Genomic DNA, 228,011 nt, shown 5'->3' on the forward strand with positions numbered 1-228,011 from the left:
GTCCCCGCCGAGTTCCACGAGCACCTGCTCGACATCAGCCACGGCCACCCACTCACCCTGTCCATGCTCGTCGACGCGGTGCGGCGAGGCGGTGGTGTACTGCCGCGCACACTCGGGGACCTGCCCGACGTGGTGCGCGGATTGCTGACCCGCACCCTGGACGAAGTGCCGGGTCCGCAGCCACACGACCAGGACGGCGAAGGCCACCCACCAAAGGATCTTGACGGCGAAGCCAGCGCCGGTGCCGCCTCCGCGGCGGCCAGAAGCTGCCCCAGTTCCAGATCCCCGCCGCACATGGCAACCTCCTGTCCGTTGCCGCTCCTTCTTCCCCGGGTTCGCCCGCCTTCACCCAGTACATCCATCGCCCACTCGCGGTTTCCTCTTTCGCCGGGATCTGATTGACGCGTTGACCCCGCCTAGGCTGTGGACCGGCGGTGAGGTTTCTCGGCCGCCTCCCCGCCAGCGGGACATCGGTTGCCGCGGGTTCAGGTGTGCTGATCAGGCTGATCTCGCCGGCTGAGGCTAGCTGCCTTCGGCGCGCAGTCGTTCGTTGATGCGCTGGGCCTCTGCGAGCTGGTCTTCGAGGATGACGATGCGGCAGGCGGCCTCTATGGCGGTGCCCTGGTCGACGAGTTCGCGGGCGCGGGCGGCGATGCGCAGCTGGTAACGGGAGTAGCGACGATGTCCGCCCTCGGAGCGCAGCGGGGTGATCAGGCGGTGTTCGCCGAGGGCTCGGAGGAAGGCGGGTGTGGTGCCGAGCATCTCGGCGGCCCGGCCCATGGTGTAGGCGGGGTAGTCGTCATCGTCGAGAGGGGCGACGGGACGGGAACCGGCAGGCGGCATAAACCTCTTCTTTCGGGGACGCGTCGGGGGGCCCGGGTGCCAGTACCGGCACCCGGGCCCCGAGCTTTCAACACCATCTACCGGCGTACTGCGCCGGCCTTCTTGTTCCGCAGGGGCCGCCTGGGAGGGCGGGACTGCGGGGATCGCGAATGCGTGACCGGGGACCACCTTCCAATCCGGGGTCTTGCGGTACCCGGGCGGACTGCTTTCCTCGCCCGGGCGATCCCGATGGCGTTCTGCTCCTTACCTCTCGATTGCGCGGATAACGCGAGTGCTGCTCACAGCCCCGCCGGGGCCGTGTCCTTCTTCTACCTGCACAGCAGTTCATCCCTGCTGTGCCCACTTCGACTTCTGGGTACGTAGTAACTCTAACCATGCGACGTCGAAATGTCTACTTCCACCATGACAGTTTTTCTCTGCGGAGTACACGTGATCTTCTACCGCAGGCACTCCAGGGGGCGGGCCACTCGAATGGCGGTCCCTTTCTTACGGCACAGCAGTCCTCGGTGAGACCGGCCCAGTGCTCGCCCACGCAGACATCAAAGAGGCAGGTGCCTTGTGCGGCTCGGCGGGCGGTGACGAGGGCCCTGAGATGCCATTGGAGTCCATGGCTGCAGTCTCACAGTGGATCGTGGGCTGCCCCAGCCTGGTCGGCGCCTCCACGACGTCACCGCCTGTCGCCCGGCCGTTCCGGACGCTCGCCGCCCTGCCCTCGAGGTCGTGGCGTCTGATGCGGCTGATGCCCGCCACGACTGTGGCGGGCATCAGCGGAGCGCGGACTGACGGCGTACGCGGAGGCGGGAGTGGCAGGGCGGGGACCCGGAACGCGAGTGTTGCCAGGGAGACTCTTCCTGCATCGTCGAGGTCCGCCACTGAACTGCCGTCTTTCTCACCCGGGTCACAGCCGTCGGCTGTGTTTCGACGGTGTCGGAGCGCATCCTGAGCCTGGCTCAGCTCGTGGTGACCGGCTGAGCCTTGGCGGAAGCGGCGGTGGAGGTGGCGGTGTGGGACAGCCATCCGGAAATTCCGGTGACCGAGCAGGCGGACCCGTACCGGGCGGGCCGGAACGGCGTGGAGATCGTGAAGGCTGTTGCGGCCGACCTCACTGTTCTGCCTGAGGCGGCTGGCAAACGGGTCACCGCCTGGATCGATCGCCGCCCATCGGCCTGACGCTTGCCTGGCGGGTGCGTCAGGCTGCACTCAGTGCGCAAGCTGTCGCGTCATCCCCGGCGCCGCTGGCCGCGATCTGCGCCTGGATCATCGGCGGCAGGAGACTGGGCCGCGACCGACGGGTCCCGGAGCCGACGCTGGCGCGGTCCGGCGACGCCACCGGCTGACGGCGCCGGCCCGTCCGTGGACGCTCCTTCCCACCGGGTCGGTGCGCCGCTGGATCACGGTATGCGCTCGTGACAGCGCGGGCGGCCCGGTCGGCGGCTCACCGGTGCCGTACGAACACCGGCAACCCTGCCGATCGGCCGCTACGGCCGGGCCGGGCGCCTTCGGCTCGTCGCGCGCACCGCGCCGCTGTCCTCGGCCGCGCGCCACGACGTCGGCGCCCTGCTGAATCGGGGGCCGCTGCTGCGGCGACCGGGACCGCAAGCCACCCGCTGGGCCGGTACCCCTGGTCGGCATGCGGCCGGGCCAGCCCCGGCCCGGGGGGCGTCGACGGCAGGAACAGTGCCGCCACCGCATGGCGGCCTTCAGCCGTCTCTGACTCCCGGCCGCTCCTCCCTGCTGCTGGACCTCAACACACCACGAACGTCGACGGCTTGACGGTGACTGCCCGATGTGCCGTCGCTGCCGGTGACTGGCTTGGGTGGAGTGCCGTATGCCATCGGGGTTCCCACCGCTGCGGTGACAGCGCCGACGGATGCCGATCGTCTTGGTCGTCCTTGTCGGCGTCCTGAACTTGGAGCCTGCAGAGGCCCCTCGCGCAGGAGCCGGCGGGGTGGTGATCGGCTGGCCGGATCTGCAGGGCGGGTGCGCTCGACGGTCAGGAAGCCGGGGGTGATGACCTCGTACGACCTCTCGGGTGGTCAGATCGCGGTAGCCGTCGCGTGCCTGGTGCGCCAGGCGTGCTTCTTGGCCTGGTTGCCGCAGGTCTCCATGGAGCACCAGCGGCGGTTTCCCGGGCGGGAGGTGTCGAGGAACCAGGCGGCGCAGTGCGGTCCGGAGCAGGCCCGTACCCGGTCCAGGGCGGGCGAGGTCGCCAGCGAGAGCGCGTCGCGTGCGATGTCGGCGAGGACCGCGCCCACCGGGTCTCCGGCGGTCCAGGTCACCGAGCCGGCCGCGTCGAGTACCGGAACCGGGGGAGCTGCGGCGGCGGCCCGGTTCAGCAGTCCCCGCTCCTTCGGCGGGCAGCCGGCGGGACCAGCCGGCGAGCGGGCCGCCGTGAGCAGCGCGTACACCGCCTCCCGCACCGCGCGTGCCTCACCGAGCACGCCCTCGGCCGGGGCCGGGATCTTCGTGCCGCCGGGATACGGGCCCAGCTGGGCCACCCAGGCGGCCAGGGCCTCGGGGGTGTCCAGTTCCTCGGTGGCGCCGTCCATGCCGCGCAGCCGGAGCGTGCGCATGAAGTCCAGGCAGATCCGGCCGGCCCCGCTGCGGAAGCGGGGGGCCGCTGGTGTGTCGGGCATGCGAACCACCCTACTGCGGAACCGGTTTTACTGGTACCGTCCAGGAACCGGTTAAACCAGTTCCCGCTTTCTCGTTCTCCCGGTGGAGCCCGTGCCTCCACCGGCCTTCCTGTCTCCGTCCCCTTCCCCTTCAAAGGTGTGCCGTGTCCGCTGGACCTCCCTCCGCTCCGTCGCCGACGCTGAGCCGGCACCTGATCCTGCTGCTCTCCATCGCCTGTGGCGTCGCGGTAGCAACCATCTACTTCCCGCAGGCGATCAGCCCGCTCATAGCCGACGGCCTGCACGTCTCCCCGGAGTCCGCGGCCGTCGTGGTCACCTGCGCCCAGCTCGGCTACGCGGCCGGCATCTTCCTGCTGGTCCCTCTCGGCGACCGGCTGCGCCACCGCGGCCTGGTCACCACCCTGCTGCTGGTGACCTGCGCAGGGCTCGTGCTCGCGGGCACCGCCACCGCCCTGCCCCTCCTGGCCGTCGCCAGCGCTCTGGTCGGCCTGACCACCGTGGTCCCGCAAATCCTCATCCCCATGGCGGCGGGCCTGGCCGAACCGGAGCGCCGCGGCGCGGTCACCGGCACCCTGCTGTCAGGCCTGATCGGCGGCATCCTGCTGGCCCGCACCTTCTCCGGTATCCTGGGCGACTGGTTCGGCTGGCGCGCCCCCTACCTGGTGGCCGCCGCTCTGGTGCTCGTCCTCACCCTGGCGCTGGCCGCCGTGCTCCCGGCCACCACACCGAGCACCGACCAGGCCTACCCCGCCCTGCTGACGGCCTCCCTGCGGCTCCTGCGCACCGAGCCGCTGCTGCGCCGCTCCGCTCAGTACCAGGTGCTGGTGTTCGCCGCCTTCAGCGCCGCGTGGACCGCACTCGCGCTGTACATCACCGGTCCCGCCTACAACCTGGGCACCCCGGCCATCGGAGTGCTCGCCCTGGTGGGCGCGGCCAGCATGTTCGCCACCCCGATCGCCGGGCGCCGCACCGACCGGCAGGGCCCCGACGCCGTGAACTCCGCGTGCATGGTGGGCGCCATCGCCGCCGGCGCCCTGCTGCTCACCGGTCGCCTCGGCGGGTCCGTCGGGCTGGCCGGCCTGGGGGCCGGCATGCTCCTGCTCGACGTGGCCATGCAGTCCGGCCAGGTCGCCAACCAGGCCCGCGTCTTCGCGCTCCGCCCGGAGGCCCGCGCCCGTCTCAACACCGCGTACATGACCTGCGCGTTCCTGGGCGGCAGTGCCGGCTCGTGGCTCGGGGTACGCGCGTACTCCGCCTTCGGCTGGAACGGAGTGTGCAGCCTGGTGATGCTCCTGGCCGGCCTCGCCCTCCTCCGGCACGCCCTGCGCACCCGCCCGGTCGCGACTCCGGAACCCCAGCAGGTCACGGCCCCCACCCCCGGAACGGACAGCGCACCGGCCGCCCCCTGAGGCCACCGCCCAGACCGGGGATTGCTCCTCCCACCGCGAAAACGCCCCCGCCGTCCGCCGTGAACACAACCCGGCACCCGTAGTGACCAGAAGCACGACAACCTGCTGAAACCACGCAGCGAACCCGCCGTCTGAGGCCCGAAGTGAGCTCTGGTTGCGCGATCACAGCGCGGCGGCACGCCTGCGGCAGAACTACCACTTCGGGCCCGTGAAGATCGCCATGTACCTCAAGCGGTACCACGACGTCACCATCAGCAATTCCGGCGTCTGGCGCATCCTCAACCGCCTCGACATGGGCCGCCTGCCGGCCTCCCAGCGCCACAAGCGCCACGACCGCAGATGGAAGCGGTACGAGAAGCAACTGCCCGGCCACCGCGTGCAGATCGACGTGAACTTCATCGAGCCGCTCGCCTCGATGCCACAAGGTCGCCGGGGCGGCCGCAACAAGTACTTCCAGTTCACCGCGATCGACGACTGCACCCGCCCGCGCGTCCTGCGGATCTACCCGACACTGAACCAGGCCACCGCCATCCACTTCCTCGACTACGTCATCCAACGCAGGCCGTTCCAGGTCGAGGTCATCCAGACCGACGACGGCGCCGAGTTCCAGTCCGCGTTCCGCTTGCACGTCCTCGACAAGGGCATCGCCCACGCCTACATCCAGCCCCGCACACCGCGCCTGAACGGCAAGGTCGAACGCTCCCACCGCATCGACGCCGAAGATGGAACAGCGCACGCACACCGTTTCGTCCTGCACCCACGCCCCCGCCCGCACGAACGCGTGTTGCCGTTCGCGGCGGATACATGAAGTTAACTCCCGGGACTCAGGGGTGAGACCAGTCCGGCCCACCATCGCCATACCTGTCGATCGACAGGTATCCCTCGACCGACCGGAGATCCGGTGATGAGAAGGCCTGAAATCCCCTCTGGACAGGACCCTTACGGCGGTGTCACGACCCTTGCCGTCCCCGTCGGCTACCAGCAGGAACTGCGCCGCGGAGTCGGCGGCTTCGCGTCGTTCGCCGCGGGCTTCTCCTTCGTGTCGATCCTCACCACTGTCTTCCAGCTCTTCGGCCTCGGCTACGGTCTCGGCGGCGCGGCCTTCTTCTGGACGTGGCCGCTGGTCTTCGCGGGCCAGTTGTTGGTCGCGCTCTGCTTCGCCGAACTGGCGGCACGCTGGCCCATATCAGGGGCGGTCTACCAGTGGTCGAGCCGGCTGGCCGGCACCACGGTGGGCTGGTTCGTCGGCTGGATCATGATCATCGGGCAGGTCCTCACCGTCGCGGCGGCCGCGATCGCGGCGCAGGCCGTGCTGCCGGGCATCTGGTCGGGGTTCCAGATTGTCGGCGGACCAGGCGCAGATCCCTCGGTCGGGTCCCCGACCGGCGCGCGGAACGCAGTACTCCTGGGCTGCGTCCTGCTGGTGATCACCACGGTGGTGAACATCCTGGGCATCCGCCAGATGGCCGCCGCCACCAGCTTCGGCGTGACGGTCGAGATCATCGGTGTGGTCGCGCTGGTGCTGGTGCTGTTCTTCCTTCCCGAGCGGGGGCCGCAGGCGGTGGTCCAGCACACCGGCTGGGCCGGCCACGGTGGCTATGCCGGGGCCTTTCTCGCGTCCTCGCTGATGGCGGCGTACGTCATGGTCGGCTTCGACTCGGCGGGCGAGCTGGCGGAGGAGACCCACAGCCCGCGGCGGACCACGCCCCGGACCATCCTGCGGGCGCTGGTCACGTCGGGCGTCGGCGGCGCGCTGCTGATCCTCGCCGGACTGATGGCGGCACGCAGCCTGACCGACGGCAAGCTGGCGGCGGGCGGTCTGTCCTGGGTGCTCACCGACCGGCTCGGCGGGGTGCTGGGCCGGCTGCTGCTGTGCTGCGTGGCGGTCGCCGTGTTCGCGTGCACCCTGGCCGTGCAGACCTCGGGGGCACGGATGATGTACTCCATGGCGCGCGAGGGCGCCCTGCCGTTCCATCGGCGTCTGGCAAAGGTCTCGGCCCGCACGGGTACGCCGGTCACCGCCTCGATCGTGGTGGGCGCCGGTGCCGCGATCGCGCTCCTGGTCGACGTCCGGCAGTCGGCGATCTTCACCGCCCTCTCCAGCCTCTGCATCGCCATGCTGTACCTGGCCTACCTGGGTGTGACGCTTCCGCTGCTCATCGCTCGGATCCGGCACCGGAGCGCGGGCGGGCTTCCGCGCGGCGTCGACGAGAGCGGGCGGCCCCTGTTCTCGCTGGGTCGCTGGGGAGGCGCGGTCAACGCGGCCGCGGTGCTCTACCAGGCCGGTATGACGATCAACCTGATCTGGCCCCGCGCCGAGATCTACGACCTCACCGGCGGCACGTGGTGGCTGCGGTGGAGCGCCCTGCTCTTCATCGGGCTGAGCCTCGCCGCCGGTGCCGCCTACTTCGTCGCCCGCCGGCTGCACCGCCGTATCGAACTCAGGCACGTACCCCACACGCACACCGAGCCGCCCGCCGGGACCCGCACCGTCACCGAGCCGGCCTGACGGATCCGGTGGCGGCCCGGACGACGCGCGGCACACCGGTCGAGCACCGGTGGAGCGCTGATCGCCCACCGCCGACATTCACACGACCCATCGACGAGAGGATGACGGGACATCCATGACCACGCGCGATCTGCACCTGACCGACAGCGTCCGCAGCGCCCGCGACGACGCCCGTGCCCAGAGCGGCCAGGGCAGTGCGTGGATGCCGTACCTTCCGGCATCCGGCAGCCCGTACCGCCCGCCAGGGGTGGAACCGGCCGCACTGGTGTGGGCGGAGACGGTGGCGCCCGGCGGCTACACGCACAAGGTCCTCGCCCGCGGCAGCCGGCTGCGGTTCGACGACCCGACCGGTGACGCCTGTGCCCACCTGCTGCTCTTCAACGCGCTGGAACCGGTCGAGCGGCTCAACGTCGCCGACACCCTGAAGATCCCGTGGCAGGCCTACCTGGGCGAGAACCACCCGCTGCTGTCCGGTGACGGCCGGGTCCTGGCCGTCGTCAGCGGTGACTCCTCCGGCCGGCACGACGCCTTCTGCGGCACCACCACCGACGCCTGGAACGAGCACAAGTACGGCGACGCCCGGCCCGAAGGGCCGTCACCGTCCGGCCGATCCCTCTTCCTGAAGGCCGCCGCCAAGCACGGTCTGGGCCGGCGCGACCTGCCGCCCAGCCTGTCCTTCTTCCAGGGCGTACGCGTCGAGCCGGACGGCGCCCTCGCCTGGCTGGGCGGCGCCGGACCCGGCACGCACGTCGAACTCGTCGCGGAGATGCCACTGCTGGTACTGGTCGCCAATGTGGCCCACCCGCTGGATCCCCACCCGGACTACGTCGTCGGGCCGCTGCGGGTGCACGCCTGGCGCGGCGCCCCGACCGGCCCGGACGACCCGCGGGCCACCGCCACACCGGAACTGCGCCGGGCCTACCTGAACACCGTCGACTACTGCGAAGCCCGGGGACTGTGACATGGCGACCACGCGGACCGAGAACACCCCGACCGTCCACCCGACCGTCTCGGGCGGCACCCTCGCCTCCACCGTCCCGGTCGGCGCGGTGTACGCGGAGGGCTCCCGGCTGGAGCGGGGAGCGAGCCTGGTCGAGGGCGCCGTCGTCCTCGACGAGACGGTGGCGCCCAACGCGCCCTGGTCGGCAGTGGTGAGGAAGGGGCACGTCCTGACGATCGTCGACGTCGGCGGCAACCAGTCGGCCGACTGCCTGCTCTACGACGCCGACGACCCCGAGGAGCGCTACAGCGTCCCCGACACCCTGGCCTGGCAGGGCAACGCCTATGTGCGCACCGGCACCGTGCTGCGCAGCAACGAGGGCCGCCCCCTGATGACCGTCGTCGCCAACGAGATCGACCGCCAGGACACCATCGGCGGCGCCTGCGGCAAGGAGTCCAACACCCTGCGCTACGGCCACCATGTGATGTTCCAGCACGGCTGCCGCGAGAACTTCCTCGCCGAGGCCGGCCGTCGGGGCCTCGGCGTGCGGGACCTCGTCTCCAACCTCAACTGGTTCATGAACGTGCCTGTCGAGGCGGACGGCGCGCTGGGCATCGTGGACGGCATGTCGGCGCCGGGCCGGCGGGTCGCGGTGCGCGCCGAGCGGGACGTCCTGGTGCTGGTGTCCAACTGCCCGCAGATGAACAACCCCTGCAACGACTTCAACCCGACCCCGCTGCGGATGCTCGTCGTGGACCCGGTACCGGCCGTCGGCGGTCCACGGTCCGCGGCGGCCGCCCGCACTCCGGAGGGAGCCGCGTGACCCGCCCAGCCACCGTTCTCGTCGCCAACCGCGGTGAGATAGCCCGCCGTGTCATCCGAACCGCGAGGAAGATGGGTCTCGGTACGGTGGCCGTCTTCTCCGACGCCGACCGGGCCGCTCCGCACGTCCGCGAGGCCGACCACGCGGTGCGCCTCGGCCCGGCGCCCGCCCGCGAGTCGTACCTGCGCGGTGACGCGATCATCGAGGCCGCGCTCGCCCAGGGCGCCGGGATCATCCACCCGGGCTACGGCTTCCTCTCCGAGAACACCGCCTTCGCCCGTGCCGTGGAGGAGGCGGGCCTGAAGTTCGCCGGGCCGACCGCCGACCAGATCACCGCGTTCGGCGAGAAGCACACCGCGCGCGCCCTGGCCAAGGCGGCCGGAGTACCGCTGCTGGCCGGGACGGAGCTGCTCGCGAACGCCGAGGAGGCCGTCACCGCGGCCGGAGCGATCGGGTTGCCCGTGATGGTCAAGGCGACGGGCGGTGGCGGCGGCATCGGTATGCAGGCCTGCGCCACCACCGAGGAGGTGCGCGAAGCCTTCGCCCGCGTCGCGGCGCTCGCGGAGTCCCACTTCGGGTCGGCCGGGGTGTTCCTGGAGCGCCTGGTGCGTCCCGCCCGCCATGTCGAGGTGCAGGTCTTCGGCGACGGCACCGGCCGGATCGCCGTCTTCGGCGACCGCGACTGCTCGCTGCAGCGCCGCAATCAGAAGGTGATCGAGGAGGCCCCGGCCCCCGCCCTGCCCGGCCATGTGCGCGCCCTGCTGCACGACTCCTCACGGCGGCTGCTCGCCTCGGTCGGCTACCGGGGCGCGGGGACCGTGGAGTTCGTCTACGACCCGGTGCGCGAGGAGGCCGCCTTCCTGGAGGTCAACACCCGCCTCCAGGTCGAACACCCGGTGACGGAGGAGGCGTACGGAGTCGACCTCGTCGAACTCATGCTCCTGCTGGCCCGCGACGGCGGGGTGGACGACACGGTTTTCGAACGGGAGTGGACGCCCTCCGGGCACGCCGTGGAGGCCCGCGTCTACGCCGAGGACCCCGGCAGGGACGCGTTGCCCAGCTCAGGTCTGATCACCCGGGCGGTCTTCCCCGGCCAGGGTGCGGACAGTATGCCCGGTGTCCGCGTCGACGGCTTCGCCGAGACCGGTCTGGAGATCTCGCCGTACTACGACCCCATGCTCGCCAAGGTGATCGCCAAGGCACCGAGCCGGGATGCCGCGTTCGACGTGCTCGGCCGGGCGCTGGCCGGGAGCCGGGTGGACGGCATCGTCACCAACCTGGGCCTCCTGCGGGCGCTGACCGTCCGAAGTGAGGTGCGCGAGGTGGTGCACAGCACCAGCACGCTCGACACCGCCCGCGACCCCGAGCCGCGCATCGACGTCCTGGTGCCGGGAGCGATGACCACGGTCCAGGACCTGCCGGGCCGGCTCGGCTACTGGCACGTGGGCGTGCCGCCGAGCGGCCCCTTCGACACCGTCTCCTTCGCCGAGGCCAACCTGGCCGTCGGCAACCCGGCCGAGGCGCCCGGCCTGGAGGTCACCGCGGGCGGGCTGACCCTGCGTTTCTCGCACGCCACCGTGGTCGCCGTCACCGGCGCTCCGGTCCCGGTCACCGTGGACGGCACCGCCGTGGCCCTGTGGGAGCCGGTGCCGGTCCCGGCCGGCTCCACCCTCGTGCTCGGCGTCTGCCAGGGGCCCGGCCTGCGCAGCTACGTGGCCTTCCGAGGCGGCATCGACGTACCCGACTACCTGGGCAGCGCCTCGACCTTCACCCTCGGCGGCTTCGGCGGGCACGGCGGGCGGGCGCTGGTCACCGGGGACGTGCTACGTCCTGGGGCCTTCCGGACCGCCCACGGCGGCCCGGTCCCGGCCGAACGCCGGCCCGCGATCACCTCGCACTGGCGGATCGCCGTCACCGAAGGCCCGCACGCGGCGCCCGAGTTCTTCACCCGCGAGGACATCGACACGCTCTACGCCACCGACTACCAGGTGCACCACAACTCGGCCCGCACCGGCATCCGACTGATCGGGCCCAGGCCCCGGTGGGCCCGCCAGGACGGCGGCGAGGCCGGACTGCACCCCTCCAACATCCACGACACGCCGTACGCGGTGGGCGCCCTGGACTTCACCGGCGACACCCCGATCGTGCTGGGCCCCGACGGGCCGTCCCTCGGCGGGTTCGTCTGCCCCGCGGTGGTCGCCGGCGTCGACCTGTGGAAGCTCGGCCAGCTCCGCCCCGGCGACACTGTCCGCTTCGTACCGGTCAGGGAAGCCGAGACGGCCGGCCCCGACGCCCGTCGGTCCTCGCCCCCGCCGATCAGCGCCGGCGGCGACGGCGACGACGGCGTGCTCGGCCGTCTGGAGCCCACCGACGACCGTCCCGGCGTCACCTACCGCCGCGACGGCGACGCCAATGTCCTGGTCGAGTACGGCCCCATGGCGCTCGACCTCGGCCTGCGGATGCGGGTGCACGCGCTGCAGGAGACCCTGGCCGCCCACGCGCCCGTCGGCATCCTCGACGTCACGCCGGGCATCCGGTCGCTCCAGATCCACACCGACGGACGGCGCCTGCGACCTCGTCAGCTCGCGGACCTGCTGCGGGAGCTGGAGGAGGAGGTGCCGCCGACCCACGAGCTGGTGGTCCCCTCGCGGACGGTGCGGCTGCCGCTCAGCTGGGATGATCCGGCGACCCGGCTGGCCATCGAGCGGTACATGGCCGGGGTGCGCGACGACGCCCCGTGGTGCCCGTGGAACATCGAGTTCATCCGCCGGGTCAATGGCCTGGACACCGCCGACGACGTGTATCGCACCGTGTTCGACGCCTCCTACCTGGTGCTCGGCCTCGGCGACGTCTATCTCGGCGCCCCCGTCGCCACCCCGCTCGACCCCCGGCACCGTCTGGTGACCACCAAGTACAACCCGGCCCGCACCTGGACCGCGGAGAACTCCGTCGGTATCGGCGGCGCCTACCTGTGCGTCTACGGCATGGAGGGCCCCGGCGGCTACCAGTTCGTCGGCCGTACCGTGCAGATCTGGAACCGGTTCCGCAAGGGCGGCCTGTTCCAGGACTCGCCGTGGGCGCTGCGCTTCTTCGACCGCATCGAGTGGTACCCGGTCAGCGCGGAGGAGCTGCTGGAACTGCGCGCGGAGACGGACGCGGGCCGCGGTCGCTTCGAGACCGAGGAGGGCACCTTCTCGATCGCCGAGTACAACGCCTTCCTGGCGGCCGAAGCCGACTCGATCGCGGCGTTCCGCAGCCGGCAGAGCGCCGCGTTCGAGGAGGAGAAGCAGCGCTGGCGGGCCGCGGGCGAATTCGACCGTTCCGACGCGCCTGAGCCCGTGACCGCCGGCGCGGACGCCGCCGCCGTCACCCTTCCCGACGGCGCGGTGCCCATCACCGCGCCGTTCACCGCCACCGTCTGGCAGACCGTCGCCGAGCCCGGAGCCGCAGTGGCCGAGGGCGACCCGATCCTCTCCCTGGAGGCGATGAAGATGGAGTCGAAGGTCAGCGCCCCGGCCACCGGGACCCTGCTGGAGATCTACGTCAAACCCGGTGAGCAGGTCGCCCCCGGCCAGATCCTCGCGGCGGTGCGGGCATGACCGCCGGGACACCCGCCGCGCGTGTCGAGGCCGCCTACGACCGCATCGCGAGCGCCGGGCGGCCCGAGATCTGGATCCACCTCAGGCCGCGCGAGGACGTGCTCGCCGAGGCAGCCGGGATCGACCCGGCGCTTCCGTTGGCCGGTCTGCTGGCCGCCGTCAAGGACAACATCGACGTGGCCGGCCTGCCCACGACCGCGGCCGCCCCGTCGTACGCCTACGTCCCGCGGGCCGACGCGCCCGCCGTGGCGCGGCTGCGCGCGGCCGGCGCGGTGGTCCTCGGGAAGACGAACATGGACCAGTTCGCCACCGGGCTGGTCGGCACCCGCAGCCCCTACGGCGCGGTGCGCAACGCCTGGGACCCGGCCCGCGTCTCCGGTGGGTCGTCCTCCGGCTCCGCCGTCGCGGTCGCGCTGGGCATTGCCGACCTCGCGCTCGGCACCGACACGGCCGGCTCCGGCCGGGTGCCCGCCGCCCTCAACGGCGTCGTCGGGGTCAAGCCCACCAAGGGCCTGATACCCGTGACCGGGGTGGTGCCCGCCTGCTACACCCTCGACTGCGTGACGGTCTTCGCCCGGGACCTGCGACTGGCCCGCCTGGCCGCCGAGTTGGCCGAGGGCACGGACCCCGCCGACCCGCTCTCCCGTACTGGCGCCCAGTTGCCGCCGCCCCCTGCCCGCCCGAGGATCGCGGTCCCGGCAGCGGAGCACCTTCAGGGCATGGCCGACAGCTGGCGCGAGGCCTTCGACGCGGCGGTCGCCCGGCTGGCGAACACCGGCGCGCAGATCGTCGAGTCCGACATCACCCCGCTGCTCCAGGCGGCGGAACTGCTGTACGGCGGCGCGTTCGTCGCCGAGCGGTACGCCGCCGTCGGCGCGCATCTGGAGAAGCACCGTGATCTGATCGGCACCGACCTCGACCCCACCGTCGCCGCCATCGTGCTGGCGGGCCGGAAGAAGACCGCCGCCGACTGGGCCGCCGACACCGCCCGGCTCGCCGCGCTCGGGGTGGCCGGACGCGCGGTGCTGGACGGCTGCGCGGCGCTGTTGACCCCTACGACGACCTGGCATCCCAGCCTTGAGCAGGTGGCGGCCGATCCGGTCGGCGCCAACGCCTTGTTGGGGCGCTTCACGAACTTCGCCAATCTGCTGGACTGCGCCTCGCTCGCCGTTCCGGCCGGGTTCGTGGACGGCCTGCCGTTCGGCGTGATGTTCACCGGACCGGCCTTCTCCGACCGCGCCCTGGCCGTCCTGGCCGAGCGGTTCGCCAACCCGGGGCTCGACCTGTTCGTGGTCGGCGCCCACCTCACCGGGCAGCCGCTCAACGCCCAGCTGGTGCAGGCGGGCGGCACCCTGGTGGGCCCGGCGCGCACCACCGGCGACTACCGGCTGTACGTCCTGGCCACCGAACCGCCCAAGCCGGGCCTGGTCCGGGTCGCCGAGGGCGGGGCATGCACCGGAGGTGGGCAGGTCGCCGGGAACGGGGCAGTCGGTGCTGAGCCGGGCATCGAGGGTGAGGTCTGGCGGCTCCCGGCGGCGGGGTTCGGGGCGTTCACCGCCGCCGTCCCCCCGCCGATGGCCATCGGTACGGTCGAACTGGCCGACGGGCGGCGGGTCAGCGGCTTCCTCGTCGAGCCGTACGCCGTAGAGGGCGCCCCCGACATCACCCACCACGGCGGCTGGCGGTCCTATACGGCCTCCACGTGACGGGGAACGTCCGCATGCCGGGGTGGTGGCAGGATGGGGCCATGACGACGACGCGTCCCCGTCAAGGCAGGCCCCGGCACACGCCGCCGTCCGCCCCCGGCACGTCCGCCCGCGAGCAGATCCTCGACGCGGCCGGGGCCCTCTTCGTCGAACGCGGGGTCGCCGGTACCAGCACCCGCACGATCGCCGAGCGGGTCGGCATCAGACAGGCCTCGCTGTACTACCACTTCTCCACCAAGGAGGACATCCTCGCCGAGCTGCTGGCCACTTCCGTACGGCCCAGTCTGCAGATGGTGGAGCGGATCCGGGCACTGGTGCCGGAGCGGACCGACGCGGCCACCGCGCTCTACGCGGTGGCCGCCGTGGACGTACGCACCCTCTCCCGCACCCCCTACAACATCGGCACGCTCTACCTGCTGCCGGAGGTGCGGGCCGAGCGCTTCGACGCCTTCTGGGCCGAGCGGGGCCGGCTCCAGGCGAACTACGGTGCCCTCGGTGCCCTCGCGGCAAGCGAGGACGTCGCCCGGAGCCTGCCGGCCGAGCGGCTCGGCGAGCTGCTGATCCAGCTGGTGGAGGTCGTCATCCAGGTACGGCGTTCCCGTGAGTTGGAAGCGGCCGACACGGATGCCGTCGCGTCGTCCTGCCTACGGCTGTGCGGGCTGGCCGAACCTGCCGTGGCCGCCGCCAGGGACGAGGCCCGGGTACTGCTGAGCTGACGAGCTCGCGCACGGTCGGGGGTGAGTCGAGACCCCGTACAGGCCGACCCATCAGTACCGGCGCAGGCCCTCAGCTCCGTCGATGCAGCCCCGGATCGATGTGTGGCTCAGAGCCGTCCCTGCCAGGAGCAGGCTGCCGTTCCCCTGATCGTCACCGGGAGGCTGAGCACCACGCCGGAGGTCGCGGCCGGGTTGTTCACCCCGTACCGGGTCGTGGTGACGAAGAGGCGGTTGTCGTCCGGGTGCAGGCACACCGAGGTGGGGTGTGGGGCGGGGACGGTCACGGTGTGGAGCAGGAGGCCGCCCTCGAACTGCTGCCGCAGCCGCTCGGCGATATGGACCGTACTTGCGAATCGGAGGGTACGGTCGACGAATTACCACGCCTCGTCGGTCAGTTGTTCCAGCGTCATTCACGACGATCACCGCATGTCCTGCGACGACGAACCCGAAGCGTCTGCCACCGATGGCCGGGCGATAGACCTACCGCCCGGAGCGCGGCATCCGTACGACCGCCGTCCCTGCGGCCAGGTCCACCGTCGTCCTGTTCGGCGGGGCCCCGTCATCCTCGTTGTCCGGCATGACCAGGGATGACTGCCGCTCCTTCAGCTCGTTCTGCTTGCCTGGGGAAAGACTCGCATGCAGTTGCTCGAATCCCGTCGCTGATATCTGCCCCTGACGTGCGCTGTTCCGCCACGGCAGCACGCCTGCCCGCCCCGCGCGCAACAGCAGCTGGTCAACGAAGGCCAGCAGCGTCAGCACGATCACCAGCCCGGGTAGGGTCATGAAGAAGACGAATGGCATGTCCCCAGTATCCGGGCCAGGTCTGCGGGCAGTCACCCTCGCTCAGTTGGTCTCGCACCTGACCGGCTTGGAACCGGCCCGAAGTACTCAGCCGTGGTTCGCCGATTTCCGAAGGTCCGCTACGAGATCCTTCTTCGACACCTTGCCGACCGGCGAGAGCGGGAAAGTGTCGTACACCTCCAAGGACTCGGGAGCTTGTGTCCACTCCCCCGCAGTCCTTCGGCGCGGGGCCCGACAGCGCGGCAGCCCCGCCAGGCCGTGATCCGAACGGGACACCGTTATTCTCACAGTCCCTGATCACCGCGATGGGTCCGCCGAGTCGGAGGTGGGCCCGCACGATCAGGTCTCGGTAATCCTGCCAGGTGAAGCCCCGGTGATCGCCTCGCAGGTGCCCCTGGATTCGCGGCCGGTAGATCAGCCTGCCGCGTTCGCAGATCTCGCCATTGGCGCCCTCCGCTTCACCGGCTGCGACAACACCCCGCCGCCCTGCGCAAACACGGCCGAGACGCCGCCCAGCCACAGGCCACCCTCGGCATCGCGTGATCAAACCGGACAGACTCTCTGACGACGCCGCCCTGGGGCGGATGCCACCGCCGGGAAGGTGCACACGATCGACGCGGGAACGGCCGCGCGGCCGGGGCGGTGGAGTCGACTCAGGAAGTCGCTGTGGGAACGAGGTGGTCGAGTCCCTGCGCACTGCCCGTCGCGGCCTCGATCGAGCGCGGCAGCATGATGCTCTCGTAGGCGCGGACGGCGTCGTCGACGCTGGATTCGGTGACGAGGGCGTGGGCGAGGTCGGAGCCGTCGAGCATAGCGAGATTGGCGCCCAGCCCGACCGGGGGCATCAGGTGCGCGGCGTCGCCCAGCAGCGTGACACCGGGAACGTGCTCCCAGGTGTGCGGGGCGGGCAGGACGAAGAGGGGCCGGTTGATGAACCCGCTGTCGCCGTTGCTCAGGATGTAGCGCAAGCTCTCGTCCCAGCCGTCGAACATCGTCAGCAGGTGCGTGCGTACAGTCCGCTCGTCGCCGAGGTCGATTCCGGCAGCCACATGCCAGTCCTCCGGCGCGCGGAGCGCGATGTAGGCGCGTACGTGGCCGTTGCTGTTGCGCTGGGCGACCAGGGACATGCCGACGCCCTTCGCCAGCATCGATCCGTTGCCGACCAGCCGCGCGAGGTCGGGATGGCGGGTGTCGCAGTGGTCGAATCCGGTCTCGACGAAGGTGACGCCGGTGTAGCGGGGTGCGGCGTGCGACAGGGCCCGGCGGACGCGTGACCAGGCGCCGTCGGCGCCGACCACCAGGTCGAAGTCCTCGGCGGTGCCGTCACCGAAGAGCAGCCGGCAGGTGCCGTCCGGCAGCGGGGTGACCCTGCTGACGGCGCGGTCCCACCGCACCGTGCCCTCGGTGATCGAGTCCAGGAACAGACCGCGCAGTTGGCCACGGTCGATCTCCGGTCGGCCGCCGACGGCGGACGGCCCCTGACGCGCCAGGAGGGCGGCGTCGGCGAAGTCGAGCACGCGCCACTCCTCTCCTTCGGGGCGGGAGAGGGCTTGGAATCGGTCGAGAAGCCCCGCCGCCCGCAGGGCGGCCTGACCGGTGTCGGCATGCAGGTCGAGGGTGCCGCCCTGCGGGCGGACGTCGGCGGAGGCCTCGCGTTCGAAGACAGTGACGGAGCGGCCGTGTCGCTGCAGGACTCGAGCGCAGGTCAGGCCACCGAGGCCAGCGCCGACAATCGCGATGCGGGGACCACGAGCAGGGGTCATGGGAGTGTCCCTCGGGAGGTGAGTGAGCCGCCGGGAGGTCCGGCCTCACCAAGAAAGCACACTCACTCCATAAGTGCAATCACTAAACTTTCATAGTCGATACACATTGAGGTATGGTGAGCGAGTGACCGAACCGACCGGGCGCCGCGAGCGCAAGAAGGCCCAAACCCGCCAGTCCCTGGCCGACGCCGCACTTGAGCTCTTCCTCGACCGCGGCTACGACCAGGTCGGCGTCAAGGACATCGCCGACGCCGCCGACGTCTCGGTGACCACCTTGTTCAAGCACTTTTCCGGCAAGGAAGCTCTGGTCTTCGACCAGGACGACGACCTGGAGGCGGCACTCGTTGCCGCCGTGCGCGACCGCACCCCCGGCACGTCGATCCCGCAGGCCCTGCGCGAACACATCCTGCTGAAGCAGACCCAGTTCGCCGTGCATGCCACGGACCCGCGGTTCGCGGATTTCACGCGCATGGTGCAGGAGACCCCCGCGCTGCGCGACTACGCCCACCGCATGTGGACGCGCCACGAAGCGGCCCTGGCGCGGGCCATCGCCGAGGCTGTCGGTGCCTCCGAGGACGACGTCAGTTGCGCCGCTCTGGCTCATTTCGCCCTGGAGGCCCGCGGCCTCATCCTGCGGCACGCCGAGCCGCACCGCGCCGCCGACGAGGCCTTCGCATTGCTCGAACACGGCTGGGCGGCCTCCCACCCGGGCAGCTGACCCGGTCTGCGCGGAGCCCTGGTGTGCGTGGACGCGTGGCGCGCCCTCACAGGTTCGACCTGAGTAGGGGCCCCAGCAGGCGAACCCGATGACCACGCCATCGGCCGGTCCCGCGGCGGGCTGACCACAAAGATTCACCTTGCTGCAGACGACCGCTGTCGGCCACTGGCCTTCCATCTCACCGCCGGGCTGGCGGGGGATGCGGGCCGCCTCCACGGAGGTCATGGCCCGCCTGCGCATTCCCCGGCCGCGAGGGCGACCCCGCGCCAGGCCGGACGTGATCCTTGCGGACAAGACACCCCATGCAGCTATGGGGTGTCTTGTCGGCGCGCACGCGATCCGGCCGGGTGCGTGGCCCGCCCGGCCGTGATCACGATGGACATGGGCTTCTAGCCCTGCTCGACGGCCAGTGCAGCTTGGTGGTCAGGCCGCCCCGCGAGCACGCGAGCCCGTGGTCGTCCGGCTCGACGGTGACGCCGCCGGGCGGCTCCTTCTGCAGCTCCCCTTTTTCCCCGCCCCGGCGGCGTGCTGGTGGGCCCGGCACACCGTGGAATCCACGTTGATCTCCCAAGTGATCAAACACCATCCCCGTAGCGCCACCCGCCGACGTGGAAGTCGCCCGCGACAGCGCTGGGCGGTGGCGGCACCCGGCTTGCCCACACCGCATCCGCGCGGACTTCGACGTCCATCGCCACCTCTGAGCCGAGGTGTTGCAACGACCGCTAGCCGACGGCCGCCCGCTGCTGCATGGTCGGCGCTTGGCCGTGATCAGCGATGTGCCGGCGCATCTGATCGGGTGATGTCGGGCTCGGCTGACTTGCGCCGGCCTGGTCGTCCTGCCTTGTCAGCGGCGAGTCGGTTGCAGGCGCTCGATGTTGTCGAGGTCGCCGGCGAGTAGGCTCCGGTGGCTGATGGTGAAGTCTCCGTTGAGCAGGTTCCGCCCTTCGCCGTAGTACCGGCCCACAACGGTGGTGGGCAGGAAGGAGCGCAGGCTGTGGCGCATGTTCCTGGGGTAGTCGACGGGTTGGCCCCAGTCGGCAGGGGCCTGGTCAGTGGAGAGCAGGACCCAGTGGTCCACGGGCACGGCGGCGTCGAGGTCTGGTGCCGCCCCGGTGTGGCTGTCCAGGGCCGGCACGGTCAACTGGTCGGGGTCGAAGGGCGGGTACCACAGCAGCAAGGGCCTGGCGCGTTGCGCGTCGGCGTTGTCGAAGCAGCACACGGCGATGGTGCGGTCAGGGAAGTGGGCGGCGTAGAAGCGCAGGAGGGCCGGGTCGAGGTCCGGGCGGCGGTGCAGCGGCACTTGCCGCAGCGCGGTGGGGTCGGTGGCCAGGAGCACCGTGTAGACGTCGTGCTCGAAGACCTGGACAGGCTGCGGTTCCGCGCTCATCCATGCGATGCCGTCAGCTCCGGCGGCGACGCGTTCCACGGCGGCGACCATACGGTGCAGGACGTCGCCGGTGCGCCCAGCGGAGAGGAAGTGCCTGGGGGTGAGCTGCCTGGTGGGCAGATGCACCAGCATGGCGTTCGGTCCGTCCGCCAGATTGACTACGGTGTTCTGGTAGCCGAGGACGTGGATCAGCCATGCACCGGGTGGTGCTGCCTTCCGCAGTACACGATCGTGCCGGAGAACGCGGCCTCACCTGTCGAGATGCACATGGCGGCAAGGTACCGCTCATCCGCCCGGGACGAATGCGGTGGCGGCCAGGAAGGCGTCGACCGGGTCGGGGCAGTACTGGATCTGCTTGAGCCTGCCCTTCACGGCCGGGTGACCTGCCCGGGTCGGCGGCGGCGAGGGCACGATCTGGTGAGCACCCTGCACCGGGCGAATCAGCCGACGCACGAGGTTTCTCCCACTCAAGGGCAGATTCCGCGAACTGAACCAGGAACTTGCCCGTGAGGACGGAATCAGCGTCCGGCGAGTGTGCGACCCCCTCAGCTTTCCCGGTCTCGAGAGGCACGCCGTACGGCCTCCAGCACGGTGCTCTCGTCGAAGCCCACGGCGGCAGCCCGTGCAACGAAGTCTAGAGTTCTCTCGGAGATGTCGGGTGGTACACCCCAGTGGGTGCCTGGTGGCGGCGGGCCACCCGTGTTCCAGCGCCGCGGCGGGTCCGGATCAGGGAGGCCGCCTCCCATGCCCGGTAGGCGCGGGTCACGGTACCCGCGGCGAGGCCGGGGTAGGCGGCCAGTTGTCGTACCGTCGGCAGTCGCTAGCCCTCTGTCAGCCGGCCATCGCTGATCGGGTCGGCGAGTTGGGCACGGATCTGTTCGCAGGGTGGGACGGGGCTGGAGGTATCGACACGGACGGCGACGCTGCTCACCGATGTGCTCCCTCGCCCGTGCGGTGCCACCGTCCGGCCCGGGGTGAGCAGACGGTGCACACCGTCCAGGGCGCGGCGATCAGGGAGACAGACGCCCGACGTCAAGACTGTGCCGCACGTGTCCACTTGACCTGCTGTCATACCCCGGCGACGAGATAGCAGCGGAGGTGGCTCGGCTGCGGACCCTCGGCGCCACCGACCTCGACGTCGGGCAGGGCGACGTCCTGTGGACGTGTCTGATCGGCCCGAAGCAGCAATCGCCTACCGCGGCTCCCGCTTCACCGGCGCGTGAGCACGCGGAACTCGTTGCCGTCGGGGTCGGCCAGCAGCGCTGCGCCCTCCCCGCCGTGGGCGGAGTCGAGACGCTTCGCCCCGAGGGAGAGCAGGCGCTCGACCTCCGCTTGCTGATCGTCGTCCGGTGCGATGTCGAAGTGCAGGTCCTTGCCGGGGTCCGGCATGAGTGGCGGACCACCCCACGTGATCTTCGTACCGCCGTTCGGTGACTGGATGGCGGTCTCCTCGTCCTGGTCCCAGACCAGCGGCCAGCCCAGCGCCTCGCTCCAGAAGTAGCCCACCGTCCGCGAACCATCACAGGCGAGCGCTCCGATGAAGCCGCAGCCGGCGAGGAAATTGTTGCCCGGCGCGATGACACAGAACTCGTTGCCCTCGGGGTCGGCCAGTACCACATGGGACGCGTCCGGACCCTGGCCGACGTCAGCGTGCTGCGCACCGAAGTCGAGCGCCCTGGCCACGGTCTCCTGCTGGTCCTCCAGGGAGGAGCTGGTCAGGTCGAAGTGCAGCCGGTTCTGGGCGGCCTTCTGCGTTTGGGAGGGACGGAAGCCGAGGCGGTAACCGGCCTCATTCCCGGACAGCAGGGCGACACCATCGTAAGAATCGTCGGCTCTCTCCAAGCCCAGGACGCCGGACCAGAAATGCGCTAGGCGCTCGGGCTGGTGCGCGTCGAAGGAGATTGCGAAGAGTCGGCTGCTCATTGGCCCACGCATCCTCGGTCCGTTGAGTGCCAACGGTCGGCAGGGCGCCGTGTCAGCGCCTCGAACGAGGATCCTATGAGCGGGCCAGCCTCAGTTGCAGCCGAGTATTCAGCGCCCCGGAGCCGGAGCTGCACTTCGCGGCCCGGGCTGCGAGTTGCTGGCTGATGCGGGTGAGGACAGCCCCCAGCCCTGAATGACCGTCCGGCCCGCACCTCGTTAACGTCTACCGGTCTGACTCAGTCGGAAGGGGCACCAGATCGTGGCCGTCGCAGTGCGGGTGGGGTGCACTACCACAGGGTGCTTTCGACGTTCAGCGGGCGGCAGCAGTGGGCGCCCGGTTGAAGCTCGCGCGATAGGCCGTGGGAGTGAGTCCAACCCGTCCGACCATGTGCTTGCGGAGGGAGTCCGCGCTGCCCAGACCGCTTTTCCTTGCTACTTGATCCATGGGCAGCCCGGTGGTCTCCAGAAGCTCTCTGGCCCGGTCGATGCGCCGGTGCAGCAGCCATTGGAGCGGGCTCAGTCCAGTCTCTGCGTGGAAGCGTCGGGTGAGAGTGCGCACGCTCGTCTTGGCGTGATTGGCCAAGTCGGTCAGGGTGAGCGCGCGATCAAGGTGTTCGAGCGCCCAGACGCGGGTGGGTGCGAGTGAAGTGCCGCGCTCCGGCGGCAGCGGGGTCTCAATGAACTGGGACTGGCCGCCCGGCCGTACGGGAGGGACGACCGCGAGCCGCGCGGCCGCGTTGGCGGCCGACGCGCCGTAGTCGATCCTGACCAGATGCAGGCACAGGTCGATGGCGGCCGCTGCGCCCGCCGAGGTGAAGATGCCACCGTCCTCGACGAAGAGGAGGTCGGGCTGTACATCGATGGACGGAAATCGGCTGGCGAGGTCGTCGGCCAGTCCCCAGTGGGTGGTGGCGCGGAGCCCGTCGAGCAGGCCGGCCTGGGCCAGTACGAACGCACCCGTACACAGGGAGGCGATTCGTGCGCCGGTGGCTGCGGCTTTCCGTAGAGCGTCCAGGACCTCCGTGGGAGCCTGCTCGCCGCCGCTGCCGACGGCGATCACCGTGTCGGCGCCCTCCATCGCATCCAGGCCGTCCGGCACCACGATGTCGGGGCCGCCGACGGTCGGCGTCGGGCCGGGCCGCGCCGTACAGACATGCACGTCGTAGTGCTCGACGTTGTTGAACACCATGAGCGGGATCGAGACGTCGAAGCTCAGCACGGGCGGCACGATGACTGCGGCGACGCGATGCATGGCCAGATCCTCCGGAGGGTTGGCATTGTGGCCACTATCCCATGAAGTCGTAGAGCGGCACCGTTGTCGGCATGAAATCTCATGTGATCGTGGGTCGTGGGGCCGCTGCGTCGACTACCGCTCTTCTTCTTGCCGAAGACGGCGAGCGGGTGCGAATGATCAGCCGGACGGGCGGCGGGCCTGACCACCCGCTCATCGACAAGGTCGCCGCGGACGCGACCGACACCGACCGGCTCACCGAGCTGACAGAGGGGGCGGACACGCTGTTCACCACCGCCGCGCCGCCGTACCACCTCTGGCCCGAACAGTTCCCGGTCTTGTCGGCGTCGCTCCTCAGCACGGCAAGGCGGACCGGGGTCGCGTACGTCATGCTCGGCAACCTTTACGCCTATGGGCCGGTGAGCGGGCCGATCACGCCTGACTTGCCCCTGACGGCGACCGGTCCCAAGGGGCGGACCAGAGCGCGGGCCTGGGAGGAGGCCGCCGCCTCAGGAGTGAAGGTCACCGAGGTGCGGGCCGCCCAGTTCTACGGCGCCGGCGCTGTCTCGGTGTTCAGCCTCATGGTGCAGCGGCAGGTCATGGAAGGCAGGCTCGTCCTGGTGCCGCAAGAACTCGACGTGCCACACAGTTACTCGGCGATCGGCGACACCGCACGCACGCTGGTTGCGGCGAGCCGCAACGAGCAGGCGTACGGCCGTGCCTGGCACGTACCCACCTCGACCCTGTCGGTGCGGGAACTGGCCGGGCGACTCGCCGACCTCGCGGATGCCCCGAAACCGCGGATGGAAGAGATGACCGAACGCGACCTGACCCTGCTGGCGTTCACCGAGCCCTTCTGGGCGGAAATGCACGAAGTACTCACCAAGCCCGGCCACCCGTTTGTCATCGACTACTCCGAGACCGAGAAGATCCTCGGCGTGAGCGTCACTCCGGTGAACGACGTACTCGGGGAAGTGATCTAGTGCTCTGACCGCGTAGGTTGGCCGGTTTGGTGATCGTGGCGGTTGGACGGGTGGTGACGTCCGATCCAACCGCTGGAGGTGCGGTGGCCGAGCCTGTCCGTGTGCGCAGACTGACCAACCAGGAGGGGCGGAAGCTGCAGCAGATCGTGCGTCGGGGCAACACCAGCTCGATGCGCCATCGGCGCGCCATGATGCTGTTGGCCTCGGCCGGCGGGAACCAGGCGCTGGTGATCGCCCAGTTGGTGCAGGCCGACGAGGACACCAGCCGGACCTTGTCCAGAAGACCTACAACCACCGGCCGACACGCCGATCTCACCTGAAGTGCTCACCGGCCCTCTTCCGGCGCTGACCGCCGGTCGGCGAGGCGATCCTGGTCGGCGGCGTTGCCGGCACGAGCCTCGGTGCGGTGACCCCGTGCCAGGTAGTCCCGGACGATCAACTCGACAGCATCCTGCGGACTCCTGGTGCCAGCCAGCAGCATGACCTCGATGGCCAAATCGCTGTCCAGGCTGATGGTGACCTTCGCCATGACACCTCCTGAAGGGTTCCGGCCGAGCCTATCCAAGCGGCTAACGGTCGGCGATGGGCAGGTTGCCGCACCCGGGAAAGAGGGACGGAGCCGGAATCCAGTCGTCTCAAGCGGACGATGCTGCAGGCGAGTTGGAGCAGGCCGAGATGGAGGTCGGCGCGTATCTCGTAGCGGATGCGGAGGCGTTTGAACTGGTGGAGCCACGCGAAGGTGCGCTCGACGACCCAGCGGGTCTTGCCGAGTCCGGACCCGTGAGGAGCGCCGATTCGGGCAATCTTGGGTGTGATGCCGCGGGTCCGGAGGATGCGGCGGTACTTGTCGAAGTCGTAGTCGCGGTCGGCGAAGACCCGTCGGGGGCGATTGCGGGGCCGGCCGACCAGCCCGCGGACTGCGGGGGTCGCGTCCAGGAGCGGCATGAGCTGGGTGAGGTCGTGTCGGTTTCCGCTGGTCAGGGTAAGGGCGAGTGGGGTCCCGTGCCGGTCGGTGGCGAGGTGGTGCTTGCTGCCCGGGCGGACGCGGTCGACCGGCGAAGGTCCGGTGTGAGCCCCCTTTGAGCGCCCTGATGTGCGAGGCGTCGACCGCAGCGTCATCCAAGCACCCAACAGGTCCTGCCGACGCAACACTCAACTGCCAATCCTCACAACGAACTTCATTCTGAAACGATCAGTTGGTAGAAAACAACTCGCTTGGAAGTCCGCGGAGCCGGGCGAAGGAAAGTCGACGCCGGGGCAGTCCGCCGTTCCTCACCCGGTCGCTGCGTTTTTGGAGCGGAGTGCGACCCGCAGTCGCCCTGCCGGGCCCCCGTGACCGCAGCGGACGGAGCGGGGAGCCGTGGCGGTCGTACCGCGAGCGCACCGCTCGCTGACGCCTGGACAAGGAGCTACTGCTGCCGTGGGACCGCCATCTCCCCGAGGAACGACCAGTCATCCTGCGGAACGCTCGCGTTCACGATGCGCGGCGTCTCGACGAGATGCGGCGGCAGCGTCTGCTGCGCAGCCTTGAAGTGCGCGGACTGCACATGCGTAGCCCCTGCCTGGTCGTCGCGGAAGGCCTCGACCAGGACGTACTCCGTCGGTTCGTCCACACTGCGCGACCAGTCGAACCACAGACAGCCGGGCTCGGCGCGCGTCTCCCGGGTGAAGTCAGCGGTGATCTCGGGCCAACGGTCGGCGTCTTCGGGACGGACTCGGAACTTCGCGGTGATGAAGATCATGGGATTCCTTCGCTGATGGCTGTGCAACTGCATCAAAACAAACGTTGTGCATACGGCACCGGCAGGACGGCGAGCCGATCCACGAGAGGCGGGCTTCGCTTGCGTTCCGGCCGCGCCATCAGGACTCATGGCGACGCGATCATACGAGCTGGGCTCGCCGGTGCCGGCCGGCGGACTCCACGACACCGAACGCGTCGCCGTAGTGGCGGACGGATCGTTACGACCGGAGTACCAGTTTTCCGTTCCCGTACGGAAGGACCTTGGCGCGCGGCAGGTGCACGAAAACCTCCTCGCTGACCGGAACTCCCTCCTCCCGCGGCGTCTTGACCCTGACGGGTTGCCCTGCGACCTCGACCTCGAGCACACGCTGCGCGCCGTGGTCGCTGACGCCCCTCAGCCGGCCGGGGAAGGTGTTGGGGCCGGGGTCCTTGACGATCTTGACGTATTCGGGCCGGACACCGACCTGAACCTCGGTCGTGCACCGGGGGATGTCCCAGGCGACGGACAGCGGGCGACCGCCCAGCGCGAAGGGCCCGTCGTTTCGGTTCACGGTCAGGACCTCTGCGGGTGACGATCGAGGACATGCTGCAGGATCACGCTCACCGGCAGGTCGTGCGGATCGGCGACACCGTCCGCCGACCCGTCCAGCCCTGGACCGAAACGGTGCACGCACTGCTGCGCCATCTCGAAGCAGTGGGCTTCCCCTTCGCTCCGCGGGCCCTGGGGATCGACGAGGAAGGCCGCGAGGTCCTCAGCTATGTCGAGGGAGAGTCGGGATCGCTGGGGTGGGCCAAGGTCGTGGAAGACGACGGCTTGACCGCCTTTGCCCGGCTGCTGCGCGAGTACCACGACGCCACGGCGGGTTTCACCCCGCCCGACAACGCCGCCTGGGCTGACGATGCGACGGAGTCCACCGGCGGTGAGGTGATCTGCCACGGTGACTTCGGCCCGTGGAACGTGGTCTGGCAGGGACGGCAGCCGGTGGGCCTCATCGACTTCGACTTCGCTCGCCCGGCAGCACGCCTGCACGACATCGCCTACGCACTGCAGTACGTGGCACCGTTCAGGGACGACACCGAGTGCACCCGTTGGCTCCGCTATCCGCAACCGCCCGACCGCCGTCGACGCCTGCAACGCTTCTGTACCGCCTACGGCCTCCGCTCCACCACCGACATCGTCGACGCCGTCATCCGCGAGCAGCGGGAAAACGCCGAACGAGTACGCCGGCTGGCCGATGCCGGGCACGAACCCCAGGCAACCTGGGCGGCCGACGGTTACCTGCAGGACCTCGAAGACAAGTCGGCATGGAGCCAAGCCCACCGACACCTGTTTGAGTAGCGCCTCCGGTCGGCTGCTGTCGTCCATCAGCTCGGGAACACGGGCTCGCGCGACCGGCGACCTCGACGTCGAGGTTACGGTCGGGTGGTCACCGGAGCCGTGGGCGCGGCACGTGCCTGTCGTCTTCACACGCGGCGCAGGACCTTCGACCCGTGCCACCGGCAGATGGTGAGAGCGAAGTGGAGGTCGAAGGCGTTGGCGTCGAGGTCGAGATCGTAGTGGTCGACGGCGCGCTGGATCCGGTAGTGGACGGTGTTGCGGTGCACCATCAGCTGGTCCGCGGTGGCGGCGTAGCTGCGATTGGTTGCGAGGTAGACACGGAGCGTCTCGCGGAGGAGTTCGCGGCGGCGGTCGTCCACGGCGAGCTCGCCGAGGGTGTCGAAGACGAAGTCGGCCAGTTCGCGGGGTTCCTGGACCAGGAGGGCGACGGGGGCGACCCGGGTGAAGGCCACCACTGCGGGAGTGCCGGCCCCCGCGGAGAGAGCGAGGGCCTTGGCGCGGGCGGCGGCGCGGGTGCTGCGGCGGAATCCGTCCAGGTCCGGCCGGACGGTGCCGAGGGCGACACGCACCGGCAGCGCGGCGTCGGCCAGTTCGGCGGCAATGGTGTCGGGGTCCACCGGGCGGTCGCGCCTGACGGCCAGCCAGATGCGGACGCCCGCCTCGTCGGTGTGGACCAGCAGGGGGCGGCCATGGGCATGCAGGACGGTGGACAGCAGCGAGGCCAGCCGGTCGAAGACGGCGGTGGGGTCGGTGGTCGCCGTAGTGCCGTGGAGCCAGCCCTCGACGGCGAGGTGGTTGCCGGACAACCGGTAGTCGAGGGCTGCCTGGGCCTGTCGCAGATCGACACGGGGGTTGTCGAGGAGCTGGCTGACCCAGTACTGGCGCAGCATGCCGCGGGTGCCCACCCATCGTTCCCGCTCCTCCTCGTAGACACGGCCGATCTGGTCGCTGACCCGGTCCACATAGGCGGAGCTGAGGCTGACCAGGGTGATCACGGTGTTCGCCGGGTCCGGCAGCCCCAGTCGGACCGCCTCGCCGAGGATCAGGTCCAGGCTCTGCGCATGGCCGAGCCGGTAGGCACGCAGCAGGGCGGAGAGCGGAACGTCGCGCTGGGCGAGCCTGCGGGCGTAAGAGACGGCCGAGGCCGGCGCGTCCACGGTCTGCGGGTCGATGCGGTTGATGATGACGTGCAGGGCCGTGACGATGTTTTCGGTGATGCTGGCTTCCAGGAGCCCGTGCAGCGGTTCGTCGTGTTCCAGTTGGGCGATCTCCGCCTCGGTGGTGGCGACCAGCTTGGCGATGACCTCGTCCCGGCGCTCCTGCATCACCTGAGCCACGAGGACGACCGGGTCGGGTGCGCCGTCCGCCGACCGTCCCACGGCGCCGCTCACCGGTCCAGGTACCGCAGTGCGGAGCGAGCGGCGTTCGCACCGCACATGCCGTGCACCCCCGCACCGGGTGGGGTGGCTGCCGAGCACAGGTACACGCCGGGGATGCCGGTGCTGTAGGGGTCGAGGGACATCCGGGGGCGCAGCGCGACCTGCCGGGCGGTGTTGGCACCGGCGACGATGTCGCCACCGACGAAGTTCGGGTTGTACCGGGCCAGTTCGGTGGTCGAGCGTGTCGAGAGTCCCACGACGCGCTCCCGGGCCCCGGGCGCGAACCGCTCGATCTGGCGCAGCACCGCCTCGGTGGCGTCACCGGGGTGGCCGTGCGGGACGTGGGCGTAAGCCCACACGGGGTGGATGTCGCCGCGGGAGCGGCCGGGATCGGCGAGGTACTGCTGGCCGACCAGGACGAACGGGCGCTCGGGCATCCGGCCGGCGGCGGTCTGCGCCTCCGTTCGGACGACCTCCTCCAGGGTGCCGCCCAGGTGCACGGTGCCCGCGCGGCGGCATGCCTCATGGGTCCACGGGATGCCGTCCTGGACGGCGATGTCGACCTTGAACGCCGCCGGGCCGTGCCGCCAGCCGCGGTAGGCCCGGCGCACCCGGCCGGGCAGCCGGTCGCCGCAGATGCGTGCCGCGGCTCCGGGCGCGGTGTCGAGCATGACGATCCGGGCGGGGGCCAGTTCGGCCAGGGAGTCCACCCGCACCCCCGTCTCGATGGTCCCGCCGAGCCGGCCGAGCAGTACGGCCAGCGCATCGGTGATGGTCCGCGAGCCGCCGCGGGCGACGGGCCAGCCGAAGCGGTGGGCGGCGCCGACGAGCATCAGCCCGACCGCGGAACCGGCCGGCCCGGTCAGCGAATACATCAGATGGGCCGCCGCCCCCGCGAACAGCGCCCTGGCTTCGTCGGTGCGCCAGCGCCGGGCCATCGCCGTCGCGGGCTGGAGTGCCCTGAGCCCGAACCTGGCCAGTGCCACCGGGTGGGCGGGCAGATGAGGCACCGGGCGCAGCACGTCCTCGATGAGCGCTTCGAAGCGGTCGGCCAGCGGGGCGAACAACCGCTCCCAGGCCGGACCGTCCGCGCCGAGCCCGCGCGCGGTCCGCTCCATGGAGCGGACCAGCACCCCGGCCCGCCCGCCGTCCAGCGGGTGGGCCAGATCGACCTCGGGCCACGCCCAGTCGACGCCGTAGCGCTCCAGGCCGAGGGTGCGCAGGAACGGTGAGCCGACGCCCAGCGGGTGGACGGCGGAGCAGTGGTCGTGCAGGACGCCGGGAACGGTCAGTTCGCTGCTCCTGGTGCCGCCGCCGATCTCGTCGGCGGCCTCCAGGACGGTCACCTTCAGCCCCCGCTGGGCCAGGGCGACGGCGGCGGCCAGCCCGTTCGGGCCGGCCCCCACCACGATCGCGTCACTCATGTGCGGCCGCCGCCTCGGTCGCCGGACGCGGGCTCAGGACGGGCTCCACGGGAATCGCGGGCGCCTCGTCGTCCAGCCACGGCTGCCGGGTCACCATCTCCCCCACGTTCACATACCCCTCCTCGATCAGGCCGCTCGCCGCGTCCACGATGCGGTAGTGCTGGCGCTGCCGGTGGGTGGGCTGGGACTCCAGCACGACGACACGCAGGTCGCCCGGCGTGAAATCGCACCGCTGCTGTACGGCGGCCACCAGCTGCTCGTTGTGCAGATGGCCGTCGCCGAAGTTCCAGCCGAGGACCGCTCCCGCCACGGTCTCGCCGTCCCGGACATCGTATGACTCCACGTCGTCCACGGCTCGCGGCAGCAGCCCGGCCAGCGCGCGGCCGTGGCTGTGCATCGCCCGCCAGGCCAGCCCCTGGTGCAGCACCAGCTCGGCTGCCTCGGCTCCGTACAGGCGGGTGAGCTGGTCCACGGGCAGACCGGACGCCTTCACGACGTGCTCGCCCAGCCGGTGCTCGACGCCCTTGCGGAAGCACCACAGGCTGGTGGCCCAGTTGCCGGCGTAGTAGCGCATCGAGGGGAGGAAGGACACCAGGTCGGGGCGGACGTGCCCGAGCAGCGGGACCACGGCCAGGCTCAGCACCAGCACCGCGGCCAGCCACGGGGAGTGCACGGTGAAGGCGCCGACCGCCGCGTCGTGTCCGAAGAGGACGAGCGCCGAGTAGATGAAGAAGACGTTCCACTCCAGGGGCACACCCATCGGGAAGGTCGACATGATGTGCAGGTGGAAGACGACCATCACGGCCAGCGCCGCCGTGGTGACGGGACCGCCGTTCGAGAGCGCCAGGACCAGCGGCACCGCGTATTCGATGACCGTGCCGCCGTGCGCGGCCGCCGCGGCGAGAGCGGACGGCCTGAGATCGTCGGGGTGGCGGCGGTACAGCCGGCGTTTGAACCAGGCGGGGCGCAGCGGGCTGTTGCTGATCATCACCGCCACGACGAACGGGAAGTGGCGGTTGAGCTTGGAGGAGGCGGCGCCCCACCACAGGGCGAGCATGACCAGTTTCAGCGCGGCGGTCATGTCGCTCGCCGGGAAGAGGAAGACCACGAGCGTCAGACCGTAGTGCTCCGCGCGGGCGGCGAGGAAGACGGTCTTGTCCCGCAGCCCGAGCACCGCGAGCAGCGCGGCGAGGACGGCGACGCGCCAGGGAGCCAGCACGCCGGACGCGCCCGGTGCGCCTGCCTCGGCCGGTGAGCACAGCAGCCACACCGCCGCCCCCAGCAGCGCCGCGTACAGGCCCGCATCGGTGACGGTTCGCCGGCTTCCCGCGGTGAACGGGATCCGGCCGGGCCACGGGGGCAGCCGTACCGTGCCGGGGCGCAGCCAGTGCAGAAAGGCGCCCACCGGCGGCAGGAAGTGCGAGCTGAGCGGGCCCGAACCGCAGCCGAGGCCCAGCACCTCCCACAGCAGTGTCCACACGACGAGTTTCTGATAGACGATCGGCTGCGCCCACCAGGAACCGACGTGCGCGATGCCGCCGACGCCCGGGGTCGCGGAGACGACCGCGATACCGCCGAGTGCGTACAGGGTGATCTTCACCAGGTACAGCAGGTGCACGATGCCGGGGGTGCCGAAGCCGTACAGGGTCCAGTGCTCGGCCAGCGGCCTGATGCGTTGCGGGTAGGGGCGGTCGCGCCACTGAGGCAGGTCGACGTCCGCCGTGTTGGGTGCGAGGAATCCCATGGCTGCTCTCCCTCCCCTGTTCAGCCGGCCACGGTGACGGCGGCGGTCCTGGCCCGCAGCGCGGGCTTGTCCGTCTTGCCGACGGGATTCCTGGGCAGCCGGTCGACGAAGGTGATCGCGGTGGGTACCTTGAACCGGGCCAGCCGGGCCCGGCAGTGGTGGAGCAGTTCGCCCGTGTCGGTCGCCGCGCCGGGGCGCAACGCCACGAACGCCACCGGTACTTCGCCGAGCCGCGGCTCGGCGGCGCCCACCACGGCGGCTTCGAGCACATCGGGGTGGTCGCCGAGGACGGTCTCGACCTCCTTGGGATAGATGTTCTCGCCGCCTCGGATGATCAGGTCCTTGATGCGGTCGAGCAGCACCAGACAGCCGTCCTCGTCGAAGCGGCCGACATCGCCCGTGTGCAGCCAGCCGTCGACCACTGCGCGGGCGGTTTCCTCCGGGCGGCCCAGGTAGCCGCGCATCACGTTGGGACCGCGGACGACCACTTCGCCGGTCTCGCCCGCCGGGACGATCCGGCCGTGCGCGTCCATCACGGCGACCTGCTGGCCGGGCAGTGGCCGTCCGACCGTGCCGGGCTTGCGCGGGCCGTCCAGCGGGTTGGTGGTGGAGGCGCAGGTGCCCTCGGTGAGGCCGTAGCCCTCCAGGACAGGGATGCCGTAGCGGCGCTCGAACCGCTTGATGAGCGCGGGCGGCATCGGGGCCGCCCCGCAGGCGGCGAACCGCACCGACGAGGTGTCCGGCCGTACGTGGTCCGGCAGTTCGGCGAGCATCGAGTAGATCGCCGGGACCGCGGAGAAGCAGGTCGGGCGGGCGGTGGCGATCAGGTCGAAGAAGGTCTCGGCCCGAAACCTTCCGGCCACCGTGACCCGGCCGCCGGCCAGCAGCGGGGACAGCACGCCGACCACGATCCCATTGACGTGGAAGAGCGGCAGGACCAGAAGGCTGTGGTCGGCCTCGGAGAGCCGGGCAGCCTCGATCATCATGCCCGCCATGGCGGCGAGGTTGGCGTGGTCGAGCATGACCCCCTTGGGGCGCCCGGTGCTTCCGCTGGTGTAGATCAGCAGGGCGAGCGCGTCCGCGTCCGTCTGCGGTGCGGTCATGTCCTGCGCCGCGGCACGCAGTTCGGCCACCGTGAGCGTCCCGGCGTGTGGCGACGGCTCCGTGGTGAGGACCACCGCGGCCCCTGCGTCGCCGAGCTGGTACCGCACCTCGTGCTCGGTGAGCGCCGGGTTGACCGGGGTCACCGCCGCGCCGAGTCGCCAGGCGGCGAAGAGCGCGACGACGAAGTCCACCGTGTTGGGCAGCAGAAGGGCCACCACGTCCCCGCGCCCGATCCCCCGCGCCCGTAGGACCGCCGCAGCCCGGCGGACCCGGCGGGCGAACGCCGCGTTGTCCAGGGCCGACGTCCCGTCGGCTGCGAAAGGACCGTCCGGGTCCCGGCGGGCCCGCAGATCTGGCAGTTCCGCGATGTGCATGTCGGCTCCTCGTGGTACGTCGACGGACGTAGGGCGGACGGGAGGCCCGTCCCGACGCGGGACGGATGTCCGGTACATGAGGAGAGACGGTACGAATCGGCGGGCTTCGCGGCCCATGGGCGCGGACGACGACGCTCGCGGCCGGAGTTGTGCGCGGCGCACGAAGCCGGGCGGTACGCGGGAACTGGTCCGCGCCGGCCCCGAGGCACGCTTCACTCGGGGCCGGCGCGGGGCCGTGGGGCGTCCGGGTCAGACGAAGGCGCTCTCGCCGGTGACGGCCTTTCCGACGATGAGGGTGTTCATCTCGCGGGTGCCTTCGAACGAGTAGATCGCCTCGGCGTCGGCGAAGAACCGGGCGATGTCGTAGTCGAGCACGATGCCGTTGCCGCCGAAGATCTCGCGGCACCACGCGACCACCTCACGCATCCGCGAGGTGACGTACGCCTTCGCCAGCGAGGAGTGCTCGTCGCGGAAGACGCCGGCGTCCTGCAGCCGGGCGAGCCGGACCAGCATGCCCCAGCAGGCGGTGATGTTGCCGAGGCTCTTGACCAGCAGGTCCTGCACCATCTGGAAGCGTGCGATCGGGCGGCCGAACTGCTCGCGTTCCTTGGCGTAGTGGAGCGCCAGCTCATAGGCGCCGATCATCACGCCGAGTGCCTGCCAGGCGACCCCGCTGCGGGTGGCGCGGAGGATCTCCGCCACGTCACGGAAGGAGTTGATGCGCTGCAGCCGGTTGGCCTCGGGCACCTTGACGTCGGTCAGGGTGATCTCGGCGTTCTCCACGATCCTGAACGCGATCTTGTTCTCGATCTTCACCGGGGAGAAGCCCGGGGTGCCCTTCTCCACCACGAAGCCCTTGACCTTGTCGTCCGCCTCATCGCGGGCCCAGACGACCACCAGGTCGGCGAAGGTGGCGTTGCCGATCCACCGCTTGGCGCCGTTGAGCACCCAGTTCTCGCCGTCCCAGCGGGCCGTGGTGCGCATGCCCCCGCCCACGTCGGAGCCGCCGAGCGGCTCGGTCATCGCGAAGGCGCCGATGGTCTCCAGCGCGGCCATCGAGGGCAGCCAGCGGTCCCGCTGCTCCTGGTCGCCACCGCGGTAGATGCTGTACATCGCCAGGCCGCTGTGCACGCCGAAGAAGGTGGCGCTGGAGGCGTCGGTGCGGGTGTACTCCATCGAGAGCATGCCGACCAGCAGGTTGCTTCCGGCGGGCAGGGGGTCGCCGTACCCCTCGTAGGGGACACCGGCCAGTCCCAGCTCGCGGAATTTGACGATGAGCTCGCGAGGGAACTCCCCCTTCGCCCAGTACTCGTTGACCAGCGGCTTGACCTCGGTGCGCATGAACGACCGCGCGCGCAGCAGCAGTTCGCGCTCGTCCGGCGGCAGCAGCGACTCGAAGTCGTAGAAGTCCGCGGCCAACCGCTCGTCGGCGCAGGCCTTCTCGGAAGCCTTCTCGGATGCCTTCTCGGGCAGCAGGGCGGTCATGACCGGGGCTCCTTCTCCAGGCTGGTGGCGCTGTCCCGGGCGGACAGCACGGCGATCTGCTTGGCGTCGCGTTCCCGGGCCAGGTCGGCGTAGGAACGGCAGCCGTAGGCGTCCTCGACGGCCGCGACGAGCCGTTCGGTCTGTTCGGGGCTCTGCTCCGGGCGGCCGAGCGAGTCCCACATCCTCTGCATCGACACGCCGATGTGCTCGGCCATGTGCCGGTAGCCCCCGGGACCGCCGCCGAGGTGCGCGCCGAGGAACGGTCCGACCGTCGCCCAGCGCAGGCCGAGCGAGTTCACCATCACGGTGTCCAGCTCCGCGGGGCTGACGACGCCCTGTTCGACCAGGTAGATCGCCTCCCGACTGAGGGCGTTCTGCAGGCGGTTGCCGACGAAGCCGGGGATCTCCTTGCGTTCCACAACCGGGACCCGGCCGACGAAGCGGTAGAAGTCCACGGCCCGCACCACGCTCTCCTCGGAGGTACGCTCCCCCGGCACCACCTCCACCAGCGGCACCAGGTGGGGCGGGTTGAAGGGGTGGCCGATCAGGATGCGGTCGGCCTCCTCGATGGTGTCGGTGAACGCCGTGGCGGGGATCGCCGAGGAGGAACTGAGCAGCAGCGCGTGCGCGGGGGCCGCACCGACCAAAGTGGTGAACAACTCCCGCTTGAAGTCGGCGTTCTCCGGCCCGTTCTCCTGGACGATGTCGGCGTCGCGCACCGCGTCGGCGAGGTCGTCGGCGATGTGCACCCGCTCGGCGAGTCCGTGCGCGTCCATGCCCTGCGCGGCCAGCTGCCCGGACGTCCGGTCGAGCGCCTCGGCGACCGCCTCGGCCAGATCCGGCCGCGGGTCGGTGACGCGTACCCGCATGCCGTGGCCGGCGAAGAGCGCGGCCCAGGACAGGCCGATCGTCCCGGCGCCGACCACCGCGGCGGTCGTGAATGGCTCGGTCATCACGTGTCTTCCCTCTGCTCTTCCTTCTGCCGTGGCCGTGTTCACCGCGCGAGTTGGGCGGGGTGGGCCAGGTAGTCGTGGACGGGCTTGACCGGCGCCAGGGTCAGGTCGGTCAGGATGTGGCTGGCGGAGACAACCTCACGCACCGGCAGATCGGCCAGCGGGGCCAGCACGTGCTCGAAGAGCTGCAGCCGGGCGGGGCCGGTCCAGGCGCCCTTCACCGTGATGTCGGCGGTCTCGCTGCGCACCAACTGCGCCACCTGCGGCGCCCCGTCGAACCCGGGTACCAGCTTGAGCATGTAGGTCGGCACGCCGACCTGAGCCACGGCCTCCTCGACCGACAGCTCGTAGTGCTTGTAGCCCATCGTGGCGGTCGCCACCCGCAGCGTGCCGACGTCGAGGACACCGACCAGCGCTCCGTGGTCGACGTAGAGGGCGGGCGATCCGGCGGTCTTGGGATAGGCACTGGCCTCGCGGCCGGACGTGATGGCCGGAAGGTTGTCCAGGTACATCGCGTGCAGGTACTCGCCCCGCTCGCCTTCGTGACGGACCGGGATCGCCTGGCCGGACTCGGTGTACGGTCCGTATCCGCTGACGTCACCCATGCGCATGACCTCGAAGCGCACCAGCGGCTCGTCGATCTCCAGCGGTTCGGGCACGACGGCGCGCAGTGCCTCGTGGTCGGTGCGGTAGACGATGTTGAGATACTCGCGGTTGGTGAAGCGCGGCACGACCGGCGGATAGGCCGGGTTGGTCAGCGGCGTCGCGATGTGCCGGGGTATGTCGTACTGATGCATCGTGTGTTCTCCCTCTGGCCTACCGGCCCTGCCAGACCGGGGAGCGGCGCTCGGTGAAGGCGGTCATGCCCTCGGTCACGTCGGCGGAGGCGGCGAGCCGGGCCATCTGCCCCGCCTGCACGGCGAACGCCTCCTCCTCGGGCGCGCCGTCGGCGGCGCGGACGAGTTCCTTGACGGCGGCCAGTGCCAGCGGGGCGTTCCGCGCGATCCGCTCGGCCAACTGCAGGGCGGCGGCGACCGTTTCCCCGGACGGCACGACACGATTGGCGATGCCCAGCCGGCCGGCCCGTTCGCCGGTGACCGGTTCGCCGGTCACCAGCAGTTCCATGGCCAGGTGGTACGGGATGCGCTTGGGCAGCCGGATCACTCCGCCGCCCGCCGCGATCAGCCCGCGGCTGACCTCGGGCAGGCCGAACCGGGCATCGCCCGCGGCGACGATCAGATCGCAGGCCAGGGCCAGTTCGAACCCGCCTCCCATGGCCCAGCCCTCGACGGCGGCGATCAGCGGCTTGGTCGTGCGGGCCTGGGTCAGGCCGCCGAAGCCGCGCCCGGGAATCTCGGGCGATTCACCGGCCAGCGCGGCCTTGAGGTCCATTCCGGCGCTGAACGTGCCGTCGGCACCGGTGAGCACGCCGGCCCGCAGGCAGGGGTCCGCCTCCAACTGGTCGAGGGCCGCGGACAGTCCTCGGGCGACGGCCGCGTTGACCGCGTTGCGCGCCTTCGGCCGGTCGATGGTGATGAGCAGTGCGGAACCGGTGGTCTCGGTCCGCACCTCGGTGGTGCTGTGCATGGTGTACGTCCTTGCTCGACGGCCGGTCAGCGGCCTGCTGCCAGTTCCTGGAAGACCTCTTCGGTGTGCTGGCCGGGCAGCGGGGCGAGCCGGCGGACCGAACCCGGAGTGGCGGAGAACCGCACCGGGATGCCGAGCGAGCGGATGGCGCCCTCGCTGGGGTGGTCCACCACGTCGAGCAGCCGGCCGCCGCGCACGTACGGGTCCTCGGCGGCCCGGTCGAGTTCGAGCACGGGCGCCATCGGGATGCTGTGCTCGGCGCAGACCCGCTCCCACTCCCCGGTGGTCAGGCTCGGCGAGCACTCCCCTACCAGCTCCATCAGGGCATCGACGTCGTCGTCGGCGATGGACTCGCCGTTGACCCGCCGGTCCACGGCGAGATCGGCACGGTCGGCGGCGAGGAAGAAGTCCCGGAAGTTCTGCGGGTTGTACGGCATGACGCAGGCCAGGCCGTCCCTGGTGGGCACCGCGCGGTGCCCCCGCTTCATCGACAGCGGGAACCCGGTCGGCCCCTCTGGCGGTTCGAAGACATGGCCCGCCAGGTGCTCGACGAGGTTGAACGCGATGAGCGTGTCGGTCATCGGGATCTCGACGTACTGGCCGGTGCCGGTGCGGTCACGGTGGACCAGCGCGGCGAGCACCGAGTAGACGATGGTCAGCGCGCATACCTTGTCTCCGATGATCGTCGGCAGGTACGCCGGGGTGCCCAGCGCCCGGTTGGTCACGTCCACCAGACCGGAGGCGGCCTGCACGGTCTCGTCGTAGGCCGCGTTGCCGGCCCGGTCGGAGTCGTTGCGGAATCCCTGGGCATGGGCGTAGACCAGGCCGGGGTTGCGGGCGGCGATGTCGGCGTGGCCAAGGCCCAGGCGGGCGAGCGCGCCCGGGCGCATGTTGGTGACCAGCACGTCGGCGCTGTCGATCAGTTCGAGGGCCCGTGCGCGGTCGGCGTCGCCTTTGAGGTTCAGCATCACGCTGCGCTTGTTGCGGTTGACGTTGAGGTTCAGCGGGGTCATGCCCGGCGTGCTGCGGTACGGGCCCACCCGAACGGTGTCGGACGGGGACTCGATCTTGATGACGTCGGCACCGAGGTCGCCCAGGATCTGCGCCGCGTAGGGTCCCATCACCACCGTTGACAGATCGATCACCCGCACGCCGTCCAGCGGGCCTGTGGGGCCGGCGGACGTGATGTCCATCATCACTCCTGTTCACGCAGTATTTTCGTCGCAAATATTTCCACCGACGACGTTATGCATGAACGAACCGGAAGGGAACGATCAAGTGGCGAACAAGGGTATGACCGCAGTGGTCACACCCATTCCGCATTCCACGGAAACGGGCCTACGGAAATCGGTCAGACGGTGATGACCTCATCGAAGATCCGGCGGGCCAGGACAGCTACCTCACTCAGATCGCCGCCGGTGCCCGCCCGGTCAGCGCGGAACAACAGGCCGGTGACCAGAGTGGGTTGGAAGTCCTCGACCGGCAGCACGGCCACGTTGTCCAACCGGTACAGGTGCATGGGACTTCCCGGCGAGAGCATGGTCATCGAAAACGCGATGCCGGAAGAGATCAGTTCCGAGCTTCCGGCATAGTCCGCCATATTGATGCGGATTCTCTTCTTGACGCCGACCGAATTAAGACGGGCATCGATTTCCTCGAAATAGGCCGGGGTGGCGTCGTTCGGCGTCCCCACGTACGACAGGTCGGCCAGCTCCTCCAGGGTGACCGACGCCCGCCCCGCGAACCGATCGGCCGGCACCGCGGCCCCCAGCACCTCGTGCATCACCTCCATGATCTCCAACGCCGGGTCGGAGACCGGCAGCCGGGCCAGCGCCATGGGCAGCCTGCCGTCGCGCACCGCGTCCGCCAGGTCCGCCGACGTGCCGGGCCAGCGCTTGAGTTCGCACACCTCACGGCACGCGTCCTCCAGCAACTCGACCCGCTCGCGCAGCAGCGGGTGCACCCCGGCGGGCATCCCGATGAACAGCGTGTCCAGCCGCGGACGCACCGCCTCGCTCAGCCGCCACGGGATCGAATTGACGCGCTCCAGGACGTCGCGCGCCATCGGCAGCAGAGCGGCACCCGCCGGGGTCAGATCGACGCGGTGGGTGGTGCGCTCGAAGAGCTCGTGACCGAGTTCCCGTTCGAGGTCCTTGATCCGCTGACTGAGCGGAGAAGCCGCCATGTGCAGTCTGCGCGCCGCCTGCGAGAAGTTGAGTTCCTCGGCCACGGCGACGAAGTAGCGCAGGTGCAGCATGTCCACGCCCTTCACCCTACCCACGGCGGGAATCCTCGGTCGCAGGATCTCCGAAGGCGGAGGCCGCTGCGGCACGTACGGTGCTGGATCTGATCCCGCCAGTGGGCTGGGTGTCTTGCTTGCCTCGGGACGGAGAGCCCGCCGGTCGTCGGCCGCCTCGGCGGTTCGGGCCACCTGACGTCGAGGCAGACTGTGAACCCCCGGGTCATCGTGTTCCGGAAGACCGCCTGCCCGCCGATCGTGAACAGCGCCAGTTCTGGGTCGGACGGGTGGGGGAAGGCCTCGGTCGAGTGCACGTCCCGGCCGTCGCCGACGAACATCTCGACGGACGTGCGGTCGACGAGGACGCGCCGGGCGGACCGTGCGGGCAGAGATGACGAGGGGCGTCCGGCTCTCCTGTCGGCGGCCGGAGGTGTCGGGGCTGACGGTGTAACCGCGGTTGAGGGACTCCCCTGCTGTCCTCGGTCCGGGCAGGGACGGAATTCGCAAGGTCTGCGGGCAGGACCGGGGCGGCGGTGACGTGGCGGGCCAGGAGCGCGTTGGCATGGCCTGCGCCCTTCTCGGGTGGGGTCGTTCGCGGACCGGTCGGATGTAGGGGCCGGGCCCAGCCGCGCCGAACTGGTGACAGTGCGGCGCGGGCGGCTCCGGCAGACGGGCTGGGCGCTGTTCAGATCAGTTCCCGGACACCGAGTTGCCGCACGAACAGCAGGCTGTCGGCGTTGGCCCAGTACTCGGCGAGCATGCCGTCCTTGACCAGCAGGGTGTCGGTGCCGGTGAAACGGACGCGGTTGCCCACGGCATCGTCGGACGCTCCCGGGAAGCCTCCGGCGTAGGTGCCTTCGGCTGCCCAGCGGACCACCAGGTAGTCGTCAGTGGCGATCGGCCCGACCGTGATCTCGAAGCTGAGGTCGCGCAGGATGGTGTGGATGCTGGCCACCCAGCCGTTCAGGCCCTCGCGGCCGTGCACGGTGTCATCGCCGGAACCGGTGATGGGGGCGGCGTGCGCGACGAAGTCAGGGGCGACGATCTTGTCGGTCTGGGACAGGTCGTTGTTCCACAGGGCCTTCCACGGCTCGGCGAGCAGGGCGTTGGCGGAAGCGGACATGGCAGCTCTCCTTCGTGGTCATGGGTTTCTTGCAGTACATGCGGCGGCTGGGATCGGTCAGGCAGGCAGTTCGGGGTCGGGGATCCAGTGGCCGTGGATGCCGGCGGGCACCCTGCGGGGGAGTTCGACGGCTGCCACGGTGCTCAGGTCGCCGGCGTCCAGGACGAGCAGCTCCGAGGCGTCGGCCTTGAGATCGCTGACGATGGTGAGCAGGTAGCCGTCGTCCTCGGCGGTCCCGCCTTCGGCGGGTGCGAAGACGGCCTCGCCGGGCATGCGGCCCTCGCCGTGCGCGAGCAGCTTCTCCTGGCCTGACCGTGTGTCGAACTTGACGGTGTGGTAGCCCGACAGGCCCGCGCCGGGGAAGGCGATGGCGTAGCTGTAGCGGTAGGCCGAACCGGTGTGGGTGTCGTTGATCGACGGGAACTCGGTGGCCAGGTCGTTGAGGGACTCAGTGATGACCTTGCCCGTGGCCGGGTCCATGATCCACCGGTAGAAGGTGGAGCCGGCGTCGGGGCTGGTGCCGTAACCGGGAGCGCCGACCCACCACTTCCACGAGTTCTCCCAGGCGGAACGGTCGAAGCTCGGTGCTTCGAGCACGATCCGGCCCTGCGCGTCGGTGTAGGCGTTGGTGACGTGCAACAGTGCCGCTTGGTCGGCCACCTCGAACCAGGTGGTCCCGCCCCCGGCGCGGGGCATCACGCCGATGCGCAGCGGGACGTCATCGTGCCAGCGGTAGGGGATGCCGGAATGCTCGGCGTGGTCGAACACCACTGGCGAGTTGATGAAGACGACGTGCTCGCGGGTGATGGCGAAGTCGTGCATGAGCGAGGGGCCGGAGCCGTCGATGACCTCCGACTTGACGATGTCGCCGGAGGCGTCGGCCACGTAGTAGGTCAGGTACGGCGGGAACGGGCTGTAGCTGAAGAAGTGCAGCTCGCCGGTTGCCGGGTCCTCTTTGGGATGGGCGGTCATCGCGCTGGTGAGCTTGCCGCCGAAGTCGTGCACGCCGATCGTGTCGAGGTCGGCGCTGACCTCCCAGGGCAGGTTGGCTTCCTGCAGCGCCAGGTAGCGGCCCCCGTGAAAGATGATGTTGGTGGCGGCGGCGCTGACCTCGAGCTCGGTTCCGGTGAAGGGCACGCCGTCCAGGAAGGGGGTGCGCACCCAGCGATTGCGGTACCACTCGGCCCGGCCGCCCGTGAGGCGGACGCCGTGGATCATGCCCTCGCCGCGGAACCAGTGGGTGGGGGTGATGCCTGGCTTGGGGTTGTGGCCGTTGCGGAGGTAGCGACCGTTCAGCTCGGGCGGCAGCGTGCCGCGCACCGTCAGCTCGCGGCCGGTGATCTCGTCGGTGACGGGGGTGAAGTGGCCGTTGATGTACGGCTTGTCCAGGGTCATGGTTCAGGCCTTTCGCGTCGAGAGAGCCGAGATGAGCAGGGTCAGGGCGGCGCAGGCCAGGAAGGCCGCTCCGTAGGAGGGGAGCAGGGTCATGAACGACAGGCCGGTGGCTCCGCCGATCTGCCGGGTGGCGTTGACCAGCCCACCGGCCAGGCCGCTGTCGGCGGCCGGGACGCCCGCGGAGGACATCGCGGTGAGCCGGACGAACGCCACGCCAAGGCCGATGCCGATGAGGAGCGTCGGAACGAGCAGGTCTACAGGGAAGGTGCCGTCGGCCGGGGTCCGGGACAGCCAGGCCAGTCCGGCCGCGAGGACCAGCAGGCCCACGGGGAGCACGTAGCGGCCGGAGACTTTGCCGGTGCCCCAGGACGAGAGAGTGATCATGAGGGCGAGGGGAAGCTGGGTCAGCCCTGCCTCCAAGGGCGAGTAGCCCAGGGCTCGTTGCTGGTAGAGGGGGAGGAAGTAGAACAGGCCGAGCCACACCGCGCCCAGCAGGGCCATCAGCACGTTGGGCACCGCCACGATCTTCATGCGCGCCGGCAGCAACGGGTCGGCGGAGCGGCGCTGGAGCACCACGAACAGGCCGAGCAACGCCAGACCGATCACGGCTAGCGGCCAGGGGCCGGACAGGCCGTAGGTGAGTGCGACCAGTCCTGCCGTCACCGTCACCGCGCCCGGCGCGTCCAGGCTTCCGCCGCGTGGCCGGTCGGCTCCGACCAGCAGCCAGGTGGCCACCAGGGCGGCCAGGGCGAGGGGCACCATCACGACGAACACCGAACGCCAGCCGTACAGGCCGGTGAGCAGCCCGCTCAGCAGCACGCCTGCCGCGCCGCCGGCACCGGAGACCGCGCCCCACACCCCGAGCGCGATGCCACGCCGCTCCCTGTCGGTATAGGTCGTGAGGACGAGGGCCAGCGCCGTGGGCGCCAGCAGCGCGGCGCCGATTCCCTGCACCGCCCTGCCGGCGATCAGCACGATCGCTGTGGGGGCCAGTGCCGCGCCCAGGGAGGAGAGTGCGAACAGGCCGGTACCCAGCAGAAACACGCGACGAAGGCCGTATACGTCGCCGGCGCGCCCGCCCGGCAGCAACAGCGCGCCGAAGACCAGTACGTACGCGTTGATCGTCCACGCCTGGCCCGTGTCCGACAGATCGAGCCCGGCCCGGATCCGGGGGAGGGCGACGTTCACGATCGAAGTGCTCAGCACGACCAGGAACTGGGCAGTGGCAAGAACCGCCAGCGGTGTCCAGCCGGTGGTGGTCGGTTGCCTTGCGGTGCGGGTCATGGCTCGACACTCGCAGCGGGCTCCCGCGGCTCGCGTCGGTAGTCATTGCCTATAGGACTCCCTGCGGGAGGGCTTCCGGGCCAAGGGAGCCGGTTCTGGATTCCCCTGCGGCGCACAACACGACCGCATAGGTTTTCGGACATGCCCGCGACACACACGGATGAGCTGATCGGTCGTCATGACGAGATACGGCAGCTCGACGCCCTGCTCGAAGCGGCTCGGGAGAGCCGCGGCGGCGCCCTGGTCCTGCGCGGTGAACCGGGCATCGGCAAGAGCGCCCTGCTGCGGCACCTGGACGAGGCCGCCACCGGATTCCTCGTCATACGGGCGTCCGGCGCCGAGTTCGAGACGGAGCTGCCGTTCGCCGCGCTGCACCAGTTGCTCGCGTCCGTCTCGGACCGGCTGACGGCGCTGCCTGCGCGGCACCGCAAGGCCCTGGAGATCGCCTTCGGCCTCGGCACCGGCACACCCGATCCGTTCCTGGTCGGCGTCGCGTCGCTGGGTCTTCTGACGGAGACCGTGCGGGAACGCCCGCTCCTCTGCGTCGTCGACGATGCGCATTGGCTTGACCAGGCGTCGGCCAAGGCGCTGGCCTTCCTGGCCCGCCGGATCTCGGCCGAGTCGATCGCCCTCGTGTTCGCGGTGCGCGAGCCGAGCCGCCGGCCCGAGCTGGACGAGCTGCCCGGCCGTTCGCTTCAGGGCCTTGGCGCATCGGATGCCCGCGCGCTGCTGGCGGCGGCGATCCGCGCCCCGTTGGACGAGCACGTGCGCGACCGCATCCTGGCCGAGGCGCGCGGCAACCCCCTCGCGCTGGTCGAGCTTCCCAGGACCGCCGGACTCGGCGGGATGGCGGGCGGATTCGCCCAGCCCGACTCGGTACCCGGCGTGATCGAGCAGAGCTTCCGGTCCCGCCTGGAGCTACTGCCGTCGACGGCCCGGCTGCTGGTGACCGTCGCCGCCGCCGATCCGATCGGTGACCCTTGCCTGCTGTGGCGCGCGGCCGAACTCCTGGGCATCGACGCGGCTGCCGCCGCGGAGACCGTGCCGCTGGTCGAGTTCGGTACCCGGATCCGGTTCAGCCATCCCCTCGCCCGCTCGGCCGCCTACCACGCCGCGGCGCCGGAGGAGCGGCGAAGGGCGCACGAGGCGCTGGCCGCCGTGTCCGACCCGGTCGCCGACCCCGACCGGCGGGCCTGGCATCGCGCCCAGGCCAGTGCCGGACCGGACGAGCAGGTCGCCGCCGAGCTCGAAGCCTCCGCCACCCGCGCCCGCGAACGCGGCGGTGTCGCGGCGGCGGCGGCCTTCCTCGAACGCGCGGCCGCGCTCACCATCGGTCCGGCCCAACGCGCCGAGCGGGTCCTCGCCGCGGTCGACGCCAAGCTCTCGGTGGGCGACTTCGATACGGCGGCCGACCTGCTCACCACCGTCCGGACCGACGATCCGGGCCAGGCCGCCCGGGCCGACCTGCTCCGCGGCAGGCTGTCGTTCGCCCGCCGCCGAGGAGACGAAGGCCCCACGGAGTATCTCCTGCGTGCCGCCGCCCGGCTGGCGGCCACCGATCCCGCCTGGTCACGGGAGTGCTATCTGGACGCCATCGAGATGGGCGTCCTGCTCGGCGGCCTCGACCAAGTGGTGGACGCCGTACGGAAAGCCCCACCATCGGATGAGCCGGTGTCCGGCGCGACGACCGTCCTGACCGGCCTCACCAGCCTGGTCGCAGACGGGCATCGGGCGGCGGGGAAGATCCTCAGGCCGGTCGTGGGCGACGCCGGCCACGAGGTGTGGGCGAGGCGGCCGTCACTGGGATTCATGGTGGCCACCGAGCTGTGGAACCGCGACGCCCTGTACGGCATCGCCGCCCGTGCCGTCGCGGCCGGCCGAGAGTCGGGCTCTTTCCACGCGTTGCCCATAGGACTCGCCATGCAGGCCGCCGCGACCGTGCACACCGGCGACTTCGGTGCCGCCATGGAGCTGATCTCCGAGGAGGAGGCGATCGCCGACGCCACCGATGCGGCACCACTGGTCTACCCGCGTCTGCACCTGGCCGCGTTGCGGGGGCGGCGCAAGGACGCCGCCGAACTGTTCGCGTCGGTGGATCACCGGATGAGCCTCAGCGTGCGGTGGGCGACGGCCGTGCTCAGCAACGGCCTCGCCGACTACCCGGCCGCGCTGAGCGCCGCGAAGCAAGCGGTCGAGAACGGCGCCGTCGGCACGTCGAGCCTCGCCCTGCCCGAGTTGGTCGAGGCGGCCGTGCGATGTGGCGAGACCGAGGTCGCCGCCGCGGCCCTCGCCTCCCTCCAGGAGCGCACGCGAGCGGGCCGGCATGCGTGGGGCCTTGGCGTCGAGGCCTGTGCGCGGGCCCTGGTGACCGAGGACGAGTCCGCCTACCAGGAGGCGATCGGTCTGCTCGACGACGGCGCACTGGTCGTCTACCGCGCCCGGGCACAGCTGCTGTACGGGGAGTGGCTGCGCCGCCAGGGCCGAAGGCGTGACGCCCGGTCCGCGCTGCGCCCGGCCCACGAAGCGTTGTCCGACCTCGGTCTGGAGGCGTTCGCCGAGCGTGCCGCCGGCGAATTGCGCGCCACGGGCGAGCAGGCCCGCAGCCGCACGTCGAAGGCATCGGACCAGCTGACGATGCAGGAGGTGCACATCGCACGCCTGGTCGCCGACGGCGCCACCTCCAAGGAAGTGGCGGCGAAGCTGTTCCTCAGCCCGCGGACGGTCGACGCGCACCTGCGCAACATCTTCCGCAAGCTCGGACTCACCTCACGCAGGCAACTGCGAGACCTGCCTGACATTCGTTAGCCGCATGGTGGTGGCCGCGGCCTCCGACCCGTTCATCGACTCCATGGGGCCGGGCCAGCTCAACCCGTACTTGGCCCGGTAGGCACCGGAGACACGCTGGACGAGTTCGGGGTCGTCCACCGGCTGGAAGGTGACGCGCAACCGGTCCCTGCCCACCTCCACCTCCGTGTCCGCGTGCCGCAAGACCCGGCGGTACCAGGCACTGCGCCGCCCGAAAGCCGAGCGGACATACGCCTGCCCGTCGAGCACCACCGCCCAGACCGTCCTGGCCGACCACCGGCCATCCGCCTGCCGTACCCACAAAACGATCTCCGCACGATCCATATAGGCGCTCATGGACCAACCTTCACGGAGTCGGCACTACGTACGCGTCGGCGGTCTTCACCTAGATGGGCGGGCTTCGCCGACGCGAAAGCGGTGCTCTCGCGACGAAGCTGAGGGTCATGACGAACATCAACATGAAGCAACCCGAAACCGCAATCGACACCGACGCCCACACCCTTGCGGCCCCTGGCGCAAAGGCGCCTCACCACAAGGGCTCGAAGAAGAACACGGGCACCAAGAACAAGGCCAAACGCCGCGCCGCCAAGGCACTGGCGTACTTCGCCCTGATCTTCACCGGGCTGCTGGTCCTGGTCGAGCCGTGGCTGCTGATCCCGGTCGCCGCCCTGGTCCTGGCGATCTCCCTCTGGGACTGAACTGGACGCCGCAGGGAAGAGACCTGCACGCACCGGCCTGCGCTTCCCCGCGCCAAGCGCGGTTGGTGGACGGCCGCGGTGTCAGCCTGCAGCGGGCGAAATGGAGAGTGTTGGGCGCGGCTCGCGCCGCATCTGCCGAAGTCCGAGCGTCAGTCCGGGCGTTGGTGGGGTCACCGGACGGTGAGCAGCCGAGGTCCCCGCCCGAATCCGTACAGGGTATCCCCCGGTGTCACGATGCGGGCACCAGGATCCAGAACCGTTGAGCGGTCGTGGGCGGCCGACTCGCGCCCCGCACGGGTTGCCGGCTCAACGGTGGCCGGGGAACCGCAGGGCGTTCGCCCAGAGCCGGGTGACCGTGGACACGAGTTCCTCGAAGTCCACCGGCGTATCTTCTTCTTGCCTCTCGCCGAGCACGAAGGCGTTGTAGGCCATGACGCTGACCATGCCCGACAGCGCACGGGAGGCCATCATCGGATCCACCTCACGGTCCGCGACACCCCGCTCCTGCAGGTCCGCGATGCCGCGGGCATTGCGGCGGATGAACGCATCCGCCCGCCGACTTCGGAACTCCCGAAACTCCGACTCCACTTGTGCGACCTGCTCAAGCAGCCCCATCAGCTTCGCGTTCCGTTTGTACGCCTCGAGATACGCGCGGTTGCTCGCCTCAAGGACCGCATACGGATCGTCGGTGCCCTGCACCCGGCCCATACCGGGGTGCATCATGTCTTCCTGCGCCTCCAGGAGGACGGCGGCAAGCACCTCTTCCTTGTTGGCGAAGTAGGTGTAGAAGGATCCCGACGCGCATCGAGCCTCTTTGGTGATGTCGGTCAGGCGCGTGTCCAGGTAGCCGTCCCGCTCGAACACCTTCCGAGCCGCCTCCACCAAAGCAGCGCGTGTCCGCGCGCCCCGCTTCGTCGTCGGCGGCTCGCGGAGTTGCGAGAGGGGCGCCATCGGCGGTGCCTTCTCGCTGTCGTTCTCCTCGGGCACAGTGGCATTCATCCCAGGACTGTACTTGAATCCGACGCCGGAGTCATAAAGTGGCCATGTACGCGCAGGGCTCGAAATCGCTGCGACTCACGTGGGTATGCACGTTGAGAGCTCAGTGCCGGCTGGCGGTTACGTCGCCCAGCGCGGGGTCGCGGGTGAGAGCGGTACGGTCGATGGACCGCTTGAGTACTCGACCTCGGCCCGGGTGGCCATCGTGTTGACCGGCACCACGACACAGCCCGCTGCCTGGATCCCGAGGTAAGCCACCACGAACTCGGGCACCGACGGCGCTGCGAACAGCACCCGGTCCCCCGGGGGAGAAGCCCGCGGCGACCAGGGCACCCGCGTACCGTGCGCCCGCGTCGCGCAGTTGCCGGTAGGTCCGCTGATCCGCACCGCCACGCGACGCGATGCTGTCGGGGGTGGCGGCCGCGTGGCGGCTGACAGGATCGAAAAACGCTGGTCATGGGCACTCGCCGTGGACGACGGTGATACGAGGCAGGAACGCACCCACCTCACATAGAACGGGCACACGCACCGCGGTCAGCCGGGGGGTGTCGATCGGGGGGGCATGACCGATCCTCATTGCGCCCGACCGCTCGATCGATCACTCCCTCCGGCAACGATGCCGAAGCCTTGGGCGAGTTGACGGCGGGTGTCGGCGGCGCTGGTGTGGAGTACGCCCCCGATCCCGATCCGCGCCGCTCCGTCGAGGTTCTGCTGAAGATCGTCGATCATGACCGCCTCCTTGGGGTCGACGCCGAGGCGTTCACATGCGATCGCGTAAATCCGCCGCGAAGGCTTGCGGATCCCCACCACGGCGGAGATGACGACCACGTCCGCCACAGCGGCGAGGTCGACGCCGTCGTAGGTTCCGGTCCCGAACGAATTGGATACCAGCGCCACGGGATAGCCAGCGGCGCGAAGATCATCGAGCAGAGTGAGCATGTCCTGGTCGATCGACATTCCCGCTTGCATCCGGGCTGTGAGCCCCTCGCCCATCACGTCGGCGCCGTGGGCGCGGAGACGCTCGGCGAATCCTCGCTCGAAGGCTTCGGCGTCGATACGGCCGCACTCGTGGTCGGCCAGAAGGATGCGTGATGGCTGGTCCCGGCTGAGGAGGTCCAGCGGCAGGCGCGGGTCGCCGCCGAGCGAGGCCCCGAAGTCGGTGAATGCCCGCAACACACTGGACGTGAGGACCCCGCCGAAGTCCACGAGGACCGCGGTTCGGGCCTTTTCCATCACGTTCGGCACAGTGTCCATACCTCTCTCTCGCAGCCGGCCGGCTACCGGCCGACGCAACGGCAGCCGTGGTCCTCGGCTCTCCTGGGACGTGCCCCTACACATCGATTCGGCGACGCCCACGACCTCGGCCGGTCGCTGCCGGCGTCCAGCAGGGACGCGGACCTCAGGCGACCTCGAACAGTCCGGCGGCGCCCATCCCGCCGCCGACGCACATCGAGATCACCACATAGCGGACACCGCGGCGCTTGCCCTCGATCAGGGCGTGCCCCACCAAGCGGGCGCCGGTCATCCCGTACGGATGGCCGACCGAGATTGCTCCGCCGTTGACGTTGAACCGCTCCGGGTCGATGTGCAGTTCGTCGCGGCAGTACAGCGCCTGGGAGGCGAACGCCTCGTTGAGTTCCCACAGACCGATGTCGTCGATGGTGAGGTTGTGCTGCTTCAGCAGTTTCGGAATGGCGAACACCGGACCGATCCCCATCTCGTCCGGCCCGCAACCGGCAACGGCCATGCCCCGGTACACGCCGAGCGGCTCCAGTCCGCGGCGCTCGGCTTCCTTGGACTCCATCAACACCGACGCCGAAGCCCCGTCCGACAACTGCGAGGAGTTGCCCGCCGTCACGCTGGAAAGCGAGGTCACCTGACCGTCCGGCAGCACCGGCGCCAATCCGGCCAGGCCATCGAGTGTGGTCGACGCGCGGTTGCCCTCGTCCCGGGTCAGGGTCACGGCCTCGGCCCGCACCTCTCCGGACTGCTTGTCGAGGACCTTCTTGACGCTGTTGAGCGCGACGATCTCCCGGTCGAACCGGCCGGCCTCCTGGGCCGCTGCGGTGCGCTGCTGCGACATCAGCGCGAACTCGTCCTGACGTTCCCGGCTCACGCCGTAGCGTTCGGCGACGAGCTCCGCCGTGTGCAGCATCGGCATGTAAATACTCGGCTTGTGCTCGACAAGCCAGGGATCTTCCATACGGTGGGTGTTCATGTGGTCGTTCTGCACCAAGGAGATCGACTCGACACCGCCACCGACAGCGACCTGCATGCCGTCGCCGACGATCTGCTTGGCGGCCGTCGCAATCGCCATCAGGCCCGACGAACACTGCCGGTCGATCGTCATCCCGGACACGCTGTCCGGAAGCCCGGCGCGGAGAACGGCCTGGCGGGCGACGTTGACGCCGGAGGACCCCTGCTGCACGGCGCAGCCGAAGACGACATCCTCGATTTCGCCACCCTCCAGCCCGGCGCGCCGCACCGCGTGAGAGAGGGCGTGAGCAGCAAGTTCCTGCGCCTGGGTGTCGTTGAACGCGCCGCGGTAAGCCTTTCCGATCGGCGTCCGTGCCGTCGAAACGATGACTGCTTCCCTCATGTCGCCTCACTGGTTCCTGTCGGTCCGGATTCGTCCGAGAACTCCGGGTGGGAATCCCGGGCTCCGTGAGCCGGGATGAATGCCGGTAGGCGGTGCCGAACGCCGACTCGGTCCGCTGCGAACAGCCTTGACCGCCGCTTACCGATGGCATGCGCATGGCCGCAGGGGAGACGGGACCGGCACCCCGGTTGGTTATAGTTGAATCCGACGTCATGTTCAACCATGGGCCGCCCGGGAGACAAGACCCTTGTCCATGCACGGCCACACCGCCAGTGCCCCGCAAGGCCGGATGCCACCGGGCCCGGCGCGCCGGTATCCGGCCAAAAGAGCGGTGCGGGGCTGCCCACCCCGAGAATGCGCGCGTCCTCGACCTTGACAATCCGTCGCCACCGCAGAAGATTGACCGACCAGTCGGTATGAAGGGGTGGGTCGTGACCGAGCTGAGCATCTCCACCGCTGCGGGCACGTTCGACGCGATCGTGGCGGGTCCGCCCGAGGGCCGCCCGGTGCTGCTGCTGCACGGCTTCCCGCAGACGGCGCTGGTGTGGCAACGTCAGATCGCGGCGTTGGCTGCGCACGGCTACCGAGTGGTGGCACCCGACCAGCGCGGGTACTCCCCCGGGGTCCGCCCCGAGCGGCCCAAGGACTACCGCATCGGCGACCTCGTCGACGACGTGGTCGCCATCACAGAGGAACTCGGCTGGACGGCGTTCGATCTGGTCGGCCATGACTGGGGCGGCGCGGTGGCGTGGTGGACCGCCGATGCCCACCCCGGCCGCCTCCGTACCCTGACGGTTGTCTCGACCCCGCACCCCCGGGCTCTGGCCACCACCCTCCGCACCGACCTGGATCAGCGCGAACGCTCGCACTACATGATCGACTGGCGTGAAACGCCCGCGACGGAAGAGCGCATGCTCGCCGACGGCGCCGAGGAACTTCGCGCCTTCTATTCCGGAAAGGTCCCCCAGACCAGTGCCGAGGCCTACGTCTGGCACCTGTCCCAGCCAGGGGCTCTCACCGCGGCGCTGAACTGGTACCGGGCCGGCCGCCCCGACGGCGCGATCGGTGTCATCGAGGTGCCCACGCTGTATGTCTGGAGCACGGACGACAGCGCCTTCGGCCCGGCGGCCGCGCAGGAGACCGGGCAGTGGGTCAGCGGGCCCTACCGGTTCGAAACCCTCCAGGGCGTCGGCCACTGGGTCCCCGAGGAGGCGCCCGAGACGCTGAGCCACCTGCTGCTCGCACACCTGCAAGCGCACGACGTGTGCTGAACCACGACGAATGCCCCGCTTGTCGGCTCTCCGAAAAATGGTGAACCCATGAAGACAGCGCGAGCGGCCTGGCGCCGCCTCGAGCCCGTGCACGGCATGATCTACTTCGTCCCGGAGGCAAGGCGACGGTACGCGGAGCTCGGACTGAGCGCACGCGCCGGATACTTTGCCTCCCGAGGCGCCGCCTTCGGCCAAGCGTCCGCTGAGCTGGTCATCTCGACCTTCTACAACTTCAACCCCGATCTCGTGCGGAAGGCGCTCGATGGGGTCTGGGACACGGCGACGCCGCAGCAGGTGCTGGAAGCGCGGCACGCCGCCGCGAGCGAGGCCCTGCGCCGGGCCGGGATCCACGAGCTGCCCGCTTTGGACGAGATCCTCGCGCTGGCCCGCCGAGCCGCCGAGGCGGCCTGCGAACGGGCGCAGGGACGCCCGCTGTTCGCCGCGCATGCCGCACTGCCCTGGCCGGAGGAGCCGGTACTGCAACTGTGGCACGCCCAGACACTGCTCCGGGAGTTCCGCGGAGACGGCCATGTCGCGTGCTTGCTGAGCGAGGGCGTCGGAGCCTTGGAGTCCTTGATTCTGCACGCCGCCACCGGGGAGGTTCCCGTCGACTTCCTCAAGGCGAGCCGCGCATGGCCCGAGGAGGAGTGGGCCGACACCGAGGAGCGCCTGCGCAAGCGAGGTCTCCTCGACGGCGACTCCCTCAGCTCGGAAGGCGTACTCCTGCGCCGACACATCGAGGACCGCACCGACCGCCTGGCCCTTCCCGCCTACGCCGTCCTGGGTGACGCCGACTGCGAACGCCTCGCCGAACTCGCGGGCCCCTTCGGCCGCGCCGTCATGGATGCCGGCCTTCTCAAGCTCGGCTGACAGCGTCTGCCGGCCCGGTTCGACGTGCGCGCCACAGAACACGGTAGCGATGTGGTTGCTGTGCGATGAGCGCGACAACGACGGCTGCTTCGGCGTGAGGGCGAACACCGCAGGGGCCGGGCTGAGCAACTCAGCACTGCCGACCGGTTCTCGCCGCTCTTCGCCCGTTGATGCGGTGCCGATCCCGCCGATGTCACGGCGTGAAAGACCCACATGGGCGACCGTCACCCAGCGAAGCTCGTCCTCGACCCACTTGACAGACGTGTTGTCTACCGGCATCCGGGCCAGATCAGTGTTGAGGCGGACCTGAAGCTCGCAGGAACGGTCTCGCTCCGCGGCCTCGGCCACCTTCGAGCCGCTCTTCTTTGGCCCCCGCCCCGGTACCGGCTGTTCAAGGTGCGGGCGGGAGGCACTGGCCGACGTGGTGGGCAAGGGCACCGGCGGCTGGCTCCTGCTCCACGGCGACACGTACTACGGCCACCGCAATTACTGCTACAAGTACGTCCCAACGGATGGCGCGTATGTGTTCCGGCTGACGGGCATCAGCAGGGCGCCCGCTCCCTTGGCCACCGCAATCCTTGCCGAAACCCGTGTCCGCTACCCGCACGGGTGTCACCGCGGCCTTCGCGGCGCCGACTGGTCGGTGAAGCCGAGGCAATGGCCGACATCCCAAGCACATGGCTTGATTCGCACCACGTCACGTGCGCCGGGGCGGCCGACGGAGCGACCGACGACCACGTCCGGCCCTCCCGAGCTGCGGTACAGGAAAGGCACGCGATCCGGCGTGCGGGCCTGGGCGCCGGACCGGTCGTCCGCCTTCACTGAACTGACGTGAAATCATCCGTCCGAGAAAAGACTCCTCCCCATCAAGGCACATACCAAACGTATTGATGAGGGGGAAGGGTGACGCTACGCTCGCAGACACCATTACCGCTCGAATACGACCGTGACCGGATTGGCAGGACAACGGAGCGGTGGAAGGAAGTCGGCGTAGCGTCGGCTTATATTTCGACGAGTCGACTCACCCGGGGGAAGAATTGGATACGCGGCATCTCGAGGCATTCCTGGGCGCCGTGGACGCAGGAAGTGTGACACGGGCGGCGATCGTGCTCCAAGTGACCCAGCCCACGGTGACCAATCGCATCAAGGCACTGGAGCGGTCGCTCGGTCTGACCCTGCTGGAGCGCCTGCCCGGCGGTGTCCGTCCGACGAGAGCCGGTCGCTCCATACTTGATCAGGCCCGCGAGATCATGCGGCTCAGCAGTCACGTCCGGCGTATCGCGGACGCCTCTCTCACGCCGCAGGGGAAATTCTGCGTCGGTGCGTCAGAAAGCCTCATCAACCACCGACTGCTCCCGCTCATCGAATACTTACTCCTGCGTTATCCGGACATGGACGTGTCGCTGCGGTTGTCCACCCCTCAAGAAGCACTCGCCATGCTCCGCAACGGGCAGATGGACTGCGTGTTCATGATAGGAAGCGCAGGTTCGGACGAGGATCTGGAGCACTGCGACCTCTGCCCCGAGCCGTTCGCCCTGGTGGCCGGAGGACGCCCGGGCCCCAGGGAGGCGGTGTCGTCGATACTCGTCACCGCCGACCTCGACGTCCGTCACTGCGGCGTACTCCTGACCGAGGTCCAATCGACCCTTCGGGCGGGGCGGACCCTGAAACTCGATTCCATCACCGCGGTGAAGCGCATGGCCGAGGGCGGCATAGGCGTGGGACTGCTTCCCGAGGTCACCGTGGCCGAGGACATCGCCGACGGCCGGCTCCGCCGCGTCGTGGACTGGCGACCCGCCACCCCCACCTACACGCAGGCGCTGTGGCGGCGCGGCGACGTCGGACACCCCGCCCTCGGCGCCGTGCTGAAGGCCGCGTCCGACGTGGTCAACGCGGGCTGAACGGGTCCAGCGGCCGCTGCGGGAGCCACGGAGCCCGTCGGCCGGTCAAGCGGCATCCGTGAGGAGCTGGGCGAGCAGCTGCCGGTGGTCGGTCTTGCCGTGCTGGTTGACGGGGAGGCTTCTCACGATGCGCACCACGCCAGGTGCCATGTACGCGGGCATCGAACGCAGGCAGAACGCGCGCAGATCGCTCTCGGCCGTAGGGGCCGCGCCGTCGCCCAGCACGACGAACGCGCTCAACTCCGCGTCACCGTCGGGCCCTTCGTACGCCACGACGGCCGCCTCGCAGACCTCGGGGTGGGCCAGCAACCGTCGCTGCACCTCGGCCGGCTCCACGCGGTTGCCGCGGATCTGCACCTGGGAGTCCCGCCGCCCGCAGAAACGCAGTGCACCGTCGGCGTCCCGGTAGGCCAGGTCACCGGTCCGCAGCAGGCGCTGCCCAGAGCGGGGCTCCAGCGGGTCGGAGACGAGGACGGCGTCCGTGGCCTCGACGTCCCCCCAGTAGCCGGTCATCAGGGCCGGGCTGCGCAGGTACATCTCACCGACGATGCCCTCCTCGCGCACGGGTGCCCCCTCGGCGTCCAGCAGGAGGATGTCGGTGCCCCGGTGTCCGTTGCCGATCGACAGGTGCGTGACGTCGTCCGGCAGCGGCTCGGGGACCACGGCGAAACTGGCTGCCATGGATTCCGTCGCCCCATAGCAGTTGATCAGACGGATGCCGGGCCGCAGGCGTTGGAGGTGGCGCAGTTCGCCCGGCGGGAACTCCTCCCCGCAGAAGAGCACTCCGCGTAGATCGGTCAGCTCGGCCAGCTGGTCGGGGATATGGCGCAGCGACTGCCGCCAGATGGACGGCACACCGTTGACGTGGGTGGCCCCGGTGACGCGCAGCACCTTGAGGAACCTCGTCGGCCAGCGCAGCAGGGCCCGCGGGACGGGAGCCACCGCCGCTCCGTTGCCCAGCGCCATGCCGATGTCCAGCAGCGAGAAGTCGAACTGGAGCGGGGACGTCGACGCCACCCGGTCGCCCACCGACACGAACTCCTCGGCGATCATCCCCCTGTAGAAGGCGACTACGGACCGGTGGCTCATCACCACGCCCTTGGGCCGGCCCGTGGTGCCCGACGTGAAGATGATGTAGGCGGTGTCGCTCGGCGTCACGGCGCGCCGCAGCCGCTCGCGACGCACCGGCGGGCGCGGCACCTCGATGCCGCCCCCGCCGAACCTGCCGTGCCCCACGGACACCCCCGGTCCCCCGTCGGCGGTCAGGCACAACGCGGGCTCGGCCAGCCGCTCGATCGTCTCCCGCCGTTCGGCCGGCGTCTCCGGGCTGACCGGGACGAAGGGCAGGCCGCGCGACGAACACGCCAGCACGAGGGCGACGGACTCCGCGGACATGTCAGAAATGATCATGACGCGGTCGCCTATCTGCAGACCGAAGCGGTCCAGTTCGGCGGCATACCGCTCGGCGGCCTCACGCAGGCCGCGGAAGGTCGTCACCCGTTGCGTGCCGTCCGCGTACTCCACCACGGCGGGATGGTCGGGGTGCGTGGCCGCGGCGGCCAGGAGGAACTCGTCGAAGCGTTCGTCGGACCGGTGGTTCACGGCGGGTGCGGGAGTCGTTGGCATGTCTCTCCAGGTCAACGCAGGTTGTCGGCCGCGGCCGGGACGGGTGGTACGGGTGTGGCGATGTGTGGTTCCCCGGTGACGAGCACCAGCGGGGAACCGGGGGTGGCGGTGAGATGGCGTACGGTGCCGACCACCAGGACGTGATCGACGGCGGTGAAGGTCTTCATGACGTCGCAGGTCATCACGACGGCGGCGTCGTGCAGGACCGGGACGCCCCGGAGCACGGCGTGCGGCGTGTCCCGGAAGCGCTGCGCGGGGGTGCCGGTGGCGAAGCGCCCGACCAGCGGTCCCTGCGTGTGGGACAGCACGTTGACGGCGAAGCGGCCGGCGCCGAGCAGGTCGTCCAGGGTGCGTCCGCCCGCGCCGAAGGCCAGCAGCACGCTCGGCGGTGCCACGGACAGCGACATCAGCGAGGTCGTGGTGCACCCCACCGGCCCACTCGGGCCGAGGGCAGTGGTGACCGCGACGCACTTCGCCAGACCTTTCATCGCCGCGCGGAAGAGCGCTTCGTCCACCCCCGCCTCGACCCGCGGGGCCGCCTGGTCGGTCGTCGTCTCACCCCCGAGCACGGCTCACCTCCATGCCGGTCGTGAGCCCGGCGACGGTGTCGAGCGCCCGCTCGACCACGCTGGTGCGGGGACGTCCGCGCCGTGCGGAGTCGGCGGCGAAGCGAAGGGCCTTGGGCAGCTGCGTCCAGGCGTCGGCCAGGTCCGGGTCGGGATTCGGACCCAGGCGGTGGAGCTGGTGGCGGGACGCCGCCCACAGATCGTCGACGTGCCGCTCCAGCAGGTCCCCGTCGGAGGTGAGGCGGTCACGCAGGAACGCGAACACCTCCCGCGGCTCGCGCAGCCAGGTGCCCGGCCATTGCTCCGGAGAACCTGTCGGGGCAGTGGCGGCCCGGCGCAGCCAGCGGTAGGCGCTCGTCGGGCCGATGTCCGCCGGTTCCCCCAGGGCATGCACGTCCCGGCTGCGGACGGCCGGGGCGAGCCGCCCCACCGGCGTCAGCGCCCGACGCAGCGAATCGTCGTCGAGCACTCCGGCGTAAGGCAGTTGCTCGCCGCCGGGCATGAGGGCGTGGAACGGGTCGGCCACGAGCCACCCCTTGGCGTCGTGGGCCCGCAGCAGGAACCAGTGAGGGACGGCCCGCGCCCCGCGGTGCGGCGACCAGGGCAGGTGGAAGGTGTTGCCCGACACGATCACCCGCCCCTCCTCGGCGAGCAGGCCGAAGAGCGCCGCACGGGCCGACGGCCAGTCGCCACGGTGGTCGTGAACCAGGGTCCCACCGTCGATGCGGTCGTGGTGGGAGAAGGCGAGCGCGCCGTCCGGTGCATCGGTGCGCACCCACAGGTGCACCGCCGCCGCCAGACGGTCGGCCGCCGCGCCTCCCAGGTACGCCACCAGCGCGGTGGAGTAACAGGACAGGGCAGGTGTCATGGTGTCGCCTCCCAGGCGCAGGCCACGGGTACGTCGATGAGGTCTCGCACCTTGCGCCAGCGCAGTCCGCGCCAGTCACCGTGGTCAAGATGCGGGGGCACGTCGATGCTCCAGGGGCGCCCCCCGATGCCGGTGCCGTCGGTCTTCACGCAGGCCTCCTGGACCGTCCAGATCTCCGTGAAGACGGTGTGCCGCAGAGGCGCCGGCATGCCGAGCAGGTGGTTCGTGTACGGGGCGGCGCACCGCCGGACCATCGCTTGTCCCACATGGTGCGGCGGCACCTGCACGTCGACTCCGACGCGGCGGCCGGGCGCAACGGCCACGACGCTGTGCTCCCCGTCGTGGGAGATGCTGATGCCGGGCCGGGTCCGGCCCGCCAGGAACGGTTTGCCGTTGTGGCCGGCCGCGACCGGCTCGTCGGCACTCTCGGGTGCCACCTCGGCGAGCAACCCGCGCAGCAGCTCACGTCCCTGGAGGATCTGGCGCGCGCGCCAGGCCGGCCGACCGCGTGCCGCGGCGAGGTCGGCGGGGGTGAGGCGGCCGGTGGACGCCTCACCGGTGGCCACCCACACTCCCGGACTGATCTCCAGGACTCTCACGGCAACTCCCCGCGGCAGCTCTCGGGGGCCGTGCCGGCCACGATGCTCAGGACGACCTCGGTCGTGCCGCCGCCGATCCCGAACAGGGCCCCCTGCGCCCGCAGGTGCTGCGGGCCGCCGGCACGGAAGCCGTGCGCGCCCTGGAGGTGGGCGCACACGTCGAGGACGTGCTCGACGGTCTCGGCGGCGCTGGCCTTGAGCAGCGCGGCGGCCGAGGTGTCGCGGCGTGCGGCGACCGCCTCGGTGAGGCTCTCGGTCAGGGCGCGGTGCTGACGGGAGCGCACCAGTGCGCCCGCCCAGCGCTGGCGTATCCCCTCCCGCTCCCACAGGACCCCGCCGCTGTGGCGACGCCTTCCCAGGTACCGAGCGGTGTCGCGCAGCACCCGCTCGCACAGCGCGACCGCCCACAGGGCCCCTGCCAGCCGCTCGGTGGCGATGTGGGCCGCGAAAGCGCTCAGTCCCCGGCCGGTGCCGCCCACGACGTGGTCGCGGGTCAGCCGGACGCCGTCGAAGGTGAGGTGACCGGTCCCGGAGCCGTCGAACAGCTCGGTCTCGGCTGGGTCCGCACGTACGCCGGACGCGTCCGCCGGCACGAGTACCCAGGTGAAGTTGGTGAAGTGGGGACCCGGCCGGTGGCGGGCGAGGACGAGAGCTGCGCCACACGTCGTCGCGTTGGTGATCCAGCGTTTGGTGCCGTCGAGCCGGACGTGGTCCCCCTCGAAGGAGACGCGCGTGTCCAGTGTCGCAAGGTCGCAGCCGGAGTCCACGTCGGTGGCGGCGAGGGCCACGACGGTGCGGCCGTCGAGGCTGTCGGCGAGTGTCCGGGCGGCCGGGCCGGTCCCTCCAGCCAGCAGCGGCAGACAGGTGGCCAGCGGGACGGTCACGGCCAGTGTCGAGCCGACGCCGAAGTGGTGGTCGACGTCCGTCAGCAGCGCACCCAGCGCGGCCGCGTCGACGCCCCGGCGCGGATCGTTGCCGCGATAGACCTCGGCCAGTCGGTTCTCCGCGCCCAGCACACGCCAGAGGTCGGCGCCGCTCGTGTCGGCGGGCAGTGTGCCGAGCCGGGAGCCGCCTGCGGTGGCGGGCTCCCGCACTGCGAAGACGCTCATGCCACTGCCCTGGGGTCACCCTCTGCGGCGCCCGCCCGCTGCACCGCGGCCCACAGACTGCCGGCGGTGGCGAAGGTGGTGTCGTTGAGGTCCTCGTCCGGAAGGGACACCCCGAGCCCGTCCTCGATGGCGAAGAGCAGGTCGATGGCCTTCATGGAGTTCATGCCGAGGTCGTGCAGGCGGCTGTCCTCGGTGAGGGGACGGTCCCCGAGATTGGGGAGGAAGGGCGTCAGCAGGTCGATGAAGGGCTGGTTCACGGCTTCTCCGTCACGTGGATGGTGGTGAGGATCTGCAGGGTCGAGGTCAGGGTCAGTGGGGTCGCATGGCGAACACCTCGCGGTCGGCGGTGAGCAGGGACGCCAGTTCGGGCAGCAGGGCCCCGGGGACCGGTCTGCCCCGTTCGGCGCGCCGCTGGGCGATGAACGCGGTCGCGGTGAGCTGGTCCCAGCGGCACAGGTGGTCCTGCGCGTCCAGCCGCTCGCCGAGGTGCTCGCGGTAGGCGGCGTGCAGGTGCCGGGCCCGCGTCAGCAGCCACGTCTCCGCGGTCAGCCGGCGCAGGGCGGCGAGCCGGTCGGGGTGGGCGGTGTAGGCCTCGACGTACGCCGTGGGATCGTCCAGGCACAGCTCCGGCCGGGGCGCGTGGTACTCGGGCAGGGGCGACAGGGTGCACGCGAACGAGGCGCTGGGCAGGCGCTCCCAGGGGAACGTCCACCGGCCGGGCCTGGCCGGCCCCCACGCCGTCTCGTTGTCGTACGCGTCCTCGACCTCGGCTCCGTCCCGGTGCGCGCCGGCCAGGAAGCTGTGCTCCATGTGCGCTCGGCCCGCGTAGGGCAGCCACGGCATGTCGTAGGAGTCGGCGACGGCGTAGACCACCGGCGCCCGTTCGGCCATGGCGCGCAGCCCGTCCGCGGGGACGCGATGGGCGAAGGCGTCCGGCCGCAGGCCCACGAGAGCGGCTCCGTCGCGCAGGTGCTCCTCCGGTGAGGGGTCCACCGTGGGCAGGCCGTCGGGGCCGGGCTGCGGCCGGAAGCGCAGGCGCGCCCCGAGCGCGAGGTGCCGTCCGGGCTCGTGCCGGCGGTCCGCGAGAACGGCCAGGTTGACCTGTACGCAGTCCAGGATTCCGGTCCGCACGGACGGGGCCGCGGTGGCCGTCACGGGTGGGTCTCCACCCGGGTCAGCCCGGCCACCGCACGGGCGAGCGCCTCGTCGGGCGGGGACTGGTCCTCGACACCTCCGTCGAGGAAGTGCTCGTACGCCCCGAGGTCCAGGTAGCCGTGGCCGCTGACGCACACCAGGACCCCGCCGGTGGCGTCGGGCGAGGCGGCGATGCGGGCGGCGGCCGCCAGGGCGTGGCCGGACTCGGGCGCCGGCAGGACGCTCTCGTGGCGGGCGAGCAGCCGGCCCGCGCCCAGGGCGTCCGCCTGGCTGACCGCCATGGCGTCGATGTCCCCGCTGTGCCGCATCGCGGAGACGAGCTTCGCCGCGCCATGGAAACGCAGGCCCGCGGTGTGCGCGTCCGGGATCTGGTAGTCGCTGCCGATGGTGTACATGGCCTCCATCGGGCCGCTGCCGGTGGCGTCGGTCTTGTCGTAGGCGTAGACGCCGCGTGTCAGCTTCGGTGTGCTGCTGGACTCCGCGGCCACCAGGCGGGGCCCTTCCCTGCCGGCCGCCCGGGCGGTGGCGTGGAAGGGCAGCGCGATGCCGCCGAAGTTGGATCCGGCGCCCACGCAGCCGACGACCGCGCCGATCTCGGCGTCCATCTCCGCGAGTTGCTCCTCCGCCTCCAGGCCGATCACGGACTGGTGCAGGATGCTGTACGTTTCTCCGCTGCCGATGCAGAAGGCCACCTGGTCGTGTTCGGCGGCGTACTCGACGGCCTCGCCGATGGCGAGCGACAGGCTGTTGCCGGCGGCCAGGTCCTCCTTGGCGGAGACCTTGGTCATGCCGCTGGGGCTGGCGTGCACCTCGGCGCCCAGCATGCGCATCAGGACCCCGCGGTAGGGTTTGCGCCGAAGGCTGGACTCGACCATGAAGACCCGGCAGCGCAGTCCGAACAGGGCGCACGCCGCGGCCATGGCGGTGCCCCACTGGCCCGCGCCGGTGCCCGTGACCAGCTCCTTCACTCCGGCCTTCCGGTAGTAGTAGGCCTGCGCGAGCGCCGTGTTGAGCTTGTGGCTGCCCGAGATGTTGACGCCCTCGTTCTTGACGTAGACGGGGACGCGGGCGGCGACGGCCTCCTCGAAACCGCGAGCACGCCACAGCGGGGTCGGGCGGTACTGCCGGTAGCGGTCGACGACCGGGGCGGGGATGTCCCAGTACTCACGGGCCAAGACGCTGTGCCGGATCAGCTCGGTCGGGATGTTGATCTTTATTTCGCCGGACCCGCCACCGGAGCGGGGCGGGGTGCGGTCCGGCGGCAGGGGCTCGGACAGGTGGGGCAGGACACTGCGCCAGCGGGTGGGGATCCCGTTCGTCACCGCCGCACCTCCGCGGCCGTCACGACGTCGATCAGGTCCCGGACGGTGCGGAAGCTGCGCCCCACGAAGAGGTCGTCGGGGAGGTTGACGTCGAGCTCGTCCTCGATCCGCACGAGCATGCCGACGAACCCGAGCGAGTTCACGTTCAGCAGGTCCCCGACGAGCGGTTCGTCGTCGGTGACGCTGTCGGGCGGGAGGGACAGCCGTGACTCGGCGATGACCACCTTCTTGACGACGGTGGCGACGGCGTCCCGGTCGAGGGACAGTTCCTGGGGCATGGCACGCCTTTCGGGGAAGAGGGGAGGCCGTGCGTCAGCCGCGCAGCGCGCCGGCGCCGTCGGTGACGTAGCTGTGGGTGACCAGTGCGCCGAGTGTCACGGGACCGCGCACGTGCAGACGGCCGGTGGCGATGGCGATCTCGGTGCCCAGGCCGAGGGTCGGGCCGTCGTGCAGCCGCAGCGAGCCGTTGACCACGACCATCGCGGCGTCGGCACGGCGGCGGAAGGCGTCGATGACGTGCCGGTCCCGGGCGATGACTCCCTCGGTGTGCCCGGAGCCGTGGCGGCGGACGTGGTCCAGTGCGGCGTTCTCGTCGTCGACCGGCACGACGGCGACGACCGGGTCGAGGAACTCCCGGCCCAGATCGTGCGCGGCGAGCGGTTCGGTCTTGAGCGTGGAGGGGACGAGAGCGTCCAGTTCGGGGGCCGTGTGCAGGGTCAGCTCGGTCTCACGGCCCGCCAGGCCGCGCGCCAGGGCTTCGAAGTAGTACCGGGCGACGGCGCGGTCGAGCAGCAGTGTCTCCACGGAGGTGCAGCCGGCCGGCTCGGGCAGCTTGCTGTCCAGCGTGGCGCGCACGGCGAGGTCCAGGTCGGCGCTGCGGTGGACGTAGAGGTGGTTGACGCCGCCGCCGCTCGCGATCAGCGGGATGGCACTGGTGCGGCAGTACTCCACGAGCGCGGGACTGCCGCGTGGGATGAGCACGTCCACCTGGTCGGGCCGCTTCAACAGGGCCCGCAGCAGCCGGCGTTGCGGGTCGTCCAGCACCGTGACGAGGCCCGGGGGCAGTCCGGCTCGGGTGAGCGCGGCGTGCACGGCCCGTTCGAGGGCGGCGTTGGTGGCGGCCGTCTCCTTTCCGCCGCGCAGCAGCACGGCGTTCCCGACGGCGACCGGGAGCAGGGCGCCGTCCACGGTGACGGTGGGCCGCGCCTCGTAGACCATCAGGACGACACCGAGGGGCCGCGGGACGCGGTGAACGTGTCGCGCCGCGCCGGAGACGGGCACCTCGGTCTCGCGCACCGTCCGCAGTTCGTCCCGGGTCATCGTGGTGAGCTCGACCATCCGGTCCCGGTGGAGGTCGGTCAGACGCAGCCGCTCCACCAGCGTGGGCGGCATGCCGAGCCGCTGGGCCGCGGCGACGTCCGCCGCGTTGGCCCTGGCGATCTGGGGCCAGCGGGAGACGAGTTCCTCGCCGAGGGCACGGCAGTACCGGTCGTAGGCGGAGTCACCCACGGGCGGGGCCGCGTCGAACGCCGTGCGGGCCCGGTTCAGGAGGCCGTCAGACATGCTGTTCCTCCGTGCTGGTGAGGAAGGCCCCGAGGTGGTCCAGGAGAAGGGGCAGCCGCTCGCCGTCGAAGGCGGTGAAGTGGTCGCCGGGCAGCGGCCGTACGGTCAGGTTCGTGGCCACTTCGCGCCAGGCCGCCAAGTGGTCGTCGTTGTCCTCGTCCGCGCACGGCATCAGCAGTGTGGGGCAGTCGTGGCGCACCTTCGCCCGGTAGGAGACGACGGCGTCCAGGTGCGCTTCGGCGGTCGCGGCGACCCGGTCGGCGGGGACGCCGCTGTCGTCGGCGGCGAGGGAGGCGTGAACCCGCTCGCGCCACCGCCGTGCGGTCGCCGGGTCCCGGTCGATGCGGGCGGCGGGGCTGTCGACCATCACGACCCGGGGCCGCCGCCCCTCCTCGGCCAGTCGGGCGGCCAGTTCCCAGGCGACGACACCGCCGAGTGACCAGCCGAACAACAGCCGCGGCGGCTCGGGGAGTTCCGGCAGCAGCGACCAGTAGCGGTCCGTCATGGCGGCGACGCTGCGGTCCGGCTCCTCCCCCGGCGCCAGCCCGTACCCGCGCAAGGCGTGTACCGGGCCGTACCGGCGCAGGGCGAACCCGACGCCCGTGTAGGCCCCGACGCCACCGCCTGCGGCGTGGACGAGGACGCTGCATGTCCCGGGCCGGGGCCGGCCCATCGGCATGAGCACCGGCTGGGCGACATCCGCGCGGCTCATGGTGTGCGTCCGCGGCGCGGGCAACCGATCATCGATGATCTTTCCTTCCGCACTCAATGGCATTGACGAGAAGCGACTTCCGCACCACCCACCTTTCAAACGAATTCAGTTCGCTCCCCATAGAGGACTCTTATCATCCGCGACCGCGGGCGTTATAAAAGCAGGCCAGAAGGCGGAATTCGGTATTCTTATCGGCGCCATACGAAGCATTTATGGTCTCGGAAACGAACTCGAATCAACGAATCCCAGCCGGGTAATCGGCGCTCGACGCCACGACCGCCGACAAGGGCCGGCCTGCCGTCGCCCAGCTATTCCGCCGACTTCAGAGGGACCCCGCATGACACTGATGCTCGACCAACCGGTCGGCACGACCCGCTTCCGTGCCTTCGGTCCGCGGCAGATCGACGACGTCGTCCGGCGCTACGGACTCTCCTCGGAACTACGGGACGGCATCGCCCTGCTGGCACACGTCCTGCCGTTCCGCGTCAACGAGTACGTACTCGACGAGCTGATCGACTGGACGGACCCGGCGCAGGACCCGCTCTTCCGCCTGGTCTTCCCCCAGCGCGGCATGCTTCCCGAAGAGGACGAGCGCTCACTGGAGTCGCTCGTGCGCGCCGGGGCGACCAAGCGCGAGATGGCCGCCGAAGTCGCACGGATACGCGCCGGACTCAACCCCCATCCCTCCGGGCAGCGCGAGTACAACGTGCCAGTGCACGAGGGCGAACGACTGGCCGGCCTGCAGCACAAGTACCGCGAGACGGTGCTGTACTTCCCCACGCAGGGACAGTCCTGCCACTCCTTCTGCACCTACTGCTTCCGGTGGGCGCAGTTCGTGGGTGACCCGTCCCTGCGCTTCGCCACCCCCGGTCCGGACCGGCTCGTCCGCTACCTGCACGGTCACCCCGAGGTCAGCGATGTCCTGGTGACGGGGGGTGACCCGCTGGTGATGAGCACCGACCGCATCACCGGGCACCTGGGGCCCCTGCTCGGCGTGGAGAGTGTCAACACCGTCCGCATCGGCACCAAGTCCCTGGCCTACTGGCCGCAGCGCTTCGTGAGCGACGCGGACGCCGACCCGCTGTTGCGGCTCTTCGAGCGCATCGCGGCCGCGGGCAAGCAGGTCGCCGTCATGGCCCACTTCACCCACCCCCGTGAGCTGCGCACCGCCCGGGTGGCCGAGGCCGTGCGGCGGATCCGGGCCACGGGAGCCGTGGTCTACTGCCAGGCTCCGATGGTCGCGCACATCAACGACGACGCCGAGACCTGGGCCTCCATGTGGAAGGCCGAACTGGCGCTCGGCGCTGTCCCGTACTACATGTTCGTCGAACGCGACACCGGCCCCTACGACTACTTCAAGGTGCCGCTGGCCCGCGCGATGGAGATATTCCACACCGCCTACCGCACCCTGCCTGGACTCGCCCGCACCGTGCGTGGCCCGGTGATGTCCACCACACCCGGCAAGGTCGTGGTGGACGGCGTCGAGACCGTCGGCGCAGACCGGTATTTCCAGCTGCGGCTGGCCCAGGCCCGCAACCCCGCCCTGGTCGGCTGCCCGTTCCGGGCGTACTACGACCCCAGCGCCACCTGGCTCAGCGACCTGGAGATCGCGGCGGACACGCCGCGGGACATCCGGGAGGCGCTGCGGCCGTGAACGCCTCGATGTCCCCCAACCTCGCCCTCAACGAAGAGGTCGCGCGGCTGCGGGCCCAGGGCCGGTCCATCGTCCACCTCGGCTTCGGCGAGTCCCGGTTGCCCGCCTTCGACCCCCTGGTGGAGCAACTGTGCGCCGGCGCCCACCGCAACGCCTACGGGCCCGTGGCCGGAGCGCCCGACGCCCTTGCCTCGCTCGCCGGCTACTTCGAGCGCCGGGGCCTGCCCACCGGCCCGCGGGACGTCCTGCTCGGCCCCGGCAGCAAGCCCCTGCTCATGGCGCTGAACGTGGTGCTGCCCGGGGACGTGCTCCTGCCGCGTCCCAGCTGGAACTCCTACGAGCCACAGGCCCGCATGGCCGGGAAGAAGGTGTACGGCGTCCCGATCCCTGCCGGATGCGGCGGCATCCCCGACCCGGACGTCCTGCCGGAGACCATCGAGCGCGCCCGCCGGACGGGGGGCGACCCACGTATCGTCGTGCTCACGCTCCCCGACAACCCGACCGGCACGCTCGCCACCGCCGGGCTGATCGAGCGGGTGTGCCGGATCGCCGAGGCGGAGGACCTGGTCGTCGTCTCGGACGAGATCTACCGCGACGTCATGCACCGGCCCGACGCCTCCTTCCTCAGTCCCGCCGAAGTGGCCCCCGACCGCACCGTGGTGACCACGGGGCTGTCCAAGTCCCTGGCGCTCGGCGGCTGGCGCATCGGCGGCCTGCGCGTGCCCCCCGGCGCCCGGGGACGCGAACTGCGCGACCGGCTGGTCGCCGTGGCAAGCGACATGTGGTCCACGCTGTCGGGCCCCATGCAGCAGGTCGCCGCCTACGCCTTCGGTGACCCGCCCGAGATCCGGCATCGGCTGGCGGCCAGCGCACGACTGCACGGAGCCGTGGCCCGTGCCGTGCACGCCGCGGCGGTCGCCGCCGGTGCCACCTGCCGGCCGCCCACCGGGGCGTTCTACGTCTACCCCGACTTCGAGCCGCGGCGCGAGGCGCTGGCGCAGCGAGGGGTGGACGGATCGGCGGCGCTGGCCCGTCACCTGCTGGACGAGCACGGCCTGGCCGTCCTCGCGGGCCACCACCTCGGAGACGATCCCGGCGCGCTGCGCTTCAAAGCCGCCACCAGCATGCTCTACGGCGACACCGACGAGGAGCAGGAGGCCGCCCTGGCGGCCCCCGACCCGCTCGCCCTTCCGCACGTCGCCGACGCCCTCATCCTCGTCGCAGAAGGCTTCGCCAAGCTCGGCGCCTGACCCTTCGGGAGACATCATGGAGACACCCGACGTCCGCACGGTCGTCACCGGCATCAGCGCCGAGGTCCTCGGCGTCGACCAGGCCGACCTGCACAGCACCAGCACGCTGACCCAACTGCCCACGTTCAGCTCCTTCCGCATCGTGGAGATCGTCGAGCGGGTCGAGGAAGAACTCGACACCGAGGTCGAGGCGAGCGAACTCACCCCGGACAACCTCAGCCGCCTGGACACGCTCATCGCCCTCTTCGAGCGGACCCTGCGCGCCAGCGGAGTACCGGGATGACCGTCACCGACCTCCCCCGCACGGCGTGGCAGCCCGCTGACCTCGAACGCGCCGTGTCCGAAGTCGAGGCGGAGGCCGCCCGACACGCCGAAGCCTGCGACCGCGAGGCACGCTTCCCCGCCGAGGCGCTTCAGACCATGCGCCGCACCGGCCTGCTCGGGCTCCTGGTGCCCGCCGATGACGGCGGCCCCGGCGGCGGCATGGCCGACCTGCTGGCCGTGTGCAGCCGTCTCTCCCGCACCTGCATGTCGGTCGGCATGATCTTCGCCATGCACTGCCAGCAGGTCGCCGCCGTCGTCCGGGACGGCGGCACCCTCCGGGAGCGGCTGCTGCCCCGCATCGTCCGCGGCGAGCTCTACCTGGCCTCGGTGACCACCGAGGCCGCCACCGGCGGACACCTGCTCTCCTCCGGGTCCTCGCTGACGGCCGGCGACGACTGCACCGTCCGTGTGGACCGCTTCGCCCCCGTGGTGACCGGAGGCAGCCACGCCGACGGGTTCCTCATCACCGCCCTGGCGCCCGACGCCACGTCCCCGTCCCAGCTGTCGCTCGTCTACGCCGAGCGCGATCAACTCGCCGTCACGGTAAGGGGGGACTGGAACCCGATGGGCATGCGCGCGACGCACAGCGCGCCCCTGCACCTGGCCGGAGAGATCCCCTGCAACCAGGTCATCGGTGAGCACGGGGCGTTCCGGGACATCGCGGTCCGCACCTTCGCGCCACTGGCGCATCTCGGCTGGGCAGCGTGCTGGCAGGGCGCCGCCGACGGCGCGCTCCAGCGCGTCGTGACCCTGCTGCGGGCCGAGCGGCGCCGCTACGACCTGGACTCGCCCCTGCTGCTCACCCGCCTCTCGCGGGTCCGCCAGCGCCTGGACACCGTCCACGCGTTGATCACGCACACCGCATCGGTCATCGCCTCGGCCGAGGACAACACGAGCGCGCCCGTGCAGCTCCTCGTCAACGCGGTGAAACTGACCGCGTCCGAGCTGTGCCCGGCGGCGGCCGACGAGCTGACGGACCTGATGGGCATGCGCCACGGCTACCTGCGCGACTCGCCGACCGGCCTCGAGCGGACGCTGCGCGACCTGCGGTCCGCCCCGCTCAACTACAGCAACGACCGCCTGCACGCGGCGGACGGCGTGCTGGCCCTCATGGACCGGGAGGTCCGCCATGTCTGACTCGTTGTTCGACCTGTTCTCCGAAAGCGCACGGCGGCACCCGGACCGGCCCGCCCTGAGCGTGGCCGGCGTGACCCTCACCTACCGGGAGCTGGCCCGGGCCGCCGAACGCCTCGCGGCCCACCTCGGCCCGGCCCCGTCGGGAGCGCGCATCGGACTGCTGGCCTCCCGCTCTCCCCTGGCGTACGCCGGATATCTGGCCGTCCTGCGCACCGGGGCGACCGTGGTCCCGCTGAACCCGATCTTCCCCGCGCAGCGCAACGCCGCGATCGCCGCCCGGGCCGGTCTGCGAACGGTGCTCACCGACACCGCGCTGCGGGACCTGATGCGCGAGAGCGCGGTCCCGCTCACCCTGGCGACGGCGGACAGCACGCCGTCGGGGCACTGCGCTCCGCCGGCGTCGGCCGGCGGGACCGCGGCCAGGACGGGTGACGCGGCAGCGCCACCGCCCGTCGGCAAGGCCCCCGCATACATCCTCTTCACGTCGGGCTCGACGGGTGTCCCCAAGGGCCTTCCCATCGCGCACGGCAACGTGCTCCCCTATATCGCCCACCAGGTGGAACGCTACGAGGTCACTCCGGGCGACCGGCTCAGCCAGACTTTCGACCTGACCTTCGACCCGTCCGTGTTCGACATGTTCGTCACGTGGGCCGGCGGCGCCACCCTGGTCGTACCGCAGCGGGAGGACCTCGCCGATCCAGCCGCCTTCGCCCGGGCGAACCGGCTCACGCACTGGTTCTCCGTGCCGTCGGTGGTCTCGCTGGCCGCACGCATGCGCAGGTTGCCGCCCGGATGCCTCCCGGAGCTGCGATGGGGGCTGTTCGCGGGAGAGCAGCTGACCCTCAAGCAAGCGGCCGCCTGGCACCGGGCGGCACCGCAGGCGGTCATCGAGAACCTCTACGGCCCGACCGAACTCACCGTCACCTGCACCGCCCACCGGCTGCCGGCCGATCCGGCCGACTGGCCCGAGACCCGCAATGCCTCCGTCCCGATCGGCCGCCGCCTGCCGCACCTGGAGCACGTCGTCCTGGATGAGACGGGCGCCCTCGCGGCCGAGGGCGAGCTGTGCGTACGCGGCGTGCAGCGCTTCTCCGGATACCTGGACCCGGAGAACAACGCCGGCCGCTTCCTCGACTGGGAACCCGGCGCCGGCGTCCGTATCCACGACACGCACGACGCCCCGGCGGCGCGGCTGTGGTACCGCACCGGCGACCGGGTCGTGGAGGAGGACGGGGTGCTGACCCACCTCGGCCGACTGGACGCCCAGGTCCAGGTCCACGGCTACCGCGTGGAGCTGGGCGAGGTCGAGGCGGCCCTCGGCAGCCACCCCGGCATCGAGGACGCCGCCGTCCTCTTCGACGGCACCGACCTCAAGGCCCTCTACGTGGGTGCCTCGGTGCCGGTGGCGGAACTGGCCGGATGGGTGGCGGGCAAGCTGCCGGCCTACATGGTCCCAGGCCGGTTCCTGCGGGTGGACCGCTTCCCGCTCAACGACAACGGCAAGCTCGACCGCAAGAAGCTGGAGACGCTGGCATGCTGAGGAACGACCACGACGCACTCTGGCACAACTCCCTCACGCCGCAGACCGTCCAAGACGGCGGCTTCGACGCCACCGCCGTCGTGCAGGGCAAGGGTTGCCGCCTACAGGACGCCACCGGCACCTGGTACCTGGACGCGCGGGCGGCGATGTGGAACACGACCCTCGGCTACGACTGCGAACGGATCGTGGACGCGATCACCGAACAGCTCCGCCGGCTGCCGGTGGCCCAGATCATCCGCTACCACGAGCCGGCCGAGGTCTGTCTGCACTACGCCCGCCGACTGGTGGCCGAACTGCCCGCCCCCCTCAACCACGTGCGCTTCGGCAGCACCGGCTCCCAGATGACCAGCGCCGCGGTGCTCATGTCGCGCTTCGTGCGCAAGGTCCGCGGCGAGACGCAGCGCGTCAAGGTCCTCGCCTTCACCAACGGCTACCACGGCACCGGGGGCTTGGCCGGCGCGCTCACCGGCGAGCGGCAGATGCACGCGCTGCAGGCCCCGCTCGCCCCGGGGGTGCACCACGTCCGGCCCTGGGACCTGGCCGCCCTGGAACGAGCCGTGGAGCGGCACGGGCCGGAGAACATCACCGCCGTGATCGTGGAACCGATCATGGGCACCGACGTCCTGCCCGCCCCCGAAGGGGCCCTCGCCCGGATCCGGGAACTGTGCGACCGGCACGGCATCCATCTCATCGCCGACGAGGTCACCACGGGATTCGGCCGGACGGGTGCGATGTCGGTGATGGCCGCGCAGGGCGTCCTGCCCGACATGCTGGTGCTGGGCAAGGGCATCACCTCAGGCTACTTCCCGCTGGCCGCCCTGGTCTGCTCGGACGCCGTCTTCGACGAGGCCGTCTCCCGTCCGGAGTACGTCTTCCCGCACGGCTGCACCGCCGACGGCCACCCCGCCGCCATGGCCGCCGGACTGGCCGTACTGGAGGAACTGGCCGACGGCACGCTGCTGGAGCAGGTACGGACCACCGGGGCGGAGATCCGCCGGCGACTGCGCGCGGCGGCCGAGGAGATCCCGCTGATCCACGATGTGCGCGGCGAAGGGCTGATGATCGGCGTCGAGCTGCGCCGGGCGTCGGATCGTCCGGGTGAGAGCGAGATGGCGCGGGTGCGCAGTGCCTGCAAGGTCGCCGGTCTGCTGCTGACCAGCACCAACAACACGCTCGTGCTGATGCCCCCGCTCGTGCTGGGCGAGGAAGAGGCCGACGAGCTGGTGGAGCGGTTGACGGCCGCCTTGCGCACCGTCGCCGGGCACGGCTCGTGACCCGGCGTCACGCCGTCGCGATCGTCGACGGCTTCGCGTCCGCCGCCCGGCTGGCGAAGGCGTTCGACGCCGCCGGGCACGACTGCGTGCGGGTGCAGAGCACGCTCGACATACCCGCTCATTACCGCAGTGAACTGGACCTCGGCCTGTACGCCGACAACCTCGTCCACACCGGCGACGTCGCGGCGACCGCCGCGCTGCTGGCCGACTACCGGCCGATCGCTGTGATCGCCGGAGCCGAGCAGGGCGTCGAACTCGCCGACGCCTTGTGCGAGGCCACTGGCCTGCCGGGCAACGGCACCGCGCTCAGCCACGCTCGGCGCACCAAGGATGTGCAGACGCGGACCGTGGCGGCGGCCGGCCTGCCCACGGCACGTCAGCTGACGGTCGAGAACGCCGCGCAACTGGAAGCGTGGCACGCGCGGCTGGGCGGGCGGGTCGTGGTCAAACCGGTCCGCAGCGCCCGCAACGACGGGGTGAGCGTCTGCGACAGCCCGGCCGAGTCCGTCGCCGCCTACGGGCGGGTCAGCAGCGCCGTCAACGCCTTCGGGCTGCGCAACGAGGGGGTGGTGGCGCAGGAGTACCTGTCCGGCACGGAATTCGTGGTCAACACCGTCAGCCGGGACGGGCGCCACCGTGTCACCGACACCTGGCGCTACCAGAAGATCGACGTCAACGGGGTCCGGGACCGCATCAACGGAATCCTTTCGCTGCCGCCGTCGGACCCGCGCTGGAGCCGGCTGCGGGAGTACGCCTTCTCGGTGCTCGACGCCCTCGGCATCGCCCACGGGCCCGCTCATCTCGAAATCATCATGACCTCCGCCGGCCCTTGCCTGGTGGAGCTGGGCGCCCGCCTGTGCGGCTCGGACGTGGCCCGGTACGCCGTCCTCGTCACCGGTGAGTCGCAGATCGACCGCACGGTGCAGGCGTACACGGACCCGGATTCCTTCCTCGCCGACGCCGACTCCCCCTACCGCGGGGACGGGCACGCCGCGATGGCGTTCCTCGCCTCCCCGCTGGAGGGCCGTCTCACGTCGTACCCGCTGCTCGGCGAAGTGGAACGCCTCGACAGCTACCAGGGCATGGCGTTGCGGGTCACTCCTGGGCAGCAGCTGCGCCGCACGGTCGACGACAGCACCGAGCCCCTTGCGATCGGTCTGGCGCACGCCGACGCCGCAACCGTCGAGAAGGACTTCCAGACCGTCTGCTACCTCGACGGGTACGGCTTCTACGAAGTGGAGCAGGGACACCATGGGTGACCCACGCACGATCGCCCTCGCCGATCCCTACGGCGCCGTCAACAAGGTGGGCCGGGCGTTCCGCGAGGCCGGGCTCGACTGCGTCCGCGTCCAGTCCACACCACAGGTCCCACCCTCCTACGGACCGGCTGACCTCACCGGCTACCGGGACAACCTCGTCCACGACGGGACCTTCGAGCACATGGTCGCGCGGCTGGCGGAGGTCGGCCCGGAGGCCGTCGTGGTGGGAGGCGAGCTGGGGGTGGAGTTCACCGACCGGCTCAACGAGGCCCTGGGCCTACCCGGCAACGGAACCGCGCTGAGCGAGGCCCGCCGCGACAAGTACGTCCAGATCGAGGCGGTCAGGGCGGCCGGAGTGCCGACCACCCGGCAGGAGCGCATCGGCTCCCCGCAGGAGCTGGAGGCGTGGCACCGGTCCATGGGCGCCCGGATCGTCGTGAAGCCGGTGCGCAGCGCCCGCAACGACGGGGTGTCATTCTGCGACACCCCCGAGCAGTCGGTCGCCGCCTACCACCGGATCATGTCCCGGGACAGCGTCTTCGACGTCCCCAACGAGGGTGTGGTCGCCCAGGAGTACCTGCGGGGCGTGGAGTTCGTGGTGAACACCGTCAGCTGCCGAGGCCGACACCGGGTCACGGACGTCTGGCGGTACCAGAAGATCACGGTCAACGGCCTGCACGACCGGATCAACGGCATGACCTCGGTCCCGCGCGAGGATGCGGACTGGCACGCCGTCACCGAGTACTCCTACCGCGTCCTCGACGCCCTCGGCATCCTTTGGGGCCCGGTGCACTTGGAGGTCATGCTCACCGGTGCGGGGCCGCGCCTGGTCGAGGCCGGCGCGCGACTGTGCGGGGCGGATGTCGCCCGGTACGCCGTCCTGCTGACCGGCGAGTCGCAGATCGACCGGACCGTGCAGGCATACGCCCACCCGGAGCGGTTCCTCGAGGAGATCGACGCCCCGTACGCCGTACAGAACCACGGCGCCATGGCCTTCTTCGCCTCGCCGTACGAGGGTGTCCTGCGCGGTTACCCGCACATCGGCCTGATCGAGGAGCTGGAGAGCTGCCGGGGCGTCACCCAGCGCTTCGAACCCGGTGATCGCCTGGTGCGCACGACCGACGACGAGAGCGAACCGGTCACGGTGGGCCTGATCCACCCGGACCGCTCCGTCCTGCTGCAGGATTTCGCCACTGTCTGCTATCTGGACGGCTTCGGCTTTTACGACGTCGAACCGGGGCACTGAGACAGTCTCACCGCCGTTCCCGGACCGTCCGTCCGGGAACGGCGCCCAGCGTACCGGCGACAGGACTACACCTAGGGAGCATCGTGGCAGAAGGCTGGCGCAGGGACTTCAACTTCGTCTGGGCGGGCGAGACCGCCTCGCTCGTCGGAACTCAGGTGTACCAGCTGGCCATGCCACTGACCGCGGTTCTCACCCTCGACGCCAACCCCGCACAGCTGGGGCTGCTGGGCGCGCTGACGTTCGCCCCGTACGTCGTCCTCGGCCTGCCCGCCGGCGTCCTGGTCGACCGGTGGCAGCGGCGCGGCGTGCTGATCCTCTCCAACCTGGGGCAGGCGCTGTCGATCGGCGCCATCCCCCTGCTGGCGGCGCTGGACCTGCTGACGTTCGGCTGGCTGCTGACGCTGGCCTGCGTGGCCGGGGCCGCGCGGGTGTTCTTCACCATCGCCTACCGATCGTATCTGCCGGCGATTGTGCCGCCGGAACACCTGACCGGCGCCAACTCCCGCCTCACGGCGAGCGAGTCGGTGGCGGAAATCGGCGGCCCTGGGCTGGGCGGGGCGCTGGTGCAGCTCATCGGGGCGCCGTTCGCCCTGCTCGCCGACGCCCTCTCGTACCTCGCCTCCGCGCTGGGCGTATCCGCGGTACGCAAGCGCGAGAAGGCCGTCCGCATCGATCCCGCGCCGTTACGGTCCCAGGTGTCCGAGGGATTTCGCTTCACCTTCTCCAGCCCCTACCTGCGGGCCACCCTCGGTGAGGCCGCCAGTTACAACCTGTGCTGGCAGATCGTGCTGACGATCCTCACCCTGTTCGCGGTGAAAGAACTGGACATGAGCCCTGGGACGTTGGGTCTCATGCTGTCCATCGGTGCCGTGGGCGCACTGCTCGGCGCGGCGTTCACCGCCCGTCTCGCCCACCGGGTGGGCCTTGGCCGCACCCTGGTGCTCGCCGCAGTGATCGGTGACCTGGCCCCACTGCTGCTGCCGATCACGCACCGCGGCACCTGGGCGGCTCCCCTCTTCGCCGTCACCTTCTTCGTGCAGGGCTTCGGCATCACCGCCTGCAACGTCCACACCATGACGATCCGCCAGCGAGTGACCCCGGAGCGGGTCCTGGGGCGCACCAATGCCGCCTACCTCTTCGTCGCCCTTGGTATGAAACCGATCGGCTCGCTGCTCGGGGGCTGGCTGGGCACCCACCTGGGGCTGCGCGGGGCACTGGTGGTCGGGACGGTGGGGCTGCTGAGCACCAGTCTCTTCCTGCTCCTGTCCCCGCTGCGCAAGATCCGCACCCTGGACAGCCTCAGGCCCGAGCCCCCCGAGGAGGCCAGGGCCACCACGTCGGCGAGCACGCCCTGAGCGGGCCACGGTCCGGCGGCGGCCCACGGATGGGCTGCCTCAGGCCGCGTCCACCCGCAGGGCTTGCCCCGCCTTGTCCAGCGCGGCACGGCAGGTGTCCGCGTCAGCACCCAAGGCGATCGCGTAGGCCACCCGGCCGTCCATCAGTCCGCGGGGCGGAGGCGACTTGACCTCTCCCGCCGCCGCCAGGGGGCCGCAGCGCGCCACCTGCTCCGGCAGCCTCGACTTTTCGAAGCGGACGTCCGCGATGACGGTGTCGTCCTTGAGCGGGTAGTAGAAGCGGATGGCGGCGACCCGGCGGTCTCCGGTGGCCGCCCGCAGCCTGGGCGGTCTGCCGCACGCGACGTCGGCGGCGGCGAGCGCGAGGTCCGGGCCACCGCCCATGAGGTTCAGCAGGGGGATCATGCCCCCTCCGATCCGGGCGTTGACCTCGATGACCTTCGGCCCGGACGGTGTCAGCCTGATCTCCGTGTGGGTCGCACCGTCGGTGAAGTCCAGCGCGGCGTGCGTGCGTACGATCACATCCGCCAGTGTCCCGTCGGACCACAGCGGGTCGTCCGGGTCGACGACGTGCCCGGTCTCCTCGAAGTAGGGCTCGAAGCCGACCTCTTTGCGGGCCAGGCAGACCGGGGTCACCGCGCCGCGGTGGACGACGCTGTCGACGCTGATCTCCGGTCCCTGGACGAACTCCTCGACCAGGATGTTCCGCTCGTGCGTCGGAAGGTCGGGCGCCGACTCGCCGCTCGCATCCGTGAACTCGACGGCATCCGGCAGACCGGTGGGAGAGTCGGCTCGCACCACGCCGAAGCTCCCAGCGAGGGCCCGCGGCTTGACGACGACCGGGTAGCCGATGTCCCCGGCCACCGCGAGGGCCTCCTCGTGCCCGGAGACGAGCACCGAGAGCGGCTGGGGCACCCGGTGGGCGTCGAGGGCCGCACGAGTGCGGTACTTGTCCCGGCAGCGCTCGACGCACCGCCGGTCTCCTCCCGGCAGTCCGAGGGCGGCGGCCACCTGCGCGGTCTGCTCGATCCAGGTCTCGTCCCAGCAGATGACGCCGTCCAGCGCCTGTTCGGCGTCCACCGCCCGGGCGACCCGCACAAGGCCGTCGACGTCGGCCAGGTCGGCCACCACGGTGTGGCCGACCGTGTACGCCAGTTCCCACGTGGGGGGTTCGGTCGCCACCAGGTGGACGCGGAATTCGCGGCCTATCGATTGCAGCAGGTACTCGCGGTATGCGCGGAGGCCAGGCGTGATCACGAGCAGATGTCCCATCGTCATGGACACCGGATACCCGTGCGCCGCCGGGCGAGTCCCGGCGGCGGCCCCGCCGGCTCCCGCCCGCGAGGGGCGCCCGCTCGTCGCCGCCCGTGCTCCCGCGGGCTACTCGTCCCGCTCCGCGACCAAGATGCAGAACGGGTGGCCCTCGGGGTCCCGGTAGACACGGAAGCGTTCCTCGTCGTCGGGATCCGGCCGGTCCCGGTTGCTGAGCAGGCTGCCGCCGAGGCTGAGCACGCGCTCGTGCTGGTTGCGCAGTTCCTCCAACGAGGCGACGCTCAGATCGAGGTGCATCTGCTGGGGCACCGAGCCGTCGGGCCAGCCCGGTTCGCGCAGGCGCTCCACCTGCTGGAAGGCGAGCTGCGGTCCACCGCCGGGATTGCGCAGGACAAGCCAGTCCCTGCCGTGCTCGTCAGGCTGACCGGCCGAAGGCGGCTCGTCCCCCTCCGCGTAGTCGAATCCCAGCAGGGATCGGTAGAACTCGGCGAGTTTGCGGGCGTCGGTGCTGTCGAGCACGGTCTGCACCAGCCGGATGCGGCTTGCGTCGTCGGTCATGGACTCCAGGTGCCCGGCCCGGCCCTGCCCGAACGACCCACTTGGGGGAACCTCCGCCGAAGGGCAACGCCCGCGTCGCTCGACTTCAGACATCCGTGCCGTTCCAAGCTACCCAAACTCCGGTTCGAACTGATCGCTCCCGGGATCACTTTCTGGAGGGCGTCCGTGCCTCGCCCCTGTTCGAGGCAAGCGGTGATACGAGATCATCGGAGACGTTCCGCTGATCCGTCGAACGCTGCTGCCAGGGCCGTTGATCAGCTTCATTTGGTCGGCAGCGCTCTTTGGATGACAGTGATGTGAGCGGCGGCGACGGTGGCTGCGTCATGCATCGGCGACGGAGACGAACCGGGCCGACCCCACACTCACTTCCTCGAGCTCCACCCGCACCCCGGCGATCTCCCGATGGACCGGTCGCGCCTGGAGCCGCGTGGTCAGGGCCAGGCGCAGGCCGTCCTCGTCGCCCACGGGATGCTCCCGGTTCAGCTGCCACGGCCTGTTGTACTGCCAGAGGACGTACTTCACGTCCCACGGGGCGCCCGTACGCCGGCTGCGTGCGACCGCGACGGGGTCGACGACCGTACAGCGGAAGGTCGCGGTGACGGGGAAGTCCCAGTCGCTGCCGGCCGCCGTCAGCTCCCAGTGCGCGGACACCAACCGGCCCGGACGAACGTTGACCAGGGTCATGGCGGTGCAGCGCGCCGGATCGGCCGTCCCGCTCCCGTACATCTCGTCGACCACGTGCACCAAGACCTGGCCGCGCCCGGCCACCAGGGGGCGGCGCCGCTCGCGCCACGCGCTCCACCGCCACCACGGCCGCAGCTCACGGTGCTCGACGATCGGGTAACGGCCTCTCATGCGCGCCTCCACGTAGCGGTGTTCAGTACTGCTGGGTCATCGCCGCGTCCTGTCCGATCCGTTCGACGGTGTCCAGGTCGAGCCCGTAGTGCACATGGCGACCGTGGCGCTCCACCCGGACCAGGGACCCGCGCCGCACCGCCGGCCGGTTCGCCTCCAGGTACGTGCCCGTACCCACCGCATGCAGCGCATGGGAGGCGCTGTGGAGGGGGGTGGTGGCGCCACCGCCGTCCAGGCCGAGGAAGGTGATGGCGTAGGCCAGCATGCCGGGCTGCGGCAGGGTGTGGCCCGTGCCCGCGATGCTGATGCCCTCGACCATGGACCGCGGGCCGGTGCCGCCGTAGCGGGTGCGGGTCCAGGCCGACTTCGGCCGATCGGTGGCGGTGGGTACCTGGCTCAGGGCGTGGAGGTTGGTCCACTGCTTGATCTCCTCGCCGAAGTTGGGATAGGCGAGCGTCGTGTCGGTGGTGCCGTGCCACAACTGCATGCGCGGGTAGCGACCGGTGTAGCCCGCATACATGGAACGGCCCAGGTCACCCCACTGCTGAGCCGATTTGATGACATTGCCGGCGGAGCACTGGCCGTTCCACTGGGAACCGTCTCTGGTGGCGAAGCAGCCCGCCGGCACCCCGGAGAACGCGGAGGCGGCACTGAAGACATCGGGGTACTCGGCGGCCAGCACGTTCGTCATCATGGCTCCGGACGAGAATCCGCTGACGACGATGCGGGACGGATCGACGTTGTAGCGCTGCCGGGTGTAACCGACCATCGACATGATGCCGGTGGAGTCGCTGCCGCCATTACGCTTGAGCGCCGCCGGTGACGAGACGTCGAAGCAGTGCCCGTCGCGGGTGGCCTCGGGCAGGACGATGATGTAGCCGTACCGGTCGGCGGCGGTGACGTAATCGTGTCCGTTCCCACCGAAGATCGCCCCTGCCGAGCCCCCGCAGTAGTGGACCAGGACCAGTAGGGCGGGCTTGGGCGCCAGGTGGTCGGGCACGTAGAGGTACATGTTGAGGTTGGTGGGGTTGTTCCCGAAACCGGTGATGCGGGTCAGGCTCGCCGCGGCCGCTGGTTGGGGCACCAGGAGCGTCAGGACTGCGGCCAGTGGCATTAACACCATCGCCAGGGCCGCGCGCAGAGTGCGTGTCACATTGAACCTCGTTTTCGGTGATCGGTACGGGCAGGGAAGCGGCTGGCCCGGCAGTTCGCACCGGGCAGGCCGGGCGTCCGGCGCCGGGGCCGGTGGAGGGCGGCTCCGAGCCGAATCGCCGCCCGCTGTGGTGCGCTGCCTTGGCCCCGTGAGGACGTCCGGCGGACGCCGCAGGATCCGGCGCCCGTCGGCGGTGGCTGGTCGGCCGATGGCTTTGGCGACAGGGTGCGTTGGTGCTGAGCATCGCGCGTCTTACGGCCATCGCCCGGCTCAGCGACAGTCGGACAGTCGGCAGCGGTGATGTCGGCCTGTAACGCGTTGTCGGCGGCGTCGGACGGACAGCCGGGGCAACGATGCCCTCGTGGAACGTGCCGACGCTGAGGGTGGCGCTGGCGGCCCAGGTCTCAATGCGCGGCCAGGTCGGCACGGTGCCGCGTCCGGCCCCGGTGTGTCAGTTCTCCAGGCGCCAGCGCTGGTTCGCTCCGCCCGTGCAACTCCACAGCTGGACTTTCGTCCCGTTGGCGGTCCCCTGCCCGTTGGCGTCCAGACAGAGCCCCGACTGCACCGCTGTTATCGTGCCGTCAGGATTGACGTTCCATTGCTGGTCTGCCTGCCCGCTGCAGTCCCAGATCGCCGCCGGCGTGCCGTTGCCCGCAGACTGGCCGACGCCCAGGCACTTGTTGCCGTAGACCACCAGTTGCTTTCCGGCGGAGTAGGACCACCGTTGGTTGGAGCCGCCGTTACAGTCCCACAGTTGTGCCTGGGTGCCGTTGGCGGTCGTGGAGTTGCTGATGTCGAGGCAGCGCCCCGACTGCTGGCCGATGATCTCCTGGTTGCCAGGGGGCGGGGGCGGTGTGGTACCCGAGCCGAACTGGGTGAAGAACTGCCACACCGCTGCCGACGTCCAGGTGCGCCAGCCGTCGCCGGTGGAACCGTCTATGGGGCCGGGGTCGTGGCCCGCTCCGTCGAACGCGGCCCACACGACGGGGTAGCCGGACCTGCATCCGGAGTAAGTGGTGATGATGTGGGTCAGACTTCCGTAGGCCGGCTCGGGCGGGTTCTGCGGGGTGCAGCCGTTGGTCCGGACGAAGGTGTCACGCAGTTGCCGTCCCGACGCGATGGGCAGCACGTTGTCCCTGAGGCCGTGCAGCCCCATGTAGGCGATGGGCTGGTTGCCGCCGTTGCACCCGCTGAGGTTCGCGCCGGAGTAGACGGCGACCGCGCGGAAGACCGTCGCCCGGGAACAGGCCAGGGCGTACGACATCGCGGCGCCGTAGCTGAAGCCCGCGGAGAACAGCTGGGTGGTGTCGACGCACAGACCTGCTTCGATCTGGCTGACCATGGCGTCGACGAAGGCCACGTCCTGGCCGCCGGGGTTGGCCCAGCCGTTGCCATTGCCCTGGGGCGCGACGAAGATCGTGCTGTTGTTCGCGTCCGCCAGGCGCCGCAGACCGTAGTAGGACCAGTTGTACCCGTCGGTTCCGCCCGAGTCGACGTCATTGGCGGTGCCGCCCCGCCAGTGGAAACCGAAGATCAGCCGGTAGGGGTGGCTGCTGTCGTAGCCGGCCGGGACCCGCAGTATGTAGCTGCGGGTCTGGCCGCCGCTCTGGATCGTGTGGGTGCCGCTCGTCAGCGCCGGGGCCTTGCCGCAGCCGGCGGTCGCCCGGACGGCACCGGTGCTCCTTGCCGACGCGGGCGCGTCCAGGTTGCTGCTGAACGAGGTGCCCGCGGCTGACAGGACGAGAAGTAACGCAGCCGCGATCGACATCAAGAGGGGTTTGCGTTTCATGCACTCCTTCTTCCGTGGTGGGGGGACGTGCGAGGAGCTTCTGTCGCCGGGGCGGTTCACACGCCGGTGATGGTCCATTCGTTGTTGGTGCTCGAGTTCGGCGTCCACAGCACCGCCGTCGAGCCGACCGTCGTGCTGCCACTGCCGTCGAGGGCGGTGCCGGTGCCCCGGTTGACGATCTGGTAGCGGTTGCCGCCGAGGTTGTTGAGGGACCACTGCTGGTTGTTGCCGCCGTTCCACGTCTCCTGGCGGGCCGGAGCACCGTTGGCGGAGTTGCCCCAGCTGTCGGCGGCCATGCCGTTGGTGCGGTTGATGATGCGGTAGTAGCCGTTGCCGAGGTCGATCAGCTGCCACTGAAGGTTGGAGCTGCCGTCGTAGTTCCACTGCTTGAGGTTTGAGCCGGAGGCGACGTTGCCTCCGCTGTCGAGCACCAGTCCGCTGGTCACATTGGCGATCTTGACCCAGGTGGTGGAGCCGCCCGGCGCGCCCAGGACGGGGATCTCACCGGAGAAGGTGAGCTTGACCGTGTATGCCAGGGCGTTGAACGGCGGGTTGGACGAGGGCATGGTGAGGTGCAGGCCGGAGGCGTCCTGGGCCGGTGCGGGCAGATCGGTGTAGCGGCCGGCGGTGTTGTTCAGCAACTGCGCGCTTGTCAGGCTGCTGAGGTTGATCTGGTTCGAGTTCAGCGTCGTGATGGTCATGGTGCCGCCCTGCCAGCCCAGCGCGGTGGCGTAGAGGACCTTGTTGTCCTGGCTGCGGGTGAACCGGATGTCCTGCGGTTTGCCGGCCACCGGTCCGCTGAACGAGCCGCCGCCCATCTTGGTGGGGCCCTCGCCATAGCTGGACCAGGAGCGGGTGCCGTAGACCGCCTCGCCGAAGCGGCCGAGCCAGTCACCCATCCCGAGCAGGATCGACTGCTGACCGGAGGGGATGGTGCCGTCGGCCATGGGGGCGATGTTCAGCAGCATGTTGCCGCCCTTGCTGACCCGGTCGATCAGCGAGTGGAGCAGTGCCTGCGTCGAGTAGTAGCCGATGCCCACCGTGTAGCACCAACTGGAGGAGGAGATGCTGTCGTCGGTCAGCCAGTAGGGGGTGAGCAGCCCCGCCGGGCCGCCGCGCTCGAAGTCGTAGACCTCGCCCTTGTTGTCGAAGCCGTCCTTGTAGGTCGCGACCACGTCTTTGTTCCACGAGACGGCCTGGTTGTAGTAGTGCGCGAGGAACTGGAGCCGGTAGGACTCTTGTACCAGGCCAAGGTCGAAGTCCTGATAGACCAGGTCCGGCTGGTAGCCGTCGACGATCTCGATCAGCTTGTCGTACCAGAGCTTGTTCTCCGCGGCCGAGCCCTGCTGGGCGTAGAGGACACGGAGCGTCGGGTCCGACTGGTTCGGCACGTGGTCGTAGTAGCCGTTGAAGTGGTAGGCGTGGTGCAGCGCAGTGATGAACTTCAGCCCCTGGCCACGGATGGCCTGCGCGTGCAGTCCCACCAGGTCGAGTCTGGGACCGCGCTGAACCGAGTTCCACGGGTTGGAACGGCTGTTCCACATGGAGAAGCCGTCGTGGTGTTCGGCGACCGGGCCGGCGAACCTCGCCCCCGCCGACTTGAACAGCCGCGCCCAGGCGTCCGGGTCGAAGTTGCCGCCCTGGGAGGCGAGTTTGGGGGCGAACTGCACGCGGTTGCCGGCCTTGTCGCGGGCACCGTCGATGAAGTTGTGGTAGGGCCAAGCCGAGGGGTCGCCGTAGGTGTCGATGTGGTGGCGGTTCTCGGCCGAGCCGCCGATGTACATGTTGCGCGGATACCACTCGTTCCCGAACGCGGGAACGCTGAAGACGCCCCAGTGGTAGTAGATACCGAACTTGGCGTCCTGGAACCAGGCCGGGGCCGGAGGGTGCTGGTCCACGGAGGACCAGCTCGCGGTGTAGCTTCCGGGGCCGTCGGTCGCGGCGGCCCCGGGGGCGAACCGCAGCAGGCCGAAGGCGGTGGCCGCGCCGGCCGCCGCCAGCAGCCGGCGCCGGCTGACCGGCAGGGAGGAGGAAGACATGGGGGCCTCTCTGGGATTGACGGGGCGATGCGGGAGTCCGTGGTCGTCAGCCGGTCAGCGGATCAGTCGCGCGTCCACTTCTGGTTGCTGCTGCCGTTGCAGGTCCACAGCTGCAGCAGGGTGCCGTTGGCCGATCCCGCGCCGGTGGCGTCCAGGCACAGGCCGGACTGGTCACCGGTGATCGTGCCGTCGGCGTGGATGGTCCACTTCTGGTTGTTGCCGCCGGTGCAGCCCCAGATGTCCACCTTGGTGCCGGGGCTGGTGCCCTGGCCTGCGGCGTCCAGGCAGTCGCTGCCGTAGACCCGCAGCTCACCGGCCGAGGTACTGGTCCACTGCTGGTTGCTGCCGCCGTTGCAGTCCCACAGCTCCACTTGGGTGCCGGCCGTCTGCGACTGGTTGGGCACGTCCACGCACCGGCCGGAACCGGCCCCGACGATCGCGCCGGTCGTGCCGCCGTCGTTGCCGCCGCTGCCTGGCGTGATGGACAGGTTGTCGAACTGTGCCGTCTCGCCCTGGCTGGTCGCGTAGCCGATCTGTCCGGCGGCCCAGGTGCGGTCGGTCGCGGAACCGACCGTGGCTCCGTCGACGCCGGCGGTGATGGTGGTGCCGGAGAAGGTGAGGCCCAGGGTGTGCCACCGGTTGGTGCCCAGCGCGGCGGTCGTGCCGCGGGTCAGGGTGGAGACGTTGCCGTTGGTGTTGGAGCTCAGGATCGACCAGGCCCCGGTGTCGCTCACCCGCAGGTGGTAGGCGTTCAGCCCTCCGGTGCGGTCGTAGTCGTGCCCGCCGGTACGGCCGATCAACTCGGCGTATCCGGGCTGTTCGAGCATGACGTCCGAGGAGACGGTGTAGTTGCCCCAGCTGGTGTCACCGAGCAAGGCGTGCGGATCGGTCAGCGCGTCCCAGGTGATCGCCTTCTGCGGGCTCATCTGGCGCACGCACTTGCCGCCGCGGCCGCCGCCGCAGCCCACCGCCTCGAAGGCACCCTGCCAGTCCATGAGGTACTTGGCCTCGGTGCCGGTGGTGTAGCTGTCGAAGGAGTCGCTGTACGGGAGCCCCAGCTTGCCCTGGGCGGGACCGGTGGCGGTGCCCTTGCCCTGACCGGTCGTGGTGGTCAGGGTGTACACGCGGCCGGGCTGGACGGTGAGGCTGAAGCCGCTGCCGGACGGGGTGATGTCCGTGGTGTGCACGAAGTAGTCCGCCTGGTTGCCGGAGCGGACGTCGGTCGACCAGACGTGGACGGTCTTGGTGGACAGCCCACCGGTGACGTTGAAGTCCAGCGTCTGGGCGCCGCCGGCGTCCATCGTCTCGATGACCGTGGACCAGTCGGAGTTGTTCGTGGACTTCAGTGAGACGTAGCTGCCGTTGTTCCGGTTACCGCCGATGTAGCCGCTGGAGGCGTCGAGGTAGTGCCATCCTGGGGCGGTGAACTGGCTGGTCTGTGCCATCACCCAGGCGTTCTTGCCGATCGCGTAGTGGCCGGACCAGGGCTGCGAGGCCAGGGCGAGTCCCATGGTGGGGTACGGGATGTTGGGCGTGACGGCGGCGACCACCGGCCAGTTGAGGTACGCGGTCATCCGGCCGTCGATGTATCCGCGGTTGATGCCGCGGGCCACGGCCTGCGCTCCCCCGTTGTAGTCGTCCGAGCCGTTCTCGCTCGCCCACAGTGTCTTGCCGGACGACGTGGCGGCCGACGGCACCGAGCAGTTGGACTGGGACGACCGGTACCCGCAGGGATAGTGCGTGCCGATGACGCTCACCGCGGCGGCGAAGGCCGGGTTGGAGTTGACGTCGTTCGCCACGTTCCAGTCCGAGTCGGCCGCGACGATCTTGACGTTGCCGTAGCCGTTGCTGTTGAGCGCGCTGCGCAACTGCTCGTACCAGGAGACGTTGTAGCCCCGCTCGTTCCACCCGCCGAGGTAGTCGATGCTCAGCCCGTGCTGCTTGGCGCAGCCCAGCCAGGAGAGCAGGTAGTTGACCATGTCGGTGGACCAGAAGTTCCCGCCGCCGATCCAGCCGGGCGCGCCCCAGGCTAGCCCGTACAGCTTGATGTCCGGGTTGCGCGCCCTGGCCTGCTCCATCAGCCACCACTCGTAGCCCCGGTCGCAGTTCAGGTCGGACCGGGTGTGCTGGTGACTGGGCTCGGCACCCGAGGTGGAGTTGGTGTCACCACCGACCTCCGCCTTCAGGATCTGCAGGGAGGCGCCGTAACCGGGCTTGAACAGGTAGTCGAGGATCTGGCCGCGCTGGGGCTCGGGATAGTCGATCAGAAGTCTGCTGTTGCCGCCCCCGCCGCTGATCGCGCCGACGCCGTCGAAGGTGCGGCCACCGGACGCGCCGTTGACGGTGATGGAGGTGGCGGCCTGGGCCGGCGTGGCAGCCGTGGCCACGAGGCCGCCGGCGGTCAGGAGGAGGCCCGCGAGCACGGCCGTCGAGGCGCGCAGGCGCCGTAACAGCCGTCTGAATGCTGACACGGTGGGTTTTTCCTTTCGCAGGTCGATCAGCGGAGGAAGAGGTCCTGGTTGCTGCCGGGCGTGTTCTTGCACTGCCACTGGTCGAGTTGCTGGCCGAGGTTGCCGCCGGCGCCGTAGACGTCCAAGCACAGGCCGCTGTTCTTGTTCTGGAAGGCGTAGGAGCCGTCGGACTGCGGCAGCGGCAGCCAGAGGCCGCTCGCCGCGGTGCCGGGGGCCTGCTGGACGATGTTCGGGGTGCCCGCCGCCGTGGAGCCGCCGGCCACCGCCACGTCCAGGCCGGAGTTCTGGGCCCGCAGTTCGCCGTAGCCGCCGGAGGCGGGCACGAACCGGAACTTCTGGTTGGCCTGTCCGTTGCAGGTCCACTGGTCGATCGCGGCACCGGCGCTGCTGGAGTTGCCGTACACGTCCAGGCACAGGTTGTTGGAGGCGATCACGAGTTGGTGGTCGCCGTCCGGGAAGCCGCCGCCACCGCCACCGGACGAGGCGGGTGTCAGATAGACGGAGAAGGCGTCGTGCGCGCCCTGGAAGGTGATCGGCACGGTGAGGGACCCGCCCGAGGGGCTCACGTTCCGGTCGTACACCGTCTGCGGGGCGGCGAGCGGTGCCTGGTCCGGGATGCGGTGCACGGTGACGTGCACGCCGCCGGCGTTCGTCAGCCACGGTACGGAAGACAGCCCGTCGAAGGTCACGGACGCGGCGCCGGTGTACCCGTTCGAGTCGCCGATGACCGCCACCGCTCGCTTGGCGGCGGAGTCCTCGGAGGCAGAGATAGCCGTGGAGCCGACCTGGCCGGAGGTGTCCACGAGGGTGCCGGTCATGTCGGCGTAGTCCCGAAGCGCCCACCAGTTGCCGGTGGGCTGCCAGTTGCCCCCGCTCTGGGTGAGGACGCCGGTCAGGTTCGGGGTGATGCAGCACACCCAGTTGCCGCGCATCGCGTTGGTGTATCCGGACTGTGCGAACCGCGCCAGGTACCAGGCTGTCACCCCGGCGGTCTGCCGGTCGGCCGGCTGGTACTCGTTCGAGGACAACGGCAGCGGGCCGATGCCCGCCGCGGTCAGGTCGCCGTTCAGCGTCCGCGCGACGGTGACCGGGTCGTCGACGTCGCCCTCGTTGTGGTTGGTGATCATGTCCGGCACCGTCCCGGCCGCCTTCACGTGCGCGAGCCAGGTCTGCCATTCCCCCGGACTGTGCTGCGGGTTGAAGGCGAGTGACGGCCCCACGATCTGCGCCTCGGGGGCGATGCGCCGGATCTCCCGGTAGGCGGTGTCCCACATCCGGAAGTACTGGGTGCTGTTCACCCCCCGGGTCCAGAAGGCCGAGATGTCCGGCTCGTTCCAGATGTCGTAGGCGAACGTGAGACCCGAGGCCTGCAGTGCGCCCACCGTGGAGTCGATGAAGCTGACCCAGTTGGAGCAGTCGTCGTTGTCACAGGGGTACCGCGTGTTCGAGGGCTGGCCACCGTTCGCTCCGTAGATGTCGCTCACCAGCACCTGGTACTGCGCGTGGTAGGGCGGCCGGGTCAGCCGTTTCGCCTGCGCGGTGATCGAGTCGAGGTCGGCCCGGGTGGCCGAGCCGTACTGGTAGCCGTCCCTGATCCAGCCGCCGGAGAACCATCCGCCACCGCGGAAGGCGTTGATCCCCAGCGGCTGGATGAACCGGTCCGCCGGCTGGCTGCCGTCCTGGGTGATGCCGTAGAGGAACCCCTCCCCCACGCCGGTCGACCGTCCCCCCGTCGACGCCAGGTTGACGCTCAGCGACTCGCCCGCGGCGGCCTGACTCGCGGTCGTCGACAGCAGCGGCAGCACGAGCGTCAGCATGATGCCGAATGCCAGAAGCAGGCGACCGGGCCTCGCTCTCGCGCTCATCCATTCCTCCTGTGATCGGGCGCCGGCACGGCGCGGCGCGGTGACATGCCGGGGCGGTCCCTCACCGGGTCAGCTCAGTGACCATTGCTGGTTGGATCCGCCGTTGCAGGTCCACAATTCGACGGGGGTGCCGTTGGTGGTGGCGGCGCCGGTGACATCGAGGCACAGGCCGGACTGGGCGTTGGTGATGGTGCCGTCCGTGTTGACGTTCCACTGCTGGTTGGTCTGGCCGTTGCAGGTCCAGGTGATGACCTTGGTGCCGGGACTGGTGCCCCGGCCCGAGGCGTCCAGGCACAGCCGGCTGCCACCGGAGTACACGGTGAGCTCCTGGGACGAGGTCTTCGACCAGGTCTGGTTCACCGCGCCGGCGCAGTCCCGGATCTGCGTCTGCGTACCCGGCGTAGTGGACGCTCCCGGCACCTCCAGGCACCTGCCCGCACCCACCGCGCGCAGCGCACCGGTCGTGTTGCCACCGCCGCCGCCCACGCCGTAGCCGGCGGCGGTGATGGCGGCCTGCACGGCGTTCTCGGTGGCGTCGGAGGGGTAGCCCGCCGTCATGGCGCCTTCGAAGAACTCGCCGGTGCCCGAGACACTGTTGTCGCCTCCGGTGCCGAGCAGCACCGAACTGTCGAGCTTCATCGGTGAGTAGCCGTTGGGCAAGGGGCCCGAGAAGGTGGTGGTCAGGCCGCCGCTGCTGCCGTTGCCGTATTTGAGGGTGAAGTTGCTGGTGCCGTTGTTCTTCAGCCACGCGCTGACGAACGGGTAGTGCACACCGGTGTTGTTGGGGTCTTTGTTGGAACCGGTGTTGGTGTGGTACATACCGTTCTCCAGGTCGGCCTCGACCCAGGGGCCGTTGCCTGTGCACCCGTTGAACCAGCAGGCGTTGCCCCAGTAGATGGCGTTCATGGTGGCGTTGCCGGTGTCGGTGTGGGAGTTCTCACCGCTGCCGTAGTCGAAGCAGCACCACTGGTTCGTGTAGTTCGACGACGTCACCATGTAGATGCCTTCGGGCTGGGAACCGGTGGCCACACCCTTCGCGTGGTCGATCCGGTAGCCGACACCTTGCTTGACCTTGACGCCGAAGACCTGGTGGCCGGCCGCGGTCACCGGCAGTGCCATGGCGTCCGCGCCGATGTCGGATCCGTTGGGGCCGGGGCCCTTCCAGAAGCCGCCCCAGGAGATCGGCAGGTCGTTGTGCTTGGTGGTCTGGTCGTAGATCTTCGTGATGGTGCAGGACGTGCCGGAGCAGAACGAGACCTGGGAAGCCGCGTCGGCGTACCCACCCGCGCTGAGCACTCCGATGTCGCGGTAGCTGTGGTCGGAGGACCGCTGGATCTGGTACAGCGGCCCGTCGTACGACGCGAAGAGCGCCCGGGTGGTGGAGTGCGCCGTCACACACGGCGTACCGCCCGCGGCGTAGATGTCACACGGAAGCGACGCGTCCGCCGCGCGGTGGGCCGCCGGCTGGACGGTGGCGGTGGTACCGGGCTGCGGGGGTTTGGCGAACGCCGGCGCGCCGAACGCGGCCAGGGCCATCGCCAGGGCGACAAGGAGCACGGCTTTCCATCGCCGTAACCGGTGGTGGCCGACTGGTTCGATCATGGAGACCTCCTCAGTGGCGGCGCCACCCCCACGGCGGCGCCGAAGCTGCGCGGAAGGGGATTCATCCCAGCGTCCACCGCTGGCTGCTGCTGCCGTTGCAGGTCCGCAGTTCGGCGAGGGTTCCGTCAGCCGTGGCCCCTCCGGTGACGTCCAGGCACAGGCCGGACTGGACGCCGGTGATCGTGCCGTTCGAGTTCAGCGTCCACTGCTGGTTCGTCTGGCCGTTGCAGGACCAGATCTCCACCTTCGTCCCGGGGCTGGTCTGGTTGTTGTAGGCATCCAGGCACATCTGGTGGCTGCCGGCGTAGACGGTGAGCTGGTTGGAGGTGGAACGCGTCCATATCTGGTTGGCCCCGCCGTTGCAGCTCCAGATCTCCACCTGGGTGCCGGCGGTGGTGGTCGAGTTCGGCACGTCCAGGCACTTGCCCGCGCCCACCGCGTGCAGCTCGCCGGTCACACTGGTGCCGCCGCCACCACTGTTGCCGCCCGCGACCCGGTACATCACCGTGCCGTGGGCCGGCACCGAGGCGCTGATCGTGCCCGAGGTGGTCGAGGACGCACCCGACCACAGATCGGTCAGGGTGTAGGCGGACGCGCCGGACTTCCCGATCGCTGCCGCGGTGGTGGTGATGGTCGCCGTCGAGCCCGTCTCGTTGAACAGCGCCACCGACACGTCCCCATTGGCGAGCGGCTTGGCCAGCACGTCGAGGCCGCCCGAGGAGGAGACCATGGTGCCCTGCTTGCCCAGTGGGTCCTGGTCGACCGCGATCACGCGGGAGTTGGTCAGGGTGGACAGGGTGTCCGCACTGGCCGAGGGGATGTTGGTGCCGGCGATCAGCGGCGCGGCCATCTCCGCCCACAGGCTGAACTCGCTGCGGCTCTCGGTGGCCGTCAGCGAACCGTTGCCGACCTCCAGCATGTCCGGGTCGTTCCAGTGGCCGGGGCCGGCGTAGGAGGCCAGCCCCACGTTGCTGTGGAAGATCGACAGCATGCTGGAGAAGCTGGCGGTGATGTCCCCGGTGGTGCGCCAGCTGTTGCCCACGCCCGCGCCCCAGGTCCACACGTTCTCCTGGCCCCAGTTGCACAGGCTGAACAGGATCGGCCGACCGGTGGCCGCCAGGGCGTCACGCATCGCGGTGTACCGGGTCCGCGCCGGCACCCCGGTATTGTTGCAGTTGTCATATTTCAGATAGTCCACGCCCCATGACGCGAACGACTGTGCGTCCGTGGTCTCGTGCCCGAGGCTCCCCGGATACCCGGCGCAGGTCGCGGTGCCCGCATCCTCGTAGATCCCCAGCTTCAGCCCCAGCGAGTGCACGTAGTCCGCGGTGCCCTTGATGCCGTCGGGGAACTTGGCCGGGTCCGGCACCAGGTGGCCGCCGGAATCGCGACTGTGGGTCATCCAGCAGTCGTCGATGTTCACGTACGAATAGCCCGCCGCCTGCATGCCGTTGGTGTGCATCGCCTGCGCGGTGGACTTGATCAGCGACTCGGAGACGTTGCACCCGTACGCGTTCCAGTCGTTGAAACCCATCTGTGGGGTCAGCGCGAGGCCGTTGCCCAGCGCGGCGGCGGGCTGCGCCGAGTCGAGGGTGAGGAGGGGGGCGGCCACGGCGAGCAGCACGGTCGACAAGGTGATCGCCAGGGCCTTGGGCAAGGAAAGCAGCGGGCGCAGCAGTCGCAGTCGCCTGGCTCTCTCAGTGGTCATGGGCATGATGCATCGACTCCTGGGCCGAGGTAGGCCGAGTTGTGGGAGAACACAGGAACGGGTGAGAGCGCCTCAGCGGTAGCCGGCGGCGGTGATGCTGGCCTGCACCGCGTTGTCGGTCGCGTCGGAGGGGTAGCCGGCGACGATCGCCCCTTCGTAGAAGGTTCCGGCGCTCAGGTTGGCGCCGCCGCCAGGCTTGCAGCAGTCGCCGCCGCTCCCGAGGACGATGGCTCCTTGCTTCTTCATGGGGCTGTATCCGCCGGGCAGTCCGCCGTCCCACAGGGTGGTCAGGCCGCCGGACTGCGCGTTACCGCCCTTGAGGGCGAACCTCGACGTCCCGTTGTTCTTCAGCATCGCGGTGACGAACTTGCTCGGAAAGGCGCGCTGGTTGCGGTTCCAGGACTGGCTGCCGCCGGAGTACAGGCCCCACTCGAGGTCGGCCTGCACCCAGGGACCGCTGCCGACGCAGCCGCCGAACCAGCACTCGGTGCCGAAGTTGATCGCGTCCATCGCCCCGGCCGCGTCGGCCTTCCGGGTCGTCTCGCTGTTGCCGTAGTCGAAGCAGCAGCCACCGTTGACGTGGGTGCCGCTGGTCACCATGTACGCCCCTTCAGGCGCGGTACCGGTCGGCACGCCCGTCAGGTGACCGTCCCGCCAGTAGCTGTTCCCGGGGTTGATGTACAGCGAGTACGCCTTGCCGCCCCCGGCGGTCAGCGACTCGGAGGTCGCCTTCGCGGGGCTGCTCTGACTCGATCCCGGGACCTGGGCCGAGCCCTGGTACCACAGGTCGTTGCCGTGTCCGGACTGGTCGCGGACGACCGTGATCACGCACGAGGTGCCCGCGCAGAACGAGTCCTGGGCCGCCGCGTCGGCGAAGCCGCCGGGTGTCAGCACCCCGATGTCCCTGGTGGCGTTGTCCGAGGAGCGCCTGACCTGGTAGAGGGCGCCGTGGTACGAACCGTAGAGGGCCCGCACCGTGCTGTGCGCTGCGACGCACGGGGTGCCGCCCGCCGAGTAGATGTCGCACGGCCCCGATCCGCCGGGCGGGGGCGGAGGCGGAGCTGTCGGGGTGGTCCACTTCTGGTTGCTCTGACCGTTGCAGGTCCACAGGATGACCGCGGTGCCGTTGGCCGTTCCCGCCCCGTTGACGTCCAGGCACAGGCCGGAGCCGGCATCGGTGAGGGACCCGTCGGAGTTCTGCCGCCACATCTGGGTCGGCCGCCCGTCGCACGACTGGATGACCGCTGCGGCTCCCGGAGCCGTCCGGTTGTCGTATGCGTCCACGCACCGGGTGCCGTTCATCGTTCTCAGCTCACCCGCCGACGTGACCTCGAACGCCTGGTTCACCTGGCCGTTGCAGTCCCAGATTTGCAGAGCCGTGCCCGGTGTGCCGACGTTTCCGCTGACGTCCAGACACCGCCCCGACGCGGAACTCACCAGGGGCGCCGCCGAGGCGGGCGCCGACCATGTCGGCGCGGTGGCCAGCAACATGGCCAGCAGTGCCATCACGGATACGGCGGCGGCCGTGGGTAAACGTCGTCCGAGAGCCGCGGGGCTCCGGGGCGGAACGGATGAAGGCTGCATTCTGTTCCTTGGATATGTGGGGGAAGGGGACAGAGAGTGCCGTGCCTGTCCGGGGGCCGGGACGCCCGAGAACACCCACGGGGGACCCTCAGACATCCCATGTCGATAGTGATTCCACACGCAACTCACCGCTGTCAATAGACACGTCAGCCTCGACCGGGCCCCGATCCATCCCATGTTTTTGCCTGGTCAGGCCGCTGTGACGGCATGGCGAAACCCGCGTCCGGCGACGGCCGCCGTGCCGGACGCGGGTGTTCACTTGGTCCGCCGAAGCTACCCAGTGGCAGGAGCGCGCTTGGCGCCGGTCACCTCACTTGAAGTTCCAGTGCTGGTTGGCTCCGCCGTTGGAGTCCCAGATCTGGGCGGGGGCTCCGTTGGCGCTCTGCCCGCTGGGGACCTCCAGCGCCCGCCCGGAAGCGACGTTGGTCAGGGTGTACGAACCGTCGCCGTTCCGGCTCGCCCGCCAGTGCTGGTTCGCGCCCCCGTTGGCGTCCCAGATCTGCATCCGGGTGCCGTTGGCCGTCTGGCCGCCCGGCTCGTCCAGAACCCGCCCACTGGCGACGTTCGTCAGCGTGTAGGAACCATCACCGTTCTGACTCGCCCGCCACTGCTGGTTCGCGGCACCACCGTTGGCGTCCCAGACCTGCAGCTGCGTACCGTTTCCCGTCTGCCCGCTCGGCACGTCCAGCACCCGTCCCGCGGCGACATCGCTCAGCGTGTAGACCTGGCCCGAGACGATGCCCCCTGGGTCCCCCGGGTTCCCCCCACCGCCGCCCAGCGCGGACAGGGCCGCGTCGTAGGCCGGCTTCTTGTTGCCGTTGCGGTCGAACAGCAGCGGATTGTCCCCGCTGCGCCAGGAGTCGCTGTCCCGGATTCCCCATGCGGTGATGCCGGTGCAACGGGCAACGTTCATACAGGCCTTGACGGTGTTCGCGTAGGCCGTCGGCGGTGCCTGGGCGATGTCGAGCTCGGTGATCTGGACGTCGACGCCGAGGGCGGCGAAGTTGGACAGAGTGGTCTGGAAGCTCGACGGCGGGCCGCCGGCACCGAAGTGGCTCTGGAAACCGACGCAGTCGATGGGGACGCCGCGCGACTTGAAGTCGCGCACCATGTTGTAGACACCCTGGGTCTTGGCGTCGCTCCAGTTCTCGATGTTGTAGTCGTTGTAGCAGAGCTTGGCCGACGGGTCGGCGGCCCGCGCGGTGCGGAAGGCCTCCTCGATGAATCCGTTGCCCAGCACGTCATGGAACACCGAACTGCGCTGCTGTCCGCTGCCGTTGTCGGCGAAGGCCTCGTTGACCACGTCCCAGGCGTAGATCTTGCCCTTGAAGTGGGTCATCTGGCTGCTGATGTGGTTGTCCATCACACTGCGCAGGGTGTTCGCGTCCCTGATGCCGCCGACCCAGCCGGGCAGCTGCGAGTGCCACACCAGGGTGTGCCCGCGCATCCGCTGACCGTGCGCGGTGGCGTGGCTGACGATCTGGTCGGCCGGGCCGAAGTTGAAGTTGCCCCGGGACGGTTCGGTGGTGTCCCACTTCATCTCGTTCTCCGGGGTGATCATGTTGAATTCCCGGTCGAGAATCGTGGAGTACGTCGAGTCGCCGAGCCTTCCGGCGGCCACGGCCGTGCCGAAATAGCGGCCGCTGCCGGCCGCGGCCGCGCCCAGCGTGCCGGCAGCCGCATGGGCCGCGGGCGTCGCCGCGCCGGTGAGGGCCAGCACCGTGCCGGCGGTCAGAGCGGTGGCCGAGGTCAGGGCCTTGCGGACACCGGGCCCCTTGTTGAGCCAGGACATGGGCGATCATTCTCCTCGGGTGGGGGGGGTGAGAACCGGTCACGAAGTGCTGGGTGGAGCCGGGTAGGGGAGGCTTCAGGTGACCGGTAGTGCGGTCCACTTCTGGTTGGCGCCGCCGTTGCAGTCCCACAGGACCAGTTGCGTGCCGTCGGTGGTGGACGAGCCGGGGTCGTCGAGGCAGCGGCCGGAGACCGGGTTGCGGTAGCCGCCGTTGTACGTCTGCCACTGCTGGTTGGTGCCGCCGTTGCAGTCCCAGATCTGGATCCTGGTGCCGTTGGCGGTACCGCGGCCGGTCGCGTCGAGGCACTTCCCGAGTGCCCGCAGGGTGCCGTCGGAGCGCGCGGACCACGTCTGCGCGTCGGAGCCGTCGCAGGACCGGATGTCCACGGCGGTCCCGTTGGCGCTGTTGCCGCCGGAGACGTCCAGGCACTTCCCCGCGACCGCGGAGCGCACCTGGCCGCCCGTGGGGACCGGCGGGGGCTTGATCCAGCCTGCCGCGTCCGCGGCCCGGACCCCGGCGCTGAAGGCGTCCGCCATCTTGCGGTAGCCGCTGTCGTTGGGATGCAGTGAGTCGGCGAGGTCCGCGGGGGTCAGCGCGCTCATGTCCACCAGGCGTACGTGCTTGCCGGCGGTCTGCTCGGCCTGGACGATTCCGGGGAGCCTGGCGTTGAACGCGGGCCGGTTGGCCTCCTCGGTGCCGCTGGTGGAGACGATCAGGGTGCCGACGAGGACGGTCACGTCGGGTACGTCGTCGGTGATCCGGTCGATGAGGGCGTGGAGCCGGTCGGGGGCGGTCGGCACCTGGTAGTTGCCGTTCAGGTCGTTGGTGCCGATCTCCAGGGTCACCACGTTGGGCCGGTAACGTGCCAGCACGGAGTCGGCGATGCCGGCTATCTGGTCGATCCGCCAGCCGGAGTGGCCTTCGTTGTCCGGGTCCTGCATGGTGCCGGCCCGGCCCGAGCCGACGAAGTCCAGGGTGTGGCCGTCGGCCCCCAGCTGGTTCCACAGGAAACCGCGGTAACCGTTCCCCGAGGGGCTGCCGACGCCCCAGGTGATCGAGTCGCCCATCGGCATCAGCCGCAAGGCGGTGGGTGCGGCGGCGGCCTGCCCGGCGGTGGGCGGCGACCCGGTGCCGGGGGCGGCCGCCGCCGGCCATGCGGTGCACACGCCGAGCGCGGCCGTCAGCGCCGCGGCCAGGAGTGCCGGGTACTTCTTCATCAGCGTTCCTCACGGGTGCGTGACAGGGGTGTGGGCACGAGTCGGTCAGCGAAGGGTGAAGTCCTGGTTGCTGCCGGCGGTGTTCTTGCAGCTCCATTGGTCGAGCTGCTGGCCCGGGCTGTTGCTGCCGCCGTAGACGTCCAGGCACAGGCCACTGTTCTGGTTCTTGAAGGCGTACGAGCCGTCGGACTGCTGCACCGGCAGCCACAGACCGTCGGCCCCGCCGCCCGGGGCCTGCTGCACGATGTCGGGCGTACCAGCGGTCGTGGAGCCGCCCGACACCGCCACGACCAGCCCGGAGTTCTGGGCCTGAAGCTGCCCGTAACCGCCCGAGGCCGGCAGGAACTGGAACTGCTGGTTGCCCTGGCCGTTGCACGTCCACTGGTCGATCGCGGCGCCCGCGCTGCCGGAGTTGCCGTACACGTCCAGGCACAGGCCGTCGCTGCCGATCACCAGGTGGTGGTAGCCGGTGGGGAAGCCGCCGTCGCCGCCGGACGGCTGGACGCCTGCCTGCTGGATGACCTGCCTGGCGCCTTGCGGCCAGTTGGTGCCGCTGACCTGGACGTTTCCGGTGAGGACGTTGTTGTGCGGGGGCCCGGTGGCGACGTACGTGTTGCCGCCGTTGTACCAGTTGCCGGAGAAGGTGCTGTCGTCGGTGTGGTTGTTGCCGTTGGCATTGGTGAGCGCCCAGTTGCCGGCGTCCTGCACCACGTTGTGGGACACCGTCAGGTACCGGGAGCCCTCGTCCAGGTACAGCGCGGTGGTGTGGTTGTTGCCGTACATGTAGTTGTCGGAGATCACCGAGCCGGGATTCGCGGACAGGCTGTAGATGCTGCCACCGTCGAACATCGCCTTCTTGGTGTCGAAGACCAGGTTGTGGGAGACGGTGTTGTTCTTCAGCGTCGTGGGGGTGCTGTAGACGGGCTGGTAGTTGTAGGTGCCCCGGTTGACGTAGTCCTGACTGCCGCCCGGGTCGTTCATGCCCCAGCCCCAGCCGATGTCGATCCCGTCGTAGGGAAGGTGGTCGCACTGGTTGTGGGTGATCGTCGCGTTCGTGACGTAAGTGGACAGGATTCCCGCGGTCTCCTTGTAGTCGGTGCCCACCCCGCTGACCCGGTTGTCGCTGATGGTGATGTTCTGGTTGGTCATCCGCGGGTTGCCGGGGTGGTGCGCGTCCGGCTGGATCCCCCCGACCTGGATGCCGCTGCCGGCGTCGTCGGTGATCGTGTTGCCGGTGATGGTGATGCCGCTCGCGCCGAGTCCGGTGCCGGAGGCCGTGGCGACGCCGTCGTTCCCCACGCCCAGTCCCACCTGCCCGAGTTCGGAGAACGTGTCACCGGAGAACGTGATGCCGGTGGCGGCGGAGACCTGCACGGCCGCGGGCATCTGCGCCCAGTGGTTGCGGGTGGCCTCGAACTGGGTGCACCCCGATTTGCAGCTACTCAGCCAGTTGGCGGGCATCGCGAAGGCGCCGGTGATGTGCGCGCCGCTCTGCTGGTCCGCATAGCCGTCGGGCCCGCTCGGGCCGAGCCAGGAGGTGCCCGTGAACCGGATGCCGGTGAAACTCAGGCCGGTCGCCGGTGAGCCGTAGCCGCCGCTGATGCCGAGCAGACTCTGCAACCGGGGCAGTTCGATGTCGAGGCTGTTCGGGTTCTGCCCCGGCTGGGCCCGGTAGTACAGGTCACCGGTGGACGAGTCGAGATACCACTGTCCGGCCTGCTTCAGGAACGCGTAGTTGTTCTCGAGGTACATCGCTCCGCCGGCGAACGGCGCGTTGACGGTGTCGTAGCCCCACGAGTTGTTGTTCCACGCGGGCTGCTGCATGGTGATGGTCCTGCCGTTGATCGACTGGACCGGCGCGTAGCGGTCGGTGAAGGAGTTGACGCTCTCGACTTCCATGTGGTTCTTGTCCGAGAGCCCAGCAAGGTAGTCGAGGGAAGAGTCGGTGACGGTGAGGCCGGTCTGGGTGAAGGTGAAGGCGGAGCGGGGCACCTGGATCGCTGCCCGCGGTGCCTCCTTGCCGTTCACGTACAGCTGGCGCGTGTTCACACCGGTGCCGACGTGGGTGGACCAGATGCTGCTGTTCTGATCATGAACCTGCCAACCCGACACCTGCTGGGCGCCGCTCACGACCGGCTGCTGTCCGGACACCGCCTGGTAGGTGATGGTGTGACCGTTCTGGCCGCCGTCGTCGGAGCCGAAGGCCAGCGGCTTGGACAGCCGGTAAGTGCCACCGGCCAGGTGGACCACGACGTCCGAGTCGGCCGAGAGCCGGTGCGCGGGCTGCTGCGCCTGGTCGATGGACGCGAACGGCTGCTCGGCGGTGCCGTCCCCGCCAGGAGCCGCGTCCGGCGCCACGTACAGGACAGCGGCGGACGTATGGCGCTCGGCGGGTACTGCTCCCGCGGGCCCTGCCGTGCCCAGGCTTCCGGCCAGTAAGGCGAACAGAGCTACTGGGACGGCCCGGAGTCCGGGGAGCACTCTCGCTCTGGACATCGTCATCCTCCGGCGGCGCGTGTGCGCCAGGGGTGTGGGGGTGGGGGGTGTCGGGGGGACGGCTGGATCGGGGGGTGACCCGTGACCGGTGGTGAGCCGGCCGACGGGCCGGAGCAGCTCAGTTCAGGTCAGTTGAGACTCCATTTCTGGTTGGATCCCCCGTTGCACGGCCAGAGTTCCGCCAGGGCTCCATTGGCGGTGGAGGCGCCGGTGACGTCGAGGCAGAGTCCGGACTGGGTGCCGGTGACGGTGCCGTCGGAGTTCAGCTGCCACTGCTGGTTGGCGCCGCCGTTGCACGGCCACGTCACCACCTTGGTGCCGGCGGAGGTCTGGTTGTTGTACGCGTCCAGGCACATCTGGCTGCTGCCGCTGTAGACGGTCAGCTGGTTGGAGGACGTGCGGGTCCATTTCTGGTTGTCACCACCGCTGCAGTCCCGGATCTGCAGCTGCGTACCGGCCGTGGTGGACGAGTTGGGCACGTCCAGGCACTTGCCCGCGCCCACCGCGTGCAGCGCACCGGTGCCCGTCCCGCCGGAAGGGGCGTTGCTGTATCCGGCGGCGGTGATGTTGGCCTGCACCGCATTCTCGGTGGCGTCCGACGGGTAGCCAGAGGTCATCACGCCTTCGTAGAACGTGCCTTGGGCGCCCTTGCTGTTGTCACCGCCGGTGCCCAGGATGATGGCACCCTGCTTCCGCATCGGGTTGTAGCCCGGGACGCCTGGACGCACCCCGTCGTAGAAGGTGGACAGGCCGCCGGACTGCGCGTTGCCCCCACGGATCGCCCAGTGGTTCGGGCCGCCCTTGATGATGGCGGTCGTATACCGATAGTTGATGGTCGGATCGTTTGCGTTGTAGTGCTGGTTGACACCGGAGAACAGGCCGTTCTCCAGGTCGGCCATGATCCAGGGGCCGTTCCCCGATCCGTAGCCCCAGACCCTGATGTTGCCGAAGTAGATGGCCTCCATGGTGCCGTTGCCGTCGTCGTTACTGTCCGTCTCGGCGTTGCCGTAGTCGAAGCAGCAGCCGCCGTTGTAGTGCGTGCCGTCGAAGATCGCGTACATGCCCTCCGGGTTGTCCCCGGTCGCGATGCCGTTGGTGCGGTTGTTGCGGTAACCCGTGCCGGGGGCCACGTATACGCCGTAGGCCTTGTGGCCGCCCACCGTGGTGGGTGCGGCGGTCGCGTTCGCGAGATTGTCGGGGCCGCCCGCGGCACCGCCCCCGGGCGCCTGGGTGAGGTTGTTGCCCCGGCCGGACTGGTCGTAGATGATCGTGATCAGACACGTCGTCCCCGAGCAGAACGAGTCCTGGGCGGCGGCGTCGGCGTACCCGCCCGCGCTCAGGACACCGATGTTCCGGGTGGAGTTGTCCGAGGCACGCCGGACCTGGTAGAGCGGCCCGTTGTACGAGCCGTACAAGGCTCGTGTCGTGCTGTGCGCCGCCACGCAGGGCGTACCGCCTGCCGCATAGATGTCGCACGGCCCGGATGTGTCGGCACGGGCCGTGCCCGCCGTGGCCGTACCCGCGGTGGCCGTGGCGCCGGCCAGCGTGCCGACCACGAGCACGGCCGCGGCCCCCGCACGCGCGAAAGCTTTCGGCCGGGAGCCGGGTGAGCGTACCGGCAAGTGGAGGTGTGCCTGGTACGGCACGTCGTCCGGCCTGCCAGAGCGTCGGGCCGCGAGTAACCGTCGCATGCCGTCGCGCACGGACAGCAGGTGGCGTCTTGTACGTGTGGTTCGCATCCGATCTCCCTACCGTGCCGACGCAACCCGATCGGGTCGTGTTGGTGGCGCTGACAATCCGCAAGCGCTTGGAGGTGCCGTGCTTGCAGCGAGATTGCAGAGAGGTTTCGGGGGGAGACGGTGCTCCCGGCTTCACAGACTGTCAAGGGTGCGGAGGCTCCTGTTGCGAACCTTGTCGCGGAATCGGTTCGACGGCTGATTCCCGCGGTTCGGGACCGATCGGCCGCTCGAACAATTCAACGGGTGGGCGCCTGCGGATGGCGGCGTGGTCTCCCGCCGTGCGGGGTGCCCGGCAGCCGGACCTGGCTCGCCGGCTGCCTGTCCATCATGTCGGTGAGCAGGGATGCAGCTACCAAACCCATATACCGAAGGGCCGGTGCGGTAGGCACTGGCCGAAGCGGCGGTGTCTCAGCCCGCGCATCGGTGCCGCCTTCGCCGCGTGGCACGCCATTGACCCCACACTCCGCTGGTCGTACCATCCCGTCGAAGCGCTTGCGTAGAACCGGTTCGCTCCACACCGTCCGGTGGTACGTGAGACGCGGGACGCGCCACGGTTCCCGGCAGCCCGAGGCCGGTCCCCCGCGACTCGTGGCACTCGGGCACCCTCCGTCCGCCCCCCGACCGCCGGGGCGCGCAGACCGGCTGCACGCACCGCCGGGCACCAGGACGCGAGAACACCACCATCCGTTACGAGCTCCCCCCGGGGTGGCTGCGACGCCGTACGCGCGGCCCATGTCCACGGACCGAACGCCCTTGCGCCACACCGCCGTTGCGAAGTTGCGCCGATCTCGAGGGATGACGCGATGAGACGAGACCTGACCGCCCGGCCACGGCTGCCACAGCTCTGTATACGACGGCGACCATGCTGACGGCGTCGGCGAGGCCGGACGGCCGTCGACGAGGTCCCGCTCGATCCCGGCCGCCGGATTCACGCTGCGCGCCGCCGACTACCACGGGATGCCGCCGGGAGCGCCGCGGAACGCCCGGTTTCGTCGCGGCCGAGTACGAGTGAGCGCCGGACCGCACCAGCCACGAGGATCCGGTCGCCCCTTGCCCGAACGGCGGTGGTCGCCGTGTGCGCGCGTCCGGGCAGGCTGTCGGAGCCTGGTTGCACCAGGGAGGTTACTGATGCCAAGAAGCGCACTTTCACGGCGGGGTTCGAAGGCTTACCGTCCGGCCCGACACGGCCCGGCCTGCGCGCACGGTCCGTCACGACGGCTGCGGGCCGCGATCGTCGCGGGACTCATCGCTGCGATGCTTGTCCAACCGGCGTCGGCCGCCGACAACCCCCACCAACGCGGCCCCGATCCCACCTTGGCAAGCGTCGCCGCCACAAGCGGCCCCTTCACCACCGCGTCGGTGCCTGGACCGCCCGTTTCGCCGACGAGGAAGCATGGATGGGGGACATGGCTGGCGTCCTTCGGTTTCGTCGTGATCGGCGTCGAGACCAACAGCCGCACCGACTACGACACCGCATGTGGCACCCAGCTGCTGCCAGCGCTGAACTACCTCACCCAGCGAACCGTGCGTGACCGGGTCGACCCCGACCGGCTCGCGATCACCGGCCGGATGAAGGTCCTGACCCCCTGGCTCAAGACCTTCGTCGACGACACCCGCTACACCCAGTTCGTTCCTCTGCCAGGCCCTGGCCGACCCCGCCGCGCGGCGCGCTGAGCCGGGCGGGTACGGCGATCGCATCAACAGGACGTTCCCGCCAAGGCCGTCGACGGCTCCACCGCCACCCCCTGGTCCGCGAGCAACGGCGACACGGGGCAATGGCTGAAGGTGGACCTGGGGTCGGTGAGGTCCCTGACCGGAACCCGTATCGTCCGGGAATCCGCGGCCACGAACTACCGCTACCGGATCGGGGGTTCCACCGACAACGCGGGCTGGACCACCCTGGCCACCTGACTGCCAGCACCAGGCTGGAACGGCATCAGTACGGCGGCGTTCAGGCCGAAGAACTGGCGACCGTGAGCACCCCGTTCTGGCCGGCCCCGGCGTTGAGCAAGAAGACCTTGACGATCGCCAAGTTGACGATGACAAACGCCGTGTCGACGCGTGAGTGGAGACCGACCACGAAGCGGGCCTGCGCATCCTGCTCGACCTCGCGGAGGTCGGCACCAGGCGGATCGGGCCCGCCCAGCCGCTTCACTACGACGAGTTCCCGCACCTGATCGGACGCACTCGTCCGTGCGTCCGGCACTGAAGGACGGCACCGTACGGACAGGCGAGCGCGGGCGAACGAGGGCACGGGCAGGCGGCGCCCGTGCGTCACTTCTCCACTGTCGTCCCGAAGGAGAGGGGTTCGCCTGAGCGCAGGCGTTCCCTCAGCCACTGCTCGGTGTTGCTCACGTGCAGCAGTGCCGCAGCCTGGCTGAGGGGGGCGTCACGGGTGGACAGGGCGCTGAAGATCGCCTCATGCTCGGCGAGGGTGCGACCCGCGGCCTTGTCGTCGACCAGACCACGCCAGATACGGGCGCGCAGGGTGCGGCCGGAGATCCCTTCCAGGAGGGTGAGGAGAGTCTCGTTGCCCGTGGCCGAGACGACGGCACGGTGGAAGGCGGCGTCGTGGGCGTTGAGCCGTTCGACGTCGTCGCGGGCCTCACGCATGGCGTCCAGGTGCCGCTTCACCTCGGCCAGCTGCTCATCAGAAATCCGCGTGGCGGCAAGGGCCGTGGCCATGGGTTCGAGGAGCCGCCGTACCTCCATGAGGTCCCGCAGGGCGACCGAGTCGCCCTGGAGCAGCTCCACCGCGCCGCCGAGCCCCTCCAGCAGCAGGCTCGGTTGCAGGCTGGTCACATACGTGCCGTCGCCCCGCCGGACCTCCAGAACCCGCGCGACGGCCAGTGCCTTGACCGCTTCGCGGGCGAGGTTGCGGGACAGGCCGAGCTGTGCGGCCAGGTCCGGCTCCGGGGGGAGCTTCGAGCCCGGAGGCAGGGCACCGGTTCTGATCAGCTCACGGATCTGCTCAATGGCCTTGTCCGTCAGAGACACCGCGCACCCCTCCCCCGACCGTGCTCCGTGAGCACGTCCGACCTGATCAGCCCCTGAGCGCGGAGATCGTCCCAGAGACCGTCGGGGACGTACTGATCATGGAGTTCCACGTTTCGCAGGACCTGTTCCGGATTCCGCATGCCGAGGGTGATGTTGATGATACTGGGGCGCGTGTGCGGGAAGGCGATCGCGGCGGCGGGCAGGGTGGTCCCGTGTGCCGCGCAGACCTCGGCGGTCGCCCGAGCGCGGACGACCAGAGCCGGCGGGGCGTCCCGGTAGTCGTACTCCATGCCTTCTACGGGCCGGTCTCGGGAGAGCAACCCCGAGTTGAACACGCCCACGACCACCACGCTCTTACCGAGTTCCCTCGCGGCGGGCAGGACGTCGTCCAGCGCCGACTGGTCCAGGAATGTGTAGCGCCCGGCCGGCATCACGACGTCGGCGGCGGTCTCGCGCAGGAAGCGGGCGAGCATGGCCGACTGGTTGATGCCGTCGCCGATCGCGCCGATCACGCCCTGGTCGCGTAGTTCCGCGGGCGTGGGCATGGCCTCCTTGGTCGCCGGTGCACACCACACGTACCCCTTGATGCGCCCGGTACGCCCGATCCATCCCCTCCATCAAAGCGGAATGCGCCCTCTTGCATGACGTGGGGCCCGGCCTATCCGGCCGGGCCCCACGTCAATCTCCGCTACGGATAGCGCTCTCACGCCGAGGATCTGCGCCTACCAGCGGTACCAGCGGCCCTTGCCACCCGCGCCGTCCGCGGACCGGACGACGAAGCCCAGCAGCCACACGATCAGCACGACCACAGCGATCCACCACAGCGCCTTCAGCGCAAAGCCCGCGCCGAAGAGGATCAGAGCCAGCAGAAGAACCAGAAGCAGGGGAACCATCGTTATCAACCTCCTGACCACCGGATTCCCTTACCCAGCCCCTACAAGCACACAAAAAGGGAGTTAATTGCACGAGATCAAGGGCATGTACGCGCCGTTCACGCTTCCCCCTCTCCGGCATCTGATGCACCGCAGTCATGCGGCGACGATCACTCAGTGTTCGGCCGTGGCCTGGGGTTTGCCGGCGCGGTGAGGGGTCATGCGCACAGCCAGCACCTCATGCCGGAAACAAAGGAAGGTGAGCAGCATGTCCGCCAGCGAGAAGGCCAGGGCCAAGGCCGAGCAGGCCGTCGGCAAGGCCGTCCAGGCAGCCGGACGCGCCACAGGCAACGAGAAGCTGATCGCCAAGGGCCGCGCGGCCCAGGCTGCGGGCCACGCCCGCGAGACCAAGGAGTCGCTCAAGGACACCGGCCGGCGCTGACCGCTATAAGGCACCTGCGCGTGAGGGGCGGCCCGGCATCTAGGTCGCCCCTCATCCCTGTGCTGTGTGCAAGCTGCGACGCAGCTCAGGTATGGCCAGTCACGCTTGTGGGACGGCCCGAAGGAATAGCCAATGCCCGTGGATCTGGGTACTAGGTGGAACGTCACGTAATTCCCCGCCGGCGGCGTCAACTACCCCGCTCGCACGTTCGGGATTCCCGCTCAGGGCTCGGGGTCCGTTCCACGGGAGGGCGTGTGCGGCTGCAGTGGGCTCCCCCGGTGCCGTAGTGGGCGAGGTGCAGGGTTTCACCGTAGATCTGGAGCTGTACCGGCGGAGGGTTGGCAACCCAGATCCATGGGTGCGAGTGGCCGTCGATGCGGACGGGCTCCGGGGCTGGTTCCAGCTGTCCGCCCATTCCTGGGCCCGCTCCCGGGTCCACGGGTTCTGCAGGGTCCGCGGGGAGGCCGGATCGTGCCGGTAGCCGTCGAGGCTGCGGACGAGACCTTCGCTGTAGACGCCCATGCGAGCGGCTTGACATGATCATTGAGTCGTTTCCCGAGATTCGGGCGGCAGCCCTCGCGCAACTGCCCGCCGACACCGGGCCGGAAGGCGTTATGTGACCTGCACGGGTGTCTCAGGTGCACGGTGTCTCGTGTTCTCGGGGCGGAAATCATGACGCAACTGCCAGTCAGCCGGGGGGAGAGGGTTCAGTGCCCCGTGCTCATCTCCGACGGCGGGCAGTCAGCCTTGGCCTGTCGTCCCTTCAGCAAGAGCGCGCCCAGGACGGCCGCGACAACCTGGCAGCCGGCCACCGCGAAGACGAGGCTTCCCGACCCGGCGGACTGCCAGCCGCCCGCCAGAGCGGCCCCGCCTGCGGCGAAGGTGCTCTTGATACTTGCTCCCAGAGTGAACACCTGGGTCCGGGTGGTCGGCGGCGCGTAGCGATCGCGCCCGGTAAGAAGCGCGGCGAAGAGCGGGCCCGTGCAGCACCCGGCCAGTGCAAAGCCGCCGGCTGCCGCGGCGGCGTTGCGCGCACATGGCACAGAGGCCAGCGCCGCCCCGGTCGCGAAAAGCATGGTGATGACGGTCCATTCGGGGCGGCGGCTGCCCCACGGTCGCCAGGCGTACGCCAGTGAGCCGGTCAGTGAGCCGAGCGCCATGGCGGTCATCAGGCCGCCTGCGGCCCAGGGCGTCTGGTAGCGAGCGGCGAGCAGCACACAGACCACGGGCAGGGCACCGATCCCGAGCTGGCCCACTCCGCTGGCCCATGTGAGCGAGCGCAGCGGCGGGTCACGGACCAGCAGAGCGGCTGCGGCCCCCAAGTCGGCGGGGCGCAGCGCGTGGGTCCCGCCGGCGCGGGGGCCCAGCGGCAGGGCGAAGACAAGCAACCCGCCACCAGTGGCACCGGCGCCCAGTACCAGGAGGGCACGGGCGGGACCGGTTGACGCCGCGAGGGCAGCGGCGAGGGCCGGCCCGGCAATCCCGGCCAGGTTGTAGGAGACGGCGTCCAGGCTGAAGGCACGGCTCAGCGCCGTGGGCGGCAGCAGGTCGCCCAACAGACTGGTCAAACCTCCCGTCAACAGAGGGGTGCAGCAACCTGCTGCACCCGCTACGGCCAGGACGACAGGAGCGGAGACCCGCCCGACCAGCATCGCGACTGCGCCCAGCCCCGTCCCGTAGAAGACCAGGAAGCTGGCGTGAAACAACCGACGTCGCCGGACCCGGTCGGCGACGGCACCGACCAGCGGGGCGGCGACGACGCTGGGCACCAGCAGGGCCGCGACGAGAGCACCTCCGAAGCCGGTACTTCGGGTACGGTCCACGGCGAGCACCACCACGGCGACCCGCGCCCCTTCGGACGCGAGGCGGACCAGCAGGGCCACCTGCAGGTAGCGGATGAGCACCCACTTCTCCGTGCCTGCATGCCTTTCCGACTGCACGGACGTCTGCGTAAGCACTGCATGCCTCCAGACCGGGACCCTGCTGTTCGAGTGCCCCACGTGGCTCATCCTGCTTTCGTCATACCCTGAAGGTATGACGGCATGTGTGTTCGGCGCCCGCGCAGCCCATACTCGGGGGGTGAGTTTCTCCTTCATCAGTGATCATTTGGCCCTCGATTTCGCCGCCACCATGGCCTGGCGCACCACGCGCCGCAAGGAACTGCTGGTCGAGCCGCAGGACTTCACCTGGTGGACTGTCGAAGCCGGCGTGGTGGACGGACTGGAGGCGGTCGGCCAGACGGAACTGGCCCAAGCGCGTGCGCTGCGTGAGGCGATTTACCGGCTGGCTCTGGCAGCCGCAGGAGACAAGCCGGCTGACTCCGAGGACATCGCCCGAGTTCAGCAGGCCGCCGCGCACCCTCCAGTCCGCCTCACACTCCAGGCCGTGGGACAGGTGGAACGCCACGGTGGAGTCCAGGAGGTACTGGCCACCCTCGGGGCGAGCGCCAGCGACCTGCTCGGCGGACCCGACCGCCTGCTCATCCGGCACTGCGCCGGTGAGCCGTGCACCCGTCTCTTCGTCGACCGCTCCCGCGCAGCTACCCGCCGCTGGTGCTCCAAGCGAAGCTGCGGCAGCAGGATCAACGCCGCCGCCTACCGCCGCCGCCGCACCCGCGACGACGTGCAAGTCTGACCCGGACCTTGCCTCTACCGTCGAGGACTTCCGCGGCCACCCGTGTTCCGCATCTATCCCGGCACCGTCGGCGCGTTGCAACCGGCCGTGCTGAGGGTTTCTGCGAGCCGGCTCCACCCGGGAAGCAGGGAACGGCGCATCTTCCTCCTCGTGCGGCTCGGTGACGTCCTCGACCGGCGCCGCCTCATCCCGACCGCACCGCCAGCCGCAAGCGGGTCGTCTGACTGGCCGCTCTACGGCCGCCGTAGCCGCACGAGGTTCAGGCTGCCCCGACAGCTGGACTTCGTCCTGCCCCGTCGAACCGATACCGTTTGCGTGCTTGCTCCGTAGAGATGCCGCTGCCAACTCTTCGCGGGCGAGACGGAATGTCGCCGTAGGCGCCTCCATCCGCAACGCTGTTGTTGTGCCCGCTTCCATCCACTGAGAGTCCCACGGCGCCCGTGCCGCCGCGGAGTTCGGAGTTCCGGCAGTGCTTTTCGACGTCACCCGTAGCGAACTCGCCGGCATCTTCGGCGAGGACCGGATCGCGACCCTGCCCGCCACCGCATTCCCGCCCGCCGCCGCGGACACCAAGGGCGCCCGCCTCCTTCAGACCGTCGGCGTCCCCACCGGGACGTTCCTGCTGCGTCAGCTCGACGAGCACGACGGCCTGCTGCCCCTCGTCCAGGACGTCGCCTGCATTGAGGACTTCGAGGACGCCGCGGAGGGCGCGGGTGACTGGTCCGTCATCGGCTGGCTGCTCAACGCGCACCTGGCCCTCGACCCCGCATCCGGCGGGTTGTACGCCTTCGACCCCGATCAGGAGACCGTGCAGAAACTCCACACGGACGTCTCCTCCCTCGTCCAGGTCACCCTCCGGTTCCAGCGCCTGCTCGAAGAGTTCACCTTCAGCGGCGACGAGGAGTCCGACTTCGAACGCTTGGACGGCGAGGTCCATCGCATCCGGGAGGAGACGAGCAGCATCGACCCGCTGCCCTTCCAGAACGACGAGACCGTCTGGTCGGTAGTGGGCGATGAGATCGCCATGGGCCAGCGTTTCAAAGGCAACAGCCCAGGACCCCGCTCGCTCTACGTGTGATCGCCGGCCGAGGCCGCCGTCTCCTCTGCTCCGTCTGCTCCGCGAGGTCGCGAACATGTTCAGCCGGATCCTTGACCCACTGCTGGGCTTCTCGTACGTCCCAGTCGCCCATCGTTTTCCTCGTGGAGTCCGGTTCGGGCTCGTGGCCTCGGCCGGCTTATCAGCCCGCTGGATAGATCCCGTCGCCTACCAGACCCGGTCGGCGAGCGGCGCCTGACACGGCCAACCTGCAGGGCGGCCGGAAGACCCGGTGGTCGCTCGGCGTCGCCGCTCTCGGGCCTGCCGGAGACGCGCCGGACACCGAGGCGGCCCGCGCCGCCGCGCCGCCGCGTTGGCAGGGTTTCGGTCCCGCCGACACCTCGCACGGCGGACTCTCCGTCGACAGCCGCTTCTTCCCTCACGGCCCGGACTTCCTCGGCTTGCAGGAGCGCCAGACACGCCTGCGAGGCGGCGACGCCTCCTCGGACTCGTACTGCTACCGGCGCTGATGGAGCCGGTTCAACCGGGCACTGCGCACACAAGCCCGCCGCCCTCGCAGGAAGGGGGCACGCTCCCGCGCTCTACGCAGCAGGCGCACACACTGACGATGGACCCGGGTGGCAGCTCCCCCTCAACCCCAACGCTGGTGGCCGTGGTCCTGGTGACTGTGGCCACTGTGGTGGGCGCCTGGCTGGCGCGGCGTGGATCCGGCCGGCCCGCGCTTCTGCCGGCCGCCGTGTCAGGGATCTTACTGATCATTGCGGTCCTCGATCCCCTGCCCGACGCATGGGACGAGGCCCATGAGGCCGGTGTGCCGCAGTGGACGGTGCCGCTCACCGCCCTCGCCTCCGTACGGGGCGATGGGCGCCGTGATCCGTACGGGCTGCCCGTGCGAGCCAGGTCGTGCGGGCGGCTCGGCGCGGCATCGGGGCTCGCTCTGCGTCGCTCCCTTGAGGGGGCGACCCTGGCGCTGACCGCCTCAGTCGCCGTGGTGGCGGCGCTCCTGGTGCACGCGGTCGGCGAGGGTCTGTCGCCGGCCACGAGCGCGTTGCCGATTCCGGACAGCCTCATGCCGCTGCTGCTCCGCCTTCGTCGGCGGCGTACTCGCGCAGGCGGCGTGGGTGGCGCTGAGACCCTCACCGCGCTCGCAGTCCTTGTCGGGGCAGTCAACCGTTGAACGCGACCGGTCGCACGAGGGCGATGAAGGTCAGGGGACCCAGCGGGCGCGGCCGTACGACTCTCTGCCCTCGGCCCCTCCACTCCATCCACATGTACCTCGCCGCGCTGGAAAAGGATTGACCCGATGCCGACTCGGCAATTCCATGCATGCCCCCCCGCTCGTGGTGATGCTGCGTCCCCTCGCGGGCTGCGGAGACATCGCCGCCGCGCTGACAGCAGGGCGGCCGTGGCGGCCCCGGCTGCCAGGGCTGGCTGTGAGGTGCAGCGCGTTGGGTATGGCGCCGACGCTGCGTCCGTGTCTGTCGCGTAATTTCGGCCCGGGCTTCCTCCATGGTCATTATCGGTGGTGGGGGACGGGCTTGCGGTGTAGCGTCACAGGCAGTTGTCGTGGTTCGCAGTACCTGCCCGCGCCCTGGTGCGGGCGTTTTGCTGTGCAGTGCCTGAGGACCAGGACGATCACCTTCGGGCCCGCGCGGTGCGGACCCGATATCGACTGAGAGGCACCGGCATGGCCAGCGGCACCGTCAAGTGGTTCAACTCGGAAAAGGGCTTCGGCTTCATCGCGCAGGACGGAGGCGGACCCGACGTCTTCGCGCACTACTCCAACATCAACGGCAACGGCTACCGCGAACTCCAGGAAGGCCAGGCTGTCACCTTCGACATCACGCAGGGCCAGAAGGGCCCGCAGGCGGAGAACATCACCCCTGCCTGACACGCGCCCGCGCTGACGGCCGGGCGCCTCGAGAGCGTTCGCTCTCGAGGCGCCGGGCGTCGGCGAAGCCGTCGACCTCAGCACCATTGCAGCCGGGAAGGTCGGCGCCAAGGCCCCCGCTCTCACAGAGGCCGCGCCGCGCAGACAGCACCGGCCGGCACATGACCACTCACCAGCGCTGCGCAATCGCAGTAGCACTCAACGCGGTCAAAGTCCCGAGGGAGCGTGGAAGCCACCTCACAGCACCTGTGCAGTCTCGGCATGGGATCACGTAGGGGCCGGTGGGGCCGTTGTCGCGGTCGTGAGGCCGGAGGAAGAGGGTGCGGCGAGCGACCGACGGCTTCGTCGCCCCACACCAGATGTATTGATCATGAGCCTTGTTTCCTCCGGTCGGGCTTGGAGCTCCCCCTTGGTCTGCCTGACGTGAGAGAGGTCGGGGTGGGTGTGAGACTGAGCTCGGAAGAGGTGATCCCCATGTCGGACCCACCGCACGCGTCCGCAGGTTCCCATACCGCCGTCGACGAGAACCGGCTGGAAGAACTGATCATCGAGGCACAGGCGGCCCTGCCGGTTGAACTGCCCGCCCTGGCGAACCGGTGCGCCTCGGCCCTCGGCCTGGACACCGCGTCGATCTACCTCATCGATCTGCAACAACGACTGCTCATCCCACTCGACGAGGCCATGGAGACGCTGCCAGTGGACCGTTCGTCGGCCGGCTGGGCGTACCGCACGGTCTCCCCGCGAGTGGCCGAGGCCGACGACGGCGTGATGGTCTGGATGCCTCTGGTCGACGGTGCGGAGCGGCTGGGCGTCCTGGCAGCGCGGACCGCCTCACTCGACGGGGCGCGTCTGCGCCGCGTCCGGATGCTGGCCCATCTGTTCGCCATGCTGATCACCTCCAAGCGCGCCTACAGCGACTGGCTCGCCGCCCGTACTCGTACCGCGACCATGCGGTTGCCCACCGAGATGTTGCGGGCCTTCCTGCCACCCCGCACCATAGGCAGCAGGAGGTGCGTGTCGACCGCGGTCCTGGAACCGGCGTACGACATCGCCGGCGACGCTTTCGACCACTCGGTCGTCAAGGACGTGCTGCACACCGTCATCCTCGACTCCATGGGGCACGATCTGGTCTCCGGCCTGACAGCTTCGGTCGCCATGGCTGCGGCACGCAACGCCCGCCGCGGCGGTTGCGACTTGGCCGACGTCGTCGGGTCTGTCGACCAGGCGCTCGCCCGGTGGCTGCCCGACCAGTTCTGCACCGGCGTGCTGTGTCGGCTCGACGCGAAGACCGGGGTGCTGCGCTGGGTCAATTGCGGCCACCCGCCGCCGCTGCTGATCCGTGCCGAACGGGTGCTCGACGGGGCGTTGGACAGCCCCCCGCAACCGCCGATCGGCTTGGCCGGCCAACTCGCCCCGGCAACCCGGCAGGTTCACGAGACGACACTGGAGCCGGGCGACTGCGTTCTGCTCTACACCGACGGTGTCGTGGAGGCACGGGACGCGGACGGTACGGAGTTCGGCCTCGACCGGTTCACCGACTTCATCATCCGCTCCTCCGCCGCCGACGAGCGCCCGGCCGAGGTGCTGCGGCTGCTCATCCACGCCATCCTCGACTACCAGCGCAACCAGCTACGGGACGACGTGACCATCTTGCTCTTCGAGTGGCGCCCGCAGCACCGTTGACCGGCATTGCGCCGGCCCCGCAGTTCCTGAAGGTCCGGGACTCCGTTGTGCGCTTGGGCATCGCGCTACGACCACACGCTCGATCATTGGTCTTCTGCTGCACCACCCCGTCCAGGCGCGGGAAGCCCTGCCCCACGAAGCGTGCCATTTCAACCGACGTCAGCAGTTGTGTGCTGGTGCTGGTCGGCATGCTATGAACGTCAAGGGCGCATCTTGCGCAGTCGTGAGCTGTAATCGTCCACTGGTGGCAATTTTCCGCTGTCATGGAGCACGTGTCCTTGATCCTGCCTTCGGCCTCCTCACCGCTGCCGCCAACAGCGACCTGGCGTCGATGCGATACACGTTCTCCTCAACCATCCCCTGCCAGCCTGTCGCGGCGGCTGGGGAGAGCCAGGTCATGGCCGGCAGGCCGCGAGAATTGCCACGACGACTCCAGGCACCGCATCGGGCACAGCCTTCCCGAGGGGGGCAGCCGCCCCTGCCCCTGGTGGTTCAGCCCAGGGCGAGTTCGGTCAGGGCATCGAGACGGGTGGGCGTCCAACCGAACTCGCGGCGCGCCCGGGCGCCGCTGAACTGCTGGTCGAGGGCGAATGCCCCGGCGATCGGGCCCATCCGTCGTACAGCCTGCTCGACAGTCAAACCGGTGCTCTGATAACGAAGATCATGGGCGGGTGAGAATGCGTATCCGGAGGAGTCGGATCCACGAGGTGGTCTTGCGAGGACTCGGGATGTCGGCCCGGACCGGTTCGGCGGTGCCCGCGCGGAGGGCGGCGAGGTGTTTGGGACGACCTGGCGGCTGCCGCGATAGCCGCGGCGGCCATGACGACACGTACGCTCGCCGGACGGTATCGGCTCGGCAAGTTGATCGGGCAGGGCGGGATGGGCCAGGTCTGGTACGCCTGGGGCCTGTTGTTGGAGCGTCAGGTCGCCGTGAAGGTGCTGCACGGCGGGGTCCCTGGTGGGGAGGGCGCTCTGGTGCGGGAGCGGGACCGGCCGGCGTTCGTAGAGCAGCTCACAGAGCTCCTCATTTTCACATAATACGGGCACAATGCACCGCTCACCACCAGAGCGGCTGGTGATCGGGTCTCAGGGACACGCCGTGTTCGCGGCGTGTCCCTGAGACTGAACGCACACTTGGCTCGCCCTCGCTCACCCGCGCTACCGGTGGACCGTCAGAACAGCCCCTTGGCACGGTTGAGGCCACTACCAATCTTGACGCGGGTGCCGTACGACCCCTTGCCGTCGCCGGACTGGCGGTAGAGGTTGCCGGCAGTGTCGCGGGCGATCAGATCGCTCTTGCCGTCGGCAGTGATGTCGCCGACGCCGACCACCACGTTGTAGGAGCCGCCCCAGCGACTGGCGATCTTGACGCGGCCGGCGAAGGTGCCGTTGCCCTTGCCGTAGTAGCGGTACAAATTGTTGGAGGTGTCCTGGGCGATCAGGTCGCCGATGCCGTCGCCGTTGAGGTCACCGGCGCCGACGACCTTCTTGTACGTCTTCCAGTTGGCGTACAGCTTCACGCGCGCGGAGAGGGTGCCGGTGCTGGTGCCCTTGTAGAGGTAGACCGCGCCGGTGGAGGAGTTGCGGGCGATCAGGTCCGGGCGGCCGTCCTTGGTGACGTCACCGGGGTAGGTCAGGACGTCGTACTGCTTCCAGCCGGTGCTGGAGACCGTCTTGTACGGCGTGCCGGCGGCCGACGGCTCGTTGCCGCAGCCCGGCCAGTAGGCGCGCAGGGCGTCGCCGACGCGGACGAGGAAGTCGTTGCAACGGTCGCCGTTGAGGTCGCCGAACGGCACCGCCTTGATGCTCGTCGACCAGCCGCCGCCGATCTCACCCCCCGTCAGGTCGCCGCGGCCCGTGCCCAGGAGCCACTGGAGCCTGCCCGAGGTGTCGAGTTGGAGCAGGTCGCCGAAGCCGTCGGAGACGATGTCGACGCCGCCGCTGAAGTCACGGAAGGCCGGGCTGCCGCCGGCCACGGCGATGGTGCCGGTCCCCAGCGTCGACGGGGTGCCGGAGCCGTACTGGACGGCCTTCAGCGTCCAGGTGAGCCTGCCGTTGACGGTGATCGCGCCGGTGCTGGTGCGGCCATTCCAGACCGGGGCGATCGTCGTGGCGGAGCCGGGGTTCCCGGTGAGGGTGCGGACGGTCCGCCCCGCGGTGTCCTTGAGCGTGAGCGTCCAGGAGGCGACGGCGGAGTTGGTGGTCCAAGAAGGCTTCCAGGCGGCGCTGGAGGAGGTGGTGCCGTTCAGGAACACCCTCGCCGGGACCGTGCTGTCCGTCACCTTGAGGGTGGGCCAGGCCATGGTGGAGGCCATCACCTCCGTGTCGTAGGAGATGGTGGACGACGGCCCCCAGACCGCGGTGGCGGAGCCGACGGCGTCCGCGGCGATCTCGACGTGCACCGACCGCCCGCCACCTACCCGGCGCGCGGACGTCCACTCCCCGCCGGCCAGGGTGGACTCCCACACGGACTCGCGCTGCTGGTCGGCGTCAAGCTCGGGCCACAGCACATGGACCGAGCCGTCGGGGGCGATGACCGCGTCGGACGTGTACTGGGCGTCACCGGAGGACAGCGTCCTCGACGCCGACCAGGTGCCGCCGGTGCTGTCGAAGGTGGTGGTCCGTACGGCGTCCGCGCCCGTGGCCCGGTCGGTCCAGACGAGGGTGACATCGCCGTCGGGCCCGACCAGCGGCTCCGGGACCTCGGCGGGCTCGCCGACGGCGGTCGCGGCGGTCTGCGGCCGGCTCCACGCGGAGGCCGCGCTGGAACGGCGCATGATCTGGAAGGTGCCGTTCGCGTCGTGCCACACCAGGTGGACCGAGCCGTCCGGGGCGGAGGCCAGCGCGGGAGCGTCGGTGGCCGCGGTGATCTCCTGCGGGGTCGGCCAGGTGTAGGTGTCGAACGGCCTGGTGTTGGTCATCACCCGGTAGTACTGGGAGCTCACGCTCATCCAGTACGAAACGACGAGCCCGCCCTGTCCGTCGTAGGCGATCTGCGGGTGCCCGACAGTCCCGTAGCCGGAGGCGCCCGCGTAGGTGGCGGCGTTGCTGACCTGCGCCGGGGTGGACCAGGTGCCCTCCCCGACCAGGGTCGCCGCGTACGCCTCACTCCTGCCGGTCCGCCACACGCGCTGGCTCCACACGGCGGCGATCGTCCCGCCCGGCCCCACGGCGAGGTCGGGGGAGTCGAAGTCCGTGCTCTGGTCCGAGGCGATCACCGTGGGCTGCGACCAGGCGGACTGTCCGGCGCCCAGGGTGGCGGAGGCGATGTGGTCGGTCGTGGTCCACACCGCGGCGACCGAACCGTCCGGCCGGGCCGCGAGACGCGCCTCGCTGACCGTCTCGGAAGCCAGGACCCCGGTGGTCCACGTCTCGCTGTTCGCGGGGCGCGTCGCCCAGTGGAGGACGCCGGTCGTGTACTGGGTCCAGACGGCCACGGCGGTGCCGTCCTTGGCGATGACGACGTCCTGGACCTCGGACTTGTAGCCGTACAGCGACACCGGGCTGCTCCACGGCGGCTGCACGGTCGCCGCGGCGGCCGGTACGGCCGGGAGCGTGCTGCCCGCGAGGGCGAGCGAGACGGTGACGAGTGCGGCGGCCGCGGCACGACGGCGCGACGGCAGCGCTGATCTGCCCATGTGTGTGGATTCCCCTCCCCGTAGGGGCCGTTCGCCCCCCGATCGGCACCTTAGGGGGTTCGTGAGCGAATCGTGAAGGAGTTTGATTGAGTGGCGTAGAGGGGTGCGGAAAAATCTTTCAACGGCGGCAACACTTCACGGTCCGGCGACCACTGACAGGGTGTAAACCCGCTCCTCCCCGTATAGCCCCCCTGGCAGCTGCTTCCGCAGCCATGCCGCCCGGGCCGCCTGCCGGCCGTGCGGGAGTACGTCAACGGGCGGCCGGTGTCCGTCGGGCGCAGGCGCGTCTCCGAGGTGCGGCTGCGCCGACCGGGGGCAGGCCTCCGACCAGCGTGGCCGGGCTGATGGGCTGTCGCAGGTCCAGGTAGCAACGCAGCCGTACTCCGGGCTCGTCGGCGTCCCGCGTCGTGTGCTGGGCGGGCGATGTCTGCACGAGTTCGGCCAAGCTCCGTCCCGGCTTCGGCCCCGGGTGGTCGTGGTCGGCTCCGTGGATCCAGCCACGCAGCAGCTGCTCATCGTCGCTGTCCATGCCGTCCGGCCTCGCAGCCGCCGCCGACAACGAGGGTGGGGGGTGTCGCCGGGCCTGGGAGGTGCCGTCGGAGACGCTGATGAGAGGTCCGGCCACCGTCCGGTCCGGCGCAACGCCGGATAGTTTGCGAGCGGCAGGTCTGCATAACGTGGATGCGCGCGTACGACACCACTGCCGAGGCCGGCACGTTCGACTCCCCCTGGAAGGGCGCGATGTTCAACACCGAAGACGTGGGAGCAGCCCAACAGCGAGCCCAAGCTACGGGCCGTCTTCGACAAGCTGACCGCGAAGTTCGGCACCGTGCTGGTGATCGTGGACGAGCCCGCCTCGGTCGGTGCTCTTCCCCTGACTGTGGCCCGGGACGCGGGCTGCCAGGTCGCCTACCTGCCCGGCCTGGCCATGCGCCGGATCGCCGACCCCTACCCGGGTGAGGCCAAGACCGACGCGAAGGACGCCGCGGTCATCGCGGACGCCACCCGCACCCTGCCGCACACCCTGCGCTCGCTTGAGCTCACCGACGAGATCACCGTCGAGCTCACGGTCCTCGTCGGCTTCGACCAGGACCTCGCCGCCGAGGCCACCCGTACGTCCAACCGGATACACGGCCTGCTCACCCAGTTCCACCCGTCGCTGGAACGCGCGACGACCAGACCGTGCGCCTGTGGGACGTGTCCGACGCGGCACACGCCACCGCCGTAGGCTCGGTCCTGACCGGTCACGCCGGAGCCGTCACAAAGGAACGGCAAGCGGGTTCAACCGGTCCTGGAAAAGTCCGCCTGTGTGCCATACCTGCGGACCGCCCTGCCACAGCGCTTCCTGACGCCGACCGGGCTGGTGCCTGACATCGAGTTCAGCGGCCTGGGGATTGCATGTGCCGGTGTGTCATCGGCCGATGGACGCAGGCCCGGAGGCGCGCGAGACGCTCACCGCGGGTTCGCGGGAAGCCGCTGCATAATGGCCCACCGACCAGGACTGGATGCGACGGTGCGGCAGTCGCGCGCGGACCGCCGACGGCTTTGTTGTTGAATCTCTGCGGCGGCTGTGTCAACGCGTATGACAAGCGTGTGTCATCCATGCAAGATCGATTGTGGGAGTCCCGGGCACTGCCTACGGTCCTGTCCCGGGGCAAGCACCCTCGTGCCCCGACCCGCTACTCCGCGCCGATCTTCAGGAGTTCGTTGTGCCTCTTGGCCCTGCGGAATTAAGCAAAGATGTGCAGCACGGACCCATCACCCGCCTGGGAATCGTGGGTTCGGGGACCATGGGCGCCGGCATCGCCGAACTCTGCGCCGTGCGTGGTCTCGACGTTCGTCTGATGGTTTCCCGGGAATCGTCGCTCATCCAGGCGCCCCGTCGCATCGCGGAATCCCTCGACCGGCGGGTGGCGAAGGGAAAGCTCGACAAGGGGGCGCGCGACGACGCCGTCGCCCGTATCCACGTCACCACCGACCTGGGCGAGCTGGCCGACCGGCATCTGGTCGTCGAAGCCGCGCGCGAGGACGGGGCTGTGAAACGCGAGATCTTCGGCGCTCTGGACAAGGCCGTCCCACCGGAGACGATACTCGCCTCGACCACCTCCTCCCTCTCGATCGCCACACTGGCCCGTGCCGTCAGCAGGCCCGAGCGGGTGATCGGCATGCACTTCTTCAACCCGGTCAGCACTCTGCGGCTCGTCGAGATCGTGCCGGCGCTGCTCAGTGACGAGGCGATCTGCGACCGCGTCGAGCAGTTCGCGACCGATGTCCTGGACAAGACGTGCGTGCGCACCGCCGATCGCAGCGGCTTCGTCGTCAACGCCCTGCTCATCCCTTACCTGCTGGCGGCCGTCAGAATGGTCGAGGAGGGCACCGCGTCGGCGGAACAGGTCGACCTGGCCATGGAGCTCGGATGCGCGCACCCCATGGGGCCGCTGAGACTGGCAGACCTGATCGGGCTCGACGTCGTGGCCGCCATCGCCGACTCCTTGCATGAGGAGTTCAAGCAGCCGCACTACGCCGCTCCGCCGTCGCTGCTGCGACTGGTCGAGACCGGATGGCACGGGCGGAAGAGCGGCCGCGGCTTCTACGTCTACTCCTGATCCGTTCCCGGTCCATCTTCTGCTCCATTCCTGTCCCATTTCCTGTCCCCTTCTCTGGTCCATTCTCTGGTCCATTCTCTGGTCCATTTCTGGTCCGGGCCTCCTCTCCCCCGGACGTTTCTCCGGACGTCCCGAGCGGTTTCGAGCGTTGCATCCGGCCGCCGGGCAATCCTCCGCGCGCTCATCGCGCGCTTCCCCACGACCTAAGGCTGTGAAAGAGCGCACCATGCACGCATTCCTCAACGTCAAGAAGTCAGCGGAAGTAAGTGACGTCTTCTGGGACGTCACCGAAGAGGCAGGTTTGTTCGACGTCGTCGTCAAGGGACTGGGCGACGGAGAGCACCGGGCGATAGACGACGGACGCGAGTTCATCAACATGTCGTCGTACTCGTACCTGGGATTGGACACCCACCCCAAACTCGTCCGGGCCGCGGCGGACGCCGTGCTGGCCGAGGGGGCACTCAACACCTCGACCTCCCGCATGCGGGTCCGCTTCGAGTCGCTGCGCAATGCGGAGGAGGCACTGTCCGGCCTGTTGGACGCCGAGGTGGTGACCGTGGCCTCCTGCGCCGCCGCGGCCTGGGCCGCCCTGCCCCTGGTCGCCTCGGGCCTGTTCACCGACGGCGAGCCACCGCTCATGGTCTTCGACCGCAACGCCCACTTCTGCCTGAACGCGATGAAGCCCAGCGTCGCCGACGAGGCCGAGGTGACCACGGTCCGGCACAACGACGTCGAGGCTCTGGAAGAACTGTGCAAGCAGCACAAGAGGGTCGCCTACGTCGCCGACGGCGTGTACAGCACCGGCGGCCAGGCGCCCGTCCGGGAGCTGCTGCGCCTCCAGGAGAAGTACGGCCTGTTCCTCTTCTTCGACGAGGCCCACGGCATCTCCACCGTGGGCGAGCGGGGACGAGGCGTCGTACTGAGCGAGATGGGCGAGATCAACGACCGGACGCTGATCATCACATCCCTGAACAAGGGCTTCGGAGCCTCGGGCGGTGCCGTGCTGCTCGGCCCCCGTGGATCCGCGCGCAGACGTACCCTCGCCATCCGCAACGGTGGCCCCATCATGTGGTCGCAGCGGATCAACACGGCCGGGCTCGGAGCGGTGCTCGCCTCGGTCGAGCTGCACAAGACGGAGGAGTTGACGGACCTCCAGCGGCGTCTGCAGGAGAACATCGCGCTCTTCGACAGCCATATCACCACCGAGCAGCACGGCGACGGCCTGCCGATCCGGCACGTCAACCTCGGTGACGAGGGGGCGACCGTGCGGCTCGCGCAGCGGCTGTTCGAGGAGGGCTTCTACTCCTCACCGATCTTCTTCCCCGTCATCGGCCGCGGGAAGGCCGGTCTGCGGCTGATGCTGCGGGCCAACATGCAGAAGGCCGACGTCGACCGTTTCTGCCTGCTGCTGAAGAAATGGCGGGACCAGCTCGGCTGAGTCCCCGAGCGCCGCACGCGAGCCACGAGTCCATGAGTCAACGGGAACCGCGCGATCACGGAGATCAGCGCGTCAACAGGGGAGCCGAGGACGTCAGCGGATGGCTGTACTCACTTCGAACATCGACACCGGATCAGAGACCTTCCGACGCAACGCCGAAGACTTCGAAAGCAGACGGGACGCCGTCGAGCGGGCCAGGCAAGCCGCGGTGGCCGGCGGCGGCGACCGCGCCCACCGCAAGCACGCCGAGCGCGGCAAGCTCACCGCACGGCAGCGGATCTCCCGGCTGCTCGACCCGGGTACCGCGTTCCTGGAAATCGGGCAGCTGGCCGCGCACGACGTGTACGACCAGCCGGTGCCCTCGGCCGCGCTGGTCACCGGAATCGGGGTGGTCGCCGGCCGCCTGGTGACGGTCTTCGCCAACGACGCCACGGTCAAGGGCGGCACGTACTTCCCGCTCGGCGTGCGCAAACACCTGCGCGCTCAGGAGATCGCGCGGGAGAACGGCCTGCCCTGCGTCTACCTGGTCGACTCCGGCGGGGTGTACCTGCCCCTCCAGGAGGACCTCTTCCCCGGGGAACACCACCTGGGCCGGATCTTCCGCAACATCGCCGAGATGTCGGGCGCCGGCATCCCCCAGATCGCCGCGGTCATGGGATCGTGCACGGCCGGTGGCGCGTACATCCCGACGATGTGCGACGAGGCGGTGATCGTACGCGGCACCGGCACGGTGTTCCTCGGCGGACCGCAGCTGGTCAAGGCGGCCACGGGCGAAGTCGTCGACGCGGAGACGCTGGGCGGAGCCGACCTGCACACGCGCGTCTCCGGCGTGGCCGACCACTTCGCCGAGGACGACGAGCACGCCCTGGACCTCGTCCGCGAAATCGTGTCCCGCCACCCCGCGCCGCCCGTGACCGAGCCACCCGTCCCACCCCAGGAACCCCTCTACGACCCCGCCGAACTGCCGGGCATCGTCAGTGCCGGACTGCGCGAACACATCCCCGCCCGCGAGATCCTCGCGCGGCTGCTGGACGCAAGCGAGTTCTCGGAGTACCGGGCACGGTACGGGACCACGATCGTCTGCGGCACCGGTCGCATCGGCGGGTTTCCGGTCGGCGTCGTCATCAACGACGGCATCCTCTTCCCGGACAGCTCACTGAAGGCGGCCAATTTCGTCGAGCTGTGCGTCCAACGGGACATCCCCCTGCTGTTCCTGCACAACATCAACGGCTTCATGGTCGGCTCCCAGTACGAGGCCGAGGGCATCGCCAAACACGGGGCGAAGCTCGTCAACGCGGTCTCCACCGCGCGCGTTGCGAAGTTCAGCATCGTCATCGGCGGCAGCTACGGCGCGGGGAACTTCGCGATGTGCGGCCGGTCGATGGGTCCCCGGCTCATGGCCATGTGGCCGAGCGGTTCCTCCACCGTGGTCGGCGCGGAACAGACCGCGACAGTGATGGCGCTGATCCGCAAGGACCAACTGGCCAAGCAGGGCAGGACGCTCACCGCCGAGGAGGAGCAGGCGATCCGGCAGCCGATCGTCGAGGCGTACGAGAAGCAGTCACAGCCCGCCTACTTCGGGGCGCGGCTGTGGGTGGACGCGGTGATCGACCCCGTGGAGACCCGGGACTGGATGACGCTGAGCCTGGCCATGGCCGCCGGCTCGCCCAAACAGGAGACGCGTTTCGGCGTCTTCAGGATGTGAGGGGCCGTGCTGAAACGAATCCTGATCGCCAACCGTGGTGAGATCGCGCGGCGGATCGCCCGCACCTGCGCGCGGCTCGGCGTCGAGTACGTCTGCGTGTACTCGGACGCGGACGCCGGAGCCGACCACCTGACCGGCGCCTTCGAGAAGGTCCGCGTCGGTGCGGCTCCCGCGGCGCGGAGCTACCTGGACATCGACGCGCTGATCGACGCGGCGCTGCGCTCCGGGTGCGACGCGGTCCACCCCGGCTACGGGTTCCTCTCCGAGAACCCGCGGTTCGCCGAGCGGGTCGTCGAGGCGGGCCTGACCTTCGTGGGGCCGCGGCCGGAGACCATCCGGGCCATGGGTGACAAGGCCACGGCCCGCAAGCTGATGGCAGCGGCTGGCGTGCCCGTCCTGCCCGGCTCACCGGAGGCCACCGAGTCGCACGCCGAGCTGGCCGCGGACGCGCGGAGCATCGGCTACCCCTTGATCCTCAAGCCCGCCGCGGGAGGAGGCGGCAAAGGCATGCGGGTGGTGACCGACGAATCCCAGCTGGCCGACGCGGCGGCCGAGGCCGTCCGGCTGGGACGCGCCGCCTTCGGAGACGGGCGGGTGCTCGCCGAGCGGTACGTCCCGTCGCCCCGCCACATCGAGGTGCAGGTCTTCGGGGACACCCAGGGCTCCGTCGTCCACCTGTACGAGCGGGACTGCTCGCTCCAGCGTCGGCACCAGAAGATCGTCGAGGAAGCCCCGGCCTTCGGTCTCGACGAGTCCGTACGCACGGCGATGCTCAGTACCGCCGTCCGCGGGGCGCGGGCACTGGGTTATGTCAACGCGGGCACCTTCGAGTTCATCCTGGGGCCCGACGGGGACTTCTACTTCCTGGAGGTCAACACCCGGCTCCAGGTCGAGCACCCGGTGACCGAGGAGATCACCGGGATCGACCTGGTCGAGTGGCAGCTTCGCGTCGCGGCGGGCGAACCGCTGCCGGTGCCCCAGGAGGAGATCACCAGCAGCGGCCACGCGATCGAATGCCGGGTGTACGCGGAGGACCCCGCGGCCGGATTCCGGCCGGCGCCGGGCCGGGCGGTGTACGCGCGGTGGCCGGACTCCGTGCGGGTGGAGGCGGCCTTCGACACCGCGGGCGAGGCCTCGCAGCACTACGACCCGTTGGTCGCCAAGCTGGTGGCGCACGGCCCGGACCGTGCCGCGGCACTGCGTCGGCTGGATGCGGCGCTCGGTTCCACCACCGTCCTCGGCCTGACGACCAACGTCGGTTACCTCACCCACCTGCTGGGCGAACCCCGCGTACGGGCGGGCCGTACGCACACGCACCTGGTGGACGGCGTCTCACCGGCGGACGGCCACGAGACCGCGGACCTCGCCATCGCCTGTGCCGCCTCGATCGCGGCCATGCCCGCACCCGAAACCGCCTCCCCGTGGTGGGGGCGGCTTGGACCCCTCGACCGCGCGGCGCTGGCGCCCGACGCCCCATTGGGCCGGATCACGGTCCGCTGCCGGGGCAGCCGGCGGCAGGCGGCCATCACGGCCCGGACCGGCTCCGTCCTGGCCGTCCGTGTAGGGGACCGGACCGTCGACGTACGCATCACCCGGCAGGGCCCGGTGTGGACCGGCCACGCCGGGGGTCACCGGTGGTCCGGCACACGCGTCGGCGCCGACGTCGAACTGTGCATCGGGGGCGACCGGTTCACGATCACCGACGACGTCCGCTCCGACCGGGACGCCGCGGCGTCGGACAACGTCCTGCGCGCCTCACTCCCCGGCGTCGTCGTCTCCCTCCCGCACGCCGAGGGGGACCGGGTCGAAGCCGGTGAGACGGTCGTCGTGATCGAGGCCATGAAGATGGAGCACCGCCTTACCGCGCCCGCTCCCGCCACGATCGAGAAGCTCGGTTGCGCGCTGCACGCCGCCGTGGCGGCGGGCCAGGTCCTGGCCGTGCTGCTGCCCGAAGAATCCTCAGGGCCCCCACCGGGACAGCCGGTCCGGCCTGCACCGGAACGGAGCGAACATGTCCGCTGAGCCCACTCCTCGCCCCACCCTGCTGCTGGTCGGCGGCGCCCGCGCCGTGAAGATCAGCCTCGCCATGGTGACGGACGCCCTGGAGCAGGCCCGCGCACGCGGTATCCGCACCCACGTCGTCGCCCCGGCCGTCGCGCTCGCCGCGACCCCCGACGTGCTCGCCGCCGCCGACGCCGCCTCGGCGGTCGACTTCGGCGATCCCCTGGGGACCGCGCGATGGGCTGCCGACGAGTCGGCGCAGGGCCGGCCGATCGACGCCGTCTACGCGTTGCAGGAGATGGCCCAGGTCGCCGTCGCGGAGACCGCGCGGGCCGTCGGCGCCGTCGGCAACCCCCCTGAGGCGGTCCGCCGTATCCGTACGAAGGACCTGTGCAGGGCGGCTCTCTCCGAGGCCGGCTTCCCCCAACCGCCGGTGCGGCTGTGCGGCGGCGCGGCCGAGGCCGAGGCGTTCATGGCGGAGGTTCCCGGCCCCTGGGTGGTCAAGCCCCGCGACGCCATGGGCAGTATCGGCGTGAGCCTGGTCGAGTCGCCGAAGCAGCTCGGGCAGGCTCTTGCCGTGCTCCCGGACCCGGACCGCTTCCTCATCGAACAGTTCGTGACCGGGCCGGAGTTCAGTGTCGAAGGTGTGTTCCTGGACGGGCAGCCGCACATCTTCGCCATCACGGCGAAGGACAAGGCCGAGCCACCCTTCTTCGTCGAGATCGGACACACGCTCCCCGCGGTCCTCTCCCCCACCGACGAGCACCGCGTCAAGGAGCGGGTCACCACCGCACTGCGCACCCTCGGCCTGTGCGCCGGCGCCTTCCACGTGGAGCTCTGGCTCACCGCGGACGACGTGGTGCTCGGCGAGGTCCACGGCCGCTACGGCGGCGACTGGATCCACCGCATGCTCGAACACGCCGTCCCGGGACTCGACCTGTACGGCGTCGTCTACGACGACCTGCTCGGCCGCCGCCAAGACCCGGCCGAGTATCTGCCCGAACGCGGAGCGGCCGTCCGCTACTTCACTCCCCCACCCGGCCGGCTGCTCTCGGTCGAGGGGTGGGACGAGGTGCGCCACCACCCGGCGGTGCTGTACGCCGAACTGTCCGTCGGTCCCGGCGACCGTGTCCAGCCGCTCCGCAGGTCCAGCGACCGCGCGGGACTGATCGTGGTCGGCGCGGAGGACGCCCCGGCCGCCGAGAAGCTGGCCCGCGAACTCGTCGAATCCGTCCGCTTCACGGTGGAGCCCGACGGCTCGGCCGGCCCGTCCGCCTGATGGGCCGCCACCCGCACGGCGTCGACGCCACTCCCACGACCACCCGCAACGCCCCGAGGACGGCCGGCATGAACCACGTCATCGGCGTTCTGGGCACCGGCTCCTACGTGCCCGAACGCATCGTCCCCAACGCGGAGGTCGCCGCACCGGCGGGGGTGGACGCCGCCTGGATCGAGCACAGGACCGGCATCCGCCTGCGGCGCCGGGCGGCCGCCGACCAGGCCACCTCCGACCTGGCGGCGAGCGCCGCGCGGCGCGCCCTGGCCGCGGCCGGCCTCGACGCCTCGGACATCTCCCTCGTCGTCGTCGCCACCTCCACACCCGACCAGCCCCAGCCGGCCACCGCGAGCTTCGTCCAGGACCGGATCGGTGCCGTCCAGGCGGCCGCCGTGGACGTCAACGCCGTGTGCAGCGGCTTCGTCTACGCCCTGGCGCTGGCCCGCGGGCACCTCGTCGCCGAGGGCTCCGGCGGCGCGGCTCTCGTCATCGGTGCGGACGTGTACTCGCGCATCCTCGACCCCGAGGACCGCAGGACCGCGGTCCTCTTCGGTGACGGCGCGGGCGCCGTGGTCCTCGGCCCAGTGGCGAGCGGACGCGGACTGTACGCCGCCAAGCTGCGCGGATTCGGCGGTCACCACGACCTGATCCGGGTCGAGGCCGGTGGTTCCAGGCTTCCCGCCTCGGAGCGAACGGTACGCGACGGCCGCCACCACTTCCGCATGGAGGGACGGGCGGTACGGGAGTTCGTCGCCGACGTCGTGCCCAAGCTGGTGAACGAACTGCTCGCGGAACACGCCGTACCGGCCGAATCGATTCGGCACTTCATACCGCACCAGGCCAATGGCGTCATGCTCGGCGAGCTCTCCGGACTGCTCTCCCTGCCCTCGGCGACGACCCACGTCAACGTGGACCGCCTCGGCAACACCGGCGCCGCCTCCATACCCGTCGCGCTCGACGAGGCATGGCGCGGACAACGGATCGGCCCCGGCGAGACCGTGCTGCTCGCGGCCTTCGGGGGCGGCATGAACAGCGCGCTGGCGCTCCTGCAGCGGTAGCGCCCGGACAAGGAAAGGGTCGATCCATGCCCGCACTGCTTCCCCCGGGAAGACCGCAACGCTTGCTGGCCGCGGCGACGTTGCTGACGATGCTCGGATACGGCATCTACCTCACGGCCGGTGTGCTGTACCTGACCCGGGGGCTGCACCTGCCGGCGGCGCAGGTCGGCCTCGGCATGAGCGTCGCGGGCGCGGTGTCGCTGGCGGCCGGCATCCCCATCGGCCATCTGGCCGACCGGGTCGGCGCGCGTGCCGTGTACACGGTCACACTGCTCGTCGGCGGTCTCGCCATGGCCGGACTGAGCCTCACCAGGGACTTTGGGACCTTCGTGGTCTGCGCGACGCTGAGCGCCGTCGCGCAGGCCGCCGGTCCCGCCGCGCGCAGCCCCCTCGTGCAGAGGTACGGGGGTGAGAAGCCGGCCGAGTTCCGCGGTTACCTCCGGGCGGTGACGAACCTCGGCATCGCTGCCGGTTCGGTCGTCGCGGCCTGGGCGATCGGACGCGACACCAGGTCCGCGTACGTGCTGATCATCGGCGCGAGCGCGGTGTCGTACGCGATCGGGGCCGCGATGGCGGCCTTCATGCCCAGCGTGCCGCCGCTGAACGCGCGCCCCGGCCCGAGGTGGATCGCACTGCGGGACCGTCCCTACGTGGTGCTCACCGTCCTCGACGGGCTGATGGCCATGCAGTACCGGGTGCTGACCGTCGCGGTACCGCTGTGGCTGCTCGGCCGGACCTCGGCACCGCACTGGTCGGTCTCGGCCGTGATGCTGGCCAACACCGCGCTCGTCGTCTGCCTCCAGGTACGAGGGAGCCGCACCATCGACACCGTGCCGGCCGCGGCGGCCGCCTTCCGCAAGGCCGGGTTCGCCTTCCTGCTGGCGTGCGCCGCCCTGTCCGCGCTGCCCGGACTGCCCACGTGGGCCGTCGTCCTGGTGCTGCTCGCGGCCGTCACGATCCACACGTTCGGCGAGATCTGGCAGGCCGCCGGAGGCTTCGAACTGTCCTTCGCCCTCGCACCCAAGGAGTCCCTGGGCCAGTACCAGGGCCTGTTCGGAATGGGCCTCGGCCTGGGCACCACCCTCGGCCCTTCCGTGCTGATCGCCCTCTGCATCGACCAGGGCCGGATCGGCTGGTGGATCGTAGGTCTGGGCTTCGCCCTCACCGGCCTGGCCATTCCCCCGACCACCCGCTGGGCCGAGCGCGCTCTCGCGAAGTCCCACCTTCAGTCCGATGCCGCGCCCCTCACGCCGGGAGACCACCAGGTTCCGTCACCGGCCGCCGGAACCGGCGTGAGCGACTCCTGAGCGGGTCGGTCGCGCTCTGCCGGGCAGGAAGACGCGGCAGGCGTCCGACGCGTGTCCGTCCGGCTCAGGCCCGAGCCGGTGAGCGGGGTCCTCAGCCCTCGGCTCACCCGACGGCGCCGTGCTCGCTACACATCACCTGGTGGCGGGCCCGGCCAGTGCAGCCGGATTCTGCGTCGCGCGGCCTTCCGGAGGGCTTGATCTTGTGCTCGCAGACCTTCCTGTTCGAGGGATACATGGGAGCGACCGGGCCGGGCCGGAGGGCCCGGCCCGGCCGCAGCACTGTTCAGCTCTGGGTGGATGGTCAGTGATGACGAGTAAGGAGTCGGTGCGCAGGCCCATGACCACAGGGCGGGCTGCCCTTGGGCCTGCTTGCGGGCGGCATACTCGTCTGCGGGCCAGGAGCCGCCGGGGTCGTCGGCGGGAAGCGCTCGGGGACGGTGCGCTGGGGCTGCTGGTCGGGCATTGGTCGCCTCCAAGTGCGGGTCGGGTCGGCTGGTGAGCCGGATCGGCATGAGGAGGTAGCGCAGCGCCTGGTCGTCGCTGCCGTGGCCGCGCAGGACGGCGGGCTTGGCGGGAGCGGTGAAGTCGAAACTGGACGGACTCGGCCGCCAGGGCGCTCAAGCCGTCCAGGACGAAAGCGGGTTCGAAGGCGATGGCCAACTCGCCACCGCTGAGGCAGCCAGCGCAGATCCGTCTGACCGTGAAGGCCCAGCAGCGTCAGGAACAGCGCATCCGCGAACGTGGCTATGCACGCGAGAACGGGTTCTGGCTCGACTTCCGCTTGCCAGAAACCTTCTGGGGCGTGTTGCGAATGTCAGCCCCGCCCCGGGCACGCTGCTTTCGCGTCCTCGCCGGCCAGGAACGGATGCAGCAGCGTGAGCAGGGCGTGCGGCCGGTGCAGCGGGATGATGTGGCCGCAGTCTTCGATGACGTGTCCGGTGAGATCGTCGGAGATCGGGCGAAGTTGGCGTTCCAGCGCAGGACCGACGGGCCGGGCGCCCAGCGCCATCGTTGGCACCGTCAGGCGGGCAGTGGCGACCGCCTGCTCGATCTGTACTGCGCTCTCGGGCAGGGCGCGGTAGTACGAGAACGCGCAGCTCAACGCCTGGCGGCCGGTATATGCGCGGACGAACGCGTCCCGGAGGGCGGGGCGCACACCGTCGCCGAGCGTGCCGGCTCTCAGAAACCAGTCGACGTAGGCGGCCTCGTGGCCCTCCAACACGGTCTCGGCAAGGCTGGGCGCGGCGGAGTGGAAGCCGAACCACCACGGCGGCCCGTCGGCGAGGAAGTCCTCGGCGCCGGGCAGCCTGCCCAGAAGGGACTCCATGACGACCAGGCGCCGGACGAGACCGGGGCGGCGCAGGGCGAGGAGAAAGGCCGGCGCGGTGCCCGCGTCGATGCCCACCGCCGCGGCCGAGGACACGCCGAGCGTGGTGAGAAGCGCCGCGGCGTCCTCGGCCAGGGTGCCCGCGTCGTACCCGGAGGCGGCCCGGCTGCTCGCGCCGAACCCGCGCAGGTCCGGCGCGATGACGCGGTAGCGGCCGGACAGATCGGCCATGACGTCCGTCCACAGCTCCCAGGTGTGCGGGAAGCCGTGCAGCAGCAGGACAGCCGGGCCCGATCCGGAGAGGGCGACGTTCAGTTCGACACCGTTGGCGAGGACGCGTCGCAGCTCGGGCATGGGGGGACTCCAGGTGCTTGGTGAGTGGTGGTGACTAGGTCACGCTAGGGAACTACCCTGGTCTGCCCAAGACGGCACTTTCCCTTCAGGTGGTGAGCTCCAGGTGACCACGTCGAGGCCCGGCGGACGTGACCAGCGACCCGGTGAGCGCGGGGACCTGCTGGATCCGCGCTGCCCGACCCGCCAGTTGCTAGACCGTATCGGCACCAAGTGGACGTCGATGGCGGTCAAGGTGCTGGCCGAGGAGGCTCCGGGTGAGATCCGTTTCGCGGAACTGCGGCGCCGTATCCCGGGCATCTCACAGAAGATGCTGTCCGTCACCCTGCACAGCCTGGTCCGCGATGGTCTGGTCGCGCGCCGCGTGGAACCCACCGTGCCGCCCGCCGTCCACTACCGGCTCACCGAGCTCGGCCTGTCCCTCGAAGGACCGCTCTCCGCGCTGCGTGTCTGGGCCGAGACGCACATGCCGGAGATCGACCGCAGCAACCAGCTCGCCGACGAGTCACCCCCCAATTAGCCGCGGAGGGAATGTGCTGGTCACAGCCACCCGTTGATGGCCGCGACAAGAACGGTCGCCTCGTAGCGGACCGCCAACTTGTCATACCGCGTGGCTACGGCCCGGTGTCCATTGAGGCGGTTAATGCCGCACTCGACCGCGTGCCGCTCGCGGTAGTCAATCGGGTCGAATTTCGGCGGCCGACCGCCGAGCGAGCCACGCAAAGCTCCCGGGCGCAACCCGGCCACTTCCCAGGTCCCACGAGCGTGCAGACAGGCCACTCGAGCTCCGACATCACCCAGAGAGTACGGCCTCTTGACCGACCGGGCACAGGTGCTGGCCGGCCCGGAGCTCTGCGAAGGGCACATTGGCTTTTACCGACTCCGGTGAGTGGATCTTGCGGACATGCGGTCGCAGACCCCAGGATCTGCGATCTTGTGATCATGAGGACGCATGGAGGCTGGCGAGGTTGATCGGCCGACGCTGGTCGCCCGACAGCTACGGTCGGTTCACCTGTGCGGCCATTCTCTCGGGGACGATCGTGGCCGCGCAGGTCGCCGCCGAGAACCCGGACCTCGTTGCCCGGTTGATTCTGTCCGGGGGGCCTGAGATCGCGCCGGGCGCGACGTCACAGCGGCGGCTTCGGATCGAACGGCATCGCCCCGGCCGGCTGGTCCGCGCGGTCTCCGACCTGCCCGATCGCAACGGATGGATCGACATGCTGGACGCTCTGCAGACGAGCGACCTCTCCTGCGTACTTCCGCAGGTCGCCGTTCCCACGCTTGTGCTGTGCGGAAAGCGGGATCGCGCCAGTTTGCCGGACGCCCGACGGACCGCGGCGGCCATCCGGGGAGCCCACCTGTCCGTGTTACCGCACGCCGGGCATCTCTTGCCCATGACGGCGCCGCATGCCTTCAATGCCATCGCCCGAGGATTCCTCGACCCGGAATGCCGGCAGACGCAGTGAGGGCGTCGTGACCCAATACCACTGCACCGCGCTGCTTTGAGTGATCGTCCGCCCCAGGCGTGCAGGAACCCGGTGCGCACGGTGTGATTCGATCGCTTCCTCGCTCGCGTCCCAGTCAGGAATCGGGCCGTCGACGACGAAAGTCTGCACTTCGGGTCCCATGGGCGAATGATCGGCTGCCTTCGTCACCGCGGGCAAGGTGCGTTCGCCGGTCAAGCTGCCGCCGACTCGGCGAGCGTCCGGCACCACCACGAGCAAGCCGTACGGGAGTTGCGGGACTTCCTCTACGTCTGACGCGTTACTGCGGGCGCCGCACGGCTGTTCCAGGGCGGCACAGTGCAACGAAGCGGGCGAGCGCTACCAGTGCGGTCACCAGTTGAACGACGGCCGGCGGGACAGTGGCGTGCTCTCCTTTCGATTCCGGCCAACGGGGCAGTGACCGATCCGATGAGGAACGAGGAACAGCACCGCGTGGACTGTCGTCGGGCTCACCATTGAGCCATGGGCTCGAACGCCGTGCGCCGTCAATGGTGGGGTGAGCGCATCACCTGCTGTATCCGGTCCCTGCGGGTCCGCGTGTTCGGCCAACGGCCGAGGGCCCGTGCTCCGATGACGGCGGCCGCCGTGACGGCCGGGACGATCACGGCGATCACCGAGTACATGGGTCTCCATCCTGCAAAGGCGCGTGCGAGGTGAGCGAGAAGGGACGGCGGCGCACTGCCCTGTGACAGAGCTGACCGCCGCCCGCGCGGACCGTCGTCAGCGACCGGTTCGCGCCGGTTCGGGGGTGGCCAGTGCCCGGAACGCCTCCCACTGCACACGGGGCCGTGCCAGGCCACGTCGGTCCAGATAACGTGCGGTGGCCCGCTTCGTTCGGCGCAGCACTCGCAGCGCGTCGCTCGGGCGCCCGGAACCCATCGGCTCCACCACCGTGTCGGGCACCAGCAGCCACTTGTCACCGGCCTGTCGCAGCTCTCCGCGGACAAGCGTGTTCCGCATGTGGTTGAGCCGCTCATCGTGCCGGTGCACCAGCAGGGAGGCGGGGCCGGCCGTCATGGCGAAGTCGGAGGGCACCGTCACCGCGAATCCCGCCCGGGTGGCGGCGGGCCGGGTTCGGGCGAGTACGGGTGCTCCCGTCTTGTCGCAGGCAGCCAGTACCGCGCTCTGATAGCGCGCGAGTTGTGCGGCACCGGGGAGTGACGCGACGGGTCCCTCCCCGGTGGCGGGCTGTGCTGAGGACAGCGTGGCCAGCGGAGGGCGCACGATGACCTGTTCAGGAGTGACGGTGATGAGCAGGCGCAGGTAGTACCACTCCATCAGCCGTCTCATGCCGGGGGCGAGGTAGGACCGGCTGTGCGGCTGCCGCGCGAAGAGCATCCGCCAGTAGTCCTCGGCGCCTTCGGGTCCCGTCATGATGTCGTCCGGGCACTCGGCCCGGCCACCGACGAAGATCTGGGGGGCGTGGTTGAGTCCGCTGCCGGTGGGGTCGGAGTAGAGCAGGGCCACGCGCCCGTCCCGGCGCACGTTCAGCGCCTTCTGTGCGAACGCCAGAGACGTGGTCAGCAACAGCGTTCCGTCGGGCCGACGGCGGACCGCGGCGGGCCAGACCACCGGTGCGCCATCCCGGCCGAGCGTGACGAACTCGCAGGTCCGGTAGGCGTCCAGGACGTCGAGGGGGGCGGTATCGAGCAGCGTCACCGGCCAGCCTCCTCGTGCAGTACGTCGCGCAGGGCACGGCAGGCGGCGGTGTACTGCCGCCGGCCGACGGTCTTCCACAGCAGACGACCGACGAACGGGGCCCTGCCGAGGAAGTACGTGCGTTCCTGCGGCGTGGCGTCCTCCAGGATCGCGCCAAGGGCCAGCATCACCTTGTTCTTGGGCAGTTGCTCCAGACCGCGTCGGCCCACCAGGTCCCACTCGGCGACGGTCAGATGCTCGGCGACCAGGGGCAGCACCAGCCGCTCCTCGTCGTCGAGGTGCTCGAGCAGCACCCTGTGGTGCTCGAGCAGCACCAGGGCCAGTTCCTCCCGGGCGATGTGGTTCGCCTCCCGCCGCCACGCGGGGAGCCACTCGGCGACGACCGCCAGCGTCCGGTCGATGCTCTGGTGCTGTTGCTCCATCCGGTCGACCAACTCGCCACCCGCGCCGCGTGCGTGAAGCAGAGGCCAGACCAACTCGTCCTCGAGGGAGTGGTGATGGTGCAGTCCCATCACGTAGTCGTCCAGGTGGGCCGCGATCCGCGCCGCGCGTGCCGTGTCGCCGTCGGGCACGGCACGCACCAGACGGGGCGCGAGCGCCGCCTCGCGTCGGAAGACCCGGTGGACGACCACCATCTCGTGCGTGTAGGGCTGGTGGTCAGAAGGGGGAGGAAAAGCCGTACTGCGGGACACGCCTGCTTGCTCCAACAATGAGGTGCCTGTGGGACGCGATCACGGTTCCGCAGCCGTCTTGGCGTCTGCTTGGGACCGCACTTGGGAGCGTGCCGACCAGGGTGTTTAGCGTCTGTTGACGCTCTGGCATCACCGCTCGGGTAGATTCGCGCGGCGTGCTGCGTATTCGAGTCCTGGGTTCTCTGAGCGCCGAAGTCGCGGGGAAGCCGGTCGAACTGGGGGCTCCGCGGCAGCGGGCCGTTCTCGCCCTGCTGCTCGCGGCCCGCCAAGGGGTGGTGCCCGTCGACCGCATGGTCGACGAGTTGTGGCGCGGTGTCCCTCCGGCCAAGGCCACCGTGTCGCTGCACGCCTATGTGTCGAACCTGCGCCGCCTGCTGGAGCCGGAGCGGCTCCCGCGCACTCCTGCGGCCGTCCTGGTCACCTCACCGCCGGGCTACGCCGTGCGGCTGCCCGCCGAGTCGGTGGATGCCTGGCGGTTCGAGGTCCAGGTGGCCCGGGCCCGGAGTGCCCCACCCGACAGGGCGCGGGAGCTGCTGGCGGAGGCGCTCGGGTGGTGGCAGGGCCCGGCCTTCCTGGAGCACCGGGACGAGTCGTGGGCCACGTCCGAGGTGACACGGCTGACCGAACTGTGCGCACAGGCACGAGAGTTGGCCGTGGCGGCCGACCTCCGCACCGGGCACGCGGCCGAGGCGGTGCTGGCGGCCGAAGTCCTCGTGCGGCAGGCCCCGTTGCGGGAGGAGGGCTGGCGGCTGCTCGCTCTCGCCCAGTGGGCCTGCGGCCGCCAGGGCGACGCGCTGTCCTGTCTACGCCGCGCCACCGAGGTGCTGCGGGAGGAACTGGGCTGCGATCCCGGTCCTGCCCTGGCCGAACTGGAACACGCCGTCCTGGCCCAGCGGCTCGACGTGCTACGGGCGACCGTGCCGGGTACCGCACTCGCTCTCGCCCTGCCGGGGCCCGCTCCCGTCGATGGGCCCGGGGACGAGCACGCGGACGAGGCCGGCCTTTTCGTCGGCCGGGAGGCCGAAGTCGACGCCGTGGAAGCCGCTGCGCGGGCCGCCCGGCGAGCGGGCGGTGTGGTTCTGATCACCGGCGAGGCCGGAGCGGGGAAGTCGGCGCTGCTCGGCCGGCTCGTGGGGCGGCTGGAGGCGGCAGGGTGGACCGTGGTGATCGGGTGCTGCCCCGAGTACGAGGGGGCGCCGCCCGCCTGGGCCTGGGTGGAGGCACTCGGTTCCCTCGCCCGTTCCGCGCCGCCGGCACACCCCGAGGAGCTCGCCGCCCTGCTGCACGAGCCGGAGACCGCGTCCGCCACGACGCGCGACGAGGCCGCCGCGGGACGCTTCCGTATGCACCGCGCCTTCGCCGCCTGGCTGCGGGCCGCGGCCGCCGGACGACCGCTCGCCATCCTCCTGGAGGACCTGCACCGCGCCGACAGCGAGACCCTGGCCCTCCTTGAGGCGGCCGCGCAGATCACTGACGTCCCCCTCCTCACTGTCGCCACTTACCGTCCGGCCGAGGTGGGCGAGGATCTCGTCAAGACCCTCGCCCACCTCGCTCCCGGCGCCCCGCGACGCATCGGGCTCGGCGGCCTCTCGCCCCAGGACGTCGCCACCGTGGTCACCGCCGTCTGCGGCGAAGCCGTCGACGAGGCCACGGTGACGGCGCTCGCCGAACGCACCGGAGGCAATCCGTTCTACGTCCTCGAGAGCGCACGCCTGCTGGTCAGCGAGGGCGCCCTGGTGGCGGTGTCCGAAGTGCCCCAGGGCGTACGCGACGTGCTGCGCAGGCGGCTGGCCCTGCTGCCGGCACAGGCCCGTTCGGCGGTGCAGTTGGCGGCCGTCGCGGGGCTGGAGGCGGAGGTCTCCCTCCTCGTCGACGTGGCCGACACCGACGAGGACGCGACACTGGAAGGACTCGACGCCGCGGTGGCCGCGGATCTGCTGACGGAGCCCGGCCTGGGACGGGTCCGCTTCGTGCACGCGCTGGTCCGTGACACCGTGTACACCGACCTGTCCGGGGTACGGCGAGCCCGTCTGCACGACCGCATCGCGCAAGGACTGCGGCGCCGCCGCCCGCAGGATCTCGCGGCCCTCGCGTTCCACTTCGCCCGCTCCGGCAGAACGGCCAACGCGCCCCTGGCCGTCGACTACGCGCTGCGGGCAGCCGAGTTGGCCGAGCGACGGTACGCACACGACGTGGCCGTCGAGCTGATCGAGCAGGCTCTCGAGGTCCACCTGGCGGCCGCGTCCGACCGCGACGCCGACCCGCACGACACGGTGGCCCTTCTGGTGCGACTGCTGGGAGCACAGGTGCGGGCCGGGTCGACGGACGCCGCGCGGCACACCCGGCAGCGAGCGGTCGACCTCGCGGTGCGGGCCGGCCGGGACGACCTGGTCGCCACGGTCTACGGCGCCTGGACCGAGCCCTCACCCTGGCGGAGCCGGCTGGAGGGCTTCTTCGACCGCACCGCCCTGGCCCGGCTGGAACGGCTCGGCGGCGACCACACGCTCGACGACGCGACGCGCGCCCGGGTCTTGCAGGTCCTCGTCGACGCCGTGGCCGCCGAGGCGGCACCGCGAGCCGCCGAGGTGGCGGACGCTCAACTGGCACTGGCCCGAGCCGACGGCGAACCCCGCCTGCTGGCCTCGGCGTTGATGACCTCCGCCAAGCTGCTGCCGCACGAGACGCAGGGTGCCGTTCGTACCCCGCTCGTCGCCGAACTGCGGCAGTTGGCGCAGACGCACGACCTCCCGGCGTACCGCTGGGTGTGCGAGCACCTCGACGGCATGACCGCCGCGACCCGCAACGATCCCGACGGCCTGCGCCGGCACAACACCGAAGCCCTGGAACTGGCGCGCCGCTACCACATGCTGTGGGCACAGGGCATCGCCGCCGCGACCTCAGCCATGCTCGCCACGGTCGCCGGCCGCTTCGACGAGGCAGAGGCCCGCTACGCCGCCGCCGACGATCTGTTGCAGCGCGTCAAGGTGCACCACGCCACGGGCCCGCGCACGCTGGGCCTGATCACCATCCGTCTCGCCCAGGAGCGGGCCGGCGACATCGAACCGGTCGTACGCGACCTCTACGCGGCGGTCGGCACCCCCGTCGCGGTGGCTCACGCCCTCGTCCTGGCCCGCCTGGGACGGTTGGAGGAGGCGGCAACGGTGTCCCATCCACCGCGACCGGTGACCGACCACCTCTACGGGGTCGAACTGGACTACCGCTGCGAACTCGCCGTCCTGCTCGGCGACACGGACACGGCGGCCATGCTGATCGAGCATCTGCTGCCCATCCGCGGCCAGTTCGCCGGGACAGCCGGCGCCGCCTACGCGACCCGCCCCCTCGCCCACACCCTCGCCGATCTCTACCGGTTTCTCGGGGAAGACCAGGCCGCGGCCGACAATTACGCACTGGCCGAACGCGTCGCGCGCGCCTGGAACTCACCGCACCGCATCGCCGAGGCAGGACGGGCGGCCGCACGACTGGCCGCGGAGCGGGAGCGGCGGCGCACCCTGGCGCGCTGAAGCTCGTTGGACTGACGAGCCTCGCCCGACGAGCATCCGAGCAACACTCGCTATCGCGTGGCGACCGGTGACCGCGGTGGACAGATGACCGCCGTGCTGCCCTTCTGCTGCACGCGGGCACGTCTCAGAGCGACGGTTGAGCCCGACTGACCTGTTACAGCGAGCCCTCACCATCTGCCATCGAAGGTCAGCCACTGCTCAGTTCCAAGAGGACTCAGCGCAGCCGGCGCACGCGCAGCACCAAGTCGTCGGTGTGATGCGCGCCGGCGCCATCGCCGGGTGCCACGCGTGGCCGTTGCTCGTTCACATCGACCTGCCAGTCGTCGCTGAGAAGATCGGCGACCATCGAGGGCCAGACGTAGTCAGCCGGGTCGAAGCCGCTGTCGTGCGCCTGCTGGGTGTCCATTCCCGCGTGGTGTACGAGCAGCAGCACGCCGCCGGGCGCGACGGCCGCGAGCAGCGCTCGCTCGGCCGCAGCGTCGGGGGTGCGCAGCAAGGCCGGGTACTGCGCGGACACCAGGTCGAAGGAGGCCGGCGGGAGCACCGCCTCGGTGAGTGCGGCGTGTACCCAGCGAACGTCGAGACCGGCGTCCCTCGCGTGCCCGGCCGCCCGCTCCAGCGCCACGCCCGAGACCTCGAGCGCGGTCACGTCCCAGCCGCCGCGCGCCAGCCAGACCGCGTCCGCGCCCTCGCCGCAGCCGACGTCGAGCACCCGCCCCGGCGTGAGCCCGGCAACCTCGGCCACGAGCACGCCATTGGGCCGGCCGCTCCACAACTGTGGCCGCTCGGCGTACCGCTTGTCCCACTCCGCCCGCACTGCGGGGTCTCCGACGTATCCGTCGGCAGGCGAGGGAATGTCGGACGTGGGCGATCCTGCTGCGATGTTGTCGGTCATGGGCCCACCGTCGCCTACCGCATCCGGGTCTTTCCATTCCTGTTGCCGTTCCGGCAAACGGCGTCGCGCGCCGCCTCCGTACTCGCAGCGTGGCCGCGCCCCGATGCCGGGACATCCGACACGCGTGGTCCGGATGCCCCGGCATCGGGGCGGCGTCAGCCGTTCCGGTGACCTGCAGGGCCGTGGTCCAGTTCTTCTAGATCGCGCTGCGGGCGTCCGAGAGGGTGATGCTGCCGACGCAGGTCGTGGCTTCGAGGGGGTTGGTGTAGGAGGTCGGGGGCGGACAGTGGCGGTCCAGCCGGAGACGCGGATGGCGCTGTGGATGTTCGACTGGGTGACTCACACATGCCAGGAGCAGTGTCACTACGGGATGCGCAGGACATGGTGAGAGATGCCGAGATGTTCCTCCGCCTGGCGGAACGCATGCTGTTGCTCCCCACGAGAGGAATCTCGCCGGCGGCGGCAGTTTGATCTGCCTGGCCGCACGCCCGGCGCCGTACGGCCCTCAGTCCCGCTCAGCGAGGCGGGCCCGTGTCGTTCTCCCTGCGAGGATGAAGAAGCCAGGCCGGGAAAAGCACAGAAGGGATCCCTGTGAACGAGGTACAGGAAGGACTCTGCCTCATGGGTCCCGCCACGGTGACCGTATTCGTCATCGGTGCGGGCAACGAACCTCTGCCGTCGGAGGCGTTCCAGCTCGCCGGACTCGTTCCCGACGAGGTGCACCCTTTCATGCTGAAGGAGCAGCCGGCAGCGATCGCGTCGCAGGGCCTCATGTCGTACGACCTCACCTTCCGCGACACTTCTCTCACCCTGTCCACTTACATGTGCGAGACCCTGCGCCGCCTGTGCGCGGACGGCCGGGCTGTGGCCTGGGCCGGCTTCGAGGGGTCGTTCCACTACGACCACCTCCTCACCGAGGACGTCGCATCCTCGGTCTACGGATACTGCGTGAGCGGCGCCGAACCCGTGGTCGCATGGGACTTCGCCACCCTGCGCGGCGTGGCCTGGAAGAAGCAGATAGCCGAAACCCGTGCGGCCCTGGAAGAACTGCTGCGTAGGCCTTGAGACCGTGTCCTACGTGGTGAGACGGATGAGTCGCTTGTCGCAGCACAGTGCGGCGGCGAGTCCGAGAAAGGCCAGGTAGTTGCGGGGGTTTCGCTCATGGCGGGGGCCGAGTCGGCGGTAGCCGGACAGCCACGACATGGTGCGCTCGATGACCCAGCGTGATCGTCGCCCTCCAGCTCGCCCTGCTCGCGGCCTGCGCGCTACTGCTCGTGGCCCGGTTGCTCGCCGCCGAACGCACCGGCGAGACCCGGCTGCTGCGCGCCCGCGGCGCCTCCCGCGCCGCCCTCGCCGGCCGGGGCGAGCGAGCGCAGGGGCGTACTCGGACCGGCGCACCCCAGGGGCCTCTGTCGGCGCCAGAACTCGAGGCTCGCGGAGGTGGACAGGAGGTCGCCCAACGGCCCGTGGAGTGCAGCGGAACGGAACTCACGAGTGCGCGCCCCGATCCCCCGGTCAGTTGCCGTGTTGCATCTCTATCCGCCGGTCATGGGGAGGATTGAGTGGGTCAGACCGAGCGGGAGAGCCCGTCGGGCCACTGCGCGGGAGCTTCGGTCTGCGGGACCAGGCCCTACCCGGATGACTGCCGGTTGGATCGTCACACGCATTCCTCACGATGCGCTGCCGGGACCGGGCTGCGTTACCCTGCCAGCCAGCAAGATCACACCACGTCGGGGGGCGTCCATGACAGCGCAGGGCGAGGCGATCCTGGCCGAACTCAGCTCTCTTCCAGCTCACGTGCGCGCGGACTACATCCGCATTCTCGAGGCGGTCGTGCGGGTCGCCCCCAGAGCATGGACCCGTCGCAGGGGCGTCCGGCTGCAGTGGATCACACTCCACGACGGCGACGATGACGTCGTGGTGCAGATGGACTCCGGCGAACTGAGTAAGCACGTCGACTGGGACGGTCCACGGTCCACCCGCTCTTTCGCCGGCGCCCTGCGGGAAAAGCTGGGAACCAACCGGTGCGCCGCTCTGGTCTATGGGAACGCGATCGACTCGCGCACGTGGGGTTGGGTCCTCCCGCTCCTGGTCGGGCAGCTTCCCAGGCTGGACACAGCGGTGATGGTCGATATCGAACACCGCACGGGAGTCCGATCCACATTCTGGTTCCCGATCAGGTACCGGCGTGTGCTCGTACGACGCCTGCGGTTCCAAGAGGACGTGCGCGCGACCCTGCAGCGCGCCAGGAACGCGTGACCCGACCTCCGCGGCAGCCGGGCACCAACCGCTGCCAGCCCGAAGGGCGCTCGCAGATGCCGAGGCGCCCATTCCGGCCCCCGGGTCGGTGCCCCGCCGCCGCGCCTCCGCGACTTGACTGGAGGCACGATCGGCTCGCGGAAATCCGGGTGAGACGGGCGGTGTCGTCACCCCCCCGACGTCGTGCGGACGGCCGCAGCGAGGGCCTCGCCGATAGCTCGTGCGCCCGGTGCGTTGGGATGAAGAGGCGCGGCCGCACGGGTGGGGACGAGGCCCTCGATGTAGCGGTCGGCAGGGGCGGCACAGATGTCGTGACCGGTGCCGAGGGTGTAGGTGTCGACGAAGGCGGCGCCATGTTCTTCAGCCGCCTGCTTCAGTACGTCGCTGAGGTGGTTGACCGCGCTTTGGATGTAGGTGGCGTCCTGCTTCCAGAAGGGCTGAGTGGGATAGCAGCCGTGGGTGCGGAGGTAGTTGCCGTAGCCGACGACGAAGACTTCGGCGTGCGGCGCCCGCCGGGCGATTTCATCCAGGACGGCGCTGAAGGCCGGGGCCCAGGCGTCGATGCGGGCCCTGACCTTGTCGGTGCCGCCGGCGGTGTCCTCTTCCGCGCAGCTGGTGCCGTGTGGCTGGGGCAACATGTTGACGCAGCCCAGCGCTTCGCTGAAGAGGTCGGTGTCGTTGCCGCCGATGGTGACGCTGACGATGTCGGTGTCCGGTGTCAGTGAGTCGTACTGGGGTGCCGTTCCCGGGTGCTGCGCGGTGCTCAGATGCTTGGCAGTGGCGCCGGAGCAGCTGACATCGGTGAGCTTCGCGGCGAGGGCCTGGGCCGCGATGTGCGGGTAGTCGGCCAGGGAACGCAGGCACGCCAGGTCGGTCGGGTCGACGGGCGGTACCAGCGGTGTGGCCGCGAAGGAATCGCCGAGCGCGACGTACCGCAATGGTTCGACCGCGGCCGACGTGGCCGTGACTGGTCCCGTGGCCGATGCCGCACCAGCGGCCAGAACAGTGGCCAGAGCTACGCGCAGGGTTGTCTTCAAGAACGCCTCCGATCGGGACGCGCGAGTCGTGATCCTGCCTCGCTATGAGCATGTCCGAGCCGGCGTGCCGCCGCACGGCGGACCGCGGCATCGGTGAAAGTGACGACCGCCGATGACGGATGCCGTACCTGATTCGCCACGGCGTCATGGAAGGCCTCGGCGGCTACCCGGACAGGGCAGCCCCAAGGCCTTGCCTTGCTGGTGGCACTGAAAGACGGCAATCCCGGCATCCGCCGGGCCGGCCGTGTCCGGCCTGGCCGACCGGGCCGGTCCCGACGTCCACGCGGCGGTCCTGACTGCCCTGCGGCCGTCCGGAAGGAAACACCGGCCGCCTGGCGAGGCGAACCGCGCGACGCCCCGCAGCCGGCAACAGTCGCAGACGCGGCGTCCTAGCCATTCCGCTCTCCTCAGCGCGGTCGGCACCGCCCCCATGACCGCCGCGCCCTGGACCCGTACCAGGCGCCCCCCAGCAACTCTCTGTCCTGCGGCGGACCGCCGCGCGGCCTCGCTGGAGGCGACCTGCTCACGCGGTCCCACGCCGGGCTGACCAGCAAGATCCACCTGTCCGCAGTCCGGCTCTGCCGACCGATGGGGGCAACACATCCCACGGCCAAGCCGTTGACGCCTCGCCACCCACCCCGATCCGGCCGGAACTGACGGCCGCCAGACCACCACCGTCACGGCGAGAGTGGGGGCACTGCGCCAGCGGGTGCCAGTCTGCGCCCACTGCCGACCGGACACGGCACTCGGCATCCTCGGCTAGTAGCTGTCGTAGCTGGGCTTTCCGTTCGGCCGGTAGACGCCGACGATGGTGCCGCCCTTCGTCGTCGAGACGCTGACCGGCCTCAGCGCAGTGGGGATCGCGCCGTCGGCGAACAGCCGCTTGCCGGTGCCGATGATCACCGGATGGATGGTCAGCCGGTACTCGTCGACGAGGTCGTACCGCATGAGGGTCTGGGCGAGGTCGCCACTGCCCACGACGTTGATGTTGCCGCCGTCGGACGCCTTCAGCTTGCGTACGGCATCGGCGATGTCGCCCTCCAGCAGCGTGGAGTTCTGCCACTCGACGCACGTCAGGGTCCGAGACGCTACGTACTTGTGCATGCTGTTCATCCGATGGGTGAACGGGTTGTCGGGATCGGCGGTCGGCCAGTACGACGCGAAGATCTCGTACGTCTTGCGGCCGAGCAGCATCGCGTCGGAGTGCTCGTACCAACCGGCGATGGCCGTGCCGACCTCGTCGTCGGTCACCGGTTTCTGCCAGCCGCCGTGCTCGAAGCCGCTCTCAGCGTCCTCGTCCGGACCGCCTGGTGCCTGCATGACGCCGTCCAGCGTCAGGAACGTGCAAACGATGATCTTGCGCATGGTGCGCTCCCTTCGTCGATCTGTAGACCACACGACCACCGGAAACTCATCGGCGGAACTTTCACGGCGCAGCACTATGGCCTCTCGTTCGGATCTTGGATGACCCTGGGGCGACGGTCAGAGGCTTGTGGGACGATCACCGCATCACGCTCGATCCTCAGCCGCCGACTGGTACACATATACGACTTCTTGCTGGTCAGGCTGCGTCTGGGCGCCCGGTCCATGAGGTACTACCGGCCCGTGCGGTGGAGTCGGACCTGTTCGAACTCGCGGGAAGTCCGGGCATGGTACTCGGATGCGCGGCTGGTGACGTGCTGCGGGTGGCCGATGACGGCCACTTCGAGATTGTTGAACACGGCGAGAACCCGTGCGTTCAGGCAGCTGGTCCGGGTCAGCTGATTCCGGAGGCGTTCGCTGAGCTGAAAGAAGCGGTCAGTCGCGCGATTGAGCGACTCATGGATGCCTGGGCCGCGGGCGTCGATGATGTCGAGTGGTGGTTCGGCAACGGAGACCATGCCAGCTCCAGACGGCGCGCCTCGCCGGTCGCCCGCAGGAGGCTGGGCCGGCCAGCAGGCAGCACATCAGCCGCGAACAGCCCACGGCCGCCCTCGTAGACCGCCCCTGCGATGACGTCCTCGCCGTTGCCCCTGAACCGCAACTGGGCAGGAAAACGGGGTCCCGACGGCAACAACCGGATCTCCAACGATTGGCCGAGCTGATAGAGGTATCGGCTTCTGTGCCGCAGGGCTCTCCTCGTCTCGGGCGCGCGCGATCTGCCAGGGAGCCCCGGCCGGCGCGTTGGACCGGCAGCCTCCGCACCGTCCCGTGCTGATGGTCTCCCCCCTGGCGCTGGTCCTCGCTCTCATGGGCCTGCTTACGGTCATGGCCTCCGGGCGGCTCGGTGTACGAAGGCGGGCGGGAGGTTCGCCCACACGGCTTTCGAGCGCTCCAGCCGGACGAAGCGGCAGGCGAGTTCGGCGGTGAAGTGGCGGGCGGGCGGGGTCCAGGCCGCGTGCAGATAGGCGAAGGTGGTGAACCGGCCGCCGGGCGCGAGGACTTCGGTCACGACGTCCAGGATGTGCCCGCGCCGGTCCCGCGGCATGACCGTCCACGGCAGCCCGGAGACCACCGCGTCGACCGGTTCGCCCACCGCGTCGGCCAGCCCGGCGGCCGAACCCTGGACCACGGTCAGCCGGCTGTCGCGCCGGGTGGCCGACAGCCGGGCGGCGAGCACCGGGTTGAGCTCGACCGCGACGAGCCGTGCGTCGGGTGCGAGGCGGGCGAGGATCGCGTCGGTGAACACCCCGGTCCCCGGGCCTAGCTCGGCGACGAGCCGGGCTCTCTCCAGGCCGATGCCCTCGGTCATCGCGTACGCCAGCCGCCGTGAACTGGCCGCCACGGCACCGGTCATGAGGGGCCGTCTGAGGAACTCGGTGGTGATCGACATGGCGGCCATGGTGGAAGCGCCCCGGGTGGCCGCACGTCGTATCCCCGGCCGGTGTCCGTACGACTGCGGGAGGACCCGGTGACGCCCACCAGGACGATGCCGGGGAGCGGGCCCCGGTCGTAGCGTGAGGCGGTGCAACGGCTGATCGAGACCCTGCCCCGCCTGCGGCGCGAACATCCGTGGCTGACGGACGTCCTGCTGCTCGTGCTGGTGGCCGTGCCCCCGGTGATCCGCCCGCAACCGGGCTGGCGGCCCGTCTGGGTACAGGCGGGCGTCTACGCCGCCCTGGTGCTGCCCCTGCTGTGGCGTCGCCGCCGACCGGTCCTCGTCGCGTCCCTGGTGACGGGTGCGTTCTGGGCGCAGTACCTCGGACAGGTGTGGGGACAGGAACCGGGACAAGGCGCCGTCGCCGTGGCCGCGGTCCTGGCCACCCTCACGGTGCGTGGCCTGCGTAGGGCCGCCGCGGCGGCGGTGGTCTGTACCGCAGGCTGCGTTGTGCTGTGGGTTCCCGCCTGGCAGCGGGACTACGGGGGTCCGGGTGCCCGCGGTGCCTGGCTCACCCCGCTCGCCGTGGGGTTCCTGTGGGCCGGGGCCTGGGTGTTCGGCGAGTATGTCCGTGCCCGCCGCGCCTACGTCGCCGAGTTCGAGCGACGGGCCGCGCTCGCCGACTCGGAGCGCCTCGCCCTGGCCCGGGTCGCCGTCGCCGAGGAGCGGGCCCGCATCGCCCGCGAGATCCACGACGTCCTCGCGCACAGCGTGAGCGTGATGGTGCTGAACGCCGAGGGCGGCAGGCTGATGCGGCACACCGACCCCGCGGTCGTCGACCGCACTCTCGGGGTCATCAGCGCGACCGGCCGCGAGGCCCTGGACGAACTGCGCCGGCTGCTTGAGGTGCTGCGCACCCCCGAGGCCGACGCCCCACCCGGTGGCCCCGGCTCCGGGCCGGATCGTGGTGGGGCCGGTGAGTCCCTTTCGGCCGATATTCGGCGGCTGGTCGCTCGCCTCAACACGAGCGGCACGCGCACCCGGCTGGATCTGCGTGGAGAACGGGGCGGTCTTCCGGCGGATCTCACCGCGCAGACGTACCGCATCGTGCAGGAGGCGCTCACCAACGTCGTCAAGCACGCGCCACCGGATGCCACGATCCATGTACGGCTGGACACGGGCACCGAGGGGCCGGGGCGGCTGGTCCGCGTCCGGGTGGAGAACTCAGCCGGAGCGGAGGCCGGCCCTGAGCACCCCAGCCCACTGCTGTCCCGCGGTCACGGACTCACCGGCATGCGCGAACGCACCGCCCTGTACGGCGGGAGCGTCGACGCCGGGCCCACACCCGACGGGGGCTACCGGGTCACCGCGATCCTGCGCCCCGCCGAGCCCGAGCCCACCACGGCGACCTCATGACCGGCCAGACCCCCACCCCGTCGTCGTCGCGGGTCCTGATCTGCGACGACCAAGAGCTCATCCGGATGGGACTGCGCATGGTCATCGACAGCCAGCCCGACCTCACCGTCGTGGGCGAGGCCGCCGACGGGGATGCGGCGATCACGGGCGTGGCCGCCCTGGAGCCGGACCTCGTTCTGATGGACGTACGCATGCCCGGCCTGGACGGACTCGCCGCGACCGAACACCTGTGCGCGCAGCCGAACGGGCCCCGGATCCTTGTCGTCACGACCTTCGACCTTGACGAGTACGCCTACGCGGCCCTGCGCGCCGGCGCGAACGGCTTCCTCGTCAAGGACGCCCCCGCCGAGGAGATCCTGGTGACCGTCCGGGCGGTGCTGCGGGGCGAGGTCATGGTGGCGCCCTCACTCACCCGGCGCCTGGTCGACCGCTTCGTCCGGCAAGCCCCCGCGTCCGTGCCCGCCCAGCGCAGCCGTCTGGCCGCGCTCACCGACCGGGAACGGGAAGTCCTCGCCCTGGTCGCCGGGGGACTGACCAACGGCGAGATCGCCGACCGCCTTTTCGTGGGAGAGACGACCGTCAAGACCCACCTCGGCCGCATCCTGACCAAACTCGGTCTCCGCGACCGTATCCACGCGGTGATCTTCGCCTACGAGAGCGGGCTGATACGGGCCGGGGACTGAACAGCGACAGGCACCCTGCCGGGCCGCCCGCATCGCCGCGGCGGCAAGTGGCTGGTCAACGCACCAGCAGGTCGATCACGCCCGTCAGATCCTCCTCGCCGCTGCCCTCGGCCAGGCGGCGGCGCATCAGCTCGAAATAGGGGCTGAGCAGTACGGGGCTTACGTCCTGCTGCTCGGCGGTGCTCAGGAAGGTCGGTGTGCCGGCCACCTGCATGGCGAGGTTGGAGACGACGCCCTTGGTGTAGTCGCCGCTCCGCAGATGGTCGGCGGTCTGGTGAACTGCCGGGGCCATCGCGACGAGCCAGTCGGCCAGCAGCGGGGCGAACGACGCGGGGTCGATGTCCTCCTTGCGGATCAGGGCGAAGGCGTGCGCGGCACCGGCGAACATCCCGTACATGGCGCTGAGCAGGGCCACGTCGTGCAGGGCTGCGAAGCCCGCGTCCTCGCCGACGTAGGTGGTGCCGGCCGGGACGCTCAGGGTCTCCTGGTGTCGCTCGAACAGCTGCCGCGAGCCGCTGTAGAAGACGTAGCCGCCGGCTTCCGGGACGCCGATCATCGGAGGGACGGCCATGATCCCGCCGTCCAGGTAGCGGGCGCCGCGCTCGCGGGCCCACTCGGCGCGGGCGCGGGCCTGGGCGGGGGTGCTGGTGGTCAGGTTGACCAGGTCCTTGTCGGCCAGGTCGGCTCCGGTCAGCACCTCGTCCACCGAGGTGTCGTCCAACAGACAGACGACGATCAGGGTGTTCGCTGCGACCGCCTCAGCGGCGGTGTCGGCGAGCCTTGCGCCGTCGGCGGCGAGTACCGCGGCTCGGGCTGGGGTGCGGTTCCAGACGGTGAGTGGGTGACCGGCGGCAAGCCAGGGCCGGGCCAGCGCGGTGCCCATCGCGCCGAGGCCCAGCACCGTGACGGGAGTCTTCTCAACATTGGTCTGTGTCATGCCGATTAGGCTGGTCTCAGGTCCGGAGGTGATCAAGTACGCACTTGGTAGTGGGTGGTTACCCCGGGGTGAGCGAGCACGTCAGAAGGGTGAGGCATGACGACTCTGAACCGGCCGGGCGCACCAGACGGACACGTCTGCGGGATCGACGCCGCGATGGAGGTGATCGGTGGCAAGTGGAAGGTGCTGATCCTCTGGGCGCTCCACGAGCACCCCTACCGGCGCTTCGGCGAGCTGCGCAGACTGCTTCCGGGGATCACCGAGAAGGTGTTGGCCTCTCACCTGCGTGAGCTGGAAGCGGACGGCGTCGTGCGCCGCGTCTCCTATGACGAGGTGCCGCCCCGCGTCGAGTACTCACTGACCGCGGACGGCATGCGCCTCAACGACGCACTCCAGCCGCTGGCCGCCTGGGGCCGCGAGCGGCCGACCACCCGAGGGCTGGAGGAGAAGGCGGGCTAGGGTCTGTCGTGGCTGTTCTGATGCTGTCGCGATACCTCCGGTGCAGCCGTGCTCCGTTCAACTGCAGTGGCCGATCGAATGACCGGCACCTCCTCTGTCGAGAGTCCGACGTCACCGCGCCCCCGTACGTCGACAGCAACACACACACGTCGTGACTCCATTTCCGCAGCTTGTGGCCTCGGCCGACGATTCTGCGCCGCGACCCGGGCCTTGCCGCAAGCCCCCGGCGCGCTATAAGTTGAGAGAGGCAAGGAGAGTGTGCTCCTTGCCTTTTCCTCTGCCGATGCCCCATCGGCTCGCGCAGTTTGTCGTTGAAGACCTCGGCGTCCTCGATGACGGCGCGGTCGTGGCGCAGCGGCACGCGCGGGATGTCCCACTCCCCGGCTCCAGCGGCAGGAGTGGCCCCGTCGGGTCGGCAGGCGGCTCGCGGTCGGCGTCGTGGTCCGGGAGCGGCGCGCGCGGACGGGCTCGGGGTTCGCGGATTTGGGGCGCTTACCCCGCTCCGGCGCATGCCTCCGCCTCTGCCAGGTACCGGGCCACCGGGCCCAGGGTCAGCATTCCGCTGGCGGCACCGGCGTGTTCTGCGCAGGCATCGCGCAGGGCAGCCGCAGCGTGCGCGGCGATTTTACGCTCGCCGAGGCGTACGGCGGCGCGGGCGGTCAGGCACCACATGGCCTCCTGCATGTGGTCACGCGGTGGTTCGGGCACTGCGGCGAGGGCGGTTCGGGCCTCCTCGCCCCGGTCCTGGGCGAGGAGCACGAGGGGTCGCGCCCAGGGTCGGTACGGGCCCCAGTCGAGGTGCGGGTCGGTGGGCGCGGGCCGGTCGTGCAGCAGGCGCAGTCCCAGTAGGGCGAGCGGGAACAGGCCGCGGTGCAGCCCTGGCATTCCGGCCGTCCGGAGGGCGTCTTCGGCAGCGCGGTAGTGCGCTGCGGCCGTGGCGGCGGTCGGTCCGCCGGGTTCGGTGCTGCGGGCGGCCGTGACCCGGGCCCTGAACCACCCGGTGAGGACGGAGACAAGGGGCGCTTCGGTGGTGGCGGCGAGCTGGTCGGCCGCATGGGCGTGCGAGCTCGCGGCGTGGAGGTCGCCGAGGGCCGAGGCGGATTGCAGGCGGACGAGTCGGCCGAGTACGGCGAAGTTCGGCAGCTCGTGCCGGGTGGCCAGGTCGAGGATCTCGGCGCCGGTCCTGTCTCGTGCCGCCGCGAGCCCGGGGCGGGTGAAGGACTGCAGGAACACCCCGTTGAGGGCGAAGGCCAGCAGGGCAGGATCGGCCAGGTTCCGTGCCAGCACCTCGGCTTGACTCGCCGCCTGCTGCGCGCGCTTCAGCTCGCTCCCGGACAGATCGGCGCTGCGGCTCTCGGTGGCGATCGTGGCCAGGAGGCGGGCGGACAGGTCGGCGGGGCCGTCCGAGCCGAGCGCGGTGAGCGTGCGCTCGGCAGCAGCGACAACGGCGCGGGACTGCTCGGGGTCGTCGGCCCGGCTCCAGAGGGCGGGCACGTCGTAGGCGCCGATGATCCGGGCGGTCAGGGAAAGGTCTCCCGTGCGTTCCGCCGCATGGATGGCGGCGAGGCGGTCGCGCCGCGAGTGGACGAGGGCGTCGCCACCCGCCAGTGCGAGGGTGCGGGCCAGATCCACGGTGGTGCGCGGGCCGAGCCGGACACCGTGGCCGGTCCACGTGGTACGTGCTCCTTCGGGGAGCGCGGACCCGTTGAGGATGTCCGTCTCCAGGCGCTGAAGGCCGGCGCCGGGGTCGAGTCCGAGTTGGTCAACGAGCATCGCGCGGGCGCGGCGGAGGGTCGCCAGCGCGTCGGCCTGGCGGCCCGCGCGGTACAGCGCGCGGGCAAGCAGCCCCCAGGCCGGCTCGCGCCACGGCTGTTCGGCGACGTGGGCGCCCAGTTCGGCGACGAGGTCGGCCCCTTCCCCTGAGTCGAGGAGGATGCGGGCGCGCAGTTCCACTCCCTCCAACCTCATCTCCTCCAGCCGGGTCCGCTCGCGCTGCGCCCATGCGGAGCCGGTCACATCGGCATAGGCGGGTCCGCGCCAGGTCGCGAGTGCCGCGCCGAGGTCGGTCACCGCGTCGGGGTCGCGGCGGGTTCGGGCCAGGATGTCCTGGAACCGATGGGCGTCCACGTCCTCGCGCGGCAGGCGCAGCGCATAACCGGGACCTTCGGTGACGATGACGCGCGGTGGATCGCGGGGCTGTCGGTCGGGTTCGAGGGCGCGGCGCAGCGCTGCGACGAACGTACGCAGAGCGCCCACGGCGCGGGCCGGCGGATCGGTCCACAGGTCATCGACAAAGGTGTCGGTGGTGACCATCCGTCCCTCGGCGGCGACGAGCCGGGCGAGTACCTCACGATGGCGGGGTCCGCCCAGGTCAACCGGGCTGCCGTCGTCACGGAGGGCCCGCACCGCACCGAGCACGTCGATTCGCATGCGCCCATCCTCCGTGCCAGGGCCGGCTGTGCCCAACCGTACTGATCGGCTGCTGATCGCCGTCGCCCAAGCTGATCCGGTCACGTGGTCACGTCCCCGACCCGAAAGGATGGTCCCTCATGTCGCTCACCATTCCCGGCTTCGCTCACATCCGCCTGCCCGGTGCGGGCGGTGTGGAGCTGGCTGCCGCCGTCGGAGGCAGCGGCAGCCCGGTCGTGCTGTTGCACGGATTTCCCCAGACCCATCTGATGTGGCGTCATGTGGCCGAGCGGCTCGCCGACGAGCACACCGTAATCTGTCCTGACCTGCGGGGCTACGGCGCCAGCGGCAAGCCGACGGCCACCGACCCCGATGTGTACGCCAAGCGCACCATGGCCGCTGACGTCGTGACCCTGGCGGCGGCGCTCGGCCACGAGCGCTTTGCCCTCATCGGCCACGATCGGGGCGCCCTGGTCGCCTTCCGGGCGGGGTTGGACCACCCTGAAACCATCACGCACCTGGGCATCCTCGACATCGTGCCGACGCTCGACATGTGGAACGTCCTGCATGGCGCTTCGGCGGCGGTCGGCTACCACCTCTTCCTGATGGCGCAGCCGCCGGGCCTGCCGGAGGCGATGATCGCAGGCAGTGCGGACGCGTTCTTCGGTTCGTTCCTCGACGCCTGGGCCAACGACCCGACCGCCATGCCCGAGGAGGTGCGTGCCGAATACCTGCGGGCGAGCGCCTCGGCAGTGACGTCGATCGTCGCGGACTACCGGGCGTCGGCGGGCATCGACGTCGTACACGACCAGGCGGACCTGGACGCCGGATCGCAGCTGGCCATGCCCGTGACGGTCGTCCAGCAGGACTGGGGCGCGCAACTGGGCTACGACGCTGCCGGGGTGTGGAAGACGTGGGCGCCGGACCTGGACCACCGGCTGACCCGAGCGGGGCACTTCATGGCCGAGGAGGCACCCGACGAGATCACAGCGGCGATCCAGGACCTGCTGGCCCGCTGAGCCTCTGTTCCCGACTCGTCGGCTGGGCCACGGGACGTTTGCGACACCAGCTGGGATTCCAGCGACATGTTCATCGGCGCGGAGGACACATGAGCAGCGGACCGCGTTTCCCTGGACCGAGCGACAAGGTGGGCACGTTCACCGCCGACACCGGCTCCCCCGGCACCGCTCGGCGAACGTGGCAGGCGTTCATCGACACCTGGAACGACCGCATGGGAGACCGGTACCAAGAGCGGTACTCCCTGCAGGAATTCACCGCTTCCACGGTCGACGGCTTCCAGGGGACGATGCGCTCGGTGACCCCGCAGGACACCGCCGTCAACGAACCATGGGCCTCCTCACCCCTGAGCACCCAGGCAGTCGGTACGCAGGAGCACGACCACATCAGGCTGTACGTCGGGCTGCGAGGTGCGGAAGCCCTGCGGGAACCGCACGACCAGGGCGGTGACGCCTACGTTTGCGGATTTCCTCCGAGCGCGTCGTGAGGCGTTGCAGCCGGAGGATGTCGGGCTTCCCCGAGGGCAGCGGCGCCGCACCGGCGGGCTGCGGCGCGAGGAGGTGGCGGCGCTGGCCGGGATGTCGGCCGACTACTACAGCCGAATCGGGCAGCAGCGGGGTCCGGCGCCGTCGGAGCGGATGCTCGTCGCGCTCGCCCGGGCGCTGCGTCTCAACCAGAGCGAGCGTGATCGTCACCGGCCTCTCGGACGTCCTCGCGATCGTGCTGTCACGGCTCGGCGAGGCGTTGCTGCAGACGCGCCCGGCGGCGCCCTGCTCGGTGACTGCACCCAGTACTCGGGCATGGCGGGGCAGGGTCTTTGCCGCGGAGATCTGGGACGCGTACACGGCGGATCCCACAGGGAGGGCCGGCGAGATCCTGGAGTTGCACGCCCCGATCCTGTTGGATCCGGAGCAGTGTCAGACGCTGCTGGTGTTCACCGCCGTGCCCGGTTCCCCGAGCCACGGCAAGCTTCAGCTACTGACCTCCGTCCAGCGGCTGTCGTCCCTCACACACCTCAAGGCACTGTCTCGAAGCCGAGCAGTGCCCGGTCTCACGATGCTTCAAATTCGAAGCATCCTCTGCCATGAAAGGTGCTATTTATCATGAAAGCAGTGCGTTTCCATGAGTACGGTACTCCGGACGTCCTGCGTTACGAGGACGTGGAACAGCCGCTCCCCGCGGCCGGGGAGGTCCGGATCCGGGTGGCCGCGACGTCGTTCAACCCGGTCGACGGCAACATCCGCGCGGGCTTCATGCAGGGCCCCATCCCGGTGCCCCTGCCGCACACCCCCGGCATCGACGTCGCGGGCACGGTCGACGCGCTGGGCGAGGGCGCGGACAGGGTCAGGGCGGGTGACCAGGTTGTCGGCTTCCTGCCGATGACCGGCCCCGGCGCGGCGGCGGAGTACGTGCTCGCACCGGCCGCCCTGCTGACGGCGGCGCCCGCGAGCATCCCGCTGGCCGATGCGGGCGGGCTGCCGCTGGTCGGGCTCACCGCCTGGCAGGCCCTCTTCGATCACGCCAAGCTGACTGCCGGCCAGCGGGTGCGCGTCGAACGCACCCTGGGCATTCCGAGGCCCACCTGAACTGGTCACTCATCACCCTCATGACCAGGCGGCTGACTCAGAAGGCTAGAAGGCGTGGAACTCCTCAAAGGGCGGCTCGAACGGCGGATCAGGCAAGCGCATTGCCTTGCAGCGGGCCGCTGGTGCGGTCAGGGCATCAGCAACCGTCGTCGGAGTGTCACCAGGGAAGGCACCGGGAACCACCGTCCACCCCAGGTTTTGCTCGTAGTAGCGCACAGCGGTCAGCACTGACGGTACCCCGGCGTCGTCCATAACGATCAGCCCGCCAGGCCGGACGATCTTGCGCAAGAAGTACAGATCGACGAAGACTTCATGGAACCGGTGACTGCCGTCCACGAATGCCGCGTCGGCCACAAGACCTTCGGTGAGGAGTTGCGGAAGAGCGATCGACGAAGGAGCCGGCATGAGCGAGGCGATCGCGTCCAGTCCCGAGGAGCGCAGCAGGTCCCAGCCAACATTGGACCAGTCACGTTCTTGAAACGGGTCGATGACGATGTGCCGGGGACGCGGCAGGTCGACTGTAACGAGCGCCTCACCGATCGCCAGCGCGGAACTGGCGTAGGCAAGACCGACCTCGACAACCGTCTGCACGCCCTCGGAGATCAACAAGTCACGCAGTCGGTCGCAATCAGGTTCGGGCACCGTGACTGTCTCGAAGTCCGCCTCGCGGTCCCGCGTCCACGTCGGCCCTTCCTGCGCGAGCCGACGACGAACCTCCCGGATCCGCTCCCTACGTTCGTCCGATTTCGCGTTGGCCACCCCTACACGCTAGGGGACCAGTCGCCCGAAGAGAGGGATCAAAAACACTCGCTCAGCGGTTTCCTTTGTTCTATCAGAGCCCGGAGGGCCTCCCGCTATCGCGGTGCGATGGCTTTGATCCAGTCCTCGACGGCGACCACATCGGCCCACTGCGGGAACAGCTTCTCGGTGAGCATCCGGTGCACCTCGGGGTCGGTGTCGAGGCAGGCATCCGCCAGGACGGTGAGGCCGAAGTCCAGGTCGATGGCGTGCCACAGGGTGGACAGCACCACAGCGCTGGTGGCGATGCCGGTGAGAACAAGGCTGTCGATATCGCGAGCCCTGAGCACCAAGTCGAGGTCGCTGCCCGAGAACGCGCTCCCCCTCCTCTTGGTGACCACGACGTCGCCCTGCTGGGGCGCGACGTCGTCATGGATCTCGGTGCCAGGGGCACCCTCGGTGAACAGGCCGGCCCGCACGATGTTTGTCATCACCTTGTTGCGGGGGCTGACTTCTGGATCGCCTGGCCGTAACCCGATCACCACGTAGATCACGGGGATGTCGGCGGCCCGGGCTCCGTCGATCGCCCTGCGCAAGCGCGGCAGATATCCGGAACCGTCGTCGGCGATGGCCACGACGTCCCGTTGGACGTCCATCACCAGAAGTGCGCTGTTCGCCATGCCTGGTGTCCCTTCTCCGCTGGGAAACAGGAACAAGTCTGGTGGATCAACCGAGCTGCGGCGAAGGTTTCGGAGATCCTCGCAGCGTCACGCCGCAGTACGCCCACGACCGGTGTCAGTTCCATGAAGCCAGTTGCTCGGCTCGGGCTCGGGCTCGGGCTCGGGCTCGGGCTCGGGTCAAGGCGAGACGACAGGAGTCCGTGCCTGTCTCGATGGTCGTGCCATTGCAGGTGAGACGGTCGACGATGGCTGCGCAGAGCCGGGGATCGGCGAACCTCTTCGTACCTGGCGGGTCCGTGCAGGTGCAGGGGCCGGTCGGGTCTTGGATCGCCTCGCCGGCGTGGAGGCGGCGACAGTGTTCCGCAGCAACATCCGGGGGCCTTCAGCGGCGGCACAGCGGGCCGCTGACGGTCCTCATGGAGCGCTGCCCGTCGCCCGGCGGGCGCTCGCGAGCGCCCGCCGGCCGTTACAGCGGTTTCAGCAGGTGGAGCTGCTGGAGATCTTTATTCCGTTGACCCTGTAGGAGTCGGTGAACACAGTTTCACTGTTCGGCTCGAGGCAGATCGAGCCGCCGCTCTGGAGCCGCAGATACACCACGTCGTCATTCCGGGTGTTCAGGACCCCGTAGTGCGGCCGCGGCGTCACCGCCTGATAGGCGCTGGTGACGTCCCGGTACTTCGACATCGGAGTGCCCGCGTTCAAGGCGTTGCCGTCCACGTAGAAGCAGACGTACGGGTACGGGCAGCCTTGGGTGGGTGGCTCCGCGTGGGCTGCGGATGCACCGGTCATGGACATGGCCGCAACAGCCACGCTCACCCCCGCGAAGCTTGAAACCTTGCGGACAACGGACTTCATCAAAACCTCCATGAACGGGTGCCCCAGTGGACGGAGTCGGGGTGTCGTGGCGCTGCCGGACGGTCGGCCGCTTCAGCCGGTGCGACAGCCATAGCCTCCATGCCTCGTAGGCCTGAGGCAACAGCCGCCGCCCCACCTGCAGCGGTGGAACGGTTCCACCCTCGATGACCTGGAGAAACAAGGGGGCCTGGGATACCTGTCCGAGGGTGTGCCGAGTCCAGCCTGGCCTCCCTTGTGAGCGGAGCTACCCCAGCACTGAAACCTTTTTATTCGAGGCTCCGCCTCAGCGAGGTGACGCGTCCCGATGGTCGGCGCTGTTCGCGGCGGAGTTCCCGGAGGCGAAGTACCGGGTTTGGCGTGGACGGCGTCTCCGGCCTGGTATCCGCGTGCTGACCGGGGACGACGATTGGCACCAGGCGCTGGACCTGCACTTCGCCTGCTACGGGCCGCCGTCGAGCAGCGACGGTCGGCACTTCGTCGAGCGGCAGGTCGCGGGCCACCGCCGTCTATGCGAGACCGGTCACGGAAGCTGGAGCGGTGCCTTCGTCGAAGGCCGCCTGTGTGCCGGAGCCGGCCTGTTCGCCGACGGCTCGGGGCTGGCGCGGTACCAGAACGTCGCGACCCATCCTGACTTCCGTCGCCGAGGTCTCGCCTCCGCCGTCATTCACCATGCGGCCCAGCGCGCGCTGCTCGGCCGGGCCGTAAGTGCTCTCACATCGGGGCTGGGAAGAGGTTCTCCTGGGCGGGGTGGTCTGGAAGCGGTAGGACTCGGTACCGGTCTGAATCAAAGTGCAGCGGAAGGTATCCACGGTTGGCGCAGTTGTGCGGGCAACCGCCTTCGCCGCGTGGAAAGGCCTCCCTCGAGGCCGACAAGGCGGCTCGGAAGGCGAACGAGACGGCCGCCTACGGCGCACAGATCGGGCAGGCTCGCCGGTACAAGGAACTGACGCCCCAGTTCCGGCACTCCCCCTTCTCCCCGGCAACCGTCAACGGCTCGCCGTCGATTCCTTCCTGAGGCCGTTCTCGTATCCGCCTCGTCACGACCTGACCTGCCCTGGTCCTTCCTCGATCGGACGCCGCATGCGCCGGCCCGCAGCCGTGCAGCCGTGCAGCCGTGCAGCCGGAATATCCAAGGGTGTGGAGGCCGCTGCGGGGCTAGCATCCGCAATCGCACTTCTTCCGTCCACCATCCAAGGAACCTGCCCATGCCGCATCGTCTGACCGTTTCCATCAGGGAGTTCTCCGTTTCCGACCGCGAGGCCGGACCCTATGGAATCGCCGCCGGCCCAGATGGCGCATTGTGGTTCACCATGGTCCACCACGGACGGATCGGCCGGATCACACCCGACGGCGACAGGACTTTCTACCAGCTTGAACCGGCTTCCAGCGGGCCGTCGATCATCGCAGCGGGGCCCGATGACGCACTGTGGTTCACCGAGTTCCGCAGCCACCGCATCGGCCGCATCACCACGGCCGGAGACATCGCCTCGTTCCCGCTGCCGACTTCGGATGCGGGGCCGTTCGGGATCGTGGCGGGCCCTGATGACGCACTGTGGTTCACCGAGGCCAGCGCCGACCGCATCGGCCGCATCACGACCGACGGTCACGTCACCGAGTTCCCTCTTCCGATCGCGGGAGCCTTCCCGTCAGCCATCGCCGCCGGCCCGGACGACCGGCTGTGGTTCACGATGAATCAGGCGAACGCGATCGGTGCCATCGGAAGCGACGGCGCCATCACCGTCCATTTGTTGCCAACACCTGCCAGCGCGCCCGTCGGCATCACAGCGGGTGCCGATGGAGCCCTGTGGTTCGTCGAGATCGGAACCGGCCAGATCGGACGGATCACCCCCGACGGGAAGATCAACGAATTCGCCCTGCCCGACCCCGCGTCACGCCCGCACGCCATCGCCGCCGGCGCCGACGGGAACTGCTGGTTCACAGAGTGGGGAACCAACCGCATCGGACGGATCACCCCCGACGGCCGTATCGACGAACACGATCTCCCCAGCCCGTCCTCGGAACCCCACGGCATCGCCCAAGGACCGGACGGCGCAATGTGGACCGCTCTCGAGATCGGGACGATCGCGCGTCTCGTCACACACTGAGACGGCATATCACGGCAGCGACGGCTGTCTCAGGGACTGCTCGGCGCGTCGGCCTTCGCCGAGCCGTTCATCCGGCGTTGCCCGATCCACGGTTCACCACGCCGCGGGTGCTGGGTGTGGACGCCTTCGCGATCTGTCGCGGCCAGACCTACTCCATCGTCTTGACCCGCACCGAAGACCATCGCGTGGTTGATGTGTTCCCGACCCGTGAAGCCTGGCCGCTGGTCGCCTGGCTGGTCCGCCACCCCGGCGTGGAGATCAGTGGAGATCATCTGTCGGGACCGGGCAGGCGCTTACGCCGAGGGTGCCCGCCGCCACGCTCCCTGTATCCGTGCACCCGGAGCCTGTGCGGTCGAGCCGTCCCGGACAGGAACCGTCGTCACCGAGGAACTACCGATCGGCTCCCGCGTCGCGGAACCCGGTGAGGGCCAGGCGCGCGGCAGTCCGGGACGGACACGGCACCACGGTCAGCGACGTCGGGGAGTCATAGGATCTGACTGCCACGACGAGTCGTGCCTAACACGTGTGTTCGAGTGCGGGCAGGGCCGTGCGGGCATGATGAGGGAGTGCCAATGGCGCCTTCCGGAGGGAGCGGGAATGGCGGAGAGTCCGGCCGAGGGGCGCAAGGGCGGCCCGGCGGCGCCGCATTTGCGGCTGGATGAGCTGCTGGAGGGCTTGCAGGCGCAGATCACTCAGGTGCGTGCGACCCGGGACCGGGTGCACACCCTGCTGGACGCGGTGCTCTCCATCGGCTCCGACCTGGATCTCGACGTGGTGCTGCGGCGTATCACCGAGTCCGCGGTCGCTCTGGTGGACGCCCGGTACGGGGCCCTGGGAGTGCTCGGTGACGAGGGACGGATCCGGCAGTTCATCACCGTGGGCATGGACGAGGACACCGTGCGGGCGATCGGTCACTATCCCGACGGACAGGGCATCCTCGGGCTGCTGATCAAGGAACCGGAGCCGCTGCGCCTGGCCGACCTGGGCCGCCATCCCGCCTCGGTGGGCTTTCCCGAGGGGCATCCTCCGATGACCACGTTCCTGGGAGCGCCGGTTCGAGTGCGGGAACAGGTGTTCGGCAACTTGTACCTGACCGACAAGCGAGGTGGGGCGGAGTTCGACGAGGAGGACGAGGCGGTGCTGCGCACTCTTGCCGCCGCGGCCGGTGTGGCGATCGACAACGCCCGGTTGTACGACGAGACGCGGCGCCGGGAGCGGAGGCTGGCGGCAAGCAGTGAGCTGACCCGCAGCCTGTTGTCGGGGACGGACCCCACCCGGGTGCTGCACCAGGTCGCGGCCACCGTCAGAGCGTTGTCCGAGGCGGACCTGGTGACGCTGGCGGTACCGCTCGTCGGGGGCGACGAGCTGGTGATCGAGGCCGCCGAAGGTGAGGGCGCGGAGCGGGTGCACGGGCTCGTGCTGCCGGCCACCACGCTGGCCGCGAAGGTCTACCACTCCAATCAGCGGATCTCGAGCAGTGCGCTGTCGCAGGAGCCCCAGGCCGGCGGCGGTTCCGCGGCACAGATCGACCTGGGGCCCGGATTCCTCCTTCCACTGGGAGGCGGCGAGCACGTGCGCGGGGTACTGCAGGTCGCCAACCTGCCCGGCGGTGCGGAGTTCTCCGAAGCCACCATGACCATGATCGACGGTTTCGCCGACCAGGCCGCGCTCGCTCTGAAGATCGCCGAGCACCGACGCGAGGCCGAGCACCTGCTGGTACTCAGCGACCGGGACCGGATCGCCCGCGACCTGCATGACCTGGCCATTCAGCGGCTGTTCGCCTCCGGACTGACCCTCAACTCGGTGATCGGCCGCGTCTCCGACCGCCCCGAGGTCGCCGAGCGCGTCCAGCGGGTGGTCGACGACCTCGATGACACGATCAAGACGGTACGGGGCACGATCTACGCGCTGCGCGAGCGCGACCGCACCGACGGGCGCGACGGACTGCGCTCCAAGCTGCTCGCCGAGACCGATCAGGCGGCCGAGGCGCTCGGTTTCACGCCCGCCCTGCGTATGACCGGTTTGCTGGACACCGACGTACCCGCCGATCACGCCGAGCATGTGCTGGCGGTACTGCGCGAGACACTGTCGAACGCCGCCCGGCACGCCCACGCGACCGCCGTCGAGGTCACCGCCGAGACGGACGGCACCCGGCTCCAGCTGCGCGTCGCCGACAACGGATCAGGCATCGACCCGGCCGTCACCCGCCGCAGCGGTCTGGAGAACCTCCGTCGGCGCGCGACCGACCTCGGCGGCAGCTTCACTGTCACACCGAACGAACCCACCGGCACCGTCGTGGAATGGACCGTGCCGGTGACGCCCGTGAGGTGAAGGGCCGAGTGGATTCTCGACCTGCGCGCGTCACGGACCCGTCCGTTCCCAGCCGCGGTGCGGGGACCGGGCACCGCGGTCTCCTCAGGGGGGAGGCGGCTTCCAGGACACGGTCGGCGTCGTAGAGGACGAGGCCGATGTAGCGCAGCCGGCCGACGCAGGTCTCCGAGCAGACGGTGGGCAGGCGGGCCTCGACGCGGGAAAGGCAGAAGGTGCACTTCTCGGCCTTGCCGGTGCGGTGGTTGAAGTACACCTTCTTGTACGGGCAGCCCGTGACGCACATCCGCCAGCCGCGGCACCGTGCGGCCGGGGGCGTCCCGCAGCAGCAGCGCGGCGGTCACGGTGTACACGGCCAGCACGGCGGCGGTGATCAGGAAGGGGGTCCGCATGTTGTTCGCGTCGACCAGCTTCACTGTGGTCAGGGCGCTGATCGCGGTGCCGCCCATGCCCGCGCCGAAGACGCCGATCGCCAGGCCGCGCCGCTCGGGCGGGAACCAGGCATCGACCAGCGGCACTCCGACCGCGAAGGCGGTACCGCCGATGCCGAGGAAGAACCCTCCGATCAGAAGTGCGGTGAGCGAGGAGTGGCCGGCCAGGCCGAGGTAGAGCACCGGCACGATGGTGGCCGCCGACACGATCGGGAACATCACCCGGCCGCCGAACCGGTCGGTCAGGCCGCCGACCGGGATCCGGCCGAGCGATCCGACCACGACCGGAACCGCCACCAGTAGCGACTGCTGGAAGGAGGACAGCTCCAGGGTGTCCTTGAAGCGGGGGCCGAGCGGGCTGAGCAGCGCCCACGCCCAGAAGCTGACGGCGAAACCGATGGTGGCCAAAGCCAGCATCAGCCAGGCCCGGCCCGGCACCGGAGCGCCTGAGCCCGTCCTGTCGCTCTCCCTCGTCGACGACTGGACCATGGTGTCCGTTCCTTCCCTCTTACGCTCGTCATGTGGCATCAGGGGCGCGCTGGTCTCTCAGCGGTCTCCCAGCGGGTCTCTCAGCTGTCGATCGGCGCCCTCAGCCACTGTCCGCTTCCGGACATCCGCGCGGCATGGGCCGAGGGTCCCTGCCGCCGCTTCCGCGAGCGCATGGAAGAGGGCCGACCGGCCCTACCGCGCGCCGGTGGCGCACGCCGACCATGGTCTGATGCTCCAAGACGACGCCTTTCGCACGCTCGACCGGCAGGAGTGCTTGCGCCTGCTTGCCAAGGTGCCGGTCGGCCGCGTGGTGTACACCCGGCAGGCCCTGCCCGCGGTGCTCCCCATCAACTTCTCTCTGGACGCGGACGCCTCCGTCCTGCTGTTCACCTCGGCCGGCTCGGACCTCGTGCGCGCGATCGACGGCGTGGTGGTCGCCTTCGAGGCGGACGAGTTCGACGCGGAGACCCGGTCCGGCTGGAGCGTGATCGTCACCGGCCGCGCCACCGTGGTGACCGACGCCGCCGAGCACCAGCGCCTGTCGCAGACCGGCCCGCACTCCTGGATGCCCGTGCGGGACGGGGTCTTCGTGCGGATCGAGTCCGAACTTGTCACCGGACGCGAACTCACCGGGGCACGGTCGGGGTCGAAGACCTCGTAGCGAATGCACCGGGCGGGAATGCCCGTCTGGAGCAGCCGGGTGCGGACGGGACGCCATCAAGGTATGCGGCACACGCGACGGCAGTCAGACCACGGGCGGCACGCAGCGAGAGCTCCTCGCGTACCTGAGCCCAGTGCCGTTCACACGATGTCGAGAATGTCTGTCACCGGGCGGCGCGGCGTGGCCGGGCCTCTGGGGCCGTAGGCGAGACGCAGCACCATCTGCACCTGCCCCGTACCGGTGCGCGGGTCGCGGGCGAGCAGACGCAGCTCAGGAGTCTCCAAGGCATGGGACGTCAGGGAGGTGGCGAGATCCGCCAGAGTGGCCTCCAGACAGGACGCGCTCAAGTGCCTGCCCGGCGCGCAGCCAGTCGCCAGGGCCGTCACCGGGCGTGCTCAACGGGGCCAGGTACGGGGTGTGCTCGAACGCCGTACTGCCGCGGTCGGCCACCGGGCGACGCCCGGCGAAGTCCCGCACGGGCACCTTGCCGTCCCGTTTGCGCGGCCCGAAGGCGAATTCGGGTACGCCGTCGACCGCTGTGTCGGCCTCGAGCCCCAGCCGGGTCCATCTGACCAGGTCCTCGTTGGCGGCCGGATCCAAGACGTCGCGGCTTTCCGCGTCTTGGAACAGGTCGAGAATTGTCTCGGCATGCCAGGGCCCGGGAAAGTGCAGAACGGCTCCCTCCCGCTCCGCGGCGTCCTCCAGGGGGCCCGCACGTCCTCGGGGAGGTCCTTCTCGGCGAATGGATGGCGGCTGGTGTGCCGCTGCCGGATCGCAGGGTGCAGCCGCGTAAGGCCCTTGTCAACTGGCGGCCCGGCTTGCTCCGTCACGCAGGTTGAACAGTGCCGCCCCGCATCCGATGTGCAACGCCCGGTTGTCGGGGTCGGACCGCGGCATGGCACGCTCGGGATCGGCGTACAGCAGCAGGAGACGTCCGCCGGTCACGAGGCGGAAGCGCCACGGCTGCGCGTTGTGCATGGACGGCTCTGCGGCGGCCTGACAGCCGTCCGTTTCCGCGAGGGTCGATGGTGCGCATGCGGAGGTTCAGCCTGCGGACGGTCGAGTAAGGGTGTTCGCGCCACTGCGGCCGGCGAGGTGGTCTGCGATGTTGGCCACGGTCGTCTCGGCGATCTGGCCGACGGCGTCCCGGGTGAAGTACGCCTGGTGCGAGGTGATCAGGACGTTGCTGAAGGTCATCAGGCGCGCGAGGCGCTCGTCGGTCATCACTTCCAGGGACTTGTCGAGGAAGAACACGCCGGCTTCCTCCTCGTACACGTCCAGGCCGACGCCGCTGAGCCGTCCCCCGCGCAGGGTCTCCAGCAGGGCGTCGGTGTCGATCAGGCCGCCGCGGCTGGAGTTCACCAGGATCGCGTCGTCCTTCATCAGGGACAGCGTGCGGGCGTCGACGAGGTGATGGGTGTCCGGCAGCAGCGGCACGTGCAAGCTGATCAGGTCGGCCCCGGCGAACAGCCGCTCACGTTCGACATACTCCATGCCCAGGGCCAGGCAGTCCGGGTTCTCGACGGCGTCCCAGCCCAGCAGCCGCATCCCGAAGCCGTGCGCGATCCGGGCGAACGAGGCTCCGATCTTGCCGGTGCCCACCACGCCGGCCGTCCGGCCGTGCAGGTCGCGGCCCAGCAACCCGTCGAGCCGGAAGTCGAACTCCCGGGTGCGGTGGGCGGCACGGACGATGCGCCGGTCCACGGCGAGTGCGAGCGCCCAGGCGAACTCGGCCACCGAGTAGGGCGAGTAGGACGACACGCGGGCCACCGTCAGTCCGAGCTCCTCGGCTGCCGCCAGGTCGATGTTGTTGTGGCCGGTGGCGCGCTGGGCGATCATCCTCGTGCCGCCTTTGCTGAGCGAGCTCAGCACCTCGGCGTCAAGGGTGTCGTTGACGCTGCTGAGCACCACCTCATGGCCGGCCGCGGTCGGGGCGGTGTCCTGGTTCAGGAACAGCCGCAGACAGCGCAGTTCATGGCGGCCGCCGAAGGCCCGGTCGAAGGCCTCCCGCAGCAGCGGCTCCTAGTCCGCGAGGACGCCGTACGCGACGATCTCCATGTGTCCCCTCCCGCAGGGCGGTTGCTCACCCCTCCACCGTAGGGCGGGGTGGGGTCGGAGCGGTGGGGCCCACTGGGGCAGAGGTTCGGCCTCAGTTCCCCTCGCGCCTCAGCCGGTCCTGTGCCTGGGTGGCGATGACGGCGGCCTGGACACGGCGCTCGACGCCGAGCTTGGCGAGCAGGCGGGAGATGTGGTTCTTCACCGTCTTCTCGGCGAGGTAGAGCCGCTGGCCGATCTGACGGTTGGTCAACCCCTCGCCGATCAGTGCGAGGATCTCGCGCTCCCGGGCGGTCAGCCCCTGCAACTCGTCCGGTTCCTCTTCCTTCTGCTGACCGCCCCGCAGGCGGGCCATCAGCCTGGTGGTGGCGCTCGGGTCGAGCAGGGACTGCCCCGCGGCCACCGTGCGGACGGCCGAGACCAGGTCGGAGCCCTGGATCTGCTTCAGCACATAGCCCGAGGCGCCCGCCATGACCGAGTCCAGCAGGGCTTCCTCGTCATCGAACGAGGTCAGCATCAGACAGGCCAGCTCCGGCAACCGCGAGCGCAGCTCCCGGCACACGGTCACGCCGTCCCCGTCGGGCAGGCGGACGTCGAGCACCGCCACGTCGGGGCGCAGCGCGGGTACGCGCGCCAGGGCCTGTTCGACGGTGCCGGCCTCACCGACCACGGTGATGTCCGCCTCGTCGTTCAGCAGGTCGTGCACCCCTCGCCGTACCACCTCGTGATCGTCCAGGAGGAAGACCCGGATCGGGTTGTCGGTGCCGCGTCGCTCGCTGTCTGCCTTCGTGTACTCCTCGTTCCTTGCCGATCGCGCGCGGCCGAGCCAAGGCCGGCTCCCGCGCTGCCCGGGAAAGGAGGGTATCCAGCCGGTTCGGGGCCGAGCGGCCCCACACGCAAGGACGTCCGGCACCTGGTGCCGTGCTGACCCGCGTTCGACGCTGGGATCGCATCGTCTTCGAGACGACAGCCCGCCGGATCCATGCCGGGACCGCCTGCGGCGCGGCAGCGTCCACCTGCACTCATTCGTACGGCGCGCCCGGCACTGCGCGAGCGTTGCCCGTCACGCCTGTGGAGACTGGAAGCCATGCGGAAACTCTCACTCGGCGCACTGGCCCGCGAGCATCTGGAACGCGCCACGGACGCCTCCACCGGGCGCAGCGCAGCCACCGTCTACGGCGGCCACGAACACGTCCTGCGCCAGTCCGTTCTCGCGCTGACCGTCGGCACCGCCCTCGCAGAGCACGAGAGCCCCGGTGACGCGACCCTGCTGGTGCTGCGCGGGCGCGTGAAGCTCACCAGCGGCGACACCTCCTGGGAGGGCCGGACCGGCGATCTGATCGCCGTCCCCGAGGCCCGCCACAGTCTGCAGGCGATCGAGGATGCGGCGGTACTGCTCACCGTCGCCAAACACCTCTGACGCATCATCGCCCACACCATCCGCACGGCGTGCGGGGTGGGGGCAGGCTGATCTCGACTCTGCCGTCGCGTCGCGTCCGCGACTGTCGTACCCGTGCGCTCAACGATGTCTTCATCAGCCATGCGCCGAGGACTGTTGGGCGATTCGGTCCTCGGCCCAGGGACGCTCGGCCCCTGCCCGGGCCACTGTCCGGGAGGGAAGCTGAGGAAGCATGAACGGCGGACGAGGAAGAAAGTGGGCATGATGACTCGCATCGTCGGTGAGGTGATGACCCGCGAGGTCGTCCAAGCCCGCCGGACAACACCCTTGAAGGACGTGGCACGACTGCTGGACCGGCACCGGATCAGCGGGCTGCCCGTGGTGGACGGCGAGGACAAGGTCGTGGGAGTGATCTCCGAGACCGACCTGATCCGCCGCCAGGCGGCCCAGTCCGCCGACCGCCCTGTGCGACGGTTCCGGGTGCCCGTGCTGCGCCGCGCCGCCCGCCGTACGGCCGCTGTCCTCCGGGCCACCACGGCCGAGGAGTTGATGACGTCGCCCGCCGTCACTGTGCATCCCGAACAGCGGGTCGCGGACGCCGCCCGCGTCATGGAACGCCACGGCGTCGAACGCCTCCCGGTCGTGGACGAGGAGGACCGGCTGATCGGCATCGCCACCCGACGGGACCTGCTGCGCGTCTTCCTGCGCACGGACGAGCAGATCGGCCGGGACGTCGTCGACGAGGTGTTCACCCGCACCATGTGCCTGCCGCCCGGCGCCGTGAACGTCTCGGTCCGGGACGGCATGGTCACGCTGGAGGGGTGCCTGGAGCGCCGCAGCGACATCCCGTTGGCGGTTCAGCTGACGTATCGGATCGACGGAGTGGTCGGAGTCGTCAACAGCCTGACCCACCGTCTCGACGACGGCCGGGACGTGACGCTGCTGCGCACGGGGCGGACGAGCCCGCGCATCGGCTGAGTGCCAGGTGCTGACTCCCCACACGGGACCACGCACCTTACTGACGATGGTGTGGCCGGCGGTTCTCGTCCGGCATGTCGTAGCGGAGACGCAGATGAGCGTGGGTGGTAGGGACGCCGTACAGACGGGATGCCAGGCGGCCGTGCCGGGGGGTGCTCTGTGCGCCCTGGCCGATCTCGTGCCCGGTGCCCGGGCCACGGTGGTCGAGGTCGTCGCGAACGGTGCGCCGGACACGGCCCGCCGGCTGGGTGCCCTCGGATTCACCCCCGGGACGGTGGTGGAGGTCGTACGGCGCGCCCCGCTGCGCGATCCGGCCGTCTACCGGGTCAAGGACTACGAGGTGTGCCTGCGCCGGGCCCAGGCCGCGTGCGTGTACACGACCGAGGTGGAGCGGTGACCGTCGGCTGCCACGAGCCCGGCGGCGCAGGCGTGGTGGTGTCCGAGGAGGCGCGTGTCGCGCTGGTCGGCGGCCCCAACGCGGGCAAGACCAGCGTCTTCAACGCCCTGACGGGCATGCACGCCAAGACCGGCAACTACCCGGGCGTGACCGTGTCCCGTTACGTGGGTACCTGCCGGGCCGGCGGGCGCGGTCATGTGATCGAGGATCTGCCCGGCACGTACAGCCTGGAGCCGATCAGTCCGGAAGAGCAGATCACCGTCGATGTCCTGGACGGCCGGCTGGACGGCACACCACGGCCGGACGCGCTGCTCGTCGTCGTGGACGCCACCCCCCTGCGCAGGTCGCTGACGTGGTCGCGCAGGTCCTCTCCCGTGCCCTGCCGACCTGCGTGGTGGTCACCTTCACCGACGAACTGTCCGTGCGCCAGGGCCACCTGGACCTCGACGCGCTCTCTCACGCGCTCGGCGTGCCGGTGCTCCCCGTCGTCGGTCACCGCGGCCTGGTGCACGGCTGCACGTGCCGGACATCGCGGGGACACGCAGGTTGCTGCACCTGACCGCCGCGGCCGAGCCCCGCAACCACGTCGACCCGGCCCGGACCGCCGAAACCCGCGCCTGGATCAACGCGCCGGGCTCGAACGCTCCCTACGGCATCCCCGTCACCGCCCTCGGCCCGCCCGACGCGGCCGGGCGGATGCCGATGCGCGACTTCACCGGACTGCCCGCCCTCCGCCCGCCCGCCAAGTGGTTCGAACGCCATGTACAGCTGGCCCTGCTGTGGACGAGCCACGACCGGCGGCAGGACTGGCTGCGAGCAGGACAGGCCCTGCAGTACGTCCTGCTCACCGCGACCGCCCGCGGCCTGCGGACGTCACCCCTGCACCAAGCCATGGAGTGGCCCGACCTGCGTTCGGCCATGGCTCTCCCCCGGCACAAACGGTGCCATCCACAGATGCTGATCCGATTCGGCTACGGCCCTGACGGCAGCCGCACACCGCGAGCGAGCAGGCAGACCGTAACTCACCCGGCAAGACCTTCCGCGGCTCTGGCCGAAACGCGCTGAGTCCTGCGTACTGCCCTGCCCGTCGGGCGCATCCACCTCTCGTGTCACCGGTGCGGGCGTTGGCCCGGCGTGAGGGACCCAGTCGGCGTGCGGCCGGTATCACCTGGTTGGCGGCCACGGTTCAGGTGAGGTTCTTCTCCAGTGCGGTCAGGTAACTGTGCATGAAATGGTCGCGGACGCCGTCGCCGGCGGGCGCGAGCGGGTCGGCGGTCAGGCCGGCCGCGTGGTCCAGCAGCCCACCGCCCATCGGCATCGCATCGCGGACCTTGCCGTGTGAGTCGATGTAGCGCAGCACGTCGACATGGGTGTAGGCGGGCTCGGGCGGCATCTGGGGGACGATGTCGTTGTTGTTGACGAACCGGTACATGCGGTCCTTGAAGCCCTTGTTGAAAGCCTTGGCCAAGGTGGCGTCGCAGGTGCGAGGCTGGCCGTAGGTGTAGACGCCGTCGGCGGCCAGGCGGGGATCCTCCAGATACATCCGGGCACCGGCGAGCATCGCCAGCGCCCCGCCCAGACTGTGACCGGTGAACCACACGGTCTGCCCGTTGGTACGCAGCTCGGCGTGGGTGTTCTTCACCTCGGGCCAGATCGACTCCAGTGCCTCGCCGAAGCCGTCGTGGACGTGTCCGGTACCGGCCGGGCCCTGCCGGGGAGGGGTCGTGGCGTCGGAGAGCCAGTCCTTGATCTGCTGCGGCTCGGTGCCGCGGAACGCGGTGACGATCACGTCGTCGCTGGCCATGGTGTAGGCCTGTGTGTCCTGCAGCGGGAACGGCGGGGTGAGGCGTGTCTCGTGATGCCGGACGGTGCCGAAACCCCAGCGCCGGGCCTGCGCGTCGATGGCGGCTTCGTCCTTGTACGCCAGGTCGGAGGCCAGAGCGAGCCAGTACGCGCGCTTGAGGCTGTAACCGGTCGAACGGTGATCGATCTCCACAGGGACAACCACGGCAGCACCCTCCTCGCCCCGGACGGGGCATCGGCTGGCCGACCGCTCCGACACGCGGACAGCCCTCACCGTCATATGCCTCTCGCAGGCCGACGGTCAGACGGGATGAACCCACTCCTCACCCGGACAGCCCCATGCACGTCTTTGAAGGCGCTGGTCCGTGCCATGAACGCGTGCCGACCGTACGTGGCAGCGGGGACGACCACCGCGCGATCCGGCGCACATCCTGGCGTGTCGTTGGCTGATGCGCAGCGGGCGCGGATCGAGTCGTTGCTCCCGGACCGGACTCCGATGCGGGGCCGCGCTGATGGCCCAGGCCCACGCCCGTGGCGACCTGGCTTGGGCGGTGTCGGTGGACTCCACGATCGTGCGGGCCCACCAACATGCGACCGGGGCCCGCAACGGGGGCCCCGGCCGGCGAGCCCGGCGACGACGCAGTCGCTGACGGCACCAGCCCACGTTGCACACGTGCGGCGCTCAGCCACGCGCGCCCCTCATCAGGAGCTCGTAGCCTTGGTTCATGGCGGAAGCCACATCCGACAGCGGGCCGGACAACAGCCACAGAAAGGGTGACGTTTCCGGGCGACCCCCTTCCGGCGGCTCGACGCTCAGGGCCCCCGCGGCCGAGAGCGGCGCTGGAGCCATCCAGCTCCCCGCATGGGCCAAAGCCCTCGGCTGGTGCGGTGTCGCCGGGCTGACTTCCTCCGGGTGAGAGCAGGAACGACCCGTCCGCGACAGGTACCCGCCCACATCCACCCGATACCGGACCCAGCCCGCGCCGGGGAACTCTGCGGCTCCGCGTGCGAGGAGGCGGCCGGGCAGGTCAGAGGCCGCCGGTGTTGAGCAGCCGGTTGGGAGTGTCGGAGCGGACTCCGCGCACGACACCACGGGTGGCCGTGTGGTCAAGCCAGACGTGGACCTCATTGGCCGTGGCGTGGGGGTGTGCCGACAGGTACAGCGCGATCACGCCGGTCGCGTGCGGCGCGGCCCAGGACGTCGCGCCGTCGTTCTCCGTGGTCGTGCCGCCGCCGGCGAGGGCGGCGGTCACCTTCTGGCCGGGGGCGTACAGGTCCACGCACCTTCCGTAGCCCGATCCGTAGGAGCCGCCGTCGCTCCACGCGCGGTCGTTCGAGGTGGAGGCCGCCACGACGATCGTGCCGGGGACGCCGGCCGGGGAGTGCCGGCAGGCGTCGTCATGGAAGTTGCCGGCCGACACCACCGTCGGGATCCCCGCGTCGACCATGTTCTTCACGGCGGACTCCAGGGCCGCCGACCGGTGGTCGAGGTTGAGGGACATGTTCACCACCGCAGGCTTCTGCGCATGCGCGGTAACCCACTTGACCGACTTCACCAAGGCCGCCTCGGCCGCCGTCGGCGAGCCGCCGCCCTCGCTCTCGCACAGGATGCCCTGGACCCGTACGAGTTCCGCCTTGGGCGCCACCCCGTACCTCGCTCCGCCGATGATGCCCGCTACGAACGTACCGTGGCCGGTCCCCGCCTCGCTGAAGCAGTCACCGGAGTCCTTCGGGCCCACGAAGTCGGCGCCGAGGTGGGCTCGACCGCCGAACTCCTTGTGAGCGATGTCCATCCCGGTGTCGATCACATAGACGTGCACGCCCTTGCCCGTGGCGGTGGTGGTGAACTTCCCGTCCAGCGGCCGCGACCGCTGGTCCAGTATGTCCAGGTTCCACGGCACGTGCCGGGTGATGGGCGACGCCGCGGTCTGCGCGAGCCCGGGCAGCTTCCCCACGGTGTCGGCGGACTTCGGCACCTCGCCGGACGACACCCCGACTCCAGAAGGCGCCACGGACGCCCCCTTCCCGTGCGCGCGGAGCGTCCCACCACTCCCCCCGGCCGCCGGGCCGGCTTTCCCGCCGCAGGCCGAGGCCCCGAGCACCGTCGCCATGGCCACCACCAGGAGACCGGCCTTCGTCACGTTCCGCGTCACAACGTCCCCCACACCCTTGCTTCGCACACAGTCAGCGCACAAGACGACCCGAGAGGGCGGACGGTTCCGGCCAGGCGTACGGGTAGGTCGGTGCACGCGCCCGACCAAGTCCTGCCGGACCGCGCGCCGGGGAAGAGGGCATCGGGCGACGGTTCGTGGATATCAGCAGCCACTCGCCGACATCATGCGTTCAAGGTCGGTAACGGAAAACCTCAGTCCCACCTCCCGTTTCCTGGCGGCTCGGTCCGGTCGCGTACGCCAGCGGAGGTGCGATGGCCTGCACATCTGCTCCCTCGCCGACCCACAGCGCGATGAACAGCGCGGCGGTCGCTTCCAGGAGTCCCGCGCGTTCGAGACCGCCGCCGGCCACTGGTTCACAGCCCATGTCCATCACCAACTCGCGTACACGCACGAGGGCCGTCTCGTCGTCCCCGCAGACCGGAACGGCCAGCGGTCGCCCATCGAAGACGGGCGGCCGCATACGCCACACGTCCTCGTGGCAGAGGTTGAAAGCCTTGACCACGTGGGCTCCCGGTGCCGCCGCGGCAAGTTGCTGCGCGGCTGAGGGGCCTCCTTCCGTCAGCAGCCGAAAGCCCGACCCGACCGGGTTGGAACAGTCGAGCAGCACCTTGCCCTCCAGGGCCGCGTGCAGGTCCCGTGCCACGTCTGCTCCCGCCCCGAAGGGCAGCGCGGCCAACACCACCTGACCGGTCTCCGCCGCCGCGCGCAGACTGGCAGGCTTCGCGCTGCCTCCGATGCGCGTCGCGAGCCGCTCCGCCTTGCGTGCGTCCCGTCCCCCGATGATCACGTCGTGCCCGGCCCGCACCCAGTGGGTGGCGAGCGCGTCGGCCATGTTGCCCGTTCCCAGTACGCCGATTCTCATCACGCGTTCCCTCCCTGTTGCCTGCTTCGGCCGTTCGCACCGACGCTAGAGGGCCCCTCGGGCACCATTTGGTACGTGACGACCGACACCTTCCTCGCCGACTGCCGCGCCCGCCTCGCCTTCGACCTGCTCTCCAACACCTGGAACGCCGTGGTGCTTTGGGCACTGCGCGACGGCCCCAGGCGCCCGGTCGAACTACGGGAGCGGATCGGAGGCATCAGCTCCAAGGTCCTCACCGAGACTCTGCGGCGGCTACAGTTCAACGGACTGGTCGACCGGCAGGAACACCCCGGCGCGCCATCACGGGTCGAGTACCAACTCACGACTCTGGGCCGCACGTTGCTGACGCCCATCGACGCCGTCGGCGCATGGGCCTTCGAGTACGGCGATGAGGTCATGGCCGCCCAGGAAGCTGCATGCACTTCTGACACTTCTGATGAGGATCGTTGAAGGCGGCGCTGTCCGCCGTTCCGTGCAGCTCAGTGGGGCGATGAGTTGTGGTCCCGCCGCCGGGCGCTGCTGTCCGTGCAGTGGACCGCAGCCGGCACCGCCCTACGGCCGCTGGGGGCGGTGGGTGGCCTCGGCAGCGGGTTGGGCAGAGTCGCGATGACGTCGATGGTCGAGGGGCTCGCTGGCAGAGGAGTTGGCGGGGAGACGGGTGGACGGACGCCGCCGGGCGCCGGCGGGCAGCCGCGTCATGAGCCGGAGGGCCTCGGCGGCCGGCGTCGGGTCGCTGAGATCGTCGGTCAGGGTCACTTCGACGCCGCCGCTGAATCGCGCGGTGTAGTTGTACATGAAGCTGCACAGGGATGCCATGAGGGTGCCCAGTAGGACCTCCAGTGTGACGACCCCGGTGGCGATGACCAGCGTGTCCGACGGCGTCGGCCACTCGCCTGGGGCCAGAATGCCCAGAATCACCGACGTGGCGAGCATGCCGCCGAGGACGCACACTCCGAGGCCTCCCAGGAAGAGGGAGCTCATCACCACGACCGACCAGGGGTTGGTCTCGGATATGCGCATGCGGGTGGCCCTGCGCGGTGGAGCGGGCGGGAGGGTGTGACCAGGGATCGGTGCCGGCTGCGGCGTCTTGGGCTCGGGTGGCAGCGGGGTGGGCGCCGTCGGTGCCGTCACGATGCGCGACGCGATCCTCGGCCCCCGCTTACGGGCCGTGCTGTGGGTGCTGCTGCGGTTGGTGCGGCTCATGTTCGCTCCCTGGCTGGCCCCCACCTGCGACGTTAAGTGCAGGTAGGCGGCCGCGCATGCCCGGCGATTACGGTAAGTGAACAGGAGGGCGCCGACCTCAGCGGCCCGCGGCCGCGGCGAACCTCAGAACTCGGATTCTCGGCGCCCTTTCGACTGAGGGGGTCCCGAACTGGGTGAAGGCGCCGCGTGCGGTGGCGGTGCTCGTGGTCGTGGTCGTTGCCGCGGTCGTCGACAGCCGACAGCGCACAGCCGCTGCGGTCCGCCGCCGCCCGGTCGCATCTCCATACACCCAGAATTCACCCGATCGGCCTACGCGGACTCCGTCCTCATGTGCGGCGTCCCCCGTTCGGTCGCATGGTGAACGTGGTCGGCTTGCCGCCAAGTAATCGTCGTGATCGCCAGCTTCGCGGGGAGGCGCCGTGATCGTGATTGCTCTGCTCCTCCCGATGGTGCCGCTTCTCATGCTGTTCGGGCTGCCCGCTCTGGAGGACCGCCTGTTCCCACCGCGGCCACTTCTCCCAGAACAGGCGGACCGAGAACAAGCGGAATGCGACTGACACTCCGGCCCTGGAACAGGCACAAGCTACGGTCGAGACCCCGCCCGCAGACAGCTCAGAGATCCGCTGGAGAGGCCGGCGGGCAAGGGGGGCCGCTCCGTGGCGGACATCAGCACATGCGGGCTCCAGACGGACAGCGCCACCCGGGGTCCTGCGCACCGCCGCCCACCAGGTTCGTGAGAGCGAGACGGCCCGCAGCGGCCACTGACCGCCTGCGCTGCCGTTCACTTTCGATCGCTGCAGTCCCGCGCCGCTCCACCACCAGGTGGCCCGGCAGTTGGAGGCGGCGATCGAGGTGAGGCTGGGAGTGTCCCGGCCGGCCGTCCGCCGGGCCATCCAGACGCTGGTCGGCCTCGGGCTGCTGGTGCCCCACCGCGGCGTGGGCGCACCCAGGTCGTGCACGGCCAGGTGGCCCGGCCGTTGAGCAGCCGGTCCTGGACGCTGACGGCCGCAGCCGCATCTCGGTCGAGGACGCGGCCATCGCCTTGATCGATGAGGCGGAGCTGCCGCGCTTCGTGCAGCGCCACTTCACCATCGGCTACTGAAAGCCACAGCCCCCGTTCCCGTGGGGGATCACATCAACTCCCCCAAGGGGCTATGGCGGGGAGCCTTGTTGATGTACGCCGCCCCAGCGATCCGCAACGCCGTATGCGCGCTCCGAGAGCGTTCCCGGGCGGCCTCCAGAGCGGCTTCGACGCCCGGCTCGAACCGTCCGTCGACGACCGGGCCCAAGGAGATGTCGGGAAGCTCTATCGCCGTCCTCCACGCCGTCTCAGCGGCACCCAGTAGCGCGGGGTCCGTGAGCACCAGGAGCCCGAGCCGGTCTCGTGCGACGGTTGCCGCGCTGCGGGTCGAGGCCCGCGCGACACGCTCCTCGCTCGTCTCAACATCGCCCGCACGCCGAGCGGCCACGGCCAGCCAGTGCGCCTCTCGGTGCCGGACCACGGCCTCCAGCAGCTCCGCGACAGCGCGCGTCACCTCCTGGCGGTGCGCGGCATCCCGCGCCCGCCGGTCTGTAGCACGCTGCACGTAGCCCGCGAGACCAGCACCGGCGAGGGTGCCGAGCACGGCGACGATGCTGGACCACACTGTCTACTCCTCGGGGGTAGTGCGCCGGTACCCGCGCCACCCCGTAAGGGCGGTCGTGGCCGCAGCGCCGTGCCGGCGATTCACGCCGTCGTCGGGGCGGTTGTCGAACGACTTCAGCGGTTTGTGCAGGTCAGTCAAGGGTTCCTCCCATGCAGGACGCCACCTTTCCGATTCTCGATCCGTCCCGATACCCAGACAGCGCGAAAACGGAGATCGGCCACACGCTGGCCGGTTGGCATCCCTTTCAGCGGGATCCATAGGCACGCGGGGACACGGCAGCCGGGAGCAGCCGATGAGGAACGACGCGCGACGGAGCGGCGCCAGGGAGAGGAGAGGCAGCTCCGTTGACCCATCGCTGCCACGGGTCGCTCTGGCCCGCACCGAACTTCCAGTCAACGCTCTAGCGTGCCCCGCTCGGGGGAGATGCCTGCGGCGTGCCGGGAAGTCGAATCGTGACGAGGAGGCCACCGGTGGGACGGGGTGTGAGGTCGAGGGTGCCGTCGTGTGCTCGGACGATGCTGTGCACGATGGCCAGCCCGAGGCCGACGCCGGCATGCTCGCCGGTGCGCATGCGTTCTGTTCCGCGTTGGAAGGGCTCGGTGAGGGTCGGTACCAGTTCCGTGGGGAGCGGATGGCCCGTGTTCTCGACCCGCAGCACACTCGCGTCGTGCTGCGGGTCGGTGTGGACCGTTACGGCGCCGCCGACGGGGAGGTTGTGGACGATGGCGTTCTGGACGAGGTTCGTCACCATCCGCAGTAGGAGCGCCGCAGAGCCGAAGGTGTGTGTTGTCTCGCCAGTGACGTCGAGGGTGATCCGGCGCTTTTCGGCGAGGGGAAGCAGCGTTTCGGCGGCTTCTTCGGCGATGAGGGAGAGGTCGACGGGCTCGCGGGTGAAGCTCCTGCGGTCGACGCGGCTGAGCAGCAGGAGTGCCTCGGTGAGTTTGATCGCCCGCGTGTTGACCGTGTGGAGGCGTTCGATGAGTTCGCCCTGGTCCCGCGTGGGGTCGTTGCGGGCGGCGTCGAGGAGTGCCTGGGAGATTGCCAGCGGGGTGCGCAGTTCGTGGGAGGCGTTCGCTGCGAACCTCTGCTGCTCGGCGACGTGGGACTCGAGTTGTTCGAGCATGGCGTCGAACACGTCGGCGAGTTCACGGAATTCGTCCTGGCGGCCCTCCATGCGGATCCGGTGGGAAAGCGACCCGTTCGCGGCCAGCCGTGCCGCGTGTGCGATCCGTGTGAGTGGTGCGAGCATCCGGCCGGCGAGGATCCATCCTCCCAGGAGGCCGAACACGAGAAGGAAGGCCAGTGCTGTGGCCGCGGCGGGGGCGAAGCCGCGCAGGAGGTCGGAACGGCTGGGGCCGATGATGATCAGACCGCCGAACGTTCTCCGGATGGATCTGGCGTCGGCAGTCGGTATCCAGCGCAGCACGAATACCCACACCACGGCCAGCAGGAGAGCTCCCGCGAGGAGGAGGAATCCGGCGTAGCTGAGGGTGAGTCTCAGTCGGGCGCTGAGCCCTGGGCGTCTATTCATGAGTGCCGTCGGCGTAGGTGGTGTCCATGCCGGTGTCGATTCGGTAGCCGACGCCGGGCACCGTGGCGATGATCCATGGTTCGCCGAGTCGTTTTCGCAGTGCGGAGACAGTGATACGAACGGCGTTGGTGAAGGGGTTGGCGTTGTTGTCCCAGGCTCGCTCCAGTAGCTCTTCGGCGCTGACCACACCGCCTTCGGCGGCGACGAGGACTTCGAGCACGGCGAACTGCTTACGGGTGAGCGCAACGTAGCGTCCGTCGCGGAACACCTCCCGGCGGAAGGGGTCCAGCCGCAGGCCCGCGATCTCGCGGACCGGGGGCCGGGCGTATGCGCGTCTGCGGTCGAGCGCACGCAGCCGCATGACGAGTTCCCGCAGCTCGAACGGTTTGGTGAGGTAGTCGTCGGCGCCGAGCTCGAACCCGGAAGCCTTGTCGTCGATCCGGTCGGCAGCGGTGAGCATGAGGATCGGGATGCCACTGCCGGAGGCGACGATGCGCCGGGCGACCTCGTCGCCGGTGGGGCCGGGGATGTCGCGGTCGAGGACCGCGAGGTCGTAGGAGTTGACGCGGAGCAGTTCCAGGGCGGAGTCGCCGTCGCCGGCGATGTCGGCGGCGATCGCTTCCAGCCGCAGACCATCACGGACGGCTTCGGCCAGGTAGGGCTCGTCCTCCACGATCAGCACGCGCATGACCGAAGCCTAAGCAGCGCACCATATCGCCGACGTATGCAAAGACGCGCGCACACCGGACACGTGACTCAGCCTGCCGGTGCCGGCGCGGGGCCAGGTCGGTCCGCCGACACCTTCGCCGTAGTGCGCCACCAGCGGCGCGACGCCAGCGCGGCCAGCACGGCGCCCACGGTGTTGACCAGTACATCGTCCACGGAGGACACCCGGTCCAGCCACAGGACGTACTGTGCGGTTTCGACCAGGATCGAGCAGCCCGCCCCGAGCGCCAGGATCCGCGGCACGGACGTCAGCGCCGCGAACCGCATCGGGGCGAAGAACCCCAGCGCCGCGAAAACCAGCAGGTTGCCGACGATCCCGAGCGGCCCCATCGTGAGCAGGTCCCGCAGCGGTACCAGGCTCACCCGCCGGGGAGCGGTGCCGGGCCCGGCGCCCGGCATCATGGTCAACCACAGGAACGGCACCGTCCCATGGACCATGCCCACCTCGGCCAGCGACATCCGCCACGCCGATGGGACACCGGCGGCACGCCGACGGCGCGCCAGAGCCCACACCACCAGCGCGGCCGACGGCAGCGCGACCAAGGTCATGAGCACCACACCGTTGAACGTGTCGAAGCAGCCGTGCCACCGCCCGGCCATGCACATCGGAGCGGACATCATGAGCGGCCGCCGTACGACGCTGACGAACGCGGCGCTCGCCATGCCAAGGATCGTCAGACCGAGGATCGTCAGGCCGAGGAGCACAATCCTGCGCGTGCGGCGGGGCGGTGCTGGCAGGGATACGTCATGGTTCATGCCCCCATTGGAGGCGGAGGTCCGTTGCGGCGGCGTATGCGCTTTTCGATACACCCCCGATACACGGCATCCCCGGCATCGAGGAGCTGGCGCAAGCCGGCCGCCGTGCAGCCCTCCGAACTGCGGGTCAGGCCACCAGTCCCGCGATGTGGGCGGTGACCGTGTCGAGGATGTCGGTCCAGGCCGACTCGTCGCCCAGGACGAGGTGGTTGAGGGTCAGACCGTCGGTCACGGCGGCGAGATAGCGGGCCAGTACGGAGACGGGGACGCGGAGTTGGAGGTCGCGGCTGTGGCGCAGCTGATCGATCAGCTCGGTGTAGGCGATGCCGTACAGCTCGTACTGCCGTCGGGCCAGGTGCTCGAACCCCGGCTCGCGCAGGGCGTACTGGGTCAGTTCGTAGGTGAGCATGTGCTCGTCGGGGCGGTCGCGGACGTGGCCCCAGTACGCCTCGAAGCCGGCCCGGACGGTCTCCTCCAGCGTTGCCCTGGGCCGTAGTGCGTCCCGCACCACGGTCACCGAGTGGTCGGTGAGGGTGGTGATGACGGACTCGATCAGGGCCTGCTTGGAGTCGAAGCAGTAGTGGAAGACGCTCAGCGACACGCCCGCCTCGGCGGCGATGGCCCGGGTCGTCGCCTTGGCGACGCCGTCCCGGGCCATCGTCCTGATCGCCGCTTCCGTCAGCTGTCGGCGCCGCTCGGCCGACGGCATGCGTGCCATCCGTGAACTCCCGCCTCAGGCGCTGTGGACCCCGACCTCGTACAGCGAGTATCCCCAGTCGGTGCCGCGGTCGAGACCGTGGACCCGGACGTAGCGGGCCGGGGTCCCGGTGAACCGGGCCGTGTCCAGGCCGCCGTCGCCGCTGGTGGTGGACCAGGCGGTCTGCCAGTTCGTGCCGTCGGTGGACAGTTCGATGCGGTACGACTTGCCGTACGCGCGCTCCCAGTCGAGCGTCACCCGGGAGACCAGGTGGGTGGAGCCCAGGTCGACCTGCCACCATTGGTCGTCGCTCCAGTCGCCGGCCCAGCGGGTGGAGTCGTCACCGTCGGCGGCACGGCCCGGCTGGTAACTGGTGAACGGGTTCCACTCGGATGAACTGGCCGACGTCGGCTGCCCCTTGGCGAGGTTCACCGAGGCCTGGTGCCGTTCGGTGGCGCCCCAGGTGTCCAGGTAGGACTCGGCGCCACGGAACAGGTCGTTCACCACGTCCTGACCGCCGACCCGGCGGATGTCCTCGATCCAGTCGGGGATCATCCCGGCATGGGCCGCGCCGTCGGTGTTGATGTCGAAGGTGCGCTCGCCGGAGGTCTGCCGGTCGATGACGGAGCCGCCGTCGACGCTCTTGAAGGGGTACGTCACCTTGTTCGCGGCGTCCGCGCCGCGCGGGGCGGGGTGGTCGCCGATGCCGTTGAAGTCGGTGCCGTAGCCGTAGCCAACGCCGTACTTGTCGCGCAGCGCCTTGGTCCGTGCGGCTTCCGCGACGAAGCCCTCGGAGCCGTGCATGTACTGGGCGACGAAGCCTCCGAGGGAGTAGACCCGCTCGGTCCAGTTCAGGTCCATCCAGCTGTGCGAGGAGATCACGCCGGGGTAGGACGCCGACTCCAGGATGTCCAGCGCCTGACCGACGGCCTTCACGCCCATGTGGTCGATCTCCAGCATCATCTTGCGCTTCATCATGCCGCGCACGGCGTACTCGCCGAGTACGGTGAGGCCGCGCTTGTTGCACTGGGCGTCCGAGTCGTACGAGGGGACCTTCACGCCCTCCGGCAGGTCCGACTCCGCTTCGGACGAGGCGTTTCCGATGGGGTTGTCGTGTTGCGGGCCGGTGCACTTCTCGGTCTGCCAGAAGGTGCCGGTCGACAGGAACTGGCCGACGTTGATGGCCGTTCCGAGACCGCCGGAGTCGAAGCGGACGCCGCACAGCGCGTTGTCGAACTTGTGGCACAGGAACATCGAGCGGACGCCGAGCGCGTAGAGCTCGTCGAGTCCCTTGTCGATGTCCTCCTTGCTGCACTGCGGGATGTCGAGAATCTGCTTGCACCCGAAGGGTTCGGAGGTCTCGACCCCGAGGATGACGGCGAGTTTGCCCTGCTCGATGACCTCACGCGCCTGCGCGCTGTCGGTGACGACGCGGAACCAGCCCTTGCCTGTGCCGCCGTACATGTTGTCGATGTACGCCTGGAGGTCGTACGTCATCCTCGCCTGCAACCGGATCGACGTCATCTCGTCGCAACTACGGTCCTTGAAGGGGTAGACGGAGCAGATCATGCCGTTGGTGACGAGGTCGTTGACGAGCACGCGCTGTCCGCCGCGCCAGGCCCGTTCCACCCACGCGTAGTAGTCGGCCTGGTGGGTCATCGAGTCGTACGCGGGCCAGTCCTTGAAGGTCGGCCAGCCGGCCGGGTCGTGCTTGCCGTCGCCGCCGTGGGTGATGTAGTCGAAGATCGCGAGGGTTCCGTCGGGGTAGTGCTCGGGGCAGTCCTTCAGGGCGTCGGCGACACCGGCCTCGGAGAAGACCTTGCCGCAGATCAGCCGACCGCCGAAGGCCTCGTTGCCGAACAGGTGGTTGTGCGCGTCGACGAACCCCTGAACCTCTCCTGCCGAGTTGGTGCCGGTGAACGGCTCACCGGTGACGTTGATCTGGACGTCCGGGGCGGGTCGCGCGGTGGGGATCCACCAGTCGTTGCCGGCCGCCGAACTCGGCGTGGGCCCGAGGGCCATGGTCAGTACCAGGAGCAGCAGCGACAGTACGGTGACGTTTCTGCGTCTGCGGTACGAGCGTCGAATCGGCGTCACGGCCCACGTCCCTCGGTCGGCGGGAAGGCGCGGTTGACGAAACGCTGAGATTGTCATGCACCGCGCAATACCTGGGACGAGGATCGGGCCGCGCGCCTACCGAGTCAAGTGTCCGGGACGCTCGACCTGATGCGGCTCAGCGACTCAACTCCCGCGCCCAGTCGCCGAGTACGGGCACGCACCGCTCGGCGAAGTACTCGTAGTCGGCCGGGGTGTTGTAGACGTGGGCGGACACCCGCAGGTAACCGATGCCGTCGAAGCTGGTGAAGGCGGCCTCGACGGCGAGTTCGCGGGCCACCCGGTCGCGCAGCGCGTCGGCCTCGATCCGGCTGCGCCCGAGGCCGTCGGGCAACCGCACCAGGCGCATACCGGGGACCGGCATCCCGACGTCGGCCCCGCTGTCCTCACCGGTCAGTTCCTCGAAAGCGGCACCGATGACATGCCCGGCGTAGTCCACGAGCCGGTCCATGTAACGGCGGGCGGCGGACCAGCCCCAGGCGCGCTCCACGAAGGCGAGGGACGTCGGCGCGGCCAGATAGGAGGTGGCGTCGAGCGTGCCCTGGTGGTCGAAGCGGTCGGGGTACGGCTCCCCGGCGCCCCAGGAGTCGATCAGCGGGTGGAGCAGGTCCCGCAGGGGCCCGCGGGCGATCAGGGCAGCGGTACCGCGCGGGGCGCAGCCCCATTTGTGGAGGTTGCCGGTCCAGAAGTCGTACGTCGCGTCGGCGAGCGGTGCGGCGAGCAGACCCGGGGCGTGCGCGCCGTCGACGAGCATCGGTACGCCCTGGCGGCGTGCCTCCGCGCCGATCCGCTCGACCGGCAGCCGACGCGCGGTCGCCGAGGTGATCTGGTCGATCACGACGAGGTCGGTGGCCTCACCGATCTCGGCGACGACGGCCTGGCAGGCCTCGTCCTCGTCGGCGCCGAGCGGCACCCGCGCCGTGCGCACCCGGCCGCCCCAGCGGCGTGCCAGCCGCTCGGCTCCCATGGTGACGGCCCCGTAGCCGTGGTCGGTGACGACGATCTCCCCGCCGTGGCGGCGTTCGAGCGCGTCGTAGACCACGCTGGCGCCCGCGCTGGCGTTCGGCACCAGAGCGAGGTCGCTCGCGTCGACGCGCAGGAAGCCGGCGAGTTCGTCCCGGGTGGCGGCGAGCCGCTCCGGCAGCTCCGGGAACCACACCACCGGCGCGCGCTCCATCTCGGCGCGCAGCTCCGCCTGCCGCTCCTGTGCCACCAGCGGGACAGCACCGAACGATCCGTGGTTCAGGTGCCTCAGGTCCGGGTCCAACGACCACGCCTCGACGGCGAGCCTGCCGTCGGACAGCAGCAGGGGGTGCGGCGCGACGGCCACCTCGGTCTCACTCACGTCAGCAGGCCTCCGGAAACACAGGTGATCACCCGGCATCCTGACACGGGGGTGATCGCGGCCCGGGGGCCGGGGCGGCCTCGCGGTCCGGCCGCCCGCGTTTGGCATGGACCCGCCTACGTACGAGAGAATTCCCTTCATGTACGTCTACGAGGACCCCGGGACCTGGACGTCTGAACCGACTCGGCCCCGTTGGCAGTTGGTCCTGCGTTTCGCCGCCACGCTGGTGTGTCTTCCGGTGCTGTGCGCGCTGTGGCTGGCGGTGGCGGTTGTGCTCTTCGTCGTTGGGCTGTTCGCCGACGGGATAGCGGCCGTGAGTGACGGCTTCGCACGCGGCTACATGCGGTTCATGGACGACATGCTGGGCGGCGTCCTCCGGCTGGGCTCCTGGTTCGTGACCTGGCCGGAGCTGCGTCACGAGGGAGACAGCGAGTACTACCGGGCCCGCGTCGACCGGCGCGTCGGCCACTGGACCACTCTCGCCTCGGCTCCGCGCGAGCCCAAGAAGGCGCGGCCGCCCGTGGAGTGCGCCATCCCCCTTCGTGACTACCGTGGCGTGGGCGCCGGATACGTGGCCGAGGTTGCCCTGGGCCAGGGGTGGGAACTGCGGCCGTCGGACGTCCGTAAGGAGGTGCGTCTGTGGTGGTCGGCCGCCTCACACGTTGACTGACATCCGCATGATGCCGCGACGACGTTCGTCAGGGCAGCCGGCAGCCTGGGCGCGGTGCCCCAGCCAGCCGTCCGGTTCGGCACCGTGTTCCCCGCGCAGGCGGGGACGGTCCCGGTGCCGGGGCCCGCACCCCATGCCCTGCCGACGGTGTCCTGGGCGAAGGCGTAGGCGTCGCCGCCCGGGGCCCCGGTGCGGCGGCCGGGGATGACCGTCACCGCCCGCAGTGGCAGCTGTTCTGGGTGGATTTGCTCTGAACCTGGGGATCGGCACTGAGGCGACGATCGCATACTGATCCGACGCAACGGCGTGCCCGACAGGGCCGGGGCACTTCATCGCTTCACGCGGCCGCGCACGGCGAGGATGGCAAGCCCGAGCAGGGCCGGCTCGACGAGGCGGGCAGTCATCTCGACATACGTCCCGGTGGTGGTCAGGTCCTGTCCGGAAGCCCGGAAGATCACCGAGTTGACCACCACCCTCACGGACTTCTCGAACCGCGTGGTCGACAGACGCCTTGTGTACGGCCCTTCCGGGTTCACGGGTGCCGGCTTCCTGGTCGTCAGGGTTACTCGGCGGCCGTCGATGGTCCCCGCGCTGACCGGGTCCGGGTCGTCCTGCGGCAGACCCCACAGCATCATCGCGAGCACGGTGGCCGTCATCGCCAGGACCAGCCAGGCCAGGGCGCGCACGGCGCGCAGGCCGTATCCGGAGAGTGCCCAGTACAGTCGCAGCAGCGTCCGCTCACCGCGGGACGCTGTGGCGTCGTGGCGGCGCATCTCCATCTCGCCGTAGTAGAAGTCGGCCGCGCCCGGCTCGTTCCGGCCGTCCTCGAGTGCCTTGCGGAGCTGACGGTAGACCGGCGCGAGCACGGGGGGTTCATGCGTCTCGACGCCCGGTGGCGCGGGCGTCCAGCCGTCGCCGTAGCGGGTCGCCCGCCAGTGGTGCTCCTCGGCGAGGGTCCGACGGCGTATCCAGCGCAGCCCGACCGGTGGTGGTGACAGGAAGCAGCGGCCTTCGAGCCGCAACTGGTCCAGGTGGACCGTCTCCACGAAGAGGCAGCCGGTCAGGTCGACGTCGGCCAGCACCAGGTGCGCGGCGTCCACGCCCTTGACCGAGGTGACCCGCACCCGGTCATCGGTGAGCCCCGGTTCGGCGATCACCTCGCCCTCCGGCGAGACGAACGGGCGGGGCCGGCCGACGACGGTCACCGGGAACTCCACCACGGCGTCGCTCAGGTCCACCCCGGCGTACCGCAGCCGCAGCGCGGCGGTGGACGCCCACCGTGTCCGTCGGCAGCGCACCTCCCGCGCGGCGGCCTCCACCGTCACCGCGGCCTGGAACACGGCGTCGGAGAAGTCCACCGCCGCCGGGCAGACCAGCGGGCCGATCCGGGCGGTACGCCGGAACACCGCCCGTCGGAAACCCACGTCGGCCTCCAGCCGGGCCCCGGAGAACGACAGGTCACCGCCGATCGCGGCCCCGTCGAACGTGGCTTCTGCCGCGAAGTGAGCCTCGGCGAACGGCATGTCCCCGCCGATGTCCGCCCCGTTGAAGCAGGCTCTGCTGCGGTGAAAATGCGCACCGTCGAAACAGGCCCGGCCGGTGATCCGGATCTTCTCGAAGTCGGCACCGTCCTCGAAGACCGCGCCGTCGAAGGCGGCTTCCCCATCGATGACCGCCCCCTCGAAGGAGGCGACGCCACACACCCGGACACCTGAGAAGTAGGCGTCCCCGCACGTCATGCCCTTGAACATCGCACCGCGGCCGACCTCGCGGACACAGAAACGCAACGTGCCCTTGATCCGCGCCTCGTAGAACCAGGCATCACCGCCCACTTCGGTGTCATCGAGCCACACATCTCCCGCGACCCGCGCCGCACCGAGACGGAGATCGCCCCCGGCATGTACCTCGCGGACGTACACACCCCCGCCGAACACGGCCGACGCGAAGGAGCAGAAGCCGCCGAAGTCGATCCCCTCGAGCTCCGCGTCTCCGGTGAAGCGCACCTCGTCGAACGATGCCTCCCCCACCCGTGTCCGCCCGCTCCCCGGTTCCCTGAGCGGTGCGAGGAGCTCGTCGAGCAGGCTCTGGGTGAAGGGTGTGCCCCGGTGGTCGAGGTCGGCGCCGGGGGTCAGCGAGGCCAGATAGGCGGCACGTTCGGCGCTGTCCAGATGCGCCAGGCAGGCCGTGTACGAGCGCACTCTGCGTCCCCGGCAGCGTTCCCCGGTGTCGAGGTGTTCGCACTGCGGCCACGCGGGGGCGTCGGTTCCGGTCATCCCTGCTCCCGTCTCATACCGCCACGACCGTCACGTCCCTCCGGTCACGCCCCTTGGGCCGGTCGACCAGCGCCTCGACCACCCAGCGTCCAGGGGTGACTTCCAGTTCCGCCCGATATCGGTCGGGCTCGTGCTGCCGGAAGACGAGGGGTTGTTTGTCGGGACGGCCCGAACGCCACATGAACGTCCGCAGATTGCGCCGCGGCAGGTCGTGCCCCAGCAGTTCGATCACGAACGGACGGCCGGCAGCGACCGGGTCCCGGGGCAGGTGCAGGGCGATGCCCTCCTCACCGGCGAGACTGCCGCCGGGCGAGCGTCCCGCGCGGATCGCGAGCATCGCGTCTCGGAGCGCGGGGCCGCTCGCCAGGTCCGCGTTCCGGAAGCTGGTCCACAGCATGGGGTCCGTACCAGTCCAGTCCGCGACGGCCGACCGACGCGGCACCGTCCCGTCGCCGGGTCCCGGCAGGCTGTCGGTGATCCGCGACCCGTCGGAGGAGAGCACGAGCGCCTCGGGGCTCGGGAAGTCGACGCTGCCGACGCAGTGCACGGTGTACGGGAGGGGGCCGACGCGCCGGTGTTCGTCACAGGCCGAGCGGAACTCCTCCCGGAAGGCCAGCGCCTCGCGGACGGCGTCGCCCGGCAGTCCGGGAACCGGGTGGCGGTTGTCGGTGATCCGCCGCTCGCGGCTCTTTCCCGCGACCCGCACGGCGGGGTACCAGGGCAGCATCTCGACGACCGCCGGCAGGTTGAGCACCCAGTCGCGCAGCGCCTCGTTCAGCCGGGCGGCCACGTCCGCCCCGAGTCCGGCGTCGCCGGGGATCGCATGACCTGCCAGCAGCCGGGCGGCTTGGACCAGCCCCTGCTGCGGGGTGCCGAGGGTGACCAGGGTCCGAGCGGTTTCCCGGCCGTCCTCGCACTCCAGGTAGTGCCGTCCGATCAGACCGCCCGTCGCATGGCAGACCAGAATGACGCGCGGATCATCGGTCCGGTCCGGGTAGTGCGCGGCTACCTCGGCATGCCACCGGTCGAGTTCGCGCGCCACCCGCGCCTTCAGCTGCCGGGCCACCAGCCGGTGGGACAGCCGCCAGTCGTAACCGAACGGCACGAACTGCGCGTCGAGCGGGTCGCCCAGGGCGGCACGGATGTCGGGATAGCCCATGCAGGACAGCAGCCCGGGCACGGAGTCCGGGACCTGTAGCAGCGCGTCGGCGTCCAGCCGGAAGGGGCGCTCGGGCGAAGCGTCTCCCAGCCCGGGCGGGAGGGCCACCTCGGTGAGCGCCGCGGCCGCCGAGCCGATCAGCTGCTCACCGCATCGCGCCCAGAGGTCCTGGCCGTCCCGGCACAGCCGGGTGCCCAGAAACCCTGGGACGAAGACCACCAGATCGTGTTCCATTCACTCTCCCCGTGTCCGGGCGCCGAAGAACGTGTGCGGCAGCCGGATCAGATCGCAACGGTCCTCCCCCTGCAACGCCATCAGCAGACCCTCCGGGTCCATCGCGGTACGGACGGCGTGCACGTCGTACCCCCGCGTGGGAATCCCCGGCCCGTCCAGCCATTCCCGGGACCAGACGTCCCATGCGCGTGACACCGTCTCCGGCGTACAGAGCAACAGCACGGGCCGCTCCACGGGGCCGGCGAACACCAGGGACGTCACGTCGGGGAAGTCCCCCGGCAGCCGCTCCGGGGGGTGAATGCCCTCGTCGCCGGAGCAGTCCTTGACGTACACGCTGCCGTGGTCCGCCCAGGCCAGCATGGGCATCGAGGCGTCGTCCTCGTCGTCGTACAGCTCCCCGAGAGCGAGGCAGGAGGGGCCGGCCGTGAGCAGGACGCGCCGCTCGACGCCGTGATCGCCCTCGGTCCAGACCTGAAGCTGGTCGCTCAGATCACCGGCCATCCAGTACGAACCGTCCCGCAGGATCCTCGTGTCGATCCCGCAGAACCCGCGGTCGGTCCGGATCTCGCGCACCTCGATCCCGGCGGACGAGACATCGGCCGGCACCTCGTGGCGTACCAGCCGCCGACCGTCCGCCACGCTCAGCCGCAGCGTGCCGGCGGCCGGGCCGCCGACCAGGCTCAGCGTGCGGGCCGGCTGGCCGGCGTCCCCACCGAGCGGGATGTCCTGGTGGGTGACGACCGACAGGCTGTCGTCCAGACGCCACAGCCGTACGGTCCGGCCGGCCGCGGCGGCCACTGTCCAGCCATCCGCCGCCCGCACCGCGGCTACCGCTGTCACCGTGCGCCCGTCGTGGGCGAGTTCCGTAGCCGGAAGGGCGGCCGGATCCCCCTGCTTCGGCCGGGAGATCCGGATCCGGTCGTGCCAGGCCCGGCACAGCAGCGGCGGACCGTCCGGTGCGCCCGCCAGTGCGAGGACCGGGCGCTCGTTGCTCGGCCGCCGCTGGGTCCCGTAGCCGGCCTCCAGCGCGGGGAGCACGTCCACCACTCGGATGTACGGGCCGTCGGCGACCGCGAGCAGTCCCTGACCGCCCGGTTCGAACGCCATGGCGCCTTCCCGGGGGGCGCTCAGAACGAGCGTGGCCTCGCGTCCGGACCGCTCGACGGACCAGATCCGGACGGCCACTTCCTCGTATCCGGCGAGCAGTAGTTCATCGCCGTACCGCCCGAACGCCAGGCCGCGCGCGTTCGAGGGATACGTCGCCTTCCTTTCCAGGACCGGCTCGGGGAAGGATTCGACCTCGCACCGCCAGACGTACACAGCGGTCCCGTCGGCCACGGCGAGGAAGCCCTCCCGGGACGAGACCGTGAACGCTGCGACGGCCATCGCGGGTGCCGCCAGGGTCACGCCGGGATCGGTCCGGCAGGCGCGCAGGCCGTCGCCCCCGTTGCGGGTCCGGACCACTTCGAACAGCTCCACCCGCTCGGCGCCCGCAGCCAGAACGAACATCCGGGCGCCCAAGGTGAGGGCCGCGAGCTGCCGTACATCCGCCGTACGGACCTCCCTCAGCTGCGTGTCCAGGTGCGTGCCGTTCCTCCAGGACCACACCCACACCCGGTCCCCGTCGGCTGCCAGGGCCACGTTCTCACCCTCCACCTCGGCCACCGACAGGGCGCGCACACTGCCGCCCCACCGGTACTCCTGATCGGGCATCCGGGCACCCGCGCGCCAGAAGTACACGGTCTGATCGTCCCGGGCGACGGTGGTCCAGCGGGCTCCCGCACCCACCTCACGCACCTCGCTGAGCGGGCGTCCCCGCTCCCCGCCGGTCCTGGGCAGCCGACGGGTCAGCAGCCGAGCGCCCGACTCCGGGTGCAGGACCTGGATCTCCCCGAGTCCACCGGCGGTCAGGGTGTCTGCGTGGGTCAGCCCCACCGTCCCGGCCCCGGCGCGCCAGCTCAGCGCCCGCGCGCCGCCCGAAGGTGCCGCGCGCCGCCACTCCGGGGGGTCCGGCGGGACATCGGTCCAGTACTCCTGCCAGGGCAGGAAGCCGTCGGTGGGCCGCAGCGTCCGGTACGTCACGTCACGGTGACTGACGAAGGCGGTGGCGCTGAGCAGGGCTTTGCGCTCCAGCAGAACCGACGCCGACAGCGGGCTTGACGCGCGGGGGAACGAGCCCCCGACCCTGCCGTACAACGCGGCGCCGTCGCAGTCCCGGGCCAGGCCCGCCGCGAGCGGCAGCATGACATCGGGGTTCGTACGCAGCAGGAAGCCCACGTCCTCGAAGAGCTCCCGCAGGGCGTCCGGCCCCACCTGGGCGGCATGGGCGCCCAGGTATTCGAGGGTGTACTCGTCGGCGTCGCTCCAGTCGCCGCCGCCGCGAGCCCGGAGCGCGTCCAGCACCCTGCGGTGTGCCTCCCGGGCGGTCAGTCCGGCGTCCGAGAGGAAGAACTCGCCATAGCTCGGGTGGGCCAGCTGATGGCGGATCCGCCCGGCCGTCTGCCGCGCGCCGTCCTTCTGGGTGGCGACGATGCCGCCGTCGGCACTCCGGCACACCTGTCGCAGATCCTCCAGCGTGAGCTCCGGTGAGCCGGCCTCGCGCAGCGCGTTGGCGAGCTTCAGCCAGGTCGCGTCCGGAGTCAGCCCGGGGCCCTGGATCACCGCCAGCGCCCGCAGCACCTCGTGGGCTCGCTGTGCGCCGGGCTGCTCGCTCAGGTAGCGCGTCTCCTCCGCCAGGCGGGTGCGTAGATCCATGCCGCCGTCACGCAGCCACGCCAGCAGCTCGGCCTCGGCGGCGACCGTGGTCCGCCGGGCGAGCCCGGTCGCGGCCAGGCGGGCCACCAGGAACGAGCCGTGACTCTGCGCCGCGACGATCTCTGCCGTCCAGTCGCGGTCCTCCTCCCGCGTGACACCCAGGTACGGGGACTGCTCGGTGTCCAATACGGACAGCACCATGCCAGTGATGCTCTCGCGCGCCTCCTCGTCGTCCCCGAGGACCACGGGTTCGACGCTGAGTTCCAGGGTGTCCAGGAGTGACTCCTCCTCCGCGGGCGCGGTGGTACGCCGGCGGGGCTGTGCCCGGGTGCCGACGATCACCCGGACACCGGGCGTGTTCGCCAAGGGGCCCAGAAGGTGTCGGGCGATCGCGTACGCCTGGTCCGGGAGGGCCTCGTCAAGCGCGTCGAAAATCAGGTTCACCGACCCCGCCCGGCCGACCAACTCCCCGAACGCGTCGGTGAACTTCTCCGACATCACCGGCTCCTCCGGCAGCGCCGGTGCCCCGTCGATGTCCGCCAGCACCTTCCGCAGGTGTGCGGCCAGCGAATGGGCGGACTGCCCCCGGCAACTCAGCGCCGCGTGAATGGTCCCCGCCCGGGGCAGCGTCGCGGGGTCGAGGTCGGAACCGAGGGTCTCCCGCCAGCTCGGCAGGGAGGTGAGGGCCAGCCGGCCGAGCAGCGCGGTCTTCCCTGTGCCCGCCAGGCCGGTCACCGCGATCAGCCCCTTCGGGTGGGTGTCCATCCAGCGCACGATCCGGCTCAGCGCGTCCCGCCGGCCCGCGAAGTGGCGGCTGAGATGGCTGTTTTCCTCGAGACCGAACTGCTCGGCCTCGATCCAGGGCTTCCGCCGCGTCAGCACGGCCGGCGTGTACACCGGCCGGTCGGACTGATGGTAGTAGGGGTTGTCGAGGAAGTTGTTGGGGAGTGCCCGGACCTCCCAGCAGTCCGGCCGCTGCGCGGGTTCGTCCAGACCGTCGTCCGCGGCCCGCGCGTCCACGGCACGGCAGAGATACGGCAGCGGCAGGTACAGCGCGGATGGCTCGAACGGGCGGGCCTGGTCGTCCGCCACGAAGTCCGGCTTCGCCAGCGCTTCCTCCAGCCATGTCACCCAGCGTCCCGCCGGCACCTGTGCGTCCGCCCCCGATGTGCCGATGACAGCGAAGCCCTTCCGACGGCTCTCTCGCGCCCGGATCACCGCGGAGTCCCGCTCCAGCTCCACGGCGTGCCGCACCGCCTCGCCCAGCGAGTTGTAGCTCTGCGAGGAGCAGGCGTCGATGATCAGCAGGGTGTCCGCCTCGTACTCCGGCCGCAGCAGGAATCCCACCAGCTCAAGCAGGGGGACGGCCCGGGCGGGGTCGAACTGGCCCGACTGCCATGTGTCGGCGCAGGCGAGGAAGTAGCCCTCGTCGCCGCGCTGGACGCCGTGTCCCGTCCAGTAGAGGATCTTCCGCTGGGCGCCGTCGGCCAGGAATTCCTCCAGCCCGGCCCACAACTGCCGCCGGGTCGCTCCGCCCCGGTCGGCCCCGAGGGTCTCCCCGAAGCCCAGCCTCTCCCGCGCCGTCTCCGTGAAGCGGTCACGGACCTCAGCCAGCTGCGGGCGGCGCAGTCTTTGCCGCTCCTCCGCGTCCGGATGGAGGTACTCCGGTACGGCGATCGTGCCCACCAGGGAAGAGGATCGCCGCTCGGCCTTCAGTAACGCCAGACGGTTGTCCGTGTTGCTTCGTACCATGAGATCGACAGCACCCCCCGTGAGATCCACCACAGTTTATTTACCAGTGGAGTTGGCGATGCGAGACAGATTCACCGTGGTTGGCCGGGCGACAGGCTGTCATCTCTTCGAAGGTGACGGAACCCGGCCCATCGACGAGGAGAACGTCCACGTCAAGTACACGCCGAAGCGTGTGCAGTTCCCGGAGGAGATCGCCGCTTGGCGGCGGTCCGTCGAGGCGGAGGAGGAACGCAAGGAGGCCAGCGGACTGCCGCATCGGTGGAACAACGCACGTTTCGCGGTCGAGCGGGTCGTGGTCACCCGTACGCACTTGGCCGAGGAGCCCGTGGTGTCCCTCACCATGCGGGACGCCGACTACTTCGACTTCCTCACCACTTCGCTCAACCTGGACCGGCGGCAGAAGAACGGCCTCACGCTGCGCCAGCAGTATCTGGAGGGCAGTGACCCGGCCGACGCGCCCTCCTGGATGAACTGCAGCTTCGGCATCAACGTGGCCCTGGAGACCGGCAAGGACGGCAAGATGCTGTTCTCCCGGCGTAGCGCCCAGGTCGCCGGGCCGAACAGCGCGCGGTGGAACTCCTCCGCCAACGAGGGCCTGGCCCAGCAGCACGACCTGCCCCGGGACGGCAGCCCGGTCAGCCTGCACGCGGTGGCGCGCCGCGCCCTCTTCGAGGAGCTCGCCGTGCACGACGGGGACAAGACGAAGGTGGAGTTGCTCGGGTTCGGGCTCGACCTGGTCAACCACCAGTGGGCGGCGTTCTTCCGCGCGGTGGTGCCCGAGCTCGACGAGCCGGCGCTGCGTCTTCGCTGGACGCGCGGTGTGACCGACAAGTGGGAGCACGACCGGTTCGAGTTCGTGGACGCGGACCCGGAGTCGGTGTTCGGCTTCATCGCGGACGAGCCGGAGGAGCGGTGGACACCCTGCGCGCCGGCCCTCTTTTATCTCGCCCTGGTACGCGGTGCCGTGGAGCGCACCGGCGGTGACCCGGCCGGCCGGTTCGCCGTGGAGCGGGCCGAGCAGAAGGTCATGTCGGACCGCGGTCTGTGAGCCGGGAGGCCGGGGTGAGACGTCTCAGGGGGTTTCCCGCCCACGTCTCCCCCGGGGAACGTGGCCGAGGACGAGCGACCCCATGCCGACGGCGGATCCCGGCCCCACGGAGGCGTACTCCCTGACCTTCGCCCCGGCACCGACGTACGCGTTCTCCTCGATCACGGCATGCCGCCCGAGCAAGGCCCCGGCCGTCGCAGGCAAAAATGGATCTTCGTGGTCAGCCCGCCTCGGGACCGGCCGATTGCCTCGCCCGGCCGGGCCTGCCCCCTTTGCGGGCCGTGGCCGCACGCGGTCCCAGGTGCCGTCGGCCGACCAGCGCCGGAAGCGCTCGTAGACCGTCTTCCACGGCCCGTAGCGCTCAGGCAGATCGCGCCAGGCGGCCCGGTGGACAGTCTCCACGAGATCCCATTGACCACCTGGGGCCATCCGCCCGCCGGTTGAGGGGTCGGACGCCTCCTCCCCCGTCCAGGGCGCCTACGGCGTCACGTATCCGCTCTGGCCGCCGGTACGGAGTGACATTGCCGCTCTACCGCTCGGCGGTGCCGTCGTCACCGTCCATCTCGTAGATCCGCTCTTGAAGCCGTTCACCGGCCCAGTCCAGCCCGACGCCCAGGTCGAACCAGTGCCGATCCCTGCGGACGCCGGGCGGTGAGAGGTTCACCGCCGCCCACGAGAAGACCCCCATGAGGATGGAGCGCCCGTGCTGCGTGGTGCGCACGGACAACGCGAACGGTGCGGCCAGTGCCGCGCGGGTCACCAACATGACCTGTTCGTCCTCGGAATGTCGACGCCCGGCCGTGAGAAACCGGGGCGTTTCAAGAATCTTGACCCACTCGACCACGGCGTCTGCGACCTGGGCGCGCAAGGACTCTTCGATGCCCTTCCGGATGGCGGTCGCGGGATCATCGCCGAGCCAGCCAAGCCAGTGATCAGGGTCGGTGAGCTTGCTGAAGTCGTCCTGTGGCACCCCGTGACGGGGGTTCTCCTCATACTCGCCTGTCAGTTTCCCGCTGCTGTCCACCAACCACGCGCCGCGGATCGCCTCGGGAGGTACGTAGCCGTTCGGGTCGTCGATATGCGTCGGGTCGATCTCGGCGACGCTGCCACCGGGATTCTCAGCAGCCGCAGCCAGCAGCGCCGGCTCGTTCGGTATGCCTTTGCGTCGGTTTCGCGAGCCAAAACGCCCCACGTTCCCACCCCCACCGTTGCCTGCCCAGTCGACCACGATTGTGCCGCACCAGTGAGGACCTCATGAGGTGGTGTGCGTGACGGCGACGTCATAGGCCCGCAGCGGTGTCGGCCGGCGCATCAGGTGGTCGGAACGCGCTCGGCCGAGTCGGAGCCGCCTGAAAAGCAGCGGCCAGGTCGTGCTCGGTGAGCTCGTCGGCGGGGCGGTGGAGTGTCCAGCGGTGGATCCCGCCGTCCATGGGCAGCACCTCGACGACGGTTTCCAGCGGTGCGTAACCGAGTGCACCACAGCTGAATTGGCGGATCACGACGGCGGTGTCGTCGTCCAGGCCGAGCAGGATGCGCACAGCGTCCCTCAGTACGCGGAGGTGCGGACTCGGCCAGGCGATTCCTGGGCGTGGTTCCAGGTGCATGGGAGATACCCCTTCGTTCCGGGAGGAGTGACAGGTGGCGTGGCTGGCGGGCTGCACCGTGGTGGTTCAGTCGGGGGGTGTGCCGGTGGCGGCACGGTTGCGGATCGGCGGCCTGACGGGTAGTCGGGCAGCGCGGCGTTGTGTGGCCACCGACATGTGCCAGATCGCGAGGAGCAGCAGCGTTCCGGTCTCGGCGAGGAGACTGAGGACGGCCTGTGGTGCGGGCTGTAGACCGCGCTCGGTGAATCCGAACACGCCTACGGTGCGCGAGGCGGCGAAGCCGCCGAGGGCCCCGAGCGCGACGCCTGCTGCGGCGGCCCTCAGCATCAGGGGCGGTGTCCCCAACAGCAGCAGGGCAGCGAGTGCGAAGGAAGCGCCGGCCTGGAGGAGGAACAGGGGCCCGATGATATGGATGAAACGGTACTCGTCGACGTAGAGCTGGGCGTGGATGTACCCGCCGGCGGCGAGGGTCGCGGCAGTCGCCCACCGCAGGGCGGGGATGGGGAGTCTTCGGGTGTTCATGCCAGCCTCTGATCCTTGACGGCCAGTTCGCGGTCGCCCTGGCGGTAGCCGACGCTGCGGATGCCCAGTGCGTCTTTGAGCTGTCGGGCGGGCACGACCTGCGGGGTGGGGGCGGGGGCACGGCCAGGCTTGGGCAGGGGGTAGGCGGTGGTGGTGGCGGAGTGGAAGGTGATGTTGCCTTCTGTCTTGGTGAACAGCTGGTGGACGTGCCCGTTGAGGCAGGTGACAGAGGAGAAGCGGCGCAGGAGGGCGATGACCTTGAGGGCGTCGTCGGTGCTCCAGCCCCACCGCGGGTACATGGCGAACAGCGGGATGTGGCTGAAGACCACGACGGGGGTGTCAGACGACAGTCCAGCGACGTCCTTGCGGACGAAGTCGATCTGGTCGTTGCCGAGGTGGCCGAGCTTCTCCAGGCTCAGGGTGTTGACCAGGGCGATGAAGTGCACGCCGTGGGTATCGAAGCTGTACCAGCCGTCGCCGAGCGTGCCCGCGCCGAAGGTCCGCCGGTAGGCGCGGCCCGCATCGCCGATGGAGTCGTGCTCGCCCGGTACGGTGAAGACACGGTCTGTCTTCATTCCGGCCATCATCTGCTTGACCTGGTCGAACTGTCCGGCCGTGGACAGGTGTGTCAGGTCGCCGCTGTGCATGACGAAGTCAGGCCTGAATCCGAGCGAGTTGACCTGGTTGATCGCTTCGGTGAATGAGCCGGCCACGTCCATGTTCGCGGGGCCCTGGAACCCGATATGGCTGTCCGAGACTTGCACGAACCGCAGCGCGCCGGTTCCCGCGGCGGCGGCACCGACAGTGGCGCCGGCGTTGGTGCCCCGGGAGTCGGCGATGTGGCTGATCACCTCTCCACTGGCCACGGTCAGTACCACCGCGCCGCCGAACCACCCTGCGTGGCGGATCAGTTGGCGACGCGTCATACCGTGTTCCCTGTCAGGCTGACGGGCGTCGTGGTCCGGCGCTCCGTCGTGGCTGTCGTAGTAGTCGGTCATCAGGTCACCTCCACGGTGGCGGTCATGAACGGATGGATGGTGCAGAGGTAGGCGTAGGTGCCGGGCTTGGTGAACGTGTAGCTGTAGGTGGCGTGGGTGGCCAGGGCGGCTGAATGCAAGGGGCCACCCTTTCCGGCACTGGTGACGGTGTGGGCGTCGGTGTCCTGATTGGTCCAGGTCACCGTCGTACCCACCTTCACCTTGAGCGCGGCCGGGGCGAATGCGAAGTTCTTGATCCCGACGGCGTTCCCGGTCACCGGCGCGGCCGGCGCGCCCGTGCTCGAGTGGCTCGCGGGCATGCTCATGCTGGGCATCGGCGAGGCGCCGGGAGGGGAATCCGCCGTATTCCCCGGCCCTGTGGCACCGGACATCCCGGCCGTCCGGTGCTGACCCGGGCCGGGTGTGAGGGCGCCGGCTCCGGAGGACGAGGGGTGCGGCGACTGGCCGCATGCGCTGAGGAGCCCCAGCGCGCCGGCGGTGGCGAGGGTGGCGGCGGCCAGCCCGGCCGCAGCGCGTGATCGCCGGTTCGGTGTACGGAAGTTCAGGTGCATGGGTGTCCGTTCCTTACTGATCAGGCGGAGACGGGGACTGCGCCGACAGGGGCGCAGGCAACCGCAGAGAGGTGTGCTGGGTACGAGCCGAGGCGGCGCGGTGGCGCCGACTTCGATGCGCGGGGTGGGCACGGCTTGCGTGGCCGGTGCCAGGAGCGCGTGCGTCGCGTGGGTGTGTTTCGGTCACCTCCGATCCGTCCTGTGCCACGCGGGGATCCGATGAGGAACTGCACGTATGTCGGCGTATGTCCGGCTTCACGGACGGCGAGGGGCATACGGTTCGACGTATATGCACTTTTGTAGGAGTTCCTTGGCATCGCGTCGGAGACCAGACACCGAAGCGCCTTCGTGCGCTCACTGACGGTTACCTGTCCTGCGCCGTGCATTACAGGACAAAGCGGTACATATGCGCGACGATCGACTTATGCCCCGGAGTTTCCGAAAACGTGATCCAAGGGCCGATCCGGATCGGTCCCCGCGCCGTGTCTCCGGTAAAGGGTCCCTTTCGACCGCGGACGAGGAACTGCTGCGCACCCTGTACGAGGAGCACGCAGGGCCCCTGTTTCACTACGTGCTGCGACTGACCTCAGGAGACTGGCAATGGGCGGAGGATGTGGTGCAGGAGACGCTGCTGCGGGCGTGGCAGCACCCCGCCGCGTTCGATCCCGCACGCGGCCCGGCCCGGGCATGGCTGTGTACGGTCGCCCGGCATCTGGTCATCGACGCCCACCGGGCCCGGCAGGCGAGGCCTGCCGAGGCCGGCGGCGAAGTGCTGGAGCGAGCCGCCGAGCAGACACCGGGCGAGGACGAGATCGAGCAGGCACTGCAGAGCTGGGCGGTTGCCGACGCCGTCCGGACGCTGTCCCCGGACCACCGCGCGGTGCTGCTGGAGACCTACTACCGGGGCCGGACCATGGTGGAGGCCGCACGGGTGCTGGGCATCCCGCTGGGCACCGTGAAGTCACGGACGTACTACGCCCTGCACGCCCTGCGGCTGGCGCTCCAGGAGCGGGGGATCGAGCCATGACCGTGGCGTGCGGGAGGTGGCGACAATGAGTGCGGAGCACGACGCCCTCCGGCTGGCGCTGGGGGGATACGTCCTGGGCACACTGCCCTCGGCAGAAATGGAACAGGTGCGCGTCCATCTCACTGGATGCGACGAGTGCCGGGCCGAACACGTCCGGCTGTCGGGACTGCCCGCGTTGCTGGCGACGGTGACCGCGGCGGAAGCCGCGGGACGAACGGTGCCGACGACGGACGGGGAGTTGGCCGACCGGCTGGTGGCACGGGCAGCCGAGGGTGCGCAGGACTCCACGCCCACACGGCCCGTGGTACCGGAAGCACCGGCACCACGGGCGGATGTGCTGGAGAGGCTGCTGCGGCAGGCCGCGGCCCGGCGCCGCAGGACGTGGCGTCTGCAACTGGCCGGAGCTGCCGCTTCCCTGGCGTTCATCGCGGCAGCGGCCGGCGGCACTTGGCTGGCGACTGTCGGATCCCTGAGCAGTCAGGCGACGCCGCCCGGGCCGACCGCGCCGGCTGCCTGGCGCATGTTCTCCGGAAGCGATCCCGCCACCGGCGTCTCCGCCTCGGTGAAGGTCTCCCCCTCCGCCTGGGGCAGTGTCCTGGAAGTCTCCGCCAAGGGCGCGCCCGCCGGAATCACTTGTCGGCTACAGGCGGTCGGGCCCGGCGGCACCAGGGCGGACGGCGCCACCTGGCGGGCAGGCGCGTACCCGCACGGCACCAAGATCCCAGGGGCGGTTGCCATGTCCCCGGGAGCCATCGAACACTTCGAGATCCTCGCAGACAACGGCCAGAAGCTGGTCACCATTCACCCCTGAGGCATTGACCATCGAGGCCACCACGCCGCGCTGCGGCTGCTTCGCCTGCCCGGCCTGTCACTTGGCGGACCGAGTCGGTCACCGGGGCAGTTCAGCGGCTCGGTCGTCGGGCTGTGGGCAGCTCCCGGCAGGCGGCTTCGCCAGTGGCAGGGATGCCACCTCGCGCCGGGCTCCGTCTGGAGCCGGGCGCCCTCACCACCAGCCCCCGCGAACCGACCCGGTCCTCACCCGACTTGCTGCGTGAGTGCGCCGACGACCGGGGCGAGGGGACCGGGCTACCGGTCCTGCCCGGCCGAATTCGGCGTCGATCGAGCTCTGGCAGAGGTGCAAGGGACCCAGCCAGGCCGCTGGCATTGACGTGACCGGCAAGAAGCCACGCAAAAGGCGCAATTGGCTCGAACCGTTGGGCATGCGTCGTCCGTGGAACTGAATGAGCGCGCCCATGCAGGACCGGCCCACCGACCGCACCGACGCTGTTGGCGTCTCCTCCGATCCGAGCTCCGCACATCCACAGAAGAGCCAGAAGAACATGTTTGTGACCGATTCGCCCCGCCCGAGTTCACTGCTCGACCAGCCCTGCCGCCACCAGGCGCTGCTCACCCTGCCCGCGCAGGAGGCGCACGTCTCCGCCGCTCGTCACTTCGCGGCCGATCTGCTCGAGACCTGGAGCGTGCCCGCAAGCGAGCGGGACTCCGCCGTTCTCATCGTCGACGAACTCGCCACCAACGCCGCCCAGTACGGCCGCGAGCGCATGACCCTGGTACTCGTCCTCGACCACGGCACTTTGCACATCGTGGTCGCCGACTCCGGCATGACAGTGGAGCGCCATCGCCCCGACATCGCCCCCGACGAACACGGCCGCGGCACCGGCATCGTCCAGTACCTCGCCCAGTCGACCGAGGTCCACCAGACGCGCAGCGGCCGCAAAGTCCGCGCCAGCCTGAGGTGTTCGGCATGACCGGCCCGAACAGCCATGAGGGCATCGGCGCCCCGCCTCCGCACGAGGCGTACACGAATGCGCCTGATCTGCGCCGCGAGATGCATCAAGTGCTCGCTCTCGGGGCCGAACGCGACGGCCGCCAGGCCCGGTCCGTCACCGGCCCCCTGGCCGACGCGACAGCCACCGAACGGGCCTGGCTGCTACGGCGGGCGGCCCTCATGGACCGGATGGCCCTGGCAGACCCCGGCCCTGGTCCCCTCGCAGCCGCCGCGGAAACCGCCGAGCAACTCGTTCTGCACGACCGCCACCATCCGGGCCTGGCGGCCGGCCCGCTCCACCCCGACGCGATCACGCTCGCCCCCGGACTCCGCCCCTACGTCCGCCAGGAGTACGCCGCCTGGACGGCCACCCGGCCATCCACAGTCTCGACCGGCAAGTGCGCATCCCGATGCCGGGCGCCACGGGCCGGCGGGTCACATGAGTCGCCGCTGGGCGGTGAACCTTGACGGCTGGACACTGACCCCCGCGCCACCGCCACCGACCACCGCGCGGGCCGCGCCAGTGTGCAGATCAGCCAGGTGCAGTACCGCTAGGCGGCGTCAGGGAACGACATAGCAGGATTCGCACCGACCGCACGAGGGCGTGGCTCGGCTGGGCGGCCAGCCATCTCGGACCGCCTCACCCTCACCGGCGGCTTCTGATACTCCGGCGTCTGCACCTGAAACCCGAAGCGAACACGGGTAGTACGCCGGCCACCGCGACGGCCTCCGGGAGGACGTCTCCCGGCCAAGGTCGGTGTCGCCGTCAACGGCTGTTCGTGGATGCTTCGTTCGAGGTGGTGACCGCATCTGGATCGGTGGAACGGTGCGGCACGGCGGAGCCTTGCCTGGCCGTCGCCCTGTCGAGCAACGGTCAGCAGGGCGTGCAGGCGCGTGACGACCTCCTCGCCGAACGCACCCGGCAAATTGCAGTCCATGCTCGATCGCGCCCGCGAGCGCGGCGAGCGCGCACGTGACGCGTTCGGCGTGCTGGACCATCCTGGCCCCGATGTATGCGCGCGTCTTGCTCGGCATGGGTTCGCTCACCCCGGACTACGTCGACGGGCTGGTCGGCCGATTGCTGTGACGTCTGCCCGGCCGTCGCAGCGGATCGGGCTGGAGGCGTCGTCCAGGTGCGGGTCGTACGCCTGCGATCCAAGGCCGAGTTCGATGGTGGAGTCCTCGCCGAAGCGGCGGATGTGCTCGGTCAGGTACGGCAAGATGTGGGCCAGGTCCGCCGCCGAGGCGATGAACTGCTCGGGCGAGCCGCGCTCCACACCCGCGGGCAGCCGACCGTCTCCCGCCACCTCACCGTCTCGCACCGTACCGGCCGCAGCGTTCTCTACCTCCGTACGGACCTCGCCGAGCGGTTGCCGGGCCGGCAGTCCGACGCCCGCTGAACGCGGACGCGGCGCCACACCAGGGCCGCCAGCTCTGGGCGCCGCGGTCCCGACGGCCTGCGACCGGCGCGCCCTCGTCCACTGGCGGCACGAACGCCCCGGCCGAGAACACGGCCGCCGCGTCGCCGCCACGATCCGCCTCGTCCGAATGACCCGCGGTGGGTCCCGCGCCGCGACCGCCCGCTACCTCGGTATCACGCCCGACGCCCTCCAGTCCGCCATTGCCACCAACGCGCCAAGGAAACATCGCGAGAGGACTGCCGCGTCGGCGTCCGGGCGCTCATCAGGGCCGCTCGGGCGCCGCCTGCTGGAAAGCTGCGGGGGGCGTCTCGGGACGCAGGCGGGAGACGTCGAAGGTGGCGGGGTGGAGGTCCGCGGCCAGGAGCAGCAGTCGCAGCGGCTGCTGGCGCAGGCCTGTCACGGTCGTCCGGCGGGCTGGGCCGTCAACAGGAGTGTGGTCGAAGAGGAGGTGGAGGCCGGCGACGTCCATGAAGGGCGTGTGGTGCAGGTCCCACAGCAGGTCGGTCACGTGTGCCGGTAGCGCGTCGGCGGCGGAGCGCAGCGGGGGCAGGGTGTCGAAATCGACGTCCCCCCGCAGTGTGATGCGTGCGGAGGTGCCGTCGATTGCGGTGGTGATGTTCATGGTGGGCGCGCCCCCCTTCCGGGGGTTGATGAGCCCAAAGGCGAAGCACCCCCGAGGAGAGGGGGTCAACGACGATGGCAGGGGGTCGGGTGCCCGGGATGGGGGCAACGCCCGGCTCCCCTCAAGGCCGGCACCCGCGGGTGCCGGTCTGTCTCGTGTCTTCCCACCGTCGCACACTCCCGCCCCCACCCGCGATTCCCCGTAGCGGAAACGTCACCAGTGGGCACTGCCGCCGCGCTCCTACTGGTGCGCCACGCGCGTGCCTGGGCCACGTGAAGTACGTCTACGGCCTGGTCTGGGGGGCGTAGGGGGTGACCAGCGGCCGAAGCCGAACGCGGACGCCGTGCACGCCGCCAACGGCGCGCCCGATACGTCCGACTGGCCGGCCGTCGCGAGAGCAGACAGCCCCGACCAGGAGATTGGCCGGGGCTGCCCACACAGGACGCGGTCGTGAAGGGCGGTCGCCTACGCGGCGAAAGGCACAGCAGGGCTTCAGCCGAACGATCGTCCCTGCAGGCAATAAGTGAGGCCCGGGGACACTGTCCCCTTCACAACCACGTCCCTCACAACCACCCGCGCCCGGGGAACATTCCCACCGCACCGGTCCGGCAGCGGTTGCCTACACGAGGCAGGTGGGATGCGGTCAGGAGTGGACGGGCCGCAGGAACAGGCGCTTGCCGTACGCCTGCGACAGCCAGATGCGACGGTTGTCGGCCACCTTGTCCAGGCGCAGGTTGTCGAACCTGTGCACCGAGCCGTCAGCGGCGTGGACGGAGATCCGAGCGTGTTCCAGGCACCACTCCGGATAGCTGCCGGAGTCCTCGCCCCGCAGGTAGGCGGGGTAGAGAGCGAGGTCCTCGGTGTCGAGCTGCGGCTTGCGCGGGTCGTTGCGCTCGGCCTCGTTGACCTTGTTGATCGTGCCGCGACAGAGAACGCCGCGGCAGGATCAACGGTTGGCGGATGTGGTGTCAGCGACTGAAGACCCGTTCAGCCTTGTCGCGGTCGGTGGTGTGCAGTTCCCAGTAGACCGGGGAGATCTCCTCGGGCTGGGCCGTCGGAAAGCCGGGGATGACCGACATGCCGATGGACACGTCGATGCCGACGTGGGCGGCTTGGATGCCGCTGCCGGTCAGCTCCTTGTGGAGGTTGATCGCCCAGTTGCGCAGGGCCGCGGCGGCTGCGTTGACGTTGCCGACCTGAGGTACGGGGTCGATGGATCCGGCGCCGGTGGTGTAGAGCAGGGTGCCGGCACCGGCCTTCCGCATCGCGGGCAGCACCGCCTGGGTGGCGGCGATGGCCCCGTAGAGCTGGAATTCCATCTCGTGCTGCACGTGCGCTGGTTCGGTCACGCTCGGGGTGGTGAGGGTCGTGGAGTCGATGCCGCCGACCGGGGAGTACTCCAGGACGTCGATGCCGCCGAAGTGCGCGGCAGCGCGCCGCAATGCCTCGGCGAGGGCGTCGCGGTCGAGGACGTCGGCAGCGAAGGCGGCGGCGGTGACACCGTCGGCTCCCAACTTGGCGGCCAGGTCGTCCAGCTTGGCGGGGTTGCGGGAGATCAGGGCGACGTCGTGACCGCGGGAGCCGAAGGTACGCGCGATGGCCAGCCCCAGCTGGGGGCCGGCGCCGACGATGGCAATGGTGGGCATGGGAAGCCTTCCGTGAAGTAGAGACGGAAAGGGCTATCCGTTTTCTATCCGGAAAGCCCTATCCGGTTCGCCGTTCGAGCGTAACACGGGAACCGGACAGGCCTTTCCGGTTTGTTAGTCTGATCCGCATGACCCCTCGGGACCAGCACGCCGGCGACGCCGGAAGCACAGCCGACGCCGCTGCTCAGCCGCTGCGCAGCGATGCGGAGCGCAATCGGGCGCGGATCATCGCTGCCGCGCGCACGGTGTTCGGCCGCGACGGGCTGGGCGCGTCGATGGCCTCGGTCGCTCGGGAGGCCGGGGTGGGGATCGCCACGATGTTCCGCCGCTTCCCCAGCAAGGAAGACCTGGTCGCGGCCGTTTTCGCGGACCGGATGAACGCCTACGTGCAAGCCACCGCCGAGGCCCTGGCCGACCCCGAGCCGTGGCGCGGCTTCACCGGCTACATCGAGACGGTCTGCGCGATGCAGGCCGCCGACCGTGGCTTCGCCGACGTCCTGACGATGAGCCTGCCGGGGGCCGAGGCCCTGGAGGCGTGCCGCGCAGAGGCGTACCAGGGTTTCCTGGAACTCATCGCCCGCGCCAAGGACAGCGGAGACCTGCGTGAGGACTTCACCAGCCGGGACCTGGTCCTGCTGCTCATGGCCAACGCCGGCGTCCTGAGTGCCACCGGCGACGATGCACCCGATGCCTGGCGCCGTCCGGTCGCGTGGATGATCCAGTCCTTCCGGGCCCCCGCCCGCGGCACGCTGCCGGACCCTCCGGAGGATGCCGCGCTGTATCGGGCCATGCGTCGCGCCAGCCTGGGCATCACCTCACCCGAGACCGGCAAGGGGCGCTGACCCGCGGTCGGTGGTCAGTCGAGCCGTACCCCCGTGCGCTCCTCCAGCGCATGCAGGAGCCGGTCCTGGAACTCGGGGTCGCGCGCGGCGGGGTGCGGCTCCTGGGTGCGCTGGTGGTACCAGTAGCCGCCGGTGGGCGGCGTGATGTCGTCGCGGGTGGCCAGCCACACCTGTGTCTGGTGGCCGGCGACCAGGTCGTCGGTCGCGCCGGGGCCGCCCATCCGGGTGGGCACCCAACCCGGATCGACGGCGTGGGCGGCCGTCCCCTCCCACCGGGAGGCGACAGCCATGGCCAAGGTGGTCACCCACAGCTTGCTGTCGCTGTAGGAGGCCGTGCCGTCGGCCAACCGCGCAAGGCCGGTGGAACCGCCCCGGTGCATGGAACTGCTCAGGTAGATCAGGCGGGACGGCCTGTCCATCAGGGCCGTGAGCAGGTAGGGCGCGATGGTGTTGACGGTGGCCGCCTCAGGGGTGTGCATGGTGCCGGCGTTGTGGATGACCGCGTCGAAGGGGCCGAACGCGGCGGCCTGCTGGGCGACACCGGGGATTCCGTCCATCCCGGCCAGATCCCCGGTCGCCACGCCCGCCCACCGGCCCCCTCCCGCAGGCGCGGTGACGCGTGCCGGGGTGCGGGCGTGGACGACCACGTGGTGCCCCTCCCCGGCCAGCGCGGTCGCTGTCGCGTAGCCGAGCCCGCTGGAGGCTCCCGTCACCAAGATCAGGGCCATGTGCTCGGGTTCTCCGTCCGTGAGGTGGGGGGAGGGTGAGGGCGGGCTGTCGGCCCGGTACTCAGAGGGTAAGCAGGACCTTGGTCGCGCGACGCTCGTCCATCGCCTTGTAGCCCTCAGGGGCCTGCTCCAGGGGAAGGGTGAGGTCGAAGACCTTGCCGGGATCGATCTTCTTGTCCCAGATGAGCTGGATCAGCTCGGGGAGGAAGCGGCGCACGGGGGTGGGGCCGCCGAGGGTGTGGATGCCGGCGAAGAACAGCTCGATGCCGGGGATCTGGACGTCGTAGTTGACGCCCGCGTAGCCCAGGTGCCCGCCGCCGCGGGTGGCGCCGACGGCCTGCATGAACGCCTCCTGCGTGCCGACCGCCTCGACGACCGAGTGGGCGCCGAGCCCTCCGGTGAGTTCCTTGATCTTGGCGATGCCTTCCTCGCCGCGCTCCTCCACGATGTCGGTCGCCTCGTAGTAGCGGGCCAGCTTCTGCCGCTCCGGGTGGCGGGACATGGCAATGATCCGCTCCGCACCGAGCTGCTTGGCGGCCAGGACTGCCATCAGGCCCACCGCGCCGTCGCCGACCACCGCGACGGTCTTGCCGGGCCCGGCCTCGGCGGCGACGGCCTCGTACCAGCCGGTGCCCAGCACGTCGGAGGCGGCCAGCAGGGCGGGGACCAGCTCCGGGTGGGCTGCCCGGGCGTGGCCACCAGAGTGCCGTCGGCCAGCGGGATGCGGGCCTTCTCGGCCTGGGTGCCGATGCCTGCGTGGACGAACTCGGCGTGCACGCACTTGGACTGGAACCCGGCCCGGCAGATGTCGCAGGTGTTGTCGGACCACCAAATGCCCGGCCCCTGGGATTCGGCGGACGCGTGCAACCCCAGGCGCTCCCAATTCCGTGTAGGACGTAGGCAGAGGCGGACCTGGATCGGCCATGGGATACGGGATGCCTGAAGGCGTGAGACGAGGAAGAGCGTGACCGGTCATCGGCGCGAGACCGACTTCCGCACCTGGGTGCTCCAGCACCGTACGCGCCTGCGGACGACGGCGTTTTTGCTCTGCGGTGACTGGTACCTCGCCGACGATCTCGTCCAGGACGCGTTAGGGCGGCTGTATTCGCGATGGGAGAGGGTGGTGGCAGCCGGTGATCCGCGTGCGTACGTCCGACGGGTCCTGTGCAATCTCCACAACGACCATCTGCGTCGACCGGCAAGACGTGAGATCAGCGAGTCGGACGTCGCCACACTGCGCCCGCATCCGCACACCAGCATGGACGAGCGTGACGACGAGCTGATCGCTGCCCTGCTGACGATCCCGGCCGGTCAGCGGACCGTACTCGTGCTGCGCTTCTTCGAGGATCTGTCCGTCGAGCGGACCGCGGCCGTGCTCAAGACGAGTACGGGCAACGTCAAGAGCCAGACGAGCCGCGGCCTGGAGGCTCTGCGCGCCGCTTTGCGGACGCGGCCCGCAGAGACTGCATGACCCGCCAAGTTTCGAGGGGAATCGTGAAACACGACCATACGCCGGAAGATCTCGCGGCGCGTATCGCGTCCCTCAGCATCAGTGCTCCGGCTGATCACATCGACGTGGATGCCGCTGTCCGCGCAGGGACCAGGCGGCGGCGTCGCCGACGCCTCGCCGTCGCCGGCGTCGTCGCCTGTGTTGTAGCGGTTGCCGGATCGGCAGCGGTCGCGACGCAGGCTGGTCACGACAGGAGCAACACCATGGCCGCTCCCAGTTTCGACGGTGCGGCCGTAACCGCCCACGACCTCGGCGGGCGCTGGACCGCCGTTCAAATGGACGGCCGCGATGTCACGTCTTGGCGCGATGCCAGCGGTGTCCCGGCGAACCTTGTCATCGGGGCGGACGACGCACCGAACGGATGGCAGGTGAACCGGGCCTGTGGTCCGCTGGTCGGTGGCAGCTTCGCCCTGCGCCCGGACGGCTCGTTCACCGCCACGTTGCCGCCGCCGGGATTCCAGTCCTGTCCGATGCTCAGCACGCAGCCCCCCGACCTCGTGGACGCGGTCGCGCGCACCGCGTACGTCGTCGTGGAGGAGTCAGCCGACTCAGCCACCCGCACGCTGCGGTTCCTGGACGACCGCAGACGGCCCGTTGCGTCGTGGCGCGAGGATGCCACGATCAGATCAGGCGCCGCCTTGTGCAAGAAGGTGCTCGGCCGGGGGGCTACGGCCGACGGCGCCTTCACCACCGTCGAGCGGATCCGCACCAGGCACCTGGCCGGGGCGACGACCAAGTCCGAGGACGTTCTGCCCACCGTTCCTGACGGCACCGTCGCCGTGTACTGCTCGGCCACGGAGGCAGGTTCGCCCACCAGGTACGCCGTCACGGCCGACGCCCACAAGGTGAGGCTCCGCTCGGCCGACTGAGCGGGCTGTCGCCGGGAACGTACAACGTCTGCCAGCGACAGCCGGCAGACGGTGTTCCTGGCCGGCCGCGGCACGCACAAGTGGTGCTGCCCGGCACGTCGTGACTGGTCGGAGGCGAGCCACTTCTCCAGTTCGACCGGTGCCATGTTCACCAGCTCACGGAACGTCTCACCAACCTCCTTGCGCTCGCCGCTGTCCACGTCGGCTCACTTCTTCTTCAACGCGGACGGCTTGTGCACCGCCGTCCTGTCGGACTTCTCGCTGCGTACCTGATACTGCGGGTCGTCCGGCGAGGCGTCCACCGTGCGGCCCGCGGCCTCGGTCCGGTTGGTGAATTCCTTTTCCACCTCGCCCTCGGCCTGGCTTCCGTGACTGCGCCAGGTGACGTGATCACCCTTCTTCAGTTCCTTGCCCGCATCGCGCTTCTTCGCCATGCCGACTCTCCTTCATTCCTGCGTCGGCGGTCTGCTCCCGCTCTTTCAGCGTGTGGTTTGCCGGGCGGTTCCGCGAGGGGGATCAGCCCGGGCGGCCGTCGTCCGGCGGGGCCGCGGCACGGTCGCCCGACCGCCGGCGCCCAGCCTGCCCGTGGCACGCAGTGGCCGCCCGGCATCCCAGCGGGGCAGAAGCCAGCCGTAGTACCACGGGCGGCAGGAACCAGCGCAGGGGCTGCACGAGACGCAGCCACGCCGGGACGTAGACAGCGGTGCTGCGGCGCTCGACGGCGCGCGCCGGTCGGGCGGCGACCGCGTCGGCCGGATGGATGTTGCGGACGCCGGGGGCATGCGCGCGCAGTTCGTGCAGGGCCGTGAAGCCTTCGGCTGGGCGGATCATGTCGGCGATCGGGCAGGAATGCCCGGGCCGTGTGGGCACTGCCCGTCAGGTTCACGTCGATGACTCGGCGCCATGTGGCGGGGTCCGACGTCGCGAAAGGGCCTCCTTCGGCGATCCCGGCGTTCGCCACGACCGCCGACGGCCGACCGAGGTGTCCGCGGACCTCGCCTGCCGCATCCTCCAGCGCTGCATTGTCGGTGACGTCGACTTCGACCGCCAGCGCCGCGGTGGGCAGGGATGCCGCCAAGGCATCCAGCTCGGGCCCCTCATGGCCGAGAAGTGCCAGGCGCGCCCCGCGCCGGGCCAGTTCGTGTGCCAGGGCCGCTCCCAGCCCGCGTGCGGCTCCGGTGATCGCGACGGTCCGGTCCTGGAGCGGGCCGGCCGTCACCCGCTGCCCCTTCGTCGGTGGTTCCGGTCGCCGCCTCGCTCACCGATCCCTCGCGTCGGCGTTGCCCCCTGGCTCGGCGTCCCGCCCGGAACGTGCCTACCGGCCGAGGACGGCGGGCGTGCCGGTGCCCTTCCGGACGATTCGAGCCAGCGGGTGGAGATGTGTACACCGTCGACCGGTCGGCCCCCGGAAATCGCGGCGGCGGACAGACAGAACCGGACCCACATATTGAGTTGAGTCTCCTTCGCCACGCGCAGGCGTGAGTACAGAAGGTGCACCAGGCGGTTGCCGGGGCATGCCCAGAGCTCGATCTCGAACACCAGCAGGCCGTCGTCCTCTCGCGCACGGAACTGCACCTGACCGGCCTCCATGTGACCGCGCAGGGTCACCAGGTGCAGACGATCGACGTCGCGGTGGACCACCCTGACAGGTCCGTTCCAGGGCCCTGGCATCTCCACCAGCAACTCGTCCGCGACGTCCAGACCTTGGTCGCGCAGCTCACCAGTGTGGACGTCGACCACCTCGGCGGGCACGAAGCGCTTGAAATCGCAACAGACCCATTCGATGAGTCGTCCCGGACCGACATCGGCATCGGCGATGCGCACACGGAAAAGCCGGTGGTACAGGGGGCCCCAGCCGTCCTGCGGCAGTTGCACCCGACTGTCGACCGCTTCGGGCGGCAACTGCGGAGGTAGGTCCGTCTCGTCGCCCCGGCACTCGCCGCTTCGGTGCAGGGGCGTCGTCTCCCACAGATAGCGCCATGTGACCAACCCTGTGCCCAGGAGCCACCGCGCGAGGACGGCGAGTGTCCGAGGACAGTGTGGACGCGTCATCCATGAACCTTAGGCTGGCGAAACTCCGGGAAAAGCATCAATGGGGCATATACCCCCAAAAAGGGGTACTAACAACGTGATGGCGGCACAAGCAAGCGACCCCGGAGGCCCCCATGGTGGTCCGGCTCATGCACCGTGCGGGTGTGCGGAGTGCTCATCTGCACCTCGCCTCGCTCGCCACCATCGGTCTGTGCGTGACGCTGTGGGTCCGCGCGAAGACCGTCGACCAGGAACAACGGGGAAACGCCGAGCGGCGCGCGCTCTTCGTGGGGCTGTGGCCGCCAACGCTGTGGCTGATCGGCGACTCGCTCGAAGGTCCGAGCAATCACCTTGGGTGACTGGGCTTTCGGGCGACTCGACGCCGCACAGGTGTGGCGGGACCTCGCAGACGCACGCGTGAACTACTCGGTCGACGAGGTACGCCGCCCGGCCTGGAACATCGACGCGTACAGAACGGTGTTGCCGAAGGAGCGACCGGGCCCGCCGGAGCCGGGAGGCCCCTGGGAGCAGGCCTGCCGTCTGGTACGCGACTACGAGTTCTCGCCGCCGGAGATCGTGCGGGCGCTCTATGACCCGGCCGCCCCGCTGCTCGGCCGCGACATGCTGCTGGAGGCACGATTCCACGGCATGCACTTCTACTGCGGTGTGCGCGTCACCCAGGTAGTGGACGAGACCCGCGACGGAACCGACCGCATCTGGGGATGGGGCTACGAGACCCTGGAGGGCCACCTGGAACGCGGCCAGGTCACCTACGAAGTCGTAAAGCGCCAGGACACCGGCGAGGTGCTGTTCCTGGTCTCGTGCCATTCGCAGGGCGCCCCGACTCTGGACCGGCTCACCTTCCTCGGATGGCGCCTGTTCGGCCGCCGCACCCAGTTGCGGTTCTACCGCAGGTGTACCGCACGGCTGCGCCTGTTCGTCGAGGCCGCGCTGCGCGGCGAGCACCCGCTGCCCAGTCCTCCCCCGACAGTCGGGCGTCTGGTGTGCGCACCCTCCGACGCGAGGATGCACCGCTCGGACGCGCTGGCGGTCCACCGGGTCGCTCCGGGCTGACTGGCCGCAACAAAGCGGTTCGTGTCGGACGAACTGTAGTCGCTCATCCAACCGTTGCTCCCCCGGGCCGTCGGCGCGGTGTCGGCCCTCTCGTGCAGACGCAGAACCGCTCACTCCGCAAGGGCGTCCTCGACCGTCGCACGCACATCCAGCACCGTCTCGGGCCCGGACAGACCGACCCGCACCGTCGCTCGACCCCACCGGTCTGATGATCCGCTTGCAGCCGACCGTCCTTCTACGCCACGTTGTTGTAGAAGAAGCGCCGGGGCAGCTGTGACGCCGAACCGGCATGATGAGGAGGTGCCGGTGAGCAGCGGGGCGACGGACGATACATCCACCACCGCCCTCGAAGTCCGGCCGCTGGACGAGGACACCTGGCCTGCGTTCGCCCGGCTGGTCGAGGCGAACAACGGCGTGTGGGGCGGCTGCTGGTGCATGGGCTTTCATGTCAAACTCGGGAAGGGGCGCACCCCCGAGCAGAACCGGGCCGAGAAGGAACAGCGAGTCCGCGAGGGCCGCACCCATGCCGCGCTCGTCTTCGACGGCGACGACTGCCTGGGCTGGTGCCAGTTCGGCTCCCCCGCCGAGCTGCCGGAGATCAAGAGCAGGCGCAAGTACGAGAAGGAGCTCACGACGCTTCCGGACTGGCGCATCACCTGCTTCTTCACCGGGAAGGGGAATCGAAAGCGAGGCGTCGCCCACGCCGCGCTCGGCGGGGCGCTGGCCGAGATCGCCGGCAAGGGCGGCGGCACGGTAGAGGGTTACCCCGAGGAGACCGACGACCGCTCGGTGCCGGGCTCGTTCCTGCACACCGGCCCCATGGCCGTCTTCGAGAACCACGGCTTCACGCGGACCCGACCGGTCTCACCCCATCGCTGGGTCGTCACCCTCACCGTCGCCCCGGCCTGAGAGGATGGCGCCGCCTTGGGGCAGTCATCGCCCATCACAAGACCAGCCCGGTCTGGAGGTCGTCTGCGAAGCCGGCTGTGTCCGTGAGCCCGAAGGCCACGCGCTGGAGCAGGAATCCGTGCAAGAGCGCCATCACCATGCGGGCTCCGCGGTCCGGGTCCACGGCGGCTGGCACCGCACCCGCGGCCCGGCCGCGGCGCAGCGCGTCGGCGATACTGGCGCGGACCTTCTCGAAGCCCTCCGTAGCCGGGCCACGCACCTCGTCGTTGCGCAGCACCTCCGACCACGCCTGCACGACGCAGCGCAGCAGTTCGTCCACCGCGACCGTGTGCCCCGCCGTGTCCTGCACCGTCTCGCCGCTGATCGTGTCGAGCGCGGCGGCCACCAGTTCCGCTACTGCCGGGGCGTCCGTACTGTCGGCCAGGCGCTCGACCGGTTCGAAGATCAGCCGGAACGCGTCGCCCGCGATGGCGAGGATGATCTCCTCCTTGCTCGTGAAGTAGCGGTAGGGCGCGCCGGCCGAGACGCCCGCCTCCGCGGCGATGTCCGGCATGGAGGTCTGGTGGAACCCGTCGCGGGAGAAGCAGCGGCGGGCCGCCGCGACGATCTCGGCGCGCTTGGCCTCGCGGCGCTCGGCTGTGATGCGCGGCATCGCGGCCCCTTTCATCGTGAATGGACATTCACCTTGACGGCTGAGCTACTCCGGAGCCATCATAAAAGTGAACGATCATTTACGGAAGCGGGACTGCCCACGAATCTCCCAGAGAGGAGATCCACTGATGAGCACGCAGCTGAGCATCGGCGTGTACGCGTACGAGCACACTGAGGCACTGTTCGACGGCCGGGTCGCGGTCGACGGGGTGGACGTGGTGTTCGAGACGGCACCCCTCGTATCGGACATCTTCCGTCGCACCATCGAGGGGCACTACGACCTTGCCGAGTTCGGTCTCACCTACTTCCTGCGCACCTTCGACCTCGACGATGCGCCGTTTCTGGCGCTGCCGATCCTGCCCAACCGCAACTTCCGCCACTCGGCGATCTTCGTGAACACCGCCAGCGGGATCGAAAAGCCGCAGGACCTCGTCGGCAGGACGGTCGGCGAGTTCGCGCTCTACGGCCACGACGCCGGGGTCTGGTCGAAGGGCATCCTGGCTGACGAGTACGGTGTGACCCCCGACCAGTGCCGCTGGGTCATCGGCGGCACCAACCACCCCGTTCCCCCCTTCGACTGGGTCCCGCAGCCCGTCCCGGACAGCGTCGACGTGCGCCACGCGGAGGACGGCCAGACCCTGGGTGCCATGCTCGAATCCGGCGAGATCGACGCACTCATCTCCGTCGACGTGCCGCAGGCGGTACTGGACGGCTCGCCGAAGGTCACCCGCCTGTTCCCCGACTACGAGGCCGTCGAGCGCGACTACTACCGTCGCACCGGGATCTTCCCCCCGATGCACATCGTCGCGATCCGCAGGGAACTGGCACAACGGCGGGGCCTCGCACGGGCGGTCTACGACGCCTTCACGAAAGCCAAGGACCTCGCCGAGCGGAAGTACCTCGACGACGCCGCGAAGCAGCACATGGGCGTCGTCACGCCATGGTTCAGCGCGCTGTTCGAGGAGAATCGTCGGCTGCTGGGCGACGACTGGTGGCCCTACGGGATCGGCGCGAACCGCAAGGCCATCGACACCTTCTTGCGCTACCACCGCGAGCAGGGGCTGTCGAAGCGTCGGCTGACGTGCGAGGACATCTTCGTGCCGGAACTCCTCGACACCTGAGTCGAACGTCAACGAAATCGATGCTGCCCAAGCCGAAGCAGGCGCCTCACCGCCTTCACCGCCCGCCTCACGATCAACCGAACACACAGTCAAAAGGCACGTGAGCAGACTGCGGACGGGATCACGGTGTGCCGCAGCCGGCTCGGCAACCGGCCACGGCACCACCCACAGCCGGGACGCCAAGTCGAAGAAAATCGCCCCAGCACACATTGTGTGATTGCCGGATCGACATACCAGCACACGGAGTCCAGCCCGTGATCACCCATAGAGCCGGTCCAGCACCCCTCGCTTGGCCCACCCCGACCGGCAGGGCGACAGGGCGACAGGTGAGGGAAGCGGACCTGGAGACGGTCCACAGCGGCCGTAGGCCTGTGTGACCTGCGTCTTGGCCGGGATCAGCGTTGGCTGGCAGGCTTGCTCGGAAGTGCAGTGCGACTGCCCCGGCAGGAGTAGACGATCTCCACTGAGCCGCCGGGGAGGGCACGCTCACGCTGGAAGGTCAGCCCGGTGTCGGGACTGAGCATGGGCGTCAGTTGCATCCCACCGCCGAACAGCAGTGGTAGTACGACCAGTTCGAGGGTGTCGAGTGCGCCGAGGGCGTGGAACGTCCCGATCGTCCGCGGGCCCCCGATGAGGTGGACATCGCCACCCCGGTTGGCCGAGCGGAGCTTCTCCAGCAGCCGCACTGGGTCACTGTCGGTGATGACATGGTCAGGAGTGCCGTCCGGACGGTGGGAGCCGAGTACGAACACATCGAGGTCCGGCCATGGCCAGCGGTTGTTGGTCAGCGCGGGCTCGAAGGTGGTGCGGCCCATCAGCGCCGCCTCGCAGCCTTCGAGGAACTCCCGGATACCGTGGCTCTCGCCGGAGACGAACGCGGGGTCGGCAGTCTGGGCGGGCCACCCGCTCGGTGTGGTCACATAGCCATCGGCACTCATGCTCATACGGGCGCGGATCTGCATGACTTCTCCTCGGGGCGTTCTGCGGCCGGCTTTGTAGTCGGCAACCCGAACACTGGTCGACGAATGGACAGCACTTGTTGATCACAGAGCCCCGGCCTGCCTGAATTCTGCGTCGCGGGCCGCGCCTCTGCTCAAGCGTCGAACGGGAGGCCCGCCGATCGACACGCTGCCGAAAAATCCTTTCCCATGACGAGATCACGGCCCGCGCGACCACGGCACCCGCTCCTCTGAGGCGTGCAGTTCGGCGGGTAGAGCCGGTGTCACTCTGGACTCGTAGTTCCGGAGTACCGCAACGACCAGACCGCCCGGCTCGGGGCGCGGTGCTTGCCCCCGCTCCCCCAGCGGATCTGTGCGAGCGACTCCTCCAACCACGCCGGCGCTTTCTCCCGGGCGATGTCCAGGCCGACCGCAGCCAGGCCCCGGCCCGATGGCCACGCCGGAGCCGGCAGCGCCGGCCATGCTGCTGCCGGCGGTGGCCGGGGGGGGTGCGGCGCCATCCGTCACGACGTCGAGGTCGAGGCACGAGCGACGGCAACGGACCCGGACTACGCCCAGCCGGTGACCGTCACCGAGACGGTGGCCGTCCGCCTCAAGAGAGCCTGAACCGGGGGCCGTCCGAACCTGAGGCTTGCATGCTGCCCGCCCACCGCCAGCCGGAGGGCGGGCAGAGCACGGTGACGGTAACCAGTGGGTACCCTCAGGCTCCGTGCGGTGAGTCCGATGAGCGTTGTTCTTGCAGGGGAGCCTCCCAGGTGGCGGTGATGTCGCGGGCGACATCACGTAGGAGGTCGATGAGCATGTCTGCCAGTGGTGTGAGGCTGGCGTCGGCCTTGGTCACGGCGTAGAGGTGGCGGTAGGGCCTGGGGTGGGCCAGTTCGCGATGGGTGGTGCCCGGCGCATGGGCCAGGGCCAGGCGCGAGACCAGGGCCACTGCGATGCCGGTGCCGACGAGGGCCTGGGCGACGTCGTAGGACTCGGTCTCGAACCGCACGGTGGGAGTGAAGCCGGCCTCGCGGGCGGCGTCGTGGAACTGTTCGCGGGCGGCATGGCCGGCCAGGATGGAAACCCACGATTCGTCGCGCAGTTGTTCCAGGTGGAGTTCGGTGTCCGCGGGCTGCCCGGTGGCCAGTGGATGGTCATCGGGGAGAACGACGACCATCGGGTCCAACAGCAGCGAATGGGCCCGTACGTGTGGGGGCGGCGCGAGCGGTGTGCCCCAGGACGCGACGATGGCCACGTCCAGGCGTCCCTCGCTGATCTCGTCCGTGCCGCGTCCGGACACCACGTCCATGACGGAGACGTCGGCGTCCGGATGGCGATGTCGCAGAGCCGTCAGGGCCGGCGGCAGCAGGTGCAGGGCAGCCGCCTGGAACGTGCCGATCCGCAGACGGAGTGAGAGGTGGCCGAGCAGTGCGGCCAGTTCCGCCTCGGCCCTGTCCGATGCCTCCTCCACAGTTCGACCGTGGGAGGCGAGCAGCGCACCGGCCGCGGTGAGCGTCGCTCCACGAGGACCGCGGATGACCAGGGGCACCTGCCAGTCCCGCTCGGCCCTGGCCACCTGCTGGGTGACCGCCGCGGGCGTGAGCTGGAGGGCGTGAGCTGCCGCCGTCAGGGAGCCGAGCCGCTCGATCAACGCGAGAAGCCGCAGCTGTCCCGGATCCACCACCATTCACTAATCCTAACGCTGCACCCTTCACTTTTAACTTCTCTTAGAGGAGCGAGGCAGGAAGCCTGGTAGTGCACCCAACGACCGCAATCCCCGAAAGGGGTTCTCTTCCATGCCCACGCACGCTCGCGGGCAATGCCAGCGGCTTCCTGCTGTGGTCCACGGCCGCCGCGGCCGGGCTGTCCGCCGCCCTGCCGGCCGGGCGCCGCACCGGCTTCGCGGGCGGACATCTCACCGACCTGAGCACCAACCGCGGCAACCCCAGGGCGCGCCCTGGTGTCACGGCCGACCGTCCTGCGGGCGCTCAGCGCGGCCACCGGCGTCGTCCTGCTGGGGCTGGGCGCCGCGGTGGCAGCAGATGTCTGAGAGCCGGGCCGGTACTTCTCGCAGCCATGAGGAAGCCGATGACGTACGCCATGACACCGGACGGAACCCGCATCGCCTACCAGCTCCAGGGCCAGGGCACGCCGCTGGTCCTGCTGGCGGGCCAGGCCAACAACCACCACTGGTGGGATGCGGTTCGCGCCGACTTCCATCCCGCTCGCGGCACCCTCACACTCGACTACCGCGGCACCGGCGACAGCGACAAGCCCGACACCCCTTACAGCACCGAACTGTTCGCCCAGGACGTCATCGCCGTCCTCGACGAACTCGGCATCGACAGAGCCGACGTCTACGGCACGTCCATGGGCGGGCGAGTGGCCCAGCAGATCGCGGCCCGCCACCCCCACCGGGTAGGCGCCCTGGTTCTCGGCTGCACTTCACCCGGCGGCCCGCACAGCGTCGAACGCGGCAACGACGTCCGCCGAGCCCTGACGCAACCCCAGCCTGGAGCCGCGCGACAGGCCCTGCTGGAGCTGATGTACACCCCTCGATGGCTCGCCTCCCACCCCGGCCCGCACCACATCCTCGGCGACCCTCGCATGCCTGCCCACGCCCGGCGCCACCACCTCGCGGCCAGCAACCGGCACAACGCCTGGGACCTCCTGCCGGACATCAGCGCCCCCACTCTGGTCGTCCACGGGAGCGAAGACCTGCTCAACCCCACCGCCAACGCGCCCCTGATCGCCGACCGCATCCCCGGCGCCCGAATGCACCTGGTCCCCGATGGCCGGCACGCCTACTTCGAGGAGTGCCGCACCCACGCCAGCCCCCTCGTCCTGGACTTCCTCACCAACGCGCACAAGCCCGCCGCAGTCCCGTGGGAGGCCCAGCAGCGCAACCTCATTACACCCGGAGAGGGCGCGTGAGGTTCACCATAATCGCCCCATTTTCGATAGATACATAGATATAAGTAGTTATCAGGGGTCGTCGACTACTCCGGCGACCAGCTCCACGGACACAAAAGACCAGCGGCATGGGAGAAGCGTTTGATCACGGTACGTATACGACGCACCGGACTGGCGGCTGCGGCCGGCCTGCTCGGCGGCGTGCTCGCCGTCACGGTCGGCGGCACCAGTAACGCTGCCGACAGCGGCAACAGCGCCGGGGATCACCCGACAGCGCAGGCGCAGGCGGATCAGACGGCAGCCCAGGATGCATCCGACGCCAAAATTGACATCACTCCCCCGCAAGGCACCTACAACGTCGGGATCAACGACCCGGTCCAGGTCACCGTCAGCAACGGCAAGCTCACGCAGGTGACCATGACAGCCGTCGCCACCGGCGACGAGATTCCCGGCACCCTGTCCCCGGACGGCACGTCGTGGAAGCCGAACGTCCACCTGGAGCGGGCCACCAAGTACCAGATCGCCGCAGAGGCCGAGGACGCCAAGGGTCGCTCCGCCACCGGGAACGCCACCATCACCACGGTTTCCCCGGCCGGCGACGTCATCGGGCACCTCTCCCCCGAGGACGGCTCGACCGTCGGCGTGGGCATGCCGGTGACGGTCACCTTCGGCAAGGCGGTCGTCAACAAGGCCGCCGTGGAGTCGAGCATCCAGGTCAGCTCCAGCAGTGGCCAGCAGAGCGTCGGTCACTGGTTCAACGACTACCGTCTGGACTTCCGACCCAAGAGCTACTGGAAGCCCGGCTCCACCGTCACCGTCACGCTCAACCTCCAGGGCGTCCAGAAGACGGTCACGTTCAAGGTCGGCCGGAGCCAGATCAGCACCGTCGACGCCAGGACGAAGAGGATGACCGTCGTACGGGGTGGCAAGACGATCAGGACCATCCCGATCTCGTCCGGCAGCCCCGAGCACCCGACGTACAACGGTCAGATGGTCATCTCCGAGAAGTTCAGGCACATCCATATGAACGGTGCCACCGTCGGCCTCATGAAGGACAGCAAGCCCGCGTACGACATCAAGGCCGTACCGCACGCCATGCGCCTGTCCGCCTCAGGCACGTTCATCCACGGCAACTACTGGGGTGCCGACTCGGTCTTCGGCCACGTCAACACCAGTCACGGCTGCGTGGGCCTGAAGGACGTCAGGGGCGGCGGCGACGACACGCAGCCCGCCGCGTGGTTCTTCGACAACTCGCTGATCGGTGACGTCGTGATCGTCAAGAACTCCGAGGACAAGACCGCGCTGGCCCCGGACAACGGCCTCAGCGACTGGAACATGCCGTGGAGCGAGTGGGTCGCGGGCAGCGCGACCCACTGACGCCGCGTCGCCTTTCGAACCGGCCGCCAGCCGGCCGGTTCGCCCCGCCGTCGACACCATTGAGGCGGGGCCGGGGTCCGCGGCGGGGCCACTTTGATGATCAAGGGCCGCCGGAGCGGTCTCTCGGGCTCCGGAAAGGCGGAAGGATCAGCGCAGTCCGGCGAAGAGGTCGTTCTCGGGCAGGGCCGCGCCGGTGGTGTCCTGGACGCGTACGAAGGTCTCGACGCCCATCAACTCGGTGAACCTCTTCTGGCCCATCTTGAGGAAGAAGATGTTCTCGCCCTGGCTGGCGTGCGCGGCCAGCGCTTCGAACTTCTGACCGCCGAACGCCGTGGTGTCCACCCAGGTGGTGATCTCCTCCTCGGGGAGTCCGATCTCGGCCATCGCGGCGGCCTCGGCGGGGTCCGGCTCCTGCCAGTCCGCACCCAACTCGCGCATGACCTCCCCGAACCGCTGAAACATCGAGCGGGGCGCCGTCGTCCAGTACACCTTGGGTGTCGTCACGGTCATCGCCAGCGCCGCCATCGTGATGCGGTTCGCCTGGATGTGATCGGGGTGGCCGTAGAAGCCGTTCTCGTCGTAGGTGACGACCACATCGGGCTCGTAGCGCCGCAGGAGTTCCGCGAGTCGGGCAGCGCCCTCCTCCACGGGTGTCCGCCAGAACGATCCGGGGGCAGCGTTGGTCGGCCAGCCCATCATCCCGGAGTCGGCGTAGTCCAGCATCTCCAGATGACTGACCTTCAGGACGTCGCAACTCGCCTCGAGTTCTCGACGCCGCAGCAAGGCGACGGCTGCCGGATCATGCCCTGCCTCACCCGGCTTGACGCCCCCCGGTCCGTCACCGCAACTGCCGTCGGTGCACGTCACGAGGACCGTACGGATGCCCTCCGCCGCGTACCGCGCGAGGACACCTCCCGTTCCGGTGGCCTCGTCGTCGGGGTGGGCGTGCACCGCCATGAGCGTCAAGGGCCGGTCGTTCATGAAACAGTCCTCCTGTGCTGAAACGGCTTCGGTCCAAGTCTGCGGCAGGCGTACAGGGGGTCGCCCCGAATATGCTCCGCGAGCACCCCGCCCATCCCCATCCGGCGAGCGGATCATCTACTGCGCGCTGGAGGACGGCTCCGGCTCCCTTGTCAGGTGTTCTGGCGAGGGTTGTAGAGAGCGGCGGTCGCGGCGGCTTTGCGGGCCAGGGCCTGGCGGAGGTCTTCGGGGGTGAGGACTTCGGCGTCGGGGCCGAAGGCGAGGAGTGTCTGGGCGGCCGCCAGGGAGCGGAAGCGTAGCTCGACCTTCGTCCAGCCCCGCTCGCCCTCGGGTTCGGGGGGCGACTCGGCCAAGGCGGGGGGTGCGAGGTCGGCTTCGTGGATGCGCAGGAACTTGGCCAGGATCTCGTTGCGGACGCGGGCGGTGACGGCGAGCGGGGCGGGGATGTCGTCGATGCGGCGGCGCAGGGTCTGCCACACGTCGGTGAGCTCCTGGCCGTCGCGGCGCCGGGCGGGCTGGTCCAGGACGGTGGCGGACAGGGCACGGTCGGTGCGGAAGAGGCGCGCTTCGCCGTCGTGGTCGGCGACGAGGTACCAGACGCCGGCTTTGTTGACGAGGCCGTAGGGGTCGACGGTGTAGGTGCCCACGCGGTTGTCGCGTCCGTGGCGGTAGCACAGGCGCAGGCGCCGGTCGGTGAGTGCGGCCTGCTGGAAGGGGGCGAGGTCCGGGGCGGGGTGGTCCGGGCGGGGGGTGCCGCGCCAGCGGACGGGGTCGATGAGGATGCGGCGGCTGACCAGGTCGGCGTCGGGGCGGTGCGGGGCTGGCAGGGCGGCCATGACCTTGCGCAGGGCGGAGCCGAGGGCCTGACCCAGGCCGAGGTCGGCGTGGGCGCTGTCGGAGAGGAGAACGAACAGGGCGCGTGATTCGTCTGCGGTCAGTCCGGTGACGTCGGTGCGGTAGCCGGGGAGCAGGGCGATTCCCCCCTGCGGGCCGCGGACGGTGTAGACGGGCACACCGGCCGCGGACAGGGCTTCCACGTCTCGCATGATCGTGCGGACGGAGACCTCCAGGCGGTCGGCCAGGTCGGAGGCGGGCAACTGTCCGTGTGTCTGAAGCAGCAGCATGATCGAGAGCAGGCGGTCGGATCTCATGGCTTCAAAATCCTCTCCCCTATATGACACAAGATGTCATATAGGGGCCGGAGGATGAAGTCATCGGGTCGCGGAAGGCGCGGCCCGGCCGCTTCCGGAAGGCAGGGCGCCAGTACACGGGCTGTCCTGGGCGTCTGCGGGACGCACGGGAGCAGTGCACCAGGAAAGGGAACACCTGTTATGACCGCCATCACCGGCTCCGCCCAGAAGATCGCCGACGAGTTCGTCCGTGCCTGGCTCGGCGGCGACATCAACAAGGCGATGTCCTTCGTATCCGAGGACATCGTGTGCGAGGCGCCGAACGGCCGCTTCCAAGGGCTGGACCGATACCGCCAGTTCCTGGAGCCGTTCACCAACACCCTCATCAGCAGCACCGTGATCGGTGTTCTGGGAGACGACACACACGCGGCGACCGTCTACACGACCGAGACGCCGTTTGCCAAGGACTTCCGCGGCATCGACTACCTCACCGTCGAGAACGGCAAGATCACCCACGCGATCAGCGTCTTCGACCGCTCCCCGCTGATCCAGACCGGCGGCAACCCCCAGCACTGACCGGCAGCCCGCACGGGCCGAGCGCGCACCGGCCCGTGAACTGGCGCCGGCAGGCCGGACCTCTCGAGGGCCGATGCCGCCCGCACGTGAACAATGGCAGCGGCGCAACCGTCACACGCACCAGCGGCCCCACCTCCACGGAACGCGCCAGCGCCCTCGGCATCGACCGGGTGTACGACTACACCACCACCGACCCGGCCGACCAGGCAGAACTCCAGGGCACGTTCGACGTCGTCCACGACACCAGCGGCTCCCTCCCGGTCAGGACCGCGGTGCGACCGCTGAACAAGACCGGCCTCTCTCCGACTCGATCCGGCGCAGCCGCACCGGCTCCAGGCCGGTGACGTCCTCACCGCCGAAGCAGATACGGCCGCTGTCGGCTCGACCGGGCAGTTGATCATCTTCAGCATCGTTACGTGAGCGCACGCCCGGGTGGAGCCGCGAGGGGCCGTCCAGGAGCGGCTGGTGGCGGCCGCGTAGACGCTGATCGAAGAAGGCGGTGAGGTAGGCCCGCCGGCTTACGGTGAACCGCGCCGGGTCGACGGTACCGGTCATCCGGTACAGCAACCCTTTCGGAAGCGTGAGCCGCTCGGCGAGGCCGGGGAGGACCGTCTGGTAGTCGGTGAACGAGTTGTGCTCGGCTGCCTCCGTCCAGATCGCGCTTCGGGCGACCGACAGATCGGGCGGTTCAGAACCTCGGTGATCTCGTTCGGCTGCATGGTTCGGTCCCCCTTCTCAGCGCAGTTGTTCGGCCAGTCCGATGATGATGCCCTCCGGGCCACGGAGGTAGCAGAGCAGATTGCTGTCCTCGAACCGGGCGATCTCGCCCACGAGTTCGGCGCCGTGAGGGCGCAGGCGAGCAACGGTGTCCTCGATGTCGTCGACGGCGAACATGACGCGGTGCGTGCCCAGAATGTTGTGCGGCCGGTTGCGCGGCCCGGCGCTCATCGCCGCGGGGCTGCGGTACTTCGCCAGCTCGAGCCGGCTGTGACCGTCCGGGGTCCGGAGCATCGCGATGTCACAGCGGACGCCGTCGAGTCCGGTGCACTGGTCGGCGAAGAGGCCCTCGACCTCCGCCCTGCCTTCCAGCTCCATACCGAGTTCCACGAAGAACGCGATGGCGGCATCCATGTCCTCGACGACGATGCCGACGTTGTCCATCCGCTGAATCGCCATGCTGGTCTCTCCTTCTTGGCATCATGCCTCAGCTCTCCGACCAGCTCGGCCACCGTCTGCGCCGAGGCCCCGCCGACGGGCAGCCGTCCGCCTTCCACGCCGAGACATACAGGCAGCGCGACACGGTCGAACGACGCATCGACCGGCTGAAGCAGACAAGCTCCCGCTGCGTCAGCGATCAACGACCCAGCGCGCGTCCGCCGGCCAGGATCCTGTACTGACAACGTGCTCCACGATCCTGAAAGCCTCACCGACGGGAACGGTGTCTTCGTCACGGTACTCGTCGTGCTGCCCGTTGGAGAGAACGAACCCCGCGCTCGATCCCTCGGCTCCTGGGTCCACGGCATGCTCGCCGGGATCGCCCGCTCCGTCGAGCAGCATCACCATCGCCCGCTCGGTGTTCGTCACGAAGGCCAGCGATCGTCCCGACGAACTGGTCAGCAACGTCTCAAGCCGGCCTCTGTCGACTCTCACCCGAAGCGTCTCCCGTACCACCTCGGGCGAGACAGGGACGGGACTGCCGTCATCGATCACCCAGGACTCGATCATGAGGACGACGATCTCATGGCCTGGATCCGAGAGACGGTGCCTAGATCACCCTTGGGGCCTGCGACCACCTTCGTACGCGGTACGGCGTCCACCAAAGGAACTCTCCGATCCTCGCGGCCAGTTCCTCCTGGAGGAAGTCGTCCATGATCGCGATGGGTATGCCGGCGGCCGGGGCTCCGTCGGCGAGCAGCTCGATCGCCGCCCGGTATTCGGGTTCGTCGATGGTGAACCGGCGCAGTTCGCCGCGGCGCCGGTCGCGGACCTGGACGAATCCGGGCCCCTGCCGGTAGATGCACTTGCAGATGTAGTAGCCGTCGCGCCAACGCCGTAGCGTCCCGTCCGGATCCGGCACCCCGAGGACTGCGGTCGGGGGGTGGAGATGGCTCAGCGGGATCCAGGCGTCGGGGCCGGGCGCGGGGCGCACCTGCCAGTCGACCGCCATCGCCAGGCTGGTGAGGTCTCCGACGAAGCTCAGCGCGCGTACCGCCCAGGCGCCGTCGGTCTCGTCGGTCAGGTCCACGGGACGGGGCAGGACGACTCTGCGGGCCCCGGCCTCGAAGAGCCGTCGAGCGGCGTCATCGCCTCTGCCGTCGATGTCCTGGGGGTCCAGGCGCATGCCCGCGAGTTCGTTCGCGGCTTCGTCGTGGTCGCGCCAAGCGGTCACCGTGAACGCGTAGGGCAGGGTGGGAGCGGGTACCGCGGTCATCGTCGTCTCTCTCCTTCTACGGCTCGAACGACCGGCTGTGGTGGACCTGCGGGAGCGGCGTGGACGGTGTCCGCGCCCGCGCGGGGCTCAGGCGGGCGCCGCCGCCAGCTCCTGGGCGGTGGACTGCCGTAGGGAGTGCATCCTCAGCAGCTCCTCGTTGACCGCGGGCACCGCCACCTGCACGACGTGGCCCCCGTTCTCGAATATCAGCCCCAGTTTCCGCCAGCGCTGGAGGATCTCCCTCAGCTCGCTGTCACCGGCCGCATCGGCGTGCTCCGCCCGGAGCTTGCGTACGGCCGCGGCCACCGAGTGGGGCTGGTCGAGCAGGCGGAACAGGGCGACTTCGACGGGCTCGGTCAGTTCCAGCACGTGCCACTCGAAGGCGCGCCGGGTGCTGACGAGGACGAACCGGTCGTCGAGGTCGCAGTAGGTGAGACGGCTGCCGGAGTAGGACAGTTTCCACTGTCTGATCGCCGCGTTGAGCCGCCCGACGACGGTTTCGCCGACACCGCGTGGCGGCACGTCGAACACATAGGCGAGATCGAACATCTCGGATTCCGGCAGGTCGTAGGTGAGCCGGTACGGTTCGGCCGGCCGCAGGTCCGAGAAGCCGAGTCCGGGGTTGTTGAAGTAGGGGCTGAAGCGTTCGATGGCGATCCTGGCCGATTCCTCCACCGGCGGGTGGAGGTGTTCCAGAGCCGGAAGCTGGTCCGTCACGTCGTCGTAGTCCTCGGCGGCCTCCCCCGGGAAGCCGTGGAGGTAGTTCCAGACCACCGACAACCCGGCGGCGGCGCCGTCCCGCATCATCCGCACGTTCTGGCAGCCGGTGACGCCCTTGTCCATCAGGCCGAGCACTCGGGTGCTGAGGCTCTCGATGCCCGGCTGGACGTAGATCAGACCCGCGTCGGCCAGGGTCTGCAGCTGGCCGCTGCGCATGTTCGACTTGATCTCGTAGTGCATCCGGAGATCGAGACCGCTCTCTATGATCCTCGGCAGGAGCGAGGAGACGTATCCCATGTCGAGGATGTTGTCGACGACGTACATGTCCAGAATCCGGTGCCTGCGGGCGAGTTCGACGATCTCTTCGAAGAACACGCTGGGGTTCTTGCTCCTGAACTGCATGAATGAGCCGTTCAGCCCGCAGAACGTGCAATGGTGCTTCTCACCCCACCAGCACCCGCGGGCGCCCTCGACGACGAGTTTCGGTTCGACCCACGACCGGGCGGCGGAGGCCGAGAGCCGCTCGAAGTACCCGGTGTAGTCGGGTGACAGGATCGCGGCGGGCGGCAGCGGCTTGGTGCTCATGGCGTTCGTAGTGGACCCGCCGTCCGGATCGCGCCGGCACAGCCCGGGGACGTCGGCGAGCTCGCCGTTCCCCTCAAGGGCCCTGAGCAGGGAAGGGAAGGATTCCTCGCCCTCACCGCGCACGACATGGTCGACGAACGGGAAGTTCCGGTGCACGGCCTCGCCCTGTTTGCCGTCGCAGTTGGCGCCTCCCATGACGGTCACGATCCGCGGGGCGAGCCGCTTGACGTGCTTGGCGGCGGCCAGCGCGGCGGTGTTCTGCTGGAAGGTGGAGGTGAATCCGACGACATCGGGTTCGAGCGCGACGATGCGTTCGGCGATGTGCCGGACGAAGTCGGGGGCGGCCGTGTGCAGTTCCATCGTCATCGCCATCCGTTTGCCGGACAGCCGGTCGTTCATGGCATCGGAGAATTCCGCGGCCCTCCATTGTGGGTCGTCGTAAAGGGCTGATGAGAAAACCCAGTCACCGCAGCCGAGGAAATAGGAGGCGAGGGAGTAGTAGCTGTAGTCCCCGAGGGAGAAATCGGTGCGCTCGGTCACCCAGTCCACGAAATCGATGTTGGCGTGCATGATCTCGGCCCGGCCGCCGGGGACGAATTCGTCGACGCTGCGCTTGAGAATTCCGAGGGCCAGCGACGGGAGATCGATCGGCGCCCAGGGCATGTTCACCAAGAGTACGCGCACGGCTTGCCTCTTTTCATGGGTCGGGATCGTGCGGCCGGGCGGGGGTCGGCTCGCCATCGAAGCGCGGGCCGACCCCCGGTACTGCTACTGCTCTTCGTGCTCCTGCTCTTCGGCATTGCGGAATCGGATGACTACGCCGACTCCGACAGCACGGTTCTCGTCGGTGTCCTCAAGCGGGTCGTCGTGGAATACGTCCTTCTGCATGACACACACTCCCTTTCTGTCGATCGGATCTGGCTGGGCCATGGTGCTGTTCATCCCGGCTCACTGCGGAGCCGGGACGTCTGGGGCCGGTGCGCACCGGGCCGGGGTGCCTGCCAGGCTCCGGCCGAGGAATCGCAGGGACCGTTCCATGACGGCCACGTGCTCGGCGCCGTCGTAGCCGTCGTGTCCCGAGTCCAGCCAGACCAGCTCGTGCCGGACCGCGCCCGCGCGCAGTGCGGCGAGATACACCTCGATCTGCTCGGGCGGGCACTTGGCGTCGTTGCGCGCGGCGACGATGAGCAGTGGGGAGCGGACCGCGCCCGCGCAGGTTGCGGGCGAAGCGCGGGCGTAGCGCTCGGGAACCTGGTCGGGGGTGCCACCGAACAGGGCGGTGTCCAGGGCCTGGAGGGCCGGGGTGGAGTGCCGGAAGGACGTCGCGCAGTCGGCCACCGGCTTGACGGCGACCCCGGCGTTCCACAGCTCCGGGTGTGTCCCGAGGGCGAGGAGGACGAGGTAGCCGCCCCACGAGGTTCCGCACAGGCCGACCGCGCCCTCGCGGCCGACTCCGCGGCGCAGCAGCTCCGCGCGGACCCGTACCAGGTCGGCGACCTGCGTATGGCCGACTCCTTCCGTGTAGGCGGCGCGCCAGGAAGGGCCGTAGCCCGTTGAACCGCGGTAGTTGACCCTGGCCACGGCGAATCCGGACCCGACGAGAGACTGGACCATGGGGTCGTAGGCGTCACGGTCGTGGTCGGCGGGGCCGCCGTGGACGAGGAACACCAGCGGGCAGGGCTGCGGCCGGTCGGCGGGGAGGGTGACCAGGGTGTGCACGGGGCCGTCGGGCCCCGGGGTCCACAGGTCCCGGTGGCGGCCGAAGGTGGGGGGCCGCCAGCCGTCCTGACCCGGCAGTCGCGCCCCTGACAGCGACAGGGTGCGCGGCGGGGTGACCGCGTCGGTCCAGATGTAGTGGACGTCCCCGGCGGTACGAGGGGCGGCGTCGAGGACGCTGCCGGCGGGGACGGGCAGTGCTGTGATAGTGCGCCGTGCCGGATCGGCGGTGAACAGGCGGCTGCGGCCGTGGCGGTCCTGGCGGAGCAGGATCCGGTCGCCGTCGGGGTACCAGCGGGCGGTGGTCTCCGTGTCGAACGAGCACCAGGGATACAGCTCGACCCCGTCCGGCGGCCGCCAGGTGCCGAGGCGGTAGCGGTCGTCCCGCTCACACATGACCAGTAGCAGGGGGTCGGCGGAGCCGGGGCAGAAGCCGAGGGCCCAGATGCGGCCGGCGGTACCCGACAGGGTGACGACAGTGGTGCCGTCGGGAGTGGCGACGGTGACCGCGCGTGCGGAGTAGGCGGGGCCGGAGACCGCCAGGAGGTCACCGCGGGGGGCCAGGTCGCACAGCCGGGCGTCCCCGTCAGTCCGCAGCACCACGGTGTCAGGGCCGCCGCGCCGGCCCATGTGCACCCGGAGTCCCTCGGGATCTCCCAGCCCTGCGACCACCATGCCCGCGTCGGTCATGGCCAGGCCCCGCGGCCGGCCGGGGGCGGCGCCGGGGAACGCCGGGGTGTGCGGCCCACCCCCGAAGTCCTGGACCCTCCAGTGCCCTCGGCCGCGGTGGTCCTCGTCGAACCACCAGATGGCCGCCTCTCCGTCGATGGCGTACAGCAGAGTGCCGTGGGGGCGGTCGGTCACCTGGCGGGGAACAGCGGTGGCCCGGTCCCAGGCGAAGATCTCACAACGGCCGTCGGCATCGCCCGCGTAGGCCATCAGGTCGGGGTCGGTCGGGCAGACCGCCGGCAGCACCGGCCGGTACACGCCGTAGCCCCGCCCGGTCACCGCGGGCCCCCGTCGGGTGCGGACACGGACTCGCGGATGTGACGCGGTTCCCGCTCCTCATCCGGCTCAAGGCCGTCGGCGCGCAGGTACTTCACGCGGAGTGTCGCGTACAGCGCCAGCAGGCCCAGGGCACCCGCGCAGCCGAGCCCCACCGTCCGTCCACCGTAGGCGGAGACCAGGACCCCGGCCGCGACGGGCGCGAAGGCCGCCAGGCCCTCACCGGCCGTGCCCAGCACAGTGCCGACGCGGGCCTGAAGGGTGTCGGGCACCACGAGGACGGCGCGCGCTTGCAGGACGATGACGACGGACTGCGCGATGAACGAGACGGCGCCGAGCAGCAGCCCGTAGACCCAGGTCCTGGTGGTGAACGCGAGCCCGGCGGCGGCCGGCACCATGGCCCACGAAGCCGCCGCGACGACCAGCGCGCCTGGCAGGCGCCGCACCAACCAGGGCGCGGCGAGCGCGCCGACGAGCCCGCCGACGCCGGAGAAGGTGAGGATCAGGCCGATTGACGAGGCGCTGGCGCCGCGGCCCTGCGCGCTGAAGACAGCGTGGTAATAGAGGGCGCCGAGCACGGCGTTGAGCCCTGCGGCCCACAGCATGACGAAGCGCAGGAATCCGTCGGTCCAGACGAACCGCACGCCGTGGGCCAGATCGGAGACGAACGAGGCGGACGGGCCGTCCCGTTCGGGCGTCAGTTCGGCGCGCACAGCCCGGACGAGGGCCGCGGTGAGGAGGAAGGAGAGGGCATCACCAAGGAACGGCACCCACCTGGCCAGCTGGTACAGGACGCCGCCGAGGGTGGGTCCGACGATCTGGGTGGCCTGGTCACGCGCCTGGAGGCTGCCGATCGCGCGAGGATAGTCGGCTGGAGGGACGAGCCTGCGTACTGTGCCGTGGGCGGCGGCCGTGTAGCACGCACTCGCCACCTGTTCCACGACGGCGGCAGCGAGCAGGTGGGCGAACGCAGTTCTGCCCCACGCCACCGCCGCGAATACGGTTCCCATGGCGGCAGCCGCCACGAGCGCGGAGCAGATCATCATGGGTGCGCGAGGCCATCTGTCCGCGAGCACACCCGCGAACGGGGAGGCAGCCAGACCGCTCACCGTCGCTATGGATGCGAGCATTCCCACGAGACCCGGCGGATATCCAGCTCCCAGTAATACCAGGGGAAGAACGAGGACGGACGCGTGAGTACCGAGCCCGTCTATCGCGCCAGCTGTCCAGAATAATCGAAAATCCCGCTTCTGGAGAGAGGTGGAAGACGGAGACAATTCACCCGACGCTGCCCCGGCCATCAGTCGAAAGAATTAACTCTTGAAGCACGCGGAAATATTCTCATAGCGGACCCTCCCGCATCGATCCCCGGCCTCGTGCGGGGGAGAATTCAGCGCTGCTCGCCACGGAGCGCGCCCAGCGTAGCGAGCCTTCCGGCTTGCCGCAATACCGCACGTACACCAGTTTCGCGATCTCCACGGGATCGGCAGGGGCGGGGTGTGAGCAGCGAGTTTCTCGCCGAATGAGATACCCCAGAGGACCGGCCGGCTCTTGATCAGCCATGAAGAATCTTCAGAGAAATTCGGGAGCATGGCGGCGGATACCGGAATTAAACCCTTCGCAAAGTCCCGTCCCACCGTCCCAGCTCCTGAACCGCGTCGACCACGCTGTCCACCACCTCGGTCACCGGCTTGGACGCATCGATGATCGTCGCGCCACGGCTTTCGTAGAGGGCGCGCATCCGAGGATTCCACTTCAGGGCCGCCGCGAGCTCTTCGGGATGTCGACCGAACGCGTTCGTAGTGCGGGTCGCGAGCCGGTGGCGGAGGGTGTCCTCGTCGATCACCAGGCACACGATGATGTCGAAGAGATCGCGGACGTCTGCCTCGTTCTCCGCCGACCCACACAGAAACGCGATGTGGAGGCGGGACTCCTCGACAAGGGTCTCAACCCGCTCGCGGACGATCGCCCACCCGTATCGATCGAGCCAGCCTCCGGGAACCGGATAGGGAGGATCCATCACGACCTCGCCTTCAGCTCGGTCGGTCCAGCGACAGAAGCCGTCCTCGTCGGCGTCGAGCGCGACGTAGCCACGCTCTCGCAACGCCCCGCAGACCGTGGACTTGCCAGTCCCTGAATTGCCCGTCACCCACACCAATGCCACGCCGCCAGCGTAGACATGACCACCCCAGCCGGCGACCCCATCGCTATCCGGCGGCGCACCAGCTCCGGCAGCAAACCGCGTAGAGCTGTTCGTCCGGTGGGGGCGCGCGTAGCCGGTACGACTATGCCCGGGGCTGGGGAGGGCGGAGGATGGAACGGACTGGCGCGCATTCGCCCCACCAGTTGGCGAACATGGCGCGTGATCTGCTGGCCCAGGAGTCGGTGGATGCCACGCTGAAGCGGATCACCGAGTCCGCGACCCAGCTGGTGGAGGGCTGGGCGAACGCGGTGCGATGCCGCCGGGGTGCTGATCCTGCGCGGCAAACGCGTGGACACGCTGGCCCCGACCGACCCGCTGGTCATCGACAGCGACCAGGCGCAGGAGCGGGCGAAGGAGGGCCCCTGTTTCGACGCGGCACGCCATCATCGCGGGGAGCGTGTGTTCCGGATCGCCGACTTCACCGAGGTCAGTGAGACGGCCGGGTGGCTCTTGGCCTCGCATGCCGCGGTCGCTCTCTCCAGCGCCCGTTCGCATGCCCAGATGGAACGGGCTGTCGCCACCCGGCACGTCATCGGGGAGGCCATGGGCGTCCTCCTGGGCAGCCATCACCTCACCGAGGAGCAGGCGTTCGACGTGCTGGGCCGCTACCCGCAGGACCACAACATCAAGCTGCGTGAGGTCGCCCGGCAAGTGTGCGAGAAAGGCAGTCTTTCCTGACAGTGACGGTGTCCGGTCCGCCAGCGCTCTCCCGCACACGTCGTGGACCGCGCCGGTCAGGGCCCGGACCACTTCGAGGGGATGCAACGGTGACTGCGCCGCGTTCGTGCGTACCGTCAGTGATCAAGGCGACGCGGTCAGATTTGGAGAAGTCACGTACTTCGACGGCCCATTAGCATCAGGGCATGTCCCACAGAGGGGCAACGCAACGGGAGGAGACTGCGATGAGCGAGACGGGGTTCACGGTCGAGGAGCGCGCCGCGATGAAGGAGCGCGCTCGGGAGGTGAAGACGACTCGCCGCAGCTCCGCCAAGGCCGACCACGAGAGTGAGGTGCTGGCGAAGATCGCCGAGATGGAGGCGGGCGACCGTGTCTTGGCCGAGCGGATACACGCCCTGGTCACAGCGGCCGCGCCGGATCTCGCGCCGAAGCTCTGGTATGGGATGCCCGCCTACGCCAAGGACGGCAAGGTCGTCTGTTTCTTCCAGTGCTCCGCGAAGTTCAAGGCCCGCTACTCCACCCTCGGCTTCAGCGACCAGGCGACCCTGGACAAGGGGGCGATGTGGCCGGCCTCGTACGCGCTGACCGGGGAGCTGACGGCCGGTGATGAGGCGCGGATCTCCGAGCTGGTGAAGCAGGCCGTGAGCTGACCCTCTTTCACTCATGGTTGCCGACCGCCGGATCATTCGCACGGCCAAGTCGCTCTGTTCCGGACTGTCCGGCCTGGGAAGGATCCGGCCGACGTCCTGAACAGCCCCGGGGAGCGTGTGGCTCCGCTGCTGCCACCCGCTCCCGAGCGGCGCCACCGCCACACCGGGCGACCGGGCATGCCGGACCGCGGGGCGTTGACCGTTGCGGTAGCCGTCCGGTCGGTGTCGAGGGCAAAGGGCACGCCAGCCGACGCGCCAAGCGCAGCTCACCCCTGTTGCCGAACCGTGACGATCGCTGTTCCCGGCTCACTCACCTGCACTGGCGTACGCACCGCCATGTTCTACACACTCCATGTATACACCTCGCGTATACACAGTGTGTAGAGTGCGGGTCATGTCCATCGGTCACACCCTTTTAGGGCTCCTCGAGGCCGGCCCGCGCCACGGCTACGACCTCAAGCGGGCCTTCGACGAGAAGTTCGGTCACGACCGGCCGCTGCACTACGGCCAGGTCTACTCGACCATGTCCCGGCTACTGAAGAACGGCCTCGTCGAGGTCGACGGGATCGAGGCGGGCGGCGGTCCCGAACGCAAGCGGTACGCGATCACCGACGCCGGTGTCACCGACGTACAGCGGTGGCTGGCGACCCCGGAGAAGCCGGAGGAATACCTCCAGTCGACCCTCTACACCAAGGTCGTCCTCGCCCTGCTCACCCGGCGCAACGCCGCCGAGATCCTCGACACCCAGCGCTCCGAGCATCTGCGCAGCATGCGGATCCTCACCGACCGCAAGCGCAAGGGCGACCTGGCGGATCAACTGATCTGCGACCACGCCCTGTTCCACCTGGAAGCCGACCTGCGCTGGCTCGAGCTGACCGCCGCCCGACTCGACAAACTCCGTGAGGCTGTGACCCGATGACGACCTCTCCTGCTGGTTCCCTGCTCACCGCGCACGACCTGCGCAAGGCGTACGGCCCGACCCACGCGCTGGACGGCGCCGAGTTCTCCATACACCCCGGCGAGGTCGTCGCCATCATGGGCCCCTCCGGGTCCGGCAAGTCCACGCTGCTGCACTGCCTCGCGGGGATCGTGCCGCCCGACTCCGGGTCGGTCACCTACGACGGGCGTGAACTGACGAAGATGAGCGATGCCCAGCGCAGCGCGCTCAGGCGCAGCGAGTTCGGGTTCGTGTTCCAGTTCGGCCAGCTGGTGCCCGAACTGACCTGCGTGGAGAACGTCGCCCTGCCACTGCGGCTGAACGGCACCTCCCGCAAGGACGCCGAGCGGACCGCGCTCGGCTGGATGCAGCGGCTGGAGGTCGACGACCTCAAGGCCAAGCGTCCCGGCGAGGTCTCCGGCGGTCAGGGCCAGCGCGTTGCCGTGGCCCGCGCGCTGGTCACCGGTCCGCGCCTGCTGTTCGCCGACGAACCCACCGGCGCGCTCGACTCCTTCAACGGCGAACGCGTGATGGAACTGCTGACCGAAGCGGCCCGCTCGACCAACGCCGCCGTCGTCCTCGTCACCCACGAGACACGCGTGGCCGCCTACTCCGACCGCGAGGTCGTCGTCCGCGACGGCAAGTCCCGGGACATGGAGCGCGCCGCATGAATCCTCGCCAGTGGGCCAGAGACATGGCCATGGGGGCCCGCTTCGCCGTCACCGGCGGACGCGAGGGCTGGGTTCGGATGACGCTCACCGCCGTCGGCGTCGGCCTCGGCGTGGCACTGCTCCTGCTGTGCACCGCCCTGCCCAACGTGTTCGCCGCCCGCCAGAAGGTGGAGGACGCCCGCTTCGACTACACGTACTCCGACAAGGTCCCGCCGAAGGCCGACGACACCTTCCTGATCGCCGACACCGACACCACCTGGCACGACGACGACATCCGCGGCCGGCTCGTCGAGCCCGAGGGCGAGCGGGCGCCGCTGCCTCCGGGGGTCGACAGCTTCCCTGGCGCGGGCGAGATGGTGGTCTCCCCCGCGCTCAAGGACCTGCTCGCCTCGGACGGCGCCAAGCTGCTGCGGGAGCGGCTGCCCTACAGGATCACCGGCACGATCGGCGAGAGCGGACTCATCGGCTCCCACGAACTGGCCTACTACGCGGGCGGCTCGGGACTGAAACTCGCGGACTCCTCCCCCGTGCACCGGCTGACCGAGTACGGCAAGCCGGACGC

The 228,011-nt window shown here is 70.1% G+C and carries 200 protein-coding genes and 25 pseudogenes (1 of these 225 running past the window's edge); 96 read left to right on the top strand and 129 right to left on the bottom strand.

The window, feature by feature from the left end; genetic code table 11:
• Positions 1-207: hypothetical protein (locus tag ACFY01_RS15475; RefSeq protein WP_390736233.1), on the bottom strand; the 207-nt coding region annotated here is incomplete at its 3' end.
• 315 nt (positions 208-522) lie between these two features.
• Positions 523-843 (bottom strand): MerR family transcriptional regulator, encoded by a 321-nt coding sequence (locus tag ACFY01_RS15480; protein ID WP_390736234.1) that lies wholly within the window; start codon positions 841-843, stop codon positions 523-525.
• Positions 844-1,818: 975 nt separating this feature from the next.
• Between ACFY01_RS15480 and ACFY01_RS15485 the strand changes: the two genes are divergently transcribed.
• A complete protein-coding gene (locus ACFY01_RS15485) occupies positions 1,819-2,013 on the top strand; it encodes a hypothetical protein (RefSeq protein ID WP_390736235.1) in 195 nt (64 codons plus the stop codon).
• Between the two features lie 866 nt (positions 2,014-2,879).
• Here the strand turns inward: ACFY01_RS15485 and ACFY01_RS15490 are convergent.
• Positions 2,880-3,479 carry a CGNR zinc finger domain-containing protein gene (locus tag ACFY01_RS15490; RefSeq protein WP_390736236.1) on the bottom strand — a complete coding sequence of 200 codons (600 nt, stop codon included), beginning with the start codon at positions 3,477-3,479 and terminating at the stop codon, positions 2,880-2,882.
• 143 nt (positions 3,480-3,622) lie between these two features.
• Here ACFY01_RS15490 and ACFY01_RS15495 point away from each other — a divergent pair, with 143 nt between their 5' ends.
• The 8 genes from ACFY01_RS15495 to ACFY01_RS15530 all read left to right on the top strand — a co-directional run bounded on the left by ACFY01_RS15495 (position 3,623) and on the right by ACFY01_RS15530 (position 15,181).
• Positions 3,623-4,888, top strand: a complete 1,266-nt coding sequence (locus ACFY01_RS15495) for an MFS transporter (protein ID WP_390736237.1) — start codon at positions 3,623-3,625, stop codon at positions 4,886-4,888.
• A gap of 154 nt (positions 4,889-5,042) precedes the next feature.
• Positions 5,043-5,696, top strand: a complete 654-nt coding sequence (locus ACFY01_RS15500) for a DDE-type integrase/transposase/recombinase (protein ID WP_390736238.1) — start codon at positions 5,043-5,045, stop codon at positions 5,694-5,696.
• A gap of 96 nt (positions 5,697-5,792) precedes the next feature.
• Positions 5,793-7,397 (top strand): amino acid permease, encoded by a 1,605-nt coding sequence (locus tag ACFY01_RS15505; RefSeq protein WP_390736239.1) that lies wholly within the window; start codon positions 5,793-5,795, stop codon positions 7,395-7,397.
• A 115-nt stretch (positions 7,398-7,512) separates the two neighbouring features.
• A complete protein-coding gene (locus ACFY01_RS15510) occupies positions 7,513-8,358 on the top strand; it encodes an urea amidolyase associated protein UAAP1 (RefSeq protein ID WP_390736240.1) in 846 nt (281 codons plus the stop codon).
• A gap of 1 nt (position 8,359) precedes the next feature.
• Positions 8,360-9,160: an urea amidolyase associated protein UAAP2 gene (locus ACFY01_RS15515; protein ID WP_390736241.1), complete on the top strand. Its 801-nt coding sequence runs from the start codon at positions 8,360-8,362 to the stop codon at positions 9,158-9,160.
• On the top strand, positions 9,157-12,759 hold the full coding sequence (gene uca / locus ACFY01_RS15520) for an urea carboxylase (protein WP_390736242.1): 3,603 nt from the start codon (positions 9,157-9,159) through the stop codon (positions 12,757-12,759). The genes ACFY01_RS15515 and uca overlap by 4 nt, the downstream gene beginning before the upstream one ends.
• Complete coding sequence (locus ACFY01_RS15525; RefSeq protein ID WP_390736243.1) at positions 12,756-14,465, top strand: allophanate hydrolase; 1,710 nt, start codon at positions 12,756-12,758, stop codon at positions 14,463-14,465. The genes uca and ACFY01_RS15525 overlap by 4 nt, the downstream gene beginning before the upstream one ends.
• Before the next feature lie 41 nt (positions 14,466-14,506).
• Entirely contained in the window at positions 14,507-15,181 is a 675-nt protein-coding gene (locus ACFY01_RS15530) for a TetR/AcrR family transcriptional regulator (RefSeq protein ID WP_390736244.1), read from the top strand.
• 107 nt (positions 15,182-15,288) lie between these two features.
• Here ACFY01_RS15530 and ACFY01_RS15535 read toward each other — a convergent pair whose 3' ends face one another.
• The 3 genes from ACFY01_RS15535 to ACFY01_RS15545 form a co-directional block, all read right to left on the bottom strand.
• Positions 15,289-15,465, bottom strand: coding sequence for a hypothetical protein (locus ACFY01_RS15535; protein ID WP_390736245.1), 177 nt, complete (start codon positions 15,463-15,465; stop codon positions 15,289-15,291).
• 196 nt (positions 15,466-15,661) lie between these two features.
• Complete coding sequence (locus ACFY01_RS15540; protein WP_390736246.1) at positions 15,662-15,982, bottom strand: DUF6191 domain-containing protein; 321 nt, start codon at positions 15,980-15,982, stop codon at positions 15,662-15,664.
• A 653-nt stretch (positions 15,983-16,635) separates the two neighbouring features.
• Positions 16,636-17,745: an FAD-dependent oxidoreductase gene (locus ACFY01_RS15545; protein WP_390736247.1), complete on the bottom strand. Its 1,110-nt coding sequence runs from the start codon at positions 17,743-17,745 to the stop codon at positions 16,636-16,638.
• Positions 17,746-17,869: 124 nt separating this feature from the next.
• On the opposite strand from ACFY01_RS15545, the gene ACFY01_RS15550 reads away from it, so the two are divergent.
• The gene (locus ACFY01_RS15550) at positions 17,870-18,463 is read left to right on the top strand and encodes a TetR/AcrR family transcriptional regulator (RefSeq protein WP_390736248.1); all 594 of its coding nucleotides are present in this window, start codon (positions 17,870-17,872) and stop codon (positions 18,461-18,463) included.
• Between the two features lie 75 nt (positions 18,464-18,538).
• A pseudogene (locus tag ACFY01_RS15555) lies at positions 18,539-18,676 on the top strand (IS5/IS1182 family transposase); the annotation flags it as partial.
• Between the two features lie 187 nt (positions 18,677-18,863).
• Here the strand turns inward: ACFY01_RS15555 and ACFY01_RS15560 are convergent.
• The 3 genes and pseudogenes from ACFY01_RS15560 to ACFY01_RS15570 all read right to left on the bottom strand — a co-directional run.
• A pseudogene (locus ACFY01_RS15560) lies at positions 18,864-19,039 on the bottom strand (IS5/IS1182 family transposase); the annotation flags it as partial.
• Between the two features lie 268 nt (positions 19,040-19,307).
• The gene (locus ACFY01_RS15565) at positions 19,308-19,982 is read right to left on the bottom strand and encodes a hypothetical protein (RefSeq protein ID WP_390736249.1); all 675 of its coding nucleotides are present in this window, start codon (positions 19,980-19,982) and stop codon (positions 19,308-19,310) included.
• A gap of 153 nt (positions 19,983-20,135) precedes the next feature.
• On the bottom strand, positions 20,136-20,303 hold the full coding sequence (locus ACFY01_RS15570; RefSeq protein WP_390736250.1) for a hypothetical protein: 168 nt from the start codon (positions 20,301-20,303) through the stop codon (positions 20,136-20,138).
• A gap of 566 nt (positions 20,304-20,869) precedes the next feature.
• On the opposite strand from ACFY01_RS15570, the pseudogene ACFY01_RS15575 reads away from it, so the two are divergent.
• Positions 20,870-21,032: pseudogene (locus tag ACFY01_RS15575) on the top strand (VOC family protein); the annotation flags it as partial.
• A 27-nt stretch (positions 21,033-21,059) separates the two neighbouring features.
• Here the strand turns inward: ACFY01_RS15575 and ACFY01_RS15580 are convergent.
• Together ACFY01_RS15580 and ACFY01_RS15585 are read right to left on the bottom strand one after the other, a co-directional pair.
• The gene (locus ACFY01_RS15580; protein WP_390736251.1) at positions 21,060-21,773 is read right to left on the bottom strand and encodes a VOC family protein; all 714 of its coding nucleotides are present in this window, start codon (positions 21,771-21,773) and stop codon (positions 21,060-21,062) included.
• Between the two features lie 310 nt (positions 21,774-22,083).
• On the bottom strand, positions 22,084-23,025 hold the full coding sequence (locus ACFY01_RS15585; RefSeq protein WP_390736252.1) for a GlxA family transcriptional regulator: 942 nt from the start codon (positions 23,023-23,025) through the stop codon (positions 22,084-22,086).
• A gap of 155 nt (positions 23,026-23,180) precedes the next feature.
• Here ACFY01_RS15585 and ACFY01_RS15590 point away from each other — a divergent pair, with 155 nt between their 5' ends.
• Entirely contained in the window at positions 23,181-23,987 is an 807-nt protein-coding gene (locus tag ACFY01_RS15590) for an NAD-dependent epimerase (protein ID WP_390736253.1), read from the top strand.
• Positions 23,988-24,070: 83 nt separating this feature from the next.
• Positions 24,071-24,271, top strand: a pseudogene (locus tag ACFY01_RS15595) (IS630 family transposase); the annotation flags it as partial.
• Between the two features lie 41 nt (positions 24,272-24,312).
• On the opposite strand, the gene ACFY01_RS15600 reads toward ACFY01_RS15595, so the two are convergent.
• From ACFY01_RS15600 to ACFY01_RS15615, 4 genes and pseudogenes are all read right to left on the bottom strand, one after another.
• A complete protein-coding gene (locus ACFY01_RS15600; RefSeq protein WP_030677427.1) occupies positions 24,313-24,516 on the bottom strand; it encodes a hypothetical protein in 204 nt (67 codons plus the stop codon).
• 95 nt (positions 24,517-24,611) lie between these two features.
• A pseudogene (locus ACFY01_RS15605) lies at positions 24,612-25,110 on the bottom strand (IS5 family transposase); the annotation flags it as partial.
• 286 nt (positions 25,111-25,396) lie between these two features.
• Positions 25,397-25,729 (bottom strand): putative quinol monooxygenase, encoded by a 333-nt coding sequence (locus tag ACFY01_RS15610; protein WP_390736254.1) that lies wholly within the window; start codon positions 25,727-25,729, stop codon positions 25,397-25,399.
• 217 nt (positions 25,730-25,946) lie between these two features.
• The gene (locus ACFY01_RS15615) at positions 25,947-26,279 is read right to left on the bottom strand and encodes a TOBE domain-containing protein (RefSeq protein ID WP_390736255.1); all 333 of its coding nucleotides are present in this window, start codon (positions 26,277-26,279) and stop codon (positions 25,947-25,949) included.
• A gap of 17 nt (positions 26,280-26,296) precedes the next feature.
• Here ACFY01_RS15615 and ACFY01_RS15620 point away from each other — a divergent pair, with 17 nt between their 5' ends.
• A complete protein-coding gene (locus ACFY01_RS15620) occupies positions 26,297-27,067 on the top strand; it encodes a phosphotransferase enzyme family protein (RefSeq protein ID WP_390736256.1) in 771 nt (256 codons plus the stop codon).
• Between the two features lie 125 nt (positions 27,068-27,192).
• Here the strand turns inward: ACFY01_RS15620 and ACFY01_RS15625 are convergent, their stop codons facing one another.
• The 14 genes and pseudogenes from ACFY01_RS15625 to ACFY01_RS15690 form a co-directional block, all read right to left on the bottom strand.
• A complete protein-coding gene (locus ACFY01_RS15625; RefSeq protein WP_390736257.1) occupies positions 27,193-28,458 on the bottom strand; it encodes a PucR family transcriptional regulator in 1,266 nt (421 codons plus the stop codon).
• Complete coding sequence (locus tag ACFY01_RS15630) at positions 28,455-29,870, bottom strand: phytoene desaturase family protein (protein WP_390736258.1); 1,416 nt, start codon at positions 29,868-29,870, stop codon at positions 28,455-28,457. The genes ACFY01_RS15625 and ACFY01_RS15630 overlap by 4 nt, the downstream gene beginning before the upstream one ends.
• Positions 29,863-31,614: a DUF3556 domain-containing protein gene (locus tag ACFY01_RS15635; protein WP_390736259.1), complete on the bottom strand. Its 1,752-nt coding sequence runs from the start codon at positions 31,612-31,614 to the stop codon at positions 29,863-29,865. The genes ACFY01_RS15630 and ACFY01_RS15635 overlap by 8 nt, the downstream gene beginning before the upstream one ends.
• A 20-nt stretch (positions 31,615-31,634) precedes the next feature.
• A complete protein-coding gene (locus tag ACFY01_RS15640; RefSeq protein WP_390736260.1) occupies positions 31,635-33,092 on the bottom strand; it encodes a class I adenylate-forming enzyme family protein in 1,458 nt (485 codons plus the stop codon).
• Positions 33,093-33,341: 249 nt separating this feature from the next.
• Positions 33,342-34,577, bottom strand: coding sequence for an acyl-CoA dehydrogenase family protein (locus tag ACFY01_RS15645; protein WP_390736261.1), 1,236 nt, complete (start codon positions 34,575-34,577; stop codon positions 33,342-33,344).
• The gene (locus ACFY01_RS15650) at positions 34,574-35,575 is read right to left on the bottom strand and encodes a 3-hydroxyacyl-CoA dehydrogenase NAD-binding domain-containing protein (protein ID WP_390736262.1); all 1,002 of its coding nucleotides are present in this window, start codon (positions 35,573-35,575) and stop codon (positions 34,574-34,576) included. Before ACFY01_RS15650 ends, ACFY01_RS15645 begins: the two co-directional genes overlap by 4 nt.
• Entirely contained in the window at positions 35,572-36,327 is a 756-nt protein-coding gene (locus ACFY01_RS15655) for an acetoacetate decarboxylase (protein ID WP_390736263.1), read from the bottom strand. The genes ACFY01_RS15650 and ACFY01_RS15655 overlap by 4 nt, the downstream gene beginning before the upstream one ends.
• Before the next feature lie 19 nt (positions 36,328-36,346).
• A complete protein-coding gene (locus ACFY01_RS15660; RefSeq protein ID WP_390736264.1) occupies positions 36,347-37,117 on the bottom strand; it encodes a crotonase/enoyl-CoA hydratase family protein in 771 nt (256 codons plus the stop codon).
• 26 nt (positions 37,118-37,143) lie between these two features.
• Complete coding sequence (locus tag ACFY01_RS15665; RefSeq protein ID WP_390736265.1) at positions 37,144-38,313, bottom strand: CaiB/BaiF CoA transferase family protein; 1,170 nt, start codon at positions 38,311-38,313, stop codon at positions 37,144-37,146.
• A 155-nt stretch (positions 38,314-38,468) separates the two neighbouring features.
• Positions 38,469-39,347 (bottom strand): LysR family transcriptional regulator, encoded by an 879-nt coding sequence (locus ACFY01_RS15670; protein WP_390736266.1) that lies wholly within the window; start codon positions 39,345-39,347, stop codon positions 38,469-38,471.
• Positions 39,348-39,562: 215 nt separating this feature from the next.
• A pseudogene (locus ACFY01_RS15675) lies at positions 39,563-39,818 on the bottom strand (GH32 C-terminal domain-containing protein); the annotation flags it as partial.
• 223 nt (positions 39,819-40,041) lie between these two features.
• Entirely contained in the window at positions 40,042-40,479 is a 438-nt protein-coding gene (locus tag ACFY01_RS15680; RefSeq protein WP_390736267.1) for an ester cyclase, read from the bottom strand.
• Between the two features lie 57 nt (positions 40,480-40,536).
• Positions 40,537-41,874 carry a carotenoid oxygenase family protein gene (locus tag ACFY01_RS15685; protein ID WP_390736268.1) on the bottom strand — a complete coding sequence of 446 codons (1,338 nt, stop codon included), beginning with the start codon at positions 41,872-41,874 and terminating at the stop codon, positions 40,537-40,539.
• A gap of 3 nt (positions 41,875-41,877) precedes the next feature.
• Positions 41,878-43,158 carry an MFS transporter gene (locus tag ACFY01_RS15690; RefSeq protein ID WP_390736269.1) on the bottom strand — a complete coding sequence of 427 codons (1,281 nt, stop codon included), beginning with the start codon at positions 43,156-43,158 and terminating at the stop codon, positions 41,878-41,880.
• A 141-nt stretch (positions 43,159-43,299) separates the two neighbouring features.
• On the opposite strand from ACFY01_RS15690, the gene ACFY01_RS15695 reads away from it, so the two are divergent.
• The gene (locus tag ACFY01_RS15695; RefSeq protein WP_390736270.1) at positions 43,300-45,963 is read left to right on the top strand and encodes an AAA family ATPase; all 2,664 of its coding nucleotides are present in this window, start codon (positions 43,300-43,302) and stop codon (positions 45,961-45,963) included.
• On the opposite strand, the gene ACFY01_RS15700 is transcribed toward ACFY01_RS15695, so the two are convergent.
• Entirely contained in the window at positions 45,925-46,299 is a 375-nt protein-coding gene (locus tag ACFY01_RS15700) for a DUF2255 family protein (RefSeq protein WP_390736271.1), read from the bottom strand. The two genes, ACFY01_RS15695 and ACFY01_RS15700, sit on opposite strands and share 39 nt — an antisense overlap.
• A gap of 107 nt (positions 46,300-46,406) precedes the next feature.
• Between ACFY01_RS15700 and ACFY01_RS15705 the strand changes: the two genes are divergently transcribed.
• Complete coding sequence (locus ACFY01_RS15705; RefSeq protein ID WP_390736272.1) at positions 46,407-46,661, top strand: hypothetical protein; 255 nt, start codon at positions 46,407-46,409, stop codon at positions 46,659-46,661.
• Positions 46,662-46,967: 306 nt separating this feature from the next.
• On the opposite strand, the gene ACFY01_RS15710 is transcribed toward ACFY01_RS15705, so the two are convergent.
• From ACFY01_RS15710 to ACFY01_RS15725, 4 genes are all read right to left on the bottom strand, one after another.
• Positions 46,968-47,660 carry a TetR/AcrR family transcriptional regulator gene (locus tag ACFY01_RS15710; protein WP_390736273.1) on the bottom strand — a complete coding sequence of 231 codons (693 nt, stop codon included), beginning with the start codon at positions 47,658-47,660 and terminating at the stop codon, positions 46,968-46,970.
• Between the two features lie 117 nt (positions 47,661-47,777).
• Positions 47,778-48,050 (bottom strand): AMP-binding protein, encoded by a 273-nt coding sequence (locus ACFY01_RS15715; RefSeq protein ID WP_390736274.1) that lies wholly within the window; start codon positions 48,048-48,050, stop codon positions 47,778-47,780.
• A gap of 180 nt (positions 48,051-48,230) precedes the next feature.
• Positions 48,231-48,911 carry an HAD family hydrolase gene (locus tag ACFY01_RS15720; protein ID WP_390736275.1) on the bottom strand — a complete coding sequence of 227 codons (681 nt, stop codon included), beginning with the start codon at positions 48,909-48,911 and terminating at the stop codon, positions 48,231-48,233.
• Between the two features lie 145 nt (positions 48,912-49,056).
• Entirely contained in the window at positions 49,057-50,256 is a 1,200-nt protein-coding gene (locus ACFY01_RS15725) for an acetyl-CoA C-acyltransferase (protein ID WP_390736276.1), read from the bottom strand.
• A gap of 440 nt (positions 50,257-50,696) precedes the next feature.
• On the opposite strand from ACFY01_RS15725, the gene ACFY01_RS15730 reads away from it, so the two are divergent.
• The 3 genes from ACFY01_RS15730 to ACFY01_RS15740 all read left to right on the top strand — a co-directional run bounded on the left by ACFY01_RS15730 (position 50,697) and on the right by ACFY01_RS15740 (position 54,298).
• Positions 50,697-51,527, top strand: a complete 831-nt coding sequence (locus tag ACFY01_RS15730) for an alpha/beta fold hydrolase (RefSeq protein ID WP_390736684.1) — start codon at positions 50,697-50,699, stop codon at positions 51,525-51,527.
• Between the two features lie 48 nt (positions 51,528-51,575).
• Complete coding sequence (locus ACFY01_RS15735; RefSeq protein WP_390736277.1) at positions 51,576-52,397, top strand: hypothetical protein; 822 nt, start codon at positions 51,576-51,578, stop codon at positions 52,395-52,397.
• Between the two features lie 974 nt (positions 52,398-53,371).
• Positions 53,372-54,298: a LysR family transcriptional regulator gene (locus ACFY01_RS15740; protein ID WP_390736278.1), complete on the top strand. Its 927-nt coding sequence runs from the start codon at positions 53,372-53,374 to the stop codon at positions 54,296-54,298.
• A 45-nt stretch (positions 54,299-54,343) separates the two neighbouring features.
• Here the strand turns inward: ACFY01_RS15740 and ACFY01_RS15745 are convergent, their stop codons facing one another.
• From ACFY01_RS15745 to ACFY01_RS15795, 11 genes are read right to left on the bottom strand one after another with little or no spacing between them, the layout of a single operon-like run.
• Positions 54,344-55,924, bottom strand: coding sequence for an AMP-binding protein (locus ACFY01_RS15745; RefSeq protein ID WP_390736279.1), 1,581 nt, complete (start codon positions 55,922-55,924; stop codon positions 54,344-54,346).
• 11 nt (positions 55,925-55,935) lie between these two features.
• On the bottom strand, positions 55,936-56,493 hold the full coding sequence (locus ACFY01_RS15750; protein WP_390736280.1) for a flavin reductase family protein: 558 nt from the start codon (positions 56,491-56,493) through the stop codon (positions 55,936-55,938).
• A complete protein-coding gene (locus ACFY01_RS15755) occupies positions 56,480-57,358 on the bottom strand; it encodes a hypothetical protein (RefSeq protein WP_390736281.1) in 879 nt (292 codons plus the stop codon). Before ACFY01_RS15755 ends, ACFY01_RS15750 begins: the two co-directional genes overlap by 14 nt.
• Positions 57,355-57,957: a 4'-phosphopantetheinyl transferase family protein gene (locus tag ACFY01_RS15760; RefSeq protein ID WP_390736282.1), complete on the bottom strand. Its 603-nt coding sequence runs from the start codon at positions 57,955-57,957 to the stop codon at positions 57,355-57,357. Before ACFY01_RS15760 ends, ACFY01_RS15755 begins: the two co-directional genes overlap by 4 nt.
• Complete coding sequence (locus ACFY01_RS15765) at positions 57,954-59,066, bottom strand: acyl-CoA dehydrogenase family protein (RefSeq protein ID WP_390736283.1); 1,113 nt, start codon at positions 59,064-59,066, stop codon at positions 57,954-57,956. Before ACFY01_RS15765 ends, ACFY01_RS15760 begins: the two co-directional genes overlap by 4 nt.
• On the bottom strand, positions 59,063-59,323 hold the full coding sequence (locus tag ACFY01_RS15770) for an acyl carrier protein (RefSeq protein WP_390736284.1): 261 nt from the start codon (positions 59,321-59,323) through the stop codon (positions 59,063-59,065). The genes ACFY01_RS15765 and ACFY01_RS15770 overlap by 4 nt, the downstream gene beginning before the upstream one ends.
• A gap of 52 nt (positions 59,324-59,375) precedes the next feature.
• On the bottom strand, positions 59,376-60,221 hold the full coding sequence (locus tag ACFY01_RS15775; RefSeq protein WP_390736285.1) for a hypothetical protein: 846 nt from the start codon (positions 60,219-60,221) through the stop codon (positions 59,376-59,378).
• Positions 60,218-61,543, bottom strand: coding sequence for a TrpB-like pyridoxal phosphate-dependent enzyme (locus tag ACFY01_RS15780; protein WP_390736286.1), 1,326 nt, complete (start codon positions 61,541-61,543; stop codon positions 60,218-60,220). The genes ACFY01_RS15775 and ACFY01_RS15780 overlap by 4 nt, the downstream gene beginning before the upstream one ends.
• Positions 61,540-61,821: an acyl carrier protein gene (locus tag ACFY01_RS15785; RefSeq protein ID WP_390736287.1), complete on the bottom strand. Its 282-nt coding sequence runs from the start codon at positions 61,819-61,821 to the stop codon at positions 61,540-61,542. The genes ACFY01_RS15780 and ACFY01_RS15785 overlap by 4 nt, the downstream gene beginning before the upstream one ends.
• A gap of 34 nt (positions 61,822-61,855) precedes the next feature.
• Positions 61,856-63,106, bottom strand: a complete 1,251-nt coding sequence (locus ACFY01_RS15790; RefSeq protein ID WP_390736288.1) for a glutamate-5-semialdehyde dehydrogenase — start codon at positions 63,104-63,106, stop codon at positions 61,856-61,858.
• Positions 63,099-63,818, bottom strand: a complete 720-nt coding sequence (locus ACFY01_RS15795; RefSeq protein ID WP_390736289.1) for an alpha/beta fold hydrolase — start codon at positions 63,816-63,818, stop codon at positions 63,099-63,101. The genes ACFY01_RS15790 and ACFY01_RS15795 overlap by 8 nt, the downstream gene beginning before the upstream one ends.
• A 337-nt stretch (positions 63,819-64,155) precedes the next feature.
• Here ACFY01_RS15795 and ACFY01_RS15800 point away from each other — a divergent pair, with 337 nt between their 5' ends.
• From ACFY01_RS15800 to ACFY01_RS15840, 9 genes are all read left to right on the top strand, one after another.
• On the top strand, positions 64,156-65,472 hold the full coding sequence (locus ACFY01_RS15800) for a KamA family radical SAM protein (protein WP_390736290.1): 1,317 nt from the start codon (positions 64,156-64,158) through the stop codon (positions 65,470-65,472).
• An 8-nt stretch (positions 65,473-65,480) separates the two neighbouring features.
• Entirely contained in the window at positions 65,481-66,722 is a 1,242-nt protein-coding gene (locus ACFY01_RS15805; RefSeq protein ID WP_390736685.1) for a pyridoxal phosphate-dependent aminotransferase, read from the top strand.
• A gap of 16 nt (positions 66,723-66,738) precedes the next feature.
• On the top strand, positions 66,739-67,005 hold the full coding sequence (locus tag ACFY01_RS15810; RefSeq protein WP_390736291.1) for a phosphopantetheine-binding protein: 267 nt from the start codon (positions 66,739-66,741) through the stop codon (positions 67,003-67,005).
• Positions 67,002-68,183: an acyl-CoA dehydrogenase family protein gene (locus tag ACFY01_RS15815; protein ID WP_390736292.1), complete on the top strand. Its 1,182-nt coding sequence runs from the start codon at positions 67,002-67,004 to the stop codon at positions 68,181-68,183. The genes ACFY01_RS15810 and ACFY01_RS15815 overlap by 4 nt, the downstream gene beginning before the upstream one ends.
• Positions 68,176-69,723, top strand: coding sequence for an amino acid adenylation domain-containing protein (locus ACFY01_RS15820; protein ID WP_390736293.1), 1,548 nt, complete (start codon positions 68,176-68,178; stop codon positions 69,721-69,723). Before ACFY01_RS15815 ends, ACFY01_RS15820 begins: the two co-directional genes overlap by 8 nt.
• Positions 69,717-70,997, top strand: a complete 1,281-nt coding sequence (locus ACFY01_RS15825) for an aspartate aminotransferase family protein (protein WP_390736294.1) — start codon at positions 69,717-69,719, stop codon at positions 70,995-70,997. Before ACFY01_RS15820 ends, ACFY01_RS15825 begins: the two co-directional genes overlap by 7 nt.
• Entirely contained in the window at positions 70,994-72,256 is a 1,263-nt protein-coding gene (locus ACFY01_RS15830; RefSeq protein WP_390736295.1) for an ATP-grasp domain-containing protein, read from the top strand. Before ACFY01_RS15825 ends, ACFY01_RS15830 begins: the two co-directional genes overlap by 4 nt.
• On the top strand, positions 72,249-73,502 hold the full coding sequence (locus tag ACFY01_RS15835) for an ATP-grasp domain-containing protein (protein WP_390736296.1): 1,254 nt from the start codon (positions 72,249-72,251) through the stop codon (positions 73,500-73,502). The genes ACFY01_RS15830 and ACFY01_RS15835 overlap by 8 nt, the downstream gene beginning before the upstream one ends.
• Positions 73,503-73,585: 83 nt before the next feature.
• Positions 73,586-74,857, top strand: coding sequence for an MFS transporter (locus ACFY01_RS15840; RefSeq protein WP_390736297.1), 1,272 nt, complete (start codon positions 73,586-73,588; stop codon positions 74,855-74,857).
• A gap of 39 nt (positions 74,858-74,896) precedes the next feature.
• Here ACFY01_RS15840 and ACFY01_RS15845 read toward each other — a convergent pair whose 3' ends face one another.
• The 15 genes and pseudogenes from ACFY01_RS15845 to ACFY01_RS15915 all read right to left on the bottom strand — a co-directional run bounded on the left by ACFY01_RS15845 (position 74,897) and on the right by ACFY01_RS15915 (position 98,998).
• Positions 74,897-76,135 (bottom strand): acetyl-CoA carboxylase biotin carboxylase subunit family protein, encoded by a 1,239-nt coding sequence (locus ACFY01_RS15845; RefSeq protein ID WP_390736298.1) that lies wholly within the window; start codon positions 76,133-76,135, stop codon positions 74,897-74,899.
• A gap of 102 nt (positions 76,136-76,237) precedes the next feature.
• A complete protein-coding gene (locus tag ACFY01_RS15850; protein WP_390736299.1) occupies positions 76,238-76,687 on the bottom strand; it encodes a VOC family protein in 450 nt (149 codons plus the stop codon).
• Between the two features lie 321 nt (positions 76,688-77,008).
• A complete protein-coding gene (locus ACFY01_RS15855; RefSeq protein ID WP_390736300.1) occupies positions 77,009-77,542 on the bottom strand; it encodes a hypothetical protein in 534 nt (177 codons plus the stop codon).
• Between the two features lie 22 nt (positions 77,543-77,564).
• Positions 77,565-78,656, bottom strand: coding sequence for an alpha/beta hydrolase family esterase (locus ACFY01_RS15860; RefSeq protein WP_390736301.1), 1,092 nt, complete (start codon positions 78,654-78,656; stop codon positions 77,565-77,567).
• Between the two features lie 490 nt (positions 78,657-79,146).
• On the bottom strand, positions 79,147-80,463 hold the full coding sequence (locus tag ACFY01_RS15865; RefSeq protein ID WP_390736686.1) for a ricin-type beta-trefoil lectin domain protein: 1,317 nt from the start codon (positions 80,461-80,463) through the stop codon (positions 79,147-79,149).
• Between the two features lie 77 nt (positions 80,464-80,540).
• On the bottom strand, positions 80,541-82,523 hold the full coding sequence (locus ACFY01_RS15870) for an alpha-L-fucosidase (RefSeq protein ID WP_390736302.1): 1,983 nt from the start codon (positions 82,521-82,523) through the stop codon (positions 80,541-80,543).
• 62 nt (positions 82,524-82,585) lie between these two features.
• A complete protein-coding gene (locus ACFY01_RS15875; protein ID WP_390736303.1) occupies positions 82,586-84,994 on the bottom strand; it encodes a ricin-type beta-trefoil lectin domain protein in 2,409 nt (802 codons plus the stop codon).
• Between the two features lie 26 nt (positions 84,995-85,020).
• The gene (locus tag ACFY01_RS15880) at positions 85,021-86,859 is read right to left on the bottom strand and encodes an RICIN domain-containing protein (protein WP_390736304.1); all 1,839 of its coding nucleotides are present in this window, start codon (positions 86,857-86,859) and stop codon (positions 85,021-85,023) included.
• 69 nt (positions 86,860-86,928) lie between these two features.
• Entirely contained in the window at positions 86,929-88,461 is a 1,533-nt protein-coding gene (locus ACFY01_RS15885) for an arabinofuranosidase catalytic domain-containing protein (RefSeq protein WP_390736305.1), read from the bottom strand.
• A gap of 61 nt (positions 88,462-88,522) precedes the next feature.
• Entirely contained in the window at positions 88,523-90,175 is a 1,653-nt protein-coding gene (locus tag ACFY01_RS15890) for a glycoside hydrolase family 27 protein (protein ID WP_390736306.1), read from the bottom strand.
• Positions 90,176-90,241: 66 nt separating this feature from the next.
• The gene (locus tag ACFY01_RS15895; protein WP_390736307.1) at positions 90,242-91,675 is read right to left on the bottom strand and encodes an arabinofuranosidase catalytic domain-containing protein; all 1,434 of its coding nucleotides are present in this window, start codon (positions 91,673-91,675) and stop codon (positions 90,242-90,244) included.
• Positions 91,676-92,066: 391 nt separating this feature from the next.
• A pseudogene (locus tag ACFY01_RS15900) lies at positions 92,067-93,545 on the bottom strand (endo-1,4-beta-xylanase); the annotation flags it as partial.
• Positions 93,546-93,620: 75 nt separating this feature from the next.
• Entirely contained in the window at positions 93,621-94,763 is a 1,143-nt protein-coding gene (locus tag ACFY01_RS15905) for a ricin-type beta-trefoil lectin domain protein (protein ID WP_390736308.1), read from the bottom strand.
• A 45-nt stretch (positions 94,764-94,808) separates the two neighbouring features.
• Positions 94,809-97,259 carry an RICIN domain-containing protein gene (locus tag ACFY01_RS15910; RefSeq protein WP_390736309.1) on the bottom strand — a complete coding sequence of 817 codons (2,451 nt, stop codon included), beginning with the start codon at positions 97,257-97,259 and terminating at the stop codon, positions 94,809-94,811.
• A 128-nt stretch (positions 97,260-97,387) separates the two neighbouring features.
• Entirely contained in the window at positions 97,388-98,998 is a 1,611-nt protein-coding gene (locus tag ACFY01_RS15915) for an arabinofuranosidase catalytic domain-containing protein (protein ID WP_390736310.1), read from the bottom strand.
• 1,431 nt (positions 98,999-100,429) lie between these two features.
• On the opposite strand from ACFY01_RS15915, the gene ACFY01_RS15920 reads away from it, so the two are divergent.
• Positions 100,430-100,672, top strand: coding sequence for a hypothetical protein (locus ACFY01_RS15920; protein ID WP_390736311.1), 243 nt, complete (start codon positions 100,430-100,432; stop codon positions 100,670-100,672).
• A 36-nt stretch (positions 100,673-100,708) separates the two neighbouring features.
• A pseudogene (locus tag ACFY01_RS15925) lies at positions 100,709-100,909 on the top strand (discoidin domain-containing protein); the annotation flags it as partial.
• Positions 100,910-100,949: 40 nt separating this feature from the next.
• On the opposite strand, the gene ACFY01_RS15930 reads toward ACFY01_RS15925, so the two are convergent.
• The 4 genes and pseudogenes from ACFY01_RS15930 to ACFY01_RS15945 all read right to left on the bottom strand — a co-directional run bounded on the left by ACFY01_RS15930 (position 100,950) and on the right by ACFY01_RS15945 (position 102,888).
• Positions 100,950-101,204: a hypothetical protein gene (locus tag ACFY01_RS15930; RefSeq protein WP_390736312.1), complete on the bottom strand. Its 255-nt coding sequence runs from the start codon at positions 101,202-101,204 to the stop codon at positions 100,950-100,952.
• 68 nt (positions 101,205-101,272) lie between these two features.
• The gene (locus tag ACFY01_RS15935; protein WP_390736313.1) at positions 101,273-101,995 is read right to left on the bottom strand and encodes a FadR/GntR family transcriptional regulator; all 723 of its coding nucleotides are present in this window, start codon (positions 101,993-101,995) and stop codon (positions 101,273-101,275) included.
• A pseudogene (locus tag ACFY01_RS15940) lies at positions 101,986-102,555 on the bottom strand (aldo/keto reductase); the annotation flags it as partial. The gene ACFY01_RS15935 and the pseudogene ACFY01_RS15940, both read right to left, overlap by 10 nt.
• A 162-nt stretch (positions 102,556-102,717) precedes the next feature.
• Positions 102,718-102,888, bottom strand: coding sequence for a hydrophobic protein (locus tag ACFY01_RS15945; protein WP_190177074.1), 171 nt, complete (start codon positions 102,886-102,888; stop codon positions 102,718-102,720).
• A gap of 247 nt (positions 102,889-103,135) precedes the next feature.
• On the opposite strand from ACFY01_RS15945, the gene ACFY01_RS15950 reads away from it, so the two are divergent.
• Complete coding sequence (locus tag ACFY01_RS15950) at positions 103,136-103,309, top strand: CsbD family protein (RefSeq protein WP_390736314.1); 174 nt, start codon at positions 103,136-103,138, stop codon at positions 103,307-103,309.
• A 707-nt stretch (positions 103,310-104,016) separates the two neighbouring features.
• Here ACFY01_RS15950 and ACFY01_RS15955 read toward each other — a convergent pair.
• The gene (locus ACFY01_RS15955) at positions 104,017-105,213 is read right to left on the bottom strand and encodes an MFS transporter (protein ID WP_390736315.1); all 1,197 of its coding nucleotides are present in this window, start codon (positions 105,211-105,213) and stop codon (positions 104,017-104,019) included.
• Between the two features lie 175 nt (positions 105,214-105,388).
• Here ACFY01_RS15955 and ACFY01_RS15960 point away from each other — a divergent pair, with 175 nt between their 5' ends.
• The 5 genes from ACFY01_RS15960 (at position 105,389) to ACFY01_RS15980 (ending at position 110,574) form a co-directional block, all read left to right on the top strand.
• Positions 105,389-105,943: a CGNR zinc finger domain-containing protein gene (locus tag ACFY01_RS15960; protein ID WP_390736316.1), complete on the top strand. Its 555-nt coding sequence runs from the start codon at positions 105,389-105,391 to the stop codon at positions 105,941-105,943.
• Positions 105,944-106,412: 469 nt separating this feature from the next.
• Positions 106,413-107,021 carry an SUKH-4 family immunity protein gene (locus ACFY01_RS15965; protein WP_390736317.1) on the top strand — a complete coding sequence of 203 codons (609 nt, stop codon included), beginning with the start codon at positions 106,413-106,415 and terminating at the stop codon, positions 107,019-107,021.
• Between the two features lie 631 nt (positions 107,022-107,652).
• Positions 107,653-108,177, top strand: coding sequence for a hypothetical protein (locus ACFY01_RS15970; protein WP_390736318.1), 525 nt, complete (start codon positions 107,653-107,655; stop codon positions 108,175-108,177).
• Between the two features lie 510 nt (positions 108,178-108,687).
• Positions 108,688-108,891: a cold-shock protein gene (locus ACFY01_RS15975; RefSeq protein ID WP_190203608.1), complete on the top strand. Its 204-nt coding sequence runs from the start codon at positions 108,688-108,690 to the stop codon at positions 108,889-108,891.
• A 474-nt stretch (positions 108,892-109,365) separates the two neighbouring features.
• Complete coding sequence (locus tag ACFY01_RS15980) at positions 109,366-110,574, top strand: PP2C family protein-serine/threonine phosphatase (RefSeq protein WP_390736319.1); 1,209 nt, start codon at positions 109,366-109,368, stop codon at positions 110,572-110,574.
• A 492-nt stretch (positions 110,575-111,066) separates the two neighbouring features.
• On the opposite strand, the gene ACFY01_RS15985 is transcribed toward ACFY01_RS15980, so the two are convergent.
• Entirely contained in the window at positions 111,067-111,213 is a 147-nt protein-coding gene (locus tag ACFY01_RS15985) for a hypothetical protein (RefSeq protein WP_390736320.1), read from the bottom strand.
• Between the two features lie 180 nt (positions 111,214-111,393).
• Here ACFY01_RS15985 and ACFY01_RS15990 point away from each other — a divergent pair, with 180 nt between their 5' ends.
• On the top strand, positions 111,394-111,612 hold the full coding sequence (locus ACFY01_RS15990; protein ID WP_390736321.1) for a hypothetical protein: 219 nt from the start codon (positions 111,394-111,396) through the stop codon (positions 111,610-111,612).
• Positions 111,613-111,746: 134 nt separating this feature from the next.
• On the opposite strand, the gene ACFY01_RS15995 is transcribed toward ACFY01_RS15990, so the two are convergent.
• Positions 111,747-114,212, bottom strand: coding sequence for an FG-GAP-like repeat-containing protein (locus ACFY01_RS15995; RefSeq protein WP_390736322.1), 2,466 nt, complete (start codon positions 114,210-114,212; stop codon positions 111,747-111,749).
• Positions 114,213-114,462: 250 nt separating this feature from the next.
• On the bottom strand, positions 114,463-114,741 hold the full coding sequence (locus ACFY01_RS16000; RefSeq protein WP_390736323.1) for a DUF6207 family protein: 279 nt from the start codon (positions 114,739-114,741) through the stop codon (positions 114,463-114,465).
• 240 nt (positions 114,742-114,981) lie between these two features.
• On the opposite strand from ACFY01_RS16000, the pseudogene ACFY01_RS16005 reads away from it, so the two are divergent.
• The 8 genes and pseudogenes from ACFY01_RS16005 to ACFY01_RS16040 form a co-directional block, all read left to right on the top strand.
• Positions 114,982-115,380, top strand: a pseudogene (locus ACFY01_RS16005) (IS110 family transposase); the annotation flags it as partial.
• A 574-nt stretch (positions 115,381-115,954) separates the two neighbouring features.
• Positions 115,955-116,818, top strand: a complete 864-nt coding sequence (locus tag ACFY01_RS16010) for a 3-hydroxybutyryl-CoA dehydrogenase (protein WP_390736324.1) — start codon at positions 115,955-115,957, stop codon at positions 116,816-116,818.
• Positions 116,819-117,044: 226 nt separating this feature from the next.
• Entirely contained in the window at positions 117,045-118,256 is a 1,212-nt protein-coding gene (locus tag ACFY01_RS16015; protein ID WP_390736325.1) for an aminotransferase class I/II-fold pyridoxal phosphate-dependent enzyme, read from the top strand.
• Positions 118,257-118,356: 100 nt separating this feature from the next.
• Positions 118,357-119,961 (top strand): carboxyl transferase domain-containing protein, encoded by a 1,605-nt coding sequence (locus tag ACFY01_RS16020; protein WP_390736326.1) that lies wholly within the window; start codon positions 118,357-118,359, stop codon positions 119,959-119,961.
• Between the two features lie 6 nt (positions 119,962-119,967).
• Positions 119,968-121,983 (top strand): acetyl/propionyl/methylcrotonyl-CoA carboxylase subunit alpha, encoded by a 2,016-nt coding sequence (locus ACFY01_RS16025; RefSeq protein WP_390736327.1) that lies wholly within the window; start codon positions 119,968-119,970, stop codon positions 121,981-121,983.
• Entirely contained in the window at positions 121,973-123,241 is a 1,269-nt protein-coding gene (locus ACFY01_RS16030; RefSeq protein WP_390736328.1) for an ATP-grasp domain-containing protein, read from the top strand. Before ACFY01_RS16025 ends, ACFY01_RS16030 begins: the two co-directional genes overlap by 11 nt.
• A gap of 68 nt (positions 123,242-123,309) precedes the next feature.
• Entirely contained in the window at positions 123,310-124,296 is a 987-nt protein-coding gene (locus ACFY01_RS16035; RefSeq protein ID WP_390736329.1) for a 3-oxoacyl-ACP synthase III family protein, read from the top strand.
• Positions 124,297-124,322: 26 nt separating this feature from the next.
• A complete protein-coding gene (locus tag ACFY01_RS16040; protein WP_390736330.1) occupies positions 124,323-125,603 on the top strand; it encodes an MFS transporter in 1,281 nt (426 codons plus the stop codon).
• 814 nt (positions 125,604-126,417) lie between these two features.
• Here the strand turns inward: ACFY01_RS16040 and ACFY01_RS16045 are convergent.
• Positions 126,418-127,284, bottom strand: coding sequence for an alpha/beta fold hydrolase (locus tag ACFY01_RS16045; protein ID WP_390736331.1), 867 nt, complete (start codon positions 127,282-127,284; stop codon positions 126,418-126,420).
• Positions 127,285-127,387: 103 nt separating this feature from the next.
• On the opposite strand from ACFY01_RS16045, the gene ACFY01_RS16050 reads away from it, so the two are divergent.
• Together ACFY01_RS16050 and ACFY01_RS16055 are read left to right on the top strand one after the other, a co-directional pair.
• Positions 127,388-127,801 carry a winged helix-turn-helix transcriptional regulator gene (locus ACFY01_RS16050; RefSeq protein ID WP_390736332.1) on the top strand — a complete coding sequence of 138 codons (414 nt, stop codon included), beginning with the start codon at positions 127,388-127,390 and terminating at the stop codon, positions 127,799-127,801.
• Positions 127,802-128,249: 448 nt separating this feature from the next.
• The gene (locus ACFY01_RS16055) at positions 128,250-128,747 is read left to right on the top strand and encodes an alpha/beta fold hydrolase (RefSeq protein WP_390736333.1); all 498 of its coding nucleotides are present in this window, start codon (positions 128,250-128,252) and stop codon (positions 128,745-128,747) included.
• Between the two features lie 524 nt (positions 128,748-129,271).
• Here ACFY01_RS16055 and ACFY01_RS16060 read toward each other — a convergent pair.
• The 3 genes from ACFY01_RS16060 to ACFY01_RS16070 all read right to left on the bottom strand — a co-directional run bounded on the left by ACFY01_RS16060 (position 129,272) and on the right by ACFY01_RS16070 (position 131,080).
• Positions 129,272-129,409: a hypothetical protein gene (locus ACFY01_RS16060; protein WP_390736334.1), complete on the bottom strand. Its 138-nt coding sequence runs from the start codon at positions 129,407-129,409 to the stop codon at positions 129,272-129,274.
• A 97-nt stretch (positions 129,410-129,506) separates the two neighbouring features.
• A complete protein-coding gene (locus tag ACFY01_RS16065) occupies positions 129,507-130,445 on the bottom strand; it encodes a pyridoxamine 5'-phosphate oxidase family protein (protein ID WP_390736335.1) in 939 nt (312 codons plus the stop codon).
• Positions 130,442-131,080 carry a hemerythrin domain-containing protein gene (locus ACFY01_RS16070; RefSeq protein WP_390736336.1) on the bottom strand — a complete coding sequence of 213 codons (639 nt, stop codon included), beginning with the start codon at positions 131,078-131,080 and terminating at the stop codon, positions 130,442-130,444. Before ACFY01_RS16070 ends, ACFY01_RS16065 begins: the two co-directional genes overlap by 4 nt.
• Before the next feature lie 212 nt (positions 131,081-131,292).
• Here ACFY01_RS16070 and ACFY01_RS16075 point away from each other — a divergent pair, with 212 nt between their 5' ends.
• On the top strand, positions 131,293-134,658 hold the full coding sequence (locus ACFY01_RS16075) for a BTAD domain-containing putative transcriptional regulator (protein WP_390736337.1): 3,366 nt from the start codon (positions 131,293-131,295) through the stop codon (positions 134,656-134,658).
• 214 nt (positions 134,659-134,872) lie between these two features.
• Here ACFY01_RS16075 and ACFY01_RS16080 read toward each other — a convergent pair whose 3' ends face one another.
• Entirely contained in the window at positions 134,873-135,553 is a 681-nt protein-coding gene (locus tag ACFY01_RS16080) for a class I SAM-dependent methyltransferase (RefSeq protein WP_390736338.1), read from the bottom strand.
• A gap of 621 nt (positions 135,554-136,174) precedes the next feature.
• Between ACFY01_RS16080 and ACFY01_RS16085 the strand changes: the two genes are divergently transcribed.
• Complete coding sequence (locus ACFY01_RS16085; RefSeq protein WP_390736339.1) at positions 136,175-136,618, top strand: hypothetical protein; 444 nt, start codon at positions 136,175-136,177, stop codon at positions 136,616-136,618.
• Between the two features lie 9 nt (positions 136,619-136,627).
• Here the strand turns inward: ACFY01_RS16085 and ACFY01_RS16090 are convergent.
• Positions 136,628-136,792: pseudogene (locus ACFY01_RS16090) on the bottom strand (IS5/IS1182 family transposase); the annotation flags it as partial.
• Positions 136,793-137,296: 504 nt separating this feature from the next.
• On the opposite strand from ACFY01_RS16090, the gene ACFY01_RS16095 reads away from it, so the two are divergent.
• Positions 137,297-137,812 (top strand): hypothetical protein, encoded by a 516-nt coding sequence (locus tag ACFY01_RS16095; RefSeq protein ID WP_390736340.1) that lies wholly within the window; start codon positions 137,297-137,299, stop codon positions 137,810-137,812.
• Positions 137,813-137,979: 167 nt separating this feature from the next.
• On the opposite strand, the gene ACFY01_RS16100 is transcribed toward ACFY01_RS16095, so the two are convergent.
• Positions 137,980-138,849 (bottom strand): SGNH/GDSL hydrolase family protein, encoded by an 870-nt coding sequence (locus ACFY01_RS16100; RefSeq protein WP_390736341.1) that lies wholly within the window; start codon positions 138,847-138,849, stop codon positions 137,980-137,982.
• 658 nt (positions 138,850-139,507) lie between these two features.
• On the opposite strand from ACFY01_RS16100, the pseudogene ACFY01_RS16105 reads away from it, so the two are divergent.
• Positions 139,508-139,612, top strand: a pseudogene (locus tag ACFY01_RS16105) (DUF6233 domain-containing protein); the annotation flags it as partial.
• Here ACFY01_RS16105 and ACFY01_RS16110 read toward each other — a convergent pair.
• The 3 genes from ACFY01_RS16110 to ACFY01_RS16120 all read right to left on the bottom strand — a co-directional run bounded on the left by ACFY01_RS16110 (position 139,609) and on the right by ACFY01_RS16120 (position 141,661).
• On the bottom strand, positions 139,609-140,214 hold the full coding sequence (locus tag ACFY01_RS16110; RefSeq protein WP_390736342.1) for a dihydrofolate reductase family protein: 606 nt from the start codon (positions 140,212-140,214) through the stop codon (positions 139,609-139,611). The pseudogene ACFY01_RS16105 and the gene ACFY01_RS16110 sit on opposite strands and share 4 nt — an antisense overlap.
• 230 nt (positions 140,215-140,444) lie before the next feature.
• Positions 140,445-140,729, bottom strand: a complete 285-nt coding sequence (locus ACFY01_RS16115; protein ID WP_390736343.1) for a hypothetical protein — start codon at positions 140,727-140,729, stop codon at positions 140,445-140,447.
• Positions 140,730-141,094: 365 nt separating this feature from the next.
• Positions 141,095-141,661 carry a class I SAM-dependent methyltransferase gene (locus ACFY01_RS16120; protein WP_390736344.1) on the bottom strand — a complete coding sequence of 189 codons (567 nt, stop codon included), beginning with the start codon at positions 141,659-141,661 and terminating at the stop codon, positions 141,095-141,097.
• Positions 141,662-141,793: 132 nt separating this feature from the next.
• Between ACFY01_RS16120 and ACFY01_RS16125 the strand changes: the two genes are divergently transcribed.
• Both ACFY01_RS16125 and ACFY01_RS16130 read left to right on the top strand, forming a co-directional pair.
• A complete protein-coding gene (locus tag ACFY01_RS16125) occupies positions 141,794-143,062 on the top strand; it encodes a sensor histidine kinase (RefSeq protein ID WP_390736345.1) in 1,269 nt (422 codons plus the stop codon).
• Positions 143,059-143,745, top strand: a complete 687-nt coding sequence (locus tag ACFY01_RS16130) for a response regulator (protein WP_390736346.1) — start codon at positions 143,059-143,061, stop codon at positions 143,743-143,745. The genes ACFY01_RS16125 and ACFY01_RS16130 overlap by 4 nt, the downstream gene beginning before the upstream one ends.
• Before the next feature lie 55 nt (positions 143,746-143,800).
• Here ACFY01_RS16130 and ACFY01_RS16135 read toward each other — a convergent pair whose 3' ends face one another.
• Positions 143,801-144,682: an NAD(P)-dependent oxidoreductase gene (locus ACFY01_RS16135; protein WP_390736347.1), complete on the bottom strand. Its 882-nt coding sequence runs from the start codon at positions 144,680-144,682 to the stop codon at positions 143,801-143,803.
• Positions 144,683-144,778: 96 nt separating this feature from the next.
• Between ACFY01_RS16135 and ACFY01_RS16140 the strand changes: the two genes are divergently transcribed.
• Positions 144,779-145,141: a winged helix-turn-helix transcriptional regulator gene (locus ACFY01_RS16140; RefSeq protein ID WP_390736348.1), complete on the top strand. Its 363-nt coding sequence runs from the start codon at positions 144,779-144,781 to the stop codon at positions 145,139-145,141.
• A gap of 492 nt (positions 145,142-145,633) precedes the next feature.
• On the opposite strand, the gene ACFY01_RS16145 is transcribed toward ACFY01_RS16140, so the two are convergent.
• Entirely contained in the window at positions 145,634-147,571 is a 1,938-nt protein-coding gene (locus ACFY01_RS16145) for a BTAD domain-containing putative transcriptional regulator (RefSeq protein ID WP_390736349.1), read from the bottom strand.
• A gap of 119 nt (positions 147,572-147,690) precedes the next feature.
• On the opposite strand from ACFY01_RS16145, the gene ACFY01_RS16150 reads away from it, so the two are divergent.
• The 4 genes and pseudogenes from ACFY01_RS16150 (at position 147,691) to ACFY01_RS16165 (ending at position 150,153) form a co-directional block, all read left to right on the top strand.
• The gene (locus ACFY01_RS16150) at positions 147,691-148,569 is read left to right on the top strand and encodes an alpha/beta fold hydrolase (RefSeq protein WP_390736350.1); all 879 of its coding nucleotides are present in this window, start codon (positions 147,691-147,693) and stop codon (positions 148,567-148,569) included.
• An 89-nt stretch (positions 148,570-148,658) separates the two neighbouring features.
• Entirely contained in the window at positions 148,659-149,054 is a 396-nt protein-coding gene (locus tag ACFY01_RS16155; protein WP_390736351.1) for a hypothetical protein, read from the top strand.
• Positions 149,014-149,557, top strand: a pseudogene (locus ACFY01_RS16160) (helix-turn-helix domain-containing protein); the annotation flags it as partial. The gene ACFY01_RS16155 and the pseudogene ACFY01_RS16160, both read left to right, overlap by 41 nt.
• 113 nt (positions 149,558-149,670) lie before the next feature.
• Positions 149,671-150,153: an alcohol dehydrogenase catalytic domain-containing protein gene (locus ACFY01_RS16165; RefSeq protein WP_390736352.1), complete on the top strand. Its 483-nt coding sequence runs from the start codon at positions 149,671-149,673 to the stop codon at positions 150,151-150,153.
• 45 nt (positions 150,154-150,198) lie between these two features.
• On the opposite strand, the gene ACFY01_RS16170 is transcribed toward ACFY01_RS16165, so the two are convergent.
• The 3 genes from ACFY01_RS16170 to ACFY01_RS16180 form a co-directional block, all read right to left on the bottom strand.
• Positions 150,199-150,912: a class I SAM-dependent methyltransferase gene (locus ACFY01_RS16170; protein ID WP_390736353.1), complete on the bottom strand. Its 714-nt coding sequence runs from the start codon at positions 150,910-150,912 to the stop codon at positions 150,199-150,201.
• A 95-nt stretch (positions 150,913-151,007) separates the two neighbouring features.
• The gene (locus tag ACFY01_RS16175; protein WP_390736354.1) at positions 151,008-151,571 is read right to left on the bottom strand and encodes a cysteine hydrolase family protein; all 564 of its coding nucleotides are present in this window, start codon (positions 151,569-151,571) and stop codon (positions 151,008-151,010) included.
• A gap of 477 nt (positions 151,572-152,048) precedes the next feature.
• Positions 152,049-152,426 (bottom strand): hypothetical protein, encoded by a 378-nt coding sequence (locus tag ACFY01_RS16180; RefSeq protein ID WP_390736355.1) that lies wholly within the window; start codon positions 152,424-152,426, stop codon positions 152,049-152,051.
• A 164-nt stretch (positions 152,427-152,590) separates the two neighbouring features.
• On the opposite strand from ACFY01_RS16180, the gene ACFY01_RS16185 reads away from it, so the two are divergent.
• From ACFY01_RS16185 to ACFY01_RS16195, 3 genes are all read left to right on the top strand, one after another.
• Positions 152,591-153,373 carry a GNAT family N-acetyltransferase gene (locus ACFY01_RS16185; protein ID WP_390736356.1) on the top strand — a complete coding sequence of 261 codons (783 nt, stop codon included), beginning with the start codon at positions 152,591-152,593 and terminating at the stop codon, positions 153,371-153,373.
• Positions 153,374-153,631: 258 nt separating this feature from the next.
• Positions 153,632-154,531, top strand: coding sequence for a virginiamycin B lyase (locus tag ACFY01_RS16190; RefSeq protein WP_390736357.1), 900 nt, complete (start codon positions 153,632-153,634; stop codon positions 154,529-154,531).
• Positions 154,532-155,128: 597 nt separating this feature from the next.
• Entirely contained in the window at positions 155,129-156,862 is a 1,734-nt protein-coding gene (locus tag ACFY01_RS16195; RefSeq protein ID WP_390736358.1) for a GAF domain-containing protein, read from the top strand.
• 91 nt (positions 156,863-156,953) lie between these two features.
• Here the strand turns inward: ACFY01_RS16195 and ACFY01_RS16200 are convergent.
• Both ACFY01_RS16200 and ACFY01_RS16205 read right to left on the bottom strand, forming a co-directional pair.
• Positions 156,954-157,163, bottom strand: a pseudogene (locus ACFY01_RS16200) (4Fe-4S dicluster domain-containing protein); the annotation flags it as partial.
• Positions 157,156-157,779 (bottom strand): annotated as a pseudogene (locus ACFY01_RS16205) (MFS transporter); the annotation flags it as partial. The pseudogenes ACFY01_RS16205 and ACFY01_RS16200, both read right to left, overlap by 8 nt.
• A gap of 229 nt (positions 157,780-158,008) precedes the next feature.
• Here ACFY01_RS16205 and ACFY01_RS16210 point away from each other — a divergent pair.
• Positions 158,009-158,440, top strand: coding sequence for a pyridoxamine 5'-phosphate oxidase family protein (locus ACFY01_RS16210; protein WP_390736359.1), 432 nt, complete (start codon positions 158,009-158,011; stop codon positions 158,438-158,440).
• Between the two features lie 140 nt (positions 158,441-158,580).
• Here ACFY01_RS16210 and ACFY01_RS16215 read toward each other — a convergent pair.
• From ACFY01_RS16215 to ACFY01_RS16225, 3 genes and pseudogenes are all read right to left on the bottom strand, one after another.
• Positions 158,581-159,439, bottom strand: a pseudogene (locus tag ACFY01_RS16215) (nitroreductase); the annotation flags it as partial.
• 45 nt (positions 159,440-159,484) lie between these two features.
• Positions 159,485-160,456, bottom strand: coding sequence for a 2-hydroxyacid dehydrogenase (locus ACFY01_RS16220; RefSeq protein WP_390736687.1), 972 nt, complete (start codon positions 160,454-160,456; stop codon positions 159,485-159,487).
• Positions 160,457-160,589: 133 nt separating this feature from the next.
• Entirely contained in the window at positions 160,590-161,246 is a 657-nt protein-coding gene (locus ACFY01_RS16225; protein WP_390736688.1) for a response regulator, read from the bottom strand.
• A 336-nt stretch (positions 161,247-161,582) separates the two neighbouring features.
• Here ACFY01_RS16225 and ACFY01_RS16230 point away from each other — a divergent pair, with 336 nt between their 5' ends.
• The 6 genes and pseudogenes from ACFY01_RS16230 (at position 161,583) to ACFY01_RS16255 (ending at position 164,334) form a co-directional block, all read left to right on the top strand.
• Positions 161,583-161,915 (top strand): cupin domain-containing protein, encoded by a 333-nt coding sequence (locus ACFY01_RS16230; protein WP_390736360.1) that lies wholly within the window; start codon positions 161,583-161,585, stop codon positions 161,913-161,915.
• Positions 161,916-162,155: 240 nt separating this feature from the next.
• Positions 162,156-162,872 carry a CBS domain-containing protein gene (locus ACFY01_RS16235; RefSeq protein ID WP_390736361.1) on the top strand — a complete coding sequence of 239 codons (717 nt, stop codon included), beginning with the start codon at positions 162,156-162,158 and terminating at the stop codon, positions 162,870-162,872.
• 94 nt (positions 162,873-162,966) lie between these two features.
• Positions 162,967-163,269, top strand: a complete 303-nt coding sequence (locus ACFY01_RS16240; protein ID WP_390736362.1) for a ferrous iron transport protein A — start codon at positions 162,967-162,969, stop codon at positions 163,267-163,269.
• Positions 163,270-163,307: 38 nt separating this feature from the next.
• Positions 163,308-163,586, top strand: a pseudogene (locus tag ACFY01_RS16245) (FeoB small GTPase domain-containing protein); the annotation flags it as partial.
• 35 nt (positions 163,587-163,621) lie between these two features.
• Complete coding sequence (locus tag ACFY01_RS16250; RefSeq protein ID WP_390736711.1) at positions 163,622-163,828, top strand: hypothetical protein; 207 nt, start codon at positions 163,622-163,624, stop codon at positions 163,826-163,828.
• Positions 163,816-164,334, top strand: coding sequence for a nitroreductase family protein (locus tag ACFY01_RS16255; protein WP_390736712.1), 519 nt, complete (start codon positions 163,816-163,818; stop codon positions 164,332-164,334). Before ACFY01_RS16250 ends, ACFY01_RS16255 begins: the two co-directional genes overlap by 13 nt.
• A 121-nt stretch (positions 164,335-164,455) precedes the next feature.
• Here the strand turns inward: ACFY01_RS16255 and ACFY01_RS16260 are convergent, their stop codons facing one another.
• Positions 164,456-165,277, bottom strand: a complete 822-nt coding sequence (locus tag ACFY01_RS16260) for a lipase family protein (RefSeq protein WP_390736363.1) — start codon at positions 165,275-165,277, stop codon at positions 164,456-164,458.
• 298 nt (positions 165,278-165,575) lie between these two features.
• Between ACFY01_RS16260 and ACFY01_RS16265 the strand changes: the two are divergent.
• Positions 165,576-165,686, top strand: a pseudogene (locus ACFY01_RS16265) (IS5/IS1182 family transposase); the annotation flags it as partial.
• A 414-nt stretch (positions 165,687-166,100) separates the two neighbouring features.
• Here the strand turns inward: ACFY01_RS16265 and ACFY01_RS16270 are convergent.
• Together ACFY01_RS16270 and ACFY01_RS16275 are read right to left on the bottom strand one after the other, a co-directional pair.
• On the bottom strand, positions 166,101-167,084 hold the full coding sequence (locus ACFY01_RS16270) for a S8 family peptidase (RefSeq protein ID WP_390736364.1): 984 nt from the start codon (positions 167,082-167,084) through the stop codon (positions 166,101-166,103).
• Positions 167,085-167,415: 331 nt separating this feature from the next.
• The gene (locus ACFY01_RS16275; RefSeq protein WP_390736689.1) at positions 167,416-168,108 is read right to left on the bottom strand and encodes an NADPH-dependent F420 reductase; all 693 of its coding nucleotides are present in this window, start codon (positions 168,106-168,108) and stop codon (positions 167,416-167,418) included.
• A gap of 75 nt (positions 168,109-168,183) precedes the next feature.
• Here ACFY01_RS16275 and ACFY01_RS16280 point away from each other — a divergent pair, with 75 nt between their 5' ends.
• Entirely contained in the window at positions 168,184-168,558 is a 375-nt protein-coding gene (locus ACFY01_RS16280; RefSeq protein ID WP_390736365.1) for a winged helix-turn-helix transcriptional regulator, read from the top strand.
• A 102-nt stretch (positions 168,559-168,660) separates the two neighbouring features.
• On the opposite strand, the gene ACFY01_RS16285 is transcribed toward ACFY01_RS16280, so the two are convergent.
• The 8 genes from ACFY01_RS16285 to ACFY01_RS16320 all read right to left on the bottom strand — a co-directional run bounded on the left by ACFY01_RS16285 (position 168,661) and on the right by ACFY01_RS16320 (position 178,127).
• The gene (locus tag ACFY01_RS16285; RefSeq protein ID WP_390736366.1) at positions 168,661-169,311 is read right to left on the bottom strand and encodes a DUF3566 domain-containing protein; all 651 of its coding nucleotides are present in this window, start codon (positions 169,309-169,311) and stop codon (positions 168,661-168,663) included.
• A 1,130-nt stretch (positions 169,312-170,441) separates the two neighbouring features.
• On the bottom strand, positions 170,442-170,957 hold the full coding sequence (locus ACFY01_RS16290) for a hypothetical protein (protein ID WP_390736367.1): 516 nt from the start codon (positions 170,955-170,957) through the stop codon (positions 170,442-170,444).
• A gap of 400 nt (positions 170,958-171,357) precedes the next feature.
• Positions 171,358-172,488: a sensor histidine kinase gene (locus ACFY01_RS16295; protein WP_390736368.1), complete on the bottom strand. Its 1,131-nt coding sequence runs from the start codon at positions 172,486-172,488 to the stop codon at positions 171,358-171,360.
• Positions 172,481-173,176, bottom strand: coding sequence for a response regulator transcription factor (locus ACFY01_RS16300; RefSeq protein ID WP_390736369.1), 696 nt, complete (start codon positions 173,174-173,176; stop codon positions 172,481-172,483). Before ACFY01_RS16300 ends, ACFY01_RS16295 begins: the two co-directional genes overlap by 8 nt.
• A gap of 68 nt (positions 173,177-173,244) precedes the next feature.
• Positions 173,245-173,970, bottom strand: a complete 726-nt coding sequence (locus tag ACFY01_RS16305; RefSeq protein WP_390736370.1) for a VanZ family protein — start codon at positions 173,968-173,970, stop codon at positions 173,245-173,247.
• 127 nt (positions 173,971-174,097) lie between these two features.
• On the bottom strand, positions 174,098-174,688 hold the full coding sequence (locus ACFY01_RS16310; RefSeq protein WP_390736371.1) for a TetR/AcrR family transcriptional regulator: 591 nt from the start codon (positions 174,686-174,688) through the stop codon (positions 174,098-174,100).
• 15 nt (positions 174,689-174,703) lie between these two features.
• Entirely contained in the window at positions 174,704-176,689 is a 1,986-nt protein-coding gene (locus ACFY01_RS16315; protein WP_390736690.1) for a discoidin domain-containing protein, read from the bottom strand.
• Between the two features lie 211 nt (positions 176,690-176,900).
• On the bottom strand, positions 176,901-178,127 hold the full coding sequence (locus ACFY01_RS16320) for an aminotransferase class V-fold PLP-dependent enzyme (protein ID WP_390736372.1): 1,227 nt from the start codon (positions 178,125-178,127) through the stop codon (positions 176,901-176,903).
• Positions 178,128-178,266: 139 nt separating this feature from the next.
• On the opposite strand from ACFY01_RS16320, the gene ACFY01_RS16325 reads away from it, so the two are divergent.
• Entirely contained in the window at positions 178,267-178,797 is a 531-nt protein-coding gene (locus ACFY01_RS16325) for a hypothetical protein (RefSeq protein WP_390736373.1), read from the top strand.
• A 329-nt stretch (positions 178,798-179,126) separates the two neighbouring features.
• Here ACFY01_RS16325 and ACFY01_RS16330 read toward each other — a convergent pair whose 3' ends face one another.
• From ACFY01_RS16330 to ACFY01_RS16340, 3 genes are read right to left on the bottom strand one after another with little or no spacing between them, the layout of a single operon-like run.
• The gene (locus ACFY01_RS16330) at positions 179,127-181,070 is read right to left on the bottom strand and encodes a pentapeptide repeat-containing protein (protein ID WP_390736374.1); all 1,944 of its coding nucleotides are present in this window, start codon (positions 181,068-181,070) and stop codon (positions 179,127-179,129) included.
• A 13-nt stretch (positions 181,071-181,083) separates the two neighbouring features.
• Positions 181,084-182,463, bottom strand: a complete 1,380-nt coding sequence (locus tag ACFY01_RS16335; RefSeq protein WP_390736375.1) for an esterase/lipase family protein — start codon at positions 182,461-182,463, stop codon at positions 181,084-181,086.
• Positions 182,464-186,969 (bottom strand): peptidase C14 caspase catalytic subunit p20, encoded by a 4,506-nt coding sequence (locus ACFY01_RS16340; protein ID WP_390736376.1) that lies wholly within the window; start codon positions 186,967-186,969, stop codon positions 182,464-182,466.
• Between the two features lie 58 nt (positions 186,970-187,027).
• Between ACFY01_RS16340 and ACFY01_RS16345 the strand changes: the two genes are divergently transcribed.
• Positions 187,028-188,017 (top strand): translation initiation factor 2, encoded by a 990-nt coding sequence (locus ACFY01_RS16345; RefSeq protein WP_390736377.1) that lies wholly within the window; start codon positions 187,028-187,030, stop codon positions 188,015-188,017.
• A 206-nt stretch (positions 188,018-188,223) separates the two neighbouring features.
• Here ACFY01_RS16345 and ACFY01_RS16350 read toward each other — a convergent pair.
• The 6 genes and pseudogenes from ACFY01_RS16350 to ACFY01_RS16375 all read right to left on the bottom strand — a co-directional run.
• Positions 188,224-188,436: pseudogene (locus tag ACFY01_RS16350) on the bottom strand (transposase); the annotation flags it as partial.
• A gap of 110 nt (positions 188,437-188,546) precedes the next feature.
• Positions 188,547-189,245, bottom strand: a complete 699-nt coding sequence (locus ACFY01_RS16355) for a hypothetical protein (RefSeq protein ID WP_390736378.1) — start codon at positions 189,243-189,245, stop codon at positions 188,547-188,549.
• A 52-nt stretch (positions 189,246-189,297) separates the two neighbouring features.
• Positions 189,298-189,555, bottom strand: a complete 258-nt coding sequence (locus ACFY01_RS16360) for a hypothetical protein (RefSeq protein WP_390736379.1) — start codon at positions 189,553-189,555, stop codon at positions 189,298-189,300.
• 132 nt (positions 189,556-189,687) lie between these two features.
• Positions 189,688-190,143 (bottom strand): hypothetical protein, encoded by a 456-nt coding sequence (locus ACFY01_RS16365; RefSeq protein ID WP_390736380.1) that lies wholly within the window; start codon positions 190,141-190,143, stop codon positions 189,688-189,690.
• On the bottom strand, positions 190,140-191,141 hold the full coding sequence (locus ACFY01_RS16370; protein WP_390736381.1) for a metallophosphoesterase family protein: 1,002 nt from the start codon (positions 191,139-191,141) through the stop codon (positions 190,140-190,142). Before ACFY01_RS16370 ends, ACFY01_RS16365 begins: the two co-directional genes overlap by 4 nt.
• On the bottom strand, positions 191,141-191,446 hold the full coding sequence (locus tag ACFY01_RS16375) for a plastocyanin/azurin family copper-binding protein (protein WP_390736382.1): 306 nt from the start codon (positions 191,444-191,446) through the stop codon (positions 191,141-191,143). Before ACFY01_RS16375 ends, ACFY01_RS16370 begins: the two co-directional genes overlap by 1 nt.
• A 652-nt stretch (positions 191,447-192,098) precedes the next feature.
• Between ACFY01_RS16375 and ACFY01_RS16380 the strand changes: the two genes are divergently transcribed.
• The 6 genes and pseudogenes from ACFY01_RS16380 to ACFY01_RS16405 all read left to right on the top strand — a co-directional run bounded on the left by ACFY01_RS16380 (position 192,099) and on the right by ACFY01_RS16405 (position 195,908).
• Positions 192,099-192,719 carry a sigma-70 family RNA polymerase sigma factor gene (locus ACFY01_RS16380; RefSeq protein WP_390736383.1) on the top strand — a complete coding sequence of 207 codons (621 nt, stop codon included), beginning with the start codon at positions 192,099-192,101 and terminating at the stop codon, positions 192,717-192,719.
• 25 nt (positions 192,720-192,744) lie between these two features.
• Entirely contained in the window at positions 192,745-193,530 is a 786-nt protein-coding gene (locus ACFY01_RS16385; RefSeq protein ID WP_390736384.1) for a zf-HC2 domain-containing protein, read from the top strand.
• A 529-nt stretch (positions 193,531-194,059) separates the two neighbouring features.
• Positions 194,060-194,488, top strand: a complete 429-nt coding sequence (locus ACFY01_RS16390; RefSeq protein WP_390736691.1) for an ATP-binding protein — start codon at positions 194,060-194,062, stop codon at positions 194,486-194,488.
• On the top strand, positions 194,485-194,976 hold the full coding sequence (locus ACFY01_RS16395; RefSeq protein WP_390736385.1) for a hypothetical protein: 492 nt from the start codon (positions 194,485-194,487) through the stop codon (positions 194,974-194,976). Before ACFY01_RS16390 ends, ACFY01_RS16395 begins: the two co-directional genes overlap by 4 nt.
• Positions 194,977-195,338: 362 nt before the next feature.
• A pseudogene (locus ACFY01_RS16400) lies at positions 195,339-195,595 on the top strand (TetR/AcrR family transcriptional regulator C-terminal ligand-binding domain-containing protein); the annotation flags it as partial.
• Positions 195,596-195,641: 46 nt separating this feature from the next.
• Positions 195,642-195,908 (top strand): hypothetical protein, encoded by a 267-nt coding sequence (locus tag ACFY01_RS16405; RefSeq protein ID WP_390736386.1) that lies wholly within the window; start codon positions 195,642-195,644, stop codon positions 195,906-195,908.
• Positions 195,909-196,191: 283 nt separating this feature from the next.
• Here ACFY01_RS16405 and ACFY01_RS16410 read toward each other — a convergent pair whose 3' ends face one another.
• Together ACFY01_RS16410 and ACFY01_RS16415 are read right to left on the bottom strand one after the other, a co-directional pair.
• On the bottom strand, positions 196,192-196,551 hold the full coding sequence (locus tag ACFY01_RS16410; RefSeq protein WP_390736387.1) for an STAS domain-containing protein: 360 nt from the start codon (positions 196,549-196,551) through the stop codon (positions 196,192-196,194).
• 968 nt (positions 196,552-197,519) lie between these two features.
• Complete coding sequence (locus ACFY01_RS16415; RefSeq protein ID WP_390736388.1) at positions 197,520-198,197, bottom strand: SDR family NAD(P)-dependent oxidoreductase; 678 nt, start codon at positions 198,195-198,197, stop codon at positions 197,520-197,522.
• A 128-nt stretch (positions 198,198-198,325) separates the two neighbouring features.
• On the opposite strand from ACFY01_RS16415, the gene ACFY01_RS16420 reads away from it, so the two are divergent.
• The gene (locus ACFY01_RS16420) at positions 198,326-199,039 is read left to right on the top strand and encodes a TetR/AcrR family transcriptional regulator (RefSeq protein WP_390736389.1); all 714 of its coding nucleotides are present in this window, start codon (positions 198,326-198,328) and stop codon (positions 199,037-199,039) included.
• Positions 199,040-199,053: 14 nt separating this feature from the next.
• Here ACFY01_RS16420 and ACFY01_RS16425 read toward each other — a convergent pair whose 3' ends face one another.
• Complete coding sequence (locus ACFY01_RS16425) at positions 199,054-199,767, bottom strand: SDR family NAD(P)-dependent oxidoreductase (RefSeq protein ID WP_390736390.1); 714 nt, start codon at positions 199,765-199,767, stop codon at positions 199,054-199,056.
• A 61-nt stretch (positions 199,768-199,828) separates the two neighbouring features.
• Positions 199,829-200,592: pseudogene (locus ACFY01_RS16430) on the bottom strand (zinc-binding dehydrogenase); the annotation flags it as partial.
• 139 nt (positions 200,593-200,731) lie between these two features.
• On the opposite strand from ACFY01_RS16430, the gene ACFY01_RS16435 reads away from it, so the two are divergent.
• Positions 200,732-201,238, top strand: a complete 507-nt coding sequence (locus tag ACFY01_RS16435; protein ID WP_390736391.1) for a SigE family RNA polymerase sigma factor — start codon at positions 200,732-200,734, stop codon at positions 201,236-201,238.
• A 242-nt stretch (positions 201,239-201,480) separates the two neighbouring features.
• Positions 201,481-202,146 (top strand): hypothetical protein, encoded by a 666-nt coding sequence (locus ACFY01_RS16440; RefSeq protein WP_390736713.1) that lies wholly within the window; start codon positions 201,481-201,483, stop codon positions 202,144-202,146.
• A gap of 95 nt (positions 202,147-202,241) precedes the next feature.
• Here ACFY01_RS16440 and ACFY01_RS16445 read toward each other — a convergent pair.
• The 4 genes and pseudogenes from ACFY01_RS16445 to ACFY01_RS16460 form a co-directional block, all read right to left on the bottom strand.
• Positions 202,242-202,346, bottom strand: a pseudogene (locus ACFY01_RS16445) (DUF3140 domain-containing protein); the annotation flags it as partial.
• Positions 202,347-202,352: 6 nt separating this feature from the next.
• Entirely contained in the window at positions 202,353-202,580 is a 228-nt protein-coding gene (locus ACFY01_RS16450; RefSeq protein WP_390736392.1) for a DUF2945 domain-containing protein, read from the bottom strand.
• Between the two features lie 45 nt (positions 202,581-202,625).
• Positions 202,626-203,365, bottom strand: a pseudogene (locus ACFY01_RS16455) (SDR family NAD(P)-dependent oxidoreductase).
• Positions 203,362-204,198, bottom strand: coding sequence for a DUF1990 domain-containing protein (locus ACFY01_RS16460; protein ID WP_390736393.1), 837 nt, complete (start codon positions 204,196-204,198; stop codon positions 203,362-203,364). The pseudogene ACFY01_RS16455 and the gene ACFY01_RS16460 overlap by 4 nt, the downstream one beginning before the upstream one ends.
• A gap of 113 nt (positions 204,199-204,311) precedes the next feature.
• On the opposite strand from ACFY01_RS16460, the gene ACFY01_RS16465 reads away from it, so the two are divergent.
• From ACFY01_RS16465 to ACFY01_RS16475, 3 genes are all read left to right on the top strand, one after another.
• On the top strand, positions 204,312-204,536 hold the full coding sequence (locus ACFY01_RS16465; protein WP_390736394.1) for a hypothetical protein: 225 nt from the start codon (positions 204,312-204,314) through the stop codon (positions 204,534-204,536).
• Positions 204,529-205,251 carry a DUF1990 family protein gene (locus tag ACFY01_RS16470; RefSeq protein ID WP_390736395.1) on the top strand — a complete coding sequence of 241 codons (723 nt, stop codon included), beginning with the start codon at positions 204,529-204,531 and terminating at the stop codon, positions 205,249-205,251. Before ACFY01_RS16465 ends, ACFY01_RS16470 begins: the two co-directional genes overlap by 8 nt.
• 306 nt (positions 205,252-205,557) lie before the next feature.
• Positions 205,558-206,160, top strand: a complete 603-nt coding sequence (locus tag ACFY01_RS16475; RefSeq protein WP_390736396.1) for a GNAT family N-acetyltransferase — start codon at positions 205,558-205,560, stop codon at positions 206,158-206,160.
• 34 nt (positions 206,161-206,194) lie between these two features.
• Here ACFY01_RS16475 and ACFY01_RS16480 read toward each other — a convergent pair whose 3' ends face one another.
• Positions 206,195-206,812, bottom strand: a complete 618-nt coding sequence (locus ACFY01_RS16480) for a TetR/AcrR family transcriptional regulator (protein ID WP_390736397.1) — start codon at positions 206,810-206,812, stop codon at positions 206,195-206,197.
• 127 nt (positions 206,813-206,939) lie between these two features.
• Here ACFY01_RS16480 and ACFY01_RS16485 point away from each other — a divergent pair, with 127 nt between their 5' ends.
• Positions 206,940-207,932, top strand: coding sequence for a 4,5-dihydroxyphthalate decarboxylase (locus ACFY01_RS16485; RefSeq protein ID WP_390736398.1), 993 nt, complete (start codon positions 206,940-206,942; stop codon positions 207,930-207,932).
• Between the two features lie 395 nt (positions 207,933-208,327).
• Here the strand turns inward: ACFY01_RS16485 and ACFY01_RS16490 are convergent, their stop codons facing one another.
• Complete coding sequence (locus tag ACFY01_RS16490) at positions 208,328-208,894, bottom strand: dihydrofolate reductase family protein (protein ID WP_390736399.1); 567 nt, start codon at positions 208,892-208,894, stop codon at positions 208,328-208,330.
• 697 nt (positions 208,895-209,591) lie between these two features.
• Positions 209,592-210,563 (bottom strand): LysR family transcriptional regulator, encoded by a 972-nt coding sequence (locus tag ACFY01_RS16495; protein WP_390736400.1) that lies wholly within the window; start codon positions 210,561-210,563, stop codon positions 209,592-209,594.
• 401 nt (positions 210,564-210,964) lie between these two features.
• Between ACFY01_RS16495 and ACFY01_RS16500 the strand changes: the two genes are divergently transcribed.
• Positions 210,965-211,810 carry an alpha/beta fold hydrolase gene (locus ACFY01_RS16500; protein ID WP_390736401.1) on the top strand — a complete coding sequence of 282 codons (846 nt, stop codon included), beginning with the start codon at positions 210,965-210,967 and terminating at the stop codon, positions 211,808-211,810.
• 120 nt (positions 211,811-211,930) lie between these two features.
• A complete protein-coding gene (locus tag ACFY01_RS16505; protein ID WP_390736402.1) occupies positions 211,931-213,166 on the top strand; it encodes an Ig-like domain-containing protein in 1,236 nt (411 codons plus the stop codon).
• Positions 213,167-213,313: 147 nt separating this feature from the next.
• Here ACFY01_RS16505 and ACFY01_RS16510 read toward each other — a convergent pair whose 3' ends face one another.
• A complete protein-coding gene (locus ACFY01_RS16510; protein WP_390736403.1) occupies positions 213,314-214,147 on the bottom strand; it encodes a PIG-L family deacetylase in 834 nt (277 codons plus the stop codon).
• A gap of 152 nt (positions 214,148-214,299) precedes the next feature.
• On the bottom strand, positions 214,300-215,298 hold the full coding sequence (locus ACFY01_RS16515) for a helix-turn-helix transcriptional regulator (protein WP_390736404.1): 999 nt from the start codon (positions 215,296-215,298) through the stop codon (positions 214,300-214,302).
• Positions 215,299-215,478: 180 nt separating this feature from the next.
• Between ACFY01_RS16515 and ACFY01_RS16520 the strand changes: the two genes are divergently transcribed.
• Together ACFY01_RS16520 and ACFY01_RS16525 are read left to right on the top strand one after the other, a co-directional pair.
• On the top strand, positions 215,479-215,853 hold the full coding sequence (locus ACFY01_RS16520; RefSeq protein ID WP_390736405.1) for a nuclear transport factor 2 family protein: 375 nt from the start codon (positions 215,479-215,481) through the stop codon (positions 215,851-215,853).
• A gap of 86 nt (positions 215,854-215,939) precedes the next feature.
• Complete coding sequence (locus ACFY01_RS16525; protein WP_390736406.1) at positions 215,940-216,197, top strand: hypothetical protein; 258 nt, start codon at positions 215,940-215,942, stop codon at positions 216,195-216,197.
• Between the two features lie 391 nt (positions 216,198-216,588).
• On the opposite strand, the gene ACFY01_RS16530 is transcribed toward ACFY01_RS16525, so the two are convergent.
• Positions 216,589-217,029 carry a VOC family protein gene (locus ACFY01_RS16530; protein ID WP_390736407.1) on the bottom strand — a complete coding sequence of 147 codons (441 nt, stop codon included), beginning with the start codon at positions 217,027-217,029 and terminating at the stop codon, positions 216,589-216,591.
• Positions 217,030-217,049: 20 nt separating this feature from the next.
• Between ACFY01_RS16530 and ACFY01_RS16535 the strand changes: the two are divergent.
• A pseudogene (locus ACFY01_RS16535) lies at positions 217,050-217,184 on the top strand (IS5/IS1182 family transposase); the annotation flags it as partial.
• Positions 217,185-217,200: 16 nt separating this feature from the next.
• On the opposite strand, the gene ACFY01_RS16540 reads toward ACFY01_RS16535, so the two are convergent.
• From ACFY01_RS16540 to ACFY01_RS16570, 7 genes are all read right to left on the bottom strand, one after another.
• Positions 217,201-217,578, bottom strand: coding sequence for a hypothetical protein (locus tag ACFY01_RS16540; protein ID WP_390736408.1), 378 nt, complete (start codon positions 217,576-217,578; stop codon positions 217,201-217,203).
• A gap of 40 nt (positions 217,579-217,618) precedes the next feature.
• The gene (locus ACFY01_RS16545; RefSeq protein ID WP_390736409.1) at positions 217,619-218,284 is read right to left on the bottom strand and encodes a DUF5825 family protein; all 666 of its coding nucleotides are present in this window, start codon (positions 218,282-218,284) and stop codon (positions 217,619-217,621) included.
• 87 nt (positions 218,285-218,371) lie between these two features.
• Positions 218,372-220,273, bottom strand: a complete 1,902-nt coding sequence (locus tag ACFY01_RS16550; protein WP_390736410.1) for a RiPP maturation radical SAM C-methyltransferase — start codon at positions 220,271-220,273, stop codon at positions 218,372-218,374.
• 84 nt (positions 220,274-220,357) lie between these two features.
• The gene (locus ACFY01_RS16555) at positions 220,358-220,531 is read right to left on the bottom strand and encodes a hypothetical protein (RefSeq protein ID WP_390736411.1); all 174 of its coding nucleotides are present in this window, start codon (positions 220,529-220,531) and stop codon (positions 220,358-220,360) included.
• Positions 220,532-220,537: 6 nt separating this feature from the next.
• On the bottom strand, positions 220,538-222,313 hold the full coding sequence (locus tag ACFY01_RS16560) for an alpha/beta hydrolase family protein (RefSeq protein ID WP_390736412.1): 1,776 nt from the start codon (positions 222,311-222,313) through the stop codon (positions 220,538-220,540).
• Positions 222,310-223,611: an MFS transporter gene (locus ACFY01_RS16565; protein ID WP_390736413.1), complete on the bottom strand. Its 1,302-nt coding sequence runs from the start codon at positions 223,609-223,611 to the stop codon at positions 222,310-222,312. Before ACFY01_RS16565 ends, ACFY01_RS16560 begins: the two co-directional genes overlap by 4 nt.
• Positions 223,612-223,919: 308 nt before the next feature.
• Positions 223,920-224,474 (bottom strand): AAA family ATPase, encoded by a 555-nt coding sequence (locus tag ACFY01_RS16570; protein ID WP_390736414.1) that lies wholly within the window; start codon positions 224,472-224,474, stop codon positions 223,920-223,922.
• A 133-nt stretch (positions 224,475-224,607) separates the two neighbouring features.
• Here ACFY01_RS16570 and ACFY01_RS16575 point away from each other — a divergent pair.
• From ACFY01_RS16575 to ACFY01_RS16595, 5 genes and pseudogenes are all read left to right on the top strand, one after another.
• Positions 224,608-225,191 (top strand): annotated as a pseudogene (locus ACFY01_RS16575) (ANTAR domain-containing protein).
• 224 nt (positions 225,192-225,415) lie between these two features.
• Complete coding sequence (locus ACFY01_RS16580) at positions 225,416-225,841, top strand: iron chaperone (RefSeq protein ID WP_390736415.1); 426 nt, start codon at positions 225,416-225,418, stop codon at positions 225,839-225,841.
• Positions 225,842-226,235: 394 nt separating this feature from the next.
• Positions 226,236-226,760, top strand: coding sequence for a PadR family transcriptional regulator (locus tag ACFY01_RS16585; RefSeq protein ID WP_390736416.1), 525 nt, complete (start codon positions 226,236-226,238; stop codon positions 226,758-226,760).
• Entirely contained in the window at positions 226,757-227,449 is a 693-nt protein-coding gene (locus ACFY01_RS16590) for an ABC transporter ATP-binding protein (protein ID WP_390736417.1), read from the top strand. Before ACFY01_RS16585 ends, ACFY01_RS16590 begins: the two co-directional genes overlap by 4 nt.
• Positions 227,446-228,011 carry the start of an ABC transporter permease gene (locus ACFY01_RS16595; RefSeq protein WP_390736418.1) on the top strand. 1,783 nt of this gene lie beyond the right edge of the window, so only the first 566 of its 2,349 coding nucleotides appear in the window; the start codon lies at positions 227,446-227,448; its stop codon lies beyond the right edge, outside the window. The genes ACFY01_RS16590 and ACFY01_RS16595 overlap by 4 nt, the downstream gene beginning before the upstream one ends.

It is taken from the genome of Streptomyces sp. NPDC001480, assembly GCF_042894725.1.
Taxonomy (GTDB): domain Bacteria; phylum Actinomycetota; class Actinomycetes; order Streptomycetales; family Streptomycetaceae; genus Streptomyces.

Bases quoted from the DNA above. Each gene is read 5' to 3' on its own strand.
- ACFY01_RS15815 (WP_390736292.1), top strand. From the start codon at position 67,002: ATGACCGTCACCGACCTCCCCCGCACGGCGTGGCAGCCCGCTGACCTC.
- ACFY01_RS16180 (WP_390736355.1), bottom strand. From the start codon at position 152,426: ATGAAGTCCGTTGTCCGCAAGGTTTCAAGCTTCGCGGGGGTGAGCGTG.
- ACFY01_RS16190 (WP_390736357.1), top strand. From the start codon at position 153,632: ATGCCGCATCGTCTGACCGTTTCCATCAGGGAGTTCTCCGTTTCCGAC.
- ACFY01_RS15660 (WP_390736264.1), bottom strand. From the start codon at position 37,117: ATGCACAGCACCACCGAGGTGCGGACCGAGACCACCGGTTCCGCACTG.
- ACFY01_RS16035 (WP_390736329.1), top strand. From the start codon at position 123,310: ATGAACCACGTCATCGGCGTTCTGGGCACCGGCTCCTACGTGCCCGAA.
- ACFY01_RS15800 (WP_390736290.1), top strand. From the start codon at position 64,156: ATGACACTGATGCTCGACCAACCGGTCGGCACGACCCGCTTCCGTGCC.
- ACFY01_RS16015 (WP_390736325.1), top strand. From the start codon at position 117,045: ATGCACGCATTCCTCAACGTCAAGAAGTCAGCGGAAGTAAGTGACGTC.
- ACFY01_RS15910 (WP_390736309.1), bottom strand. From the start codon at position 97,259: ATGTCCAGAGCGAGAGTGCTCCCCGGACTCCGGGCCGTCCCAGTAGCT.
- ACFY01_RS16305 (WP_390736370.1), bottom strand. From the start codon at position 173,970: ATGAACCATGACGTATCCCTGCCAGCACCGCCCCGCCGCACGCGCAGG.
- ACFY01_RS15540 (WP_390736246.1), bottom strand. From the start codon at position 15,982: ATGCCATTCGTCTTCTTCATGACCCTACCCGGGCTGGTGATCGTGCTG.
- ACFY01_RS15855 (WP_390736300.1), bottom strand. From the start codon at position 77,542: ATGAGAGGCCGTTACCCGATCGTCGAGCACCGTGAGCTGCGGCCGTGG.
- ACFY01_RS15765 (WP_390736283.1), bottom strand. From the start codon at position 59,066: ATGAGCGTCTTCGCAGTGCGGGAGCCCGCCACCGCAGGCGGCTCCCGG.
- ACFY01_RS16495 (WP_390736400.1), bottom strand. From the start codon at position 210,563: ATGGTGGTGGATCCGGGACAGCTGCGGCTTCTCGCGTTGATCGAGCGG.
- ACFY01_RS16410 (WP_390736387.1), bottom strand. From the start codon at position 196,551: ATGAACATCACCACCGCAATCGACGGCACCTCCGCACGCATCACACTG.
- ACFY01_RS15915 (WP_390736310.1), bottom strand. From the start codon at position 98,998: ATGCGAACCACACGTACAAGACGCCACCTGCTGTCCGTGCGCGACGGC.
- ACFY01_RS16580 (WP_390736415.1), top strand. From the start codon at position 225,416: ATGAGCGAGACGGGGTTCACGGTCGAGGAGCGCGCCGCGATGAAGGAG.
- ACFY01_RS16140 (WP_390736348.1), top strand. From the start codon at position 144,779: ATGACGACTCTGAACCGGCCGGGCGCACCAGACGGACACGTCTGCGGG.
- ACFY01_RS16040 (WP_390736330.1), top strand. From the start codon at position 124,323: ATGCCCGCACTGCTTCCCCCGGGAAGACCGCAACGCTTGCTGGCCGCG.
- ACFY01_RS16545 (WP_390736409.1), bottom strand. From the start codon at position 218,284: ATGACCGCGGTACCCGCTCCCACCCTGCCCTACGCGTTCACGGTGACC.
- ACFY01_RS15565 (WP_390736249.1), bottom strand. From the start codon at position 19,982: ATGCTGGTGCATCTGCCCACCAGGCAGCTCACCCCCAGGCACTTCCTC.
- ACFY01_RS15905 (WP_390736308.1), bottom strand. From the start codon at position 94,763: ATGAAGAAGTACCCGGCACTCCTGGCCGCGGCGCTGACGGCCGCGCTC.
- ACFY01_RS16415 (WP_390736388.1), bottom strand. From the start codon at position 198,197: ATGCCCACCATTGCCATCGTCGGCGCCGGCCCCCAGCTGGGGCTGGCC.
- ACFY01_RS15725 (WP_390736276.1), bottom strand. From the start codon at position 50,256: ATGAGGGAAGCAGTCATCGTTTCGACGGCACGGACGCCGATCGGAAAG.
- ACFY01_RS15880 (WP_390736304.1), bottom strand. From the start codon at position 86,859: ATGAGCGCGAGAGCGAGGCCCGGTCGCCTGCTTCTGGCATTCGGCATC.
- ACFY01_RS15490 (WP_390736236.1), bottom strand. From the start codon at position 3,479: ATGCCCGACACACCAGCGGCCCCCCGCTTCCGCAGCGGGGCCGGCCGG.
- ACFY01_RS15590 (WP_390736253.1), top strand. From the start codon at position 23,181: ATGATCAGCCGGACGGGCGGCGGGCCTGACCACCCGCTCATCGACAAG.
- ACFY01_RS15845 (WP_390736298.1), bottom strand. From the start codon at position 76,135: ATGACGATGGGACATCTGCTCGTGATCACGCCTGGCCTCCGCGCATAC.
- ACFY01_RS15645 (WP_390736261.1), bottom strand. From the start codon at position 34,577: ATGACCGCCCTGCTGCCCGAGAAGGCATCCGAGAAGGCTTCCGAGAAG.
- ACFY01_RS16020 (WP_390736326.1), top strand. From the start codon at position 118,357: ATGGCTGTACTCACTTCGAACATCGACACCGGATCAGAGACCTTCCGA.
- ACFY01_RS16490 (WP_390736399.1), bottom strand. From the start codon at position 208,894: ATGCAGATCCGCGCCCGTATGAGCATGAGTGCCGATGGCTATGTGACC.
- ACFY01_RS15805 (WP_390736685.1), top strand. From the start codon at position 65,481: ATGTCCCCCAACCTCGCCCTCAACGAAGAGGTCGCGCGGCTGCGGGCC.
- ACFY01_RS15720 (WP_390736275.1), bottom strand. From the start codon at position 48,911: ATGGACACTGTGCCGAACGTGATGGAAAAGGCCCGAACCGCGGTCCTC.
- ACFY01_RS16085 (WP_390736339.1), top strand. From the start codon at position 136,175: ATGGGTCCCGCCACGGTGACCGTATTCGTCATCGGTGCGGGCAACGAA.
- ACFY01_RS16440 (WP_390736713.1), top strand. From the start codon at position 201,481: ATGGCCGCTCCCAGTTTCGACGGTGCGGCCGTAACCGCCCACGACCTC.
- ACFY01_RS16365 (WP_390736380.1), bottom strand. From the start codon at position 190,143: ATGAACACCCGAAGACTCCCCATCCCCGCCCTGCGGTGGGCGACTGCC.
- ACFY01_RS15995 (WP_390736322.1), bottom strand. From the start codon at position 114,212: ATGGGCAGATCAGCGCTGCCGTCGCGCCGTCGTGCCGCGGCCGCCGCA.
- ACFY01_RS15820 (WP_390736293.1), top strand. From the start codon at position 68,176: ATGTCTGACTCGTTGTTCGACCTGTTCTCCGAAAGCGCACGGCGGCAC.
- ACFY01_RS16070 (WP_390736336.1), bottom strand. From the start codon at position 131,080: ATGGTGGTCGTCCACCGGGTCTTCCGACGCGAGGCGGCGCTCGCGCCC.
- ACFY01_RS16000 (WP_390736323.1), bottom strand. From the start codon at position 114,741: ATGGACAGCGACGATGAGCAGCTGCTGCGTGGCTGGATCCACGGAGCC.
- ACFY01_RS16150 (WP_390736350.1), top strand. From the start codon at position 147,691: ATGTCGCTCACCATTCCCGGCTTCGCTCACATCCGCCTGCCCGGTGCG.
- ACFY01_RS15735 (WP_390736277.1), top strand. From the start codon at position 51,576: ATGAAGACAGCGCGAGCGGCCTGGCGCCGCCTCGAGCCCGTGCACGGC.
- ACFY01_RS15785 (WP_390736287.1), bottom strand. From the start codon at position 61,821: ATGCCCCAGGAACTGTCCCTCGACCGGGACGCCGTCGCCACCGTCGTC.
- ACFY01_RS16210 (WP_390736359.1), top strand. From the start codon at position 158,009: ATGCTCCAAGACGACGCCTTTCGCACGCTCGACCGGCAGGAGTGCTTG.
- ACFY01_RS16380 (WP_390736383.1), top strand. From the start codon at position 192,099: ATGCGCGACGATCGACTTATGCCCCGGAGTTTCCGAAAACGTGATCCA.
- ACFY01_RS15885 (WP_390736305.1), bottom strand. From the start codon at position 88,461: ATGATCGAACCAGTCGGCCACCACCGGTTACGGCGATGGAAAGCCGTG.
- ACFY01_RS15890 (WP_390736306.1), bottom strand. From the start codon at position 90,175: ATGCCCATGACCACTGAGAGAGCCAGGCGACTGCGACTGCTGCGCCCG.
- ACFY01_RS15685 (WP_390736268.1), bottom strand. From the start codon at position 41,874: ATGACCCTGGACAAGCCGTACATCAACGGCCACTTCACCCCCGTCACC.
- ACFY01_RS16315 (WP_390736690.1), bottom strand. From the start codon at position 176,689: ATGGCCCTCGGGCCCACGCCGAGTTCGGCGGCCGGCAACGACTGGTGG.
- ACFY01_RS16285 (WP_390736366.1), bottom strand. From the start codon at position 169,311: ATGAGCCGCACCAACCGCAGCAGCACCCACAGCACGGCCCGTAAGCGG.
- ACFY01_RS15860 (WP_390736301.1), bottom strand. From the start codon at position 78,656: ATGCCACTGGCCGCAGTCCTGACGCTCCTGGTGCCCCAACCAGCGGCC.
- ACFY01_RS15690 (WP_390736269.1), bottom strand. From the start codon at position 43,158: ATGACCCGCACCGCAAGGCAACCGACCACCACCGGCTGGACACCGCTG.
- ACFY01_RS15480 (WP_390736234.1), bottom strand. From the start codon at position 843: ATGCCGCCTGCCGGTTCCCGTCCCGTCGCCCCTCTCGACGATGACGAC.
- ACFY01_RS16555 (WP_390736411.1), bottom strand. From the start codon at position 220,531: ATGAACAGCACCATGGCCCAGCCAGATCCGATCGACAGAAAGGGAGTG.
- ACFY01_RS15515 (WP_390736241.1), top strand. From the start codon at position 8,360: ATGGCGACCACGCGGACCGAGAACACCCCGACCGTCCACCCGACCGTC.
- ACFY01_RS16030 (WP_390736328.1), top strand. From the start codon at position 121,973: ATGTCCGCTGAGCCCACTCCTCGCCCCACCCTGCTGCTGGTCGGCGGC.
- ACFY01_RS16185 (WP_390736356.1), top strand. From the start codon at position 152,591: ATGACCTGGAGAAACAAGGGGGCCTGGGATACCTGTCCGAGGGTGTGC.
- ACFY01_RS16530 (WP_390736407.1), bottom strand. From the start codon at position 217,029: ATGGCGATTCAGCGGATGGACAACGTCGGCATCGTCGTCGAGGACATG.
- ACFY01_RS15945 (WP_190177074.1), bottom strand. From the start codon at position 102,888: ATGGTTCCCCTGCTTCTGGTTCTTCTGCTGGCTCTGATCCTCTTCGGC.
- ACFY01_RS15865 (WP_390736686.1), bottom strand. From the start codon at position 80,463: ATGTCGATCGCGGCTGCGTTACTTCTCGTCCTGTCAGCCGCGGGCACC.
- ACFY01_RS15705 (WP_390736272.1), top strand. From the start codon at position 46,407: ATGACGAACATCAACATGAAGCAACCCGAAACCGCAATCGACACCGAC.
- ACFY01_RS15975 (WP_190203608.1), top strand. From the start codon at position 108,688: ATGGCCAGCGGCACCGTCAAGTGGTTCAACTCGGAAAAGGGCTTCGGC.
- ACFY01_RS16155 (WP_390736351.1), top strand. From the start codon at position 148,659: ATGAGCAGCGGACCGCGTTTCCCTGGACCGAGCGACAAGGTGGGCACG.
- ACFY01_RS16115 (WP_390736343.1), bottom strand. From the start codon at position 140,729: ATGGTCTCCGTTGCCGAACCACCACTCGACATCATCGACGCCCGCGGC.
- ACFY01_RS15835 (WP_390736296.1), top strand. From the start codon at position 72,249: ATGGGTGACCCACGCACGATCGCCCTCGCCGATCCCTACGGCGCCGTC.
- ACFY01_RS15510 (WP_390736240.1), top strand. From the start codon at position 7,513: ATGACCACGCGCGATCTGCACCTGACCGACAGCGTCCGCAGCGCCCGC.
- ACFY01_RS16080 (WP_390736338.1), bottom strand. From the start codon at position 135,553: ATGACCGACAACATCGCAGCAGGATCGCCCACGTCCGACATTCCCTCG.
- ACFY01_RS16230 (WP_390736360.1), top strand. From the start codon at position 161,583: ATGCGGAAACTCTCACTCGGCGCACTGGCCCGCGAGCATCTGGAACGC.
- ACFY01_RS16425 (WP_390736390.1), bottom strand. From the start codon at position 199,767: ATGGCCCTGATCTTGGTGACGGGAGCCTCCAGCGGGCTCGGCTACGCG.
- ACFY01_RS16340 (WP_390736376.1), bottom strand. From the start codon at position 186,969: ATGGTACGAAGCAACACGGACAACCGTCTGGCGTTACTGAAGGCCGAG.
- ACFY01_RS16510 (WP_390736403.1), bottom strand. From the start codon at position 214,147: ATGAACGACCGGCCCTTGACGCTCATGGCGGTGCACGCCCACCCCGAC.
- ACFY01_RS16520 (WP_390736405.1), top strand. From the start codon at position 215,479: ATGACCGCCATCACCGGCTCCGCCCAGAAGATCGCCGACGAGTTCGTC.
- ACFY01_RS15895 (WP_390736307.1), bottom strand. From the start codon at position 91,675: ATGGCACTGCTGGCCATGTTGCTGGCCACCGCGCCGACATGGTCGGCG.
- ACFY01_RS16385 (WP_390736384.1), top strand. From the start codon at position 192,745: ATGAGTGCGGAGCACGACGCCCTCCGGCTGGCGCTGGGGGGATACGTC.
- ACFY01_RS15655 (WP_390736263.1), bottom strand. From the start codon at position 36,327: ATGCATCAGTACGACATACCCCGGCACATCGCGACGCCGCTGACCAAC.
- ACFY01_RS15600 (WP_030677427.1), bottom strand. From the start codon at position 24,516: ATGGCGAAGGTCACCATCAGCCTGGACAGCGATTTGGCCATCGAGGTC.
- ACFY01_RS16295 (WP_390736368.1), bottom strand. From the start codon at position 172,488: ATGAATAGACGCCCAGGGCTCAGCGCCCGACTGAGACTCACCCTCAGC.
- ACFY01_RS16590 (WP_390736417.1), top strand. From the start codon at position 226,757: ATGACGACCTCTCCTGCTGGTTCCCTGCTCACCGCGCACGACCTGCGC.
- ACFY01_RS16335 (WP_390736375.1), bottom strand. From the start codon at position 182,463: ATGGAACACGATCTGGTGGTCTTCGTCCCAGGGTTTCTGGGCACCCGG.
- ACFY01_RS15980 (WP_390736319.1), top strand. From the start codon at position 109,366: ATGTCGGACCCACCGCACGCGTCCGCAGGTTCCCATACCGCCGTCGAC.
- ACFY01_RS16565 (WP_390736413.1), bottom strand. From the start codon at position 223,611: ATGGCCGGGGCAGCGTCGGGTGAATTGTCTCCGTCTTCCACCTCTCTC.
- ACFY01_RS16175 (WP_390736354.1), bottom strand. From the start codon at position 151,571: ATGGCGAACAGCGCACTTCTGGTGATGGACGTCCAACGGGACGTCGTG.
- ACFY01_RS15810 (WP_390736291.1), top strand. From the start codon at position 66,739: ATGGAGACACCCGACGTCCGCACGGTCGTCACCGGCATCAGCGCCGAG.
- ACFY01_RS15695 (WP_390736270.1), top strand. From the start codon at position 43,300: ATGCCCGCGACACACACGGATGAGCTGATCGGTCGTCATGACGAGATA.
- ACFY01_RS16165 (WP_390736352.1), top strand. From the start codon at position 149,671: ATGAAAGCAGTGCGTTTCCATGAGTACGGTACTCCGGACGTCCTGCGT.
- ACFY01_RS16480 (WP_390736397.1), bottom strand. From the start codon at position 206,812: ATGCCGCGCATCACAGCCGAGCGCCGCGAGGCCAAGCGCGCCGAGATC.
- ACFY01_RS15795 (WP_390736289.1), bottom strand. From the start codon at position 63,818: ATGAGCCGCGCGGATGTCGCCCAGCCGGTGCTCATGCCGATGGGCCGG.
- ACFY01_RS16420 (WP_390736389.1), top strand. From the start codon at position 198,326: ATGACCCCTCGGGACCAGCACGCCGGCGACGCCGGAAGCACAGCCGAC.
- ACFY01_RS16465 (WP_390736394.1), top strand. From the start codon at position 204,312: ATGGTGGTCCGGCTCATGCACCGTGCGGGTGTGCGGAGTGCTCATCTG.
- ACFY01_RS15580 (WP_390736251.1), bottom strand. From the start codon at position 21,773: ATGAGCAGCCGACTCTTCGCAATCTCCTTCGACGCGCACCAGCCCGAG.
- ACFY01_RS15790 (WP_390736288.1), bottom strand. From the start codon at position 63,106: ATGTCTGACGGCCTCCTGAACCGGGCCCGCACGGCGTTCGACGCGGCC.
- ACFY01_RS16300 (WP_390736369.1), bottom strand. From the start codon at position 173,176: ATGCGCGTGCTGATCGTGGAGGACGAGCCCTACCTGGCCGAAGCCGTC.
- ACFY01_RS16345 (WP_390736377.1), top strand. From the start codon at position 187,028: ATGCGAGACAGATTCACCGTGGTTGGCCGGGCGACAGGCTGTCATCTC.
- ACFY01_RS15665 (WP_390736265.1), bottom strand. From the start codon at position 38,313: ATGATGGACATCACGTCCGCCGGCCCCACAGGCCCGCTGGACGGCGTG.
- ACFY01_RS15700 (WP_390736271.1), bottom strand. From the start codon at position 46,299: ATGAGCGCCTATATGGATCGTGCGGAGATCGTTTTGTGGGTACGGCAG.
- ACFY01_RS15990 (WP_390736321.1), top strand. From the start codon at position 111,394: ATGACGACACGTACGCTCGCCGGACGGTATCGGCTCGGCAAGTTGATC.
- ACFY01_RS16330 (WP_390736374.1), bottom strand. From the start codon at position 181,070: ATGACCGGAACCGACGCCCCCGCGTGGCCGCAGTGCGAACACCTCGAC.
- ACFY01_RS16130 (WP_390736346.1), top strand. From the start codon at position 143,059: ATGACCGGCCAGACCCCCACCCCGTCGTCGTCGCGGGTCCTGATCTGC.
- ACFY01_RS15585 (WP_390736252.1), bottom strand. From the start codon at position 23,025: ATGCATCGCGTCGCCGCAGTCATCGTGCCGCCCGTGCTGAGCTTCGAC.
- ACFY01_RS16095 (WP_390736340.1), top strand. From the start codon at position 137,297: ATGACAGCGCAGGGCGAGGCGATCCTGGCCGAACTCAGCTCTCTTCCA.
- ACFY01_RS16390 (WP_390736691.1), top strand. From the start codon at position 194,060: ATGTTTGTGACCGATTCGCCCCGCCCGAGTTCACTGCTCGACCAGCCC.
- ACFY01_RS15710 (WP_390736273.1), bottom strand. From the start codon at position 47,660: ATGAATGCCACTGTGCCCGAGGAGAACGACAGCGAGAAGGCACCGCCG.
- ACFY01_RS16370 (WP_390736381.1), bottom strand. From the start codon at position 191,141: ATGACCGACTACTACGACAGCCACGACGGAGCGCCGGACCACGACGCC.
- ACFY01_RS16275 (WP_390736689.1), bottom strand. From the start codon at position 168,108: ATGAGAATCGGCGTACTGGGAACGGGCAACATGGCCGACGCGCTCGCC.
- ACFY01_RS15505 (WP_390736239.1), top strand. From the start codon at position 5,793: ATGAGAAGGCCTGAAATCCCCTCTGGACAGGACCCTTACGGCGGTGTC.
- ACFY01_RS16515 (WP_390736404.1), bottom strand. From the start codon at position 215,298: ATGAGATCCGACCGCCTGCTCTCGATCATGCTGCTGCTTCAGACACAC.
- ACFY01_RS16135 (WP_390736347.1), bottom strand. From the start codon at position 144,682: ATGACACAGACCAATGTTGAGAAGACTCCCGTCACGGTGCTGGGCCTC.
- ACFY01_RS15610 (WP_390736254.1), bottom strand. From the start codon at position 25,729: ATGATCTTCATCACCGCGAAGTTCCGAGTCCGTCCCGAAGACGCCGAC.
- ACFY01_RS16195 (WP_390736358.1), top strand. From the start codon at position 155,129: ATGGCGGAGAGTCCGGCCGAGGGGCGCAAGGGCGGCCCGGCGGCGCCG.
- ACFY01_RS15870 (WP_390736302.1), bottom strand. From the start codon at position 82,523: ATGTCTTCCTCCTCCCTGCCGGTCAGCCGGCGCCGGCTGCTGGCGGCG.
- ACFY01_RS16450 (WP_390736392.1), bottom strand. From the start codon at position 202,580: ATGGCGAAGAAGCGCGATGCGGGCAAGGAACTGAAGAAGGGTGATCAC.
- ACFY01_RS16540 (WP_390736408.1), bottom strand. From the start codon at position 217,578: ATGATCGAGTCCTGGGTGATCGATGACGGCAGTCCCGTCCCTGTCTCG.
- ACFY01_RS16045 (WP_390736331.1), bottom strand. From the start codon at position 127,284: ATGCCCGAGCTGCGACGCGTCCTCGCCAACGGTGTCGAACTGAACGTC.
- ACFY01_RS16585 (WP_390736416.1), top strand. From the start codon at position 226,236: ATGTCCATCGGTCACACCCTTTTAGGGCTCCTCGAGGCCGGCCCGCGC.
- ACFY01_RS15745 (WP_390736279.1), bottom strand. From the start codon at position 55,924: ATGCCAACGACTCCCGCACCCGCCGTGAACCACCGGTCCGACGAACGC.
- ACFY01_RS16310 (WP_390736371.1), bottom strand. From the start codon at position 174,688: ATGGCACGCATGCCGTCGGCCGAGCGGCGCCGACAGCTGACGGAAGCG.
- ACFY01_RS15545 (WP_390736247.1), bottom strand. From the start codon at position 17,745: ATGACCCCTGCTCGTGGTCCCCGCATCGCGATTGTCGGCGCTGGCCTC.
- ACFY01_RS15950 (WP_390736314.1), top strand. From the start codon at position 103,136: ATGTCCGCCAGCGAGAAGGCCAGGGCCAAGGCCGAGCAGGCCGTCGGC.
- ACFY01_RS16060 (WP_390736334.1), bottom strand. From the start codon at position 129,409: ATGTACTCGGTGATCGCCGTGATCGTCCCGGCCGTCACGGCGGCCGCC.
- ACFY01_RS15680 (WP_390736267.1), bottom strand. From the start codon at position 40,479: ATGTCCGCTTCCGCCAACGCCCTGCTCGCCGAGCCGTGGAAGGCCCTG.
- ACFY01_RS15825 (WP_390736294.1), top strand. From the start codon at position 69,717: ATGCTGAGGAACGACCACGACGCACTCTGGCACAACTCCCTCACGCCG.
- ACFY01_RS16120 (WP_390736344.1), bottom strand. From the start codon at position 141,661: ATGTCGATCACCACCGAGTTCCTCAGACGGCCCCTCATGACCGGTGCC.
- ACFY01_RS15530 (WP_390736244.1), top strand. From the start codon at position 14,507: ATGACGACGACGCGTCCCCGTCAAGGCAGGCCCCGGCACACGCCGCCG.
- ACFY01_RS15525 (WP_390736243.1), top strand. From the start codon at position 12,756: ATGACCGCCGGGACACCCGCCGCGCGTGTCGAGGCCGCCTACGACCGC.
- ACFY01_RS16240 (WP_390736362.1), top strand. From the start codon at position 162,967: ATGAGCGTGGGTGGTAGGGACGCCGTACAGACGGGATGCCAGGCGGCC.
- ACFY01_RS16110 (WP_390736342.1), bottom strand. From the start codon at position 140,214: ATGCGCAAGATCATCGTTTGCACGTTCCTGACGCTGGACGGCGTCATG.
- ACFY01_RS16395 (WP_390736385.1), top strand. From the start codon at position 194,485: ATGACCGGCCCGAACAGCCATGAGGGCATCGGCGCCCCGCCTCCGCAC.
- ACFY01_RS15640 (WP_390736260.1), bottom strand. From the start codon at position 33,092: ATGCACATCGCGGAACTGCCAGATCTGCGGGCCCGCCGGGACCCGGAC.
- ACFY01_RS15755 (WP_390736281.1), bottom strand. From the start codon at position 57,358: ATGACACCTGCCCTGTCCTGTTACTCCACCGCGCTGGTGGCGTACCTG.
- ACFY01_RS16485 (WP_390736398.1), top strand. From the start codon at position 206,940: ATGAGCACGCAGCTGAGCATCGGCGTGTACGCGTACGAGCACACTGAG.
- ACFY01_RS16375 (WP_390736382.1), bottom strand. From the start codon at position 191,446: ATGAGCATGCCCGCGAGCCACTCGAGCACGGGCGCGCCGGCCGCGCCG.
- ACFY01_RS15630 (WP_390736258.1), bottom strand. From the start codon at position 29,870: ATGAGTGACGCGATCGTGGTGGGGGCCGGCCCGAACGGGCTGGCCGCC.
- ACFY01_RS16325 (WP_390736373.1), top strand. From the start codon at position 178,267: ATGTACGTCTACGAGGACCCCGGGACCTGGACGTCTGAACCGACTCGG.
- ACFY01_RS15850 (WP_390736299.1), bottom strand. From the start codon at position 76,687: ATGACCGACGACGCAAGCCGCATCCGGCTGGTGCAGACCGTGCTCGAC.
- ACFY01_RS16145 (WP_390736349.1), bottom strand. From the start codon at position 147,571: ATGCGAATCGACGTGCTCGGTGCGGTGCGGGCCCTCCGTGACGACGGC.
- ACFY01_RS16460 (WP_390736393.1), bottom strand. From the start codon at position 204,198: ATGACGCGTCCACACTGTCCTCGGACACTCGCCGTCCTCGCGCGGTGG.
- ACFY01_RS16235 (WP_390736361.1), top strand. From the start codon at position 162,156: ATGATGACTCGCATCGTCGGTGAGGTGATGACCCGCGAGGTCGTCCAA.
- ACFY01_RS15635 (WP_390736259.1), bottom strand. From the start codon at position 31,614: ATGGGATTCCTCGCACCCAACACGGCGGACGTCGACCTGCCTCAGTGG.
- ACFY01_RS16500 (WP_390736401.1), top strand. From the start codon at position 210,965: ATGACGTACGCCATGACACCGGACGGAACCCGCATCGCCTACCAGCTC.